The organism is Marichromatium sp. AB31 (assembly GCF_003718685.1).
Taxonomy (GTDB): Bacteria; Pseudomonadota; Gammaproteobacteria; order Chromatiales; family Chromatiaceae; genus Marichromatium; species Marichromatium gracile.
Genome location: NZ_RHFI01000003.1, coordinates 1 through 206,087 on the forward strand (window position 1 = coordinate 1; position 206,087 = coordinate 206,087).

At 68.3% G+C, this 206,087-nt stretch carries 168 protein-coding genes, 2 tRNA genes, 5 pseudogenes, 1 CRISPR repeat array and 1 riboswitch; of the genes and pseudogenes, 76 read left to right on the forward strand and 99 right to left on the reverse strand.

Features of this window, described 5'->3' with window-relative positions; all coding sequences use genetic code 11:
- The first annotated feature begins 157 nt into the window (after positions 1-157).
- A complete protein-coding gene (locus EBL84_RS03805; protein ID WP_123139605.1) occupies positions 158-1,384 on the forward strand; it encodes a permease in 1,227 nt (408 codons plus the stop codon).
- A gap of 494 nt (positions 1,385-1,878) precedes the next feature.
- Complete coding sequence (locus EBL84_RS03810; protein WP_005224745.1) at positions 1,879-2,151, forward strand: RNA-binding protein; 273 nt, start codon at positions 1,879-1,881, stop codon at positions 2,149-2,151.
- An 85-nt stretch (positions 2,152-2,236) separates the two neighbouring features.
- Here EBL84_RS03810 and ubiD read toward each other — a convergent pair whose 3' ends face one another.
- From ubiD to uvrA (EBL84_RS03850), 8 genes are all read right to left on the reverse strand, one after another.
- Positions 2,237-3,715 (reverse strand): 4-hydroxy-3-polyprenylbenzoate decarboxylase, encoded by a 1,479-nt coding sequence (ubiD, locus tag EBL84_RS03815; protein ID WP_123139606.1) that lies wholly within the window; start codon positions 3,713-3,715, stop codon positions 2,237-2,239.
- Positions 3,712-5,745, reverse strand: a complete 2,034-nt coding sequence (prlC, locus tag EBL84_RS03820; protein WP_123139607.1) for an oligopeptidase A — start codon at positions 5,743-5,745, stop codon at positions 3,712-3,714. Before prlC ends, ubiD begins: the two co-directional genes overlap by 4 nt.
- A 98-nt stretch (positions 5,746-5,843) precedes the next feature.
- Entirely contained in the window at positions 5,844-6,425 is a 582-nt protein-coding gene (locus EBL84_RS03825) for a CNP1-like family protein (RefSeq protein WP_223806107.1), read from the reverse strand.
- Between the two features lie 4 nt (positions 6,426-6,429).
- The gene (locus EBL84_RS03830) at positions 6,430-6,906 is read right to left on the reverse strand and encodes a CreA family protein (RefSeq protein ID WP_123139608.1); all 477 of its coding nucleotides are present in this window, start codon (positions 6,904-6,906) and stop codon (positions 6,430-6,432) included.
- Positions 6,907-6,941: 35 nt separating this feature from the next.
- Positions 6,942-8,138, reverse strand: coding sequence for an NAD(P)/FAD-dependent oxidoreductase (locus EBL84_RS03835; protein WP_123139609.1), 1,197 nt, complete (start codon positions 8,136-8,138; stop codon positions 6,942-6,944).
- A gap of 7 nt (positions 8,139-8,145) precedes the next feature.
- Positions 8,146-8,694 (reverse strand): hypothetical protein, encoded by a 549-nt coding sequence (locus tag EBL84_RS03840; RefSeq protein WP_123139610.1) that lies wholly within the window; start codon positions 8,692-8,694, stop codon positions 8,146-8,148.
- A 50-nt stretch (positions 8,695-8,744) separates the two neighbouring features.
- Positions 8,745-9,317 (reverse strand): DUF3365 domain-containing protein, encoded by a 573-nt coding sequence (locus EBL84_RS03845; protein WP_123139611.1) that lies wholly within the window; start codon positions 9,315-9,317, stop codon positions 8,745-8,747.
- A 127-nt stretch (positions 9,318-9,444) separates the two neighbouring features.
- The gene (gene uvrA / locus EBL84_RS03850) at positions 9,445-14,952 is read right to left on the reverse strand and encodes an excinuclease ABC subunit UvrA (protein ID WP_123139612.1); all 5,508 of its coding nucleotides are present in this window, start codon (positions 14,950-14,952) and stop codon (positions 9,445-9,447) included.
- A gap of 203 nt (positions 14,953-15,155) precedes the next feature.
- Between uvrA (EBL84_RS03850) and EBL84_RS03855 the strand changes: the two genes are divergently transcribed.
- The 9 genes from EBL84_RS03855 (at position 15,156) to cas3 (ending at position 27,377) form a co-directional block, all read left to right on the forward strand.
- Positions 15,156-15,788: a hypothetical protein gene (locus EBL84_RS03855; RefSeq protein WP_132228854.1), complete on the forward strand. Its 633-nt coding sequence runs from the start codon at positions 15,156-15,158 to the stop codon at positions 15,786-15,788.
- Positions 15,776-16,462, forward strand: coding sequence for a CRISPR-associated endonuclease Cas6 (locus EBL84_RS03860; RefSeq protein WP_123139614.1), 687 nt, complete (start codon positions 15,776-15,778; stop codon positions 16,460-16,462). The genes EBL84_RS03855 and EBL84_RS03860 overlap by 13 nt, the downstream gene beginning before the upstream one ends.
- 80 nt (positions 16,463-16,542) lie before the next feature.
- Positions 16,543-17,532, forward strand: coding sequence for a CRISPR-associated endonuclease Cas1 (gene cas1, locus EBL84_RS03865; protein ID WP_123139615.1), 990 nt, complete (start codon positions 16,543-16,545; stop codon positions 17,530-17,532).
- Complete coding sequence (gene cas2 / locus EBL84_RS03870) at positions 17,519-17,824, forward strand: CRISPR-associated endonuclease Cas2 (protein WP_123139616.1); 306 nt, start codon at positions 17,519-17,521, stop codon at positions 17,822-17,824. The genes cas1 and cas2 overlap by 14 nt, the downstream gene beginning before the upstream one ends.
- Complete coding sequence (gene cas4, locus EBL84_RS03875) at positions 17,821-18,429, forward strand: CRISPR-associated protein Cas4 (protein ID WP_223806952.1); 609 nt, start codon at positions 17,821-17,823, stop codon at positions 18,427-18,429. Before cas2 ends, cas4 begins: the two co-directional genes overlap by 4 nt.
- Positions 18,430-18,601: 172 nt before the next feature.
- Positions 18,602-21,042: direct repeats of the CRISPR family, unit length 37 nt; unit sequence GCCGCAATGCTCAATCCACTACAACAAGGATTGAAAC.
- 327 nt (positions 21,043-21,369) lie between these two features.
- Positions 21,370-23,355 carry a TM1802 family CRISPR-associated protein gene (locus EBL84_RS03880; RefSeq protein ID WP_123139617.1) on the forward strand — a complete coding sequence of 662 codons (1,986 nt, stop codon included), beginning with the start codon at positions 21,370-21,372 and terminating at the stop codon, positions 23,353-23,355.
- A 4-nt stretch (positions 23,356-23,359) separates the two neighbouring features.
- Positions 23,360-24,301 carry a type I-B CRISPR-associated protein Cas7/Csh2 gene (gene cas7b, locus EBL84_RS03885; RefSeq protein WP_200189253.1) on the forward strand — a complete coding sequence of 314 codons (942 nt, stop codon included), beginning with the start codon at positions 23,360-23,362 and terminating at the stop codon, positions 24,299-24,301.
- Positions 24,302-24,309: 8 nt separating this feature from the next.
- Complete coding sequence (gene cas5, locus EBL84_RS03890; protein ID WP_123139619.1) at positions 24,310-25,029, forward strand: CRISPR-associated protein Cas5; 720 nt, start codon at positions 24,310-24,312, stop codon at positions 25,027-25,029.
- Positions 25,026-27,377: a CRISPR-associated helicase Cas3' gene (cas3, locus tag EBL84_RS03895; RefSeq protein WP_123139620.1), complete on the forward strand. Its 2,352-nt coding sequence runs from the start codon at positions 25,026-25,028 to the stop codon at positions 27,375-27,377. The genes cas5 and cas3 overlap by 4 nt, the downstream gene beginning before the upstream one ends.
- Positions 27,378-27,597: 220 nt before the next feature.
- Here the strand turns inward: cas3 and EBL84_RS03900 are convergent, their stop codons facing one another.
- From EBL84_RS03900 to EBL84_RS03910, 3 genes are all read right to left on the reverse strand, one after another.
- The gene (locus EBL84_RS03900) at positions 27,598-28,188 is read right to left on the reverse strand and encodes a Spy/CpxP family protein refolding chaperone (protein WP_123139621.1); all 591 of its coding nucleotides are present in this window, start codon (positions 28,186-28,188) and stop codon (positions 27,598-27,600) included.
- A 137-nt stretch (positions 28,189-28,325) separates the two neighbouring features.
- Positions 28,326-29,939 carry an RNA-binding domain-containing protein gene (locus EBL84_RS03905; RefSeq protein WP_123139622.1) on the reverse strand — a complete coding sequence of 538 codons (1,614 nt, stop codon included), beginning with the start codon at positions 29,937-29,939 and terminating at the stop codon, positions 28,326-28,328.
- Positions 29,940-29,985: 46 nt separating this feature from the next.
- Positions 29,986-31,974 (reverse strand): EAL domain-containing protein, encoded by a 1,989-nt coding sequence (locus tag EBL84_RS03910; protein ID WP_190287875.1) that lies wholly within the window; start codon positions 31,972-31,974, stop codon positions 29,986-29,988.
- Between the two features lie 695 nt (positions 31,975-32,669).
- On the opposite strand from EBL84_RS03910, the gene EBL84_RS03915 reads away from it, so the two are divergent.
- From EBL84_RS03915 to EBL84_RS03925, 3 genes are all read left to right on the forward strand, one after another.
- The gene (locus tag EBL84_RS03915; RefSeq protein WP_190287876.1) at positions 32,670-34,193 is read left to right on the forward strand and encodes a methyl-accepting chemotaxis protein; all 1,524 of its coding nucleotides are present in this window, start codon (positions 32,670-32,672) and stop codon (positions 34,191-34,193) included.
- Between the two features lie 330 nt (positions 34,194-34,523).
- Positions 34,524-35,231, forward strand: coding sequence for a TorF family putative porin (locus EBL84_RS03920; RefSeq protein WP_123139625.1), 708 nt, complete (start codon positions 34,524-34,526; stop codon positions 35,229-35,231).
- Between the two features lie 19 nt (positions 35,232-35,250).
- A complete protein-coding gene (locus EBL84_RS03925) occupies positions 35,251-36,000 on the forward strand; it encodes an ABC transporter substrate-binding protein (protein ID WP_123139626.1) in 750 nt (249 codons plus the stop codon).
- Between the two features lie 84 nt (positions 36,001-36,084).
- On the opposite strand, the gene EBL84_RS03930 is transcribed toward EBL84_RS03925, so the two are convergent.
- On the reverse strand, positions 36,085-37,593 hold the full coding sequence (locus EBL84_RS03930) for a leucyl aminopeptidase (RefSeq protein ID WP_123139627.1): 1,509 nt from the start codon (positions 37,591-37,593) through the stop codon (positions 36,085-36,087).
- Positions 37,594-37,833: 240 nt separating this feature from the next.
- On the opposite strand from EBL84_RS03930, the gene lptG reads away from it, so the two are divergent.
- Entirely contained in the window at positions 37,834-38,898 is a 1,065-nt protein-coding gene (gene lptG, locus EBL84_RS03935; RefSeq protein WP_123139628.1) for an LPS export ABC transporter permease LptG, read from the forward strand.
- A 36-nt stretch (positions 38,899-38,934) separates the two neighbouring features.
- On the opposite strand, the gene EBL84_RS03940 is transcribed toward lptG, so the two are convergent.
- Positions 38,935-39,387, reverse strand: a complete 453-nt coding sequence (locus EBL84_RS03940) for an RDD family protein (protein ID WP_165913438.1) — start codon at positions 39,385-39,387, stop codon at positions 38,935-38,937.
- A gap of 99 nt (positions 39,388-39,486) precedes the next feature.
- On the opposite strand from EBL84_RS03940, the gene EBL84_RS03945 reads away from it, so the two are divergent.
- Together EBL84_RS03945 and EBL84_RS03950 are read left to right on the forward strand one after the other, a co-directional pair.
- Complete coding sequence (locus EBL84_RS03945; RefSeq protein ID WP_123139630.1) at positions 39,487-42,039, forward strand: ATP-binding protein; 2,553 nt, start codon at positions 39,487-39,489, stop codon at positions 42,037-42,039.
- The gene (locus tag EBL84_RS03950; RefSeq protein ID WP_123139631.1) at positions 42,029-42,649 is read left to right on the forward strand and encodes a response regulator transcription factor; all 621 of its coding nucleotides are present in this window, start codon (positions 42,029-42,031) and stop codon (positions 42,647-42,649) included. The genes EBL84_RS03945 and EBL84_RS03950 overlap by 11 nt, the downstream gene beginning before the upstream one ends.
- Before the next feature lie 8 nt (positions 42,650-42,657).
- Here the strand turns inward: EBL84_RS03950 and EBL84_RS03955 are convergent.
- From EBL84_RS03955 to EBL84_RS03965, 3 genes and pseudogenes are all read right to left on the reverse strand, one after another.
- Positions 42,658-43,366 (reverse strand): annotated as a pseudogene (locus EBL84_RS03955) (IS5 family transposase); the annotation flags it as partial.
- 91 nt (positions 43,367-43,457) lie between these two features.
- Positions 43,458-43,814, reverse strand: coding sequence for a nucleotide pyrophosphohydrolase (locus EBL84_RS03960; RefSeq protein WP_123139761.1), 357 nt, complete (start codon positions 43,812-43,814; stop codon positions 43,458-43,460).
- 107 nt (positions 43,815-43,921) lie between these two features.
- A complete protein-coding gene (locus EBL84_RS03965; protein WP_123139632.1) occupies positions 43,922-46,312 on the reverse strand; it encodes a DNA/RNA helicase domain-containing protein in 2,391 nt (796 codons plus the stop codon).
- A gap of 573 nt (positions 46,313-46,885) precedes the next feature.
- Here EBL84_RS03965 and EBL84_RS03970 point away from each other — a divergent pair.
- The 3 genes and pseudogenes from EBL84_RS03970 to EBL84_RS17250 form a co-directional block, all read left to right on the forward strand.
- Positions 46,886-47,742, forward strand: a protein-coding gene (locus tag EBL84_RS03970) for an IS5 family transposase (protein WP_123139633.1) whose coding sequence is annotated in 2 segments (ribosomal slippage) — positions 46,886-47,234 and positions 47,234-47,742 — 858 coding nt in all. Because the reading frame shifts where the segments join, the coding sequence is not laid out codon by codon here.
- 134 nt (positions 47,743-47,876) lie between these two features.
- Positions 47,877-48,059 carry a transposase gene (locus EBL84_RS03975; protein ID WP_132228879.1) on the forward strand — a complete coding sequence of 61 codons (183 nt, stop codon included), beginning with the start codon at positions 47,877-47,879 and terminating at the stop codon, positions 48,057-48,059.
- An 89-nt stretch (positions 48,060-48,148) separates the two neighbouring features.
- Positions 48,149-48,361, forward strand: a pseudogene (locus EBL84_RS17250) (DDE-type integrase/transposase/recombinase); the annotation flags it as partial.
- A 238-nt stretch (positions 48,362-48,599) separates the two neighbouring features.
- Here EBL84_RS17250 and EBL84_RS03985 read toward each other — a convergent pair.
- Positions 48,600-49,337 carry a class I SAM-dependent methyltransferase gene (locus EBL84_RS03985; protein WP_123139636.1) on the reverse strand — a complete coding sequence of 246 codons (738 nt, stop codon included), beginning with the start codon at positions 49,335-49,337 and terminating at the stop codon, positions 48,600-48,602.
- Entirely contained in the window at positions 49,334-50,530 is a 1,197-nt protein-coding gene (locus EBL84_RS03990) for a DUF3419 family protein (RefSeq protein WP_123139637.1), read from the reverse strand. The genes EBL84_RS03985 and EBL84_RS03990 overlap by 4 nt, the downstream gene beginning before the upstream one ends.
- A 239-nt stretch (positions 50,531-50,769) precedes the next feature.
- On the opposite strand from EBL84_RS03990, the gene EBL84_RS03995 reads away from it, so the two are divergent.
- Complete coding sequence (locus tag EBL84_RS03995) at positions 50,770-51,753, forward strand: aldolase catalytic domain-containing protein (RefSeq protein WP_062271937.1); 984 nt, start codon at positions 50,770-50,772, stop codon at positions 51,751-51,753.
- A 247-nt stretch (positions 51,754-52,000) separates the two neighbouring features.
- Positions 52,001-53,287: a citrate synthase gene (locus EBL84_RS04000; RefSeq protein WP_123139638.1), complete on the forward strand. Its 1,287-nt coding sequence runs from the start codon at positions 52,001-52,003 to the stop codon at positions 53,285-53,287.
- A gap of 43 nt (positions 53,288-53,330) precedes the next feature.
- Here the strand turns inward: EBL84_RS04000 and fdxB are convergent, their stop codons facing one another.
- The 9 genes from fdxB to uvrA (EBL84_RS04050) form a co-directional block, all read right to left on the reverse strand.
- Complete coding sequence (gene fdxB, locus EBL84_RS04005; protein ID WP_123139639.1) at positions 53,331-53,639, reverse strand: ferredoxin III, nif-specific; 309 nt, start codon at positions 53,637-53,639, stop codon at positions 53,331-53,333.
- Between the two features lie 103 nt (positions 53,640-53,742).
- Positions 53,743-53,952 carry a CCE_0567 family metalloprotein gene (locus EBL84_RS04010; protein WP_062271915.1) on the reverse strand — a complete coding sequence of 70 codons (210 nt, stop codon included), beginning with the start codon at positions 53,950-53,952 and terminating at the stop codon, positions 53,743-53,745.
- Positions 53,953-53,981: 29 nt separating this feature from the next.
- Positions 53,982-54,455, reverse strand: a complete 474-nt coding sequence (locus tag EBL84_RS04015; protein WP_123139640.1) for a NifX-associated nitrogen fixation protein — start codon at positions 54,453-54,455, stop codon at positions 53,982-53,984.
- Between the two features lie 32 nt (positions 54,456-54,487).
- Complete coding sequence (locus tag EBL84_RS04020) at positions 54,488-54,898, reverse strand: SoxR reducing system RseC family protein (protein WP_190287877.1); 411 nt, start codon at positions 54,896-54,898, stop codon at positions 54,488-54,490.
- Positions 54,895-55,374 (reverse strand): NifB/NifX family molybdenum-iron cluster-binding protein, encoded by a 480-nt coding sequence (locus EBL84_RS04025; RefSeq protein WP_123139642.1) that lies wholly within the window; start codon positions 55,372-55,374, stop codon positions 54,895-54,897. Before EBL84_RS04025 ends, EBL84_RS04020 begins: the two co-directional genes overlap by 4 nt.
- Positions 55,375-56,171: 797 nt before the next feature.
- Positions 56,172-57,146 (reverse strand): ARPP-1 family domain-containing protein, encoded by a 975-nt coding sequence (locus EBL84_RS04035; protein ID WP_123139644.1) that lies wholly within the window; start codon positions 57,144-57,146, stop codon positions 56,172-56,174.
- 330 nt (positions 57,147-57,476) lie between these two features.
- Positions 57,477-58,064: a pseudouridine synthase gene (locus EBL84_RS04040; RefSeq protein WP_123139645.1), complete on the reverse strand. Its 588-nt coding sequence runs from the start codon at positions 58,062-58,064 to the stop codon at positions 57,477-57,479.
- Positions 58,065-58,068: 4 nt separating this feature from the next.
- A complete protein-coding gene (gene recQ, locus EBL84_RS04045) occupies positions 58,069-60,255 on the reverse strand; it encodes a DNA helicase RecQ (RefSeq protein ID WP_123139646.1) in 2,187 nt (728 codons plus the stop codon).
- Positions 60,256-60,313: 58 nt separating this feature from the next.
- A complete protein-coding gene (uvrA, locus tag EBL84_RS04050; RefSeq protein ID WP_123139647.1) occupies positions 60,314-63,139 on the reverse strand; it encodes an excinuclease ABC subunit UvrA in 2,826 nt (941 codons plus the stop codon).
- A 95-nt stretch (positions 63,140-63,234) separates the two neighbouring features.
- Here uvrA (EBL84_RS04050) and EBL84_RS04055 point away from each other — a divergent pair, with 95 nt between their 5' ends.
- From EBL84_RS04055 to rfbD, 6 genes are all read left to right on the forward strand, one after another.
- Positions 63,235-64,653, forward strand: coding sequence for an MFS transporter (locus EBL84_RS04055; protein WP_123139648.1), 1,419 nt, complete (start codon positions 63,235-63,237; stop codon positions 64,651-64,653).
- 167 nt (positions 64,654-64,820) lie between these two features.
- The gene (gene ssb, locus EBL84_RS04060; protein ID WP_123139649.1) at positions 64,821-65,396 is read left to right on the forward strand and encodes a single-stranded DNA-binding protein; all 576 of its coding nucleotides are present in this window, start codon (positions 64,821-64,823) and stop codon (positions 65,394-65,396) included.
- A gap of 22 nt (positions 65,397-65,418) precedes the next feature.
- Positions 65,419-66,474, forward strand: a complete 1,056-nt coding sequence (gene rfbB / locus EBL84_RS04065) for a dTDP-glucose 4,6-dehydratase (RefSeq protein ID WP_123139650.1) — start codon at positions 65,419-65,421, stop codon at positions 66,472-66,474.
- Positions 66,475-66,484: 10 nt separating this feature from the next.
- Positions 66,485-67,363 (forward strand): glucose-1-phosphate thymidylyltransferase RfbA, encoded by an 879-nt coding sequence (gene rfbA / locus EBL84_RS04070; protein WP_123139651.1) that lies wholly within the window; start codon positions 66,485-66,487, stop codon positions 67,361-67,363.
- Positions 67,363-67,926: a dTDP-4-dehydrorhamnose 3,5-epimerase gene (gene rfbC / locus EBL84_RS04075; RefSeq protein WP_123139762.1), complete on the forward strand. Its 564-nt coding sequence runs from the start codon at positions 67,363-67,365 to the stop codon at positions 67,924-67,926. The genes rfbA and rfbC overlap by 1 nt, the downstream gene beginning before the upstream one ends.
- Positions 67,923-68,834: a dTDP-4-dehydrorhamnose reductase gene (rfbD, locus tag EBL84_RS04080; protein WP_123139652.1), complete on the forward strand. Its 912-nt coding sequence runs from the start codon at positions 67,923-67,925 to the stop codon at positions 68,832-68,834. Before rfbC ends, rfbD begins: the two co-directional genes overlap by 4 nt.
- A gap of 39 nt (positions 68,835-68,873) precedes the next feature.
- Here rfbD and EBL84_RS17035 read toward each other — a convergent pair whose 3' ends face one another.
- The gene (locus EBL84_RS17035) at positions 68,874-69,011 is read right to left on the reverse strand and encodes a hypothetical protein (RefSeq protein ID WP_190287878.1); all 138 of its coding nucleotides are present in this window, start codon (positions 69,009-69,011) and stop codon (positions 68,874-68,876) included.
- A 147-nt stretch (positions 69,012-69,158) separates the two neighbouring features.
- Between EBL84_RS17035 and EBL84_RS04085 the strand changes: the two genes are divergently transcribed.
- A complete protein-coding gene (locus tag EBL84_RS04085) occupies positions 69,159-70,580 on the forward strand; it encodes a PLP-dependent aminotransferase family protein (RefSeq protein WP_123139653.1) in 1,422 nt (473 codons plus the stop codon).
- Positions 70,581-70,586: 6 nt separating this feature from the next.
- Here the strand turns inward: EBL84_RS04085 and EBL84_RS04090 are convergent, their stop codons facing one another.
- From EBL84_RS04090 to tal, 7 genes are all read right to left on the reverse strand, one after another.
- Positions 70,587-71,210 (reverse strand): class I SAM-dependent methyltransferase, encoded by a 624-nt coding sequence (locus EBL84_RS04090; protein WP_123139654.1) that lies wholly within the window; start codon positions 71,208-71,210, stop codon positions 70,587-70,589.
- 294 nt (positions 71,211-71,504) lie between these two features.
- Positions 71,505-73,520 (reverse strand): choline BCCT transporter BetT, encoded by a 2,016-nt coding sequence (gene betT / locus EBL84_RS04095; RefSeq protein WP_123139655.1) that lies wholly within the window; start codon positions 73,518-73,520, stop codon positions 71,505-71,507.
- 187 nt (positions 73,521-73,707) lie between these two features.
- Complete coding sequence (betA, locus tag EBL84_RS04100) at positions 73,708-75,384, reverse strand: choline dehydrogenase (protein WP_123139656.1); 1,677 nt, start codon at positions 75,382-75,384, stop codon at positions 73,708-73,710.
- 114 nt (positions 75,385-75,498) lie between these two features.
- Positions 75,499-76,965: a betaine-aldehyde dehydrogenase gene (gene betB / locus EBL84_RS04105; RefSeq protein ID WP_123139657.1), complete on the reverse strand. Its 1,467-nt coding sequence runs from the start codon at positions 76,963-76,965 to the stop codon at positions 75,499-75,501.
- A 389-nt stretch (positions 76,966-77,354) separates the two neighbouring features.
- Positions 77,355-79,805, reverse strand: a complete 2,451-nt coding sequence (lon, locus tag EBL84_RS04110) for an endopeptidase La (protein ID WP_123139658.1) — start codon at positions 79,803-79,805, stop codon at positions 77,355-77,357.
- Positions 79,806-79,843: 38 nt separating this feature from the next.
- Positions 79,844-80,653: a 16S rRNA (adenine(1518)-N(6)/adenine(1519)-N(6))-dimethyltransferase RsmA gene (rsmA, locus tag EBL84_RS04115; RefSeq protein WP_123139659.1), complete on the reverse strand. Its 810-nt coding sequence runs from the start codon at positions 80,651-80,653 to the stop codon at positions 79,844-79,846.
- The gene (gene tal, locus EBL84_RS04120) at positions 80,647-81,612 is read right to left on the reverse strand and encodes a transaldolase (protein ID WP_123139660.1); all 966 of its coding nucleotides are present in this window, start codon (positions 81,610-81,612) and stop codon (positions 80,647-80,649) included. The genes rsmA and tal overlap by 7 nt, the downstream gene beginning before the upstream one ends.
- A 236-nt stretch (positions 81,613-81,848) precedes the next feature.
- On the opposite strand from tal, the gene EBL84_RS04125 reads away from it, so the two are divergent.
- Positions 81,849-83,411, forward strand: coding sequence for a CHAD domain-containing protein (locus tag EBL84_RS04125; protein WP_123139661.1), 1,563 nt, complete (start codon positions 81,849-81,851; stop codon positions 83,409-83,411).
- Positions 83,412-83,531: 120 nt separating this feature from the next.
- Here the strand turns inward: EBL84_RS04125 and cysG are convergent, their stop codons facing one another.
- Positions 83,532-84,953 carry a siroheme synthase CysG gene (gene cysG, locus EBL84_RS04130; protein ID WP_123139662.1) on the reverse strand — a complete coding sequence of 474 codons (1,422 nt, stop codon included), beginning with the start codon at positions 84,951-84,953 and terminating at the stop codon, positions 83,532-83,534.
- A gap of 95 nt (positions 84,954-85,048) precedes the next feature.
- Between cysG and EBL84_RS04135 the strand changes: the two genes are divergently transcribed.
- From EBL84_RS04135 to EBL84_RS04145, 3 genes are all read left to right on the forward strand, one after another.
- Positions 85,049-85,369: a rhodanese-like domain-containing protein gene (locus EBL84_RS04135; protein ID WP_062271873.1), complete on the forward strand. Its 321-nt coding sequence runs from the start codon at positions 85,049-85,051 to the stop codon at positions 85,367-85,369.
- A gap of 146 nt (positions 85,370-85,515) precedes the next feature.
- On the forward strand, positions 85,516-85,746 hold the full coding sequence (locus EBL84_RS04140; protein ID WP_062271871.1) for a sulfurtransferase TusA family protein: 231 nt from the start codon (positions 85,516-85,518) through the stop codon (positions 85,744-85,746).
- A gap of 68 nt (positions 85,747-85,814) precedes the next feature.
- Positions 85,815-86,294 (forward strand): DsrE/DsrF/DrsH-like family protein, encoded by a 480-nt coding sequence (locus tag EBL84_RS04145; RefSeq protein WP_123139663.1) that lies wholly within the window; start codon positions 85,815-85,817, stop codon positions 86,292-86,294.
- 105 nt (positions 86,295-86,399) lie between these two features.
- Here the strand turns inward: EBL84_RS04145 and EBL84_RS04150 are convergent, their stop codons facing one another.
- On the reverse strand, positions 86,400-87,692 hold the full coding sequence (locus EBL84_RS04150; protein ID WP_123139664.1) for an OmpP1/FadL family transporter: 1,293 nt from the start codon (positions 87,690-87,692) through the stop codon (positions 86,400-86,402).
- Positions 87,693-88,105: 413 nt separating this feature from the next.
- Between EBL84_RS04150 and EBL84_RS04155 the strand changes: the two genes are divergently transcribed.
- The 5 genes from EBL84_RS04155 (at position 88,106) to EBL84_RS04175 (ending at position 92,673) form a co-directional block, all read left to right on the forward strand.
- Positions 88,106-89,023, forward strand: coding sequence for a LysR substrate-binding domain-containing protein (locus EBL84_RS04155; protein WP_123139665.1), 918 nt, complete (start codon positions 88,106-88,108; stop codon positions 89,021-89,023).
- Between the two features lie 79 nt (positions 89,024-89,102).
- The gene (locus EBL84_RS04160; RefSeq protein ID WP_123139763.1) at positions 89,103-89,489 is read left to right on the forward strand and encodes a hypothetical protein; all 387 of its coding nucleotides are present in this window, start codon (positions 89,103-89,105) and stop codon (positions 89,487-89,489) included.
- An 11-nt stretch (positions 89,490-89,500) separates the two neighbouring features.
- Positions 89,501-90,574 carry an AI-2E family transporter gene (locus EBL84_RS04165; RefSeq protein ID WP_123139666.1) on the forward strand — a complete coding sequence of 358 codons (1,074 nt, stop codon included), beginning with the start codon at positions 89,501-89,503 and terminating at the stop codon, positions 90,572-90,574.
- A 69-nt stretch (positions 90,575-90,643) separates the two neighbouring features.
- On the forward strand, positions 90,644-91,801 hold the full coding sequence (locus tag EBL84_RS04170) for a S1C family serine protease (RefSeq protein WP_062271861.1): 1,158 nt from the start codon (positions 90,644-90,646) through the stop codon (positions 91,799-91,801).
- Positions 91,801-92,673, forward strand: coding sequence for a DMT family transporter (locus tag EBL84_RS04175; protein ID WP_123139667.1), 873 nt, complete (start codon positions 91,801-91,803; stop codon positions 92,671-92,673). The genes EBL84_RS04170 and EBL84_RS04175 overlap by 1 nt, the downstream gene beginning before the upstream one ends.
- Before the next feature lie 22 nt (positions 92,674-92,695).
- Here EBL84_RS04175 and EBL84_RS04180 read toward each other — a convergent pair whose 3' ends face one another.
- From EBL84_RS04180 to ilvB, 5 genes are all read right to left on the reverse strand, one after another.
- On the reverse strand, positions 92,696-92,956 hold the full coding sequence (locus tag EBL84_RS04180) for a zinc ribbon domain-containing protein (RefSeq protein ID WP_123139668.1): 261 nt from the start codon (positions 92,954-92,956) through the stop codon (positions 92,696-92,698).
- 51 nt (positions 92,957-93,007) lie between these two features.
- Positions 93,008-93,574, reverse strand: a complete 567-nt coding sequence (locus EBL84_RS04185) for a protein disulfide oxidoreductase (RefSeq protein WP_123139669.1) — start codon at positions 93,572-93,574, stop codon at positions 93,008-93,010.
- Positions 93,575-93,615: 41 nt separating this feature from the next.
- Positions 93,616-93,957 carry a TusE/DsrC/DsvC family sulfur relay protein gene (locus EBL84_RS04190; RefSeq protein WP_123139670.1) on the reverse strand — a complete coding sequence of 114 codons (342 nt, stop codon included), beginning with the start codon at positions 93,955-93,957 and terminating at the stop codon, positions 93,616-93,618.
- Between the two features lie 196 nt (positions 93,958-94,153).
- Entirely contained in the window at positions 94,154-96,337 is a 2,184-nt protein-coding gene (locus EBL84_RS04195) for a malate synthase G (RefSeq protein WP_123139671.1), read from the reverse strand.
- A 286-nt stretch (positions 96,338-96,623) separates the two neighbouring features.
- Positions 96,624-98,360 (reverse strand): biosynthetic-type acetolactate synthase large subunit, encoded by a 1,737-nt coding sequence (ilvB, locus tag EBL84_RS04200; protein WP_123139672.1) that lies wholly within the window; start codon positions 98,358-98,360, stop codon positions 96,624-96,626.
- 521 nt (positions 98,361-98,881) lie between these two features.
- On the opposite strand from ilvB, the gene EBL84_RS04205 reads away from it, so the two are divergent.
- Positions 98,882-99,559 carry a hypothetical protein gene (locus tag EBL84_RS04205; RefSeq protein ID WP_123139673.1) on the forward strand — a complete coding sequence of 226 codons (678 nt, stop codon included), beginning with the start codon at positions 98,882-98,884 and terminating at the stop codon, positions 99,557-99,559.
- Positions 99,560-99,587: 28 nt separating this feature from the next.
- Here EBL84_RS04205 and EBL84_RS04210 read toward each other — a convergent pair whose 3' ends face one another.
- The 4 genes from EBL84_RS04210 to EBL84_RS04225 all read right to left on the reverse strand — a co-directional run bounded on the left by EBL84_RS04210 (position 99,588) and on the right by EBL84_RS04225 (position 105,673).
- Entirely contained in the window at positions 99,588-101,561 is a 1,974-nt protein-coding gene (locus EBL84_RS04210; protein ID WP_123139674.1) for an amylosucrase, read from the reverse strand.
- Positions 101,562-101,630: 69 nt separating this feature from the next.
- Entirely contained in the window at positions 101,631-102,527 is an 897-nt protein-coding gene (locus EBL84_RS04215; protein WP_123139675.1) for a PfkB family carbohydrate kinase, read from the reverse strand.
- Between the two features lie 29 nt (positions 102,528-102,556).
- Positions 102,557-103,423 (reverse strand): HAD-IIB family hydrolase, encoded by an 867-nt coding sequence (locus EBL84_RS04220; RefSeq protein WP_123139676.1) that lies wholly within the window; start codon positions 103,421-103,423, stop codon positions 102,557-102,559.
- 96 nt (positions 103,424-103,519) lie between these two features.
- Positions 103,520-105,673 carry an HAD-IIB family hydrolase gene (locus EBL84_RS04225; RefSeq protein ID WP_123139677.1) on the reverse strand — a complete coding sequence of 718 codons (2,154 nt, stop codon included), beginning with the start codon at positions 105,671-105,673 and terminating at the stop codon, positions 103,520-103,522.
- A 523-nt stretch (positions 105,674-106,196) separates the two neighbouring features.
- On the opposite strand from EBL84_RS04225, the gene EBL84_RS04230 reads away from it, so the two are divergent.
- The gene (locus tag EBL84_RS04230) at positions 106,197-106,910 is read left to right on the forward strand and encodes an SDR family oxidoreductase (protein WP_123139678.1); all 714 of its coding nucleotides are present in this window, start codon (positions 106,197-106,199) and stop codon (positions 106,908-106,910) included.
- 430 nt (positions 106,911-107,340) lie between these two features.
- Positions 107,341-108,438: a sulfotransferase gene (locus EBL84_RS04235; RefSeq protein ID WP_190287879.1), complete on the forward strand. Its 1,098-nt coding sequence runs from the start codon at positions 107,341-107,343 to the stop codon at positions 108,436-108,438.
- On the opposite strand, the gene EBL84_RS04240 is transcribed toward EBL84_RS04235, so the two are convergent.
- The 15 genes and pseudogenes from EBL84_RS04240 to bioB form a co-directional block, all read right to left on the reverse strand.
- Entirely contained in the window at positions 108,426-109,682 is a 1,257-nt protein-coding gene (locus tag EBL84_RS04240) for a transposase (RefSeq protein WP_123139680.1), read from the reverse strand. The genes EBL84_RS04235 and EBL84_RS04240 overlap by 13 nt on opposite strands.
- A 137-nt stretch (positions 109,683-109,819) precedes the next feature.
- Positions 109,820-110,011: pseudogene (locus EBL84_RS17255) on the reverse strand (hypothetical protein); the annotation flags it as partial.
- A 297-nt stretch (positions 110,012-110,308) separates the two neighbouring features.
- Positions 110,309-110,461: pseudogene (locus EBL84_RS17265) on the reverse strand (Type I secretion system protein TolC); the annotation flags it as partial.
- Positions 110,462-110,602: 141 nt separating this feature from the next.
- Positions 110,603-110,860, reverse strand: a pseudogene (locus tag EBL84_RS04260) (transposase); the annotation flags it as partial.
- Between the two features lie 120 nt (positions 110,861-110,980).
- Positions 110,981-111,583, reverse strand: coding sequence for a hypothetical protein (locus EBL84_RS16850; protein ID WP_148040260.1), 603 nt, complete (start codon positions 111,581-111,583; stop codon positions 110,981-110,983).
- Positions 111,580-112,029, reverse strand: coding sequence for a hypothetical protein (locus EBL84_RS16855; RefSeq protein WP_148040261.1), 450 nt, complete (start codon positions 112,027-112,029; stop codon positions 111,580-111,582). Before EBL84_RS16855 ends, EBL84_RS16850 begins: the two co-directional genes overlap by 4 nt.
- A gap of 7 nt (positions 112,030-112,036) precedes the next feature.
- Entirely contained in the window at positions 112,037-113,269 is a 1,233-nt protein-coding gene (locus EBL84_RS04265; protein ID WP_123139682.1) for an SPOR domain-containing protein, read from the reverse strand.
- A 267-nt stretch (positions 113,270-113,536) separates the two neighbouring features.
- On the reverse strand, positions 113,537-113,965 hold the full coding sequence (locus EBL84_RS04270) for a peptidylprolyl isomerase (protein WP_123139683.1): 429 nt from the start codon (positions 113,963-113,965) through the stop codon (positions 113,537-113,539).
- Between the two features lie 651 nt (positions 113,966-114,616).
- Positions 114,617-115,453, reverse strand: a complete 837-nt coding sequence (locus tag EBL84_RS04275) for a trypsin-like peptidase domain-containing protein (RefSeq protein ID WP_123139684.1) — start codon at positions 115,451-115,453, stop codon at positions 114,617-114,619.
- Between the two features lie 16 nt (positions 115,454-115,469).
- A complete protein-coding gene (locus EBL84_RS04280; protein ID WP_123139685.1) occupies positions 115,470-116,675 on the reverse strand; it encodes a D-alanyl-D-alanine carboxypeptidase/D-alanyl-D-alanine-endopeptidase in 1,206 nt (401 codons plus the stop codon).
- Positions 116,676-117,193: 518 nt separating this feature from the next.
- Positions 117,194-117,868, reverse strand: a complete 675-nt coding sequence (gene bioD, locus EBL84_RS04285) for a dethiobiotin synthase (protein WP_123139686.1) — start codon at positions 117,866-117,868, stop codon at positions 117,194-117,196.
- Between the two features lie 31 nt (positions 117,869-117,899).
- Positions 117,900-118,799, reverse strand: a complete 900-nt coding sequence (bioC, locus tag EBL84_RS04290; protein WP_123139687.1) for a malonyl-ACP O-methyltransferase BioC — start codon at positions 118,797-118,799, stop codon at positions 117,900-117,902.
- Positions 118,799-119,557, reverse strand: coding sequence for a pimeloyl-ACP methyl ester esterase BioH (gene bioH, locus EBL84_RS04295; RefSeq protein ID WP_123139688.1), 759 nt, complete (start codon positions 119,555-119,557; stop codon positions 118,799-118,801). The genes bioC and bioH overlap by 1 nt, the downstream gene beginning before the upstream one ends.
- 26 nt (positions 119,558-119,583) lie before the next feature.
- Positions 119,584-120,753: an 8-amino-7-oxononanoate synthase gene (gene bioF, locus EBL84_RS04300; RefSeq protein ID WP_123139689.1), complete on the reverse strand. Its 1,170-nt coding sequence runs from the start codon at positions 120,751-120,753 to the stop codon at positions 119,584-119,586.
- Positions 120,750-121,790, reverse strand: a complete 1,041-nt coding sequence (gene bioB / locus EBL84_RS04305; RefSeq protein ID WP_123139690.1) for a biotin synthase BioB — start codon at positions 121,788-121,790, stop codon at positions 120,750-120,752. The genes bioF and bioB overlap by 4 nt, the downstream gene beginning before the upstream one ends.
- Positions 121,791-121,900: 110 nt before the next feature.
- Between bioB and EBL84_RS04310 the strand changes: the two genes are divergently transcribed.
- Positions 121,901-122,605 (forward strand): ComF family protein, encoded by a 705-nt coding sequence (locus tag EBL84_RS04310; protein ID WP_123139691.1) that lies wholly within the window; start codon positions 121,901-121,903, stop codon positions 122,603-122,605.
- 10 nt (positions 122,606-122,615) lie between these two features.
- Here EBL84_RS04310 and EBL84_RS04315 read toward each other — a convergent pair whose 3' ends face one another.
- Positions 122,616-123,893 carry an HlyC/CorC family transporter gene (locus EBL84_RS04315; RefSeq protein ID WP_123139692.1) on the reverse strand — a complete coding sequence of 426 codons (1,278 nt, stop codon included), beginning with the start codon at positions 123,891-123,893 and terminating at the stop codon, positions 122,616-122,618.
- A 432-nt stretch (positions 123,894-124,325) separates the two neighbouring features.
- Here EBL84_RS04315 and EBL84_RS04320 point away from each other — a divergent pair, with 432 nt between their 5' ends.
- Complete coding sequence (locus EBL84_RS04320; protein ID WP_123139693.1) at positions 124,326-125,237, forward strand: recombination-associated protein RdgC; 912 nt, start codon at positions 124,326-124,328, stop codon at positions 125,235-125,237.
- 75 nt (positions 125,238-125,312) lie between these two features.
- On the opposite strand, the gene EBL84_RS04325 is transcribed toward EBL84_RS04320, so the two are convergent.
- The 5 genes from EBL84_RS04325 to EBL84_RS04345 form a co-directional block, all read right to left on the reverse strand.
- Positions 125,313-126,320 carry an NAD-dependent epimerase gene (locus EBL84_RS04325; RefSeq protein ID WP_123139694.1) on the reverse strand — a complete coding sequence of 336 codons (1,008 nt, stop codon included), beginning with the start codon at positions 126,318-126,320 and terminating at the stop codon, positions 125,313-125,315.
- A gap of 85 nt (positions 126,321-126,405) precedes the next feature.
- On the reverse strand, positions 126,406-127,692 hold the full coding sequence (gene tviB, locus EBL84_RS04330; protein ID WP_123139695.1) for a Vi polysaccharide biosynthesis UDP-N-acetylglucosamine C-6 dehydrogenase TviB: 1,287 nt from the start codon (positions 127,690-127,692) through the stop codon (positions 126,406-126,408).
- Positions 127,693-127,813: 121 nt separating this feature from the next.
- The gene (locus EBL84_RS04335) at positions 127,814-129,106 is read right to left on the reverse strand and encodes an FGGY-family carbohydrate kinase (RefSeq protein WP_123139696.1); all 1,293 of its coding nucleotides are present in this window, start codon (positions 129,104-129,106) and stop codon (positions 127,814-127,816) included.
- A gap of 5 nt (positions 129,107-129,111) precedes the next feature.
- Positions 129,112-129,501 (reverse strand): preQ(1) synthase, encoded by a 390-nt coding sequence (queF, locus tag EBL84_RS04340; RefSeq protein WP_062276506.1) that lies wholly within the window; start codon positions 129,499-129,501, stop codon positions 129,112-129,114.
- Between the two features lie 84 nt (positions 129,502-129,585).
- Complete coding sequence (locus EBL84_RS04345; protein ID WP_123139697.1) at positions 129,586-130,023, reverse strand: phosphate-starvation-inducible protein PsiE; 438 nt, start codon at positions 130,021-130,023, stop codon at positions 129,586-129,588.
- 208 nt (positions 130,024-130,231) lie between these two features.
- On the opposite strand from EBL84_RS04345, the gene EBL84_RS04350 reads away from it, so the two are divergent.
- The 4 genes from EBL84_RS04350 (at position 130,232) to EBL84_RS17040 (ending at position 135,090) form a co-directional block, all read left to right on the forward strand.
- The gene (locus EBL84_RS04350; RefSeq protein WP_190287881.1) at positions 130,232-131,128 is read left to right on the forward strand and encodes an HDOD domain-containing protein; all 897 of its coding nucleotides are present in this window, start codon (positions 130,232-130,234) and stop codon (positions 131,126-131,128) included.
- An 8-nt stretch (positions 131,129-131,136) separates the two neighbouring features.
- Positions 131,137-133,062 carry a bifunctional diguanylate cyclase/phosphodiesterase gene (locus EBL84_RS04355; RefSeq protein WP_190287882.1) on the forward strand — a complete coding sequence of 642 codons (1,926 nt, stop codon included), beginning with the start codon at positions 131,137-131,139 and terminating at the stop codon, positions 133,060-133,062.
- 329 nt (positions 133,063-133,391) lie between these two features.
- On the forward strand, positions 133,392-134,849 hold the full coding sequence (locus EBL84_RS04360) for an NAD(P)/FAD-dependent oxidoreductase (protein ID WP_123139700.1): 1,458 nt from the start codon (positions 133,392-133,394) through the stop codon (positions 134,847-134,849).
- 76 nt (positions 134,850-134,925) lie between these two features.
- Positions 134,926-135,090 carry a hypothetical protein gene (locus EBL84_RS17040; RefSeq protein ID WP_165913556.1) on the forward strand — a complete coding sequence of 55 codons (165 nt, stop codon included), beginning with the start codon at positions 134,926-134,928 and terminating at the stop codon, positions 135,088-135,090.
- A gap of 40 nt (positions 135,091-135,130) precedes the next feature.
- Here EBL84_RS17040 and EBL84_RS04365 read toward each other — a convergent pair whose 3' ends face one another.
- Positions 135,131-135,577: a hypothetical protein gene (locus tag EBL84_RS04365; RefSeq protein ID WP_123139701.1), complete on the reverse strand. Its 447-nt coding sequence runs from the start codon at positions 135,575-135,577 to the stop codon at positions 135,131-135,133.
- A 64-nt stretch (positions 135,578-135,641) separates the two neighbouring features.
- Positions 135,642-136,556, reverse strand: a complete 915-nt coding sequence (locus EBL84_RS04370; protein WP_123139702.1) for a patatin-like phospholipase family protein — start codon at positions 136,554-136,556, stop codon at positions 135,642-135,644.
- Between the two features lie 269 nt (positions 136,557-136,825).
- Here EBL84_RS04370 and EBL84_RS04375 point away from each other — a divergent pair, with 269 nt between their 5' ends.
- The 3 genes from EBL84_RS04375 (at position 136,826) to EBL84_RS04385 (ending at position 142,053) form a co-directional block, all read left to right on the forward strand.
- A complete protein-coding gene (locus EBL84_RS04375) occupies positions 136,826-137,788 on the forward strand; it encodes a diacylglycerol kinase family protein (protein ID WP_190287883.1) in 963 nt (320 codons plus the stop codon).
- Positions 137,789-137,792: 4 nt separating this feature from the next.
- Positions 137,793-138,593 carry a metallophosphoesterase gene (locus EBL84_RS04380; RefSeq protein WP_123139704.1) on the forward strand — a complete coding sequence of 267 codons (801 nt, stop codon included), beginning with the start codon at positions 137,793-137,795 and terminating at the stop codon, positions 138,591-138,593.
- Positions 138,594-138,849: 256 nt separating this feature from the next.
- Entirely contained in the window at positions 138,850-142,053 is a 3,204-nt protein-coding gene (locus EBL84_RS04385) for an EAL domain-containing protein (protein WP_123139705.1), read from the forward strand.
- A 200-nt stretch (positions 142,054-142,253) separates the two neighbouring features.
- Here the strand turns inward: EBL84_RS04385 and EBL84_RS04390 are convergent.
- Positions 142,254-142,330, reverse strand: a tRNA-Arg gene (locus EBL84_RS04390).
- 93 nt (positions 142,331-142,423) lie between these two features.
- A tRNA-Arg gene (locus tag EBL84_RS04395) sits at positions 142,424-142,500 on the reverse strand.
- A gap of 256 nt (positions 142,501-142,756) precedes the next feature.
- On the opposite strand from EBL84_RS04395, the gene EBL84_RS04400 reads away from it, so the two are divergent.
- The 6 genes from EBL84_RS04400 to EBL84_RS04425 all read left to right on the forward strand — a co-directional run bounded on the left by EBL84_RS04400 (position 142,757) and on the right by EBL84_RS04425 (position 146,927).
- The gene (locus tag EBL84_RS04400) at positions 142,757-143,095 is read left to right on the forward strand and encodes a hypothetical protein (protein WP_123139706.1); all 339 of its coding nucleotides are present in this window, start codon (positions 142,757-142,759) and stop codon (positions 143,093-143,095) included.
- Positions 143,095-143,928 carry a nucleoside triphosphate pyrophosphohydrolase gene (gene mazG / locus EBL84_RS04405; protein WP_123139707.1) on the forward strand — a complete coding sequence of 278 codons (834 nt, stop codon included), beginning with the start codon at positions 143,095-143,097 and terminating at the stop codon, positions 143,926-143,928. Before EBL84_RS04400 ends, mazG begins: the two co-directional genes overlap by 1 nt.
- A gap of 46 nt (positions 143,929-143,974) precedes the next feature.
- On the forward strand, positions 143,975-144,832 hold the full coding sequence (locus EBL84_RS04410) for a DUF4743 domain-containing protein (RefSeq protein ID WP_123139708.1): 858 nt from the start codon (positions 143,975-143,977) through the stop codon (positions 144,830-144,832).
- 52 nt (positions 144,833-144,884) lie between these two features.
- Positions 144,885-146,117 carry a flavodoxin-dependent (E)-4-hydroxy-3-methylbut-2-enyl-diphosphate synthase gene (ispG, locus tag EBL84_RS04415; RefSeq protein WP_123139709.1) on the forward strand — a complete coding sequence of 411 codons (1,233 nt, stop codon included), beginning with the start codon at positions 144,885-144,887 and terminating at the stop codon, positions 146,115-146,117.
- A gap of 54 nt (positions 146,118-146,171) precedes the next feature.
- A complete protein-coding gene (locus EBL84_RS04420) occupies positions 146,172-146,666 on the forward strand; it encodes a heme-binding protein (protein ID WP_123139710.1) in 495 nt (164 codons plus the stop codon).
- 81 nt (positions 146,667-146,747) lie between these two features.
- A complete protein-coding gene (locus EBL84_RS04425) occupies positions 146,748-146,927 on the forward strand; it encodes a hypothetical protein (protein WP_005223509.1) in 180 nt (59 codons plus the stop codon).
- Positions 146,928-146,931: 4 nt separating this feature from the next.
- Here the strand turns inward: EBL84_RS04425 and arfB are convergent, their stop codons facing one another.
- On the reverse strand, positions 146,932-147,354 hold the full coding sequence (gene arfB, locus EBL84_RS04430; protein WP_123139711.1) for an alternative ribosome rescue aminoacyl-tRNA hydrolase ArfB: 423 nt from the start codon (positions 147,352-147,354) through the stop codon (positions 146,932-146,934).
- Between the two features lie 186 nt (positions 147,355-147,540).
- On the opposite strand from arfB, the gene EBL84_RS04435 reads away from it, so the two are divergent.
- Positions 147,541-148,008 (forward strand): universal stress protein, encoded by a 468-nt coding sequence (locus tag EBL84_RS04435; protein WP_123139712.1) that lies wholly within the window; start codon positions 147,541-147,543, stop codon positions 148,006-148,008.
- Positions 148,009-148,050: 42 nt separating this feature from the next.
- On the opposite strand, the gene EBL84_RS04440 is transcribed toward EBL84_RS04435, so the two are convergent.
- The 3 genes from EBL84_RS04440 to EBL84_RS04450 form a co-directional block, all read right to left on the reverse strand.
- On the reverse strand, positions 148,051-150,891 hold the full coding sequence (locus tag EBL84_RS04440) for a DUF349 domain-containing protein (protein ID WP_123139713.1): 2,841 nt from the start codon (positions 150,889-150,891) through the stop codon (positions 148,051-148,053).
- 265 nt (positions 150,892-151,156) lie between these two features.
- Entirely contained in the window at positions 151,157-151,795 is a 639-nt protein-coding gene (locus EBL84_RS04445) for an MBL fold metallo-hydrolase (protein ID WP_123139714.1), read from the reverse strand.
- Positions 151,796-151,977: 182 nt separating this feature from the next.
- Positions 151,978-152,487: an OmpH family outer membrane protein gene (locus tag EBL84_RS04450; RefSeq protein WP_123139715.1), complete on the reverse strand. Its 510-nt coding sequence runs from the start codon at positions 152,485-152,487 to the stop codon at positions 151,978-151,980.
- A 415-nt stretch (positions 152,488-152,902) separates the two neighbouring features.
- Here EBL84_RS04450 and EBL84_RS04455 point away from each other — a divergent pair, with 415 nt between their 5' ends.
- The 4 genes from EBL84_RS04455 to EBL84_RS04470 are packed head-to-tail and all read left to right on the forward strand — an operon-like array spanning position 152,903 to position 155,744.
- Entirely contained in the window at positions 152,903-153,439 is a 537-nt protein-coding gene (locus tag EBL84_RS04455; protein WP_123139716.1) for a DUF2058 domain-containing protein, read from the forward strand.
- Positions 153,440-153,482: 43 nt separating this feature from the next.
- A complete protein-coding gene (locus EBL84_RS04460; protein WP_123139717.1) occupies positions 153,483-154,223 on the forward strand; it encodes an NYN domain-containing protein in 741 nt (246 codons plus the stop codon).
- Complete coding sequence (locus EBL84_RS04465; RefSeq protein ID WP_123139718.1) at positions 154,216-155,010, forward strand: TatD family hydrolase; 795 nt, start codon at positions 154,216-154,218, stop codon at positions 155,008-155,010. The genes EBL84_RS04460 and EBL84_RS04465 overlap by 8 nt, the downstream gene beginning before the upstream one ends.
- Entirely contained in the window at positions 155,007-155,744 is a 738-nt protein-coding gene (locus EBL84_RS04470) for a ThiF family adenylyltransferase (protein ID WP_123139719.1), read from the forward strand. Before EBL84_RS04465 ends, EBL84_RS04470 begins: the two co-directional genes overlap by 4 nt.
- Positions 155,745-155,749: 5 nt before the next feature.
- On the opposite strand, the gene EBL84_RS04475 is transcribed toward EBL84_RS04470, so the two are convergent.
- The 4 genes from EBL84_RS04475 to EBL84_RS04490 form a co-directional block, all read right to left on the reverse strand.
- Positions 155,750-158,209, reverse strand: a complete 2,460-nt coding sequence (locus tag EBL84_RS04475; RefSeq protein ID WP_190287884.1) for a bifunctional diguanylate cyclase/phosphodiesterase — start codon at positions 158,207-158,209, stop codon at positions 155,750-155,752.
- Between the two features lie 136 nt (positions 158,210-158,345).
- The gene (locus EBL84_RS04480) at positions 158,346-159,788 is read right to left on the reverse strand and encodes a deoxyribodipyrimidine photo-lyase (protein ID WP_123139721.1); all 1,443 of its coding nucleotides are present in this window, start codon (positions 159,786-159,788) and stop codon (positions 158,346-158,348) included.
- A gap of 96 nt (positions 159,789-159,884) precedes the next feature.
- A complete protein-coding gene (locus tag EBL84_RS04485) occupies positions 159,885-160,670 on the reverse strand; it encodes a dienelactone hydrolase family protein (RefSeq protein ID WP_123139722.1) in 786 nt (261 codons plus the stop codon).
- 174 nt (positions 160,671-160,844) lie between these two features.
- Positions 160,845-161,777, reverse strand: coding sequence for a histone deacetylase family protein (locus tag EBL84_RS04490; protein WP_123139723.1), 933 nt, complete (start codon positions 161,775-161,777; stop codon positions 160,845-160,847).
- Between the two features lie 339 nt (positions 161,778-162,116).
- On the opposite strand from EBL84_RS04490, the gene EBL84_RS04495 reads away from it, so the two are divergent.
- From EBL84_RS04495 to EBL84_RS04510, 4 genes are all read left to right on the forward strand, one after another.
- A complete protein-coding gene (locus tag EBL84_RS04495; RefSeq protein ID WP_123139724.1) occupies positions 162,117-164,795 on the forward strand; it encodes a GNAT family N-acetyltransferase in 2,679 nt (892 codons plus the stop codon).
- A 90-nt stretch (positions 164,796-164,885) separates the two neighbouring features.
- Positions 164,886-167,414 (forward strand): DNA translocase FtsK, encoded by a 2,529-nt coding sequence (locus EBL84_RS04500; RefSeq protein WP_123139725.1) that lies wholly within the window; start codon positions 164,886-164,888, stop codon positions 167,412-167,414.
- 4 nt (positions 167,415-167,418) lie between these two features.
- Positions 167,419-168,057: an outer membrane lipoprotein chaperone LolA gene (lolA, locus tag EBL84_RS04505; protein ID WP_123139726.1), complete on the forward strand. Its 639-nt coding sequence runs from the start codon at positions 167,419-167,421 to the stop codon at positions 168,055-168,057.
- A gap of 3 nt (positions 168,058-168,060) precedes the next feature.
- Entirely contained in the window at positions 168,061-169,389 is a 1,329-nt protein-coding gene (locus tag EBL84_RS04510; protein ID WP_123139727.1) for a replication-associated recombination protein A, read from the forward strand.
- 6 nt (positions 169,390-169,395) lie between these two features.
- On the opposite strand, the gene asd is transcribed toward EBL84_RS04510, so the two are convergent.
- From asd to EBL84_RS04525, 3 genes are read right to left on the reverse strand one after another with little or no spacing between them, the layout of a single operon-like run.
- On the reverse strand, positions 169,396-170,271 hold the full coding sequence (asd, locus tag EBL84_RS04515) for an archaetidylserine decarboxylase (protein WP_123139728.1): 876 nt from the start codon (positions 170,269-170,271) through the stop codon (positions 169,396-169,398).
- On the reverse strand, positions 170,268-170,885 hold the full coding sequence (locus EBL84_RS04520) for a hypothetical protein (protein WP_123139729.1): 618 nt from the start codon (positions 170,883-170,885) through the stop codon (positions 170,268-170,270). The genes asd and EBL84_RS04520 overlap by 4 nt, the downstream gene beginning before the upstream one ends.
- 13 nt (positions 170,886-170,898) lie before the next feature.
- The gene (locus EBL84_RS04525) at positions 170,899-172,080 is read right to left on the reverse strand and encodes an alanine--glyoxylate aminotransferase family protein (RefSeq protein ID WP_123139730.1); all 1,182 of its coding nucleotides are present in this window, start codon (positions 172,078-172,080) and stop codon (positions 170,899-170,901) included.
- A gap of 178 nt (positions 172,081-172,258) precedes the next feature.
- Here EBL84_RS04525 and msrB point away from each other — a divergent pair, with 178 nt between their 5' ends.
- From msrB to EBL84_RS04545, 4 genes are all read left to right on the forward strand, one after another.
- Complete coding sequence (gene msrB, locus EBL84_RS04530; protein ID WP_123139731.1) at positions 172,259-172,660, forward strand: peptide-methionine (R)-S-oxide reductase MsrB; 402 nt, start codon at positions 172,259-172,261, stop codon at positions 172,658-172,660.
- A gap of 506 nt (positions 172,661-173,166) precedes the next feature.
- Positions 173,167-174,072, forward strand: a complete 906-nt coding sequence (locus EBL84_RS04535) for a LysR family transcriptional regulator (protein ID WP_165913553.1) — start codon at positions 173,167-173,169, stop codon at positions 174,070-174,072.
- A gap of 31 nt (positions 174,073-174,103) precedes the next feature.
- Positions 174,104-174,586: an ATP-dependent zinc protease gene (locus EBL84_RS04540; protein ID WP_123139733.1), complete on the forward strand. Its 483-nt coding sequence runs from the start codon at positions 174,104-174,106 to the stop codon at positions 174,584-174,586.
- A 133-nt stretch (positions 174,587-174,719) separates the two neighbouring features.
- Positions 174,720-177,587 carry an ATP-binding protein gene (locus EBL84_RS04545; protein ID WP_123139734.1) on the forward strand — a complete coding sequence of 956 codons (2,868 nt, stop codon included), beginning with the start codon at positions 174,720-174,722 and terminating at the stop codon, positions 177,585-177,587.
- 9 nt (positions 177,588-177,596) lie between these two features.
- On the opposite strand, the gene EBL84_RS04550 is transcribed toward EBL84_RS04545, so the two are convergent.
- A complete protein-coding gene (locus tag EBL84_RS04550) occupies positions 177,597-178,970 on the reverse strand; it encodes a YihY/virulence factor BrkB family protein (RefSeq protein ID WP_123139735.1) in 1,374 nt (457 codons plus the stop codon).
- 208 nt (positions 178,971-179,178) lie between these two features.
- Here EBL84_RS04550 and EBL84_RS04555 point away from each other — a divergent pair, with 208 nt between their 5' ends.
- A complete protein-coding gene (locus EBL84_RS04555; protein ID WP_123139736.1) occupies positions 179,179-179,691 on the forward strand; it encodes a peroxiredoxin in 513 nt (170 codons plus the stop codon).
- Positions 179,692-179,879: 188 nt separating this feature from the next.
- The gene (gene dnaE, locus EBL84_RS04560) at positions 179,880-183,449 is read left to right on the forward strand and encodes a DNA polymerase III subunit alpha (RefSeq protein ID WP_123139737.1); all 3,570 of its coding nucleotides are present in this window, start codon (positions 179,880-179,882) and stop codon (positions 183,447-183,449) included.
- Here the strand turns inward: dnaE and EBL84_RS04565 are convergent, their stop codons facing one another.
- Positions 183,450-186,257: a cation-transporting P-type ATPase gene (locus tag EBL84_RS04565; protein WP_223806953.1), complete on the reverse strand. Its 2,808-nt coding sequence runs from the start codon at positions 186,255-186,257 to the stop codon at positions 183,450-183,452.
- Positions 186,258-186,818: 561 nt separating this feature from the next.
- Here EBL84_RS04565 and EBL84_RS04570 point away from each other — a divergent pair.
- Both EBL84_RS04570 and EBL84_RS04575 read left to right on the forward strand, forming a co-directional pair.
- Positions 186,819-188,108, forward strand: a complete 1,290-nt coding sequence (locus EBL84_RS04570) for a paraquat-inducible protein A (RefSeq protein ID WP_123139738.1) — start codon at positions 186,819-186,821, stop codon at positions 188,106-188,108.
- On the forward strand, positions 188,105-188,602 hold the full coding sequence (locus tag EBL84_RS04575; RefSeq protein WP_123139739.1) for a hypothetical protein: 498 nt from the start codon (positions 188,105-188,107) through the stop codon (positions 188,600-188,602). The genes EBL84_RS04570 and EBL84_RS04575 overlap by 4 nt, the downstream gene beginning before the upstream one ends.
- A gap of 7 nt (positions 188,603-188,609) precedes the next feature.
- Here EBL84_RS04575 and EBL84_RS04580 read toward each other — a convergent pair whose 3' ends face one another.
- From EBL84_RS04580 to EBL84_RS04630, 10 genes are all read right to left on the reverse strand, one after another.
- A complete protein-coding gene (locus tag EBL84_RS04580) occupies positions 188,610-189,338 on the reverse strand; it encodes a LysM peptidoglycan-binding domain-containing protein (RefSeq protein WP_132229690.1) in 729 nt (242 codons plus the stop codon).
- Positions 189,339-189,452: 114 nt separating this feature from the next.
- Positions 189,453-190,814, reverse strand: coding sequence for a TrpB-like pyridoxal phosphate-dependent enzyme (locus EBL84_RS04585; protein ID WP_123139741.1), 1,362 nt, complete (start codon positions 190,812-190,814; stop codon positions 189,453-189,455).
- Between the two features lie 377 nt (positions 190,815-191,191).
- Complete coding sequence (locus tag EBL84_RS04590; RefSeq protein ID WP_123139742.1) at positions 191,192-191,632, reverse strand: type IV pilin protein; 441 nt, start codon at positions 191,630-191,632, stop codon at positions 191,192-191,194.
- 51 nt (positions 191,633-191,683) lie between these two features.
- Complete coding sequence (locus EBL84_RS04595) at positions 191,684-195,553, reverse strand: pilus assembly protein (RefSeq protein ID WP_190287885.1); 3,870 nt, start codon at positions 195,551-195,553, stop codon at positions 191,684-191,686.
- 2 nt (positions 195,554-195,555) lie between these two features.
- Entirely contained in the window at positions 195,556-196,059 is a 504-nt protein-coding gene (locus EBL84_RS04605; protein WP_123139745.1) for a PilX N-terminal domain-containing pilus assembly protein, read from the reverse strand.
- Positions 196,056-197,012, reverse strand: coding sequence for a PilW family protein (locus EBL84_RS04610; RefSeq protein ID WP_123139746.1), 957 nt, complete (start codon positions 197,010-197,012; stop codon positions 196,056-196,058). Before EBL84_RS04610 ends, EBL84_RS04605 begins: the two co-directional genes overlap by 4 nt.
- Entirely contained in the window at positions 197,009-197,473 is a 465-nt protein-coding gene (gene pilV, locus EBL84_RS04615) for a type IV pilus modification protein PilV (protein WP_123139747.1), read from the reverse strand. The genes EBL84_RS04610 and pilV overlap by 4 nt, the downstream gene beginning before the upstream one ends.
- A complete protein-coding gene (locus EBL84_RS04620) occupies positions 197,466-198,011 on the reverse strand; it encodes a GspH/FimT family pseudopilin (protein WP_165913492.1) in 546 nt (181 codons plus the stop codon). Before EBL84_RS04620 ends, pilV begins: the two co-directional genes overlap by 8 nt.
- Before the next feature lie 354 nt (positions 198,012-198,365).
- Positions 198,366-198,692: a cytochrome c family protein gene (locus tag EBL84_RS04625; RefSeq protein WP_123139749.1), complete on the reverse strand. Its 327-nt coding sequence runs from the start codon at positions 198,690-198,692 to the stop codon at positions 198,366-198,368.
- Positions 198,693-198,694: 2 nt separating this feature from the next.
- Positions 198,695-199,255, reverse strand: a complete 561-nt coding sequence (locus EBL84_RS04630; protein ID WP_123139750.1) for a NapC/NirT family cytochrome c — start codon at positions 199,253-199,255, stop codon at positions 198,695-198,697.
- A gap of 486 nt (positions 199,256-199,741) precedes the next feature.
- On the opposite strand from EBL84_RS04630, the gene cbiB reads away from it, so the two are divergent.
- Positions 199,742-200,698: an adenosylcobinamide-phosphate synthase CbiB gene (cbiB, locus tag EBL84_RS04635; protein ID WP_123139751.1), complete on the forward strand. Its 957-nt coding sequence runs from the start codon at positions 199,742-199,744 to the stop codon at positions 200,696-200,698.
- 6 nt (positions 200,699-200,704) lie between these two features.
- Here cbiB and EBL84_RS17045 read toward each other — a convergent pair whose 3' ends face one another.
- The 5 genes from EBL84_RS17045 to EBL84_RS04660 form a co-directional block, all read right to left on the reverse strand.
- A complete protein-coding gene (locus EBL84_RS17045) occupies positions 200,705-201,019 on the reverse strand; it encodes an energy transducer TonB (protein ID WP_165913488.1) in 315 nt (104 codons plus the stop codon).
- 455 nt (positions 201,020-201,474) lie between these two features.
- Positions 201,475-201,876 carry a biopolymer transporter ExbD gene (locus tag EBL84_RS04645; RefSeq protein ID WP_123139753.1) on the reverse strand — a complete coding sequence of 134 codons (402 nt, stop codon included), beginning with the start codon at positions 201,874-201,876 and terminating at the stop codon, positions 201,475-201,477.
- 10 nt (positions 201,877-201,886) lie between these two features.
- Positions 201,887-202,276, reverse strand: coding sequence for a biopolymer transporter ExbD (locus EBL84_RS04650; protein ID WP_123139754.1), 390 nt, complete (start codon positions 202,274-202,276; stop codon positions 201,887-201,889).
- A complete protein-coding gene (locus EBL84_RS04655; protein ID WP_123139755.1) occupies positions 202,266-202,922 on the reverse strand; it encodes a MotA/TolQ/ExbB proton channel family protein in 657 nt (218 codons plus the stop codon). Before EBL84_RS04655 ends, EBL84_RS04650 begins: the two co-directional genes overlap by 11 nt.
- 152 nt (positions 202,923-203,074) lie before the next feature.
- Positions 203,075-203,282, reverse strand: a riboswitch (cobalamin riboswitch).
- 346 nt (positions 203,283-203,628) lie between these two features.
- The gene (locus EBL84_RS04660) at positions 203,629-204,282 is read right to left on the reverse strand and encodes an energy-coupling factor ABC transporter ATP-binding protein (protein WP_123139756.1); all 654 of its coding nucleotides are present in this window, start codon (positions 204,280-204,282) and stop codon (positions 203,629-203,631) included.
- Positions 204,283-204,622: 340 nt separating this feature from the next.
- On the opposite strand from EBL84_RS04660, the gene cobD reads away from it, so the two are divergent.
- On the forward strand, positions 204,623-205,678 hold the full coding sequence (cobD, locus tag EBL84_RS04670; protein WP_123139758.1) for a threonine-phosphate decarboxylase CobD: 1,056 nt from the start codon (positions 204,623-204,625) through the stop codon (positions 205,676-205,678).
- Positions 205,679-205,746: 68 nt separating this feature from the next.
- On the forward strand, positions 205,747-206,087 hold a 341-nt coding region (locus EBL84_RS04675), incomplete at its 3' end, for a hypothetical protein (RefSeq protein ID WP_148040263.1).

Consider the following 206,087-nt stretch of genomic DNA (forward strand, 5'->3'; position numbering starts at 1 on the left):
CGGCGCCGGTGCGTTGATCGGCGCCGGCGTCGGCGCGCTCGGCGGTCGCCTCGTCGACGAGCACGCCAAGGGCCACTTCGACTGAGTCGTCATCGATCGATCCACCTCGCCCCGTCGGTCGTGATGGCCGGCGGGGTCCACCCTGGAGTCCCGCCGTATGATCGCGCAGTTCCTCGCCGCCTTCTGGCAGGTGATGGTCGAACTCTCCCCCTCGTTGTTGCTCGGCCTGCTGATCGCCGGGCTGATGCACGTCTATCTGCCGCGTGGCTTCATCCATCGCGGGCTCAACCGCCCCGACATGGCGAGCGTGACCCGCGCCACCCTGGTCGGGGTACCGCTGCCGCTGTGCTCCTGCGGGGTGATCCCGACGGCGTTGGGGCTACGTAACGAAGGCGCTTCCAAGGGCGCCACCACCGCCTTCATGATCAGTACCCCGCAGACCGGGGTCGACTCGATCCTGGTGAGCGCGGCCTTCCTCGGCTGGCCCTTCGCGCTGTTCAAGCTGGTCGCGGCCTTCGTCACCGGGCTGGTCGGCGGCGGGCTGGTCAACCGCTTCACCCGTCCCGATCCGGCACCCGCGCAACAGACGGCGACGGATGATGACGGGGCGCGGCCGCGCGGCTGGCGCCCGGTGCTGCGCTATGCGGTGTTCGATCTGCTCGGGGCGATCGATCTGTGGGTGCTCGCCGGCGTGGCGCTGGCGGCGCTGCTCACCGTCGTGCTGCCCGCCGACTACTTCGCCTCGCAGTCCTGGGCCCAGGGGCTGCTCGGCATGCTGGTGGTGTTGGCGATCTCGCTACCGCTCTATGTCTGTACCACCGGATCGGTGCCGATCGCCGCCTCGCTGATCGCCTCGGGGCTGCCGGCGGGCTCGGCGCTGGTGTTCCTGATGGCCGGTCCGGCGACCAATATCGCCACCTTCGGGGCCGTCTATCGCACCCTCGGCGGCCGCATCCTGGCGATCTATCTCGCCGTGGTGGTGGTGATGAGCATGGCCTTCGGACTGTTGTTCGACGCCCTGCTGCAGAGTCCGGCGGAACATGCCGGGCATCTCCACGGCGCCGAGGGCGACTGGCTGGGGGTGAGCGCGGCGCTGCTGCTCACCGCGCTGCTGCTGTTGCTCGCCGTGCGGCGCCTGCGTGCCCGCTTCGCGCCGGCGCCCGCCGTGGCCGCGGATCTGACCCTGCCGGTCTCGGGGATGAGCTGCAATCATTGTGTCGCCAGCGTTCGTCAGGCGCTCGAGCGCATCGACGCGGTCGAGGCCGCCGAACCCGATCTCGGCGCCGGGCTGGTGCGGGTGCGCGGCGCGCACCTCGACGTCAGCGAGCTGGTCGCGGCGATCCGCCAGGCCGGTTTCGACAGCGATCCCGGGCAGTCGCGCTAGCTGTGCACCCTGCCACCGTGGCCGTCCCGAACGGCTGCGGTGGCCTCGAATCGACTTATCCTTGACCAGATAATTTCTATGGTCTCTCGGTTGACGCCCCGTTCCCGATCCACTAGCTTTCCACCAGAGTCAATCGCGGCGCCTGCCAGGATCTCGAACTACCCCAAGCGAGCATTCAAGTGTTAAAGACACGTCGGAGTGTCTACGGGTTTTTCCTTTGGGATCCGAACTCTCCTGATCGCTTAGCCTGACCGTCTCCAGCTCGGTCGGTGTCGAGCGCCGGATGCGCTCCCATCCTTATCCCCGCATCGCTCCCTCTCTCCCGAACGCGCGTCTTTTCACTTTTAGTGTACGCATTGGCCGGTCGTGATCCCCGAGGAAGCGCCTTCCTCGCCGGGCCGCGGGCTTGGACATCGTCCACTGTCGGGATGGCTTGTGTGTTGGCCGACCGGCAGTTTTCGTTCGATCAACACACACGAGCCCGAGAGATAGCGATGAGGATCTACGTAGGAAATCTCCCCTATAGCGTGACCGATGACGAGCTGAGGGACATCTTCAGCGGATTCGGTGAACTGGCCAGCGCCGAGGTGATCAAGGACAAGTTCTCCGGTCAGTCGAAGGGCTTCGGCTTCGTCGACATGCCCAACAACTCGGAGGCTGACACCGCGATCAAGGCCCTCAACGAGAGCGACATGAAGGGTCGCAAGCTCACCGTCAACGAGGCCAGGCCGCGGGCGGAGCGCCCGCGTGGAGGGGGGCGCTACTGATCCCGCCGCAACCATGCCCACGCCCACCGGCCAGCCGGTCGGTGGACGTCGGGGAGGGCGCTCAGGACGAGCGCCATCCTGCCGTTCACGCCTCGGGCAGCTCGATGCCCAGCCGATCCCACATGCGGTCGACCCGCTCGCGCACCGCCTCGTCCATGCGGATCGGCTCGCCCCACTCGCGGTCGGTCTCGCCCTGCCACTTGTTGGTCGCGTCGAAGCCGATCTTCGAACCCAGTCCGGAGACCGGCGAGGCGAAGTCGAGATAGTCGATCGGGGTGTTCTCGATCGTCACCGTGTCGCGCGCCGGGTCCATCCGGGTGGTCATCGCCCAGATCACGTCCTTCCAGTCGCGGGTGCAGACGTCCTCGTCGACGACGATGACGAACTTGGTGTACATGAACTGGCGCAGGAAGGACCACACCCCCATCATCACCCGCTTGGCGTGTCCCGGGTACTGCTTGCGGATGCTCACCACCGCGAGGCGGTAGGAGCAACCCTCGGGCGGCAGGTAGAAGTCGACGATCTCCGGGAACTGCTTCTGCAGGATGGGCACGAAGACCTCGTTGAGCGCCACCCCGAGGATCGCCGGCTCGTCGGGCGGCCGGCCGGTATAGGTGCTGTGATAGATCGGGCGCTCGCGATGGGTGATGCGCTCGATGGTGAACACCGGGAAGCGGTCGACCTCGTTGTAGTAGCCGGTGTGGTCGCCGAAGGGGCCCTCCGGGGCCATGTCGTCGGGATGGATATGGCCTTCGAGCACGAACTCGGCGCTCGCCGGGACCTGCAGGTCGGAATCCTGACAGCGTGCCAGCTCGGTGCGGCTGCCGCGCAACAGCCCGGCGAAGGCGTACTCCGAGAGGGTGTCGGGCACCGGGGTGACGGCGCCGAGGATGGTCGCCGGATCGGCGCCGAGCGCGACGGCCACCGGGAAGGGCTTGCCGGGGTGGGCACGCTGCCAGTCGCGATAGTCGAGCGCGCCGCCGCGGTGCGCCAGCCAGCGCATGATCACCCGGTTGCGATCGAGCACCTGCATGCGATAGATGCCGAGGTTCTGGCGCGGCTTCTCCGGACCGCGGGTGATCACCAGCCCCCAGGTGATCAGACGACCGACATCGCCCGGCCAGCAGTGCTGGATCGGCAGGCGCCCCAGATCGACCGCCTCACCGCTGAGCTGGTGCGCCTGGCAGGGCGGGTTGCGCCGCACCTTGGGGGCCATGTCGAGCACCTTCTTGAAGATCGGCAGGCTCTCCCAGGCCTGCTTCATCCCCTTCGGCGGGTCCGGCTCCTTGAGAAAGGCGAGCAGCCGACCGACCTCGCGCAGCGCCTCGACCGAGTCCTCGCCCATCCCCAGCGCCACCCGGCGCGGGGTGCCGAAGAGGTTGCCGAGCAGTGGGATCTCCGAGCCTTTGGGGCGCTCGAACAGCAGCGCCGGACCGCCGCCGCGCAGGGTGCGGTCGCAGATCTCGGTCACTTCCAGGTGCGGGTCGACCGGCTCGCGCACCCGCACCAGCTCGCCGCGCTCCTCGAGCTGGGCGATGAAGTCGCGCAGGTCGCGGTACTTCATGCCGCGATCCCGGACTGACGCAGCAGCGCCTCGGTGTCGGGCTCGCGCCCGCGGAAGCGCACGAACAGCGTCATCGCGTCCTCGGCGCCGCCGCGCTCGAGGATGTGCTCGCGGAAGGCGCGCCCGGTGGCGGGGTCGAACACCCCGCGCTCCTCGAACAGCGAGAAGGCGTCGGCCGAGAGCACCTCGGCCCACTTGTAGCTGTAGTAACCGGCGGCATAGCCCCCGGCGAAGATGTGCGAGAAGCCGTGGGCGAAGCGGTGGAAGGCCGGCGGGTGGATCACCGCGACCTGCTCACGCACCGACTGCAGGATCTCCTGGATGCGCCCGCCGCGTGCCGGGTCGTATTCGAGATGGATGCGGAAGTCGAACAGCGCGAACTCGAGCTGACGCACCATCTGCATCGCCGACTGGAAGTGCTTGGCCGCGCGCATGCGCTGGTAGAGGGTCTCGGGCAGCGGCTCGTCGGTCTCCCAGTGGCGCGCGAACAGGTCCAGCGACTCGCGCTCCCAGCACCAGTTCTCGAGGAACTGACTGGGCAGCTCGACGGCGTCCCAGGGCACCCCGTTGATCCCGGCCACCGCCGGATAGTCGACCTTGGTCAGCAGGTGGTGCAGACCGTGGCCGAACTCGTGGAACAGGGTCTCGACCTCGTCGTGGGTGAGCAGCGCCGGGCGCGCGCCGACCGGCGGGGCGAAGTTGCACACCAGATAGGCCACCGGGATCTGGTCGCGGGTGGCGCTGTGCATGCGATCGCTGCAGGTGTCCATCCAGGCCCCGCCGCGCTTGTGCGCCCGGGCGAAGGGGTCGAGATAGAACTGACCGCGCAGCGCGCCGTGCTCGGCGTCGCGAATCTCGAAGAAGCGCACGTCGGGGTGATAGGTGTCGAAGTCCTCGACCTCCTGGAAGCGCACCCCGAAGAGCCGCTCGGCGACGCCGAACAGCCCGTCGAGCACGCGCGAGAGCGGGAAGTAGGGACGCAGCTCCTCGTCGCTGATCTGGTAGCGGTGCTGGCGCAGTTTCTCGGCGTAGTAGCCGACGTCCCAGGGTTCGAGCTGGTCGACACCGTGGTGTTCGCGGGCGAAGGCGGTCAGCTCGTCGAGCTCGCGCTGCGCCTGCGGCAGCGAGCGCTCGGCCAGATCGCCGAGGAAGCCGATCACCTCTTCCGGGGTGCGCGCCATCTTGGTCGCCAGCGAGCGTTCGGCATAGTTGGCGAAGCCGAGCAGCTGGGCCTGTTCGTGACGCAGCGCGAGGATCTGCTCCATGATCTCGCTGTTGTCCCACTCACCGGCGTGCGGGCCCTGGTCCGAGGCGCGGGTGGCGAAGGCGCGATAGCACTCGGCGCGCAGCTCGCGGTCGTCGGCATAGGTCATCACCGGCAGATAGCTCGGCATGTGCAGGGTCAGCAGCCAGCCCGGCAGCTCGCGCTGCTCGGCGTTCTGACGCAGCAGCGCGCGCGCCGACTCGGGCAGCCCGGCGAGGCGCGACTCGTCCTCCAGGTGCAGCTCCCAGGCGTTGGTGGCATCGAGCACGTTCTCGGCGAACTTGCTGGTGAGCGCACTCAGCGACTGGCTGATCTCCTTGTAGCGGGCCTTCTTGTCGGCCGGCAGGTCGACGCCGGAGAGATGGAAGTCGCGCAGCGCGTTGTCGAGCACCCGGCGCTGGTCGGCGTCGAGATGCTCCTGGGTGGCCACCGCGCGATAGGCGCGGAACAGCGCCTCGTTCTGCCCGACCTCGGTGCCATAGTCGCTGAGCTTGGGCAGACAGGCGTTGTAGGCGGTGCGCAGCGCCTCGCTGTTGAGCACGCTGTTGAGATGGCTGACCGGCGACCAGACCCGGCCGAGCCGGTCCTCGCTCTCCTCCAGCGGCTCGATGAAGTTCTCCCAGGTCGGCACCGCGATCTCGCGGGTGAGTCGCTCGATCAGTGCGCGACACTCGGCGAGCTGAGCGTCGAGCGCGGGCTCGACGTGCTCCGGGCCGATCCGGGAGAAGGCCGGCAGGGTCTGGGTTTCAAGCAGGGGGTTCGACATCGGGGGACCTGTGAATCCTGTGCAACATAGGGTCGGATATGGCGACTGCCGCATACCGCTTCCAGCGCGGCGGCGACCGGCGCGCGGTCCGCGCGCCCTCAGTCGGTGAGGAAGCCGCTGTTCTGCAGGGGGGCGATGCGCCCCTGCAGCGAGCGGATCATGTCCTTGCGGGGACGCGGGGCGAAGCCGCGCGGGACGCAGAAGTGATGACGCCACAGCGCCTTGCGGAAGCGTTCGTGGTCGCGCTCGCCGAGCGGCTGCCACTGCGGCTCGTCGAGCAGCACGAAGCGCCCGGCGGCGCCGTAGGCGTAGGTCTTGTAAGTGCCGCGCGGGGTGCAGCGCAGCCCCTCGAAGGAGAGGTTGCGGGCGCCGCTCGGCCCCTGGGCGACCAGGGTGTAGCGCACCACGCCGTCGTCGCCGATCTGCAGGTGACGGCCATCGATGAAATAGCGGAAACCGGCATGCGGTCGATCGAGTTCGAGCTCGATCAGGTCGGACTCCTCGGGCCAGGGCGGCGGCGGGGTGGCGCGTTCCTGCCAGCGCACGCCCTCGCGCACGCTCGAGGGTGTGGGCGCCTCGGGGTCGGTGACGAAGGCGTTGTCGGCGAGCGCGGGAGCCGGGCGCAGCAGCGCCAGCGGCAGCAGCAGCGGGAGCAGACGGTGGGGGCGGCTGATCATCATCGCTTCAGCGCGCCTGGTTCGGCCAGGGTTGGATGGCGACGGCCGAGATGCTGTTCTTCGGCGAACCCTCGATGATCTTGTCGCTGTAGCTCAGATAGACCAGGGCGTGACGCGGCGCGTCGTAGAAGCGTACCACCTGCAGGCTCTTGAACAGCAGCGAGGTGCGCTTCTTGAACACCTCCTCGCCGTCCTGCTTGCCGTCGCGCACCGCGTCGGGCAGCGTGATCGGGCCGACCTGGGTGCACTCGATCGAGGCGTCCGAGGTGTCCTCGGCGACCCCGACCGCGCCGGAGACCCCGCCGGTCTTGGCGCGGCTGATATAGCAGACGACACCGGGAATGTCCTCGTCCTCGAAGGCCTCGACGACGATCTTGTCGTTGGGGCCGAGGATCTTGAACTTGGTCGAGACGCTGCCGATGACCTCGGCCGCGAGCGGGGCGCTCAGGGCGAGTAGGGCGATGGCGGTCAGCAGCTTGCGCATGCGGGCGGCTCCTTGTGCGAACGGGTGGTTGGTCATCAGGCCCCGAACAGGCGGTCGTGTTCGCTGCGGCTGCGGGTGAGCGCATCCTCGATCGAGACGCCGAGGAACCAGTTGCCGGTGACTGCCAGCGGGGTGCCGGCGAGCGCGGCGTCGAGCGCGGCGACCCGTTCGGCGTGACCGGCGCGCAGCGCCGGCAGACGGTTGTGCACCCGCGCCTGGTCGAGCACCTGATCGGGGCGCAGGTCGAGGGTGGCGCAGGCGCGCGCGATCTGGGCCTCGGCGTCGAGTGCGCCGGGACGGAAGTGGAAGGCGAAGCCGCGCAGCTCGGGATCGGGGAGGAAGTCGCGCGAGACCGAGGAGTAGAAGGCGTCCTCGATCGCGATCAGCCCGGCCATCGGCTTGATGTCGACCTCGGCGGCGCGGAACACCAGTACCAGGGTCTCGATCTCGGCCATGCCGATGCCGTCGATCGCCGCGCGCGCCTGCTCGAAGCCCTCGGGCATCAGCGCGGCGGCCACCGGCGGCGGCACCGCCAGGGTGAGCCGGGCGGCGCCGATGCTCTCGCCATCGGCGAGGTGGACCCGGAAGCCCGCGTCGGTACGCGCGATGCGCTCGACCTCCTGGCCGGTGCGCACCTCGATCCCCGGCTGATCGGCGATCGCCTGGGGGATGGTCGAGAGCCCGCTCGGGAAGGTGAAGGCCTTGATCACCTCCTTGCGCCGCGGCTTGCGGCGGAACAGCGCCTCGGCCGGGTAGTCGTCGGCGGGCTGGCAGATCACCGCCTGGAAGGCGTGACGCAACAGGTCGTCGTAGTTGCGCCGGCCGAGGATGGCGCTGTAGTAGTCGGCGACGCTGCGTCCGGCCTTGGGCTCGCGGAACATCCGCGGCAGCGAGCGGATCGCCTCGCCGAGGTGCAGCGCCGAACGGATCGGGCGACGCTTGCCGTCCTGCCACAGCGCATAGCCGACCTTGAGCTTGGGCTGGACCAGCGCGGTCAGCCCCAGATCGTCGAGGATGGTGAGCAGGTTGCCGTAGCTGTTGAAGCAGGTATGTCCGCCCGACTCGACCCAGAAACCGTCCTGGTCCTCGAAGGCCTGGCTGTTGATGCAGCCGCCGACGCGATCGCGCGCCTCCAGCACCAGGGTGGAGTGGCCGCGACGTGCGGAGAAGTGCGCGGCGCCGAGTCCGCTGATGCCGGCGCCGATGACGAGATGCTCGAAGTCGATGGTCATGGAGGGGTCAGTCGCTGCGTTCCTGTCGTTGTTCTTCGGGCTCGATGTCGACCAGCGAGAGATGATCGATGTCGGGCGTCGGGATCGGCGTCGGCGGCGGCTCGCAATCGGCCAGGGTCCAATCGGCGCCTTGCACCAGGGTCAGGTGGCTGGTGTCGATGGCGGGCATCTTAACCGTGCGCGAGGGTTCGAGGAAGCCGTCCTGTGGGGCCAGTGCCAGCGCCTCGCCATCGATCCGGGCGAGGGTCTCGGGGGAGCCGGCGGGGTCCTCCACCGGGCCGTCGGGCGCCGGGCGCACCGGTTGCGGGGCGGGGGCGGCGCGTTCGCTCGGGGTCACCTCCAGCACCGCGCCGGCCCGGCTGAAGACCTGGCGGTACTGGGCGACGGTGGCGGCGTCGACGCCGCGCTTGACCACCACCCGCTTGCCGCTGAACAGCCGCTCGCAGCCGGGACCGGCGAGCTTGAACACGGCGCAGAGCCGTTCGCGGACCTGGGCGGGGTCGGCGTCGGTGGCGATGGCGCCGGTATAGCAGAGATCGAAGAGTTCGTCGGCCATGGGCTCGCACCTGCGTGCGCCCGGCGCACGGGCGCCGGGCGCGATAGGTATCAGAGTGGCTTGGCCAGGGTGAAGGCACCCCGGATGTCGCCGGCGCGGTAGCCGCGCGCGTTGTCCTCAGGATAACGCTCGTCCAGGGCGGCCGCCACCTCGGGGGTGAGGTGATCGCCGTGACAGGCGAGACAGACCTCGGCGGTGGGGATCGCCTTCATGAAACGGAAGCGGCGGCCGTCCTCATCCTCGACCACCTCGGCGTGGGCGAGACCGGCCACCGGCTCGCCGGCGGCGCGCTGCTCCTCGAACTGGTCGAGGATCTCGCGCTCCCAGGCATCCGGGGTGTTGCGCGCCGCGTTGCGCACCCCGAGGCTGGTGCGCCCGACCGACCAGCCGCTCTGCGCGCTCAGCTCGTCGGCGATCACCGGTGCGCGCTCCTCGCAGACCTCGATCGCGCGCACCGGACCGCCGGCCTCGAGCGCTTCCTTGAGCTCGCCCTGGAGGGTGCCGGCGAACTGCTGGATGAGCGTCTTGGCCTCGGCCACGCGCGGATCGGGCGCGGTCTCGGCGTGTGCGCCGGCGGCGATGAGCAGGGCGGGAGCGAGGGACCACTGGATCAATGTCTTCATCGGGCGATATCTCCTTGATGTCTTGGCAGCTGCGGGCTGGGCAGTGTGCCAGCTTTGCGTCGCGCAGGGTTTGACGGATCGCAGTCGGGGAGTTCCCGCGCACACTCAATGTGATTGACGGCGCGGCTCAGTCCAGGTGTGCCCGCAGCGCCGCCCCGGTCGGCAGCTCGGGGTGCGCGGCGATGGTCTCCGGCGTCCCGGTCGCGACCAGCCGTCCGCCGTCCGCGCCGCCCTCGGGGCCGAGGTCGAGCACCCAGTCGGCGGCGGCGATCAGGTCGAGGTTGTGCTCGATCACCACCACGCTGTGCCCGGCGTCGACCAGCCGTTGCAGTACCCCGAGCAGACGTTCGACATCGGCCATGTGCAGCCCCACCGTCGGCTCGTCGAGCAGATAGAGGGTGGGGCGGTCGGTCAGCCCATCGGCGCCGGGACGCGCGCGCGCCAGCTCGGTGACCAGCTTGAGCCGCTGCGCCTCGCCGCCGGAGAGGGTCGGACTCGGCTGGCCGAGGGTGAGATAGCCGAGCCCGACGTCCTGCAGCAGGGTCAGCGGGTGATGGATCGCCGGGTGGGCGGCGAAGTGCTCGACCGCTTCGTCGACGCTCAGCGCCAGGGTCTGGCCGATGTCGAGCCCGAGATAACGCACCGCGCGCGTCTCGCGGTCGAAGCGGGAGCCGTCGCACTGCTCGCAGGGGATGCGCACGTCGGGCAGGAAGCTCATCTCGATGCGCTGCACCCCCTGGCCGTCGCAGGCGCCGCAGCGCCCGCCGGCGGTGTTGAAGGAGAAGCGCGCCGCGCTCCAGCCGCGGATGCGCGCTTCCTGGGTGGCGGCGAACAGCCGCCGCACCCGGTCCCAGATGCCGACATAGGTCGCCGGACAGGAGCGCGGGGTGCGCCCGATCGGGGTCTGATCAACCTCCAGCACCCGGGTGAGCGCCTGCCAGCCGTGGATCGCGCGACAGCCGATCAGGTCGCGTTTGCGCGCGCGCGTCGGCCGATCGGCGCCGAGCAGGTTGCCGAGGGTGGCGCCGAGCACCTCGCGCACCAGGGTCGACTTGCCCGAGCCCGAGACCCCGGTGACCGCCACCAGCCGTCCCAGCGGCAGCTCGACGTCGAGGTCGCGGAGATTGTTGCGGTGCGCGCCCTCGACGCGCAGCCGCTGGCGCTCGGCGGGGGCGGGGCGCGGCGGGCGGTCGCGACCGTGGGTGCGGGCGAGGTAGCGCCCGGTGAGCGAGTCGGGGTTGGCGATCAGTGCCGCGGCGTCGCCCTCGGCGATCACCTGGCCGCCGCGCACCCCGGCGCCGGGGCCGAGGTCGATGACATGACCGGCGCGACGGATGGTCTCCTCGTCGTGCTCGACCACCACGATGGTGTTGCCCTTGGCCTCCAGCCGTTCGAGGCTGGCGAGCAGCAGGGCGTTGTCGCGCGGGTGCAGACCGATGGTCGGCTCGTCGAGCACGTAGCACACCCCCTGCAGGTTGGAGCCGAGCTGCGCGGCCAGACGGATGCGCTGGGCCTCGCCGCCGGAGAGGCTGGGCGCGGCGCGGTCGAGTCCGAGATAGCCGAGCCCGACCTCGGCGAGGAAGGCGAGCCGGTCGCGCACCTCATGGATGAGATCGCCGGCGATCGCCTGCTCACGGGCATCGAGCACCAGCGCATCGAGCCAGGCCGCCGCCCGCTCGACGCTCAGCGCCGAGAGCCCGTCGATCGACTGGTCGTGGAAGCGCACCGCGCGCGCCACCGGGTTGAGCCGCGCGCCGTCACAGGCCGGACAGACCGCGGCCGCGCCGATCTCGCCCTCCTGCCACTGCGCCTCCTCGCCGCTGTGGCTGTCGTCGAGCCCGGCGATCAGCCGACCGCTGCCGAGACAGCTCGGGCACCAGCCGTGACGCGAGTTGTAGCTGAACAGCCGGGGGTCGGGCTCGGCGAAGGCACGTCCGCAGTCGGGACAGGCCCGTGCGGTGGAGTGGACCTGCTCGGCGCCCCAGTCGCCGGCGGCGTCGAGCCGCGCCACCCGCACCACGCCCTTGCCGAGCTCGAGCGCCTGATCGAGCGCGGCGCGCAGCTCGGCCTCGTGCGCCGGATCGACCCGCAGCGCGCCGAGCGGCAGCTCGATGTCGTGCTCGCGGAAGCGATCGAGCACCGGCCAGGGGGCGGTCGGCAGCGCCGTGCCGTCGACCCGCAGCCGTTGCCAGCCCTTGCCCGCGGCCCAGGCCGCCAGCTCCTTGTAGATGCCCTTGCGTGCGCTCACCAACGGGGCCAGCAACTCCACCCGCTCACCACGGTGCTCGCGGAGGATGCGGGCGAGGATCGCCGCCGCCGACATCGGCTCGATCGCCACCCCGCAGTCGGGGCAGTGCTGCACCCCGAGACGGACATAGAGCAGGCGCAGATAGTGATGGATCTCGGTGAGGGTGCCGACGGTGCTCTTCGCCCCGCCGCGACTGGTGCGCTGCTCGATCGCCACGGTCGGCGGGATGCCGTGGATGGCATCGACCTCGGCGCGCGCGGCCGGTTGCACGAACTGGCGGGCATAGGCGTTGAGCGACTCCAGATAACGCCGCTGGCCCTCGGCGAAGAGGATGTCGAAGGCCAGGGTGCTCTTGCCGCTGCCCGAGACCCCGGTGATGACCGTGAGCCGGTCGCGCGGGATCGACAGGGTGAGATCCTTGAGGTTGTGCTCGCGGGCGTGACGGATCTCGATCGCCGCGGGCGCGGTCACGGCCTGATCGTCGACGCCGCTCTCGGCGATCATCTGGGGCGCGGCCCAGCTCTCGCGCAGCGCCTGTCCGGTGTGGCTCCCGGGGTGTTCGGCGACCTGCCGGGGCGTGCCGCAGCAGACCAGTTCACCGCCGTCCTCGCCGCCCTCGGGACCGAGATCGATCAGCCAGTCGGCGGCGCCGATCACATCGAGGTTGTGCTCGATCACCAGCAGCGAGTGGCCCTGCTCGATCAGCCGCTCGAAGGCCTCGAGCAGCACCGCGATGTCGGCGAAGTGCAGCCCGGTGGTCGGCTCGTCGAGCAGGAACAGCAGCCCCGGCGCGTCCTTGCGCCGGCGCGCGCGCTTACCCAGATGGGCGGCGAGCTTGAGCCGCTGCGCCTCGCCGCCGGAGAGCGTCGGCACCGGCTGGCCGAGTCGCAGATAGCCCAGCCCGACGGCCTGCAGCGGGGCCAGGGCGCGGGCGATCTCGGCATCGCCGGCGAAGAAGGCGAGCGCCTCGGTGGCGGTCATCTCCAGCACCTCGGCGATCGAGCGCGGGCGCGCCTCGGGATCGGCGCCGGGCAGGCGGACCTCCAGCACCTCGTCGCGATAACGACGCCCGTCGCAGTCCGGGCAGCGCAGATAGACGTCGGCGAGAAACTGCATCTCGACGTGCTCGAAGCCGGTGCCGCCGCAGCCCGGGCAGCGCCCGTTGCCGCTGTTGAAGCTGAAGGTGCCGGCGGTGTAGCCGCGCGCGGCGGCCAGCGGGGCGCGGGCGAAGCGCTTGCGCAACACGTCGAAGGCGCCGACATAGCTCGCCGGGTTGGAGCGCGAGCTGCGCCCGATGCTCGACTGATCGAGCAGGCTGACGTCGCCGATCGCGTCATCGCCCGCGAGGCTCTCGAACGCCCCCGGTGTGCCGTCGGGGTGGCCCTTGCGCTGGCACAGCGCGCGATAGAGCACCTCGTGGAGCAGTGTCGACTTGCCCGAGCCCGAGACCCCGGTGAGCACCACCAGCCGGTCGAGCGGGATGCCGACATCGACCCCCTTGAGGTTGTGCGCGCGCGCCCCGCGCAGGCGCAGCCAGCGGGTGGCCTCGTCGATCGGGCGCGCCGCGCGCTCCGGGGCGACGCGGCGGCGCCCGGCGAGATAGTCGCCGGTGAGCGAGTCGGGGGCCGCGAGCAGTGCCTGGGGGCTGCCCGAGAACACCACCTCGCCGCCGTGCTCGCCGGGCCCCGGGCCGATGTCGACGATACGGTCGGCGGCGAGCATCACCTGCGGGTCGTGCTCGACCACCAGCAGCGAGTTGCCGCCCGCGCGCAGCCGCTGCAGCACCGCGACCAGTCGTGCCATGTCGCGCGGGTGCAGCCCGATGCTCGGCTCGTCGAGCACGAACAGGGTGTTGACCAGCGAGGTGCCGAGCGCGGTGGTGAGGTTGATGCGCTGCACCTCGCCGCCGGAGAGGGTGCGCGATTGCCGATCGAGGGTGAGATAGCCGAGCCCGACCGCGCACAGATAGCGCAGCCGCGCGCGGATCTCGCCGAGCAGTTGGTCGAGCGCCTGATCGAGCCCGGCGTCGAGGGTGAGCGCATCGCAGAAGTCGCGCAGCCGCGCCAGCGGCAGACACATCAGGTCGTGCAGCGCGAGCCCCGGCAGCGCCGCCCAGCGTTGCACCTCCATGCTGACGCGGTCGTGACGGAAGCGCGCCGCCACGGGCAGGGTGCGCGCGGCGAGTGCGGCGTCGCCGAGTCGCCAGTCGAGCGCCTCGTCTTCGAGCCTGGCCCCGTTGCACTGGCTGCAGGGCGCGTAGGCGCGATAGCGCGAGAGCAGCACCCGTACGTGCATCTTGTAACTGCGTCCCTCCAGCCAGGCGAAGAAGCGGCGCAGCCCGTACCACACGCCGTCCTCCCACTCGCCCTCGCCGTCGATCACCCAGTCGCGGTCGGCTGCGGTGAGCGCCGACCAGGGGATGTCGGTGGGGAGGCCGCGGGCATGGGCGAAGCGCAGCAGATCGTCCTGGACCTCGGCATAGCTGTCGCTCTGGATCGGCTTGATCGCGCCGCCGAGCAGGGTCTTGGCGGGATCGGGGACGACCTGGTCCCAGTCGATGCCGATGGTGCGCCCGAAGCCCCGACAGCTCGGGCAGGCCCCCACCGGCGAGTTGAAGGAGAACAGCCCCGGGCTCGGCTCGCGATAGCGGATGTCGCAGTCGGGGCAGTGCAGCTCGGCGGAGAAGCGCAGAGCCGGGCCGGGGGCGCGCGCGTCATCGAGCGGGTGGACCCGCACCCGGCCGTGGCCCTTCTCCAGCGCCGTCTCCAGCGCCTCCAGCGCGCGCGCGCGCTGCTCGGGGTCGATCCGCAGCCGATCCTGGATCACGGTGATGCGGGTATCGGTCTCCTCCAGCAGCCGTACATAACCCTGCTGGGCGAGCATCGCCCGCACCTGCTCCAACCCCAGCGATTCGGGCACCTCGACCTCGAAGCAGATCAGCGCGCGCGCGTCGCGATGGCTCGCGAGCAGGGCCTTCCAGATGTCCTCGGGGCGATCGCGCCGCACCGCCCGACCGCAGCCGTGACAGAACAGCCGCGCGGCGCGCGCGAACAGCAGCTTCAAGTGGTCGTTGAGCTCGGTCATGGTGCCGACGGTCGAGCGCGAGGTGCGCACCGGGTTGGTCTGATCGATGGCGATCGCCGGCGGGATGCCCTCGATGCGCTCGGCGGCGGGGCGGTCCATGCGGTCGAGGAACTGACGCGCATAGGGCGAGAAGGTCTCGACATAGCGGCGCTGACCCTCGGCATAGACGGTGTCGAAGGCCAGCGACGATTTGCCCGAGCCCGAGACCCCGGTCACCACCGTCAGTTCGCCGAGCGGCAGGTCGAGGTCGAGATCCTTGAGATTGTTCTGGCGCACGCCGCGCAGGCGGATGGTGTCGTTCACGGGGTTGCGGTGTCCTGAATCGGCGACGCCCCGGGTGTTTGCCGGGGCGTCGGGGTCGGGGTGTGGTGCGATCGGCACGGAGCGATGCCTTGCCGGGATTGACCGGGGCCAATCGATGGTGTCACGCGATGGTATAGCATGGGGATGTGTACGGTCTTTCGGCAAGCTTGTGGCGATGGACTCGACGAGGTCGCCGTGGTTGGATGATCGTCGCAGAGACCGCGGTGCGGAGACGAGAGGAGCCAAGATGTTTCAACAATTCTACCGCCGATGGCGCCGGCGAGGTGCATCTGTGGCAGCTGTGCGCCACGCGTGCCGATGCCACCCCCGGCGAGCCGTTGTGGCGGCGTGTCTACGACGCGGCGCTGATCGATGTCACCCAGGGCTGTCTGGGCACGCGCGCCTACTGGGACGAGGCCGAGTTCCTCAGCCTCAGCCAGGATTATTTCAGCGGTTGCTGGGCACGCCAGGACCAGACGCGGGTCGACGAGCTGCTCGCGCGCGGTGACCTGCTCGGGGTCGAGCAAGGTTTTCGGCTGATCGAGTCGGCGCCGGCACTGGTGGCGTTGTTCGTGGTGCGTCGCCCCGCCGATGCCCGGCTGTGGGCGCGCTACCGCGCCCTGCGCGACGATCCGACGCTCGGACCGGCCGAGCAGAAACGCGCTTTCCGCGCCTTCAAGCGTGCCTTCCACGAGCGGGTGATCCAGGTCCATGTTCGCGATGGCGAGGGGATCGACCGCGACGAGATCAACCGCATCGAGGCCGGTCCCGCGACCTATGATCGCGCCGCCGGCTTCGTCGCACTACCCATCGAGGAGTCATCATGCATCTTCTAGCCGAGATCCCCCAGGCTCGGATCGGTCTGCGCTGGGATCGCGAACTCAGCGGCGAGGCCGAGCCGCGTATCCGCCAGCTACGCGGTGCGCTGGGTAACGCCTTTCGCGAGGACGCGCTCTTCCACCAGCACGACCCGGCCACCGGTCGGCCGCTCTTTCGCTATCCCCGGGTGCAGTACCGCTGGCACGCGGGGCAGGGGCTGGTGGTGGGTTGGGCCGAAGCGGCGCAACGGCTGCTTGATCTGCCCTGGCTCGATCTGAGGCTGCGCCTCGGCGACGAGCCGGTACAGGTGACCGATGCCACGGTGCGCGCCGGGACCGGGACCTTCGGCGCGGCGACGCGGCTGCTGCGCTATCGGTTCGATACCCCGGTGCTGCTGTTCAACCAGGAGAACTATCGGCGCTACCGCCAGCTCGACGCGCCGGCCCAGCGCCGTGAGTGCGAGCGGTTGCTGACCGCGAGCCTGTTGGTGACGTTGCGCGGTCTGGGGGTCACCTTCCCGGAGCGGCTCTATGTGACCTTCATCGCCCACCGCCGGCGCACCTGTCACTACAAGGGTGAGCGGTTGCTCGGGTTGGTCGGTGAGTTCGCCACCAACGCTGTGCTGCCCGACGGCATGGCCTGTGGGCATGCCGTCAGCCACGGCTATGGCTGTCTCGTCGCCAGCGAGTGACGTCTTGGGGCGGAACATGCAGGGGTGACCCGCCGCTGCTTGGCTGAGCGTTGTTCGGGCCTGTGTCCGGGAGTCGATCGATGGAGTTGATCCTCACCACCTTCGGGACCTATCTGCACCGCCGGGGCGAGCTGTTCGTGGTGCGCATCAAGGAACAGCAGCAGGAGGTCGCCGCACGCAAGGTACGCTCGATCCTCATCACCACCGGGGCGAGCCTGTCGACCGATGCCATTCAGCTGGCAATCGAGAAGAACATCGATATCGTCTTCCTCGACCGCGTCGGTGATCCCTACGCGCGGGTCTGGCATGGGCGTCCCGGCTCGACCACCGCGATCCGCCGTGCCCAGCTACGGCTGGCCGATACCGAGGCGGGCCTGCGCCTGGCGCTCGGCTGGGTCGTGCGCAAGCTCGACAACCAGATCCGCTTTCTCGGCGAGGCGCGCTCGCGGCGCAGCCGGTTGAGCGCCGAGCTGACCCGGCGCATCGAGGCGCTGCGCGTTCATCGCGACGCGCTCGATGCGCTCGACGGGCTGCTCGATGCGCAGCGCGAGACCATCATGGGGATCGAGGGACGGGCGGGGCGGACCTACTGGGAGGCGGTGAATCTGCTGCTGCCCGAGTCGCAGCGCTTTGACGCGCGTTCGCGCAACCCCGCGCGCGATCCCTTCAACTGCCTGCTCAACTACAGCTACGGGGTGCTCTACGGTACCGTCGAGCGTGCCTGCATCCTCGCCGGGCTCGACCCCTACGTCGGCTTCGTTCACACCGACCACTACCGCAAGAAGTCGCTGGTCTTCGACCTGATCGAGTGCTATCGCATCTGGGCCGACGAGACCGTGCTCGGGCTGTTCGCCGCGCGCAAGGTCAAGCCCGAGCTGTTCGACCCGCTGCACAACGGGCTGATCCTCAACAAGCAGGGCAAGGCGGTGCTGATGGAGCGCTTCGGAGCCCATCTCGATGAGCAGATCCGTTATCGCAACCGTCGTATCAAGCGACGCGACAGCGTACAGCTCGACTGCCATCGACTCGCCAACGACTGGATCGGGAGGGGGCCTGATGAAGACGACTGAGACCCTGGTGTGGATCATCTACGACATCGTCGCCGACAAGCCGCGCGGGCGCATCGCCAAGCTGTGCAAGGAGGCTGGTCTCTACCGAGTACAGAAATCGGTGTTCCTCGGCACCATCGAGCGTAACCGGCTCGACGAGCTGCGGCTGCAGGTCGAGGAGCAGATCGATTCCGAGGCGGATTCGGTCTACATCTTCCCGCTGTGCGAGAGCGACTTCAGAAAGGTGGTGGTACTCGGTCAAGCCTTCGACAAGCGCTTGGTGACCGACCAGGTGCGGGCGCTGTTCCTGTGAGCGACTGGTCCGACGACACCGAGACGACGCCGATGGTGACGCCGTCGGAGGTGCTCGAACACGTCTATTGCCCACGCTTCACCTGGTTCATGAACGTGCAGCACATCGCCCAGCACGAAGACCAGCGCTACAAGGTGTTGCGTGGGCGCGAGGTACATCGGCGCCGCTCGGTCGAGAATCGCGATTATCTGCGTCGGCGCATCGGCGCCACCCGACGCGAAACCGAGGTCTATCTGGCATCGCCGAGGTTGCGGCTGCGCGGTATCGTCGACGAGGTGCTGTGGCTTGCCGACGGCACCATGGCGCCACTGGACTACAAATACACCCCGCGCCGCGAGCAGGTGTTCAAGACCCATGAAACACAGATCCTGCTGTATGCGATGCTGATCACCGAGACGTATGGGTTGCCGGTCGAGCGTGGGTTCGTCGCCTATATTCGCGACGGCAGCCATCTGATCGAAGTGCCCGTGAGCACGGTGAGGATCACGCAGACCCGGCATCTGATTGACGAGATCTTTGATATCATCGAGACAGGCAGACTACCGGCGCGCACCCGCTCGCCCCTGCGTTGTGAAGACTGCTGTTACAAAAATATCTGCGCTTGATCGCCCGTGTATTGCAAGTCTTTGAATGTTTTGATTTTTTGTGAGTTTTTTCGATGCGGGGAGCGCTTTTTTCAGGTGTTTTTCAGCCGATTCCCACTCTGAAACGCACTTTTAGAGCACTTGTTTTTCAGGGTTATGTAACTGAATTTTATGATTTTTTAGAGAATTTGCGGCCGCAATGCTCAATCCACTACAACAAGGATTGAAACATGAGTCTGCCGACGGCATCTATCGCCTCGTCGAGCGCCGCAATGCTCAATCCACTACAACAAGGATTGAAACCGAATACACTTACCGGGATCTGTCCGACGCCGACCTGCCGCAATGCTCAATCCACTACAACAAGGATTGAAACCAGGCTGCGAGCGCGGCGCTGGAGCTGGCAAGCCGGGCCGCAATGCTCAATCCACTACAACAAGGATTGAAACCCACGCCGCGGGGGTGGCGAGAGCGGCCATCAGTCGCCGCAATGCTCAATCCACTACAACAAGGATTGAAACCCGATCAATCGCACCTGCTGATATTTTGCTATCGGGCCGCAATGCTCAATCCACTACAACAAGGATTGAAACCCTTGCTGTGATGCCGGCAGTCCGGCGAAAACCACGCCGCAATGCTCAATCCACTACAACAAGGATTGAAACATGGCCGCGCCATTTCTCCCAATCGCTACGGAGCGGCCGCAATGCTCAATCCACTACAACAAGGATTGAAACCCGGCGCGTCCAATGCACTCGGCTGGATAGTGTGAGCCGCAATGCTCAATCCACTACAACAAGGATTGAAACGCAGGACACAGGGAAGCCGCGCAAACGCGATCACAGCCGCAATGCTCAATCCACTACAACAAGGATTGAAACACCTACGCACCTACCCGTTCTGGTAAGGGCGTTGGCGCCGCAATGCTCAATCCACTACAACAAGGATTGAAACATCGCCTCATAGAGCGCCTCGCCATGCGCTAGGTAGCGCCGCAATGCTCAATCCACTACAACAAGGATTGAAACATCGAGACGCAGGACGTCGACCAGCTCACCGAGTCGCCGCAATGCTCAATCCACTACAACAAGGATTGAAACCTGCACAAGGGCGAGACGGGCACAGATCAGGAGTGGGCCGCAATGCTCAATCCACTACAACAAGGATTGAAACTCTGGCGGATTGGTCGGATCGCGACAGGACATGGGAGGCCGCAATGCTCAATCCACTACAACAAGGATTGAAATCCTGACTGCGCTCCCATGCTGCCGCCTCGCGGATCGCCGCAATGCTCAATCCACTACAACAAGGATTGAAACCCGTCCACGATCGTCCCATCGGGACAACCGCAAACGCGCCGCAATGCTCAATCCACTACAACAAGGATTGAAACATGAGCGGCGGGACCAGCTTCGAGTACGACAGATTCGCCGCAATGCTCAATCCACTACAACAAGGATTGAAACCCGAGCTGGGTGACCGAGCTGTTGAGGTCCTTGTTGCCGCAATGCTCAATCCACTACAACAAGGATTGAAACATAGCCCCCACAAGGGCATGTAGATTTGCCCTGAAAGCCGCAATGCTCAATCCACTACAACAAGGATTGAAACTAACCGCCCGCCATCTCGGCGATGGCCGCCACGACAGCCGCAATGCTCAATCCACTACAACAAGGATTGAAACAGAACGTGGCCGTGGCGCTGGGCCTCTGGGCTCCCAGCCGCAATGCTCAATCCACTACAACAAGGATTGAAACTTGTTGATCGCCACCTGGCCGGTCTGGACGATCTCGGGCCGCAATGCTCAATCCACTACAACAAGGATTGAAACATGCTGATGGGGTCCGCCTCATCGACCAGCATGGGGGCCGCAATGCTCAATCCACTACAACAAGGATTGAAACCCCTTACACACACAGCGGTCGACCGCAGGGAGACCGGCCGCAATGCTCAATCCACTACAACAAGGATTGAAACAACTCCCCTTTGTTATCGGGGAGTTCGAGAATCGCGCCGCAATGCTCAATCCACTACAACAAGGATTGAAACCTCTTGCGCTCCAGATCGTGGAGGGCGTCGACGAACGCCGCAATGCTCAATCCACTACAACAAGGATTGAAACGAAACTCGAGGTGTGTGGCGCGCCGCCCGTGAAGCGCCGCAATGCTCAATCCACTACAACAAGGATTGAAACCGTACATCCTTGGCTCGCCTGTTCAAGCACGCCGATGGCCGCAATGCTCAATCCACTACAACAAGGATTGAAACCTGTCACGCAGCCGCACTCCGCCCCCGCTCCAGTCGGCCGCAATGCTCAATCCACTACAACAAGGATTGAAACGCACACATGCTGCTCACGCGCCCGCTCACCGTGGCGATGCCGCAATGCTCAATCCACTACAACAAGGATTGAAACATGAGGTACCAGCAGACATAGGCGGCTTTCGCCTGGCCGCAATTCTCAATCCACTACAACAAGGATTGAAACGCGACGATGAACTGTCGATGAAGATCGTGCTGATCGCCGCAATTCTCAATCCACTACAACAAGGATTGAAACATGACCGAGAGGCTATGGATGGTCGGGGTCGAGACGAGCCGCAATGCTCAATCCACTACAACAAGGATTGAAATCGGGTGGCATGGTTCCGGACCGGGCGGGCGCTCAACCGCTCGTCTCCCAGATCGGTCGTGATCAACTCGGCGGCGGCCCAAATCATCTCACGCGTTCTGCTCTGCTGATGACTACAAGGCGATCAGGATAGCTGGTGGCGGTAGATAAGTATGTGTAACGAGATGAGTTCAAGAACTAGGCAGTCAAGCGGGTGAAATCGGCTCTCAGCTATTGATCCCCTGTCGAGTTCATGCAACATTGGCAGGCGAGTCAGAATCGCGACCAGACGGGCGCATGAGACCAACACCTTGAGGGACGAAAAAAGGGAACCTCAGGAGGAAATAGGCATGTTCGGGGCAATGCGGGAACTGGCGTTATTGGAACTGAACCGTCGCTGCGGAGAAACCGCGCTTGGCTTGTCTGAGATCCGTGCGCGACATGGCGAGCAACTTGCTCCACTTCTCGTCGAGGCCGCTGAAAAGGTCGCGCGCGTTTATCTGCTACAAGCAGTTCCGGGTCAACCGGATATGGTCAAGATGTGGGTCGAGGATTTGGATGAGGATAAGCGTCTTCGATTGCCGTTCAACAAGCCTAGCGGTGCCCAGTCATCCGCTTTGGGTCCCGTCTTCAAGCGCACCAGCAAGCCGAAAGGTAATCCTCCGTTCGGGCCAAGCTTGAAGATTCAGAAAACCACGGCTAAGGACTTTGGTGCTCAGGCTAAAGCGGATGCCGTCTGGAGTGACTATTTTCGAGAAATTTGCGCGATCCTGTTTGAAAAGAACGAGTTACGCTATGGCGATGCAGTCTATCCGATCGGTGGACAAGCCGATCCTAACATCCTGTCTGCCGCCATTCGGCTGATTCCAGAAAAGGAGACAGTGTTTCTCAGTGTTGTAGATAGCGAGGGACGCTGGCCGGGCGATCGGCCTGAGTATCAAGCCTATCTGGCCCAGGCACTGGCCTCGATCAAATACGTGACGGGTGAGGCGCGCGAGTACGGTCCCGCCGACTGTCCGCTGTGCGGTGCGCGCGGCGTCACCCTCTATCCCAATCTGCGCGGTACCGGGATCAATTTCGCCAACATGGACCGGGCCGGCGCCTTTCCTGGGCTAGACACCGGTGATGCCTGGAAGGGCTATGGCCTCTGCCTGGATTGCGCCGACCTGCTCTATGTTTTCAAGAACCATCTGCTCGGTCAGCAGTTTCTCGGCAGCGTCGCGGGCGACAAGGCCCTGCTGTTGCCCAGCTTGCTAGGCAACCCCGATGGTCGACGGCAATTCATGGAGGACTGGCGCAAATATCTGCACCATCTGGAGAGCAACAAGGTTTCGTCCTACGAAAAAGACCTGCTGGAATTCGTCCAAGACCGCGAAGACGCTCAGATCGTGTTGCACATCCTCTGGGCGACCTTCGGCCAGGTGGTCGATGAGGTCCGTGGCCTGGTTAATGACATTCTGCCGTCACGCCTGCGCCGACTGACACAGGCCAACCGACAGGCCAAAGACTGGCTACATCCGCTCGCACCGCGCTATCCGATGGATGAGGCCGCGTTCGACCTTGGTCTGAACATGTTGCTTGCGCTCCTCAAGCGGCCCGGCGGACGTCGTGCAGCCAGTGCCAACGAGAGCAGCCGGTTGTTCACCATAAAACGCCAGCTCGCCGAGTCCATCTACCACGGCACTCCATTAGGGGCGGCACAAGCTGGATTCTGGAGCGAGATTCTGACCACGGCCCGTTGGTATCTCGACGATATCGCCAACTCGGACAGCGCCTGGGGGCTGCTGCACGAAGGGCATAGCGAGAAAGGTAAGAAACAAACGCGTTACTGGACCCTGGCCGGTTGGATCAGACACCTGGCCCGCCTGCTCTATTACCTAGATCTGACAGGAGTGTTACCCATGGAGACCACCGCCGACCCGTTCGAGCCGACCCTGCCGACGCTCAAACCCTATTTCCAGCCGGGTTCGGGCCTGAGCAGTCCCGAGCGGGCCTTTGTCTTTCTGCTCGGCATCCTCTACGGCAAGGTGATCCAGGTCCAGGCGGCGCGCGGGGTCAACGTTGCCGCCAACGCCTTGACCTGGCTCAAGCGTCTTCGTCTCGACGGCCGCGATCTGCCGGATCTCTATAACAAGGTTCGCGAAAAACTCCTGACCTACGAGGTCGAGGGCAACGCCGACGTTCGTGCCATCGTGCAGGATCTGGGGCGTCTCGGCGCTGGGCGTTTGGGGGACAGCATCACCCTGGATCAGACTGCGACCTGCTATTTCCTGTTGCTCGGCCAGTCGGTGACGGTCGAGGTTCTGCCGTCCAAAGCCAAAAAGAATGAGGAATGATTCCATGACGACCCTGTCTTCGCGCCGCGAACTGCTGTTTCTCTACGACATTCGCATGGGCAACCCCAACGGTGACCCGGACGAGAACCGTCCGCGCAGCCTGCCCGATGGGCGCTTCTATGTCACCGACGTGCGCCTCAAGCGCTTTGCCCGCGACTATCTTGCTGCCCAGGGCCAGGAGATCCTGGTCGGCAACATCGAGGGCCGCACCACTAACCTGACCGGCCGGGTCGCGCATCACCTGGAGACGATCGGCAAGGCCAAGGCCAACGGCGAGGAATTGGTGAACATCCTGCTCGACAGCTTCGTCGATGCGCGCTGCTTCGGCTCCTCGCTAGCGTTCAAAAAGCAGGACGGCTGGGAGCCCAAGCCCTCGCCCAAGACCTTGACCGGTGCGGTGCAGCTCAACATGGGCGAGGTGTTGCACGAGGCCAGTGAAATCCAGATCCAGGGCACATCCGTGTTCGGCAGCGACGAGGACAAGGCGCAGGGCACCTTCACCAACTATGCCGCACTGCGCTATGCCCTGATCGCTTTCCATGGTGTGGCCAACGAGCATGCCGCGAAGAAATCGCGTCTGAGCGACGCCGACTACGACACCTTGCTGCGTGCCTTCTGGAACGGTGTGCGCGCCGCTGGTAACACCCGCACCAAGGTCGGCCAGGTTCCAAGGCTGCTGGTCTCGGTCGAGTACAATCCGGGCGAGGAATTCCAGTTCGGCAACCTCATGGACTACGTCAAGCTCCAGGCATCCGCCGGTAAGGCGGAGCGGACTTGGGCCTCGCCGGACGACTACCGAGTCGACCTCACGCGCTTACTCGAGCGGCTCGATGGTCAGCGCGCGCGCATTAACCGTGTGCGCTGCGAGGTCTCGCCCGACCTGTGCTTCACCGGCTCGGGGCTTCCAGCCGACTGGCAACCCCTCGGCTTCGACCGACCGGCGTGAGTGATGCCATGGACACCCTCAGCTTCGATTGGTCGGCAAAATACGGCCACTTCCTGCGAGCCGAAGCGACCGTCAACGCGCTCAGCTATCCCATGCCGCCCCGCACCGCCGTCTTGGGTCTGCTTGGCGCGATCCTCGGACTGGAAAAGGATGCCTTGGCGGTCGATCTGGCTGAGACACGGGTTGCGGTGAGCGGTCCGATGCCACGTCGCTTCTGGCATCGAGTCAAGATTCGCAAGGATCCCCCCGCTGCCTTGTCACGCGAGGTCAAGCGCACCCAGCGCGGCGCGGAACGCCCGACACCGGAAAAGGCAACGCTGCTAAATCAGGAATGGCTGCTCGCTCCGCGCTACCGGGTCCATGTCGCCTGGCCCGACCAGCCCGATCGCTTCGACGAGCTGGCCGGGCGCATCCGCGATCGGCGCTGGCACTTCACGCCTTGCATGGGGCTGTCCGAGCTGCTGTGTGATGTCGAGTTCATCTCCCGTCAGCATGCCGTTGCGCTTCCCGTGGGGCGGCATCTCGTTCAGGGTATCTGTTCGGCGAGCGAGGTACGCGTTCTGGCCGAGGAGGAGGTGGCTGTGCATCTGATGCGGATGCCGCGTCACGTCAGTGCGGAGCGTGTATTCCAGCATGCGTCCTATTACCTAGAGCATCGCGGTCAGCCGTTTCCGGTCGATACCCAGGCCGCGTGGCGAGTCGGAAACTGGACGGGGCTCTTTCTATGAGCGATGCCGAGCTGCTATCGCACTTCGAGCCCACTCTGCGCTTGCCTCAGCACCTGGCACAAGTCCGCGCAGCGGGGGAGTTTCTGCTTGCGGGGCATTCGCTCAGAGTCCGTACGCAGCGCCCTGAGACCGCGATTGTGCTGTCGGCCCTGGTTCGGGGTCACGATCTCGGCAAGGGTAGCCTAGCCTTCCAGGACTATATTGCCGATCCCGCCCGCTATCGCGGTGAGGCCCATGCCAAAGAACATTCGACTCTATCGGCTGCCCTGATGCTGCTTTGGGCCAAGGCCCAGGGCTGGGACGCCCTGCCGGCCTTGGCCTTGACTCAGGCGATCGCCGGGCATCATGTGGGCTTCGCTACGCTGGATTATCTGGAAGACCGCCTGATTCTCGAAGAAGGCGATGCACTACTGGAGCAGTGGGCCTCGCTCGACCGGCAGGCCCTCGGGCGGGCCAGCGGCCTGGATCTGGCGGCGACGGAGGGCGACTTCGAGGACGCCCGCCGCTGGCTGTTTCGCCGCCAGCGTGTCGGCGAGCGTCTGCAAGCCTTGCCGCTCGCCGAGGCGGTTGGCTTCCGCCTCTGGAGCCAGTTCCTCTTTGCGCTGCTGCTGGAGTCGGACAAGGCGTTTCTGGCGCTGCGCGAGGAGCAGTTGCGGCGCTACTTCCAGCAGCCGCGTCCACAGCTCGCACCCGAATGCGTCGACGCCCGACTGGCAGGCTTACCCGAGACGCCCCTGAACCGTCTGCGCGATGAACTGCGCACCCAGATCCTGACCACCACCGATGCCGAGCATCCCTGTTGCACCCTGACCCTCCCCACCGGCACCGGCAAGACCCTGCTGGCGGCCACCTGGGCGCTGGCCCAGCGCGCCCGGCTGGCCGAGGACGGCCCGCCACCGCGCATCATCATCGCCTTGCCATTTCTCTCCATCGTCGACCAGACCGAGCAGGAATACCGCACCCTATTGGGGCTGGACCCCGCCGGCTGCGCCCAATCCGATCGATTGCTCGCCAGCCATTCGCTCTCGCACGCCGAGTACGAGGTGGAAGGCGCCGCGCTCGGCTCGGCCTATACCCGCTTCTATCTCGACACCTGGCGCTCCGAGATCATCGTCACCACCTTCGATCAGCTCCTGTTGGCGCTCTGCTCGCCGAAGACGCGGCATCAGATGCGCTTTCATGCGTTGATGGATGCCTTGATTGTCCTCGACGAGGTGCAGACGCTGCCTTGCCGGCTCTGGGATCTGGTCGACCACGCCTTGCGTGGTCTGTGCGCGGAGAGCACGACGCGGGTGCTGCTGATGTCGGCCACGCAGCCGGCGCTGCTCACTGGCGCGCGCGAGCTGGCAGGCGATGGCGCGCGGGTCGCCGCGATCTTCGGGCAGTTCAGGCGCTATCGGCTTCGGTTTCGTCACCGTGAACGTCAGGATCTGAACGGCTTCATTCAGGCGCTCGTGCCGCGACTGACGGAGTGGCGAGCGCAAGGACGGCGCGTGCTGATCACCCTCAATACACGGGCCAGCGCCAAGGCTGTGTGGCGGGCCGTCAGCGCACAATTCCCGGACATTCCCGTCTGGCTCATCAGCGCCGATGTCACGCCGCGCGACCGGTTGAAGAAGATCGCGGCCATCAAAGCGCTGCGTCCGGGCGAACCGGGCATTGTTGTCTCGACGCAAACGATCGAGGCCGGCGTGGATATCGACATGGACATCGTGATCCGCGACTTTGCGCCGCTGGATGCCCTGATTCAGGTCGCCGGGCGCTGCAACCGCCACAATCGTCTCGGCGATCAGGGTGGCGAGGTCGAGATCGTCTCGCTCAGCAGCCCGAAGGGCCGTGAGTATGCCGGTATCATTTATGATCAGGTCCTGCTCGACGCGACCCGCGAGGTGCTCGCCGAGCAACCAGAGGCCCTGGGTGAGGATGCTGTGTTGGACCTGAGTCGGCGCTATTTCGATCTCATCCGATCGCGCAAAAACACGGGGGCGGAGCTGACCGAAGCCTTCGCCCGTTGGGGTGAACTGCCGGATATTCAAAGCCTGCTACGGGGAAAGACGGGCGAGCAAACGTCTTTTCTGGCGCTGGCCGAGGATGAGGACTGGCTAAGGCTCGCGCTGGAATGCGCGCTCGCGGTCCCAGACCGCTGGGAGCGCCGCGAAGCGCTGCGTGCGCTGGCGGCCGATATCCAGCAGCGCACCGTCACGGTTTATACTCGCCGTGGTTTTCATCCCGAGGACTATGCCGATCCGATCGGATATTTTTGGCGACTTCGCTCTGGTTACTACCAACCGGATACAGGGCTGGAGCTCGGACTCGACGATGAGGACCCCGCCACATGTATTCTGTAGCTGTTGTGCCCCGACTATACCCGTTCGACCGCCTGCCCCTTGAACTCCAGCCTGTATACCCGCTTCGGGATCTTCTGCATCGTGCTCTCCAAGCGTTGATCGTCAGTCTACGTCAATCCTTGGGGGACGAAATTCAGGGGGGACCTCGGCCTATTCCACAAAAAACCGGCGCGTCTACATAGGGCGCGCCGGTTTCCTTTTGCAGTGATTGGTTGAGTGTTCAGAACCGATCGCAATCACCGGGCATCATCGGGTAGCCGCCGGGCATCGGGCCCGGGCCGTGGTGGCGCATCGGCGCGTGGTGGCCGCGGCGCTGCATCGGGGTGTCGAGGGCGGCGCGCTGCTCCTCGGTGAGGATCTCGGCGACCGCCTCGCGCAGCTCGGTGCGGGTGAGGTCGAGCTGCTGGTGCTGGCGCTGGAACAGCTCGGTGAGCGTCTGGGTCTGCTCGGCGGTGAGGCCGACGCGCTCGTCGAGTCGGTCGACGCGGCGTTCGATGCGTCGCTCGCTGAGCCGGTCGCGCTCGGCGCGCTGCGCGTCGGTGAGCAGCTCGTTGATGCGCTTGCGGGTCTCGAGCTGCTGTTGCTCGCGGGCCTGACGGGCCTCGTCGAGGATGACGCGGACCTGGTCGCGCTGGGCGTCGTCGAGGTCGAGGCGGTCGGCCATGCGCGCCATGGGCATGGGTAACTCGTCGCCCGGGCCGTAGCCGTATCCGGGGCCGAAGGGCATGGCGAGTGCGATCGGGGCGGCGACGACGAGGCCGACGGCGAGTGCGATGCCACGGATGCGGGGGGTGTCGAGTCGGGTGTTCATGATCTTCTGCGCTCCTGCTGGTTGGAATGGGCGCGCCGCTGGGCGGCGGTGGAGCCCGTTTGCTCCGACACCTTCAGGTTAGGTGGGGCGGGTGCAGGCTCGGTGCAGGGATTGCGGAAAGATTGTGGAGACCGGACTCAGAAGCGGGTACGGATGTATTTCAGCGCACGGCTGATCGACAGCTCAATGTTGGAGGGGCCGCTGCGGATGATGAACAGCTCGCGCTTCTTGTCGTCGTGGAGGAACACCGGCGCATCGGCGCGCTCGCACTCGACCGCACCGAGACGCACACCGTCGAGCTCGAGGAGGAAGAAGCGCACGTAGCGGGCGTATTCGGGGCCGAGGTGCTGGTTGAGCAGGTTCTTGAAGTGCAGCTGGCACTTGTCGTCGTTCTCGAACTTGTCGGCGTCCATGCCGAGCAGGGTGCCGTCGTCGGCCACGCCCATCAGCAGGATGCCGCCCTCGGTGTTGAGGAAGGCGGTCACGCCCTTGAGCCAGGCCAGCTCGATCTCCTTGCCCGGGGTCTTGGTGTGGAGGTTCATCCGCATGGTGGACTTGAACTCCAGGTGCGCGCCCTCGCCGCTGCGGATGAGTTCGCGCAGGTCCTGCTGCGGATGGCGCCGATCGATGGTGAGCCTGGGCAGGTCGCGTAGCTGGCGGCTGTACTTGCGCACTACCACCGAGGCCATGGTGAGGCTGGCGGCGAGGATGGCGAACGCGGTGAGCGCGACGATGTGCCAGCGGCTCTGGAGGATGGTGAGGGTGGCCGAGACCGGCAGCGCGACGGCGACCCAGGCGCCCTCGGGGTGGTCGGTCAGCGGGCGGAAGCCGCCCCACCAGTCGCGTCCGCCGCTGCGAAAGCGCACCAGCCCGTCGGCGGGACGGTCGGCGTCCTTCCAGGCGGCCACGGCATCGAAGGCCAGCGGGCCGCCGAGGCGCTCGTGCGCGGAGAAGAAGCTGGCGGCGCGATCGCTGGCGTGACTGCCGCTGACCTCGGGCGAGGGGACGAAGACGCCGCCGTCGCCGTTGAACAGGAAGCCGTAGCCCCCCGGTGGCAGATCGAGCCCCTCGATGGTGCCGACGATGCGCTCGAGGGTGACGTCGAGCGCGCTCACCCGCAGCTCGCCCGCCTGTTCGCGGGCGATCGCGACCGTGGTGCCGGGGAGGCCGAGCGAGGCGAAGATGTAGGGCGCGCTCCATACCTGGGTGTCGGGGTGGGCGGTGGCGTTGCGATACCAGGGGCGGTCGCGGGGATCGTAATCGCTGCCCTGTTCACGGGTCTCGAGCGCCTTGAGGTGGGCGTCCCAGCGGGTGATGCGCAGCCGCTGCGGATCCTCGGGGTCGCGCACCCGGGTCAGCCAGCCCTCGCGGGTACGCCCGAGGAAGTATTCGGCGCCGTCGGCGCCGGCCTCGATGGCGCCGGCGACCTGGGGCATGTGGGCGAGGATGGGGGTGAGACGCTCGTTGAGCGCTTGCTCGTCGAGCGGGCCGAGCCCGGCGCTCTCCATGCCGTCGCGCACGATCAGCAGCTGTTGCTGCACCGGGAGGAGCAGGCCGCGCACCTCGTCGCGCACCAGCGCCGAGGCCGACTCGATGCGGTTGCCGGCGAGGTCGTGCTTGATGTCGTCGATCAGCAACACGTTGATCAGCACCAGCAGGCCGACGGTGCCGGCGACCAGCAGGATGAGATCGCGCAGCAGACGGTTGCGGATCGGCCCGGAGGAGAGGTGCAGCAGCGAGAGCGGGTTCATGGCGCCGGATTATAGCCCAGCGCCCGCGGCTGACCCCAGTGATGGATCAGAGATCGGCGCTGCGCACCTTGTGGCTGATCAGCGGCGCGGGCTTGCCGATGTAGTAACCCTGGGCGAAATCGATTCCCAGGGAGGCGATCTTGCGATAGATCGCCTCGTCGCTGACGAACTCGGCGATGGTCTTGATGCCGAGGCGTCGGGCGAAGTCGACGATGGTCTCGACGATGACCTCGGCATGAGGGTCGGTGAGGATGTTCTTGATCAGCGAGCCGTCGATCTTGAGGAAGTCGATATCGAGATGGATCAGGGTCTCGAAGTTGGAGTAGCCGCTGCCGAAGTCGTCGATCGCCACCCGTGCGCCGAGGCGTTTGACCTGATCGATGAACGCCTTGATCCGCTCCGGGCTGGAGAAGCCCTCCTGCTCGGTGATCTCGAAGATCAGTCGGTCCATGACGCCGTGCTGGCGCTGCAGTGTTTCGAGGGTGTCGAGGATGTCGCTCTCCTCGATGTCCTCGATCGCGAGGTTGATGCTCAGGGCCAGTTCGGTGGCGCTGAAGCAGGCGACCGACTTGCGCAGCATGCTCGCCGACAGCTCCTTGTAGTTGCCCGAGCGCTTGGAGACGGCGAGGAACTCGGCGGGGGTGTAGAGGGTGCCCTCGGCGTCGCTGATGCGCATCAGTGCCTCGTACTTGCAGACCCGGCCGGTACGGACGTCCTGGATCGGTTGGAAGTGAGGCGTGATCCAGTCCTGGGTGATCGCCTTGCGGATGATCCGGGTGGTCTTCAGGTTCTGCTGGTACTCCTTGAGGATCGGCAGGTCCTCCTGGAAGGTGGCGATCTTGGTGTGCTTGAGCTTGGCGTACTTGAGTGCGGTGGTGGCAGCGACGATCGGGCTGGGGTGGCGACTGCTGGCGATGCCGGCGCTGATCGAGGCGGTGATGGTCTCGCCCTTGACGGTCTGCTCCTTGTTACCGAAGCGCTCGACGAAGGCCAGGATGTGCATCTCGAACGCTTCCAGCGCATCGCCTCGGCTGTCGAAGATGGCGAACTCGTCGCCGTTGAGGCGGTAGATGGCGTAGGGCTGGTGGGCGAAGAATTGGCGCAGCAGGGTGGCGGTCGAGCGCAGGAAGTCGTCGCCGGCGTTCATGCCGAGGAAGTTGTTGACCTCCTTGAAGCGGTCGATGTCGAGGATCGCGAGGTTGAAACTGGCGGCGTGCTCGATGTCGTAGATCAGGCGCTGGCGCGAGAGCAGGCGGGTGAGGCTGTCGTAGTTGGCGCGCTGGTTGAGTTGGGAGATCAGCTCGGCGATGTTGTCGTAGAAATAGCGGCTGAGCTTGCCGAGTTCGTCGTTGCTGTGGGGGCGATTCCTGAGCTGCAGCGCGACCGGGTCCTGGCTGTGCATGCGCTGCATGTCGTCCATCAGGGCGTAGATGGGGTTGATGATGTTGCGATTGATCTGGCGCGCGGTCAGGCGAACCAGGATCAGGGTGACGAGCAGATAGATCAGGGTCTGGACGATGATGCTCTCACGGGTGGCGCTGGCGATGTCCTCGTGCAGATGCTCGCGGGTCTCGTGCAGCTGGCGTCGCTTCTCCCCGATGAGTTGCTGGATCGGCGCCAGGGTGTATTCGACCTCGAGCCGACCGATCGACTCGTCGTTGTAGACGATCTCCAGGGTGCGCGGCATGCAGCCGCTCACCCCCTGGCGGCGCGCGCTGGCGATCGCCTCGTGGGTGAGGTTGTCGATCACCGCGATCGAGCACACCGCCTGGTGCTGGACGAGCTTGTCGGTCTTGTCCTGGAGCGAGAGCAGGTTGAGATTGTAGAGTTCGTGGGCGACGGTGAGGGCCATCATCTGCAGGTAGTGCTCGATGTCCTCCTCGAACTTGTCGACCATGGCCGTGTGTTCCTGCTCGATATAGTCCTGCAGGGTGCTGAGGCTGCTGCGCTCGATCGCCGATTCGAGCCGGAACGAGTTGTAGAGCTGGAGGAAGAAGAGGACGCACATCAGCAGCAGCGTGATCACCGAGATCACGAATATCAATTTGAATTTGATGGAATTCTTATGAATCATGCTGCTCAACTTCTCAGTCTGCGAAGCCTCGGGCATGGATTGCCGCTGCGCATGTCAATGGGGTTGGATGCACTCCTCGCGCGCTCCCCGTCCCTGTAGGGAGCAACGCATGACCGCGCCGGGCGCGTGCGCCCTCGTCCAGTCATCAGCGCTGGTGAACCTGTGATGACATGCCTCGATGGTTGAGTTTGCGACGTGGGGCATGTGATGATGCGCGCAAACGTCTGTGTCACCATTGGCCCTGGCCGGCTTCGAGCTGTCGCTGCTGTCCCGCATGGGGATTCCAAGTGCTCAATCGCTGCGTGGTGGATCGCCGTGGGCATGCAAGGATCCTGTCTTAAGTCATGTCGCCGTGGCTATTGTCAAGCGGCACCCGCCTGTTTCTGCCGATCCGGCCCTTCGCGACGATGCGCTTATACAGAATAGTCCGGATATGGACGGCAGCTATCTGCAACCGGATCCCGCGGCTCGGGCGACCGAATGCCGTCTCTGCCCGACCTCTTTCACCGTTTCGTCTCATTGGCCGGATCGCTTGGCGGTGCCTTTGCTGATCGGCGATGTCAGGGGCGATGGCCAGGTTGCGGTCTCTATGACGCCCCGCCGCTCCCGACCCGATGATAGCGATTCGCCAACTGCCACCGAGGGATTTGAGCAAGATGACAAGCGGTCTGAAGACGAAACTGAATCTGGCACTCATCCTCGTGGTCTCGGTGGTGCTGGTCAGCTATGGCGTCTGGGACGTGATGCGGGTCGAGGCTACCGAGACGGCGCGTCAGCAGCATGACATCACCGCCGCCTTCGAGCGGCTGGAGACCGGTCTGCCCAAACCGCTGTGGGATTTCGCGATGGCCACGGTCGATGACATCCTGCGTGGCGAGATGGGGCATCCCGCGATCGTCGCCGTGGCCGTCGAGGGGGTGGATGGCGAGTTCGTCGCCGGCTTTTCCGCTCGGCCCGAGGTCGCCTCGATTGAGCGCATGCCACAGCCCGAAGGCGTGGATGTGGTCTCGCGCGAGCTGGTCTATACCGGTAACGGGCTGGAGAATCCGTTGGGCAGGGTGTCGCTCTTCGTCTCGCCCGAGCCGCTGCGCCAGGCCGTGCACGAGGCGCTGGTGCGCAACGTGTTGATCGTGCTCGTGCTCAATCTGGTGCTGGTGGTCTCGGTGAGCTTCGCCCTGACCCGATTGGTGCTGAAGCCGCTGGCCGGGATCTTGACGCGGGTGCGCGATATCGCCGAGGGCGAGGGCGACCTCAGCAAGCAGGTCGAGAGCGACCGCGCCGATGAACTCGGAGAGCTGGCACAGGCGCTCAACCGTTTCATCGGCTCGATCCGCGAGATCGTCATCGAGGTCGAGACGGTGATCGGCGGGTTGAGCGGCACTGCGCAGCGCACCAGTGACACCGCAGGCGATCTCAGCCGTCAGCTCGCCCAGCAGCAGGAAGACCTTTATATGCTCACCACCGCGCTCAACGAGTTCAGCGCGACCGCCGACGAGGTGGCGCGCAACGCCGCGCTGGTGGCCGAGGCTGGAGAAGAGGCTGGCACGTGTGCCGGCTCCGGTCTCGATCAGGTGCGCGCGGCCAATCTCTCCAACGGTGAGCTGGCAGAGAGCGTCGATCAGGCCGCCGATGTGATCGGTGAACTGCGCCAGAGCACCGAGGCGATCACCGGCATCCTCGATGTGATCTGCGGCATCGCCGATCAGACCAACCTGCTCGCGCTCAACGCCGCGATTGAGGCGGCGCGCGCCGGTGAGGCGGGGCGCGGCTTCGCGGTGGTGGCTGACGAGGTGCGGGTGTTGTCGCAGCGTACCCAGGAGTCGACGACGCAGATCCAGGAGACCATCGCCGGTCTGCAGCGGCGCACCGAACAAGCGGTGAGCGCGATGGAAACGGGGCGGGCGAAGTCGCGCCATAGTGTCGACCAGGCCTCCGCCGCTGGTCAGGCGTTCGAGGAGATCGATGCCGCGATCAAGCGAATCATCGAGATGATGAGCAGCGTGGCTACCGCCGCCGAGCAGCAGAGCGCCACGGTCGCCGAGATCGAGCGCAACGTTGGCAATATTCAGCAGGTCCACGAGCGCACCGTCGCCGCCTCGCAGACCACGAGCGACTCGGGCGAGGGGTTGGCGGCCAGCGTGACGCGATTGCGCGCGCTGTTTGGTAAGTTCCGGCTCTGAGCGACCCTGGACGGCCACGGGAGGCTCGTCCATTTCATCAGGAGGCGCCCGTCGGTGCCCGGATCGGTGTCGGCCAGGCAGGGCGGACGCTGCTCCGCTCCCAATGGATTTGGGTGCGCGCGAGGTTTCGCGCCACCGTCACGCCTTCCGGTGTGACGTCTCACAAGGGATCCGAGTTGATCTCAGCCAGGGGCGGGCCATCGTGGCGCCCGCTCGCGGACCGGGTGCAATTCCGTGCGTGACTCGGGGGGTGCGCTCTCCCGAAATGGCCCGCTCAATCGCGTGGCCAGGTGCGGTGTTGCGCCCATGTCTCAACAGCCAGAGAAATACATGCAGAAACAAGACAACGACACCATCAAGCATGCCGCCCTCGCCGCCGTTCTGGGGGCCACGCTCGCCGGTCCGGCGCACGCGGACTGGTCGGCGACCTTCACCGGCGTCTCCGATTATCTGTTCAACGGCGTCACCCAGACCGGCCACAAGCCGGCGCTCCAGGCCAGTCTCGACTGGGCCGGGGAGAGCGGCATCTACGGCGGCGCCTGGGCCTCGAACGTCGACTTCGACGACGACACCCATGTCGAGTTCGATACCTATCTCGGCTATGCCACCGAGTTCGACACCGGGATCAGTCTCGACACCGGGGTGGCCGTCTACACCTATCACGGCGCCACCCACAGCAGCGACGGCAACTACCCCGAGGCCTACGTCAAGCTCGGCTACGCCGGCTTCAACCTCAATGTCTGGTACACCTACGATTATTTCGGCCTCGACGTCGGCCACGTGGTGGTGATGCTGCGCAAGGACCTCCAGATCAACGACGACTGGTCGGTCTCGGCCTGGGTCGACCGTTCGACCAGCCTCGATAGCGATCGCTTCGCCTGGGACGAGGGCGAGGACAGCTATCTCCACTGGCAGGTGATGGCCAACCGCTCGTGGCAGGATTTCGACTTCTCGCTCGGGGTCAGTGGCACCGATTTGAGCTATGCGGCGGGCGACACCCGTGTGCTGTTCAGCGTCTCACGGAGCTTCGCCCTGTAGCCATCTCTAAGGAGGACTCATGAACGGCAAGGTGTTGGCAGCCCTGTTGGGCATGCTGGTTGCGGCCCCGGCCGCCGCCGAAACGGTACGGATGACCTCGCTCGAATGGCCACCCTATTCGGGTGCCGAGCTGCCGCAACAGGGGGCGGTGATCGCGGTGGCGCGGGCGGCCTTTGCTGCCATGGGCGATGAACTGATCGTCGAGTTCTACCCCTGGTCGCGGGCGGTGAAGCTGGTGACGACCCCGGGCACGGGGTTCGTCGCCTACCTGCCCGAGTATGCCTACGAGAGCGAGGAGTTCACCTTCTCCGAGCCACTCGGGTACGGGCCACTGGGGTTGGTGGAGCGCAGCGCCGAGCCGGTCGTTTGGGAAACGATCGAGGATCTCGAGCGTTATCGCATCGGCGTGGTGCAGGGCTATGTCAATACCGCGGCGTTCGATGCCGCCGTCGCCGAGGAGCGCATCCAGGTCGAGACGGTGGTCTCGGATGCGCAGAACGCACGCAAGGTGGCCGCCGAGCGCCTCGATGCCGCGGTGATCGACAGCCATGTGCTCGATTATCTGCTGGCGCGCGATCCGTTGCTCGAACCGGTTGAGCCCGGGGCGGTGCGGATGAACGCCCGGCTGCTCGAGTCCAAGGCACTGCTTGCGGCCTTTCGTAACGGGCCCGAGGGCGATCGCTGGCGTCAGACCCTCAACGAGGGGCTGAAACGGATCGATGCCGAGGCCATGCTGCGTGAGTACCTGATGCGCGACTGGTCGCGCTGAGCGCGCCGCCTGAGCCGTTGGCCGGGGATCATCCCCGGCCCGATGCGCGCCCCGTCGGACCCGGTCCGGCGGGGCGCGTCTCGTTCAGCCAGCCTTGGGCGCGACCCCGGCGCGCGTCAGCAGCAGCTCGGTGAGCAGCGCCACCGGGCGACCGGTGCCGCCTTTCTCCTTGCCGCCGAGCCAGGCGGTGCCGGCGATGTCGATGTGCGCCCAGCGGTAGTCCTTGGTGAAGCGCGAGAGGAAGCAGGCGGCGGTGATGGCACCGCCCTCGCGACCCCCGACGTTGGCCATGTCGGCGAAGTTGCTGTCGAGCTGGGGCTGGTAGTCGTCCCACAGCGGCATCCGCCAGGCGCGGTCGCCGGCGCGGTCGCCGGCGCCGAGGATCTCCTCGGCCAGCGCGTCATCGGCGGTGAACAGTCCCGATGCGTGGGCGCCGAGTGCGATCACGCAGGCGCCGGTGAGGGTGGCCAGGTCGATCACCAGCTCGGGGTCGAAGCGCTTGCTGTAGGTGAGCGCATCGCAGAGGATCAGCCGACCCTCGGCGTCGGTGTTGAGGATCTCGATGGTCTGGCCCGACATGCTGGTGACGATGTCGCCGGGCTTGTTGGCGGCACCGTCGGGCAGGTTCTCCGAGGCCGGCACCACGCCGATCAGGTTGATCGGCAGGCCCAGCGCGCAGGCCGCCTGCAGCGCGCCGAACACGCTCGCTCCGCCGCACATGTCGTACTTCATCTCGTCCATCTGCGCTGCGGGCTTGAGCGAGATGCCCCCGGCGTCGAAGGTCAGCCCCTTGCCGACCAGCACCACCGGCTTGGCGTCCTCGGCGCCGCCGCGGTAGTGCATCACGATCAGCTTCGCCGGCTGGCGGCTGCCGCGCGAGACCGAGAGCAGGGCGCCCATGCCGAGCTCGGCCATCGCCGCCTCGTCGAGGATCTCGGTGGTGAGCTTGGGATGATCGGCGGCCAGCGTCTCGGCCTGCTCGGCGAGATAGCTCGGGGTGCAGATGTTGCCCGGCAGGTTGCCGAGTTCGCGCGCCAGCGCGACGCCATCGCCGATCGCCCGACCATGGGCGATCGCCTGCTCGGCCTCGGTCTGCTGCGCCTTCTTCTCGACCCACAGCGCGAGGCGCTTGAGCGTGACCTTGGGCAGCTTGTCGGTGTCCTTGGTGCGGCTGTAGCGATAGTCGCGCGCGGCGGCGGCGACCACGATGTCGCGCAGCGCCAGGTAGCGATCGGCCTCGCGCGGCAGTGGCTCGGCGAGGGTGCACAGCGCCTCGCCGGCGTTGAGCTGGGCGAGGGCGTCGACCGCCGCGGTGACGGCCTTGCGCTGGGCGGCGCGGTCGAACTCCTTGCGCTTGCCGCAACCGACCAGCAACACCCGCTCGGCGGCCACCCCGGGCAGGCCGTAGAGCAGCAGGGTGCGACCGTTCTCGCCGCTCATGTCGCCCTTCTTCAGCAGCGCGGTGAGCTGGCCGTCGCAGGCCTTGTCGACGGCCTCGGCGGGGGCGCCGAGCCTGTGCTTCTCGAACACGCCGAGGACGAGACAGGGGGTCTTCTGCTTGGCGAGGTCGCCGGTCTTGATCTTGAATTCCATGCTGGACTCCTGCAATGGCGGCACGGATCGGCAGCCCGGTCGGGTGCCGCAGCCGGGGCCGCGAGAGGTGTGTACTCGACGTGCATCATCCGGCGTCGTCGGGTCGATCGGGTGAGGGTCGGCCCGCGCGCGGATGTTAGGATGTGGGCATCGAGTCTACCGGAAGAAATGCGCGTGCTGAAACTCGGCCTCCTGGCCCCCTGTTCGTCTCGCATCGCCCGTCGGGGGCGGGGCTGAGCGATGCGGATCATCGATCGCTACCTCGGTGGCGCCGTCGTCGTCGGCACCCTGGTGACGCTCGGGGTGTTGCTGCCCCTGCTCGGGTTCTTCGTCCTTGCCGACGAGATGGAGGCCGCCGGAGTCGACGGCTTCGGCTTCGGCGGGGCCATGACCTTCATGTTGTTGAGCCTGCCGGGCTATGCCTATCAGCTCTTTCCCATCGCCACCCTGATCGGCGCCCTGGTCGGCCTGGGCACGTTGGCGAGCCGCTCGGAGCTGGTGGCGCTGCGCGCCGCCGGGGTGTCGGTGGCGCAGATCGTGCGCGCGGCGATGCTCGGCGGGGTGCTGCTGGCGCTGCTGGCGGTGGTGCTCGGCGAGGTGCTCGCGCCGCTGGCCGAGCAGCGCGGCGCCGAGCTCAGGCGCGAGGCGCTCTCCGGTGAGGTGGCGCAGCAGACCGCCGACGGCTTCTGGGCGGTCGACGACGGCGCCTATGTCAATATCCGCGAGATCCGCTCCGGCACCAGCCTGAGCGATATCTCGATCTTCCAGGTCGATGCCGTCGCCGGCACCCTGGTGTCGACCCATGCCGACGGGGCGCGCTATGTCGACGATGGCTGGGTGCTGCAGGGCATCGCGCGCAGTCGGGTGCGGCCCGACGGGGTGGAGGTCGAGCGCATCGCCCAGGCGCGCTGGGACTCGATGCTCGACCCGGGACTGCTCAAGGTGGTGGTGGCCGAGCCCCAGGCACTGCCGGTGTGGGGGCTCTACAAATACATCCGCTTCATGCGCGTCAATGGTCAGGACGCCGGCGCCTACGAGGTCGCCTTCTGGGGCAAGGTGCTGCACCCGGTGCTGACGCTGTCGATGATCTTCGTGGCGATCCCGATCCTGCTCGGCTCGGCGCGCAGCTCGGGAATGGGGCGGCGGATCTTCGCCGGGGTATTGATCGGCATCCTGTACTATCTGATCAGCCGGACGCTGGCCTATCTGGCGCTGCTCTTCGGCTTGAGCCCGCTGCTTGCGGCACTGGCCCCGCCGTTGCTGTTCAGCGCCGGGGCGATGGTGCTGCTGCGCCGGGTCGGCTGAACGCACCGGGCGCCGCGCGGCGCCCGGTGCGACGCTTCACTGCTTGGCGACCAGCACCAGTCGGGTCTGCGACTTGCGATCGTGCCAGGCGAGCTTGTCACCGTCGAACAGGCTCCACAGCAGCCCCAGGCCGGCCGGCAGCAGGCTGACGAAGGCCCAGCCGAAACGCTTGATCGCCGCGCCGGTGGTCAGCGGCTGGCCCTCGTCGGTGAGCACGCGCAGGCGCCAGGCGCGCATCCCCAGGGTCTGACCGCCGTGGGTCCAGAAATAGACGAAGAAGGCGCCGACCACGGCCACCAGGATCAGGCGCATCAGGTTGAGCGCCAGGGCGTTGTGGTAGTAGTCGCTGCCGGTGATCAGCCCATAGGGGATGGAGACGAGCCCGGTGGCGATCATCAGGATGCCGACCAGCAGCAGGCCGTCGTAGCAGATCGCGCCGAGACGTCGCAGCAGGGAAGGGGTCTGGGCGCGGGTGATATCGAAGTCCATGGTGTCCATTGGTGTGTTTTGGTTGTTTGAGTTGAGTTGCCAAGCTTGAAGCGGATCGTCATTAAACCATTTTTGTTCCGTCTGTTGCGACGCGTGCCGATGCCACTGATCTCGATCGTGGTGGGGCTGACGGCGGGGCTCGTGGTGTGGGCGATGCTCGAGCAGATCCAGAGTCGGCAGGTCAACAAGATCTTCGGCCAGGAGCTCGAGGCACAGCTCGAACTGCGCGCCCGCGAGAGCCTGATCCGCTTCGATCGCTATCTCTCGAGCTATGCCGCCACCACCCGGCTGCTGGCCAACTATCAGCGTCTCTCGGAGTATCTGGAGCCCTTGTTCTGGTCGCGCGAGACGACCGACCCGCCGGTGCTCTACAAGGAGTTCCGCCCGCACTGGCTGCCCGACTTCTTCGAGCGCGACGCCCTCAGCCCGCCGAGCCATGTGCTGCTCACCGATGTCGAGGGTCGGGTGCGCGAGCTCTATCAGGCCGGCGAGCGCCCGGTGCCCGAGCGTCTCGCCGTACAGGTGCCCTCCAACCTGCTCGACACCCGCGACGTGCGCACCGTGATCGATCGTCTCGGCGAGCAGCTCTATCTGATCGTCAGCGACTCGGTGATCGACGCCGGGGGCTACGACATGGGACATCTGGTGGTGCTGGTGCCGGTCGACGACGACTTCCTCGCCGCCTCGCAGCGCGGGGTCGACGTCGGTCGCGCCGCGGTGGCGCTGGTCGACGGCGACGACCAGCGCATCGTCGCCAGCCTCGATACCGCGAGCCTGCCGCCGGGCACCACGCTCGATCGTTGGCACGCGCTCTACGTCATCACCTCCCAGACCCTGCCCGAGTACGAGGGCGCCGATTCCAATCTGCTGTTCGCCACCTTCGTCTCGCAGGCGGCGGTGGAGAAGATGTCGCGCCACGTGAGCATCTTCGAGCGGCGCCAGCGCGGGATCGCCGCGGCGGTGTTCATCATCGTCTTTACCGCGGTGATCTATCTCGTCTCCTCGCGGCTGAACAAGGTGCTCAAGCGGATGACGCGCTTCTCCCAGCGCGCCCTCGGCATCGCCGAGCCCGGCTTCGACTACCATGGCGGCAACCAGCTGGTGCTGCTCGAGGAGTGGATCCAGCACTTCAGTCAGCTGGTACTGGCCGCGCGCGACGAGATGAACCGTCGTCATCAGGCCGAGATGCGCGAGAGCGAGGCGCTCAAGGCGGCGATGATGGAGGCCTCGCTCGATGCCATCGTCACCCTCGACCACGCCGGTCACGTCATCGAGTTCAACCCCGCCGCCGAGCGTCTGCTCGGCCATCGTCGTCAACATGCGTTGGGGCTGGTGTTCGTGCGCGACTGTCTGCCCGAGACCGCACGCGAGGGCTTCAGCGTGTTGCTCGAGCGCTCGCGTCGTCCCGACGCCGGACCCCAGGGGCGCGGCGAGCTGCGCGCGCTGCGCGCCGACGGCGAGCAGGTGCCGGTGGAGATTTCGATCGCCCCGATCGTGCTCGAGTCCGAGCGGTTCTACACCCTCTATATCCACGACATCACCGAGCGCAAGCAGGCCGAGCAGGAGATCAAGGGGTTGGCGCGCTTCGCCAGCGAGAGCCCCAACCCCATCCTGCGCGTCACCGCCAGCGGGCTGCTGGTCTATGCCAACAACGCCTCGCGTCCGCTGCTCACCGCCTGGGCGGCGCAGCCCGGCGACCTGCTCCCCGAGCCGTGGCGTGCCGAGGTCGCCCAGGCGCTCGATGACGCCGAGCAGCGCGAGTGCGAGCTCGAGGTCGCCGGTCAGCTGTTCTCGCTGCTGTTCGCGCCCATCGCCGACCTCGGCTATGTCAACATCTACGCCCGCGACATCACCGCGGTGCGCCGTGCCGAGCAGGAGTCGCGCCAGCACCAGGCCGAGCTGGTCCATGTCTGTCGTCTCAGCACCATGGGCGAGGTGGCCACCGGCATGGCCCATGAGCTCAACCAGCCGCTCGCGGCGATCGTCAACTATGCCAGCGGCTGTACGCGGCGGCTGCAGGGCGGGGCGGGCGAGACCGAGGCGCTGATCGGCGCCATGGGGCAGATCACCGCTCAGGCGCAGCGCGCCAGCGAGATCATCCGCCGGCTGCGCGCCCTGGTCGGCAAGCAACCGCCGATCCGCGCCCAGGCCGATCTCAACCACCTGGTGCGCGAGGTCTGCTCCTTCGTCGAGTTCGAGACCCGGCGCCTGGATCTGGCGATCGCGCTGGCGCTGGCCCCCGAGCCGATCCCGGTGCGGGTCGATCTGGTCCAGGTCGAACAGGTGCTGCTCAATCTGGTGCGCAACGCGCTCGACGCCCTCGAAGAGGTCGACGCGTTCACGCGGCAGCTGAGCATCCGCACCTGGCAGGAAGGCGACGAGGCGCGGGTAGCGATCCGCGACAGCGGCCCGGGCATCGTCCCGGAGCGCATCGAGGAGCTGTTCGACGCCTTCGTCACCACCAAGGAGAGCGGCATGGGGATGGGGCTGGCGATCAGCCAGACCATCATCGAGAATCACGAGGGCCGCATCTGGGCCGAGTCGATGCCCGGGCGCGGTTCGACCTTCTTCATCGCGCTGCCGCTCGCCGTCGCCGAGGCGGAGGAGACGGCACAGCAACCATCGCAAGTTGGGAATAGCAATGCATCATGACGCGACCGTGTTCGTCGTCGACGACGACCAGGCCATGCGCACCTCGCTGCAGTGGCTGATCGAGTCCACGGGGATGTCGGTACAGACCTTCGAATCGGCCGACGCCTTCCTCGCCAACCACTACCCGGGGCGCGCCGGCTGCCTGCTGCTCGACGTGCGCATGCCGGGGATGAGCGGGCTGGAGCTGCAGAGCTATCTCGCCCGCGAGGGTTACCGTCTGCCGGTGATCCTGATCACCGGCCACGGCGACGTGAGCATGGCGGTCAAGGCGATGAAGGCCGGCGCCTTCGACTTCATCGAGAAGCCCTTCCACGACGAGGACCTGCTCGACAGCATCCGCAACGCCCTCGACTACGACGAGCGCCACCGCGCCTCCCAGGCCACCCGCGCCCAGATCGCCATGCGCCTGGCCGAACTCACCCCGCGCGAGCACGAGGTCATGGCGATGGTCACCGACGGCAAGTCCAACAAGGAGATCGCCGCCGCGCTCGGCGTCAGCGCCAAGACCGTCGAGGCCCACCGCGCCCGGGTGATGGAAAAGATGCGCGCCGGCTCACTCGCCGAACTCGTCCGCATGGCCCTGATCGCCGCCCCCGAAGCGACGCTCTGAGCGCCGTACGTTTTGTACGAAAAGTAATGCCTGAGGCATCTGCGGATGCAAGCAAGCGTGAATATTGCCGAGAAGCTGATCGCCAACTTGTCGTAACGGGTGGCGATTCGTTAGCAGAACTTGAGCCAGCCGAACAACCGCTCGATGATATTACGCTTGCGATAGCTGGGCTTGTTGAGTGTCCGAGGGCGGCCGGGCTTGGGTTTGCGCACGCCCTTGCGCTGTGGGATCACCGGACGGATGCCGCGCCGATCGCAATAGCGGCGTAAGTCCTCGGCATCGTAGCGCTTATCGGCGAGCAGTTGGCGGGAGCGCGGGCGATCTCGGTGAGCGCTGGGCAAGCGGACCTGTTCGAGCCGCAGTTGGGCATAGCGAATGTCGCTGTGCTGGCCTGTGGAGAGCAGAAAATTCAAAGGGACACCTTGGCGTCGCAGAGCAGATCGATCAGCCCATCCTCGCGCAGGCGGGTTTGCAATCGCTCCCGGACCTTGGTGAAGGTGCCGTCGTCACGCTAGTCGCGAAACCGCTGGTAGACCGTCGACCAGGGACCGAAACGCTGGGCAGGTCACGCCACGCTGCCCCCGAGCACAGTACCCAGAAGATGCCGTTGAGCATCAGGCGGCCATCCCGGCGCGGGCGACCGGTATGCTGCGGACGGGAAAACAGATCGGCGATCAACTCCCAGGCGTCTTCTGGGAGTTCGCAGCGTCTCGACACCTGACATCTTCTTCTGCAAGAACGAGGTCAGTGTAACAAGCAGAGTTTTCGTACAGAACGTCGCGAGCGCGAGCATGGGCTCATGCTTAAATCAATTCTGATAGTGCGTGTACTTTTTTGCGCTGCCTTTCACTTGGTCTGCGGGATATTTCTCCGCATTTTTCTCCATTTTCTCCCGGCATACCGCTTCGATATCCACATCTAGCTTGCCCGCCAGCCGAATCAGATAGAGCTGGACATCGGCAATTTCCTCGCGCACTGCGGCCAATTGTAGCTCATCCAGCTCCCTCGACTGCGCCTCGGTCAACCACTGGAAGCACTCCTGCAACTCAGCTGCCTCTACCGTCAGCGCCATGGCTAGGTTCTTGGGCGAGTGGAACTGGTCCCAGTCGCGCTCGGCGGCAAACTGATCCATGGCATCACGGAACTGCTTGAACGGATCTGACATCTCTAGAATCACCTTACTCTGCAGTATCGGATAGCGGTGGCATGCCTACTCTGCTGTTCGCTATCCAGTCGACATCGGCATAGGCAACCATTCGGTCACCTACTCGTTCACAGCACGGAAAGGAATTCGCCTATGACCTTTAGATCATCAAGCTCCTCCTCAAGCACGATATCTTTATAGCCGAAGGCATTGGTCTGGGGCTTTAGCACGATGCGCTTATTCATCAACTCGCCATACTCTTCGATCTTTTCGCTCTGGTACAGTTTGATCGTGAAGCTACCGCCGTGGTCAGGGTCTTCAATAGCGCGATGCTGCACCACGACGACCTTACCTTGCCGTGTGCCGCCAGGGTTCGCACGGAACAGACACCAGGCACCATTAGGGATGCGTCGATTCATAGACTCCCCCACCACCCGGCTGACAAACAGGTCGGGGCTTACTCGCATGAAGTCGGGCAGCTCGACCCAGTATTCAGCGTTGGCGATCTGCATCTCTCCGAATTCTCCAGCGGCGATGCTCAGGTCGTACACGGGTACGTGGCGCTCGAATGGCACTACCTCATCACGCGTCATGATGGGAAGATGCAAATCATCCAGCGTACCGGTATCCTCTGCCACGTCCAGTGGCTCGGTCGCTTCTTGCAAACGAACAAAGGCCGAAAAGTACTCTCGAGTCTCGAGATCGGTAGCATAGACGTAACAGCCCTTTTGCCCCCTCGTCATCAGTGTGCGATAGGTGTTCTTGATGATCTGGTCCGCCAGGACTCGAGCATTTTCGGGCTGCTCCTTGAACATTTTTTTGTAGCCACGCACGGAACGATCCTGCTCTGCCCGCTTCCCAGCGTCTGTCACCACGCGACCGCCGCGAATAACGAAGTCCTCTCCGATAATGACGCCCACATAGTCGAACTCGAGCCCCTGACAGGTGTGGATGCAGCCGATCTGGTCGACGGAGTCTTCAGCGATGGCCCACAGCATGCCGTCATCATCAAGGTTCCACTGGGCCTCGAAGCCATGTTCGGGGAGGACGATATCCATGGCGTGCTTGTCCTTCTTGCTCGCCCAGGGCCAGCAATAACCCGCTACCATGCGCGCCTTGTTGGTCTTTCGGTTCTTCTCGATAATCGCCCGGCGCATCGCTGACGGGTCATCAAACACTTGGAATTCGTAATCGATGTCACTCAGATCGATGTTGGTCGTAGTGCGAATCTGAAGGGCATTATCTAGCCATGCTAGGTAACCATCCGAACCATTACAGCGAAACTGCGACGCCAGCTCCAACTCCTGCACGTCGGCCCCACATTCAGCAGCCCGCCGCCGGATCTCCTCAACCGTGCCCACGTCCTTGAGCGTCACGCGCTGTGCCTCATCGATGAAGAAAATCGATAAGCGAGACGCAGTGATCACCTCTTTTATTTGGCTCTCTCCCAGATTCTGATACATGCCGGACTTTTCGTTCAGGCGGTGCGCTTCATCCACGATTAGCACATGGAAAGTATCAGGCTTTGCGTTGACGTAGCTGCCTGAGCCCTTGAACAGGTTGTCGATATGGGTCTTTTTGCTCGTGCCGGTCAGCTTCTTCTTGAAGACCTCCCGAGGTGCAGAGTTACGTGACACGTATTGCGTCATCATCTCGCGCTTTGTCAGCTCTACCAGCAGATTGATGGCAACCACCGACTTGCCGGTGCCCGGCCCGCCCTTGACGATCAGGCACTTCTTGTTTTCGCTACCTGCACGATGCGCAAGATCGATAGCGGTTTCATAGACTAGCTTCTGTTCGTCGATCATCAGGAACTCGGCGTTTCCCTGCATCATAGATGCCAGCGCATCCGCCAGGTTTTTGCTCGGCTTTATCACACCATGCTCGATGCGATACATAATTCCGTTGCTGTCGCCATACTTAATGTGCTTGCTCAGAAACTCCGAGAGCTTCAGGGCGTCTGGCGAGATGAAGACTGGAGCCAGACTGGTGTGCGGCTCGTAGCATGGATCATTGATTTCATCTGCTTGCTTCATATTGTGCAGATAGGCGCAGGGCACCAAGCTTATCGACTCGGAGCGTACTGTCTCGTTGTAGTCCGCGATCAGCGCGCTATAGGACCACGCCTGATACGAAGGATGATTAGTCTCGCGTACACTGCCGCCCAGTTGGGTGCGCACGATGGCATCTTTCTTCGTCACTTCGACGAACTGCCACTGTTTCAGTTCCACGATGACCGCCACATCATCCCGTTGATGGTTTTTGCCGGTCAGAATGAAGTCAACCCGGCGATTGGTCAGCGGAATGTTATACTCGATGGCCACGCCAGCCGATGCGGGAATACCTTCTTCGAGCAGGGCGCTCATCATGAAACGGAGAGAACATTCCCAAGATTTCACCTCATTGCGCGGCGAGTTTCGGTTCAGTTTTCTCGCCACCTCGTTCTGTATGGCATCGGCGATGATGTTGGCTCGCACATCGTCGATAAATTGCTGCTTGGTGGCGTTGTAGACCAACATGGCTTAACAAATCCCTTTTCAAAAAGACAACTAATTCTCATGGCGCATAATTCTACCCCATTATGCACGGCATTTATACTGCAACTTCACCTGGAGCTTATACCTCGGCCTCAAATAGCATGGCCAGCTAATTGAGATTTAAGTTGTCAACGTAACCCGCCGCAGCGTCACCTCATTAACGCTAATAAAATCTTAAAGTCAACGGCGCACTTAACCAGGACACCCTGTCACAGAAAAGGCGCTTCAACATCTAGCCGCTACTCTTTATTTACCTATTGATGGAGAAATTAAAATCTCGGGTAGTGCCCTGACCGATAGGTTTCGATAAGATCAGAATCTCTTGCTTTAAGGATGAATGAGATGTATCTGACATGTCCGCAGTGTCACTCCAACCATGTGAACAAAAATGGATTCAACCGGCTGAACAAGCAGTTGTACAAGTGTCAAGATTGCGGTCGTCAGTTCGTTCTCCATCCTGCCAAGGGACCGGTTTCTCAGGAAACCCTCGAACTACGTTTTGTACGAAAACCCTGCTTGTTACACTGACCTCGTTCTTGCAGGAGAAGAGGCTAGATGTCGAGACGTTATGAACTCCCAGAAGAGGCCTGGGAGCTGATCGCCGATCTGTTTTCCCGTCCGCAGCGCACGGGTCGGCCCCGCCGGGACGACCGCCTGATGCTCAACGGCATCTTCTGGGTGCTGTGCTCGGGTGCAGCGTGGCGTGACCTGCCTGAGCGCTTCGGTCCTTGGTCGACGGTCTACCAGCGGTTTCGCGACTGGCGTGACGACGGCACCTTCACCAAGGTCCTGGAACGGTTGCACATCCGGTTGCGCGAGGATGGGTTGATCGATCTGGAGACCTGGATGATCGACTCGACCTCGATCCGTGCCACGCGCGCTGCCGCTGGCGGCGGGAAAAAAGGGGGCCGCAAGAGCCGCCGAGCCATGCACTCGGGCGCAGTCGCGGCGGCCTGACGACCAAGATCCATCTGCTCTGCGATGCCAAAGGCGTTCCCTTGAGCTTTCTGCTCTCCCCAGGCCAGCACAGCGACATCCGCTATGCCCAACCGCTCCTCGATCAGGTCCGCTTGCCCAGCGCTCATCGAGGTCGTCCGCGTACCCGTTGCCGCCAACTGCTCGCCGACAAGGGCTACGATGCCGACGACTTACGCCGCTATTGCGATCGGCGCGGCATCCGTCCGGTGATCCCTCAGCGCCAGGGCGTGCGTAAACCCAAGCCGGGCTGCCCTCGGACACTCAACAAGCCCAGCTATCGCAAGCGCAACGTCATCGAGCGCCTGTTCGGCTGGCTCAAGTCCTGTCGACGCATCGCCACCCGTTACGACAAGTTGGCGACCAGTTTCTCGGCAATGTTCACGCTTGCTTGCATCCGCAGATGCCTCAGGCATTACTTTTCGTACAAAACGTAATCGATCGGTTGCTGCTGGAAAAAATCTCCCTGGCCGGAATTGCCCGTGCGGTGAAGGTCTCCGAGGTGAGATTCCCCCCGAATTTCGTCCCCCAAGGATTGACGTAGACTGACGATCAAATCTTGGAGGGCACGATGCAGAAGATCCCGAAGCGGGTATACACGCTGGAGTTCAAGGAGCAGGCGGTTAAACGGGTGCAGTCGGGGTACAACATCGCCTCGGTGGCATGCGAGATGGGCTTGGCGGAGCAGACAGCGCGCAACTGGCTGCGGCGCAGCGAGGCGGGGAAGCTGGAAGCGAGTGCGGGCAAGGCGTAACGCCCGAGAAGGTGGAGCTGTCGCGGCTACGCGCCGAGGTTGCCGAGCTTCGCGAAGAGAACACGACCCTGCGAAAAGCGACGGCGTACATGGATACCGAGCTGGTCACCAGTGCCCTCGACATGGCCTATGCTCGGCGCCCTTCGCCACCGGGGCTGCTGTACCACTCCAGCCGAGGCAGCCAGTACGCCAGCCACGCCTTCCAGCAGCGCCTACGTCGCTACGGGATGCGCTGCTCGATGAGAAGGCGCGGCAACTGCTGGGACAATGTCCCGACCGAGAGCTGGCTCAAATCCTGTCGACGAATCGCCATCCGTTACGACAAGTTGGCGACCAGTTTCTCGGCAATGTTCACGCTTGCTTGCATCCGCAGATGCCTCAGGCATTACTTTTCGTACAAAACGTAACCGTCCACGAATGTCACCGCCTCGTCGATCGGGCGGTCGACTGACGGTTAACCCGACCTACGAAGCTTTGTGGTTCGATCTTCCGGCGACAACTCAACCCTCGAAATCTTTGCGTTCTTGGTGTCTTTGCGGTTCAGTCTTGACGGCTGTCCGCGAGCGACTTGCGCCCGACGAAGCGGTAGTAGGGCACGCGCAGGCCGGGGAGGTAGGGGACCGGGGCGAGGTGTTCGTCGAGCTGGTGGTCGGGGAGGTGGTCGCGCAGCCAGCGCAGCGGCTCGGGGCTGGGGTGGACGCCGTCGTGGGCGAACCAGCGGGGCCAGAAGGCGCGGGCGAGGGTGCCGTGGCGGGCGTTGCCGGGGCCGCCTTGGGCGTCGGAGACGTAGAAGTCGACCACCCCCAGGGTGCCGCCGGGGCGGAGCATGGCGAGGGCGTTTGCGAGCACCGCCCGCCAGTTGGGCGTCATCGTCAGCGAGTAGGCGCAGTAGACGCAGTCGACCGGCCCCTCGGGACGATAGTCGGCGGCGTCGGCCTCGATCACCCGCACCCTGGCGAGGCCGGCGGTGCGCCGGCGCGCCTCGTCGAGCAGCGCCGGGCAGAGGTCGACGAGGTCGATCCGGCCGAGGCTGTCGAGGCGTTCTCCGAGATAGAGCAGGTTGCGTCCGGTGCCGGCGCCGAGCTCGACCAGATACGCGCCGGGCGTCGGGTCGAGTGCGGCGATCAACTGCGCGCGCCCGTGCAGCAGGCGCTCGCGGAAGCGGTCGTAGTGTGCCGCCTGGGGGGCGTAGAAGTGCTGTAGCCGTTCGGCGTGCGAGCCCTGGCGACGCTGGCCGCGCAGCAGGTGGAGGAGGATGCGCGCGTCGCTGCCGATCATGCGCGCACGTCCGCGATGTGGAAGCCGGCGTAGGTGTGTACGCGGTCGAGGCGGTTGAGCGCGGCGGCGCGCTCGGGGTGGAAGCGCAGACGCTCGCTCAAGCGGGTACGCTCGGGACCGAGTTCGAGCCGTTCGAGATAGCGCGGCGCGACATGGGCGCTGCGGAAGATGATCCGCGCATCGGCGCTGGCGCGGTCGAGGATCGCCTGCCACTCCTCGGCGAGCGCCTCGGGGTGGTAGGAGCTCATCCAGTCCATGTGATCGAGCAGCACGTACCTGGAGATCGACTCGTCCGTGGCGTGGAGGAACTCGGTGACGGTGCAGGTGTGCGGCACGATGCGCTCGACCAGCCCGGCCTTGAGTGCGGCGAAGTTGTCGCGCTTGAGATACTCGGGGCAGCACGCCGGGGTGTAGCGACCGCGCAGATAGACCGACCAGAAGTAGTTGTCGGCGATCGGCAGCTGGCGCAGCACGTATTCGAGCGCCTCGCGGATGAAGCCGGCGACGCCCTGGGCATGCTGTGCCTGGACCTCTTTGCGCTGGGGATGGGGGACGCCGAGCAGGCTCATGGTGAGCTGGCGCGAGAGCGTCCAGTTGAGCGCCGGGGTCCAGAACAGCGGCTGGACGCGGGTGTCGTAGATCTCGCGCTGATGGTCGAGATCGGCGCTGGCGAACAGCGCGCGCACGCTGTCGGCGAGCCGGGGCCGGGCGCGCAGATAGGCGTTGAACAGCCGCGCGACGATGCCCGACAGGCCGTGGAAGTAGAAGCTGCCGTCGGGGTTGCCGAACCAGGCCGCGCGCCGGTCCCAGAAGGCGCGGGCGAAGGGCGAAAGGGTCTCGCGCAGGGCGTCGTGGTAGAGGTCGCGGAACGCCGGGTGGTAGCCGTGCCCGAAGACGGCGAAGAAGTCGTCGAAGTCGAGTGCGCGGATGCCGGCGAGCTTGAGTTCGAGCAGTGCGTTCTGGCGCGGGTTGGCGTCCACCGCGTGGATCCGTCGCGGCCCGGTGAGGGCGTAGTCGAGCACGTTGCAGCCGGCGCTGGTGATCACCAGCAGGGTGTCGTCCGGGGTCAGCTCGAGGGCCAGCCGGTCGACCGCCGGGTCCTCCCAGCAGGTGTTGTAGACCAGGGCGCGCGAATAGATGGCGTCGAAGACCCGTTGGTCGATGCGGTCGGCGAGTGTCGGTGCGGTTTTCAAGCGTGGGCTCCAGGCGGGTGGACCGGATCGGGTTTTCGCAATGCGTGTTCACGCAGGTCGCGTCAGGATAGATTGGGGAAGTGACCGTGGCGTGGCGCGTCCGCGACGGGACGGTTGCGGATCGGTTGCGGCGGGATTGCCCCGCCCCTGCGACCACCCTCGGCCAGATCGGTTTGATTGGCGGGCCGGGGCGCTCAATAATGATCTGTCAACCATTGGAATTCGCGGAGATACGAACGATGTCCGAAAAGGCCCCCTGGATCACCTTCCGGCCTGAACTCAAGGTCCTCGACTGCACGGTTCGGGACGGGGGGCTGGTGAATGCCCATCGCTTCGACGATGCCTTCGTCAGCGCCGTCTATCACGCCTGTATCGATGCCGGGATCGACTACATGGAGATCGGCTACAAGAACTCGAAGCGGGTCTTCCCCAAGGACAAGTTCGGCCCCTGGCGTCACTGCGACGAGGCCGACATGCGCCGTATCGTCGGCGACCACGACGCCGAGAAGACCGGGCTCAAGCTCGCGGCCATGGCCGATGCCGGCAAGAGCGACTGGGAGCAGGACCTGGTGCCGGCGGCCGACAGCCCGCTGTCGATGATCCGCGTGGCCTTCTATGCCCACCAGGTCTCCGAGGCGGTGGACATGATCCACCACGCCCACGAGCTCGGTTACGAGACCACCGCCAACCTGATGGCGGTCTCCAACATCACCGAGGAGGAGATCGACAAGGTCCTCGAGGCCGTCTCCCACACCCCGGCCTCGACCATGGTCATCGTCGACAGCTTCGGCTACCTCTACCGCGAGCAGATCGACCGGCTCTACCACAAGTACACCGACGCGCTCGCCGGCAAGGGCATGGAGATCGGCATCCACGCCCACAACAACCTGCAGCTGGCCTTCGCCAACACCATCGAGGCGATCATCCTCGGCTGTAACCGCGTCGACTCGACCATCTACGGCTTCGGCCGCGGCGCGGGCAACTGCCACACCGAGCTGCTGCTCGGCTTCCTGCGCAATCCCAAGTTCGACGTTCGTCCGATCGTCGAGGTGATCCAGAAGTACATGTTGCCGCTGCGCAAGGAGCTCGACTGGGGTCCCTCGCTGCCCTACAACCTCACCGGTCAGCTCAACCAGCACCCGCGCTCGGCGATCGAGTGGCGCGAGGGCCCGACCCCGGAAGACTTCCTCGGCTTCTACGACAAGCTCGTCGCCGAGATCTGAAAGGCACGGGGCGCGGCCGGTCGCGCCCGCGACATGGCGGCCTTCGTCAAGGTGATGACCTAGCCTGTTCGCGGCGCCGGCCCTCGGGCCGCCGGCCGACGCCCCAAGGGTCCTGCGATCGCCCCGCCATCCGGCCTCTTGCCAGACGGGCGCGATCGCGCTACACCATCGACTCCGATCCCGAGCGCGCGCGCCCTCTCCGGGGCGCGCCACCCGGTCCCTGTGTATCTTCTCGGAGTCTCTCTCCATGTCCGACCAAGCGACCCTGATCCTGGGTGACGCGCACCACTCACTGCCCATCGTCACCGGCAGCGCCGGCGAGCGCGCGCTCGACATCCAGACGCTGCGCGCCCGCACCGGGCTGATCGCACTCGATCCGGGCTATGCCAATACCGGCAGCTGTCGCAGCACCATCACCTATATCGACGGCGAACGGGGCATCCTGCGCTATCGCGGCATCCCCATCGAACAGTTCGAGCACAGCCCGAACTTCGTCGAGGTCGCCTGGCTGCTGATCTTCGGTCATCTGCCCAATGCCCGCGAATATGCCGACTTCTCCGCCGAACTGACCGCCTGCGCCAACCTCGACGAGGGCATGAAGCATCACTTCGAGGGCTTCCCGCGCGCCGCACCGCCGATGGCGATCCTCTCGGCGATGATCAACGCGCTCTCCTGCTTCCACCCCGAGCTGTTCGAGCTGGAGGACGAGCAGCGCTTCCGCGCCGCCGCCGCCGGGCTGATCAGCCGTATCCGCACCATCGCCGCCTACGCCTATCGGCACTCCATCGGGCGGCCCTATATCTATCCCCACCCCGAGCAGCGTTATGTGCCCAACTTCCTGCACATGATGTTCTCCGACCCCTATGCCGAGTACGTCTGCGAGCCGCTGGTGCGCGACGCGATCAACCTGGTGCTGCTGCTCCACGCCGATCACGAGCAGAACTGCTCGACCTCGACGGTGCGCATGGTCGGCTCCAGCCAGGCCAACCTGTTCGCCGCCTGTGCCGCCGGGGTGTGCGCGCTGTGGGGGCCGCTGCACGGTGGCGCCAATGTCGCGGTGCTGCAGATGCTCGAGGAGATCCATCAGGGGCGGATCACCCCCGAGGAGTACGTGCGTCTGGCCAAGGACCGCGACAGCAAGGTGCGGCTGATGGGCTTCGGTCACCGGGTCTACAAGCAGTTCGACCCGCGCGCGCAGATCCTCGCCCGGGTGGCCGAGCGGTTGCTCGCCCAGCTCGGGCGGCGCGATCCGCTGCTCGACATCGCCCGTCGGCTCGAGGAGATCGCGCGCGAGGATCCCTACTTCGTCGAGCGCCAGCTCTATCCCAACGTCGACTTCTACAGCGGCATCATCCTCCGCGCGGTGGGCATCCCCACCAACATGTTCACGGTGATGTTCGCGATGGGGCGGCTGCCGGGCTGGATCGCCCACTGGTGGGAGCAGGCCGGCGCGGGCGGGCGCATCGCCCGTCCGCGTCAGCTCTATGTCGGACCCGAGTCGCTCGACTACGTGGCGATGGGCGAGCGCGACTGAGTCCGGGAGTGAGGGACGCGGACCCGCCGGGTCCGCGTCGGGCTCAGGCCGCCACCGGGCTCGGCTGGTGGCTGAGACAGCCCTTGGGACAGACCCGCGAGCAGGAGGCGCAGCCGATGCAATCGAGCGCATCGGCGAGATTCATGACCATGCCGGGCGCGTCGTCGAAGTCGTCGTCATCGTCCTCGATCTCGTCGAGATCGAGCTCATCGCGATCGATCAGCTCGAAGACCTCGCGGGGACAGACCTTGTAGCAGCGGCCACAGCCGATGCAGCTGGTCTGGTCGATGGTGATGACGAACGACGGTGTCCACTCGACCCCGCCCCGGGTGATACCGGTGATGACAGTCATGGTGCAGTGCTCCCAATCCGCGGCTCTCGACCGGCCGCGCGGTACGGTTGGCGCGATCGGCGCCGGGCCGGTCGCGTGTTGATCCTCGATGATCGCGACGGGGTCAGGCCCCGTCGGCGGCCTTGAGTCTGGCGTCGGCCTCGGCCCACGCCAGACAGGCGTCGTAGGTGGCCTGGGCGAGCGCCGGCAGCTCGGCATAGGCGCCGGGCAGACGCTCCTCGACCAGATCGTGCAGCTCGGCGGCGCGCTCGTTGGCGATGCGCTTGGCCTTGCGCGCGGCGCGCTCGAGCCCCTGACGGTGTTGCGGATCCATGGTCTCTGTCTCGTCTGTGTCAGAGCGGCTCAGAGTCCGGCGACCTTGGGGTGTTCGCCGATCAGCTCGATGGCGACGGAGAGATACTTGTCGGCCTCGTCCTTCATCCGCGACAGGCTGGGAAAGCCGAAGCGGTGCACGTCGCGCAGGGTGCGGTCGAGCACCACCAGCTTGCCGGTGGTGATCAACACCCGACCGAAGCCCTCGTGACTGAGATGCACCAGGGGCACTGCCATCAGCCCGCACTCGGCCTCGATCAGCGCCGCGATGGCGTTGTAGAAGGCCTTGACCCGCTCGACCACGATCTCGTCGGGATCGCCGACGATGGGGATCTCGCGGCGCATCTCCTTGGTGAGCACGAAGGGTTCGAGCAGGTCGGCGTTGGCGAGGTGCTCGTACTGGCCATAGGCGTCGAGCGCGCGCATCTGGCGCACCATCTCGACCATGAAGTCGCTCTCGAGCAGCCCTCGGGTGGGCAGTGGCGCGGCTGGGGTGTCGCTCATCGTGTTCTCTCCTGCTGGGATCTGGGGGGGGGTCAGGACAGGCGGCGTAGCACCACCGGGCGTGGCGCGTCGCGCCCGAGCCGCTCGGCCAGCCACAGTCCGGCGCCGAGTGCCAGCAGCGCGCCGCCGAGCGTGGCCCACAGCGGCAGCGCGAAGCGGGTGCCGGCCCAGGCGGTCGCGGCCAGCGCCAGCAGCGGCAGCAGATAGGCGAGGGTGGCGGCGCGCAGCAGCCCGGCGCCGGGGATGCCGATCACCACCGACTCGCCGGGGCTGAGTCCGAGCGGGTCGTCGATGACGATCTGCCGGGCGCGTCCGCGGCGTCCTGTCGTGGCGCCGGCGCAATAGCCCGACTGGGCGCAGCCGGAACAGGCGCTGGCGTTGCCGGGCGCGACCCAGGCGCGTGGCGGGGCGCTCGCGGTCACCACCGCGACGGTCTCGATCATTCGCTCCATTCCTCTGCCTCCATCTGGTCGACGCGTGCGTGTTGCGCTTCACCGCGCCTGGGCGGGGCGAGCGCGCGCGCCAGCCAGGGGCTGGGCCGCCCGCGCAGCTCGCCCTGCAGGGCGGCGATCTGGGCGTGGATCCGGGTGCCGTGCGGGACCTTGACCGGCTGGACGCCGACGGCACGGAGCTGCCTGACCGCCGAGGCGCCGATCGCCTCGCAATAGACGGCGAGACAGCCCTCGAGCGCGGCGATGCGCTCGCCGAGCTTGTCCTCGTTGCCGTCGAGCACGCCCGTCTTGAACTCGATGACCTCCAGCAGCCGGTGGCTGGTGCGGTCGACGCCGTGGATGGTGAAGGCCCGGGCGGCGCCGAAGTGCTGGTCGATCCGCGCGCGATCGCTGCTGGCGAAGGCCACGCGCAGCGGGTGCTCGGTCGTTGCGGTGGCGCTCTCGAGCAGCCTCAGTCGTCGTTGCATCCGCGCCTCCCGGCCAGGCCGCCGTGCGTTCGTGCTCGGACCACTGCTTGAGGCGCGAGCGATAGGGATGGAGCTCGCCGCGCTCGCGTTCGAGCGCCAGGTTGGCGAGTTCGAAGCGGGTGTCGCGAGTCCACCGGTCGCCGATCTAGGTGCGGTGGCAACCGTCGAGCCGATCGGATTGCGGGAAGCCGTTGCGCAACAGCGCGATGCCGAGCCGTGCGGCGCTCTGCGCGCCGTGGGCCTTGGTCACCAGCAGTTCGACGCGCGGTCCCGGCCTGTCGTCCGAGGTCCTCGAGATCGCCGGTGCGGATCTCGGCGCACCGGGCGCGGACGAGCACCGGGACATTGCCCGGGGCGACCGCGGTCATGGTCTCGGCGCCGACCCCGACGAGCAGCTCGGTCCAGCCGACCAGCAGGTCGGCGGCGGTCGCTCCCGGCTTGGGTCGCGCGCATCCCGACTTGCTCTTGTGGTTGTGCGCGCAGGCCGGCGCGTCGAGCAGCGCGGCGATCTCTCTCTGCTTCATCGGTCACTCCTGGCGAGATCCTCTTGCAGGAGAGTGGGAAGCACGGAGTGTGCCGTATCCTAACCACATGAATCGAAAGCGTAATCGTCGCGGCCGCTGCACTGTGCTGTAGGACACTCGACGTCTTTGCGGGGTTTGCGACAAGGCGACGGGGAAGTCAGCCGCCAGCCTTCAGCGACCAGCCGCCGGTCAGCGCGTGTCTCTGACGGCGACGGTGGGGTCGGGCTCCCACTGGTTGCTGGCGGCTGGCGGCTGGAAGCTCGTCGCCGTCCCTCAGCCGTTGAGCTGTGGTGGTGCGCTCGGAGGCTCCTCGGGCTGAGCGGGGAAGGGGCTGCGATAGGCGTGCAGGTGCAGCAGTCGTCCCTCGGCGATCAGTGCGCCGCCGCTCAGCCCCGGCGCGGCCAGACGCAGCAGTTCGCTGTCGGCGCCGAGCGGCAGGGACATCACCGGGGCGCTGCTCAGGGCGTCGAGCAGGGTGCCGGGGTTCTCCGTCCGGGGACGCCGGAGGGTGAAGTTCAGGCACTCGATGGCATCGAGCGCATAGCTGGCGATGATCCGCGGCAGCAGCTCATGGAGGATGGCCGGATGGGCGAAGAGCTCGAAGCCGCAGACCCGACCATTGATGGCGAGGATGGCGCCGATCTGGTCGGGTCGCGGCGGCAGGGCCGCGACGTATTGCGCGATGAACTCCGCATACTCGTCGTAGAGCGCCTCCAGGCCGGGGCGCGCCGGATCGTCACAGTCCATGCGCGCGCGCTTGTGCGCAACCTCTTCCCACAGCTCCTGCGGCCGTCCCGGATAGGGGGGCTCGCCGAACAGTCGGGTGCTGAGCCGCGCTGCGCTGCGCGCGCGCGCGCTGGCGAACAGCAGCTGGCCGGAGGATCGGGGGCGGTTGCCCGGTTGCTGGGCGGATGACCGTCCGAGCGGCGAGAGGGCGAGCCCGATGGTGCTGCGTGGCGGTACCAGCAGGCTGTGATCGAGGACCTGATCCCGCGCTGCGCCGCTGAGCGACTCGCCCTCGAGCAGCAGCAGCGGACGCGTGCTCTGGTTGTCGAGTCTCGCCCCTGGCGATTGGGCGCGGGCATCGTGCGTCTGCAGGTGCGCCTGACCGGTCTTGATCGCGGCGCTCAGGGTGAGATGGTCGGGTGCGCTCGGGCGCGGGTCGCAGATCGGGGTGAGGCCGATGTTGAGATGGTGCAGCGGGTCGCCGAGGGCGAGCGCCGGGAGATGGTGATGGAGCCTGTCCATGAAGGCGTTCTCCTTGTGCCGGAAACACTTGATGTCCTGACTTCGGCCAGATGCGGCGGTCGTCTCCTTCCTGAGAGCGTGCCGGGCAGGGGCGCACGGGCCCCGGTCTTCGCATCCGGTATGCAGCTGTCGACCCCGGTCTCCGCGGCGGGACGCTGGAGACCTGGGCCTTGGTTGAGCAGGGCGCGGGCCGCTTCGGCAGCGCCCTGGGCGCCCAGTGTATGACGATCGGGGTGGGTATCCTGGGAGATGCGTCGATTTATTGCGTTTACGCAATACCGCGGCGGGTCGCATGCATCCGTGTCGGGGATTGTGATGGCGTCGGTTGGCTCAGCGGGGACGCCTTGCGGTCCTGCGACGCGCATTCGAGCGACGGCCTGTGGCCGGCAGGTCGAGCACGCGAAAGCATCCGGGCTCGAGACCGTCGAGCCGCCACTGGCCGATGGCCATGCGCACCAGACGCAGGGTGGGCAGCCCGACGGCGGCGGTCATGCGCCGCACCTGGCGGTTGCGGCCCTCGTGGATGGCGATCTCGATCCAGGCGGTGGGCACCGACTTGCGAAAGCGCACCGGCGGCTCGCGCGGCCACAGCGCGGGCTCGGCGATGGCGCGCACCCGTGCCGGACGGGTCGGGCCGTCCTTGAGGGTGACGCCGGCGGCGAGTGCGTCGAGTTGTGCGGCCTCCGGGGTGCCCTCGACCTGCACCCAGTAGGTCTTCCAGGCCTTGTGTCGGGGGTGGCTGATGCGGTGCTGGAGCTGGCCGTCGTCGGTGAGCAGCAGCAGCCCCTCGCTGTCCTTGTCGAGCCGCCCGGCGGGATAGACGCCGGGCAGCGGGACGTGGTCGCTGAGGGTTGGGCCCTCGCCGGAGAACTGGCAGAGCACGCCATAGGGCTTGTTGAGCAGGATCAGTCGGGACATCGGATCAATCACGCTCCAGGGCGGCGCGCACGCACTGCAGCACGCCGTAGTCGAACTCACCGCCGAGGGCCTCGTGGAGCGCGCGCAGCGGGCTGATGGCGTTCTCGGGCAGCGCGGCAAAGGCCGTCTCGATGCGCTTCAGGCTGGCGGCGTCGAGCCCGGTGGCGGTGGCCGCGTCGAGCTCGCCGGCGGCCACCGCGCGGGCGAGATGACCGTGGATGGTGCGCGGCTTGAGACCGCGGCGCGCGGCGATGGTGGCAACATCGGCGCCGGTGCGCGCCAGCGTCAGGGTCTCGCGCTCGCTGTCGCCGAGCCCGCGCGGTGCGCGGGGCCGGGGCGTGGCGCGCGGTGGCGGCGCAGCGGTGCCCTCGGGGCGGCCGTGTTCGGCGGCATGGGCCCCGAGCACGGCGAGCAGTCCGGCGCCGAAGCGTTCGAGCTTGGCCTCGCCGAACCCGCTGATGCGTGCGAGTTCGTCGAGATCGCGCGGGCGGTGGGCGAGCAGCTCCTGCAGGGTGAGGTCGTTGAAGATCACATAGGCCGGGACGTTGTTGGCCTGGGCCAGTTCGCGACGATGGCCGCGCAGCGCCTCCCACAGCGCCTGGGCCTCGGCGTCGCGCGGCGCGGTCTCGACGGCGCCTTGGCGGGCGCGCTGGGCGCGGCGCGGCTCGGGGTCGCGGCGCAGCTCGATGCGGGCCTCGCCGCGCAGCAGCGGACGGCTGCGCTCGGTGAGGCGCAGCGCGCCGTGGCCCTGGTGGTCGACCTCGACCAGCCCGGCGGCGACCAGCTGGCGATAGACCGAGCGCCACTGCGTGGCGCCGAGTTCCTGGCCGATGCCGTGGGTACTCACCCGGTCGTGACCGAAGCGGCGGATGCGCTCGTTGTCCTTGCCGAGCAGCACGTCGGTGAGATAGGCGCTGCCGAAGCGCTGGCCGGTGCGATAGATGCACGAGAGCGCCTTGCGCGCGGCCTCGGTGCCGTCCCAGGTGTCGACCGGCTCGAGACAGGTGTCGCAGTTGCCGCAGGGCTCGGCGAGGTGCTCGCCGAAGTACTCGAGCAGCACCTGACGGCGACAGGCGATGGTCTCGCAGTAGCCGAGCATGCCGTCGAGCTTCTGGCGCTCGATGCGCTTGAAGCGTTCGTCGGCCTCGGAGTCCTCGATGATCCGTCTGAGGGTGACCAGGTCGCCGATGCCGTAGGTCATCCAGGCGTCGGCGGGCAGGCCGTCGCGCCCGGCGCGGCCGGTCTCCTGGTAGTAGGACTCGAGGCTCTTGGGCAGGTCAAGATGGGCGACGAAGCGCACGTCGGGCTTGTCGATGCCCATGCCGAAGGCGATGGTGGCGACCATCACCACCCCCTCTTCGCGCAGGAAGCGGGCCTGATGGGCGCGGCGCTGCTCGGCGGCGAGCCCGGCGTGATAGGGCAGGGCGGTGAAGCCCTCGGCGGCGAGGAAGGCGGCGGTCTCCTCGACGCGCTTGCGCGACAGACAGTAGACGATGCCGGCGTCCTGGGGGTGTTCGCGGCGGAGGAAGTCGAGCAGCTGCTGGCGCGGGTTGGCCTTCTCCACCACCCGGTAGCGGATGTTCGGGCGATCGAAGCTGGAGACGAACTGGTGTGCCTGCTCCAGCCCCAGGCGCGAGACGATCTCGGCGCGGGTGGGCGCATCGGCGGTGGCGGTGAGGGCGATGCGGGGCACCTCGGGCCAGCGCGTGTGGAGCAGCCCGAGCTGGATGTACTCGGGGCGGAAGTCGTGCCCCCACTGCGAGACGCAGTGCGCCTCGTCGATGGCGAAGAGCGCGATGCGCGCCTCGCCGAGCAGAGCGAGGAAGCGCTCGGTGAGCAGCCGCTCGGGGGCGACGTAGAGCAGATCCAGGGTGCCCGCGCGCAGCGCCTCCTCGACGCCCTGCGCCGCCTCCGGGTCGAGGGATGAGTTGAGATAGGCGGCGGCGACGCCGAGCTGGCGCATCGCGTCGACCTGATCCTGCATCAACGCGATCAGCGGCGAGACCACGATGGCGGTGCCGGGGCGCAGCAGCGCCGGGATCTGATAGCACAGCGACTTGCCGCCGCCGGTGGGCATCAGTACCAGCGCATCGTCGCCGTCGAGCAGGCGGTCGATGATCTCGGCCTGATCGCCGCGGAAGCGCTCGTAGCCGAAGACGCGGTTGAGGATCTGCAGGGGTGTCTCTTGCACCTGGGAATGGACTCCTCGCCGGCCTCGGTGTGCCGGCGTCGTGTGAAGCGGGTCTCGGCTACCAGCCGCGCGCGAGCAGCGGGGCGAGGAAGCGCCCGGTGTGCGAGCGCGGTTCGGCGGCGATCGCCTCGGGGGTGCCGGTGGCGACGATCTCGCCGCCCTTGTCGCCGCCCTCGGGGCCGAGGTCGATGATCCAGTCGGCGGTCTTGATGACGTCGAGGTTGTGCTCGATCACCACCACGGTGTTGCCCTGGTCGCGCAGCCGGTGGAGCACCTCGAGCAGCTGGCGCACGTCGTGGAAGTGCAGCCCGGTGGTCGGCTCGTCGAGGATGTAGAGGGTGCGCCCGCTGCCGCGTTTGGCCAGCTCGCGACTGAGCTTGACGCGCTGCGCCTCGCCGCCGGAGAGGGTGGTGGCGCTCTGGCCGAGCCGGACATAGGCGAGGCCGACGTCGACCAGGGTCTGCAACCGGCGCTGGATCAGCGGGATGGCGGCGAAGAACTCCAGCGCCTCGGCGATGGTGAGGTCGAGCACCTCGTCGATGCGCTTGCCCTTGTAGCGGATCTCCAGGGTCTCGCGGTTGTAGCGTCGGCCCTGGCAGGTGTCGCACTGGACATACACGTCGGGGAGGAAGTGCATCTCGACGCGGATCAGCCCGTCGCCCTTGCACGCCTCGCAGCGTCCGCCCTTGACGTTGAAGCTGAAGCGCCCCGGGCCATAGCCCCGGGCACGCGCCTCGGGGACGCTGGCGAACAGCTCGCGCACCATGTTGAACAGCCCGGTGTAGGTCGCGGGGTTGGAGCGCGGGGTGCGCCCGATCGGGCTCTGGTCGATGTCGATGACCTTGTCGAAGTGCTCCAGCCCCTCGATCGCGCCGTGCGGGCGCGGGCGCAGGCTGGCGCCGTTGAAGTGACGCGCGGCGACCGGGTAGAGGGTGTCGTTGATCAGCGTCGACTTGCCCGAGCCCGACACCCCGGTGATGCAGCACAGGGTGCCGACCGGGATGGCGACGTCGACCGCGCGCAGGTTGTTGCCGCGCGCGCCGAGGATGCGCAGCTGGCGCTCGGGGTCGGGGGGGTGGCGCTGTGTCGGGATGGCGATGCGCTCGGCGCCGCTGAGATAGCGTCCGGTGAGCGAGGCGGGATCATCGGCGATCTCCGCGGCGCTGCCCTGGGCGATCACCCGACCGCCGTGGGTGCCGGCGCCGGGGCCGAGGTCGACGACCTGGTCGGCGGCGCGGATCGCGTCCTCGTCGTGTTCGACCACGATCACGGTGTTGCCGAGGTCGCGCAGATGGGTGAGGGTGCGCAGCAGCCGGGCGTTGTCGCGCTGGTGCAGCCCGATCGAGGGCTCGTCGAGGATGTAGAGCACCCCGACCAGCCCGGCGCCGATCTGGCTGGCCAGGCGGATGCGCTGGGCCTCGCCGCCGGAGAGGGTGTCGGCGCTGCGCTCGAGGGTGAGGTAGTCGAGTCCGACATCGACCAGGAAGCGCAGCCGGGTGGCGATCTCGTCGATCACCTTGGCGCCGATCTCGCCGCGTGCGCCGGCGAGCCTGAGCCCTTCGAAGAAGCGCAGCGACTCGCCCACCGGCAGCGCGGTCAGCGCCGGCAGGTTGTGCTCGCCGAGGAAGACGTGACGCGCCGCCTGGTTGAGTCGCGAGCCCTGACAGGCGGGGCAGGGCTGGTGGGAGAGATAGCGCGCCAGCTCCTCGCGCACGGTGTTCGACTCGGTCTCGCGGTAGCGCCGCTCCATGTTGCGGATCACCCCCTCGAAGGGGCGCTCGCGCCCCGGGCCGCGCTCGTTGGGCAGGCGTACGCGAATGCGCTCCTCGCCGCTGCCGAACAGCACCCGCTCGCGCACCGTCTCGGGCAGCTCGCGCCAGGGGGTCTCGACGTCGAACCCGTAGTGCGCGCCGAGCGCGCGGATCAGCCCGAAGTAATAGGCGTTGCGCCGGTCCCAGCCGCGCACCGCGCCGCCGGCGAGGCTCAGCTCGGGGTGGATCACGACCTTGTCGGGGTCGAAGAACTGCTCGATGCCGAGACCGTCGCACTCCGGGCAGGCGCCGGCGGGGTTGTTGAAGGAGAAGGCGCGGGGTTCGAGCTCGGTGATGCTGTAGCCGCAGTGCGGGCAGGCGAAGTTGGCCGAGAAGGTGAGCAACGGCTGATTGGGCGCGTCGAGGGCGACGAGGCTGGCGACGCCCTCGGTGAGCGCCAGCGCGGTCTCGAAGGACTCGGCCAGACGGCTGGCGAGGTCGGCGCGCACGCGGAAGCGATCGACCACCAGGGCGATGTCGTGTCGGCGCTTGGCATCGAGCGCCGGCAGTGCGTCGAGCTCGTGGATGGCACCGTCGATCAGCGCGCGCACGAAGCCCTGGGCGTGCAGCTCGCCGAGCAGGCGCTGGTGGTCGCCCTTGCGGTTGCGCACCACCGGGGCGAGCAGCATCAGCCGCTCGCCCTCGGGGCGGGCGAGCACCTGATCGACCATCTGGCTGACCGTCTGGGCGGCGAGCGCCACGCCGTGGGTGGGGCAGCGCGGCTCGCCGGCGCGGGCGAAGAGCAGGCGCAGATAGTCGTAGATCTCGGTGATGGTGCCGACGGTCGAGCGCGGGTTGTGCGAGGTGGTCTTCTGCTCGATCGAGATCGCCGGCGAGAGCCCCTCGATGTGGTCGACGTCGGGCTTGTCCATCACCGAGAGGAATTGCCGGGCATAGGCCGAGAGCGACTCGACATAGCGCCGCTGACCCTCGGCGTAGAGGGTGTCGAAGGCGAGCGAGGACTTGCCCGAGCCCGATAGCCCGGTGAAGACGATCAGCCGCTCGCGCGGCAGATCGAGGTCGATCCCCTTGAGGTTGTGGGTGCGTGCGCCGCGGATGCGGATGGTGTCCATGGGCTGGCCGCAGAGGTCTCGATGTCGATGGCGGGCGACGCGATCGCCGTCGCGCCGATGGTCCGGCCTGCGCCGGCCCGGGGCAAACTGCTATTATGCGAAGCTTCGCGTACCAGAAGCAAAGGCCAGCGGCCGTGAGCCAGACAGAGATACCGAGCCCGCCCCTCTCACCCACCGAACGGCGCGCCGCCGCCGGACTCGCCGCCATCTTCTCCACCCGGATGCTGGGTCTGTTCATGATCCTGCCGGTGTTCGCGCTCTATGCGCACGAACTCAGTGGCGCCACCCCGCTGCTGATCGGGCTGGCGATCGGCGCCTACGGGTTGACCCAGGCGCTGCTGCAGATCCCGCTCGGGCTGCTCTCCGATCGCATCGGGCGCAAGCCGGTGATCCTCGGCGGGCTGCTGCTGTTCGCCGTGGGCAGCGTGGTGGCGGCGCTGGCCGACAGCATCCACTGGGTGATCGTCGGTCGGGTGCTGCAGGGCAGCGGTGCGATCGCCGCGGCGATCATCGCGCTGACCGCCGATCTCACCCGCGAGGAGGTGCGCACCAAGGGCATGGCCGCCATCGGCATCAGCGTGGCGCTGTCCTTCGCCGCGGCGCTGGTGCTCGGCCCGGTGCTGGCGCGCTGGATCGGGGTCTCGGGCATCTTCTGGCTCACCGCGGTGCTGGCGGTGGCGGGGATGGTGTTGCTCTACACCCTGGTGCCCGATCCCGAGCGCTCGCAGCTCCATCGCGACGCCCAGCCGGCGCTCGATCAGCTGCGCGGGGTGCTCGCCAACCCGACCCTGCTGCGGCTCGATCTGGCGATCTTCATGCTGCACCTGACCATGGTCAGCCTGTTCGTGGTGCTGCCGCTCTCGGTCGAGGCGGCGGGGCTGGAGGCGGCCTCGCACTGGCAGCTGTACCTGCCGGTGGTGCTGCTGGCGATCCCGGCGATGGTGCCCTTCATCGTCCTCGCCGAGCGCCGTGGTCAGGCGCGCGGGGTGCTGCTCGGCTCGGTGATCGCGCTCGGCGCGGCGATGCTCGGCTTCGCCCTGTTCGGGCAGTCGCTGTGGGTGCTCGGCGCGCTGCTGGTGGTGGTCTTCACCATCTTCAACCTGCTCGAGGCGGTGCTGCCCTCGCTGGTCTCGAAGAGCGCGCGTGCCGGTGCCAAGGGCACCGCCATGGGGGTGTTCTCCAGCGCCCAGTTCGTCGGCGCCTTCCTCGGTGGCGTGCTCGGCGGCTGGGCACACGAGCGCTTCGGCCCGGATGCCGTCTATTTGGTCGGTGTGCTGGTGTCGCTGGCCTGGGTCGCGCTGGTGGCGGGGATGCGCATGCCCGAGGACCTGGGGCGGCGGGTGCTGACGCTGGCGCCGGGGGCGGGGGATGCGGCGGCGCTGGAGCGCCGGCTGCTCGCCGAGCCCGGGGTGCGCGAGGCGGTGGTGGCGCTCGACGAGGGCGTGGCCTACCTGAAGGTGGACAGTCGTCGACTCGATTGGGCAAGATTGCAGACCCTTTCGGCCGGCGCCTGAGATCCGACCCCGCGCAGGCCCCGCAGGGTCATCGCCCGCGGCGGTGACGACGGAGACGAACCGAATATCGGATCGGCGCCGCCCGGGGACGGGCGCGCGTCGATTCTCCTGTATCACTCGAAACGAATGCAACACGCCCGGCGCGCCGCGTCAGGCGGGAGGAAGAGATGGCGACACGTGGTGTCAACAAGGTGATCCTGATCGGCAACCTCGGGGCCGACCCCGAGATCCGCTACATGCCCAGCGGCGACGCCGTGGCCAACCTGCGTCTGGCCACCAGCGAGAGCTGGCGCGACCGCGCCACCGGCGAGACCCGCGAGCGCACCGAATGGCACAACGTGGCCATCTTCGGCAAGGTCGCCGAGGTCGCCAAGCAGTATCTGCGCAAGGGCTCGAAGGTCTATATCGAGGGCAAGCTGCGTACCCGCAAGTGGCAGGGCCAGGACGGCCAGGACCGCTATACCACCGAGGTGGTGGTCGACATCAGCGGGACCATGCAGATGCTCGATGGTCGCGCCGGCGGTGGCAGCGGCTACGGCAGCTCCGCGCCCTTCGACGACGAGCCGCCGCGCGGCGCGCCCCAGGGCGGCGCCCGCCAGGGGGGGCCTCAGACCGCGCCCCAGGGCGGTGGCTACTCCGGTGGCGGCTATGCCGGCGGTGGCAGCGGCGGCGCACCCTCGGGTGGCGCACCCTCGGGCGGGTTCGGCGGCGGGGCGGACTTCGACGACGACATCCCGTTCTGATCCGAACCTCAAGGAGAGATCCATGCAGACCCTGCTCGTCACCGGTGGTGCCGGTTTCATCGGTAGCAACTTCGTGCGCCTCGCGCTCGCCCAGTCCGATGTCCGGGTGGTCAACCTCGATCTGCTGACCTATGCCGGCAACCTCGACTCGCTCGCCGACCTCGGGGACGAGCCGCGTCATCATTTCGTGCAGGGCGACATCGGCGACCGCGAGCTGGTCTCGCGGTTGCTGCGCGAGCATCAGGTCGACGCGGTGGTCAACTTCGCCGCCGAGAGCCATGTCGATCGCTCGATCGACGGCCCCGGCGACTTCGTGCAGACCAACCTGGTCGGCACCTTCAATCTGCTCGAGAGCGCGCGCGCCTACTGGGCCGAGCGCGGCGAGCCGGAGGGCTTCCGCTTCCTCCATGTCTCCACCGACGAGGTCTATGGTTCGCTCGGCCCCACCGGGGCCTTCACCGAGACCACGCCCTATGCCCCCAACTCGCCCTACTCGGCGAGCAAGGCCGGCTCCGATCACCTGGTACGCGCCTGGTTCCACACCTACGGCCTGCCGGTGCTCACCACCAACTGCTCGAACAACTACGGGCCCTATCAGTTCCCCGAGAAACTGATCCCGCTGATGATCCTCAAGGCCAGCCGCGGCGAGTCGCTGCCGATCTACGGCGACGGCGGCAACGTGCGCGACTGGCTGTTCGTCGAGGACCACTGCCGGGCGATCTGGCGGGTGCTCGAGGCCGGTACCCCGGGCGAGGTCTACAACGTCGGCGGCAACAGCGAGCGCACCAACCTGGAGGTGGTCGATACCCTCTGCGCGCTGCTCGACGAGCTGCTGCCCGACGCCCCGCACCGCCCCCACGCCGCGCTCAAGACCTTCGTCAAGGACCGCCCCGGTCACGACCGTCGCTATGCGATCGACGCCTCCAAGCTCCGGCGCGAGCTCGGTTGGACGCCGCAGGAGACCTTCGAGAGCGGGCTGCGGCGCACCCTCGAGTGGTATCTCGGCCACCCCGAGTGGTGCGCGCGGGTGACCGACGGCAGCTATCGCGGCGAGCGTCTCGGTGGTGCCGACAACTGAGGAGCGACGCATGAACAGAAAGGGAATCATCCTCGCCGGCGGATCCGGCACCCGTCTCTATCCGCTCACCCGGACCCTCAGCAAGCAATTGTTGCCGGTCTACGACAAGCCGATGATCTACTACCCGCTGGCGACGCTGATGCTGGCGGGGATTCGCGACATCCTGATCATCTCCACCCCGCGCGATCTGCCGCACTTTCGCGCGCTGCTCGACGACGGCAGTCAGTGGGGCATCAAGCTCTCCTACGCCGAGCAGCCGAGCCCGGACGGACTGGCGCAGGCCTTCCTGATCGGCGAGGAGTTCATCGCCGGCGACCCCAGCTGCCTGATCCTCGGCGACAACATCTTCTACGGTCACGGTCTGGTCAATCAGCTCAAGGCGGCGAGCGCCCGCGAGTCGGGGGCGACGGTGTTCGGCTACTACGTCTCCGATCCCGAGCGCTACGGCGTGGCCGAGTTCGACGGCGATGGCCGGGTGATCGGGCTGGAGGAGAAACCCACCGCCCCCAAATCCAACTGGGCGGTGACCGGGATCTATTTCTACGACGGCAAGGTCTGCGAGCTGGCGCGCACGCTGCGTCCCTCGGCGCGCGGCGAGCTCGAGATCACTGATCTCAACTCGCGCTATCTCGAACACGGCGAGCTTTATCTCGATCGCATCGGTCGCGGTACCGCCTGGCTCGACACCGGCACCCACGAGTCGCTGATGCAGGCCGGGCAGTACATCGAGACCATCGAGAAGCGCCAGGGGTTGAAGATCTGCTGTCCGGAGGAGGTCGCCTACTTCAACGGCTGGATCGACGCCGCGGCCCTGCGCGCCACCGGCGAGGCGCTGCGCAAGAGCGGCTATGGCGAGTATCTGTTGGGACTGCTGAAACGGGTGCAATGATGCAGGTGATCGAGACCGAACTGCCGGGCGTGCTGATCCTCGAACCCAAGGTGTTCGGGGATGCGCGCGGCTACTTCCTGGAGACCTATCGCGCCAACCGCTATGCCGAATTCGGCATCCCGCCGCTGGTGCAGGACAACCAGTCCTATTCGACCCACGGCGTGCTGCGCGGCCTGCACGTGCAGCACCCGCACGCTCAGGGCAAGCTGGTACAGGTGCTCGAGGGCGAGGTGTTCGACGTCGCCGTCGACATCCGCCGTGGCTCGCCGCACTTCGGCCGCTGGACCGGGGTGACCCTCTCGGGCGAGAACAAGCGCCAGTTCTGGGTGCCGCCGGGCTTCGCCCACGGCTTCGTGGTGACCGGCGAGCATGCCCTGTTCGTCTACAAGAACACCGACTACTACAGTCCCGAGACCGAGTTCAGCGTCCGTTGGGACGACCCCGCGATCGGTATCGAATGGCCGCTCGAGGGCGCGCCGTCGCTGTCGCAGAAGGACGGCGCGGCGCGCTGTCTGGCCGATATCCCGGCGGATCGTCTCCCCGGCTACGAGGATTACGCATGAGTCACAAACACCAGACCCCCGAGCGTCCACGCCTGCTGCTGATCGGCGCCAACGGCCAGGTCGGCTGGGAGCTGCGGCGCACCCTCGCCGGGCTGGGCGAGGTGGTGGCCGCCTCGCTCGAGGGCGAATACGGGCCGAGCATCGATCTGATGGATCCGAAGTCGCTGGCGCGGCTGGTCGACGAGGCGCGTCCCGACGCGGTGATCAACGCCGCGGCCTACACCGCGGTCGATCGCGCCGAACAGGACCGCGACAGCGCCCAGCGGATCAACGCCGATGCCGTCGGTGAACTCGGCGTGCTGCTCGCCAAGCGCGCCGTCCCGGTGGTGCACTACTCGACCGACTTCGTCTTCTCCGGCACCCTCGGGCGTCCCTACACCGAGGATGACCAGCCCGATCCGCTCAACGTCTACGGTGAGACCAAGCTCGCCGGCGAGCGCGCCTTGCTCGACGCCGGCGCCCGCGCCCTGGTGTTCCGCACCAGCTGGGTCTATGGCGCGCGCGGCGCGAACTTCCTGCTGACCATGCGCCGGCTGTTCGCCGAGCGCGACGAGCTGCGCGTGGTCGACGACCAGATCGGTTCGCCGACCTGGAGCCGGATGCTCGCCGAGATGACCGCCCAGGTGCTCTACCGGGTGCTGCGCGGCGAGCTCGACCTCGACGAGGTCGGCGGTCTCTATCACCTCACCGGCGGCGGCGAGGTGAGCTGGTACGGCTTCGCCTGCGCCATCCTCGAGGCCTGTGGCGAGGGCTGCAACCTCACCCCGATCCCCTCCTCGGAGTATCCCGCGCCGGCGCCGCGTCCGGCCTACTCGGTGCTCGACAACGGTCACTTCGAGCGCACCTTCGGGCTGGCGATGCCGCACTGGCGCGACTCGCTGGCGCAGTGTCTCGAGGAGCTCGACTGAGCCACCGTTCCGGCGGCGCCATCGCCCGCCGGACACCGCTCAGGGACAGGCGCGGCACGTGGGGCTTGCCTCCCCGGCCACTGGCGGGCCGATCTCCGTGCCCAGCGCGACGATGGCGAGCAGTGCCGCGAGCGCTGCGAACCATCCTAACGCCTGTCGTCCCTTCGATGTCGACATCCCGTGTTCCTCCTGCCTAAGCTTGCGAGTCATTAGGCTAGGCGGCACGCTGCGGCGGGCACAGAGACAAATCCAAGGAAAATGACCGATACAGTTGTCGCTCTCGCGCCATCTGTACCGGTCGGTTGTCGGGAAACTGTACCTGTTATGTCGACATCCTATCGCTATGCCGAGATCGCCGCCGCGCTGGAGGCGCGGATGCGCGACGGGCTCTACCGTCCGGGCGAGCGGCTGCCCGGGGTACGCCGGCTGGCACGCGAGTTCGAGGTGAGTATCGGCACCGTGCTCGAGGCGCTGCACCGGCTCGAGGCGCAGGGGCGGGTGCGGGCGCGGGCACGTTCGGGCTATTACGTGCAGGCGCCGACCCGCTCGGCCCAGCCGGCGATCTCGACGCCACCCCCGGCACCGGCGCCGGTGCGCGGGCAGGACATGGTGTTGCGGCTGCTGCAGGCGGCCAACGACCCGGCCTTCGTCCAGCTCGGCGCGGCGGTGCCCGATCCCCGACTGTTGCCGCGCAAGGCGCTGGCGCGGGCGGTGGCCAGCGCCTACCGGCGCTATCCCGACGCGGCGATCGACTGCGCCTTCCCGCCCGGACTCGAGGCATTGCGTCGCCAGGTCGCCCGCCACCTGAGCGCACACGGTACCCCCTTGCACCCGGACGCGTTGCTGATCACCAGCGGTTGTCTGGAGGCGGTGACCCTGGCGTTGCGCGCGCTCACCCGTCCCGGCGACGTGGTGGCGGTGGAGTCACCGACCTACTACGGGCTGCTGCAGGCGCTCGATGCGCTCGGGCTGCAAGCGCTGGAGATCCCCACCGATCCGGCCCAGGGCATCAGCCTGGAGGCGCTCGGTTTCGCCCTGGAGCAGTGGTCGGTGGCCGCCTGTATCGTCACCACCAACTTCAGCAACCCGCTCGGCGCGGTGCTCTCGAGCGCGCGCAAGCGTGCCCTGAGCGAGCTGCTGGCGGCTCATGGGGTGGCGCTGATCGAGGACGACATCTACGGCGATCTGGCCTTTTCGGGTGTGCGCCCGGACACCGCCAAGTGTTATGACCGGGAGGGGCGGGTGATCTACTGCGGCTCCTTCTCCAAGACCCTGTCGCCGGGGATGCGGGTGGGCTGGGTCGCGCCGGGCGTCGAGTTCGAGCGCATCGAATTCCTCAAGTACGCCACCAACCTGGCCGCACCTTCGGTGCTCCAGCTCGCCCTCGCCGAGCTGCTCGCCAGCGGTGCCTATCTGCGTCATCTGCGCGAGGTCAGCGCGGGGTTTGCGCTGGCGGTGGGGCGGATGCGTCATGCCGTCGAGCGTCACTTCCCGCCCGGCACCCGGGTGACGCGACCGAGCGGCGGTTTCCTGCTGTGGCTGCAGCTGCCGGCGGGGATCGACAGCATGGCGCTGCACGCGCGCGCCCATCGCGAGGGGATCAGCATCGCCCCGGGGCCGATGTTCTCGGCCAGCGGCAAGTATCGCGACTGTCTGCGGCTCAATGCCGCGGTGCCCTGGACCCCGGCGGTGGAACGGGCGCTGCGCCGGCTCGGCGCGCTGGCGCGCGAGCTGGCCGGCGACTGAGGGCGATCAGGCGACGCGGTAGAGACAGACCTGACCCTGCGAGCCCTCCTCGCGGATATAGTCGGTGGTGCGGGTCTCGATCTCCTGCCACCGCCCGGCGTCGGTGATCGCGGCGATCTCGCGGGCGTAGTCGTCCTCTGCCCAGGCGCGGTCGCGCACGGTGAAGCAGATGTGACCGCCGGGGCGGATGATGCGAATCAGCTCGTGCAGCGCCTGCGGACCGACATGGCCACAGGTGAAGGTGCCGACACAGAGCACGGCATCGTAGCGGTCGTCGGCGATTGCCAGGCGGCTGGTCAGGTCGCCCTGGTCGAGGCTGCGATAGATGCCCTTGGCGCGGGCCTGTTCGAGCATGTCGACCGAGTAGTCGAGACCGTCGAGTAGGCGGTAGCCCGCCCGATGGAGGCAAGCGCCAGCGAGTCCGGTGCCGCAACCGGCGTCGAGCACCTCGGCGCTCGGGTCGTCGAGGTGTTCCATCAGCAATCCCCCGGCGATCGCCGGGGCGACATAGTCCATCTTGCCGGTGAGATCGGCGTCGTAGTTGGCCGCCCACTCGCGATAGGCGCTGGTGATCGCGTCCTTGTCGCCGGAGGCGAGTGCGCGTTCGAGGATGTCGTGGTGGTCGCTCATCGAGGACTCCTGGAGGCTGGACGAGCGCGGGCATTCCCGCGACTCGGGACGCGTGCTTGTGCGTCCGGGTGATGATGCGTCCTGGCCTGGTGTGACCGGGTCATGGATGGTGCGGCACGCGCTTGGTGCCGGATGGGACGCATCGGATATGTCCCCGTCATCCTGTCGAGTCGGCGCGGCGGTTGTCAAATCGACGCCCGGGTGGTCGCGATCCGCGCCGGGGAGGGCGAGTGGCCCCGGCGCCGCTGGGCGCCGGAGCTGGACACCCGCGCCGGGCGCGCGGGTGCGGGGGGATCAGCGGTCGAGATGCAGGAACTGCATGTGCCGCTCGTACTGGTTGAGGATGTCGTTGATCACCTGGGCCTTGCTATAGCCGACCAGGTCGTACTCCTGGCCCCCCTCGCGGAGGAAGACCTCGGCGCGGTAGTAGCGCTCGTTCTCGTGGTGCGCGGCGATGTTGCCGGACTGGCCGAGCGCGAACACCGGCTTGGCGGAGCCGATCAGGTTGACCATGTAGAAGAAGTCCATCTCGTTGCCGTGCTTGACCTGCAGGCACAGCCGGTGGTCCTCGGTGTCATGGCTCAGCTCGGTGTCGAGTCCGCGCTGATTGAGCGCCTGCGAGACCTCCGCCATCGCCGGCTCCACGGTCTCGTGCAGGAATTGTTCGACGAACTGGCGCGAGGGGAAGTGGACGATGCGCGAGAGCCGCTCCTTCCAGCCCAGCCCCTTGTCCGAGATCGCCGGGGCGAAGTCGATGTTCTCGGCCTTCCGCTTGGTCGCCTCCTGACGCAGGCTGTAGTGCAGCGACCACATGAACAGCAGCAGGATCACCGAGAAGGGCAGCGCCGAGACCACCACCACCGACTGCAGCGAGTTGAAGCCGCCGGCGAACAGCAGCCCGAGGGTGATCAACCCGGTGAGCGCGGCCCAGAACAGGCGCAGCCAGATCGGCGCATCCTGCTCCGAGGTCAGGCCCTTGGTGCTGAGGTTGGCCAGCACCAGGGCGCCGGAGTCGGCCGAGGTGATGAAGAAGATCAGCCCCAGCACCACCGCCAGGCCGGACCACAGCGAGGCGGCCGGATAGTGGTCGAAGAAGGCGAACAGGCCCATCGCCGGGTCGTTGACGGCGATCTCGCCGAGTTCGACGGCGCCGTTGTTGACCAGGTCGATGGCGCTGTTACCGAAGATCGAGAACCAGGCGAAGATGAAGCCGAGCGGGATGAACATCGCCCCGAGCACGAACTCGCGCAGCGTGCGCCCGCGCGAAATGCGCGCGATGAACAGCCCGACGAAGGGCGACCAGGCCAGCCACCAGGCCCAGAAGAACACCGTCCAGCCGGCCTTCCAGGAGGCCCCTTCGGCGCCGTCATAGGCGTAGACGTCGAAGGTCTTGCCGATCAGGCCCTGGAAGTAGTCGCCGATGTTCTGCACCAGACCGTTGAGCAGATACAGCGTCGGTCCCATCAACAGCAGCGCGATCAGCAGCAGGGTGGCGAAGCCCATGTTGATCTCCGAGAGTCGGCGCACGCCGCGCTCGACCCCGGAGATCGCCGACAGGCCGGCGAGGATGATGACGGTGACGATGATCGCCGCCTGGACCAGCTTGCTCGACTCGATGCCGAAGATGTGGGTCATGCCGGCGTTGGCCTGGAGCACGCCGATACCGAGGCTGGTGGCGATGCCGAACAGGGTGCAGACCACGCCGAAGGTGTCGACGGTGTGACCGATCCAGCCGGCGGCGCGCTTGCGCCCGATCAGCGGCACCAGCGCCGAGCGCAGCGCCAGGGGCATCTTGTGGCGATAGGCGAAGTAGGCCAGCGCCATGCCCATCAGGGCGTAGAGCCCCCAGCCGTGCACCCCCCAGTGGAGGAAGGTCTGGGCGATGGCGGCGCGCTCGGCCGGTTGCAGCGCGGTCTCCGCGCCGCCGGGCGGGGTGAGGAAGTGGGCGAGCGGCTCGGAGGCGCCGAAGAACAGCAGGTCGATGCCGATGCCCGCCGAGAACAGCATTGCCGCCCAGGTGACATAGTTGAAGTCCGGGGTGGCGTGATCCGGGCCGAGACGGATGTCGCCGTAGCGCGAGAGCGCGATGAACAGCACGAAGCCGCTATAGGCGGCGAGCGCGAGCATGTAGTACCAGCCGAAGTGGTCGGAGACCCAGCCGAGCGCGAGCCCGAGCAGTGCCTCGGTCCTGGCGGGGAAGAGCATGGTGATGGCGATCAGCAGCGCGGTCAGCGCCGCCGAGGCGATGAACACCGTGCGATTGACCTCGAGCGGCCGCTGGCCGTGGTCGTCGTCGATGAAGCTTTGCATGGTTGATGGTATCGATTGCTGGAAGGGATCGGTCCCTGACCGGACCCTCGCTCGGTGCCGGGAAACGCGTCCCGTCGCGGTGACGGAGCGCGTTTCCTCGACCCGCCGATGGGTCGGGCTGATGGCTGCGGGGCCACGGGACCGGATGGCGGGCGTGACGTCGCGGCGTCACGCCCCGGACGCCGGATCAGGCGTCGCGTCGCGGAGCCGCGCCGTTGGCCTGGTAGTAATCCACCTCGGCGCGTGGCAGCGGGTCGATTCCGCGAATACGGTCGGCGATCTTCTCGGCGAGCATGATGGTGGTCGCGTTGAGATTGCCGGTGATGATCTGCGGCATGATCGAGGCATCGACCACGCGCAGCGCCTCGAGCCCGTGCACCCGGCCCTGGCCGTCGACGACGCTGTCGGGGCCGCTGCCCATGGCACAGGTGCAGGAGGGGTGATAGGCGGTCTCGCCGTGGGCGCGGACGAAGGCGTCGAGCTCGGCGTCGCTCTGCAGCTCGGCGGTGGGCGCGATCTCGCGACCGGTGTAGGGGGCGAGCGCCGGCTGGGCGAAGATCTCGCGGGTGATGCGGATGGCGGCGCGGAACTCCTCCCAGTCCTGCGGCTGCGACATGTAGTTGAAGCGGATGCTCGGGGCCGCCTTGGGGTCGCGCGAGTTGAGCTTCACCCGGCCGCGGCTGGGCGAGCGCATCGAGCCGACATGGGCCTGGAAGCCGTGGGCCTTGACCGCGTTGCGTCCGTCGTAGCGCACGGCGATGGGCAGGAAGTGGTACTGGATGTTGGGCCACTCGAAGCGTGCGTGGGAGCGGATGAAGCCGCCGGCCTCGAACTGGTTGCTCGCGCCCAGTCCGCTGCCGGCGAACAGCCACTCGGCGCCGATGCGCAGCTGGTTCCAGGGCTTGAGCGCCGGGGCGATGGAGACCGGCTGGCGGCACTCGTACTGGATGTAGAGTTCGAGATGGTCCTGGAGGTTGTTGCCGACGCCGGGCAGATCGAGCACCTCGGGGATGTCGTGCTCGGCGAGCCAGGCGCCGGGGCCGACCCCGGAGCGCTGCAGGATCTGCGGCGAGGCGATGGCCCCGGCGCAGAGCAGCACCTCGCGGCGGGCATGGGCCTGTTGCTGTTTGCCGCGATGCTCGAAGGCGACGCCGACGGCACGCTTGCCGGAGAACAGGATACGGTCGGTGGTGGCGCGGGTGAGGATGTCCAGGCCGGGGCGGTGACGGGCCATGTCGAGATAGCCGCGCGCGGTGCTCGCCCGCCGCCCCTGCGGGGTGACGAAGCGGTCCATCGGGCCGAAGCCCTCCTGCTGATAGCCGTTGAGGTCGTCGGTGCGCGCATAGCCGGCCTGTACCCCGGCCTCGATCATCGCCGCGAACAGCTCGTTGTTGCCGGCCTTGGGCGTGGCCACTCCGATCGGGCCGCTGGCGCCGTGATAGTCGTTGCCGCCGATGTCGCGCGACTCGGCCTTCTTGAAGTAGGGCAGGCAGTCGCGGTAGGTCCAGTCCTCGAGTCCGTCGCGCCGGGCCCAGTGGTCGAAGTCGAGGGCGTTGCCGCGGATGTAGCACATGCCGTTGATCAGCGACGAGCCGCCCAGCCCCTTGCCGCGTCCGCAGTCCATGCGGCGATTGTCCATGTGCGGCTCGGGGTCGGTCTGGTAGCCCCAGTTGTAGCGTCGGCCCTGCAGCGGGTAGGCGAGGGCGGCGGGCATCTGGGTGCGGAAGTCGAGTCGGTGATCGCGTCCGCCCGCCTCGAGCAGCAACACCGAGACCCCGGCCTCTTCGGTCAGTCGCGCGGCCAGGGTGTTACCGGCCGAACCGGCACCGATGATGATGTAGTCGTATTCATTGTTCTCGTGCATGGGGGCTCCTGTGGTGGCGAGCGCTCCCGCGCCGGCCGGCTGGGCACGGTCGGGGGGAGCGCAGGCTTGGGATGGTGGTCGTCGAGGGGCGGCGCGGGGCCGCCCGGGCGCAGGTCAGAACACCGACTCGAAGGTGTCGAGTTCGACCTGGACGGATTTGGTGCGGGTGTAGTGCATCAGGGTCTCGATACCGTTCTCGCGACCGATGCCGGAGTGCTTGTAGCCGCCCACCGGCATCTGTGCCGGCGACTCGCCCCAGGTGTTGATCCAGCAGATGCCGGCCTCGAGACGGTGGATCAGACGATGGGCGCGCTTGAGGTCGGGGGTCACCACGCCGGCGGCCAGGCCGTAGTCGGTGGCGTTGGCGCGGGCGACGGCCTCGTCCTCGGTGGCGTAGCCGAGGATGCTCATCACCGGGCCGAAGATCTCCTCGCGGACGATGCGCATGTCGTCGCGACAGTCGCTGAACACCGTCGGCGCGACATAGGCGCCGTCTCCCAGCGCGCCGGTGGTGAGCCGTTCGCCGCCACACAGCAGCCGCGCGCCCTCGCGCTTGCCGGCGTCGATATGATCGAGCACCTGGGCCATGTGCTCGAAACCGACCAGCGGGCCGAAGTTGGTCTCGGGGTCGAGCGGGTCGCCGACGCGGATGCGTGCGACGCGCTCGAGCACCGCCGCCTCGAACTCGGCCAGGCGCGCCGTCGGCACGAACACCCGGGTGCCGTTGGTGCAGACCTGACCGGAGCTGTAGAAGTTGGCCATCATCGCCACGTCGGCGGCGAGCGCGAGGTCGGCGTCCTCGCCGACGATCAGCGGCGACTTGCCGCCGAGCTCCATGGTGACCTCCTTGAGCGTGGAGCCGGTGGCCGCCGCCGCGACCCGCTTGCCGGTGTCGACGCCGCCGGTGAAGGAGACCTTGTCGATGCCCGGATGGGCGGTGAGCATGGCGCCCACCGCGCCGTCGCCCTGGACGACGTTGAACACCCCGTCGGGCAGTCCCGCCTCGGTATAGATCGCCGCCAGCTCGAGCGCGCTCAGCGGGGTGACCTCGCTCGGCTTGAACACCATGGCGTTGCCCGCGGCCAGCGCCGGGGCGGACTTCCACAGCGCGATCTGGATCGGATAGTTCCAGGCGCCGATGCCGGCGACCACGCCGAGCGGTTCGCGCCGGGTATAGACGAAGCTGGTCTCGCGCAGCGGGATCTGCGTGCCCTCGATGGCGGCGGCCAGCCCGGCGTAGTACTCGAGCACGTCGGCGCCGGTGACGATGTCGACGGCCAGGGTCTCGGAGAGCGGCTTGCCGGTGTCGCGGGTCTCGAGTTCGGCGAGCGCGTCGTTGCGCTCGCGCAGCAGCGCCACGGCGCGCTGCAGCACCCGGGCGCGCTCGACGGCGGTGTAGCCGGCCCAGATGCGTTGACCGGCGCGGGCGCCGGCCACCGCGGCCTCGATCTCGGCGGCGTCGGAGGACTGGACCTCGGCGAGCACCGAGCCGTCGGCTGGGTTGATGGTCGCGAAGCTGGCCTGGTCGTCGCGGCGCGGGGTCGGACGACCGTCGATATAGGCGGTATGCGTCTGGCGCATGATCGATGCCCTCTGCAATGTCGGATGATGGTGACGCCGCCGCTGGCCGGGATCGGGCCGGGACGGGCGTGCGATCGTGGTGCGAGATGGTGGTCTCACGGGATCGGGCGCGTTTGCTGCGGGGGGACCCGGGGCCGTCGGTATGGCGGGCGGATCGGGGAGCGCGCCGGGAAGACACTGAGATGGGCGGCTGTCGTCCCGAGTCGCGCGGTGGCACGGGGACGGCTCCTGGCCACGCTGAGTTCATCCCTGAAGGAGTCCCTCAGCGTCTTCCGGATGGGGTCAGTCGTGGCAGGGTGGACGGAGCGCCGGGGCGTCGCTCGGACGCCCGTCGCCGCAGCCGGCGACGAGCGCGCGGACCAGGCGCCGCTCGATGGTCTGGAGCGGCATCAGCGACCCGTGCCCCGGCGCGTGCCGCGCCGCTTGGTCGACGGCTCGAAGAGCAGCGCCAGCAGGTCGTCGAAACGCGAGGCGAAGTGCACCGTCAGGCCCTTGCGCACATGCTCCGGGACCTCGTCGAACTCGCCGCGGTTGTCGGCCGGGAGCACGATCTCCTTGATCCCGGCACGGCGCGCGGCGATCAGCTTCTCGCGGATGCCGCCGACCGGGAAGACCTCGCCGGTGAGGGTGATCTCGCCGGTCATGGCGATGCGCCGTACCGGCTCGTCGCGTGCCAGCGAGAGCAGCGCGCTGGCGATGGTGATGCCGGCCGAGGGGCCGTCCTTGGGGGTGGCACCGGCGGGGACGTGCAGATGGATGAAGGACTGCTCGAAGAACGCCGGGTCGACGCCGAAGCGCTCGGCGTTGCCGACCAGGAAGCCGTAGGCGATCTCGGCCGACTCCTTCATCACCTCGCCGAGCTGGCCGGTGAGCTTGAAGCCGCGATTGAAGCCGTGGGTGCGCGCCGCCTCGATCGACAGGGTGGCGCCGCCCATCGCCGTCCACGCCAGCCCGGTGACCACGCCCGGTCCGGAGAGCTTGCGCTCGTCGCGGAACACCGGACTGCCGAGATAGCCCTGGAGCTGGTCGCGACCGACCGCGACCGGGGCCTCGGCGTCCTCGAGCAGCTCGACGGCGACCTTGCGCACGATCTTGCCGAGCTGTTTCTCGAGCCGGCGCACCCCGGCGTCGCGGGCATAGCCCTCGATCAGCGCGCGCAGGGTGCGGGTGTCGAGCTTGACCGCACCCTTCTCCAGACCGGCGCGTTCGATCTGGCGCGGCAGCAGGTACTTGCGCGCGATCTGCAGCTTCTCCTCGGCGATGTAGCCCGAGAGCTGGATCACCTCCATACGGTCGAGCAGCGGACCGGGGATGGTGTCGAGCTGGTTGGCGGTGCACACGAACAGCACCTTGGAGAGGTCGAAGCGCAGGTCGAGATAGTGATCGAGGAAGTCGCCGTTCTGCTCCGGGTCGAGCACCTCGAGCAGCGCCGAGGCCGGGTCGCCGTGGTAGGAGGCGCCGATCTTGTCGATCTCGTCGAGCAGGATCACCGGATTGGCGGTACCGGCATCCTTCATCGCCTGCACGAACTTGCCGGGCATGGCGCCGATATAGGTGCGTCGGTGGCCCTTGATCTCGGCCTCGTCGCGGATGCCGCCGACCGAGAAGCGATAGAAGCGCCGCCCCAGTGCATCGGCGATGGAGCGCCCGATCGAGGTCTTGCCGACCCCGGGCGGGCCGACCAGGAGGATGATCGAGCCGGCGATCTCGCCGCGATGGATGCCGACGGCGAGGAACTCGAGGATGCGCCGCTTGACGTCCTCGAGCCCGTAGTGGTCGCGGTCGAGGATGCGCCGTGCGCGCTTGAGGTCGAGCTTGTCGGTGGAGTGACGGCCCCAGGGCAGCAGGCTCACCCAGTCGAGATAGTTGCGGGTGACGGCGTACTCCGGCGAGCCGGTCTCGAGGATGCGCAGCTTGTCGAGCTCCTCCTCGACACGCTTGGCTGCCTGCTCGGTGAGATCGAGCTCGGCGATGCGCGCCTCGATACGATCGATCTCGGCGGTGCGGTCGTCCTTGGCGATGCCCAGCTCCTTCTGGATCGCCTTGAGCTGCTCGCGGAGGAAGAACTCGCGCTGATGCTTCTGCATCTTCTCCTCGACGCTGCGGCGGATCTTCTGCTGCGCGCGCGCCAGTTCGAGCTCGGTGTTGAGCAGCGCCAGCACCTTCTCCATGCGCGGCAGCAGCGGCAGGGTCTCGAGCACCTCCTGGAGCTGCTCGGCGCTGGAGGTGGTGAGGCTGGCGGCGAAGTCGGCCAGTCGCGATGGATCATCGGGGCCAAAGCGGTCGAGGAACATGCGCAGCTCCTCGACATAGAGCGGATTGAGCGGGAGCAACTCCTTGATGGTGTTGATCACCGCCATGGCATAGGCCTTGACCTCGCTGTCGGGACCGCCGTCGGGCTCGGGCAGATACTCGACCCGGGCGCTGAACGGCGCCTCGCGCGCGAGCCAGCCGGCGAGGCGGAAGCGCTGCAGGCACTCGACGAGCACCTGCAGCTGGCCGTCCTGGTGATGGATGCGGTGCACCCGGCAGGCGGTACCGATGGCGTAGAAGTCATCGGCGGTGGCGTCCTCGGAGCGCTCGACCCCGACCAGCACCACGCCGAGGATCTTGTGCTCGCTGTCGGCCACCCGCTGCAGCGTTGGCGCCCAGTGCTCGGCGCTCATCGTCAGCGGCACCGCCTGGGCGGGGAAGAAGGGGCGGGCGGCGACCGGGAGCAGGGGCAGCTCGGTCGGCAGGACGTCGTTGGCGCGCGCCAGCGTGACGGTCTCGAGTCCGGAGGATGTCTCCGCCTCGGCCTCGATCACGTCATCGCTGTCGTCCAGTCGCTCCTCCGGCATGTCGGTACCTCGTTTCGCGTCGCTGCTCGAAAAACCCTTTAGTTTTCTGTTTTTTGTCCGTCTTGGCAAGTCGCGGCATTGGCCAGGGTGGCGTATTCGGTCACCGAGAGGGTCTCGGCGCGGCGCATCGGATCGATCTCGGCGCGCTCGAACTGCTCGGGCGTGACCAGCCCGGAGAGGCTGTTGCGCAGGGTCTTGCGTCGCTGGCCGAAGGCGGCGGCGACGATCCGGGCGTGGCGTTCTGGATCGGCGAGCGGATACAGGTCCGCGACCGGCTCCAGACGTACCACGGCCGAGTCGACCTTGGGGGCTGGAGTGAAGGCGCCGGGCCCGATGCGCAACAGGCTGCGCGCCCGGCACTGGGTCTGCACCATCACCGAGAGCCGGCCATAGATCTTGCTGCCGGGCTCGGCGACCATGCGATCGACCACCTCCTTCTGCAGCATCAGGTGCAGGTCGGCGAGACAGTGCGACTGGGCGAGAAAGTGGAACAGCAGCGGTGTGGAGATGTTGTAGGGCAGGTTGCCGACCACCCGCACCCGCTCCTCCGGCCCCTGGCGCAGCGCGCAGAGGTCGAACTTCAGCGCGTCGACATTGTGGATGCGCAGGGTGCCGCGCCCGCCGAGTCGCGCGCGCAGCGGCTCGATCAGGTCGCGATCGAGCTCGACCACGTCGAGCTCCCCCACGGCCTCGAGCAGTCCGGCGGTGATCGCCCCCTGGCCGGGACCGATCTCGACCAGGCGTTCGCCGGGGCGCGCGGCGATGGCGGCATGGATACGGGCGATCACGCCCTGGTCGTGGAGGAAGTTCTGCCCGAAGCGCTTACGGGGCTGGTGTGGTGTCAGCAATGTTGACAGACCTCGCGGGTGAACTGCTCGAGCTTGCGGGTGTCGGCGGCGAACAGTCGGATGCCCTCGGCGAGCTTCTCGGTGGCCATGGCATCCTCGTTGAGCGCCCAGCGGAAGCTGGTCTCGTCGAAGCTGACCCGTTCGATCTCCATGCCCTGGGCACGCTCGGGGTCGAGTCGGCGGCAGACCTCGCCGTCGGTCGAGGCCAGCTCGCCGAGCAGCGCCGGGGAGATGGTCAGCAGGTCGCAGCCGGCAAGCTCGAGGATCTCGTCGAGATTGCGGAAGCTCGCGCCCATCACCGCGGTCTCGTAGCCGTGACGCTTGTAGTAGTTGTAGATACGGGTGACCGAGCACACGCCCGGGTCCTCGTCGGCGGGGTAGCCGGCGACGTTCTCGGCGTTCTTGTACCAGTCGAGGATGCGACCGACGAAGGGCGAGATCAGGGTGACCCCGGCCTCGGCGCAGGCCACCGCCTGGGCGAAGCTGAACAGCAGGGTCAGGTTGCAGTGGATGCCCTGGCGCTCGAGTCGCTCGGCGGCGCGGATGCCCTCCCAGGTCGAGGCGATCTTGAACAGCACCCGCTCGCGCGGATCGACGCCGGCGGCCTCGTAGAGCTCGACCAGGCCCTCGGCGCGGCGTACCGTGGCCTCGGTGTCGAACGACAGTCGCGCGTCGATCTCGGTGGAGACCCGGCCGGGGACGATCTTGAGGATCTCGGTGCCGAAGTTCACCGCCAGTTTGTCCATGCTCCAGCGGGTGCGTTCCTCGCCCTCGCCCTTGGTCTGGCCGAAGTCGAGCGCGTCCTCCACCAGCTCGCGGTACTGCGGCATCTGCGCCGCCTTGTAGATCAGCGAGGGGTTGGTGGTGGCGTCCTGGGGGCGGTACTCGACGATCGACTCGAAGTCGCCGGTGTCCGCGACCACGGTGGTCATGGAGCGCAGTTGATCGAGCTTGCTCATGATGTGATGTCCTTGTATGGATTTCGGGATGAGGTCGATGGATTTAGGGCGCGTCGCCGCGCCGCCGGTTCCATTGACCCTAGCCCAAAATGGTGACGATTCCGATTCTGCGGGCCGGACCGGCACACCCTTGCCCGGAAAATTTTCCATAATGACACCGACACCCCGTTGAATGCACGCCTCGCGCCAGCGGTTGCTGTGTCAATCGGGGCCGGTGCCGTCTGCAGGAGCTGTTCATGCGCGAATCGGAATCTGATGACTATCTGTTGCCCGCGGATGTCTCGCTCGCACGTCTCGAGACCTGGGTCCGGGGGCAGGGGCGGCTGGCGCCGTCCTCGACCGAATCGACCCGACGAATCCATTACGACACCTTCGATTGGGCGGTCCATGGCGACGGCGCCATGCTCGCCTGTCAGGGGCGGGGCCCACGCTGGCACCTGATCCGCCAGCCGCTCGATCCGCGCGAGCGCCAGCTGGTGCTCGAGCTCGACGCGCCACCGGACTTCCCGGCGCATCTCCCGGCGGGGGCGCTGCGCGAGCGGCTGCTCGGTTGCTGCGGGGGGCGTCGTCTGTTGCCGCTGATACAGCTCGACACCCAGGCCGAGATCCATCGCGTGCTGGGCGACGACGATCATACCCTGCTCAGGTTCGCCATCGAGCGCACGCGGTATCGCGACCCGAACGGCGCGGCGGCGGGGGCCTTGGCGCCGCGGTTGCGGGTGCTGCCCGGTCAGGGCGCGCGGCGCCAGCGCGAGCGTCTGATCGACGGGCTCGAACGGACGCTCGCGCTGCGCCCGGCCAGGGTCTCGGTGGTGGTCGAGGCGCTCGCGGCGATCGGACGCTATCCGGGCGATTATTCCTCCAAGCTCGATCTCGACATCGCTCCCGAGACCCGTGCCGAAGAGGCCGCGCGCGCGGTGCTGCGCGAGCTGCTCGGGACGCTCGAGGCCAATGTCGAGGGCGCGCGCGAGGCGATCGATCCCGAGTTCCTTCATGATCTGCGGGTGGCGACCCGGCGCACCCGCTCGGCGCTCGGTCAGTTCGGGGCGATCTTCCCGGAGACGCGGCTGCGGCCTTTTCGCGAGGGGTTTGCCTGGCTGCAGCGGGTCACCGGGCCGGTGCGCGATCTCGACGTCCAGCTCGAGCAGTTCGCGCACCAGCGTGCCGGGCTGCCCGAGGCGCTGCGCGGCGCCCTCGATCCCCTGGGTGAGCGTCTGCACGCCGATCACGCCGCGGCGCAGCGGGCGCTGGCCGACGAACTCGGCGGCGAGACGTGCGCGCGGCTGCTCGCCGACTGGCACGACTTCCTCGACACCCCGCTCGCGCCCGAGGCGCTGGGTCCCGCCGCGCGGCGCCCGGTCAAGGCGGTGGTCGACGCCCGGCTGCGGCGGCTGGCGCGCCAGGTGTTGCGCGAGGGCGCGGCGATCGGCGCGGACTCACCGCCGGAGGCGCTGCATGCGCTGCGCAAGCGCTGCAAGAAGCTGCGTTACATGATGGAGTTCTTCCACAGCCTCTATCCGCGTCGCGAGATCCGCAAGGCGATCCGTCAGACCAAGGACCTCCTTGACAACCTCGGCGGTTTCCAGGATCGGGCGGTGCAGGCCGAGCGTCTGCGCCTGTTGGCGCGACGGATGTTCGAGGCGGGCGAGGCCGACAGCGACACCCTGCTCGCCATCGGCGCCCTGGTCGGCCAGTTGCTGGCGCAGCAGCAGGACGATCGCGCCGCCTTCGACGAGGTCTTCGGGGCGTTTCGCGCGAAGTCGTCGCGGGCGCGGTTGAAGGCGCTGTTCGGGGGCTGACCCGGCTGCGGCCTCAGTCGTTGTGCTGGCGCCGCTGGGGTGCGAGCGGCGGCGCTCGCCGAACCCGAGACGATCAGGCCGTCGAGCCGCGCCCGATGGCGTGGCTCGGTGCGCGAACGCTCAGGGGATCGGCGCGCCGGTGGCCGGGGCGGCGGTCTCGGGCGGTTCGAACCAGCCGAGCTTGTCGTGGAGGCGCACCACCTCGCCGACGATGATCAGCGTCGGCGGCTCCGGCGGATCGGCGGCGAGCTGCTCGACGATGGTCGAGAGCGTGCCGGCATAGACCCGGTGCATGTGGGTGGTGCCCTGTTGCACCAGCGCCACCGGCATGTCGCCCGCCACGCCGTGCTCGCGCAGTCGCTCGACGATCACCGGCAGCCCCGCCAACCCCATGTAGAAGACCACCGTCTGGTTGGGCTGGGCGAGCGCCGGCCAGTTGAGGTCGATGGTGCCGTCCTTGAGATGGCCGGTGACGAAGGTCACCGATTGCGCGTAGTCTCTGTGGGTCAGCGGGATGCCGCTGTAGCAGGCGCAGCCGGAGGCGGCGGTGATCCCGGGGATGACCTGGAAGGGCACGCCCTCGGCGGCGAGGGTGTCGATCTCCTCGCCGCCGCGCCCGAAGATGAAGGGATCACCACCCTTGAGACGCAGCACCCGGTGCCCGTCCTTGGCCAGCTCGGCGAGTAGCCGGTTGATCTCCTCCTGACGCATGGCGTGATGGTTGCGCTGCTTGCCGACATAGATGCGGCGCGCGTCGCGGCGGGTCATCTCCAGGATCGGGGTGGAGACCAGACGGTCGTAGACCACCACGTCGGCCTGCTGCATCAGCCTGAGGGCGCGGAAGGTGAGCAGATCGGGGTCGCCGGGACCGGCGCCGACCAGATAGACCTCGCCCAGCTCGCTGTGCTCGGGGTCGGCGTCGAGCTCCTGGCGGATCAGTCGCTCGGCGGCGTCCTGCTGGCCGGCGAAGATACGCTCGGCGACCCCGCCGAGCAGCACCCGGTCCCAGAACCGGCGTCGGTCGCGGGCGTCGTCGAAACGTTGCTTGACCGGCGCGCGGTAGCGGCGACAGAGTTCGGCGAGCCGCCCGTAGCCGGCCGGGATCAGCCCCTCGAGCCGGGTACGCAGCAATCGGGCGAGCACCGGCGAGGCGCGCCCGGTGGAGACGGCGATCACCACCGGCGAGCGATCGACGATCGAGGGCAGCAGGAAGCTGCAGGCCTCGGGGTCGTCGACCACGTTGACCGGGATGCCGTGTCCCTTGGCGATCTCGGCGATGCGATGATTGGTGTCGCGGTCATCGGTGGCGGCGATCACCAGCCGGTTGCCGGGGATGTCCTCAGGCGCGAAGCAGCGCGCGAGATGGCGCAGTTTGCCGCTCTCGGCCAGCTCGGCGAGTTCATCGCTCAGGGTCGGGGAGATCAGGGTGAGCTCGGCGCCCGCGCGCAGCAGGTTGCCGGCCTTGCGTGCCGCCGTGGTGCCGCCGCCGACCACCAGACAGGGCTGCCCCTGCATGTCGAGAAAGATGGGGAGAAGTTCCATGGTCATCTCAGGGGTTTAGGCCCCACAGCGTCATTGAGTTGGTTGTCAAAAGTCATTAATATACTTAAATACTTAGAATTGTGGTAGAAGCCCCGGTGATCAACGAGATCGACTCCGAATCATTACAGCAACGCATCAGCGATGGAGCGGATCAGTTACTGGTCGACATCCGCACGCCCGCCGAAATGGCACAGGGCATGATTCCCGATGCGATGCAATTGCCGATGCACCTGATCCCGCTGCGTCTCGCCGAACTGCCGCGCGATCGCGATATCGTGCTCTACTGCCGCAGTGGTGCGCGTTCCTATCAGGCCTGTGCCTACATGCAGCAGCAGGGCTATGACCGCGTCATCAATCTGCGTGGCGGGATCATTGCCTGGGCACGCCACGGTTATCCGGTCGCGCCACCTGCATGAAGCTGGCGTCAGGGCTTTGCTGATCAGGAAACGGTTGACTCATCAACCTGATATGTTGCCTTTTTAATTGGGGTTCGCCTATGACGCCGAACCCTCGGATTCACACCCGTTCTTTCACCCACCAGCCCCTGAACCGGAGGTACCCGATGGCAGACTTCGACCAAGAACTCGACGCGAGCGGCCTCAACTGCCCGTTGCCGATCCTGCGCGCCAAGAAGACCCTGAACGCGATGAGTGCCGGTCAGGTACTCCATGTGGTGGCGACCGATCCGGGCTCGGTGCGCGACTTCGACGCCTTTGCCAAGCAGACCGGCAATGAGCTGATGGAATCCAAGGAGGATGGGGGCAAGTTCCACTTCCTGATCAAGAAGTCCTGACGGTTTCGACGCCGGCTGTATCGCGCGCGACGCACGCGCGCCTCGATGTGACCCACGAGGAGGACTGAATGGAAGACAAGAAGTTGGCGATCATCGCCACCAAGGGTTCGCTCGATTGGGCCTATCCGCCCTTCATCCTGGCGTCCACCGCGGCGGCACTGGGCTACGAGACCCAGATCTTCTGCACCTTCTACGGGCTGCAGCTGTTGAAAAAGGAGCCGAAGCTCGAGGTCACGCCGCTGGGCAACCCGGGGATGCCGATGCCGCTGGGCATGGACAAGTGGTTCCCGGTGCTGGGGCTGGCGCTGCCCGGTATGCAGGGCATGATGACCGCGATGATGAAGAAGAAGATGCAGAGCAAGGGCGTGGCGAGCATCGAGGAGCTGCGCGAACTCTGTCTCGAGGCCGAGGTCAAGCTGGTTGCCTGTCAGATGACCGTCGATCTCTTCGACATGGACACCGAAGACTTCATCGATGGGGTCGAGTACGCGGGGGCCACGTCCTTCTTCGAGTTCGCCGGCGAAAGCGATATCTGTCTTTATATCTGACTCGGCGAACCCTTGCCGCTGTCTTCGAACGCCGCCCGCACGGGCGGCGTTTTTCGTTTCCGGCGCGGGCCGACGATCGGTCCCCGCGCCCGGCTCCTGACGCTCCTAGAAGACCTTGACCAGCTCGAGACCGAAGATGTGGGCATCCATCTCGTAGTCGCCGTCGAGGGCATCGGTACCGTTGACGCCGTGGCCGCTGTAGGCGGTGTTGCTGCGATAGTTGCGATCCTCGGCCATCACGTACATGTAGCCGGCCTCGAGCGAGAGGCCGCGGTCGAGGCTGTGCGCCACGCCGATGCTGAACAGATGACGATCGTTGTCCGGCACACGGGCGCTGAAGTGGTCGTCGCCCTGTCCGGTCTCGTCGAAGGCGTAGCCGAAGCGCAACTGGGTGTCGGGGCGCAGCTGATAGGTCACGCCGAGACGGTAGGCGTTGGTGTCGGTCCAGCCGTTGGTGTCGGCGAAGATCAGATCGCCGGTGGTGCGGCCCTTGATCTCCAGGGTGTCGAACTCGGTCCAGCCGGTGCGGGTCCAGTCGAACTCGACGGCGAGCTGCGGGTTGAACTCATAGCGCACGCCGAGCTGCAGGCGCCAGGGCAGGTCGAAGTCGATCTTGGCCGCCTGGCTCTGCTCGGCGGCGCCGATCGCGACCAGGGTCTGGCTGTTGGCGACATAGTGACCGTCGAGACCGACGCTGGAGGCGGAGTGGAAGGAGGCGCCCAGGCTCCAGGGGCCCTGGACGTAGAGCGCGCTGAGGTTGAAGCCGACCCCGGCGCCGTCGCCGCTGAGCTGTCCGGCGGTGGAGTTGAGCTTGGCGCTCTTGCCCCAGTAGAGATCGAGTCCGGCCGAGACGCTGAGCGCGTCGTTGACCCGGTAGGCCACCGTCGGGGCGATCTGGATCACCTCGAGCTTGCTCGCGGTCGGCTGGCCGAGCGGAACCTCGGGGTCGAGCGGTGCCGGGACGGCGAGGGTGCGGGTGCCGCTGACCGCCGGGAAGGTGCCGTCCTCCCAGCGGGTCTCGAGCCCGAAGGGTGCACTCACCCCGAGTCCGAGGCTCCAGCGCTCGTTGATCCGTGCGGCGATCTGCATCTGCGGGGTGGCGAGCCAGTCGGCGCCCTGGCTCTCGTGCTCGCCGCTGGCGGTACGCACCGAGAAGGACGGGCTGATCAGCAGCCCGCCGACGGCGATGCTGGAGTTGTCATGGAAGGCGATCGCCGCCGGGTTGTAGGCGAAGGCGCCGGTCTCGTCGGGGTTGGCGACCATGGCGTTGGCGGTACCGAGACCGGCGATCGATGCCTCGGGCAGGGCGAAGCCGGCGGCCTGTGCCGGGGCCTGGACGGCGAATGCGCCGACGGCTGCGGTCAGGGCGACCGCATGGGGGAGCTGGCGTTGGAACATGGATATCCCTCTGTGCTTGCTGTCTCTGGATGAGGTCGAATCGACGATGATCTCTGTTGGCCGGTGACCGTGTCGGTGCCGTCTCGGGACGGTCTTCTCGACCGCGGAGCCGGTCGGGCGAAACAGCAGCGGGTTCGCGAGAACCGCCGACATGCAGCGGGCGCACGGACGGGATACGGGTTGCGCCATGTTGCCGTTCTGTTACTCCCGGGCGGCGGCGCACAACTGTATGCGAAGCGCTGACGCTAATCCACCCATGGATTGAGGGAATCAGCGGTGCGTGCGCTGCCCGAATACCAAGGGTGTACGGTGGCGCCGTTCGGGCGGAATGGCTGATCTCGGGGGTGTGGATATCAGCTCATTGTGATATAAGCATTTTTTATTCAGGCAAATCGGATCAGGCCCGGATCGAGATGGCGGATCGCAGACTCCAGGTGTTCCATACGGTTGCACGCTTGTTGAGTTTCACCAAGGCAGCCGAGGCCTTGCACATGACCCAGCCGGCGGTCACCTTTCAGGTGCGTCAGCTCGAGGAGCAGTTCGACACCCGGTTGTTCGATCGTACCCACAACCGCATCAGCCTGACCGACGCCGGGCGGGTGGTCTTCGAGGCCGCCGACCGCATCTTCGAGCTCTATGCCGAGATGGAGAATGCGGTGCGCGAGATCACCGGCGAGGTCAGCGGCACCCTCACCATCGGCGCCAGCACCACCATCGCCGAGTATCTGCTGCCCCCCTTGCTCGGCGAGTTCAAGGCGCGTTATCCCGACGTCTCCATCCAGCTCAAGGTCGCCAACACCGACACCGTGGTCTCGCTGGTCGAGACCAACGCCATCGATCTCGGTATCGTCGAGGCCCCGGTGGGCAACAAGAATCTGGTCGTCGAGTCCTGTCAGCGCGATCGCTTGGTGGCGATCATGCCCCCGGGGCATCCGCTCGCCGCGCTCGAGGCGGTCCCCTTCGAGCGCCTGCTCGAACATCCGTTTATCTGTCGCGAGGAGGGTTCGGGGACGCGCAACGTGATTCGCGAGTACCTGCGCGAACAGGGCTTCTGTCTCGAGGCGCTCCGGGTGGTGCTGGAGTTGGGCAGCCCGGAGGCGGTGAAGGGGGCGGTCGAGGCCGGGATGGGGGTCTCGGTGCTCTCCAGCGCCACCATCGCCAAGGAGCTCAAGCTCGGCACCCTGGCGGCCGTTCCGCTTGACCCCCCGCTCTATCGTCCGTTCTCATTCGTGCACCAGAAACAGAAGTTCCGGCTGCGCGTGGTGGATGAGCTGTTCGACTTCGCGCGCACCTACTTCCAGGTCCACTATCAGTCCCAGGACGAATCATGACTCTGCTCCACGTCCGCCGTGCCGCGTCGAGCGAGCCGGCGCGGTGCGCGCGACGGTGCTCCGGGCGGGGCGCGCGTGTATGCTGACGCCGATCACCCCGCGCTCCGCATCCGCCACCCGGCTGCTGCGACTGTTCCGTGCGCTGCCCGCCGCCGAGCGCGAGACCCTGCTCGCCTTCGCCGAGTTCCTGGCCGATCGCGCCGCTCGCCTCGACGAGACGGCCGTCCTCGAGCCCGAACCCGCCCCCGAGCCGCGCCCCGAGGGCGAGAGCGTGGTGGCGGCGATCAAGCGGCTGTCGCGCGGCTATCCCATGCTCGATCGCGCGGCCATGCTCGAGGAGACCTCGGCGCTGATGTCCGAGCACGTGCTGCAGGGGCGCCCGGCGCCGGCGGTGATCGACGACCTGGAGGCCCTGTTCGAGCGTTACTATCAGCAACTGCGGGCCAGTGAGCCCGTGCAGGATTGAGCCCCCGACCCATGAACATCATCACCGACTGGTTCCGTCGTCATTTCTCCGACCCTCAGGTGGTGTTTCTCGCGCTGCTGCTGCTGGTGGTCTTCGCCGTGGTCTTCTTCCTCGGCGACGCGCTCGCGCCGGTGCTCGCGAGCATCGTCATCGCCTATCTGCTCGAGGGGCTCGCCGGCTATTTCGAGCGCCGCGGCATGCCGCGCCTGCCCGCCGTGCTGGTGGTCTACCTGCTGTTCATCGCCTTCGTCGCCCTGGTGCTGTTCGGGGTGATGCCGCTGGTCTCGCGCCAGATCACCGAGCTGGTCCAGCAGCTGCCCTCGATGATCGCCGAGGGCACCGACGCGCTGCTGGCGCTGCCGCAGCAGTACCCCGAGCTGGTCACCGTCGAGCAGGTCGAGGAGCTGATCGCGGCGATCCGCTCCGAGGTCATCTCCTTCGGCCAGCAGGTGCTGTCGTGGTCGCTGGCGAGCGTGGTCGGGGTGATCACGGTGATGGTCTATCTGATCCTGATGCCGCTGCTGGTGTTCTTCTTCCTCAAGGACAAGGACCTGATCCTCGACTGGTTCCGTCGTCTGCTGCCGCGTCATCGCGGCATCGCCGGGCACGTGTGGAAGGACGTCGATCGCGAGATCTCCAACTATGTACGCGGCAAGGTGTGGGAGATCCTGGTGGTCTGGGGGGTGAGCTATGCCACCTTCTACGCCTTCGGCCTGAACTACGCGATGCTGCTCTCGCTGCTGGTGGGGCTGTCGGTGATCATCCCCTACATCGGCGCCTCGGTGGTCACCGTGCCGGTACTGCTGGTGGCCTGGTTCCAGTGGGGCTGGGGACCGTCCTTCGCCTGGCTGACGGTGGCCTATTTCATCATCCAGGCGCTCGACGGCAACGTGCTGGTGCCGCTGCTGTTCTCCGAGGTGGTCAACCTGCACCCGGTGGCGATCATCGTCGCCATCCTGGTGTTCGGCGGGCTGTGGGGTTTCTGGGGGGTGTTCTTCGCCATCCCGCTGGCGACCCTGGTCAAGGCGATCCTCTCCTCCTGGCCGCGGCGCGGCGTCGAGGATGGTCCGCCGAGCCCGGCCTGAGGCCGAGAGGCCACCGGCGAGCGGCTGCGGTATACAATTGCTGACCGAAGCAACCGGCCGGCCATCGCCATGCACGCCTTCGCGCTCTCCCGCTTTCTCTTCTGGTTCGTGGTCTTCTTCCTGGTGGCGCTGTTTCTGCGCCCCTGGGTCGAGGACCTGATCTTCGCCCACTACGCCGAGCCGCGCGAGATCGAGGCGCGCGGCGAACTCGCCGCCGACGAGCGCACCACCATCGCGATCTTCGAGCGCGCCAACCCCTCGGTGGTCTATATCACCACCTCGGCGCGGGTGCTCGACCTGCTCACCCGCAACGTGCTCGAGGTGCCGCGCGGTACCGGCTCGGGCTTCGTCTGGGACCGCGCCGGGCATGTGGTGACCAACTATCACGTGGTCGCCGACATCGAGGCGGCCTATGTCCGTCTCTCCAATCAGCGCACCTATGCCGCGCGGCTGGTGGGGGTCAGCCCCGAGCACGACATCGCCGTGCTGCGCATCGCCACCTCGATCGCCGGTCCGCCGCCGCTCTCGCTCGGCAGCAGTCACGACCTGCGGGTGGGGCAGAAGGTGTTCGCCATCGGCAACCCCTTCGGGCTCGACTACACCCTCACCGCCGGGGTGATCTCGGCGCTCGATCGCAGCATCCCGGGCGACGACGGGCGCACCATCGATCACCTCATCCAGACCGATGCGGCGATCAACCCGGGCAACTCCGGCGGCCCGCTGATCGACAGCGCCGGGCGTCTGATCGGCATGAACACCGCGATCTTCAGCCCCTCGGGCAGCTTCGCCGGGATCGGCTTCGCCGTCCCGGTCGATACCATCAACCGGGTGGTGCCGCGGCTCATCGCCCAGGGGCGCTATCTGCGCCCGACCCTGGGGGTGGTCACCAACCGCGCCCTCAGCGAGCGCGTCGGCGCGCTGCTCGGCACCGCCGGCGTGGTGGTGCTCAAGGTCGACCCCGGCTCGCCGGCGGCCACCGCCGGGCTGCGCTCGGCGCTGATCTCGCGCGAGGGCGAGCTGGTCGCCGCCGATCTCATCGTCGCCGCCGCCGGGCGACGGGTGCGCTCGCTCGATGACCTGCTCGACGTGCTCGACAACTATGCCCCGGGCAATCGCATCGAACTCGAGGTGGTGCGCGGTGGCGAGCGCTTCTCGTTGCCGGTGACCCTCGGCGAGGGTCTGCCCCAGACCGGGGTCGGGTTGCCGCGAGACCTGCCGCACGCCTGATGCCGGCCGCCGCCCCCGTCATCGCTGAACGGCGCCGGGCGCTGCTCGCGCTGATCCTCGGCGCCACCCTGTGCGGGCTCTACTGGCTGCCGCTGCGGCTGGTGGCCGGCGCCGGGGTCGACGGGCCCTGGGCGGTGGCACTGTTCTACGGCGGCGCGGCGCTGGTCGGGCTGTGGTTCGCCCGCGATCAGCTGGCGGTGGCGCGGCGCGCGCCCTGGCGGCTGCTCGGCATCGGCGCGAGCGCCGCGGGCTCGGTGCTCGCCGTCAGCCTCGGGGTGCTCGAGGGCGCGGTGGCGCCGGTGCTGATCCTCTTCTATCTCGCCCCGCTGTGGACCCTGCTGCTCGGCTGGGCGCTGCTCGGCGAGCGCCCGAGGCGCCGCACCCTGGCGGCGCTGGTGGTGGCGCTGCTCGGGGTGTGGACGCTGCTCGGCGGTGCCGCGCTCGCCGGGGACGATGCCGGGCGGGGGGCCGCCCTCGGCCTGGTCGCCGGGGTCGGTTTCGCGCTGACCACGGTGCAGGTGCGCGCCGCGCGCGCGCTGCCGGCGGCGGTGCGCAACCTCGCCGCCTGGGCGCTGGCGCCGCCGCTGGCGGTGGGGTTGGCGCTGGTGCTGGGGACCCCGCCGCCCTCGGCGCTCGTGCCGGTGTTGGTCGCGCTGTTGATTGGCGCGCTATGGGTGGGGCTGATGATGGCCGCGCTGCAGTACGGCATGGCGCGCCTGCCGTTGGCGCTGTCGGCGCTGGTGCTGCTGCTCGAGCTGGTGGTGGGGGTGGCGTCCGCGGCCTGGCTGGCCGGAGAGGCGCTGGGCTGGCGTGAACTGCTGGGGGGCGGGGCGATCCTGCTCGCCGGGTGGCTGGTGGCGCGCGGGCGCTGAGCGCCCGGCGCCGTGGCGCGGCTCAGAGCCCGCACATGCCGTTGCTGCAGCAGCCGCCGGCGCTCGGGCAGCAGCTCGGGGCGGTGCCGCTGCCGAGGCTGGTGCTGGTCACCAGGTTGCCGCCGGTGGCGAGACGGTGTACCGGCGCCTCGGGCGCGGTGTCGCCGGGCTCGATGCCGGCGCGCGCGCACAGCTCGCCCCAGGTCGAGAGGGTTTCGCTCATGCGGTGGCTGACTTCGATCACCCGGTCGTTGGCGTCACAACGGTAGTCGTAGGTCGGCATCGCTGCACTCCGTGTCTGGTCTGGTATATCGATGAATGCTAATGCGGGCGATTATAGGCGAGCCGCGGGGGGCGGCAAAGTCTCCGCCGCGGGTGCGCCCTGCGCCGCCGCCCACAGTCGGGCGCGCAGCCCCGGGGCGGTGCTCAGCCCCATGGTCGAGCTGTGGATGGCGCCCGTGGCGTCGAGCACGAAGCTGGTCGGCACCGCGCCGACGCCCCAGCGCGCGGCGATCGCCCCGTCGGGGTCGGGGATGACCACCAGATCGAGCCCCTGGGCGTCGAGATAGGCGGCGATGTCGGCGTCGCTGCCTGACTGCATCGCCACCGTCAGTACCTGGTGGTCCTCGGCGACGGCGGCGATCGCGCCCTCGCTGACCCGGCAGATCGGGCACCAGCTCGCCCAGAAGTGCACCAGCAGCGGCGCGCCGCGATAGTCGGCGAGCGTGCGTCTCTCGCCGTCGAGGGCGATGCCCTGCAGCGGTGGCGCCTCGCCGCTCGGCAGCGGCCGGGTCTTCCACCAGTCGATCGCCTGGAGCGCGGCGACGAACAGCAGCAGGTTGAGGCCCCAGCGCCACAGCTGGCGGCGGCGTGGTTTCTTCGCGTCGGTGGGTGTGGTCATCGGCTCGGGGCGGGGCGCGTCGCGCGCCCCGGCTCATCGGGTCAGCAGGAGTGACAATAGTAGCGCGGCAGTCCGGCGATCCGGCAGGCCTGCTTGCAGCCGCCGTCGGGGAACAGCCCCTCGAGGTGCTTGCGGGTGCAGGGAACGTGGGCCGAGACCTCGCTGCCGATGCTGCGGATCACGACCTTGGGCGAGGGCGGGATCTCGTGCATCGCGTAATAGGCGCGCAGGAACTCGATCACCTTCCAGTGGCACTCGCCGAGGGTCAGTCCTTCCTCCTCGGCCAGGGCCTCGGCGAGTTCGCGGTCCCAGTCCTCGAAGTGCACCAGGTGTCCCTTGTTGTCGAACTCCAGCGCGCGACCGGCGATCTGGGTAGCGGTCATGGCTTGGCTCCTGTGGTGGTTGGCTGCCGCCCGTTGTCGCTGATGGCTCTTCCCTGATGGACGCCTCCCCGCGGGCCAGGCTGGGGCGACCCGCGCCGGTCGCGCGGCGGGTGGCGGACCGGGACCGGTACCGACTTAGTGTAGGCGCGGGCTGGAGATGTTCCGCCCCGACGCGCGGTCGGGGCGGTGGGCGGGTTCAGACGGCGGTCTGCTGCGTCTTGAAGCGCCGGCGCATGGCATGGAGGGTGGGTTCGGTGTAACCGCTGGGCGCCTCGCGTCCGGCGAAGATCAGCTCGCAGGCGGCGGTGAAGGCGACGCCGTCGAAACCGGGCGCCATCGGCCGGTAGTCGGGGTCGGCGGCGTTCTGGGCATCGACCACCGCGGCCATGCGTTCGAGCGCGGCGCGCACCTGGGCCCGATCGACCACCCCGTGATGCAGCCAGTTGGCCAGGTGCTGGCTGGAGATGCGCAGGGTGGCGCGGTCCTCCATCAGTCCGACGTCGGTGATGTCCGGCACCTTGGAGCAGCCGACGCCCTGGTCGATCCAGCGCACCACATAGCCGAGGATGCCCTGGCAGTTGTTGTCGAGTTCTTGCTGGATCTGCTCCGGGGTCCAGCCGGCGGGGTCGCCGAGCGGGATCTCGAGGAGCTGTTCGAGCCGGGCGCGCGGGCCGTTGGCGGCAAGCTCGGCCTGCACCGCGGCGACGTCGATCTGGTGATAGTGCAGCGCGTGCAGGGTGGCGGCGGTGGGCGAGGGCACCCAGGCGCAGTTGGCGCCGGCGGCGGGGTGGGCCTGCTTGGTCTCGAGCATGGCGCGCATCTCGTCGGGCATGGTCCACATGCCCTTGCCGATCTGGGCGCGTCCGCGCAGCCCGCAGGCCAGCCCGACGTCGACGTTCCAGTCCTCGTAGGCGCGCAGCCACTCGGCCTGCTTCATCTCCGCCTTGCGCAGCACCGGCCCGGCCTCCATGTCGGTGTGGATCTCGTCGCCGGTGCGGTCGAGGAAGCCGGTGTTGATGAAGATCACCCGCTCGCGCGCGGCGCCGATGCATGCCTTGAGGTTGAGCGTGGTGCGCCGCTCCTCGTCCATGATGCCGATCTTGAGGGTGTTGCGCGCCAGCCCCAGGGCGTCCTCGATGCGGGCGAACAGCTCGACGGCGAAGGCGACCTCCTCGGGGCCGTGCATCTTCGGCTTGACGATATAGAGGCTGCCGGCGCGCGAGTTGCGGTGCCGGCCGTGCTCGGGGTGGATGTCGTGGAGCGCGCACAGTGCGGTCACCATGCCGTCGAGCATGCCCTCGGGCACCGGCTCGCCGGCGGCGTCGAGCACCGCGTCGGTGGTCATCAGGTGGCCGACGTTGCGCACCAGCATCAGCGCCCGCCCGGGCAGGGTCAGCGCGGCGCCGTCGGGGCGGGTGTAGTGACGGTCCTCGGCGAGACTGCGCTCGAGGCTGCGTCCGCCCTTGTCGAAGCGTGCCGTGAGCGTTCCCTTCATCAGCCCCAGCCAGTTGCGATAGACCCCGACCTTGTCCTCGGTGTCGACCGCGGCGACCGAGTCCTCGCAGTCCTGGATGGTGGTCAGCGCCGACTCCAGCAGGACGTCGGCGAGCCCCGACTTGCTCTCGCGCCCAACCCCGCGCTCGGGGTCGATCACCAGCTCGATGTGGAGTCCGTGGTTGACCAGCAGGATCGCCTCGGGCTGATCGGGGTCGCCGCGATAGCCGGCGAACTGGGCGGGGTCGCGCGGCATCGTCTGGCTGTTGTCGGGGAGGTCGACGAGCAGCGTGCCGTCGAGCACCCGATAGCCGCAGGCGTCGCTGTGCGAGCCGCGGTTGAGCGGCACGGCCTGATCGAGCAGCTCGGCGGCGCGCGCCACCACCGCCGCGCCGCGCTTGGGGTTGTACTCGGCGCCGCGCGCGCAGCCGTCGTCCTCGGCGATGGCGTCGGTGCCGTAGAGCGCATCGTAGAGGCTGCCCCAGCGGGCGTTGGCGGCGTTGAGCGCATAGCGGGCGTTGCTCACCGGGACGACCAGCTGGGGGCCGGCGAGCGCGGCGATCTCGGGGTCGACGTCGCGGGTCTCGACCTGGACGTCCGGCCCCTCGGGCTGGAGATAGCCGATCTCGGTGAGAAAGGTCTGGTAGGCCGCGGCGTCGTGCGGCTGGCCGCGACGGGCGCGATGCCAGTCGTCGATCTGGCGTTGCAGCCGGTCGCGGGTGGCGAGCAGCGCGCGGTTGCGCGGCGTCAGGTCGCCGACCAGCTCGGCGAAGGCGTGCCAGAAGGCCTCGGGGTCGATCCCGGTGCCGGGCGCGATCTCGTCGCGGACCAGCGCGTACAGGGGCGTGGCGATGCGCAGACCGCCGATCTCGATGCGTTCGTTCATCCTAGCTACCTCTCCCTCCCTCGTGCGACGAGGGGCGATTCGATGATCCTCGGTGTCGCCGTCGGGCCGACCGGGGCGCACGCTCGCGGCACGCCGCACGCCCGGGACGGGCACGCATGGCCTGTCCGACCCAGGGTCAGCAGTAGATCAGGTCGCTTTTCGCAGGTGCAACAATCCAGTGATTGATTCTTTCAAGCTTGAGGATTCGCAATGACAATGCAATGGTGTCGGACGGGCGGGGCGGGGCAAGTCGCCCCGGGCGCGCGGCCCGGGGACGGGGGCGGACTCAGCAGTCGATGATCATCTCGTTGAGACCCTGGCCCGGCGGCACCATGGGCACCACGTTCTCGGCCTTGTCGATCCACACGTCGACCACCACCGGGCCGGGCTCGGCGAGGGCCTCGGCGATGCCCGGGAGCAGCTCGTCGACATGCTGGATGCGGATCGTCTTCAACCCCGGGTAGACGTGCTTGAGCCCGCTGAGATCGGGGATCTGGCGGCGGCAGGTCTGGTCGAGCTCGGTGCAGTCGGGCGGACAGTCGATGTTGCGCGCCAGACAGGTCTCGTAGTGCAGACCGCCGTCCATCATGTCCTCCCACTGACGCACCATGCCGAGGAAGCTGTTGTTGAGCACGAACATCTTCAGCGGGATGCGGTTGGCGACCACGGTGCCGAGCTCCTGGATGTTCATCTGGAAACTGCCGTCGCCGTCGATCAGCACCGCCGGGTGCTCGGGGTCGGCGTACCAGGCGCCGATCGCCGCCGGCAGGCCGAAGCCCATGGTGCCGAGACCGCCGGAGCTGATCCACTGACGCGGACGGCGGAAGCGGTAGTACTGCGCCGCCCACATCTGGTGCTGACCGACGCCGGTGGAGACGGTGGCCAGGCCCTCGGTGAGCTCGGAGATCACCTCGATGGCCGCCTGCGGCTTGATGTAGTCGCCCTCGCCGTAGGACTTGGGCATCTGCTCGCGCCATGCGCTGACCTGCGCGAGCCACTCGGCGTGGCGGGCCGAGCGGTTGGTGGCGAGCGCGTGGTCGAGGAAAACGTCGAGCGGCGCGACCAGGTTGAGATGACTGGAGATGGTCTTGTCGATCTCCGAGGGGTCGATGTCGATATGGGCGATGCGCTTGCCGGCGGCGAAGCCCTTGACCGCGACACGGTCATCGAAGCGACCGCCGAGGCTGAGGATGAAGTCGGCCTCGCGCAGTGCATAATTGGCCGGGATGGTACCGTGCATCCCCGGCATGCCGAGGTTGTGCGGCATCTCGAAGGGCAGGGCGCCGAGGGCGTTGAAGGTGGTGGTCACCGGCACCTCGAAGCGCTCGGCCAGCTGCGCCAGCCGGGCGGCGGCATCGGCGTGGATCACCCCGCCGCCGGCCTTGATCACCGGGCGCTCGGCGTTGGCCAGCGCCTCGAGGATGGCATCGGCCCGCGCGGTGTCGAAGGCCGGCTGCTCGCGGTGACGGATCCGCGGCGGGTTGATGCTGGTGCGCTCGGTGAGCTGGACGTCCTTGCACAGATCGATCACCACCGGGCCGGGGCGGCCATGGGTGGCCAGTTCATAGGCCTCGCGCAACACCCATTCGAGATCCCCGACATCCTTGATCAGATAGTTGTGCTTGGAGATCGGTCGGGTCATGCCGACGGTGTCGACCTCCTGGAAGGCGTCGGAGCCGATCGCCGCGCTCGGCACCTGACCGGTGATGAACAGGGTCGGCAGCGAGTCCTTGTAGGCGTCGGCGATCGGCGTGGCGAGATTGGTCGCGCCCGGGCCGGAGGTGACGATGCAGACACCCACCCGACCGCTGGCGCGGGCATAGCCCTCGGCGGCATGCCCGGCGCCGCCCTCCTGGCGACAGAGGACGAACTGCGGCGTCGCCTGGCCGGCGCGCATGCGTCGGTTGAGTTCGACGTGCAGCGGGATGATGGCACCGCCGGTGTGCCCGAACAGGTGCTCGACCCCGAGATCGGCGAGCACGTCGAAGAAGATGGAGGCACCTGTCTGGGATGGGTTCGTCATGGCGGCGTCTGCTCGAAGGTCTTGATCGTGGGAAACCTTACATAATAACGCTTCCGTCCACGAAGGGTAGAGGGCGGCCGGCGACCTGCGGGATTGATCCGCGAGGTCGCGGAACGCGCAGAGGGCTTTTTTCGATATCCTGGCGCCAGCTCCCCGCTGGTCGCTGGCTGTTGCTCCAGCGTCGTAGACTGGGATGCGTGACCGCGCGACCAGACTCCCGCTCGGCCTCAAGTCGTGCTCTGTCACTCGCTTCGCCCGGTACGGCCCGGACCGCCGTACCCCCGAGGGGGGGCGGTCAGGGGCCGCCACGACGGGAGAGAGACCGCTGGCGGGGCTTTGAGCGTCGAGCCCTTTGTGTCGCTGGCGGCTTCGCGGTTCAATCCCCGGTGCCGGCGGCCTGGTCGTCGGACACATTCACCCGAAGAGATAGCGCCGATCACGATGGAGGTAAGCGAGAGAGGCCGCCTGCGGGCGGGAGCTATCCCCCTGGTCTGTCGGACCGGGTTCTCGCGACGAGAGTGATGAAACAGCTGTTGAATCTGTTCGACCGTCTGCGCCGGCTCGACTGGGAGCGGTTGCTGGTGCGCACGGTGCTGGTGGCGACCCTGCTCGGGGGCGTCTACGTCTATCTGGTGGACTTCCATCCCGAGTGGTGGACGCAGGCGAAGCGTGAGGCACCGTCGCTGGCGCCGATCGGCCGTGTGGTGCATGCCCCTGAGGTCGTGCCGGCGGTAGAGACGCAGTCCGCCAGCGAGACGCCGGACGTCGATGCCGAGCCGGAAGCCTCGGCGCTGGTCGATGAGATCGAGCCGGCGCAGAGCGAAGAGACGGGTCGCGCCGCCGCTGTGGAGGTCGCCGCGCCCGACCCCGACGCCGAGACGCGCGATGACGACGGTGAGACGCTCGAGACGCTGACGGTGAAGACGGAGGCCGTCGAACCTGCGACCAGCGTCGACACGAGCACCGATCAGGCCGATACCTCCGGGGCGGCGGCGGATGGGGCCGTTGCCCTCGAGCCGACCGAGGACGCCGTCCCCGCCGCGCCCCCGGTCGCGCCGCAGACGCCCTGGTATCCGCCGCAGGGTTACTACCCGCCGCGTCATCCCGCCGCGCCCTATCCACCGCATGGCGGGATGCCGGCGCCCTATCCGCCGCACCACCCGGCCCAGCACCCCCACCCGGGGGGCTGGGGGTACTGAGCCGATTCGCGTCGGTGTGTCGCCCGGCTCAGAGCTGGGCGCGTGCGCGCTGGTTGGTGAGCCAGTAGAAGTGGAACGGCGGGATCACCATGCGGTTGTTGAACAGCGCCGGTGACTCGCCGGTGATCAGGTCCTCGATCTGGCCCTGGCGGAACAGCCCGCGCTGATTGAGCACGTCGAGGTCGAGGAACTGCGGGTTGGCGTCGAAGTTGGCCGCCACCACCACCGCGCCGCTCTGCAGCGTCGGGTGGGCGCGCAGGAAGACGAACAGGTGCGGGTTGGCGACCTCGATCAGCTCGCGGTTGTTGAAATCGGCGAACGCCGGGGTGTGCTTGCGTACCTCGATCAGCTGTCTCAGCCCGTCGAAGATGCGTTGCTCGACCGTCCCCGGCTGATGGCGGCGCTCGGCGCGTCCCCAGTCGATGCGCGGGCGATGGATCCAGCGGCTGTCGCCGGCCTTGGTGGCGTCCTCGAGGAAGGAGTTGTCGTTGAGGGTGCCGAGCTCGTCGCCGTACCAGATCAGCGGGATGCCGCCGAAGGAGAGGATCATCGCGTGCAGGGTGAGGATCAGGTCGACGGCCTGGTCGATGGCCTGCTGATCGCCGCTCTCGAGCGCGGCCTCCAGCCCGGCGAGCGAGGCCAGCGCCCCGGAGATGCGCGCATCCCCGGTCTTGGGGTTGACGCCGAAGGGGCGTCCGCGCCCCGGCGAGCCCGCGTAGACCCCGGTGAACCAGTCGATGAGGAAGCGCCGGTGGTGATAGGGATCGTAGTCGCTGGCGCGGATGTCGGCGTCGTCGAAGCCGAGCCCGATGTCGTCGTGACAGCGCACATAGTTCAGCCAGGTGGCGCGGTCGAGCTTGTGCGGCAGGCTCTGGATGCCCTGGTTGAGCAGCTTGGCGTTCTTGGTCGCCACCGCGTCCCACAGCAGCGCCATGAAGGTGGCGTTGTAGGCGATCTCGCACTCCTTGGCGATCACCGCGTCCTCGCCGAAGTACTTGATGATCTCCGAGGGTGAGACGATCGCCTCGGCGATGAACAGCGGCCCCGGCGCGACCACCTGACAGCAGTCCTTCATCAGCTGCAGGATCAGGTGCGCCTCGTGCTCGTTCTGCGAGGTGGTGCCGATCTTCTTCCACAGGAAGGCCACGGCGTCGAGGCGGATGATGTCGGCGCCCTGGTTGATCCAGAACAGGATGATGTCGAGCATCTCGATGAACACCGCCGGGTTGGCGTAGTTCAGATCCCACTGGTAGTTGTTGAAGACGGTCATCACCCAGCGCTGCATCTCGGCGTCCCAGGTGAAGTTCCCCGGCGCGGTCTCGGGGAAGATCTCCGGCATGGTCGCCTCGAACATGTCGGGCACGTCGCGGTTGGGGAAGGTGTAGTAGAAGTCCTGGAAGGCGCGCTCGCCGGCGCGCGCGCGTCGCGCCCAGTCGTGCTCGTCGGAGGTGTGGTTGACCACCACGTCGAGGGTCAGCAGCATGCCGCGCTCGCGCATCCGCGCGCCGAGCGCGCGCACGTCCTCGACCGTGCCCATGCGCGGGTCGATGTCGCGGAAGTCGCTCACCGCGTAGCCGCCGTCGCTCGCCCCCTGCGGACAGCGCAGGATCGGCATCACGTGCACCATGTTGACCCCGAGTTCCTGCAGATAGGGCAGGCGCTCGATCAGTCCCGGCAGGTTGCCGGCGAAGCCGTCGGCATAGAGCGCCATCCCCACCCACTGTTGGTCGAGAAACCAGTTGTGGTCGGCCTCGCGCGCCATGTCGAGTTCCTTGAGCGGCGCCGGGCGCTCGATATAGGCGCGCGCCAGTCGCTCGGTGAGCCGGACCGTCTGCTCCTTGAAGTCCTGACGGTGCCCGTAGAGGTGCCCGAACAGCGAGTGAATGGCGTAGAAGTTCGCCCCCAGGCGGGTATAAAAGTGCCGGAGGTCCTCACGTCTGAGCTGATGACTGAAGGCATCGAGGATGTCGTTCAGCAGGGCGTGTGAAACCTGTTCGTACATGCATGCTCCAGATGGACGGGGGCGTGTCCGCCCGGGTCTCGGCGACCGGGCGGGCGGCTGGCGCTCGGGTCAGGTGGTTAGTCCCCAGCGCTCGATGAACGGCTGGTAGAGCTCCGGCTCGGCGGCGGTGGCGCCGCGCTGGGCGACGATACGCGAGGCGAAGGCCTGGGCGCGCTCGAGGGTGGCCTGCAGCGGCCAGTCCTGGAGCAGTCCGAGGATGGTCACTGCGGCGAAGGCATCGCCCGCGCCGACGGTGTCGATGACCTCCTGCGCCGGCTGCGGGGCGACGTGGACCGGTGCCGTGTCGACCCCGAGTCCGAGCGCCCCGTCGCCGCCGAGTGTGACCAGCAGTCCACTGAGCCGGTGACGCTCGAGAAAGGCGCGGGCGCGGCTGGCCAGCGGGGTGTCGGCATCGGTGTCGGCGTCGTCGAGCAGCACCAGCTCGTCGTGGTTGAGCTTGGCCCAGTCGGCCGCGCCGATCAGCGCCAGGGTCTGCTCGCGCGACCACCAGGGATCGCGCAGATTGACGTCGACGAAGACCTGATCGACCCCGGCGCTGCGGACCCCCTCCAGCGCCGCGCGGGCGTCGGCGTGACGCAGCGCCAGGGTGCCGTGATAGAGCAGGCCGCAGGGGGCTGGCTCGGAGGCCGCGCGCACGTGGTCGTAGGCGCAGTCGGCGACGATGTCGTAGCTCGGCTCGCCGCGCTCGAGGCTGACCTCGACCCGCCCGGTGGGGTGTGCGGGGGCGGTCTGCAGTGCGCCGGTGTCCATCCCCCAGTCGGCCATGGCGGCGCGCACCCGCGCGCCCTCGGCGTCGGCGCCGACGGCACTGACGAAGCGCGGGTCGGCGCCGAAGGCCTGGAGGTGCCAGGCGACGTTGAAGGGGGCGCCGCCGAGGACCTGACGACCGTCTGGGAAGTGGTCGAACAGGACCTCGCCGAAGATACAGAGTGGCGATGTGTGCACGATAGCGGGCTCCTCGCTGGAGGGTTCGTTCACAGGGCCGGCGGTCCGGCGGGTGTCTCCGGGGCCGCGAGCAGTCGTTCGGCCAGCTCGGGGTGGAAGTGCGCCACCCCCTCGAGGATTCCGGCCGCATAATGGCCGTTCAATCCCTGCCAGCCGCCGCGTGCGCAATACAGCCGCGCCGGGTCGGCGCAGCCCTGCCGCGCCTCGGCGCGCACCTCGGGGTGGGCGTTGGCCACCAGCACCGCCGGGATCGCGCTGATCAGCACCTCGAGGTCGTTGCCGCTGTCGCCGGCGAACACCGTGGTCGCGACGTCGCGGCCGAGTCGCTGCATCAGGAACTCGACGGCATGGTACTTGGTCGCGTTGGCCGGTAACAGGTCGAGCAGTCCGCAACCGGCCGCCTCGTCGACGCTCCACACCAGGCTGGCGCGGATGTCGCGCGCCTCGAGTCGCTCGCGCATCCGTGCGCGCAGCGCCTCGACATCGAGCTGGGCCGGGGTGAAGTAGCTCAGCTTGAACGGGCCTTGGCGGTCGTCGGGTTGCGGGCTGAGTTCGGCGATATCGGCGAACAACGGTCGCAGCGCCGCGGCGTGCGTGCCGCCCCAGTCGGCGCCGATCAGACGCTGCCACTCGACGACCGGTTGCCAGTCCCCGCCGTCGAGGCCGTGGATGCTGGTGCCGACGTCACCGACCACATAGTCCGGCATCGGCAGATCGTAGTCGGCGATCGCCGCTTCGACCAGTGCGCGATGGCGTCCGCTGACATAGGCGAGGGTGACCTCGGGCAGCGCCGCCAGCCGGCGGAACCAGGGACGGGCGGCGGGCGACTCGGGTTCGGCGCCGTTGGGGATCAGGGTGCGGTCGAGATCGGTGCACAGCAGCAACGGGCTGCTCATCGTGTCCTCCATGGGAGACGTCGAGTGGCCGGTGGGTCTGCGGCCATTGGCTGAGGGGCGTCACCGCCTCGGTGCGGTGACGCCGGGGCGGTGGGGTCAGCTCGGCTCGGGTGTCCCCATCGGTTCCTCGGGGATGGCGCAGGCGCCGAAGAAGTCGTAGTGCTCGACCGCCTCGATGATGCCGAGGGCGTGGGCCTGCTCGGCGAAATAGATGTTGTCCATCTCCTCGAGTTGGGAGAGCTCCTCGTGATGGCGGTTGGCGACCACCACCGCCAGGGTGTTGCCGCGCATCATGTCCTCGTCGGCCCCGGAGCCGCCGGCCACCAGTACGTGCTCCAGCGGGATGCCGAAGCGGTGGGCGACATAGCGCAGCGCCTGTCCCTTGCTGGCGCGGGTCGGGATGATGTCGAGGAACTGGCCGAAGGCGTGGACCACGTTGACGGTCAGCTCCTGGGTGCGCAGCAGGGTGGCGATCTCCTCGACCGAGGGCGCGATCGTGGGGTCGTAGTGGAAGGAGATCTTGAACCGGCTCTGCTCGCCGCGCGCCTGCGGGATCAGCCCGGGGATGTCGGCAAGCGCGCGGCGCACCGCCCTGGGCTTCCACTGGTGGTCGACGTGCTCCTGCCAGTAGGCATCGGGGACCAGTCGGGCGCTGTAGTGGATCTCGGTGCCGAGGCTGGTGATGAGCACGTCGGGGATCGGCAGGCCGTGGCGCTTGAGCTCGGTGAGCAGCGAGTCGAGCCGGCGCCCGGTGGCGATGCCGAAGTTGGTGCAGCGACGGTTGGCGCGCATCATCGCGGCGAAGCGCTCCACCCCCTCGGGGTTGCCGAGCAGGCTCTGGTCGAGATCGGTGAACAGCGCGCGGTCGCGATAGATCATGCTACGGCGCATCGGCGGGGTGTCGGGCAGCGGCTCGCGCTGTTCGGCGAGCGGCTCGATGCGCTGCCGGTAGGCGGCGGCATGGGCCTGCCAGGAATAGTGTTCGCGTACCCCGGCCAGACCCTTGCGCGAGTAATCCTGCCAGGTCTTGCGATCCCCGAGGATCTTCAACAGGGCGTCGGCGATCGCCTCGCGATCGAGCGGGTCGACGAGGATGCCGTTGTTGCAGTTGCCGATGATGTCGACCGGTCCGCCGTTCTCGGTGGCCACCAGCGGCAGCCCGGTGGCGGCGGCCTCGAGCAGCGTCAGACCGAAGGGTTCGGTGAGCGCCGGGTTGATGAAGACGCCGCCGGAGCGCGCCACCATGCGGTAGATCTCGGGCACCTGATCCGGGGTGTGATGCTTGGGGATGGCGACCTTGCCGAAGAGGTCGTAGGCATCGACGGTGATCAGCAGGTCGGTGAGCACGGTGCGCGCGCCCTCGTCGAGCTCGCGGATGTCATCGCGATTGCCCGCCACCACCAGCAGGTTGGCGCATGCCTGCAAGGCCGGCGACTCGCCGTAGGCCTCGACCAGGGCGATGATGTTCTTGCGGTGATCGGCGCGGGAGAGGGCGAGGATGAGCGGCTTGCCGGGATCGTCGAGGAAGCGCTCAATCTCGGCGGCGAAGGCGGGCTTGGGGTCTTTCGGGCCGGGCGGATGGAACTGCTTGAGATTGGTGCCGGGCGGGATGACCTCCATGCGCTCGGGCTGATAGTAGTCGTAGAGCGCGTACTGCTCCTCGATCTCGTGATGGGTGCTGGTGATCACCAGATCGGCGGTGGCGAGCACCGATTCCTCGGCATCGATGCGGCGCACCATGTTGTAACGGGCATCGATCTGCTCGCCGTCGAGACCGCTGGCGAGCAGCCGCTGGCGCTTGTCGCGCCCGAGCGAATGACCGGTGTGGACCAGCGGCGCGCCGGTCAGGTTGGCCAGCCGCACCCCGACATAGCCGGCATCGGCATAGTGACTGTGGACGATGTCCGGCCAGCGGTTGAGTTCGTGGAGATGGACGCTGAGGTTGTCGACAAAGCTGTCGAGATGGTCCCAGAGCTGTTCCTTGGGGAGGTATTCATCGGGGCCGGCCTCGATGCGCACGATCCGCACCTTGTCGTCGAGCTGCTCGATCGGCTCGGCATAATCGGGGCTGACCGCCGGATCGCGCACCAGACGGGTCACCAGGTCGACCTGTGAGACATCGTCGCGCTCGCCCAGCGCGCGGGCGAGATCGACCACGTACTTGGTCTGACCGCCGGTGTCGGCGTCGCGCCCGAGTTCGAGGTCATGGCCGCGGATGAGACCGTGGATACTGAGTAGCAGGATATACATCGTCGTTCGGGCCCATTCGAGTTCGGTGCCGTACCCGTGGCCGTGGCTGGCGGGGCCGCGAGGCGGCCGCGGTCGTCGCGGTAGGTGGCGTCCCCCCACCCGGGTGCGGCGTATTGAGATGATGCATGGACGACGGATGGATCGGGAAAGCGCACTTGCGGTGCAAATGCGGTTTCCGGATCGCCCATGACACGTCCGCGCGCCGGGACGGGGACATGACATGAGGGGCACCCGTGTTGCGCACCCTCCGGGTGCGCGGGCGAGATCAGACGCCCGGGTCGCGGCGACCTCGGCGTCCATCATTCCGACCGTAGTGGGGCGGATGCAGAGGACGACCGCTTCCCCTAAGGTAAAGGACTCAAGGGCCGATTCCAAATCAGGCCCGGCGGGGTCGGGCCGCTCGGGTGCCGCAGATCGGGGCGCGATGCGCACGATGTCGCACCTGCCGGAGCAAGGCGTCAGGCGACTTGAGCTGCGCAATACTGGCCCCATCGTTTAGCTGTCAACCGAAGGAGCAAGATCGATGTCGGATTCACCCATTGCCGTGGTCACCGGCGCCTATCGCGGTCTCGGTCACGAGGTCTGTCGCCAACTCGCCCGCCAGGGCTACCGTGTGGTGCTCACCGCGCGGCGTGCCGATCGCGGCGAGGCCGCCGCCGAGGGGCTGCGCGCCGAGGGATTCGACGTGCGCTTCCATGTCCTCGACGTCACCGACCTCGACTCCATCCAGGCGCTGGCCGACTACGTCCGTGACACCTTTGATCGGCTCGATGTCCTGGTCAACAACGCCGGTATCTTCCCCGATCCGCCGCCCGGCTCGGGCGCCGAGGGCGTCTTCTCGACCGATGTCGACACCCTGCGTCGTGGTCTCGAGACCAATACGCTGGCCCCGCTGCTGCTGTGTCAGGCATTGATCCCGCTGATGCATGAGCGGGGACGCGTGGTCAACGTCTCCTCCGGGCTCGGCCAGCTCGCCGAGATGGACGGCGGCATCCCCGGCTACCGCATCTCCAAGACCGCGCTCAACGCCGTCACCCGCATCTTCGCCGCCGAGCTTGCCGAGACCGGGGTCAAGGTCAACTCGGTCTGTCCGGGTTGGGTACGCACCGAGATGGGCGGACCTCAGGCCGAGCGCTCGATCGAGGAGGGCGCCCGCGGCATCGTCTGGGCCGCGACCCTGCCCGATGATGGTCCGAGTGGCGGGTTCTTCAGGGATGGCAACGCCATCGACTGGTGAGGATATCGCCGCCGGGCTTTGCCCCGGCGGCTGGCGCTGCGTCCGTGGACGACTGCGGCTCGACGCAGGGTGAGAGAGAGAGCAGCCGCCACACCGCGGTGTCGCCCGGGGAGAAGGCTGAGCGGGTGCGTGCACGCTCGTCGCCATCCAGCTCGGCGCTGCGATGCGATCGCCCGGGCGTGCCGATCCGTGCATTCCTGTCTCCGCGTCGGGCGGTGCATGAACGAGCGAATACACTACAATCATTCGACGCCTCGGCGCATGAATCCGTCGTTTTCGGATGAGCGCCGAGCGTGCTCATCGCCCTGACCTCACGCCAGGGCGTTGCTCATCATCATTCAAGTGCCACTGCACGAACGCGCTGTCTCGGATCCGTGACGACAAGGCCGCCGTCAATCGCTGCCGATCATCGATGAGTTTGGGGGTGCTTATGGACAAGCTGCCTGAGTCGGTCTTGTTTTTCACCCGTACCCGGCGGGTGATGACGCCACTCTATCGCGCGTTGAGCAAGATCGAGAGCCGGCTGCTGAGATCGCGGCTGAAGCGGATCGATATCATCAAGCCCATCTATATCACTGGGCTGCCTCGGTCGGGGACGACCATCCTCCTGGAGATGCTGGCCCAACACCCCGCAGCGGCCAGTCATCGCAACTATCAATACGTACAGCCCTATCTGCCTTATTGGCTGGATCGGATCTACCCGCTGGTGCCCCTGGGTGAGGATCGCCCCTTCGAGCGCGTGCACAAGGACAAGTTGACCGTGACTCGAACGAGTCCTGATGTGGTCGAGGAAATCTTCTGGGCGACCTTCTTTCCCTCCATCCATGATGAGTCAGGTTCATCGGTGCTCGATGAGAAGACCCGTCATCCGGACTTCGAACGCTTCTATCGCAACCACATCAAGAAGATGCTGCTGAGTCGCGGCGCCTGTCGTTATCTGACCAAGAACAACTACAACTTCAGCCGTACCGGCTATCTCTCGAAGTTGTTTCCGGGCGCAAGGTTTGTTTTCGTCATCCGTGATCCTGTCCATCATGTTGCTTCCTACCTGAAGCAGGACCGTTTGTTCAATAAACTGAATGACGAGGATCCGCGTTGGCAGGATTATCTCTGTGGTCTTGGTCATCGCGAGTTCGGCCCGGCAAGGTCCATCATCAATCTTGGTGATGATGGTCTCGTCAAACAGATCTCAGAGGCGTGGCGGGCCGGGCAGGTCGTGCAGGCGTGTGCCCGTTACTGGAATGCGGTCTATCTGGACATCGATGCAAGACTCCGGGCCGACAAGGACCTCGCTGCGCGCTCGCTGGTGTTGCGCTACGAGGATCTCTGTCGAGACTCCGCAAACCAGATCGATCGTCTGCTGGAGTGCTGCGAGCTGGATCCCGAGCCCTTCGCCAAGTCCAAGGCCCGCTATATGCAACGCCTGGTCGAGCCAACCTACTATCGTCCCGACTTCAACGATTCAGAGTTGTCGATGATTGCCGAGCTGACCGGCCCCGCCGCTGAGCGCTATGGCTATGCCGGCTGATCAATCTGAGGGCGTGATTGCCGGGGCAGGCCGAATAGCAGCCTGGCGCGAGTCATTCCGCGCAGATAGCGACACTCCCGCCGTGCCGCGAGCGCGGTCAGCCGCTCCGGCGCGCCGATCGCGGCGCCAAACCCCTTGAGCAGGAAACCGGCGTGCTCGACGAAACGCTCCGGCGCGATACCGAGTCGGGAGAGGATGTCGGGCAGCTCCGCCGGGATCGCCCCGCGCTTGCGTGGATGCAGGGCACGGCCGAGCGAGTCGACCAGGGTCAGATAGCCGTCGAAGGTGAAGGGGATCGTTGCGGGGACCTCGGCGGGGTTGCCGAAGGGCAGTAGTGGGGCAGGGGGCAGGCGGTCGAGGACGGTCTCCCAGAGATTGGTGCTGCGGGCCTCTGGCGAGCTGTCGGCGTGATCGGTCACGGCTGGTGAGGGCGGGTGAGTGGCTGGCGGGGTGTCATCCGTCTCGGACGTTGCGGTCTCCTGGGCAGCACGCGCGCGTTGCGAGCCGGGATGGACGTCTGGCGGTGCTCGTCTTGCCGTATCGGGTGACGGCGCCACGACGAGATGCCGCCCGTTCGCCGCGCCATCATCGCCCGCACGCAAGGCGGCGATCCGTGCCGCAATCCCGGTATGCGCACTCTCCTCCGGCGTCTCCGCGATCCCCGCCCGGATCGGGTTGAGATCGACATAGGCCATCACCGCCAGCAGCGCCGTCTCGTCGAGGATTGCCTGCGAACGAAAGCGCCCCTCCCAGAACCGCCCGCGTACCCCATTCTCCCGATTCGCCGCCCGCGCGATTGACTCGTTCAACACCCGCATGAACCAGGAGAGATCCGCCAGCCGCGCCCGATAGGTCGCGACCAACCCCGCGACCCCATCCAGCTCCGTCTCGGTCATCTCCGCCCGCGTCGCAGGCGACAGGAACCGCTCCACCACCACCGGCCCCCGGAACAGACACCGCCAGCGCCGCAAGACCTCGGTATCCGACCACCCCGCCGCCCGATCCGCATCCTCCCGCACCACCAGATGCACGTGATTGCTCATCACCGCATAGGCCGCGACATCAATCGCGAACACCCCCGCGAGCTGGCGCAACCGCAACTCCACCCAGCCGCGACGATGCTCGAAGCTCCGCCCGGTCAACCGATCGAAGCCACAGAGATACGCCCGGCGCACGCACCGCGTGACGACGTGATACCAGGGCGTATCGGAGAGGGAGACGAGCGAGGCGCGGGGACGGGTCATGGGGCATCTCCGCTGGAGGTGTTGGAGGAAGCGTAGGAGAGCGCCTTGGGGGCGTCAACGGTAAGTGGGTGTCCTTTTGGTAAGTGGGTGTCCTTTTCAACCTCTCATAACCTCTCATAACCTCTCATCACCGCATAGGCCGCGACATCGATCGCGAACACCCCCGCGAGCTGGCGCAACCGCAACTCCACCCAGCCGCGCCGATGCTCGAAACTCCGCCCGGTCAGCCGATCGAAGCCGCAGAGATAGGCCCGGCGCACGCAGCGCGTGACGACGTGATACCAGGGCGTATCGGACAAGGAGACGAGCGCGGCGCGGGGACGAGTCATGGGGCATCTCCGCTGGAGGTGTTGGGTGAAGCGTAGGAGAGCGCCTTGGGGGCGTCAACGATAAGTGGGTGTCCTTTTTAATCACGACGATGCTCGAAGCTCCGCCCGGTCAATCGATCGAAGCCGCACAGATACGCTCGCCGCACGCAACGCGTGACGACGTGATACCAAGGCGTATCGGACAAGGAGACGAGCGAGGCGCGGGGACGAGTCATGGGGCATCTCCGCTGGGGGTGTTGGGTGAAGCGTAGGAGAGCGCCTTGGGGGCGTCAACGATAAGTGGGTGTCCTTTTTAATCAACCGCAACTCCACCCAGCCGCGCCGATGCTCGAAGCTCCGCCCGGTCAGCCGATCGAAGCCGCAGAGATACGCCCGGCGCACGCACCGCGTGACGACGTGATACCAGGGCGTATCGGACAAGGAGACGAGCGCGGCGCGGGGACGAGTCATGGGGCATCTCCGCTGGAGGTGTTGGGTGAAGCGTAGGAGAGCGCCTTGGGGGCGTCAACGATAAGTGGGTGTCCTTTTCAATCCAATCACTCGGCTATGGACTCACCCGCCAGGGCGCGTCGCGCCCTGGCGCTCAGCGCTTTTTTCGACGATCTCCTTCAGGATCTTGTGATCCAGGCTCAGATCCGCGTACATGTGCTTGAGCCGGCGATTCTCCTCCTCCAGCGTGCGCAGCCGCTTCAGGTCCGAAGCCTCCATCCCCCCGTCCTTCGAGCGCCATTGATAGAAGGTCGCCGCGCTGACGCCCAGCTCCCGGCACACGTCCTTGACGGCCATTCCTGACTCAGCACGACGCAGTGCGTCAACGATCTGCTGCTCGCTGTACTTGCTCTTGCGCATGTGGGCTCTCCTCTGCTCGGCCACCATCATGCCCTCGGTCTCTACTTTTCGCTGGACCTATTTTCGGGGAAGGGGACAGGCCTTGGGAGTGTCAACGATAAGTGTGTGTCCCTTGTTTGTCTAAAATAATTCTATTACAGCTGGTATTTTGCTGTAATCGCTGCTTTCTCTAACTCTCAAAAAGCCAACAAGTTCGTTTGACTCTGATAGTTTGAATTCGCCGTAAATGCCCATTGAGTTATATTCAACCTTGTTTCCTTTTATGAAGACGCTGTGACTTGTGTTGCATGTTGATTCGGTAAAAAGACTGATGCATCCTTGTTCTCTGTCTTTATATCTTATTATCGAGGAGTAGACTCCTGAGTGTTTGTCGATAAAACTTTTGTCTTCCTTTGTGATTTCTTTTGTCTTTTTTAAGTGTATATCTATCCTGGACTTAAGCATCATTGCTTCCAGCATTATTTGATTTCTGACAAGCTCGTCTTTTGCGTTTTCTAGACCTTTCTTTAATGCATAATTTCTGATGTTTGGGTTGTCTGAGCAGACTAGTTGCTCAAATGCAAAAAGCCTGTCAAAAGAGTCCGCGTCAGCGTTTAGCAAAACGGATCTGTATTCCTGGAGTTTTTCTCTTGGGTGTGATTTGTATTCTTCGCAAGAAAATGCGTTGTTGATGGTGGCTAAAAAAATAGTTGCAGTTAAAACGATCTTTTTGTGTTTGTTCATTTGTCCTGCCCCCATAGGTAAGAGATAGAAATTTGGTAAATGCCTTTTCTTTCTTCTAGTAAAGTGAATTTAACTTTGCAGTGAGGCCAGAGTTCAATCCATTTGTTTGTGGGTAAGGTTTTCTCGTAGCCTCTGAGTTTTGTGTCAGGTATTTTTGGGTCCGTGCTTGTTATTGTTATTTCTGAATCATATCTTTCTGCTGAAAATCCATTGTAAGAGCATATTTTTATACTTTCCCCTGGAAATACTATTTCCTCTATTATTTTTTGATGGTTGGCTGTTTCTGAAGGTGTATTGGTGTTTTTGGTGATTATTTCTCTGTATGCGGGTAATTTTGAAAGTGCTTCGGGTATTGAATTGTATATGCTAATTAGTGCGTCGGTGGTTGTGATTGCTGCGACTATTGTTACTGCTATGCCTGATTTAATAAAAATTTTTTTGTTCACTGGTATTCTAGTTGTTAATTTCTTTTATTTCCACCCCAACCCCCAAACTCCTCACCCAAATATCCAGCCCCCGAATCCCCTCCGGCAACGCCTTCCGCGCCGCTACGGCCTCGGCCCGGGTGGGATAGAGGCTGTGGATGAGCACATACCAGGGCTTGCCCTGGTAGGTCTCCTGGCGCCAATAGAGACGATCGGGCAGGTCCTGTTCGCGGATGAAGGCTTCCAATCCGTCGCGGGAGAAGGCGCCGAGCAGTTGGATGGCGTAGCTCGGTGCGTCGAGGGTGATGATCGGGGCGTTGTCGTCGAGCGCCGGTTGGGTGGCGGACGCTTCGGCGGTCTCGGGCGTTGGGGCCTCGGTCGGTGCGTCCGGCACCGCCTCGTCGGCGGGAGCTGGCGCGATCGTCTCGGCCTGGACGGGCGTGGGCTCGGCGGGTTGTGTCTCGGGCTCCGCTGAGACGCTCGACGGTGCCGGGGGCTCCGGCTCCGGCTCGGGAGGCGCAGCCTCGCCGGTCGTCGGGGTCGTCGGGGTCGTCGCCTCGTCGGTCTCGATGACCGCCGGCAGGCTCGGCGTGACCGGGGCCGAGGGGAGGCTCTGTCGGGTCACGCGCAGGGGCTGCTGCGTCTCGTTGAGCGCGACGCTGTCGGTGAGCGAGGCCGAGGGGCGGGCCGGGGGAGTGATCGCGGGCTCGGCGGTCGTCGTCGGCTCGGGCGCGGCGCGCAGCTCGCGGGCGAGCTGTTCGATGGTGACAGAGAGCGCATCGAGTTCGCGCTGGACCTGGGCGTCGGACTGAGGGGTGCCGCTCGGACGACCCTGGATCGCGGCAATGCGCTCGACACGCTCGGCGAGCGCCTGGCGTTGGGCATCGAGCTGACGGTAGGCGAGGGTGAGGGCGAGCGCGATGCCGATCAGCAGCACGACCAGGGTCGCGAACACCAGGGTGCGCCAATGCCGCAGCCGACGGTCGAGCAGGGTGCGGTGGTTGAGCAGGGCGCGCTGGAGCTGGGCGGTGGTGAGACGACGATCCTCGTCCATGTCGCCGAGCCGGTTCAGCACCGTGTCCTGCAGCTGCTTGAGATCGCGCCGCTGTTCGGCGACGCCGACGGCGAGCTTGGCGATCTGCGCGGCCTGTTGGCTGATCCGGGTCCGGGCGGCGACGTCTTCGGCGCCGGGTCTGGGGTCGGACGCCGTTGATGTGGCCTGGGCCTGGATGTCCGGCTCGGGGGTGGTGGTATTGTCCATGACGATCTGCCCCGCTACTGATCTGGGCGAGCGTGGGCCTGGGCTGTCCCGCCGTTCGAGCAGGTCGCGGGCGCCGGCCTGGGTTCGGGATAAGGCGTCGTTGGACGGGGCGCGTCTGTCGCCGTCGGCTGACCGTCCTGGGGGAAGAGTATCGGTGTCTGGTCGGTCGAGGGCAAGCGTCGGTGGAGCGGTGGTGCGTCCCTGCACCGGGCCGGGAGCGGCTGCTCCCTTGGCCTGACCGCGCAGGGCGCGCGGCCCGGCCAGCGATCAGGAGATCGAGACCAGCTCCAGGGCGAAGGTGAGGTCCTTGCCGGCGAGCGGGTGGTTACCGTCGATGGTGACCTCTTCGTCGTTGAACGCCTTGACGGTGAAGGAGACGTGCTGACCGTCGGGACCCTGGGCGTGCAGCACCATGCCCTCGTGCAGGTCGATGTCGGCGGGGATGGCCGAGCGCGGCACCTCCTGCGTCATCTCGGGACGGTACTCGCCGTAGGCCTGGGCCGGGGGGATGGTGACGGTCTTGTTCTCACCGACGCTCATGCCCTTCACGGCCTCCTCGAAGCCGGGGATGATGCCGCCAGCGCCGATGGTGAACTCGATCGGCTCGCGTCCGACCGAGCTGTCGAACTGGGTGCCGTCCTCGAGGGTGCCGGTGTAGTGGATCTTGACGGTATCGCCGAGCTTGGCTTCAGACATGGGATGGTCTCCCGGAGTTTGGGGTGCATTGCGCCGACCGGGGCAGTCCGGCAGGCGAGCGAACGGAGGTCTCGGGTCGAGGGCTGGGAGGGGGACGAATCGCGCCGTCTTGCGGTCTGCGGGAGACGCGAGACGATCGAAGGAACGGGACGCCGGCCGGGACCGGTCGCTCCACCGAGGGGATGGCGCCCCGCCGAGGCCCGAGTGGTGGACGCGGCGACGGGTCGACCCGATCGGTTGCGTTGTTCGTCGCGATCGGTCTCTCCCAGGGATCCTTCGATGACGCGAGGCTCTCTGGGCGCACTCTAGAACAGGGTGGCGGTGAGTGCAAATCGCCGCCAGTCGCCAGAGAGATTGAACCGCAAAGGCTCGAAGGGGACGAAGAAGCGCAAAGATGAGTGTCGCCTCTAGCGATCGGCCTCCAGCGGCCAGTACCCGCCTGTCCTCGAGCGCCAGTGCGCCACAGCTGGTGGCAAGCGGAGCCGTCTCGAGGGCACACATTCACCGGCGCGCGGCGTTCGGACACGCGTGCGGAGCTGATCGACAGCGCCCACTGGTGACTGGCGACTGGAGGCTGAAAGCTGAAAGCTTCAACCCCTTTGCGCCCTTCGAGTCTTTGCGGTTCACCCATTGCGGCTACCAGCGCTGCCTTTAGCGCAGTCGCGCGAGGATCGCGCGAGCGCGGTTGGCGGGGACGGCGAAGCCGATGCCGACGTTGCCGCCGGCCGGGCCGATGAGGGCGGTGTTGATGCCGACGACGGCGCCGCTGAGGTCGATCAGCGGGCCGCCGGAGTTGCCGGGGTTGATCGAGGCGTCGGTCTGGATCAGCTCGCCGAAGCGGTTGTCGGCGATGCCGCTGCGCCCGACCGCGCTGACGATCCCCGAGGTCACCGTCTGACCCAGACCGAAGGGGTTGCCGATGGCGATGACGAAGTCGCCGACCTCGAGCCGGTCGGAGTCGGCGAAGCGCAGCGCGCGCACCTCGACCGGCGGGATCCTGAGGATGGCGATGTCGGTGTCGGCGTCGGCGGCGATGCGCCGGGCGCGGAAGCTGCGCCGGTCCTTGAGGGTGACGCGGATGCTGGTGGCGCCCTGCAGCAGATGGGCGTTGGTCATCACATAGCCGCGCTCGGCGTCGACGATCACCCCGGAGCCGACGTTGCGTTGGCGCTCGATCTCGCCGGGTTCGGGCAGTGGCAGCCCGAAGCGTTCGAGAAAACCGCGGAACTCCGGGTCGCTGAGAAAGGGGTGGGCACGCGCCGAGACCTCGGCATCGACCGCGATGTTGACCACCGCCGGGGTGATCTCGCGCATCAGCGGTGCCAGCGAGGGGTAGTCGGCGCCGGCCTTGCGGTGCGGGAAACCGGCGAACTCGGGCACGGCGAGCTGGCGCTGGTCGGCGCTCTGGGGCAGGGCGCAACCACCGAGCGCCAGCAACATGGCCAGCGCCACCAGCACGACGCGGTGACGGACGATGGGGTCGAACACCTGTACCTCCCGTGATTCAGCGCGCCAACGCGCTGGCCAGCCGCTGGCGCAGGCTGCGATCGACCGGCTGCTCGACGAGCAGCGCGAAGCGCCCCCAGCCGCCATTGCGCCGGACGTAGCCGGCATAGCTGCTGACCCCGGTCAGGGTGCCGGTCTTGGCCAGCACCCGGGGGTCGTCGTCCTGGCGCGGCATCAGGTCGCGATAGGGGGTGAAGGCGTCGAGCAACTCGACGAGCTGGCGCGCGCTCAAGCGGTTGGCGCGCGATAGTCCGGCGCCGTCGTCGATCACCGCGTCGCGCCAGCCGAGCCGGTCGCGCGCCAGCCGGGTCACTGCGCGCCGCGCCTCGGCCATCCCCGCCACTCCCTTGTCCTTGGGGTCGGAGAGCATGATGAACAAGCCGTTGGCGATGAAGTTGGTCGAGTACTCGAGCATCGGCGCGATCATCTCGGCGAGGGTGCGACTGTTGTGGTGTCGATAGACCAGCCGCGCACCGCGTGGCGCCCGCGCTTGACGGATCGGCCCGGTGACGCTGACACCGGCGCGTTCGAGCAGCGCCGCGAACAACTCGCCGAAGTGACGCTCGGCACGGGCGCGGTCGATCAGGTTGACGCGATGGCGACCCGGTCCCAGGTCGGCGCCCAGCGCCTGCGCGGTGGCGGTCAGCGGCGTCTGTGGTTCGCCGCTGCGCAGCCGGCCATCGGCCTCGCGTATCAGGCTCACGGTGTTGAAGTTGGCCGCGAGCGCGCTCAGCGGGGCGTCGTAGGGGTTGCTGGTGCGCGAGCGCCCGGGGATCTCGGTATCGGCGCCGAGCGCGTGGGTATCGAGCCCGAGTCCGTTGATGCGGGTGAGGCCGCGCGCGCGCAGCGCGGTGGCGATGCGCATCAGCTCCTCGGAGACCAGATAGGGATCACCGTGCCCGACGACCCAGAGGACGCCGTCGTCGTCGAGGCGGACATCGGTGTGGAAGCGATGCTCGCGCCCCCAGGTTTCGAGCGCGGCATAGGCGGTGAGCAGCTTCATCGTCGAGGCCGGCACCCGTGGCGTGGTCGCGCCCTGGGCGATCGCGGTGGTGCCGTCGGGCTCGACCAGCAGCAGGCTGGCGTGCTCCAGCCCGCGCACGGTGGCGAGCGGATCGGCACCGCGCGCCAGACCGCTCAGACACAACAGGGCCGCGCCCAGCACGAGTGCGGCGCGGTGACGGGATGAATGGAGTGCGATCATCGGACGCTCGTCGTCAGTGGCATCAGGATGCCCGGCACCGGGCCGGGCCGTCGGGCGCACAGCATAGCCCAGGCGCGGTGGATTCACCGCAAAGACGCGATGGGGGCTTCCAGCCGCCAGCCATCAGCCTCCAGTCATGAGCGGCCAGCGTCAGAGTCCGAGTGCCGACCTCCACTGGCGGCTGATCGCTGGAGGCTGGTCGCTCATAACAAGCGTCACGGCAACGGCATCGGGTCGAGATAGGCTGCGACGGTGGCCGGAGTGATTTGGTCGAGCCAGACGCGTAGGTTGGGTTGCCGGTGACAACCCAACGCATGCCTCAACGCCTGATGGTCGGGCGCCGATGTCGGGTGGCCCGTTCACGCTGTTGTCAGCCGTCAGCCGTCAGCCGTCAGCCGTCAGCCGTCAGCCGTCAGCCTCCGGTCGTGTGCTGCCAGGGTCAGAGCCCGAGTGCCTGTCTCCACTGGAGGCTGACCGCTGGGGGCTGGTCCCTGGAGGCTGGTCGCTGATGACGACCGTCACAGCAACGGCGTCGGGTCGAGATGGGCGGCGACGGTGGCCGGGGTGAACTGGTTGAGCCAGGGCACCACGCCGAGCCGGGGGGCGGCGATGGCGCGGGTGAGGGTGTCGAGGTTGGCCGCCGAGGCGGGCATCGTCGGGTCGACCTGATTGGCGACCCAGCCGACGAGCGGGCAGCCGCTGGCGCGGATCGAGTCCTGGGTGAGCAGGGCGTGGTTGATGCAACCGAGCTTGACCCCGACCACCAGCACCACCGGCAGGTCGAGCGCGCGCGGCAGGTCGCGCATCGACAGTCGGTCGCCGAGCGGGACGCGCCAGCCGCCGGCGCCCTCGACCACCACCCAGTCGGCCTCGTCGCTCAGCGCCCGATAGGCGTCGCGGATCGGCGCCAGCGCGATCTCCACCCCGGCCTCGGCGGCGGCCACGTGCGGCGCGATCGCCGGGGCGAAGGCATAGGGGTTGATCCGCGCATAGGGCTGTTCGCACCAGCCGGCGGCGGCGAGGCGCTCGGCGTCGTCGTTGCGCAGTCCGTCGGCGGTCTCGACACAGCCCGAGGCGACCGGCTTCATCCCCAGCACGCGCAGCTCGCGCGCGGCCAGCGCGGCGATCAGCCCCTGGCTGACGGCGGTCTTGCCGCAGTCGGTGTCGGTTCCGGTGACGAACAGGCCTGGCATCGGCTGGGTACTCCTTGTCTTTGAATGATGGTCAGTCGCGCCCGCCGAGCTGGCGGCGGAGCTGTTCGAGCGGCACCGCGACGGCGCCGTCGGCGGTGCTCGATTGTTGCGTCTGTTCGGGCGCCCAGGCGTGGCCGTAGAGCACCTCGTAGGTCGCCGGCAGACGGCCGTCGTCGCGTCGTTCGCGCTCATAGGCGGCGGCGAGGGCGGCCAGCCGCGCCCGTCCGGTCAGGCCGCGCGGGCGGTCCCGGCTGGCGTTGCGCGCGCCGATCGCCTTGAGGTCGTGCATCAGCTCGGTGGTGGTGGGGTAGGTCAGGGTCAGTCGTTCGGCGTCCATCACCGGGTCGGCGAGGCGGGCGCGAACCAGCGCATCGCCGATCTCGTGCATGTCGGTGAAGGGGCTGACGTGGGCGTGACCGTCGACCTCGGCCCAGGCCGCGCGCAGCTCGCGCAGGGTGTCGGGACCGAAGGTGGTGAACTGCAGCAGACCGCCGGGGCGGAGGATGCGCAGACACTCGCCGAAGGTGTGTTCGAGGTCGTTGCACCACTGGATGGTGGCGCTCGACAGGATCAGGTCGAACGAGTCATCGGCCAGCGGCAGCGACTCGGCGTCGGCGCAGACGCACAGCGGACGGCGCCACCAGCGCCCGCGCCGGCGCGTCTGCTGCAGCATCGGCTGGGCGAAGTCGAGCGCCACCACCTCGGCGCGCTTGTAGCGTTGCTGCAGCGCGGCGGTGCAGTAGCCGGTGCCGGCGCCGAGGTCGAGGATACGACGCGGCTGGAGACGGATGTAGTCGAGCCGTTCGAGCAGGCGGTCGGCGATCTCGCGCTGCAGCACCGCCGCGGCGTCGTAGCCGGGCGCGGCGCGCGCGAAGCTGGCGCGGGCGCGGCGCTTGTCGATCGGCGCCAGCCGTGGGTCGGGCGTCGACATCAGCCCAGCGCCTCGGCGACGAAGCCCTCGATCGCCGTCAGGGTCTCGCGTCGGTGCGAGATGTGCGGCGCGTGCGCGGCGCCGGCGATCACCTGGGTGCGGGCGCCGGGCATGATCAGCTCGATGCGCTCGGCCACCGCCGCCGGCACCAGGGCGTCGTGACTGCCGAACAGCCACAGCGCCGGACAGGCGATGTCGGGGAGCTGGCCGCGCAGGTCCTCGTCGCGCAGCAGGTCGAGTCCGTCGGCGAGCGCGCGCGGGTCGGGCTCGGGGCGCGTGGTGAGCTCCTGGCGCAGGGTGCGCAGGGTCTCGCGCGCGGCGTCGCTGCCGCGCACCTGGAGCGCGAGGAAGCGCGAGAGGGTGCCGCTGGGGTCGTCGAGCAGACCCTGGTGGAACTGACCGAGGGTCTCCTCGGCCATCGCCGGGCGCCAGTCGGCGGCCTGGACGAAGCGCGGCGTGGCGGTGAGCTGGATCAGTCCGCGCACCCGCTTGGGGGCGCGCAGCGCGGCGGCCTGGGCGACCAGTCCGCCGAGCGACCAGCCGAGCCACACCGCCTCCTCGGGGGCGGCCTCGAGGCAGGCGTCGGCCCAGGCCCAGAGGTCGGCGCGGGCGGGCGTCCGGGCGCCGTGGCCGGGGAGTTCGATGGTCTGGATCGGCAGGCCGCCGAGCTGTGGCGGCAGGCCGTCCCAGACGGCGGCGTTCATGCCCCAGCCGTGGAGCAGTACCAGCGGCAGGGACGGGTTGGATCCGGTGGACACGCGGGTCTCCTTACGATGCAGTGGGGTCAGTCCGCGCGATCGGCGCGGGGCAGCTCGGCGAGCGCCGCGAGCAGCCGGTCGACGTCGGACTCGGTATGGGCGGCCGAGAGGGTGATGCGCAGTCGCGCGCTGCCCTCGGGTACGGTCGGCGGACGGATGGCGCCGACCAGGATGCCGCGTTCTTCGAGCGCCCGGCTCCAGGCCAGGGCGCGCGCGGCGCTGCCGGCGACCAGCGGCTGGATCGGGGTGGCGCTCGCCATCAGTTCGAGACCGAGCCGGGTCGCGCCGTCGCGCAGCCGAATGATCAGCGCCTGCAGGTGCTCGCGGCGCCAGGTCTCGCGCTCGGCCAGACGCAGGCTGACCCGGGTGGCCTCGGCCAGCGCTGGCGGCGTGGCGGTGGTGTAGATATAGCTGCGGGCGCGCTGGATCAGGGTCTCGATCAGCACCGCCGGGCCGGCGACGAAGGCGCCGGAGACGCCGAGCGCCTTGCCCAGGGTGCCCATCAGGATGGGTGCCGCGTCCTGGTCGAGCCCGAAGTGCGCGAGCGAGCCGCGCCCGCCGGGACCGAGCACGCCGAGACCGTGGGCGTCGTCGACCATCAGCCAGGCGTCGGCGCGCCGCGCCTGCTCGGCGAGCGCGGGCAGCGGGGCGAGGTCGCCGTCCATGCTGAACACGCCGTCGGTGATCACCAGCCGGGTCTCCGGGTGACGCTCGAGCTGCTCGGCGAGGGCGGTGGCGTCGGCATGGGCGTAACGGCGCAGGGTGGCGCGCGAGAGCTGCGCGGCGTCGAGCAGCGAGGCGTGGTTGAGCTTGTCCTGGAGCAGGGTGTCGCGACGCCCGGCGAGGGCGCTGATCACCCCGAGATTGGCCATGTAGCCGGTGGAGAAGAGCAGCGCGCGCTCGCGCCCGGTAAAGGCGGCAAGCTCCTCCTCCAGCGCCTCGTGCGCGGCGCTGTGGCCGTTGACCAGGTGCGCCGCACCGCTGCCCACGCCCCAGCGCTCGGCACCGCGTTGCAGCGCGGCGATCACCTCGGGGTGGTTGGCCAGCCCGAGATAGTCGTTGCTGCAGAAGCTCAGCAGCTCGCGCCCGTCGATGCGGGCGCGTGGCTGCTGCGGACCCTGCTGGATGCGGCGACGGCGATAGAGGTCGGCATCACGCAGCCGCTCGAGCTCGGGGACGAGGACATCGAGGCTCATGCGTCGCTCGGCAGCATCTCTTCGAGCTTGACGTGACGCTTGCAGGCGCCGGGCTCCTCGCGCTCGCCGTGGTCCTCGACGAAGTGCATGTCGAGCCGCGCGAACAGGTCGCGGTCGCGGCTGGTGCCGGCGTTCTTGGTGGTGAGCAGGTGATCGCCGTAGAAGATCGAGTCGGCCCCGGCGAGGTAGCACAGCGACTGCATCTCGTCGCTCATGTCGTGACGCCCGGCGGAGAGCCGGATGTGCGAGGCCGGCATCACCAGCCGGGTGGTGGCGACGACGCGGATGAACTCGAACGGGTCGATGGCGTCGCGCCCGAACAGCGGCGTGCCCTCGACCTGCACCAGCATGTTGATCGGCACCGACTCGGGGTGGGCCGGCAGGGTGGCGAGCTGCTGCAGCATCGAGGCGCGGTCGCGGCGCGACTCGCCCATGCCGAGGATGCCGCCGCTGCAGGTCTTGAGGCCGACCTCGCGGACGTGCTTGAGGGTCTCGAGCCGGTCCTGATAGGTGCGGGTGGTGATCACCTGGCCGTAGAACTCGGGCGAGGTGTCGAGGTTGTGGTTGTAGTAGTCCAGCCCGGCGTCCTTGAGGGTGCGCGCCTGCTCGGCGTCGAGCATGCCGAGGGTGACGCAGGTCTCGAGCCCGAGGTCGTGAACCCCCTTGATCATCGCGATGACGTGCTCGAGGTTGTTGGCGGTGGGGTTGCGCCAGGCCGCGCCCATGCAGAAGCGCGTCGCCCCCTGATCGCGCGCGGCGCGCGCGGCGGCGAGCACGGTCTCGAGTTCGAGCAGCCGTTCGCGCTCCAGCCCGGTGTGGTTCTTCGAGCTCTGCGAGCAGTAGCCGCAGTCCTCGGGGCAGGCGCCGGTCTTGATGTTGAGCAGGGTGCTGACGTGGATCCGGTGCGGGTTGAAGCGGGCGCGATGGGCGCACTGGGCCTCGAACATCAGATCGTTGAACGGCTGCTCGAGGACGGCGAGGACCTCGTCGACGGTCCAGTCGGTGCGGATCGGGGGCGCTTGCAGGGTGGCTGACATGGGAGGGTCCGGATGGCTGACAAAATCCACCAGATGCTATCGGTTTTTCGCTTCTTGTCAACTTTCGCGAGACTTCAAGGTTTACCGCGCGTCGTCCGGGGCGGAGCGCGATGACGCTGCTGGGGCGTCTGATCGAGGGGCTCTATCCGCCGACCTGCGTGCTCTGTGGCGCGCCCGGCGAGTCCGGGTTCGATCTCTGCGCCGGCTGTCGCGCCGAGCTGCCGGTCAACCACCATTGCTGCGCCCGCTGTGCCCAGCCCTTCGATACCGACCTCGGTGCCGGGCGCTGGTGCGGGCGCTGCGTGGCGCGCCCGCCGCCCTTCGTCCGCTGTCATGTGCCGCTGCGCTATCAGGGGCTGGTGCCGGGGCTGATCGCCGATCTCAAGTTCCACGCCCGACTCGATCGCGCGGTGCTGCTCGGGCGGCTGCTCGCCGAGACGCGCGCGGCGCTCGCGCCGCCGTTGCCCGAGCTGCTGGTGCCGGTGCCGCTGCACCCGGCGCGCCAGCGCGCACGCGGCTACAACCAGGCGCTGGAGCTGGCGCGGGTGGCCGGCGTCGCGCTCGACGTGGCGGTCGCCCCCGGGCTCTGTCTGCGGGTGCGCGCGACGCCGCCGCAGGTCGGCCAGCAGCGCCGCGCGCGCCAGCGCAACATCGGCCCGGGCGCCTTCACCTTGGCCCGGGCACTGCCCGCCAGGCGTCTGGCGATCGTCGACGATGTGATGACCACCGGTGCCACGGTGAGCGCGCTGGCGCGGGTGCTGACGCGCGCCGGGGCGTGCGAGATCGAGGTCTGGGTGGTGGCGCGCACGCCCTGATCGCGCCCTCTCAGCGCCGCGGGCGGCGTGTCGGACGCGGGATGATCCTGACCGTCTTCACCCCGTTGTCGGCGGTCTGGATGATCTCCATCGGGTGCCCCGAGAGCTTGAGGCTGGTGCCGGGTTCGGGGATGGTCTCGAGGTATTCGAGGATCAGCCCGTTGAGGGTCTTGGGCCCGTCGGTCGGCAACTCCCAGCGCAGCACGCGGTTGAGTTCGCGCAGCCCGATGCCGCAGTCGATCAGCAGCGAGCCGTCCTCGGCTGGCTGGATCTCGGAGATGCTGTCGGAGGGGTCGGTGGTGAACTCGCCGACGATCTCCTCGAGCAGGTCGGCGAGGGTGATCAGCCCCTGGAAGTCGCCGTACTCGTCGACCACCAGGCCGACGCGCTGCTTGGTGTGCTGGAAGTTCAACAGCTGCTGGTAGAGCGGGGTGCCCTCGGGGACGAAGTAGGGCTGGCGCGCGATCGCCCGCAGGTGCTCCTTGCCGAGCCCCTTCTCGAGCAGGGCGTGGAGCGCATTGCGGGCGTGGAAGACGCCGATGACGTTGTCGATGCCGCCGTCGTAGAGCGGCAGGCGGGTGTAATTGGTATTGCGCACCGCCTGGATGATCTCTTCCGCGCTGTCCTGGATGTCGATGCCGTCGACCTCGTTGCGCGGGATCATGATGTCCTCGACGGTGGCGCGTTCGAGGTCGAGGATGCCGAGCAGCATCGAGCGGCTGCGCTCGGGGATCATCGCCCCGGCCTCGCTGACCACGGTGCGCAGCTCCTCGCGGCTGAGCGCGGTGCCCTGACCGCCGTCCTCGGGGGCGATGCCCATCAGTCGCAATAGCCCGTTGGTGAACAGGTTGACCAGCCACACCACCGGATAGAGCAGCTTGAGCAAGGGGCCGTAGACATAGGCGGCGGGGAAGGCGAGGCGCTCGGGATGGAGGGTCGCGTAGGTCTTGGGGGTGACCTCGGCGAAGATCAGGATCACCAGGGTGAGCAGCCCGGCGGCGATGCCGATGGCCGCCTCGCCGCCGAGCCGGATGGCGATCACCGTGGCCAGCGAGGAGGCCATGATGTTGACGAAGTTGTTGCCGAGCAGGATCAGCCCGATCAGCCGATCGGGACGATCGAGCAGCTTGCGCGCACGCCGCGCCCCGCGGTTGCCCTGATCGGCCTGGTGACGCAGACGGTAGCGGTTGAGGGTGAGCAGCGCGGTCTCCGAACCCGAGAAGAAGGCCGACAGCAGGATGAGCAGGAAGAGGATCAGGAACAGGCCGGGCAGGGGAAAATCGTTCACGTTGGGTTACCGATGGTCGGTGAGCAGTGGTGGCTGGGGCGCTGCGATGGATCGGGGATCGGGCGGTGCAGGGTGTACGCCTGGGCGTGTCGGGGCGGCGCCGGGCATCCCGGCGCCGGCGGTGGATTCTAACGTAAAGCCGCGCTGGTCGTCTTTCCAGCCGCCGGATATCAGCCGCCAGCCGCCGGTGGCGCCACCCTCAAAGGCTGACGTCTGGAACGTACGCCAGGGCTGACGGCAAGCGATGCCCTCATCGAGGGCGCACCCGCGCTGGTTGCCGGCGGTTTGAATCCCTTTGTGCACTTTGCGTCTTTGTGGTTCAAACTCCCGCTGGCCGCTGGCCGCTGGCCGCTGGCCGCTGGCCGCTGGCCCTGTGTCCTTGCGGATCCTCCCGTGTCGGGCATAATTCAGCGCTTTTTGCCGGGGAAGCCAATGTTCAAGAACGCCAGGCTCTATCGCCTCGAACAGCCCGTCCGCATCGACGGACAGGAACTCGAGGCCCAGCTCGACGGGCGCAGGTTCCGTCCCTGCGGTCCGCTCGAGACCGCGACCATGGGCTGGAGCGCGCCGCTCGGCGAGGACGGCGGGGCGCTGGTCCATCCCCTTGAGGGCTGCCTGCTGATCTGCGCACGCAAGCAGGAGCGTCTGCTGCCGACGGCGGCGGTGAAGGAGGCGCTGGAGGAGCGTATCGGCGAGATCGAGGCCGGCGAGTCGCGTGAGGTCGGTCGCACCGAGCGGCGTCGGCTGCGCGAGCAGATCGTCGACGAGATGCTGCCGCGCGCCTTCACCCGCTCGCGTCGCACCCGCGCCTATATCGACACCGAGAGCGGCTGGATGGTGATCGACGCGGCCAGCGAGAAGCAGGCCGAGGAGGTCGTCTCGCTGCTGCGCGAGACCCTGGGCAGCCTGCCGGCGCTGCTGCCGGCGCCGGCCGAGCACCCCGCCGAGGTGCTCTCGCGCTGGTTGCTCGAGGACAGCGCCCCGGCCGACTTCGTCGCCGGTGACGCCTGCGAGCTGCGCGACGCCGAGGAGAAGAGCGGGGTGGTGCGGATCAGCGGCGGTGATCTCACCAGCGACGAGGTGCTCGCCCATCTGCGCGCCGGCAAGCGCGCGGTGAAGCTCGCGCTGACCTGGGACGAGCGCTTCAGCTTCACCCTTGCCGACGATCTGTCGCTGAAGCGGCTGCGCATGGCCGAGGAGCTGCTCGACACCCTCGACGACGAGATCGAGGACCCGGCGGTGCGCTTCGAGACCGAGTTCGCGCTGTTCGCGCTGCAGCTGCGCAACCTGCTCGCGCGGCTCGAGACGGTGTTCGGGCTCGCCGAGGCGCGCGCCGGCATCTGAGCCGTCGACGCCGGGCGTCTTCGCCCGGCGTCCTCCTCCCCACCGGCCCGCCCTCGGCGCGGGCCGACGCCCCGCTCACACCTGATAGAAATCGCGATACCAGTCGACGAAGCGCGCCACGCCGTCGGCCACCGAGGTGTTCGGCTGGTAGCCGGTGTCGCGCACCAGATCGGCGACGTCGGCATAGGTGTCGGGCACGTCGCCGGGCTGCAGCGGCAGCAGGTTCTTCTCGGCCTCGCGCCCGAGGCAGCGTTCGAGCACCGCGATGTACTCCATCAACTCCACCGGATTGTTGTTGCCGATGTTGTAGATGCGGTAGGGCGCGGCGCTGGAGGCCGCGTCTGGGGTCGCGCCGCTCCACGCGGGATTGCCCGCGGGGACGCGGTCGAGCACCCGGATCACGCCCTCGACGATGTCGTCGATGAAGGTGAAGTCGCGACGGTGCTTGCCGTAGTTGAAGACGTCGATCGGCTCGCCGGCGAGGATCGCGCGGGTGAACTTGAACAGCGCCATGTCGGGCCGGCCCCAGGGACCGTAGACGGTGAAGAAGCGCAGCCCGGTGGTCGGCAGCCGGTAGAGATGGCTGTAGGTGTGGGCCATCAGCTCGTTGGCCTTCTTGCTCGCCGCGTAGAGGCTGACCGGGTGGTCGACGTTGTGATGCACCGAGAAGGGCATCTCGGTGTTGGCGCCGTAGACCGAGCTGCTCGAGGCGTAGACCAGGTGCTCGACGCCGTGATGGCGACAGCCCTCGAGGATGTTGGCGAAGCCGACGAGGTTGGTGTTGACGTAGGCCATCGGGTTCTCGATCGAGTAGCGCACCCCGGCCTGGGCAGCGAGGTTGACCACCCGGTCGGGGCGATGCTCGGCGAAGGCGGCATGGAGCGCCGCGCCGTCCTCGATGTCGATGCGCAGGTCGTGGAAGCGCGGATGGTCCTGGGTGCGCGCCAGTCGGGCGCGCTTGAGGTTGACGTCGTAGTAGTCGTTGAGGTTGTCGACGCCGATCACCTCGTCGCCGCGCTCGAGCAGACGCAGCGACAGGGCCGAGCCGATGAAACCGGCGCTGCCGGTGACCATGACTTTCATAGTGTTCTCGCTCCAGGGCGCGCCCGGGGTGGGCGCGCCGGGTCGGGGGGATGGGGGCGTGTGCCCGGCCCGGGCGGGCGCGGGCTCAGAGCCGGCCGTCGACCTGATCGCGCGGCAGCAGCTGCTTGACGTCGTAGAGCACGGCGCCGGGCTTGCCGTAGGCGCGGATGCGCTCGGCCCCGAGCGCGGCGTACTGGCGATGGGCGACGGCGAGCACCACGGCGTCGTAGACGCCCGCGGCCGGGTCGTCGACCAGGGTGATGCCGTACTCGGCCTCGGCCGCGGCGCTGTCGGCCCAGGGGTCGTGGACGTCGCAGGCGATGCCATAGTCGGCCAGCTCGGCGAGGATGTCGACCACCCGGGTGTTGCGCAGGTCGGGACAATTCTCCTTGAAGGTCAGTCCCAGCACCAGCACCCGCGGCGCCTCGCCGAGTCCGCCGCGTCGTGCCATCAGCTTGATCACCTGACCGGCGACATAGGCGCCCATGCTGTCGTTGAGCCGCCGCCCGGCGAGGATGATCTCGGGGTTGTGGCCGATCTGTTGCGCCTTGTGGGTGAGGTAGTAGGGGTCGACGCCGATGCAGTGACCGCCGACCAGGCCGGGGCGGAAGGGCAGGAAGTTCCACTTGCTGCCGGCGGCCTCGAGCACCTCCTGGGTGTCGATGCCGAGCTTGCCGAAGATCAGCGCCAGCTCGTTGATCAGCGCGATGTTGAGATCGCGCTGGGTGTTCTCGATGACCTTGGCCGCCTCGGCCACGCGGATGCTGCTGGCGCGGTGGGTGCCGGCGGTGATGATCGAGGCGTAGAGCGCATCGACGAAGTCGGCCACCTCGGGGGTCGAGCCCGAGGTCACCTTCTTGATCGTCGGCAGCCGATGTTCCTTGTCGCCGGGGTTGATGCGCTCGGGGCTGTAGCCGGCGAAGAAGTCCTGGTTGTAGGTCAGCCCCGAGATCCGCTCGATGATCGGTACGCACACCTCCTCGGTGGCGCCGGGGTAGACGGTCGACTCGTAGACCACCACGGTGCCGGGGCGGATGATCTCGCCGATGGCGCGGCTGGCCGATTCCAGCGGGCCGAGGTCGGGCTGCTTGTGCTCGTTGATCGGGGTCGGCACGGTGACCACCAGCACCCGGCACTCGGCCAGGTCGGCGGCCTGTTCGGTGTAGCTCAGTCGCCTCACCGCGCGCAGCTCCTCGGGCTCGACCTCGAGCGAGCTGTCGCGCCCGGCGCGCAGCTCGGCGATGCGTGCCGCGGCGATGTCGAAGCCGACGGTGTCGTAGCGCTTGCCGAACTCGACGGCCAGCGGCAGGCCGACGTAACCCAGTCCGATGATGCCAATACGCAGGTCTTGCAGGTCCGAATCGAAGGTCACGGCAGGAAGCTCCTTCTTGGGTCAGTGAGAGAAAGCGGACGTCGGCCGGGCCGTCTTGGGCACGGATCGTTGCATGTTAGCAGCCCGTTGTGGGGTGGCGCGACGGTGTTCGATGGCCGCTTCAGCCGTCGGCGGCGCCCCCTCGGGCGAGCAGTGCTGCGCCGAAGGCCGCTTCCTGACGCAAGGCGCGGAGCACGGTGCAGTCGAGCAGGCGTGCGCGCATCCGCGTCCAGGTGGGGTTGTGCGCGCCGCCGCCGATGCTGAGCACGTGGCGTGGTCGTGGTGCGCCGAGCTCGGCGAGCCGGGCATAGCCCTCGGCCTCGATCCGGGCGATGCCCTCGAGCAGGCCGTGGAGGCGGCGTACCGGGTCGCCGGGGTGAGGGTCGAGCCGTGGCGCGAGATGCGGGTCGGGGTGCGGGAAGCGCTCGCCGATCCCCGGCAGCGGGTAGTAGTCGAGCCCCGAGTCGCGTTCGGGGTCGATGCGTGCGCTGAGCGTGACGAGGGCGTCATCGTCGAACTCGCGGCGCAGCACCCCGGCGCCGCTGTTGGAGCCGCCGCCGACCAGCCAGTGCGCGCCGTAGCGGTGGCTGTAGACGCCGTAGTCGGGGGCCTCGATGCGCTGCGGCGAGAGCACCTTCACCACCAGGGTGGTGCCGAGGCTGGTGAGCGCCTCGCCCGGTCGCGCGAGTCCGGCGGCGAGCGCCGCGGCGGTGCTGTCGGTGGTGCCGGCGACCACCCGGGTGGTCGGGGGCAGTCCGGTGGCGGCGGCCACCGCCGGGGCGAGTGGTGCGATCCGGGTGCCGGGGGCGAGCACCTGCGGCAGCCGCGCGCCGGGCGGCAGCAGTGCGCCGACCCACTCGGGCCAGCCCGCGCGTTCGGGGTCGTGACCGAGCTTGAGGGCGTTGTGCCAATCGCTCGCGGCCAGCACGCCGGTCAGTCGGGCGGTGAGCCAGTCGGCCTGATGCAGCGCCCAGAACGGACCTGCGGGGGCGAGCCGGTCATGGAGCGCGAGCAGCTTGGCCAGCCCCGAGCCGGGGCCGCGCGCGGCGCTGCTCGTCGGCGCGCTGGCGGCGATGCGTGCGGCGGCCTGGTGGGCGCTCTGGTCGTCGTACATCAGCGCCGGGCCGAGCGGGTCGCCGGCGGCATCGGCGAGCAACAATGTGGGGGAGGTGGCGGCCACGGCGAGCGCCGCGGGGCGATGATCGGGGAGTGCGGCGACCAGCGCGCGCAGCACCTCGGTGAGCGCCTGCCACCAGTCCTCGGGGTTCTGTTCGACCCGACCGGGGGCCGGTCGGGTCGAGTCGGGGAGTGCGGTGCGGGTCTCGGCGAGCGGCTCGGCGGCGGCGTTGATCGCTACCGCCCGACACCCGGAGGTGCCGAGATCGAGCCCGATGAAGGCCGCTTCCCCGCGCATCGCTCTCAGGGCAGCTGCACCTGGGGCTGGGGCTGCCAGTCGGCGGCACGATGCTCGGCGACCACCGTGGTGTAGATGCCGCCGCGCACGTTGAAGTCCGCGGTCAGACGCATGAAGCGCGGCTCGGTGGCCGCCACCAGGTCGCCGAGGATGCGATTGGTCACCGCCTCGTGGAAGGCGCCCTCGTCGCGATAGGACCAGACATAGTTCTTCAGCGCCTTGAGTTCGACACAGCGCGCCTCGGGGATGTACTCGAGGGTGAGTTCGGCGAAGTCCGGCTGGCCGGTCTTGGGGCACAGACAGGTGAACTCGGGCACGCGGATGCGGATGGTGTAGTCGCGCTCGGGCTGGGGGTTGGGGAAGGTCTCGAGCGAACGGCTCGGGGCGCTTGGCATTTCTCGGTATCTCCTGATTTGAAGCAGGCCGCGGGTAGCGGCCGGGGCGCAAGTTTACGCGTTGCGCCGGTGCAAGGCGATGGTTCAGCGGTGCTCGGTCGGCTCGGGCTCGTGGTGCGTCGCCTCGCCGGCGGCGTCGATGCTGTAGCGCTGACTGTAGCGCACGATGAGGATGGCGATGCTCACCAAGAGGATGGCGCCGCCCTCGTAGAGCAGGTTCTCGGGGGCGATGTTCTTGCCCTGGAGCACGATCAGCCGCGACAGCGCGGTCACGGCGATGAACATCGGGTAGGTGAAGGGCACGGCGTGACGCACGAAATAGACGTGGGTCATCGCCATGATCTCGATATAGATGAACATCAGCAGCAGGTCTTCGAGGCGCACCTCGCGATGCTCGCCGATGCCCCAGACCAGCTGCGCGATGCCCATCAGCGCGAGCACGCCGACGCCGGTGAGCACCAGCTTCTCGGTGAAGCGGAACAGGGTCGAGAGCAGGGCGTTGAGTCGCTGTTCCAGGCGCATGTCGGCTCCTCCCTTCGACTGGACGTTGGGCCCCGTGACGATCAGGGGGCGGTTCGTCCAAGGATAGTCAGCCGTCGTGAGATATGAGATTTTGGGATCTGGGTCCTGCACGTGAGCAGAATCGAGTGTAGAGTTGGGCGCTAGCCCGAGTTTCTGTATGCCCCCGGGGTGTCGAGCGCGATGCGCCGGGGCATGTCGCGAGTTCCAAGTGACAGACGTTCCCGCCGCCGTATCCCCGTCATGCTCGCCGCCTGCCCGACTCGGCACGCTGATCCGCGAGTTGCAGTCCCTTCCGCCGCTTCCCGAGCAGGCGCAGGTGCTGCTCGCCGAGTTGGTCGACCCCGAACTCGATGTCAATCGTGTGCTCGAGCTGATCGAGCGTAGCCCGCCGATCGCCGCGCGGCTGCTCGGGATCGCCCGCTCGGCCTTCTTCGCCGGTCCCATCCCGGCGCGCGATCTCGGCGATGCGGTGATCCGGGTGCTGGGCTTGCGCCTGGTGCGCGATCTCAGCATCAGTCTGCTGCTGAGCGCGCCCTTCGAGCGCGATCGCTGTCCGGCATTCGACCCCGGGCGCTACTGGCGTCGGGCGATGCTCACAGCGACGCTCGCCGAGGCGCTCGCGGCCAAGGTGCCGGGCGATCGCGAGGAGACCCTCGCCGGGGTCTATCTCGCCGGTCTGTTGCACAACCTCGGGCTGCTGGTGCTGGTGCACCTGACGCCGGAGGTCATGGACGAGGTCTTCATCGCCGCCGCCGACGACCCCGAGCGAGGGGTCGCCGAGTTGACCCGACAACGGCTGGGACTCGATCACTGCCTGGCGGGGGCCGCGCTGGCGCGCGCCTGGCAGCTGCCGCCGGGGCTCGCCGTGACCATGGCGCGACACGGTGAGCCGGACTATGGCGGTGGGTACTGGCGGCTGGTGCAGCTGGTGGGCTTTGCCGAGCGCTTCGGGACGTTGGCCGAGCGTCATCCGGAGACGGCCGAGGATCTGGACCTGGCGCCGCCTGCGGCGTTGGGGATCGAGGCCGATGAATGGCGGCGGACCGCTTCGCGCTGGTGCGCCCGGATCGGGCATCTGTGCGAGATGGCGGATGCCTTCAGCTAGAGGTTGACATGGATATCTTCCAACCCAGTGCAATGGACGCCGGCGGGGACTCCGGCATTCTTTCCCTGATCGAATCCCTGAGCATGCTGCGCAGTCTGGTGGTGCCGGACGCCACGGCGCTCGACGAACCCGAGCTGTGCGCGCACGCCGCCCGCGCCTGTGTCACGCATCGCGACCTCGAGTGCTGCGCCCTCTATCTCCAGCACGACCGCGCGCTGGTCTGCACCGCCCATGTCCGCCGCGACCCCGATGACGCCGATGCGCCCGGCGCGGCGCTCGACGAGCTGGCCGCGCGCGTCATCGCCGATGGCGAGGTCCTGCGCGGCGCCAGCGAGGTCCACGGTTCGCTGCTGGCCGCACCGCTCGCCGCGGCGGGACGGGTGCAGGGCGTGCTGGTGGTCGGTCATCCTGCCGCCGGGCGTTATTCGCGCTGGCACGAGCGCCTGTTGCAACTGGTCTGCGACGTGTTGACGCAGACCCTCGAGCACGGGCGGCTGGTGCGTGGCCAGCGTGAGGCCATCGCCGAGCGCAGTCGCGCGCTCAGTCACTGCGACGCCTCGCTCGATGCCGAGCGTCGTCGGCGCTCGGCGGCCGAGTCGGCGCTGGTGCGCGAGTCGCGGCTGCGCGATCGGCTGGCGCGACTCGACACGCTCACCGGGCTGCTCAATCGCGCCGCCTTCGAGTCCGAGTTGGCGCGGGCGCTGGGGCGGGTTGCGCCCGGCTCCGGGGGGCGGGCGCTGATCCATGTCGATATCGATCGCTTCCGGGTGATCAACGACGCCGCCGGTCAGGCCGCCGGCGATCAGCTGATCCGGGTGCTCGCCGAGCTGCTGCGCGAGCATTTCGCCGGGGCGAGCCTGCTCGGACGGCTCGGTAACGACGAGTTCGGCATCCTGCTCGAGGGCAGGGCGGCCGACCGGGTCGAGACCCTGGCCGAGTCGCTGTGCGATGCGGTCGACGACTTCCAGTTCAGCTTTCGCGGCTATCGCTTCGTCATCAGCCTGAGTATCGGCGTGGCCGAGTATCGTGACGGCGACTCGGGCGAGCAGCTGCTGCGCAAGGCCTATTCGGCCTGTCTCTCGACCCAGGAGGTCGGCGGCGGCAACGTCCGGCTGTATCGCGAGCACGACGGCAAGCTCAAGCGGCGCAACAACGAGGCGCACGCGCTGTCGCGACTGGTGCGGGCGCTCGAGGAGGACCGCCTGGAGCTGTTCTCGCAGCCGATCGTGGCCAACGCCAGGGCGCCGCAGGCCGCCGCCGAGCCGATCAACTACGAGATCCTGCTGCGACTCAAGGGAGAGGATGGCGATCTGATCTCGCCGGGGCAGTTCCTGCCGATCGCCGAACGCTACGGGCTGTCGGTGAAGCTCGATCGCTGGGTGGTGCGCTCGGTCCTGCAGACGCTCGCCGAACATGCCGAGCGCTTCGATCGCTTCGGCTATGTCACCATCAACCTCTCCGGTCACTCGCTCGGCAGTCGCGGCTTCCTCGACTATGTGCTCGAGCAGCTTCGCCACTTCGCCACCACGCCGGGCAAGATCTGCTTCGAGGTCACCGAGACCGTGGCCATCTCCGACCTGCAGGCCGCACGTCGTTTCATCGCCGGGCTCAAGTCGCGCGGTTGTCGCTTCGCGCTCGACGACTTCGGCAGCGGCTATGCCTCCTATCTCTATCTGCGCGACCTCGAGGTCGACTTCCTCAAGATCGACGGCGAGTTCGTCCAGGGCATCGCCACCGACTCGGCCAACCTTGCGCTGATCCGCTCGATCAACGACATCGGCAAGATCCTCGGCAAGCGCACCATCGCCGAGCACGTCGAGAACGACGCCACCCTGGCGCTGCTTGAGGAGATCGGCATCGACTTCGTTCAGGGTTACTTCATCGGCCGTCCCGAGCCGCTGCGCAACATCCTCGAGCCCGAGCGGTCTCATTGAGCTGTTGGTGACGCGGCCATAGCGCCGTGTCGGCGGCATCGTCAACGAGATTTGACATCCACCGCGAGTTCATGGTTTTTCTGCCGCGATGCCGATCGCCGGTCCAGGGCGAGCGGACGCGGCGCGGGGTGTCGTCATCGCATCGTCGATGCCCTTTCTTATCAATGGCTTGAGGTCGCTCTGCACGGCTGTGCCGGGGACGGCAGGGATGGCTCGAGGTGTGGGTGGTGGCTCCCTTCGGGGGAGCAGGCGCACACGCGACGAATTCCTTCGCGCCCCGGTCACGGGTCTCGCCGGAGCCGCCAGGTCAAGCACTGTGGAGTTAGCACATGGCGCGTATCGTCATTCTCGGGGCAGGGATTTCTGGGCACACGGTCGCCAGATATCTCGGCAAGTGGGTCAAGGGCAAGCACCAGGTCGTGGTGGTCTCGCCCAACGCCAAATGGAACTGGATCCCCTCCAACATCTGGGTCGGGATCGGTGAGATGACCGAGCGACAGGTCACCTTCGAGCTGGCCCCGGTCTACAAGAAGCTCAAGATCGATTTCCGTCAGGCCAAGGCGCTCTCGATCCACCCCGAGGGCGGGGAGGCGGGCGAGCGGCCCTATGTCAGCATCGAGTACACCGACCCGGCGCGGCTCGGCCAGACCGACACGCTCGACTACGACTTCCTGGTCAACGCCACCGGTCCCAGGCTCAACTTCGGCGCCACCCCCGGGCTCGGACCGGAGGGCGGCTACACCACCTCGGTGTGCACCGCGAGCCATGCCCTCGAGGCCAACGCCCAGTTGCAGGAGGCGATCGCGGCGATGCAGCAGGGCGAGCGCCGCACCTTCGTGGTCGGCACCGGGCATGGCATGTGCACCTGCCAGGGCGCGGCCTTCGAGTACATCTACAACATCGACCAATGCCTGCGCGACGCCGGGGTGCGCCAGCTCGGTCGGCTGGTGTGGATCAGCAACGAGTACGAGCTCGGTGACTTCGGCATGGGCGGGGTGCACATCACCCGCGGTGGCTATGTCACCAACGGCAAGACCTTCGCCGAGTCGCTGATGGCCGAGCGCGGAGTGGAGTGGATCACCCGCGCCCATGTCTACAAGGTCGAGCCCAAGGTGATCCACTACGAGCTGCTCGACGGCAGCCATGGCGAGTTGCCGTTCGATTTCGCGATGCTCATCCCGCCCTTCGCCGGGGCCCTGCTCAAGGCCTTCGACAAGGCCGGCGAGGACATCACCAGCACCCTGTTCGCGCCCAACGGCTTCATGAAGGTCGATGCCGATTACACGCCCAAGGCGTTCGAGGACTGGACCACCGAGGACTGGCCCAAGACCTATCAGAACCCGACCTATCGCAACCTGTTCGCGGTGGGCATCGCCTTCGCCCCGCCGCACCCGATCAGCAAGCCGATGAAGAGCGCCAACGGCACCCCGATCAGTCCCACCCCGCCGCGCACCGGCATGCCTTCGGCGACCATGGGCAAGGCGGTGGCGACCAGTATCCGCGACATGCTCAACGGCGCCGAGGAGCCGACCCATACCGCCTCGATGGCCGAGATGGGTGCCGCCTGCGTGGCCTCGACCGGCTCCGGTCTGCTCACCGGCAGCGCGGCGACGATGACCGTCTTCCCGGTGGTGCCGGACTATGAGCGCTATCCCGAGTACGGTCGCGACATGGACCTCACCTTCGGCGAGGTCGGACTGGCCGGACACTGGATGAAGTATCTGCTGCACCACGTCTTCATCTACCAGGCCAAGCTGCGCCCGGGCTGGTCGGTGCTGCCGGACTGAGTGATGCCGCGCCGAGCGCAACCCTTGTCATGGCGGGGCGCGTGCGCCCCGTGACGCCCCACACAGAGAGACCGTCATGCCGATCAAGAACAAAGAGCCCTACCAGCAGGAGTACTACGCGCCGGTGCCCACCGGGTTCACCCGCTACATGCGCACCTCGCTGATCTGGCAGATCGTGCGTTTTCTCGTCATCAACTGGAAGATCCTCAAGCTGATGACCCGCTCGCACGTCTCGCGCTGATCCCTCACGCCCGCCCCCGGTGCAGACCGGGGGTGCGGTCTCAGTCGCCGCCGAATTCGCGTGCGGTCTGCTCCAGTCCTTCACGCATCCCCTCGACCCACTCCCGGGCCTGCGCCCCCATTGCTGCGCTCACCGCCTCGGCGAGCGCTTGGCGCGAGAACTCGCGCCCGTCGATGCGCAGTCGCGTCGGCGCCGTGCCATAGACCGAGAGCGGGTCGGCGAGCGCCAGGGCGTCGTCCTCGACCGCGCGATAGGGATAGAAGCATTGCGCGCTGGCCTGCCGTCCGGCGCCGTCGGTGAACTGCAGCCTGACCTCGAGGTCCCGATACTGAGCGGGCAGACGGGTCTCGATCTGCCAGTCGCTGGCCGCGCCCTGGGTGAGCACCAGTCCCTTGCACAGGGTGATGCGGACGTCTTCGCCCGGGGCCGAGCAGCCGGCCAGCAGTACGGCGCCGAACAGGGTCAGTGAGCGTTGTCCGATGGACATGAGCGGGTCTCCTCGCGGTTGCGGTGACGGACATTCTCGCTGCTGGGCGGGGGCGTGGCCAGGGTCAGCCGGGTGCCCCGGTGCCGCGCTGGGCGACGAGCTTGCCGAGCTTCACCGGCAGGATCTCGAGGGTGGTGCGGTAGCCGGTCTGGTAGAGCTCGAGCTTGGTCTCGGGGCTGAGACGGAACTCCAGCGGCGAGATCTCGCCGGTGTCGATCACCACCGTGGTGTTCCAGAAGACGTCCTGGACGAACTCGCGCGAGAGCGTGGTCATGAAGGCGCGGATGAGCATCTGCAGATAGCCCGGCAGCGGTACCCGGCGGCGCTCCGCCGGGCGTTCGTTCTGCTCGTTGGCGCGCAGTCGGAAGCAGCAGCTGGGGGTGCCGTCGCCGGCCCAGTCGCGACGCAGCGCGTCCTCGGAGAGGATGCAGCCGTCGATCATCAGGTGTTGGCGGTACTCGCGATAGGCGAACAGCAGCGGGATCCCCATCGAGTAACGGATCGCCTGGGAGACGCGCATGTCGGGGTCGTGATCGCGATCGAAGACCACCGGCGAGCCGTTGCGCACGTCGGTGGCGACGACATGGAGCGTGCGCGACAGATCGCGAAAGCGCGCGCCCTCGAGCATCTCGTCCATCCACCGCTCGAAGCCGTCGCCCGATGAGAGTCCGCCGCGAAACAGTAGCTGATAGAGGTTGAAGTCGCGAAACCGGCGGAAGTCGACATTGATCGCCAGCTCCTTCATCGCCTCGGCCGACCAGCCGGCGGCGAACAGCCCGGCAACGATGCTGCCGCCGGAGACGCCGACGATGTGTTCGCAGTCGATATCGAGCTCGCCGAGTGCCTGGATGACGCCGACGTGGGCCGGTAGCCGGGTGCCGCCACCGGCGAGGATGGGCACCAGCCGGTTGATCTCCGGGGGGCGGGCCTGATGTGTCTGGTGCGAGCTCCGGGCACCGCTGGCGAACGACTCGGTCATGGAACACCTCGAGTGGTGTGCCGCTCGTCGGCGGGGTTGCCAGGCGGCGCCGCGCGATCCTTGACGCACCCTCGTCGCGGGACGGGGTGCTCCGTGTCAATGCGCGCGGCGAGGCCCTCGGACGGCCTCGCCGCGCCGCCGATCAGGTTATAAGCGCATCGTCCGGGGATCAAGCGTCGCTTCGATGACGGGGCTTCAGGCGCGTTAATCTGTCCCCATGTATCAGTGCGATGCCGCGCTACCGCCAGCCGACCAGGAGGAGTCATCACATGTTCGCCACCGCAGTGCCATTCCAGCCTCACACCAGCGCGCCCGGCGTGCGGGTGCTGGTGGTCGCCAATCGCGCCTCCGGTAGCGCCGCGGCGCTGGCTGCGGTGGATCTGCTGCGTCAGCGTCTGAGCGAGCAGGGGCGCCGGGTCGACGAGCTGGCGCTGGTCGCCGGGCGGGTCGAGGAGATGCTGCGCGCCGCGCTCTCGGGCGTGACCTATCAGGCCATCTATGTCGCCGGTGGTGACGGCACCGTGCTGGCGGTGGTCGAGGCCCTGGCCGGCCGGTCGGTGCCGATCGCGATCATCCCCTGCGGCACCATGAACTGGACCGCGCGCGATCTCGGCATCCCGCTCGACCCCGAGGCGGCGATCGATGCGCTGCGCGACGCCGAGGTGCGCCATATCGACCTCGGTCGGGTCAACGGCAAACCCTTCCTCTGTGCCTGCATGGTCGGTTTCGGCTCGCTGCTGGCGCGCTGGCGCGAGCGTGAACGCGCGCGCGGCAACAGCCCCTGGGTGCTGTGGCCGAAGCTGGTGTGGCGGGGGTTGTCGCTGATCCAGCGTTATCGCCACCTGCGTCTGCGGCTGCGCACTGCCGAGCGCCACGAGCGACTGCGCGCGCGGGCGCTGGTGGTCACCGCCAACCTGATCGACGACCGGCCCGGCCCGGTGCCGCGCCGTCCACGGCTCGACGCCGGACAGCTCGGGCTCTATGCCGTACGCGACGCCTCGGGGGTCGAGCTGATGCGTCTGGGGATGCGGCTGATGCTCGGCACCTGGCAGCAGGACGACGCGCTGCTCGCCACCTCGGCCAGTCACGCCGAGATCGGCGTCGGTCGGCGTCGCGCCGTCTCGGTGATGTGCGATGGTGAGCGGGTGCGGCTGCGCACGCCGCTACGCTTCACCCTGGAGCGCGCGACGGTGGCGGTGCTGGTACCGCGCGCAGGGCGCCCGACGGTCTGAGCCGATGCGCATCGCCCACCTCTCCGACCTCCACTTCGGTCGTGACGCCCCCAACCTGGTCGCGGCGCTGCAGACCGAACTCCACGCCCTGGCCCCCGACCTGGTGGTGCTCAGTGGCGATCTCACCCAGCGTGCGCGCCCTGCCGAGTTCGCCGCCGCTGCCGACTTCATTGCCCGGCTACCGGCGCCGGTGCTGGCGGTGCCGGGCAATCACGATCTGCCCGGATGGCGACCGCTGCTGCGCTTCATCGACCCCTGGGGACGCTGGCGCGCCGGGCTTGGGCGCGCGCTCGAGCCCGAACTCGACGGCGCCGGTTTCATCGCCGTCGGCATCAACACCGCGCGGCGCTGGGGACCGCACCCCGATTGGTCGCGTGGTCGCGTCAACCGCGCCCAGCTCGCGCGCATCGAGCGGCTGGTGACGCGCGCCGAGCCTGGTGCGGTGCGGGTCCTCGTCGCCCACCACCCCTTTCTGCTCTCCTCCGAGCTGCGTCGCCGTGGTCTGGTCGGGCGCGCGCGCCGCACCCTGGTGGGGCTGCGTCGCGCGCGTATCGATCTGATCCTCGGCGGCCATCTCCACCGCGGCTATGCCGGCGTCGCCGAGGGCGTGGTGGTGGCCCAGGCGGGCACTGCGGTCTCCACCCGGCACAAGGGCGAGCCCAACGCCTTCAACTGGATCCGCGCCGATGCCCACGAGATCCAGGTCGAGCCGCGTTCCTGGAACGGCGTCGGGTTCGTGGGCACGGCTTGCTGGCGCTTCGCCCGCACCGAGGCGGGCTGGCAGGGCGGCGTCGAGGGCTGCTGAGTCGGTTGTCGTCGCCGTGTGGCGCCGCGGCGCGACGATGCTTGGGATCCTCCGGCCTCAGCCTCACCTCTGAGTGCGAGCTCGATCGATTGCATGGCCCGACCCTTGCCGTTGTGTCGGGAGCTGAGGCGCATGCGCCTCTCGGCTCGATGCGGGGCGTGTCTGTCGTATCGATGTCGCCGGGCGCGCCGCCTCCCTTCGCCAGTTGCCACCGACATCGGTGGTGGGTGATGTCGCGGTGATCCATGGTGAGACGATGAGTGAATCCCCCCCGAAGTCCAGCGACGCATTGCGTGATCGCGCCCGCCAGGTGCTGCGCGAAGGCCGGTTCGGTCATGTGCTCGAGGCCATCGGGCAGGGTGATGTCGATATCACCGCGCTGCTCGAGGAGCTGCATGTCTACCATGCCGAGCTCGAGTTGCAGCAAGAGGCGTTGCGTGAGAGCGAGCAGGCCAGCGAGATCGCCTCGCAACGCTTCCGCGGGCTTTATCAGGAGCAGCCGCAGCCGACGCTCAGGATCAGTCCGGAGGGAGAGATCCGAGACCTCAATGCCGCCGCCGCCCGACTCTGCGCCTTCGAGCACCGGCGCTTCGAGCGCCTGGCCGCGCCCAGACATCAGTCCTTTCTGCGCGCCGCGCTCGAGCGCGCCCTCGATGACGGCAAGGCGAGCTGTCACGAGGTCGAGCTGCGGGGGCGCGAGGGCGCCGCGCTGATCGTCGACCTGGTGCTGATCCGCCTGCCGATCCCCAACACCGACGAGTTCGAGCTGATCTGCAACATCGTCGACCAGACCGAGCGCATCGCCCAGCGCGAGGCACTGGTCGAGGCCAATACCAAGCTCAGCGCCGCCGCCGAGATCATCGACGCGAGCAACATCGTTGCCTTCCGCTGGTCGCCCGAGCCGGGCTGGCCGATCCGCTATGCCTCGGACAACGTTCGGCGCTGGGGCTATCGGCTCGAGCAGATACGCTCCGGCGAGATGCATTTCGCCGACCTGGTCCATCCCGATGATCGCGCCGCGCTGGAGCAGGGGTTCGACAGCTTCCTCGGCGTCGAGGGGCCGGCCTTCACCCAGCGTTATCGCATCCTCTGGGCCGATGGCTCGGTGCATTGGGTGGAGGAGGACACCAGCGTCCAGCGCGATGAGCAGGGGCGGATCCTCTATCTCCAGGGCTTGATCACGGACATCACCGAGCGCGAGCACATTCAGCAGGCGCTGCGCCATCAGCTCGGCTTCCAGCGACTGATCGCCGAGCTCTCGACGCAGTTCCTCCACGCCACCCCGGATGCCCTGGACGGGTTGATGCGTCACGCGCTGGAGCGCATCGGTCGCTTCTTCGGGGCCGACCGCTGTATCCTCTCCCGACTCGATACCCAGACCCAGACCCTGCGTCAGCATCACCAGTGGTGTCACGCGGGCATTCCGCCCAGCCGCCCATCGCTGCAGGCCGCGCCACTGTCGCAAACACCCTGGCGGATGAGTCAGATCCACCGTCAGGAGCCGATCGCCATCCCCGACATCGAACGGCTGCCGCCCGAGGCGCATCTCGAGCGCGCGATGCTGCGCGCGCGCGGCACCCGGGCACTACTGGTCGTCGCCCTCACCAGCCATGGTCAGCTGTTCGGTACCCTCGGACTAGAGAGCGCGCGTGAACCGCGGACCTGGACCCACGACGAGGGGCAGGTGCTGCAGGTCTTCGGCGAGACCATCGTCAATCTGCTGGTGCGTCAGCAGATCCAGCGCGACCTGTTGCTCAGCGAGACCCGCTACCGTCAGGTCACCTCGGTGATGACCGATGTCGCCTATGCCAGCCAGCGGCGTGATGGCGGACTGTTCTGGATCGAGTGGATGACCGACTCCATCCTCGCGCTCACCGGCTATACGCTCGAGGAGGTGCTGGCGCAGCGCAGCTGGCGCTTCATGGTGATCGAGGAGGATGGTGAGCTGTTCGACGACAACATCGTCGATCTCGAGCCCGGCCAGACCTCGACCTGCGAGCTGCGGCTGCGTCATAAGGACGACTCGCTGCGCTGGGTGCGCGCCACCACCGAGTGCCAGGCCGATCCCGACGCCCCCGGCGTGCGTCGCTACTACGGCGGACTGGTCGATATCAGTGACGAGAAGACCCTCTCCGACAAGCTCGCCTTCCTCTCCCACTACGACCCGCTCACCGGCCTGGCCAACCGTCGACTGATGCGCAAACGCATCCATCGCGCCCTGGCCCATGGGGCGCGCAGTGGGCGTGGTCTGGCGCTGCTCTCGATCGATCTCGACAACCTCAAGCTGATCAACGACTCGCTCGGCCACCAGGCCGGCGATCAGGTGTTGCGCGAGGTCGCGCAGCGGCTGCTCGGCATCCTTGGCGCGCACGATACCCTGGCTCGTTTCGGTGGCGACAACTTCATCTGGCTGACCGCCGAGCAGTCGCGCCCGGAGGGCTGTATCGAGCTGGTCAGACAGGTCCGCGGCGTGCTCGCCCCGCCGGTGGCGATCGAGGACCGCTCGGTGCTGATCAGTGCCTCGACCGGCATCTCGCTCTATCCCGACGACGCCGCCACCTCCGACGAGCTGATCGGTCATGCCGACGCTGCCCTGCACATGGCCAAGGCCGAGGGGCGGGGGAGCTATCGCTTCTTCACCCCAGAGACCAACGAGCGGCTGCACGAGCAGTTCCTGCTCGAGCAGGATCTGCGTCTGGCGCTCGAGCGCGACGAGATCCTGCTCCACTTCCAGCCGCGGGTCGATCTGCGTGACGGGCGTATCCTCAGCCTCGAGGCGCTGGCGCGCTGGCAGCATCCCGAGCGCGGGCTGATTCCGCCGGGACGCTTCATCCCGCTGGCCGAGAGCACCGGGCTGATCCTCCAGCTCGGCCCCATCGTGCTTGATCTCGCGTGTCGTCAGCTCCTCGACTGGCAGGCGCAGGGGGTGCCCGTGGTCCCGATCGCAGTCAACCTGTCGGCCAACGAGCTCTTCCTCGATGGTTTGGCGCAGCGGCTCGCCAATACCGCCGAGGCCTTCGGCATCGCCCCGGAGATGCTCGAGTTCGAGATCACCGAGAGTGCAGCGATGCGCTCGATCGAGCGGGCGGTGGCTGCGGTCACTGAGCTGCGTCAACGCGGTTTCTCGATCGCGCTCGATGACTTCGGCACCGGCTACGCCTCGCTGAGCTATCTCAACCGCCTGCCGGTGAACTCGCTGAAGATCGACCGCTCCTTCCTCGCCGAGATCGACGAGCGTCCCGAACTCCCCCGTCAGGCCATCGCCATCCTCAAGGCGATCATCGGCCTCGGCGAGAACCTCGGCCTCGAGCGCATCGCCGAGGGCGTCGAGACCGAGGCTCAGCGCCGCTTCCTGCTCGCCCACCACTGCACCGTCGCCCAGGGCTATTACTATTGCCGCCCGCTCCCCGCCGAGCAGCTCGAACCGCTGCTGCGGGCGGGGCGGGTGGGGGGGCTGTGAGCGATGGGACGAGACGTAAGACCCGCGGCCCGTTTCACGTCGCGCCCGCGCCGCGCTCGCTGTCGGGGCGGCTCTGGCTCGAGGTCTGTGGGCTGGTGAGTGAAGCGTGTAGAGATGGGCTCTGCGGCAGGGGCAGCGCGTTTTAGTCCCCGGAAACGAAAAACGGCCAGTCGATTGCTCGACTGGCCGTTGATCTTGTATGGCGCGCCCGGAAGGATTCGAACCTCCGACCACCTGGTTCGTAGCCAGGTACTCTATCCAACTGAGCTACGGGCGCATCGTGTTCCAGCGATTGCGACGCGAGGCCGAGGGCTCGGTGGGGCCCTGATGAAAACGCCTCAGACAATGATGATCTGAGGCGATCTCTGTATGGCGCGCCCGGAAGGATTCGAACCTCCGACCACCTGGTTCGTAGCCAGGTACTCTATCCAACTGAGCTACGGGCGCATGAATTTTGCTCCATCCCTGGAGGCTCTATCCAGCCTCGCATGCCTGCGGACTGATTGAGCGGCTTCAGTGGAGTCGTTGCCGACATCGAACACCGAAGAGGCGACAATTATTCCGGCCTTTGTCCGTGCTGTCAACCCCTGATCGCGATCCGTTTCGTCGATGGACCCTCGCGCGGCCGATCCGCTACCATCGGACGCGGTGGCGCCGTGCCGTGTCGCGCCGTTGTGAACCAGGTCTGACAGGGGGAGAAGGGATGCGTCTGATCATCATCGCCATCGTCTCCGGCTGGGTGCTGGTCGCGCTGGCGCTGGCCGTGCGGGTGCGCGCCTGCGATCTCGAGGCGCGGCTGAGCGCGGCCTATTTCGTGCTCTGGCCGGTGGCGGCGGTGTCGCTGCTGCTGCAGGCGCCGGTGCCGGGCGTGATCGCGCTGCCGGCCACACTCGGCTTTCTGCCCTGGTTCCTCTCCGGCCCGCATCTCTGGGCGCGACTGCGCCGTGGCGTGCCGGCCGCGCCCGGCGCCTTCATCGGCATCGCCTTCCGGGTGTGGGGCTGGGGCATCCTGCTCTCCATGCTGCTCGGGTTGTTCTTCTGATGTCCTCCACCGATTCTGCTCCCGTCGCGCCGCGACGCTACGATCTCGACGACCTGCTCGCGATCATGGCGCGGCTGCGTGACCCCCAGTCGGGCTGCCCCTGGGATCTCGCCCAGACCTTCGCCACCATCCTGCCCTTCACCCTGGAGGAGGCCTACGAGGTCGCCGATGCGATCGAGCGCGACGACATGCCGGAGCTGCGCGACGAGCTCGGCGACCTGCTGCTGCAGGTGGTCTTCCACGCCCGCATGGCCGAGGAGCGCGGCAGTTTCGCCTTCGCCGAGGTGGTGCAGGCGATCTGCGAGAAGCTGGTGCGGCGTCATCCGCACGTCTTTGCCGACACCGCGCTCGACGACGGCGCGGCGGTGCGCGAGCACTGGGAGCGGGTGAAGGCCGCCGAGCGCGCGCGCAAGGGCGCGGGCGCCGCGCCGCCCGGGGCGCTCGACGGCGTGGCGCGGGCGCTGCCGGCGCTGCTGCGCGCCGAGAAGCTGCAACGGCGCGCGGCGCGGGTCGGCTTCGACTGGGACGACGCCGCTGGCGTCTTCGCCAAGGTCGAGGAGGAGCTGGCGGAGTGTCGCGAGACCCTGGCGCGCCCGGCGGGCGACCCCGAGCGGGTGCACGAGGTCGGCGACCTGCTGTTCTCCTGCGTCAACCTCGCCCGTCATCTCGGCGTCGACGCCGAGCAGGCGCTGCGCGAGGCCGGGCAGCGCTTCGAGCGGCGCTTCGGCGCGGTCGAGTCGCGGTTGCGCGAGGCCGGGCGGGCGCCCGCCGCCGAGCTGCGCGACGAGATGGAGCGGCTGTGGGGCGAGGTCAAGCGGGAGGAGCGGGATTGAATCATCACATGGCGCGCCGCCGGGCGCGCGCGACGGAGACCGATTGATGGGGCTGTACGACAAGATCCTCGCCTGTAATCGCTGGGACCCGGAAGACTTCGTGCCCTGGCTGCTCGACGGGGTGCGAATCGGCACCCTGCGCCATGCCGCGGCGCGGGCGCTGACGCGCTGGCCGCGCTGGTTCCGCGTCGAGCCGCAGGCGGTGCACTGGATCAACGCGCCGCGCGACTTCGCGGCGCGCTCGGCGCTGCTCGCCGAGGTGGTCGAGACGCTGGTGGCGCAGGGCGAGATCCCCTATGCCCACGGCGAACTCTACCCGGTGACCCCGAACGGGCGCGATCGCGCCTGCTGCGTGGTCGATCGCGCCGCCGGTCCCTTCTTCGGCATCCGCGCCTTCGGTCAGCACCTCAACGGCTTCGTGCGTACCGCGCACGGGCTGGAGATGTGGGTGGGGCGGCGTGCCGCCGATCGCAGGCTCTATCCCAACCGGCTCGACAACCTCGTCGGCGGCGGCCTGCCGCACGGCCTGGGGGTGCGCGAGAACCTGCGCAAGGAGTGCGCCGAGGAGGCCGGGATGGCCGCGGCGCTGGCCGATCTGGCGGTGCCGGTCGGCGCGGTGATCTACTGTCGCGACTCCGAGCGCGGGCTCAAGCCCGATGTCATGTACTGCTATGATCTCGAACTGCCCGAGGACTTCGTGCCCCGCTGCACCGACGGCGAGGTGCAGGCCTTCTATCGCATGCCGGTCGATGAGGTCGTGGAGATCGTGCGCGATAGCGACGAGTTCAAGCTCAATTGCAACCTCGTCGTCATCGATTTCCTGATTCGTCATGGCTTGATCGGTCCCGACGAGCCGGACTATCTTGCCCTCATCCAGGGGCTGCGCTCGCCCTTGCCCTGCTGAGCCGCCCAGCCCGGCGATCATCACCCCATCCATTCCGCGGAATCAACAGCACATGAGCCCAGATCGATCCCCCATCCAGCGACGCGCCTGCGTCCCCGTGCGCGTCGGCCACCTCACCATCGGCGGCGGCGCCCCGGTCGTGATCCAGTCCATGACCAACACGGACACCGTCGACGTCGAGGCCACCGTGCGTCAGACCCTGGCGCTGGCGCGGGCGGGCTCGGAGATGGTGCGCATCACCGTCAACAACGAGGAGGCGGCGCGCGCAGTGCCGCGCATCCGCGAGGCGCTCGACGCCCAGGGCTGTGCGGTGCCGCTGGTCGGTGACTTCCACTTCAACGGCCATCGTCTGCTCAACGACCACCCGGCCTGTGCCGAGGCGCTGGGCAAGTACCGCATCAATCCCGGCAACGTCGGTCGCGGCGAGAAGAAGGACGCGCAGTACGCGAGCATGATCGAGACGGCCTGTCGCTACGACCGGCCGGTGCGTATCGGCGTCAACTGGGGCAGCCTCGACCAGGAGCTGCTGGCGCGGATGATGGACGAGAACAACCGCGCCGCCGCACCCAAGGAGCCGCAGCAGCTGATGTACGAGGCGATGGTCGAGTCGGCCGTCTCCAGCGCCGATCGCGCCGTCGAGCTGGGGCTTGCCAAGGATCACATCATCCTCTCGTGCAAGATGAGCGGGGTGCAGGACCTGATCGCCGTCTATCGCATGCTCGGCGCACGCTGCGACTACGCCCTGCACCTCGGTCTGACCGAGGCGGGGATGGGCTCCAAGGGCATCGTCGCCTCGACTGCGGCGCTTGCGGTGCTGCTCCAGGAGGGCATCGGCGACACCATCCGCGTCTCCCTCACCCCGGCGCCGGGCGAGGCCCGCACCCGCGAGGTCGAGGTCGCGCAGGAGATCCTGCAGAGCATGGGGCTGCGTTCCTTCACCCCGATGGTCACCGCCTGTCCCGGCTGCGGTCGCACCACCAGCGACACCTTCCAGCACCTGGCGCAGGACATCCAGGCCTATCTGCGCGAGCGCATGCCCGAGTGGCGCGGCACCTACCCCGGGGTCGAGCAGATGCAGGTGGCGGTGATGGGCTGCGTGGTCAACGGTCCGGGCGAGAGCAAGCACGCCAACATCGGCATCAGTCTGCCGGGCAACGGCGAGCGCCCGGCCGCGCCGGTGTTCGTCGACGGCGAGAAGGTCGCCACCCTCAAGGGCGACGGCATCGCCGAGCAGTTCAAGCGCATGGTGGACGACTACATCGAGCGTCACTACCGCGCGCGCTGACCGGTCGCCGCCGCGGGGCGGCGGCGCACATCGAAGCAGACGGAGGAGCGAGTGATGCGCAAGCCGATCATCCCGGTCGCGATCGCGGCCATGCTGACGCTGGCCGGTCCGCTGAGGGCCGAGGACCCCCTGGTGGTGCCGCTGCAACGGCTGTCGCTGGCTGCGGCCAGCGCGGTGGCCGAGGGCGCGGTGGCCGAGTGTGGTGCGCGCGGCATCCAGGTCGCGGCGACCGTGGTCGATCGCGAAGGGACGGTGCAGGTGGTGCTGCGCGACACCATCGCCGCGCCCATCACCGTCGACATCAGCCGGATGAAGGCCTTCACCGCCGCTAACTTCAACGCCGCCACCTCGGCGCTGGCCGAGCGCGCCGAGAGCCCCGTCGGCCGGGTCGACGGGCTGGTGATGTCGCCCGGCGGGGTGCCGATCCACGCCGCCGGCTCGGCGCTGGTCGGCGCCGTCGGGGTGAGCGGTGCGCCCGACGGCGCGACCGACGAGGCCTGCGCGCGCGCCGGGCTGGCGGCGATCGCCGACGACCTGGACATGCTCTGACCCATCCCCGGCGCCGCAGCGGAGGCGTCGCCGGGCAGCTCATCACCGGCCCCGTCGGCCGGTCAGCCGAAGGAGACCGTCATGCGTCTGTTCGAGGCCGAACCCGCGCTGGTCGCGGATCTGCGCGGAGAGTGCGAGCTGGTGGAGACGCGCACCCGCGCCGGGGTCGAGGTACTCACCCTGCGTCATCCCACCCTGGGGCGTCTGGTGCTGGTGATCACGCCCGAGGGCGGCGGCATCGTCGCCGAGTTCGGCGACTGAGCGATCAGTCCTCGCCGGGGCGTACGCGGCGCAGTTGCTTGTCGCGACCGCGCTTGCGCTTGGCCTCGAGCCGGCGCCGCTGCGAGCCCTTGGTCGGACGGGTGGCGATGCGCGGGCGGGGGCGTGCGGTGGCCTCGCGGATCAGCGCCGCGAGGCGCTCGCGCGCGTCGGCGCGGTTGCGCTCTCGGGTGCGGTGGCGGTGCGCCTCGATGCGCACCACCCCGGCCTGGTCGATGCGTCGGTCGTTGCGCAGCAGCAGCCGTGCGCGTACCGCCTCGGGCAGCGACGGGCTGGTGGCGATGTCGAAACTGAGCTGGACGGCGGTCTCGACCTTGTTGACGTTCTGGCCGCCGGGGCCGGGGGCGCGGATGAAGCGCTCCTGGAGTTCGGACTCGGCGATACGGATCTGCGGGGTAATCTCGAGCATGGCGGGGCTGTCGGAGGACGCGCGGCGACCGGGCAACCGCGGTGTCGATGATGGGGATATCTGCCGATCCCGGTGGCGATGGTCGATAATCGGCATGTCCCTGGAGTGCAGGGGCGGGTGGGCAGTCTAGCGATGCCGAGGGTGTCGCCGCAAGGTCCGCCCTGGTCAAGTCCAGCGAGGTGTGTGATGGACACAGAGGATTATGGGCACTTGCTGCTCGCCACCGATTTCGAGCCCGAGAGCGAGCCGGTGGTGGCGCGCGCGGTGCGGCTGCGGGCGCTGTTCGGGGCACGGTTGACGTTGCTGCACGTGGTCGAATACGTGCCGCCGTCGATGGACTACATGCCGGTGGGCTACTCGGGCGATCCGCTGATCGGCGGCGAGGCCGGGCTCGAGGCCGAGTTGTTGCGGGTGGCCGAGCAGGAGATGGCCGCGCTCGGCGAGCGTCTCGGCGTGCCCGCCGCCGATCGTCTGGTGCGCGTCGGCGCCACCGGTCAGGTGATCGACGAGGTCGCAGCCGAACTCGGCGTCGGGCTGGTGGTGATCGGCAGTCACGGTCGTCACGGTCTGCTCGGGCTGTTCGGCGCCACCGCCCGGCAGGTGTTGCGCAACCCCGACTGCGACGTGCTCTGCGTCAAGCTCGGCCAGGATTGAGCGCGACACGGGGCGCGCGCGCCCCGTGTCGCCCGACCCCGCTCAGGCCGGTGTGCCGGTATCGCGCGCGGGCTCCGGGGTGAGCGCCGCGACCACCCGGGCGAAGCGCGTCTCGAGCGCGGCGTCGGCCGGTGCCGGCGCGCTCAGGTACCAGTCGCGCAGCAGCTCGGTGGTGCCGCCGAGCGGGTCGCTCTCGCCATCGCCCATGCGTTCGGCGAGCCGCGCCACCTGATACGCCAGACGCTGCTGACTATACGCCGGCGGTGAGTCGATGCCGGTGAGGATCTCGAGCTGGAGACAGAGCTGCCGGCGCTGCTCGCCGTGCGCATCCAGCTCCGCGGCGAGCGTCTGCGCCGTCGCGGCATCGGCGAGCGCCTCGCAGGCCCGGCGCAGGCGCGCGTCCATCGCCGCCTGCAGCGCCTGATCGTGCAGCGCGCCGAGCGCGCTCCATTCCGCCTCGATCGCGGCGCGCTCGAACCCCTGTCCATGCTCGGCGATCGCCGCCTGCTCGATTCGGGCGCACAGCGCCTCCTGGCGCTCGAGCAGCGCGATGCTCCGGCCCCGCTCCCGCTCGCGCGCGTGCTGTCGTGCCTGTACCAGCCGCTCGCGCGCCGCCTGCCAGCGTGCCTTGAGTGCACCGGCCGCCTGACGCGGCACCGCCAGTGACTGCAGTTCGCGCCAGCGCGCGTCGAACTCGCCCAGCCGGGCCTCGAGTTGCGCCGGCGTGGTCTCGTCCGCAGCGCTCCGCTCGGCCTCGGCGCAGAGTGCCTCGCGCCGGGCGAGGTTGTCCTCCAGCTCGGCGAACTGGGCCTTCTGCAGCGCCTCGCGCCGGGCGAACACCGCGTCGCAGGCGGCGCGGAACTCGCGCCAGATGCGGTTCTCATCCTTTTGACGCGCCGCGACCGTGGTGTGCCAGTCGCGTTGCAGCGCCTTGGTGCGCTCGAGTGCCTCTTCGAGCGGTTCGTGCTCGACCAGCGTCTCGACCTCGGCGATCAGCGCGCGCTTGAAGGCGAAGTTACGCTTGCGCTCGCCCTCGAGCCGCCGCTCCAGACGCTTGAGCGCGCGGTGGAAGCGACGCTCCAGGACGTGGCGGTGACGCGCCTCGACCGGGCCGATCGCCGCCCAGGCGCGCCGGATGTCGGCGCGCGTCTGCACCACCTGTTTCCAGTCCGCCTGCTCCCAGTCGACACCCTCGATGAAGGCCTCGAGCTGGTCGCAGAGCCGTTCGCAGGCGGCGCGGTTGGCCGCGCGCTCGGCCACCTGGGCCTCGAGATGGGGGCGGCAGCGCTCGCGGATGCGGGTCGCGGTCTCCTGGAAGCGGGCGCGCAGCGTCTCGTCGGCGCGCGCCCCGGAGCGGTCGAGTTCCTTCCAGCGCTGTTGCAGCGACTGCAGCTGCTCGGCGGCCTGTTCGAGCGCCGGTGCCTCGGCCTCGAGCGCGGCGATCTCGGTGCACAGCGCCTCGCGGTGCTGGTCGGCGCTCCAGCGGCGCCACTGCTGCAGCTCGCGCAGCTGGGGGGCGAGCTGACGCAACCGCTCGGCGGCACGGACGCTGTCGGCGTTGGCGCAGCCGCTGGTCTCGACCAGTTCGAGCCCGGCCTGCAGGCTCTGGAAGAGGGCGTCGGCCTTGCGCAGCTCGCCGGCCTCGAGACGCTGTTCGAGTTCGGCGAGCCTGCCGCCGAGCTGGTCGCGTCGCTGCTCGGCGTTGCGCCGCTGGGTGCGGATGCGTGTGGCGAGCCGGTCGACGAGCGTGCCGCACGCGGCCGTCGCCGGGTCGCCGTCGAGGGTTGCGCAGCAGTCGCGGGCGCGCTGGAGCAATCGCTCGGCACGGTGGCAGGCCAGCGGCTTGGGGCTGTCGAGCAGTTCGCCGATGCGCGTCTGGTGCTCGGCGAGCTGGGCGCGTGCCTGCGCCTGTGCGCGCTCGCGGCTGTGGTGATCGGCGATGCGGCTGGCGAGTGCGCGGCGGCGGGCATCGAGCGGCGCCTGCTCGGGGTCGGGCAGGGCGGCGAGCGCCCCCCATTCGTGCTCGATCCGGGCCAGTTCGGCGGCGTCCGGGGTGGCGGCCTCGGCGAGGGTCTCGAGCCGGGCGAGCAGCGTCTGATAGGTCGCGGCGCGCGCGGTCTGGTCCTGCTGCTCGGCCTGCTCCCTGGCCGCTGCCGAGCTGGCCGTCTCGAAGGCCGCGATGAAGCGCTCGCGCGCCTGTTGGTAGCGGGAGCGCAGCTCGGGTTCGGCGCGCGCCTCGAGTTCGGCCCACTGCTGGTCGAGATGGTCGAGCAGCGCGCGGTCCTGGGTCCAGTTGCCGAGCCGACCGAGTCGCTCGGCGCGTTCGCACAGCCCGCTGCACTGCTCGCGGATGCGCTGCGGCTCGGCCTCGCGCTCGGCGATCAGGCGCAGTTTCTCGCGGGCGCGCCGGTGGACGACCTTGTCGCGCTTGCCGATCTCGCGCACCACGCGTTCGAGCGCCTCGCGCCTCTCCAGTCGCTCGATCGCGGCGCGGCGGTTGGCCGCCACCGGGTCCTCGAGGGCGCACTCGGCGAGTGCCTCGGCGGCATCGAGTCGGGCGATGAGCGACAGCCGCAGCGCCGGATCCGGGCAGCGGCGAGCAAGGCTGGCGAGTGCCTCGGGGGCGGTGATCGTCGCGAGGCGCGATTCGCGCTCGGTGGCCGGCTGGAGGCGGGCGAGCAGTTCGCCGTAACGGGTCGCGGCGGCGTCGCGCTCGTTCGCCGCCGTCGCGTTGACGAGGGTTGCGGCGAGGCGGTCGAGGTCGCCTGGCTCGACCGGCGGTGGCGGCGTCTCGGCCGGTTCACGCGCGACGGATGCCGGTGGCGTCCTCGGGTGTGCGGTTGCGTCGGTCTTGCGCCGCTTGAGAAAGCGTTTGAGTAACATCTCGTTCCCACCCAGGTTTGCGCTCGAGCCTGCGCGGCGCGCGACGTTGCCGCGCCCGTGGCTGAAGGTGTCAATGACGGAGCCGTCGCGAGGGTTCGGACGGCTCCGAGTCGATCGGTTCTTCCAGGGCGCGCCGTCTCGTCGACGGCGCGCCCCGGGCCGGGCGTCCGGCCGCGGCGGCGGGCGTCTCCCCGCCCGCGCCGTCGCTCGAGGCCGGCGCCGCCCTAGTGTAACCGAGCGCGACGGCGACGGCCCGTGGTGGTGTTCAGGCGGGGTCGCGAACGAAGGGGTTGGTGCGTCGCTCGCGACCGAGCGTCGACATCGGTCCGTGCCCGGGGATGAAGGCGATCTCGTCGCCGAGCGGGAACAGTCGCTCGCGGATCGAGGCGATCAGCTGGGCGTGATCCCCGCGGGGGAAGTCGGTGCGACCGATCGAGCCGCGGAAGAGCACGTCGCCGAGCTGGATCAGACCGCTCGCGCGGTTGAGATAGGCGATGTGTCCCGGGGTGTGTCCCGGGGTGTGGATCACCTCCAGGGTCTGTTCGCCGAGGGCGATGGTCTCGCCGTCGGTGAGCCAGCGCTGCGGGGTGAAGGGCTCGATCGGCGGGAAGCCGAACAGCTCGCACTGGTGCTCCAGGGTCTCGATCAGAAAGGCGTCGTCGCGGTGCGGACCGAGGATCGGCACCCCGAGCCGCGCGGCGAGCGGGGCGCTGGCGCCGACGTGATCGAGATGGCCGTGGGTGAGCAGCAGGTACTCGGGGATGAGTTCGAGCTGCTCGATCAGGGTGGCGATGACCTCGGGCTCGCCGCCGGGATCGATGACCGCCGCACGTCGGGTCTGGTCGCACCACACCAGGGTGCAGTTCTGCTGGAAGGGGGTGACGGGCTGGATCTGGTAGTGCACTGGGCTGTCGTCGGGCTGATGGATCTTGCGCGCGGATGCTCGCAGTCCTCTGCCCAAGTGTCCAGTCCGGCGTGTCCGGGAGCAGTCGCGCAGCTGCGCGTCGAGCTGGTCTCTGTGGCTGATCGAGATGGTGGCCCCATGTGGCGGCGTGGAGACCGGCCGCGCGCGGCCGGTCGCCGGGGTCAGTCGTCGTCGAGACGCTCGATCACCGCCTCGGTGATGTCGAGTCCCTCGTCGATGTAGAGTAGGCCGTTCTGGCCGCGCTCGACGACCATGTCGAGCCCGCGCTTCTCGGCGATGGCGTTGACCACCTCGCGCGCCGGGACGACGATCTCGCGGCCCTTTTCCTGCTGGGCCTTCATCAGCTCGCGTTGCAGTTGCGCGGCCTCCTTCTGGTAGGCGGCGATGCGCTCCTTGAGCTCGGCGCGCTGCTTGTCGACCTGTGCTTCGCTCATCAGCGGGGCGTCGCGCTCGAGCGATTGCTGCATCTGCATCAGCGTCTGCTCCTCCTCGGCCAGGGCGCGTCCGCGCGGCTCGAAGTCCTTGCGCAGCTGCTCCTGCACCTGCTGACCGATGCGGCTCTCCTCGAGCACCTTCTGCATGTCGACATAGCCGACGCTCGGGCCCGCGAGGGCGGGCAGGGGCAGGGCGAGGGCGAGCAGCAGGGCTGTGGTCTGAAGCGGACGACTCATGTGTGGACTCCGGGATGGTCTCGGGTATCTGGTGGTCCGGCACGGATGGCGGTCGGTGCCGGCGGTTCGGGCCTCTGGCCCCGGCGGGATTCTAAGCCAGGGCGCCGGATCGCGTCACAGTGGCGTGCGCCTGGCCGGTGGTCGCGACCCTGGCGAAAATCACCACGGAAAGCGACAATATACGGAACTTCACCGCCGTTGCGTCCTCAATCGCCTGTGCCGCCGTGAGCGGTGGCGGGCTCGGGGTCGTCGGGCTCGATGGTGACAGGCATGGGGCGGGAAGGTGTCGACGCGCCTCGTTCGTCGTCGCGGTCCAGGCCTCCGGGCGCGACCGGATCCGGTCGCCGACCGACCCCTTTCGATATAGACAGACCGCGTCCGGCAGGCGCGGCCAGCTTTTCCGGAGATCCGCAACGTGGGCAACTCGCTCCAGGACCAACTGCTCAAGGCGGGCTTGGTCAACGAACAGAAAGTCAAGCAGGCACGCTCGGCCAAGCGCAAGAAGGTCAAGCAGAATCCCAAGGGCGGGGCCGGTGAAGAGGCCGCGCGCCAGGCCGCCGAGCGTGCGCGCCGCGAGAAACTCGAGCGCGATCGCGCGCTCAACCGCCAGCGCCAGGAGGAGGCCGCGCGGCGCGCGGCCGAGAACGAGATCCGCCAGCTCATCCACAGCAACCGGGTGGTGCGCGAGCGTGGTGACGTCGCCTACAACTTCACCGACGGCAGCAAGCTCAAGCGGATCTATGTCAACAAGGCACAGCACGCCAAGCTGGTCGCGGGTCGGCTCGCGGTGGTGCGTCAGGACGACTTCTACGAGCTGGTGCCGGCGGAGATCGCCGAGCGCCTGCTCGAGCGCGACGCGCGTCTGGTACTGGTGCTCAACCGCCCCGAGGAGACGCCCGACGCCGACGACCCCTACGCCGAGTTCCAGGTGCCCGACGACCTGATGTGGTGAGTCGGTCGCGCTGCCCATGTCCCTGTTACCGATGGAGTCGCCGATGACGGAACCGGTCAATCTCAAGCTTGCGGTGCTGATCGACGCCGACAACGCCCAGGCGAGTATCGTCGAGGGGCTGCTCGCCGAGGTCGCCAAGTACGGCACCGCGCACGTCAAGCGCATCTATGGCGACTGGACCTCGCCCAATCTCGGCTCCTGGAAGGAGACGCTGCTGCGTCACTCGATCCAGCCGATCCAGCAGTTCAGCTACACCAGGGGCAAGAATGCCACTGATGGCGCGATGATGATCGACGCCATGGATCTGCTCTATTCGCGCAACTTCGACGGTTTCTGCATCGTCTCCAGCGACAGCGACTTCACCCGTCTGGCCTCGCGGTTGCGCGAGTCGGGGATGACCGTCTACGGCTTCGGTGAGCGCAAGACCCCCGAGCCCTTCGTCGCCGCCTGCGACAAGTTCGTCTTCACCGAGGTGCTGCGCGAGGACGTCGACGAGGACATCGACGCGCGCAAGAGCGCCAAGGAGCTCAAGTGCGACACCCGGCTGGTCAACCTGCTGCGCAGCGCCGTCGACAGCGCCGCCGACGACACCGGCTGGGCCGGGCTGGGGGCGGTGGGCTCGGCGGTCGCCAAGCGCAGCCCCGGGTTCGACGCGCGCAACTACGGCTACCGCAAGCTCAGCGAGCTGCTCAATGCCATCCAGCTCTTCGAGCTCGAGGCGCGTCAGGTCGGGCGTGGTCCCAACCGCGTGCTCTACGTCCGCGACCCGCGTGCCCATGGCTGAGCGCGCGCTGCCCCTGATCGACACCCATTGTCATATCGATCTGCCGGTGTTCGACGCCGATCGCGCGGCGGTGCTGTCCGCGGCGCGCGCCGTCGGGGTCGAGACCCTGGTGGTGCCGGCGATCGACCTCGACGGTTGGTCGCGGGTGCTGGCGCAGCGTGCCGCCGCCTCCGGCGAGCGCCCGGCCTGTCGCGCCGCGCTCGGGCTGCACCCGCTCTATCTGCCGCCGCCCGAGGAGGCCGAGTCGGCACTGACGACGCTGCGCGCGCTGGTCGCCGCCGAGCGCCCGGTGGCGATCGGTGAGATCGGGCTCGACTTCCATCGTGCCGACGCCGATCGCGACCACCAGCTGGCGCTGTTCGAGGCCCAGCTGGCGATCGCCCGCGAGGCCCGGTTGCCGGTGCTGCTGCATGTGCGCAAGGCCCACGAGGAGGTGCTCGCGGCGCTCGCCCGCGCCGGTGTCGAGGGCGGCATCGCGCACGCCTTCGGCGGCAGCGAGCAGCAGGCCGGGCGTTATCTCGAGCGCGGGTTCCGGCTCGGCTTCGGCGGCATGCTCACCTTCACGCGCTCGACCCGGCTGCGGCGGCTGGCGCGGGCGTTGCCGCATGACGCCCTGGTGCTCGAGACCGACGCGCCGGACATGACCGTGGCCAGCCACCGGGGCGAGCGCAACAGCCCGGCCTATCTCGGTCAGGTGCTCGCCGCCCTGGCCGAGGTCCGCGACGAGTCGGCGGAGGCGCTCGCCGCCCACACCACGACCAATGCCCGCGAGGTGCTGGCGCTATGAGCCTGGATCAGCCGCTGTGGGACCGCACCCGGATCCTCGTCGGCGAGGACGGGGTGGCGCGACTGCGTGATGCGCACGTCTTCGTCGCCGGGCTCGGCGGGGTCGGTGCCTTCGCCGCCGAGGCGCTGGCGCGCGCCGGGGTCGGCACCCTCACCCTGGTCGATCACGACCGCGTCGCCCCCTCCAACCTCAACCGTCAGCTGGTGGCGCTCACCACCACCCTGGGCCGCCCCAAGGTCGAGGTGATGGCCGAGCGCGTCGCTGCGATCAACCCCGCCTGCCGGGTCCGCGCCCATGCCGCCTTCCTGCCCGCCGAGGGTGCCGATGCCTTCCTCGCCGAGCGCCCGGACCAGCTCGTCGACGCCATCGACAGCCTGGCGAGCAAGCTCGCGCTGATCGAGACCGCGCTGCGTCTCGGTGTGCCGGTGGTCAGCAGCATGGGCGCCGGCGGGCGGCTCGATCCCACCCGTATCCAGGTCGGCGACCTGATGGACACCAAGGTCTGCGGATTGGCGCGCGCGGTGCGCACCAAGCTGCGCCGCCGTGGGGTCGGGCGCGGGGTGTGCGTGGTCTGGTCGGACGAGGAGCCGCACCCGCCGGCACCGCCCGAGCCGGTTAGCCAAGGGCGTCCGCGGGCGGTCAACGGCACCATCAGCTATCTGCCGGCGCTGTTCGGGCTGACCCTCGCCGGGGTGGTGATCCGGCGCCTGCTCGAGGGAACGGACGCCGGCTGAGCGGTTCAGTCCGCCCGTGCCCGCGAGCCGATCCAGTCCGGCAGCGCCTCGGGCGCGAGCGGTCGGGCGAACAGATAGCCCTGGCCTAGCCGACAGCCGAGTCGGCGCAGCGCCAGCGCCTGCTTGCGGGTCTCGATGCCCTCGGCGAGCACCTCCTGCCCCAGTGCCTCGCCGAGGGCGATGATCGCGCGGATGATGTCGCGATCCTGTCCCTGGCTCTCGATCCCGCCGACGAACGAACGATCGATCTTGAGCAGATCGACGGGCAGCTCCTTGAGCCGCGCCAGCGACGAGTGTCCGGTGCCGAAGTCGTCGACCGAGAGGCTGATGCCCTCGGCGCGCAGTCGTTCGAGCTCGGCGATGACCTCGATATCGTGCTCCATCACCACGCCCTCGGTGATCTCCAGTCCCAGATGGTGGGCCTCGAGCCCGGTCTCGGCGAGGATGCGCCGGGTCGTGTCATAGAGTGCGCCGCGCTGGATCTGGGCATGGGCGACGTTGACGTGCACCCGACCGATGGCGATCCCGGCGTCGAGCCAGCGACGTGTCTGGAGACAGGCCTCGTGCAGTGCCCACTCGCCGAGCGCGAGGGTCAGCCCGCTCGACTCGGCGATGGGGATGAAGCGCCCCGGCGGCAGCAGTCCGTGCTGGGGGTGCTGCCAGCGCACCAGGGCCTCGAGACCGACCAGGGCGCCGTCGATCAGCGAGACCTGGGGTTGGTAGTGGAGCAGCAGCTCGCCGTCGCGGATGGCGCGCCTGAGCTCGTGTTCGAGCTGGGCGCGCTCGCGGGCGATGCGGGTGAGGGTGGCGGTGAAGAAGGCATAGCTGTTGCCGCCGGCATGCTTGGCCTGGCACAACGCGACCTCGGCGTTGCGCAGCAGCTGGGAGCTGTCGGCACCGTCGCGCGGGTAGAGCGCGACACCGATGCTCACGGTGATCAACAGCTCATCGTCGCAGAGCTCGAAGGGTGCGGCGATGGCGCGCAGCAGCTGTTCGGCGAGTCGGGCGCTGTCGCCCTCGTCGGCGATGTGCTCGGTGAGCACCATCAGCTCGTCGCCGCTGAAGCGGGCGATGGTGTCGTCGCGTTGCAGTTGTGTCTTCAGGCGCCGCCCGACGGCGCGCAGCAGGGCGTCGCCACCGGCGTGACCGAGTGCATCGTTGATCCCCTTGAAGCGATCGATGTCGACGAACAACACGGCGAGCTGAGCACGTCCCTGTTCGGCGCGACCGATGGCGTGCTCGAGCCGGGCCTGGAACAGCAGCCGGTTGGGCAACTCGGTGAGGGCGTCATGATGGGTGAGGTAGTCGACCCGCGCCTGGGAATGACGGACCTGGCTGAGGTCGGAGAAGACGCCGACGAAGTGCGCCGTCTCGCCCTGGGCATCGCGCACCCGGTTGACCCGCAGCAGTGCCGGGTGGACGCTGCGGTCGCGATAGCGGATCCAGATCTCGCCGCGCCAGTAGCCGGTCTCGGCGAGGGCGCGGCGCATCGAATGGAAAAAGCCCGGGGGGTGGCGGGCCGACTTGAGGATCGAGATCGGCCGACCGAGCAGGGTGTCGTGCTCATAGCCGGTGATCGCGGTGAAGGCGCGGTTGACCTCGAGCAGGCGTCCGCTCGCGTCGGTGATGTAGATCCCCTCGGCGGTGCTGTCGAAGACGGTGCCGGCCAGGCGCAACCGCTCCTCGGCGGCGCGGATCTCGGTGAGATCGATGTCGACGCAGAACATCTCGCGCCGGCCGCTGCTGTAGCGCTGCATCACATGGCTGGAGAAGACCTCGACCGGTGAGCCGTCGCGTCGGCGCAGCCGCAGCTCGCCGGCCGGCGGGTCGCGATCGCTCTGCAGCCAGGTATCGATCAGCCCCGTCATCCGCTCGCGAAACTCCGGCGGGATGATCAGCTCCTCGATCCGCCGTCCCAGCGCCTCTTGCGGGGTGTAGCCGTAGACGCGCTCGTTGGCGCGGTTCCAGAAGGTGACGCGACGCTGTTCGTCGTAGCCCTGGACCGCGATCGCCGGCAGCTTCTCGAGGATGCCGCGAAAGCGCGCCTCGCTCTCGCGCAGCGCCGACTCGATGCGGCGACGCTCGCGATGCGACAGCACCACGAGCACCACGAGCACCACCGGGCCGCTGGGTGTGTTCTCGACCAGTTGCAGTCGCACCTCGAGCGGGGTGCGCGGGTCCGGGCCCGGGGCCTCGAGCACCCGCTCGCCGGTGTGCACCGCGGCCAGCTCGTCGTCGAGTTCCCGCTCCGCCGGCCAGCAGGGCAGCGGCTCGAGCCGCTGGCCGAGCAGCTCGCGTTCGTCCAGACGCAGCAGCTGGCAGGCGGTCAGGTTGGCGAGCAGGATGCGCCCGTCGTCGGGGTCGATTGCGATCAACCCTTCGTGGCTGGCATCGAAGAGCGTACGCAACAACCCCAGCGCCGAGTTGGTTGAGGAGAGGTGCGGACGCTTGGGTGCGACGGGCACGGGGTCAGACTCCAAGGTCAGCGTCGTTGTTCGGCTGGAGGAGAAGGTCGGTCCGGTCGTGTTCGGCGCATCGGGATCGCTCCGCAGTGAAGTCCGCTGTCGATTCTAAGGGGGCATTGACGATGCCGCATGTGGATTATGGGCTCGATTTGATCCCCTCCCACCCGGCAAGTGCCTCGCGGCGCGACTGCGCCAGGTCGACGATGGGGGTCGGATAGTTGACGCCGAGCCCGACGCCGGCGCGTGCCAGCGTGGTGCTGGTGGCGGTCCAGGGCTGTTGCAGTACCTTGTCGGGCAGCCGCGCCAGCTCCGGACACCAGCGGCGCACATAGTCACCATTGGGGTCAAAGCGTTCGCCCTGGCGCACCGGGTTGAAGACCCGGAAGTAGGGTGCGGCATCGGCGCCGCAGCCGGCCGTCCACTGCCAGCCGAGGGTGTTGCTGGCGAGGTCGGCATCGACCAAGGTGTCCCAGAACCAGCGCGCGCCGAGCTGCCAGGGCAGGCGCAGGTTCTTGGTGAGCAGCGAGGCGGCGACCATGCGCACCCGGTTGTGCATCCAGCCGGTGTGCCACAGCTCGCGCATCCCGGCATCGACCAGGGGGATGCCGGTGCGTCCCTGCTGCCAGCGCTCGAGCACATCGCTATCGGACGGCTCGCGCCAGGGGTAGTCGGCGAAGCGCGTATCGAGCGGATGCTCCGGGGTTTGCGGGAAGTGATAGAGCAGATGATAGGCGAACTCGCGCCAGCCGAGTTCGCGCACGAAGGCGTGCTCGCCGAGGGGCAGGGCTGCGGGGAGCGCGGCGCGGGTCAGCGCGAGCAGCCGGTGTGGCCCGATCTCGCCGAAGTGGAGGTGTGGCGAGAGGCGCGAGGTGGCGGGGCGGTCGGGGTGGTCGCGCAGCTCACCGTAGCCGTCGAGATGGCCGGCGAGGAAGCGCTCGGCGGTCGTTCGGGCGCCGTGCTCGCCGGGCGTCCAGGCCTCGGCCAGCCCTTGGTCCCAGCGGATGCGGGGCAGCAGGTCGAGATCGGCGACGGTGTCGCCGCCGTCGAGCTCGACGCCGGGGATGCGCACCGGGGCCGCGATCGGGTCGGGGAGTTCGGCGAGTCGCGGTGTGCAGTGGCGCCAGAAGGCGCTGAACACCTTGTAGGGACCGCCGCTGCCGGTGGCTGCCTCCCAGGGCTCGAACAGCAGCGCGCCCTTGTGGCTGGTGCAGTCGAGCCCGGCGGCACGGAGTTGCTGCTTGATCGCGGTGTCGCGCTCGCGGGTGGCGGGGTCGTAGAGACGGTTCCAGTGGATCGCCCGGGCGCCGCTGGTCTCGGCCAGCCGGCGCAGCAGCGCGAGGCTCTCGCCCTGGCCGATCCACAGTCGGGCGCCGCAGGCGCGCAGCGCGGCATCGAGCGCCTCGAGGCTGTGGTGCAGCCACCAGCGGCTGGCCGCGCCCGGGGCCCAGGGGGCCTCCTCATCGGGGGCGTGGATATAGACCGGGAGGATGCGTGCGCCCGAGCGCAGCGCCGCCTCGAGCGCGGGGTTGTCGTCGAGACGCAGATCGCGTCTGAACCAGACGATGACGGTATCGGACATGATGTGGTGCTGATCGGTGGGTGTGAACGGACGGCGTCGCTGCTGGCGACGCGCGATGCCGATGGTAGCCGATCCGGGCGTGTTCGAGTGTCCCGCTCAGGGCGCGGTTGTCAGCACCTCGTCGAGGAAGGTCTCGAGCATGCGCCAGGCGCGTTGTGCGGCGCGGGCGTCGTAGGCCACCCCGTCGAGCTTGTAGCGGTCGGCCCCCGGGTTGGTGAAGCCGTGACGGGCACCGCCGTAGATCACCAGCTGCCAGTCGGCGCCGAGGCGTTCGAGTTCGTGCTGGAAGGCGTGCACGCGCGCCGTCGGCACCATGGGGTCGGCGGCGCCGTGCAGCGCGAGCACCGCGGGTGAGAGGTGGCCGAGCTCGGGCGGCGGCGGGGGCAGGGAGCCGTGGACGCTGACCACGCCGGCGAGCGGCGCGCCGGCATAGGCCAGTTGCATCGCGGTGGCGCCGCCGAAGCAGTAGCCGAGCGCGACGATGCGCTCGGGGTCGACCTCGGGGCGCTCGCGCAAAACATCGAGCCCGGCGAGTGCGCGCTGGCGCCAGGCCTCGGGGTCTTCGCTGAGCTGGGTCATCCACGCCTTGGCGTCGGCGGCGTGTTCGGTGACCCGGCCGGCGCCGTAGAGGTCGGCGGCGAAGACCACGTAGCCGAGTTCGGCGAGTCGGCGCGCCTGGGCGCGGACGTGATCGTTGAGCCCCCACCACTCGTGCAGCACCAACACCCCGGGGCGTGGGCCGGGTTGGGCGTCGTCAAGGCTGAGATAGCCGCCGAGGCGGGTCTCGCCGTCGGTGTAGAACAGGGTCTCGGTGCGGGGCGTGGCCCCGACCTCGAGCGTGACCAGCAGGGCGACGGCGGCGAGCAGCGACGGGATGCGCATCCTCAGTTCCCTCCGTGCGGATCTCTGGGGCGGGCATGGACCTGGCCCGCATGAGGGGGATATCCGGGCGCATGGTCGCGATGGCAATATGTCTCCCAGAGGCAGGATTGCAACCCTGATCCGGCCCGTCTATCCTGATGCTGCGTTGCAGCACGGCGGTCCGGCCCCGCCGATTCAGACGTGGCCGATCAGCTCGTCGAGATGCGTACTGACACAACGGCCGAGCGCCGACAGCGTATACCCCCCCTCCAGGCAGGACACCACCCGTTCTCCGGCATGGCGCAGCGCGAGCTGATGGAGCTCGCGGGTGAGCCAGCCGAAGTCGGCCTCGCGCAGGTTGAAGTGCGCCATGTCGTCCTCGATATGGCCGTCGAATCCCGCCGAGATCATGATCAGCTCGGGCGCGAAGTCGTCGAGCCGGGGCAGCCAGGTCTGCTCGATCGCGGTCTTGAAGGCGGCCCCGTCGGTCAGTCGCGGCAGCGGCAGGTTGAGGATGTTGGGTGCGTCGGTGTCGGCGCCGCTGTTGGGGTAGAAGGGGTGCTGGAAGCTCGAACAGAACAGCACCCGCTCGTCGCCGCGGAAGATCTCCTCGGTGCCGTTGCCATGATGGACGTCGAAGTCGATGATGGCCACCCGCTCGAGCCCGTGATGGGCGAGGGCGTGGGCGGCGCCGATGGCGACGTTGTTGAACAGGCAGAAGCCGCCGCCGCTGCGCCGTCCGGCATGGTGGCCCGGCGGCCTCACCGAGCAGAAGGCGGCATGATGACGGTCGCTCATCACCAGATCGACGCCGAGGATCACCGCGCCGGCGGAGTGCATCGCCGCCTCCATGGTATGGCGGTTCATGCCGGTGTCGCCGCCGTCGACCCAGGCCACCGAGTCGTCGCTCGGGGCGGTGTCGATGATGTGCTGGACATAGTCCGGGTCGTGCACCATCTCGAGCTGCGCGCGACTCGCGGCGGGGGCGTCGTAGTGGGTCAGCAGCATCTCGATGCCGCAGGCGATCATGCGATCGCCGATCGCGTTGAGCCGCTCGGGGCACTCGGGATGATGTTCGCCCATGCGGTGTTCCATGCAGGACGGGTGGCTGATGAAGGCGAGATTCATGTCGGGTCCTCGGTCGTCGAGCACGGCGTCCGCTGGAGGCGCCGCCGGCATGGTTTCGTTCTTCGCGACAGGGCGTCCACACGGACGCATCCGGGCTGCGATCATTGGCACGGGGGGCGGCGCACGCGCTGGGCGCGGGCTCGCCGACACGACCTTCCATCCTCGCCTCGGCGGGGATTCCCGGTCAATGCGGAGCATCCCCGGCGTCTCGGGTGCGCGTCGCTGCCCCGAGGCGATGGCCGGTTTCCGTGCCGGGCGTGACGGGATGGCCGATAATCAGTCCCTCTTGGAGGGTTTCAATGCAGCTTAACCCCTTTCCTGCCTCGGAGGGCAGATCCCATGCGCTTGACCGACATTGACCAACTCTTCACCCCGAGTGCCGTGGCGGTGTTCGGTGCGAGCGATGAGGAAGGCTCGATCGGCGGAATGGTGTTCCGCAACCTGCTCGCTGGTGGCTTCAAGGGCCACTGCTATGCGATCAACCCCAAGTACGAGGAGGTCGCCGGTCAGCCCTGCTATCCGAGCCTGACGGCGCTCGACAAGCACATCGATCTGGCGGTGATCGCCATCCCCGCCGAACGGGTGCCGGCGATCCTCGATCAGTGCGGCAGCTATGGGGCCAAGGCGGCGGTGGTGCACTCGGCCGGATTCGCCGAGCACGGTGAGCGCGGCGAGGTGCTCCAGGAGCGCATGGTCGAGGCCGCACGGCGCAACCGCATCCGCGTGCTCGGGCCCAACTGTCTCGGGGTGATGCGCCCGCAGCACGGGCTCAACGCCAGTGTCGGCGAGGCGTTGCCGCGCAGCGGCAACGTCGCCCTGGTGTCGCAGTCGGGGGCGATCTGCACCGCGATGATGGACTGGTCGGAGCCGCGCAAGGTCGGCTTCTCGGCGGTGGTCTCGCTCGGTGCGGCGGCCGATGTCGACTTCGGCGACATCCTCGACTATCTCGCCCTCGACAGCCAGACCCAGTGCATCCTGCTCTATGTCGAGGGCATCCGCAACGCGCGCCACTTCATCAGCGGGCTGCGCGCCGCGGCGCGGCTCAAGCCGGTGGTGATCGTCAAGGCCGGGCGGCATCCGGCCGGCTCGCGGGCGGTGAAGTCGCACACCGGCGGCTTCGTCGGCTCGGCGGAGGTGTTCCGTGCGGTGACCGATCGCGCCGGCGTGGTGCAGGTCGACGACCTCGACCAGCTGTTCGCCGCCGCCCAGGTGTTCGGCGCCCGCCGTCGGCTTGCCGGCGACCGCATCGCCATCATCACCAATGGCGGCGGTCCCGGCGTGCTCGCCGCCGATCGCACCGTCGAGCTGGGCCTGACCCTGGCGCAGTTGAGCGACTCCACCCGTCAGGTGCTCGAGCGGGTGTTGCCGGACTACTGGTCGCACGGCAACCCCATCGACATCATCGGGGATGCCAACCCGGAGCGCTATCGTGCCGCGCTCGACGCCTGCCTCGCCGACCCCGAGGTCGACGGCGTGCTCTGCATCCTCGCGCCGCTGGTGTTCGGCGATCCGGTGGCCACCGCCAAGGAGGTGATCGATGCGGCCAAGGGCAGTCGCAAGCCGGTGCTCGCCTGCTGGATGGGCGGGCAGTACGTGGTCGATGCGCAGACGCTGCTCGCCGAGAACGGGGTGCCGCACTTCGACAACCCCGAGGTCGCCGCCTCGGCCTTCGCCTTCCTCGCCGTGCACCAGCGCAACCAGAAGCTGCTGATGCAGTCGCCGGCGCCGCTGGCCTTCGAGAACCCGCCCGACATCGAGGGCGCGCGACTGATCATCGAGGGGGTGATGGCCGAGGGGCGCAAGGTACTCGGCACCGTCGAGGCCAAGGCGATCCTCTCGGCCTTCCGCATCCCCACCATGCAGGCGGTGATGGCGCGCACCCCCAACGAGGCGTTGATGGCGGCCGAGGCGCTCGGCTTCCCGGTGGTGATGAAGGTCAACTCCCCCGACCTGGAACACAAGTCCGCGGTCGACGGGGTCAAGCTCAACATCGCCGACGCCCAGTCGGTGCGCCGCACCTTCACCGAGATCGTCGAGCGCGCCCGGCGGCTGCGCCCGGACGCCCGGCTCGAGGGGGTGACGGTCGAGCATATGGTCTCGAGCCGCGCCGCGCGCGAGCTGATGATCGAGGTCTTCCGCGACAAGATCTTCGGCCCGGTGATCTGCTTCGGCGCCGGCGGCACCAAGATCGAGGTGATCGAGGATCGTGCCCTGGGCCTGCCGCCGCTCAACGCCTTCATCATCCAGACGATGATCGACCACACCCGCATCGCGCGGCTGATGGGCAGCTTCCAGCACATGCCGCCGATGAATCGGGTGGCGCTGGCGAGGATCCTGCAACGCGTCTCGGAGATGGTCTGCGAGCTGCCCGAGGTCATCGGTCTGCGGATCAACCCGTTGATCGGCAACGACAAGGAGGTGATCGCGGTCGACGCCTCGATCCATGTCGACTACCGCCCGCCGCAGCAGCGCATCTACGGCCACATGGCGATCTATCCCTATCCGAGTCACCTCATCGAGCGGGTACAGCTGCCCGACGGGCGCGATCTGGTGATCCGCCCGATCCGTCCGGAGGATGCCGAGATGGAGCAGGACTTCGTCCGCGGACTCTCCGAGCAGACCAAGTACTTCCGCTTCATGCAGGCGATCAAGGAGCTGACCCCGGAGATGCTGGTGCGCTTCACCCAGATCGACTACGACCGCGAGATCGCGCTGATCGGGGTGCTCGAGCACGAGGGCAAGGAGGTGCAGGTCGGGGTGGCGCGCTACATGACGCGCCCGGGCGGCGAGGCCTGCGAGTTCGCCATCGTGGTCTCCGACCAGTGGCGCAACATGGGCATCGGCGCACGGCTGATGCGCTCGCTGATGCAGAACGCGCGCCGGCGCGGCTTCCGGGTGATGGACGGCGAGGTGCTCTCGGCCAACAACCGCATGCTGGCGCTGGTCAAGTCGCTCGGCTTCCGTATCGTCAACGATCCCCAGGACATGTCGGTGAAGCTCGTCAGCAAGGTGCTCTGAGCCCTGCGACGGTGTGCCAGAGTCCCGGATAAATCGCACTAATAACCTTTGGTAAGGTTATAATAGCGCGAGTAATTTTTGGAGGGATTCATGGCACAGGCTACCCGCCGTGGGCAATTGACACTGAGCGACTATGTCGAGCGCATCCTGCGCGAGGGGGCGATGTGGGCACTGATGTGCCTGGCGCTCTATCTGTTGCTCGCGCTGGCGACCTATTCACCCCAGGACCCCGGCTGGTCCTATGTCGGCGATGGTGAGCGGGTGAGCAACGCCGGTGGTCGCACCGGGGCCTGGTTCGCCGACGGCGCCCTCTATCTGTTCGGTTTCTTCGCCTACCTGATCCCGGTGCTGGTCGGCTGGAGCGCCTGGGTGGTGTTCCGTGGTCGCGGCGAGGCGGTGGTGCTGCGCCCCTGGGTGCTGTCGCTGCGCTGGATCGGTTTTGCGCTGACCCTGGTGGCCGGTTGCGGCATCGCCTCGATCCACTTCTCGACCCTCGGCGGGGTGCTGCAGAACGGCGCCGGGGGGGCGCTCGGCAGCAGCCTCAGCTCGGCCATGCTCGGTGCCTTCAACGTCCCCGGGACCGACCTCTTGCTGGTCGGCACCCTGCTGATCGGACTCAGCCTGTTTTGGGGGATCTCCTGGGTGAGACTGCTCGATGCCACCGGGGCCACGGCGCTGCAGGCGCTGCGTGCCGCGCGTGGTCTGCTCGAGGACTCGCGGGGGCGTCTGAAGCAGTTGCGCGAAGGTCCCGAGCTCAGTCCCGAGGGGCTGCCGCGCGCGCTCAACCTGATCGACCCCGATGAGTTCGCCGGCGACCCCGAGCCTGCGCCCGCCCCGCGCCCAGCGCCCCGCGCGAAGGCCCGGCGTCGCTCGCGCGCTCGCCCCAACGGGTTCCCGGAGGCGGTGCGCGCGACCATGACCGATCCACTGCCCGAGCCCGAGCCCGAACCGGCGCCTCCTCCAGAGCCGGCGCCGCCGCGCCGCCCGGTCGCTCCTGCTCCCGCTCCCGAGCCGAGTGCGGTGCCGCCACGCGCTGCGCGACCCGCGCCGCCGCCAGCACCGGTCTCTGCGCCCGCGCCCGAACCCGAGCCGCCGGCCCAGGTGCCGGTCGCGGTGCGCGACATCCCCGCCGAGGGCATGCGTCCGCCGCTCTCGCTGCTCGACGCGCCGACCAAGAGCGGTCGCGGCTATAGCGCCGAGCAGCTCGAGGAGCTGTCGCGTCAGGTCGAGCTGCGCCTGGCCGACTTCGGCGTCGAGGCGCGGGTCGAGGAGGTCTATCCCGGTCCCGTGGTCACCCTCTTCGAGATCGACCTCGCCCCCGGTACCAAGGTCAGCAAGATTACCGGCCTGGCCAAGGATCTGGCCCGCGCGCTGTCGACGATCAGCGTGCGCGTGGTCGAGGTGATCCCGGGCAAGTCGCTGATCGGCATCGAGATCCCCAACGAGCAGCGCGAGATCGTGTTCCTGCGCCAGACGCTCGGCTCGGACGCCTATCAGGAGGCGCGCTCGGTGCTCACCCTGGGGCTGGGCACCAACATCGCCGGCCAGCCGGTGGTTGCCGATCTGGCGCGCATGCCCCATGCGCTGATTGCCGGCACCACCGGCTCGGGCAAGTCGGTGGCGATCAACGCGATGATCCTCAGTCTGCTCTACAAGGCCGACCCCAAGGACGTGCGGTTGATCATGGTCGACCCGAAGATGCTGGAACTCTCGGTCTACGAGGGTATCCCGCACCTGCTCACCCCGGTGGTCACCGACATGAAGGAGGCGGCCAACGCGTTGCGCTGGTGCGTCGGCGAGATGGAGCGACGCTACCGGCTGATGGCCAAGCTCGGGGTGCGCAACATCGCCGGCTACAACAAGCGCATCGCCGAGGCCGAGGCCGCCGGCACCCCGATCGCCGATCCGCTCCACGACCCCGCGCTCGGCGCCGCACCGGCGCTCGAGCACCTGCCCTATATCGTGGTCATCATCGACGAGCTGGCCGACATGATGATGGTGGTCGGCAAGAAGGTCGAGGAGCTGATCGCGCGCCTGGCGCAGAAGGCGCGCGCCTCGGGCATCCATCTGCTGCTGGCCACCCAGCGCCCCTCGGTCGACGTGCTCACCGGGTTGATCAAGGCCAACATCCCCACCCGCATGGCCTTCCAGGTGTCCTCGCGGATCGACTCGCGCACCATCCTCGATCAGCAGGGCGCCGAACAGCTGCTCGGGCACGGCGACATGCTCTATCTGCCACCCGGCGGCAACCTCCCCAATCGCGTGCACGGCGCCTTCGTCGACGATCACGAGGTGCACGCGGTGGTGGAACATCTCAAGCAGTTCGGTGGTCCGGACTATATCGACGACGTGTTGCGCGAGCCGACCGAGTCGCTGCCGGGGATCGACCCCGAGCCGCGCGGCGGCGACACCGAGGACACCGACCCGCTGTTCGACGAGGCGGTGCAGATCGTCGTCGAGACCCGTCGCGCCTCCATCTCCGGGGTGCAGCGCCGGCTCAAGATCGGTTACAACCGCGCCGCGCGCCTGATCGAGGAGATGGAGCGTATCGGCATCGTCAGCCCGGCCGAGACCAACGGCAACCGCGAGGTCCTGGTCCCGCCGCCACAGGAGGAGTGATCGCGTGATTCGAGCGACCCTGTCCGCCCGCGCCCTCGGCGCCGTCCTGCTCGCCTTGCTGTTGCCCGTCGCGGCGTTCGCCGGGGAGGGCGCGCAGCGTCTCGAGCGCTATCTCGCCGGTCTCGACAGCCTGCGCGCGGACTTCGTGCAGTACACCTTCAATGCCGCGCGCACCCAGATGACCGAATCGCACGGACGCTTCTATCTGCAGCGCCCGGGTCGCTTTCGCTGGGAATACGACGACCCGGTGGCGCAGGTGATCATCGCCGACGGCAAGCGCGTCTATGTCCACGACCTGGAACTCGAGCAGGTCACCCACCAGAGCCAGGAGCGGGCGCTGCGCGGCACCCCGGCGCTGCTGCTCGCCAGCGGCGCGCCGATCACCGAGCACTTCGCCGTCAGCGAGCTGCCGAGCACGGATGGGCGCGCCTGGGTGGCGCTGCGTCCGCTCGACGCCGACGCCGAGGTCGAGCGCATCGAGCTCGGCTTCGGCAGCGATGGCCTCGAGAGCCTGATCATGGAGGACGGCTTCGGTCAGAACACCCGGCTCGACTTCAGCGCAGCGACCCGCAACCTCGCGCTCGAACCCGACCTGTTCGAGATCGATCGCAGCGCGGTCGACGACTTCCTCTCCTTCGACTGAGCCATGCCCGCGACCCGCGATAACCCCCAGACCCCACTCGCCGAGCGGCTGCGCCCGGCCTCTCTCGAGGATTTCCGCGGGCAGTCGCACCTGCTCGGTCCCGACAAGCCGCTGCGTCGCGCGCTCGAGTCGGGGCATGCCCATTCGATGATCCTCTGGGGACCGCCCGGCACCGGCAAGACCACCCTGGCGCGGCTGATCGCCGCGCGCGCCGAGGCCGAGCTGATCACCCTCTCGGCGGTGCTCGCCGGGGTCAAGGAGATCCGCGAGGCGGTCGCCCGCGCCCAGGCGCGGCTGGCCGCCGACGGCAGCGCCAGCCTGTTGTTCATCGACGAGGTGCACCGCTTCAACAAGGCCCAGCAGGATGCCTTCCTGCCGCACGTCGAGGACGGCACCCTGACCTTCATCGGCGCCACCACCGAGAACCCCTCGTTCGCGCTCAACAACGCGCTGCTCTCGCGCGCCCGGGTCTATGTGCTGCAGTCACTCGGTAGCGATGATCTGGTCGCGGTGCTCGAACGCGCGCTGCATGACCCGCGCGGCGGGCTGGCCGCGCGCCGTCTCGCGCTCGACCCCGAGGCGGCGCGGTTGATCGCCGAGGGCGCCGACGGCGATGCGCGCAGCGCGCTCAACCTGCTGGAGCTGGCCGCCGCGGCGGTCGATACGGGCGCGGTGATCGGGCGCGAGACGGTGGCGGCGGTGGCCAGCGCCTCGCTGCGCCGCTTCGATCGCGGCGGCGACGACTTCTACGACCAGATCTCGGCGCTGCACAAGTCGGTGCGCGGCTCGGCGCCGGATGCCGCGCTCTACTGGCTGGCGCGGATGCTCGACGGCGGCTGCGACCCGCTCTATCTGGCGCGCCGCCTGGTGCGTATCGCCAGCGAGGACATCGGCAACGCCGACCCGCGCGCGCTCGATCTGGCGCTCAACGCCTGGGAGGCGCAGGCGCGGCTCGGTTCGCCCGAGGGCGAGCTGGCGCTGGCACAGGCGACCGTCTATCTCGCCTGCGCGGCCAAGAGCAATGCCGTCTACACCGCCTGGAAGGCCGCTCAGGCCGATGCCCGCGCCTCGGGCTCGCTGGGGGTGCCGCTGCATCTGCGCAATGCGCCGACGCGGCTGATGAAGGAACTCGGTCACGGTCGGCGCTATCGCTATGCCCACGACGAGCCCGAGGGCTATGCCGCCGACGAGCGCTACTTCCCCGACGAGCTGGGCGAGCGGCGCTATTACGCGCCGGTCGAGCGTGGGCTGGAGATCCGTATCCGCGAGAAGCTCGAACGCCTCGCCGCACTCGACCGTGCCGCGCGCGCGCGGCACGGCGGGCGTGGCTGAACGGGTCTAGTCGGCGAGGGTGCCGAGGCGCTGGCCGAGGCGCACCGTCTGTCCCGGGGCAAGCCCGGTCTCCCAGTCGACGCGCCCGCGCGGCAGCAGCACCACCACGGTCGAGCCGAGGTTGAAGCGGCCCATCTCGGCGCCGCGCGCGAGTTCTACCGGCGCGGCCTCGCGATAGTCCTGACGGTTGGGTGGGCCGAGCCGGTGCGGCGGCGTCACCACCCCGGACCACACCGTCTCGATGCCACCGACGAAGATCGCCCCCACCAGCACCTGCGCCAGCTCGCCGGCCGCGGTCTCGAAGCGGGTCACCAGACGCTCGTTGCGGGCGAACAGCCCCGGCACCCGGTTGGCGGTGGCGGCGTTGACGCTGAACAGCGCGCCCGGGACATGGGTCATCTCCAGCAGCCGCCCGGCCAGCGGCATGTGGATGCGGTGATAGTCGCGCGGCGAGAGATAGATGGTGACGAAGTGCCCGCCCTCGAACGGGTGCGATGCGCCGGGATCGAGCCCGAGCAGGGTGTCGACGGCGTAGTCCTGGCCCTTGGCCTGGATCAGCCGTCCGTTCTCGATGCGTCCGATCTGGCTGATCGCGCCGTCGACCGGGCAGAGCAGGGCGCGCGGATCGGGGTCGAGCGGGCGCGCCTCGGCGCGCAGCGCGCGGGTGAAGAAGGCGTTGAAGTGGGGATAGGCGTCGAGGTCGGGCTCGGCGGCCTGCTGCATGTCGATGCCGTACTGGCGGGCGAAGCCGTGGATCAGCAGGCGCTTCAACGGGCGCCAGCGCAGTCGTGAGAGACGGTGCATCAGCTCGGAGAGCAGACGCTGTGGCAACAGGTACTGCAGGGCGACGAACAGCCGTTCGCCCCAGTCGGATCGGGTCATGGGGTCTCCGCGAGCAACGCCGGCGCGGCGGCGTGAAGCGCCGCCAGATCGGCGGCCAGGGTGGCACCGGCGGCGGTGCCGGGGAGGATCGCCAGCAGCTGCGCACCCGGCGCGAATACCAGGATCGGGGCCGATCCGGCGTCCGTGTCGTCGCCCAGCGCGGCGAGCGGCGCGCGCGCCTCGGGCGCGCCCGAGACGATGTCGAGCGCCGGCGAGAGCCGGCTGAAGTCGCGCGCCCGGGCCTGGTCGGCGCCGCCGTCGACCAGCACCAGGCGCAGCGCCCCGGCGATCGCGGGCCGGTCGGCGAGCCGGTTGCGGGTCTCGATCAGGCGCTGTAGCGCGCGCTGACCGGAGGCGTCGGCGAGGTCGCCGAAGGCGAGCAGGGTCCAGTCGGCGCCGAGTCGGGCGCGGTCGAAGGGACGCCCGAGGGCGTCCTCCAGGGCGAACTCGGGGGCCGCCAGCGGCGGGCGCAGCAGCACCCCGCTGATCGTCGTCGGCTCGGCATGACGGCGCTGGTACTGGTTCCCCCACTGGTAGCCGAGCACCAGTATCGCCATGGCGAGCAGCATCAGGATCAGGCGTGCCGCCAGCGGGCGGCGATTGGCGAGCAGCACCGCGATCCCCTCCTCAGTCCGTCCCCAGCGCCGCGCGCGCGGCGGCGAGCGCCGCGCCGGTGTCGGTCTGGTGGCCGAGCGCGCCGAGTTCGGTGCCGAGCGCGCCGAGACAGAGCAGGATGTTCTCGGGACGGCTGCTGTAGCCCATCAGCCCGATGCGCCACACCTTGCCGGCGAGGCTGCCGAGCCCGGCGCCGAGTTCGAGGTTGTAGCGCGCGAGCAGCCGGGTGCGGACCTCGGCCTCGTCGATCCCGGCCGGCACCGCTACGGCGTTGAGCTGTGGCAGGCGCTCGGCCTCGGGCACGATCAGCTCCAGCCCCAGGGCCTCGAGCCCGGCGCGCAGTGCCTGGTGGTGATGGGCGTGCCGCGCCCAGGCCTGTTCGATGCCCTCCTCGGCGAGCATCACCAGCGACTCGTGCAGGGCGTAGAGGGCGTTGACCGGGGCGGTGTGGTGGTAGCTGCGCTTCTGCTCGCCGCTCCAGTAGCCCATGATCAGGTTGAGGTCGAGGAACCAGCTGTTGACCTTGGTGGTGCGGGCGCGGACCTTGTCGAGCGCGCGCTCGCTGAAGGTCACCGGGGCCAGCCCCGGGGTGCAGCTGAGACACTTCTGCGAGCCCGAGTAGACCGCGTCGAGCCCCCAGGCGTCGACCTCCAACGGGCTGCCGCCGAGCGAGGTGACCGCGTCGCAGATGGTCAGGCAGTCGTGACGGCGCGCGATCTCGGCCAGCGCCTGGGCATCGGAGCAGGCGCCGGTGCTGGTCTCGGCATGGACGAAGGCGAGGATGCGCGCCTCGGGATGGGCGGCGAGGGTGCGCTCGACCTGCTCGGGGTCGACGGCGCGCCCCCAGGTGCCCTCGACCACCACCGCGGTGGCGCCGGCGCGCTCGACGTTCTCCTTCATCCGCGTGCCGAACACCCCGTTGATGCACACCACTACGGTGTCGCCCGGCTCGACCAGGTTGACGAAGCAGATCTCCATCCCCGCCGATCCGGGGGCCGAGACCGGCATGGTCAGCGCGTTGTCGGTGCGGAAGGCGCCGCGCAGCAGGGTCTTGAGCTCGTCCATCATGGCGACGAAGGCCGGGTCGAGATGACCGATGGTGGGACGGGCGAGGGCGGCGAGCACGCGCGGGTGGACATCGGCCGGTCCCGGCCCCATCAAGGTGCGTGCAGGGGGATTGAAGGAGTGGATCATGGTCTGCGTTCCGGTGTCGTTCGTTTTGATGGCGAGCGCCGGGGCGCGGGCGATGGATCTGCCGCGACTGGTCGCTGTCGGGAGCTTCCGGAGTATACGGGGCGTCCCCAGGGCGCTCAAGACGGCCCGGCGCGACCACTCGCACCCCAGTGACAGCGGCAGAAATCGGAGGTGGACGATGAGCGACGAGATCGAGCTGAGCGATGAGGAATGGCGCGCGCGCCTGACCCCGGAGCAGTATCAGGTGTGCCGTGAGCGGGGCACCGAGCGTGCCTTCACCGGCGCCTATCACGACTACAAGGGGCCGGGGCTGTTTCGCTGCGTGTGTTGCGGCGAGCCGCTGTTCGACGCCGCGGCCAAGTTCGACTCCGGTACCGGCTGGCCGAGCTTCCACAGCCCGCACGCGCCGGGGACGGTGGCGCGCGCCGCCGACCACAGTCACGGCATGGAACGCACCGAGGTCCACTGCCGACGCTGCGGCGCCCACCTCGGCCACGTCTTCCCCGACGGCCCGGCCCCCACCGGCGAGCGCTACTGCATCAACTCCGTGGCCCTCGCGCTGGATACCGGGGAGGGGTAGCGGTCAGCCATCGGTCCCCAGCCGCCAGCCGGGGATTGAACCGCCAAGATACCGTCTTGCCCGTCAATCGCCGATCATGCACACCAGCCTCCCCGACTGGAGGCTGGAAGCTGATCGCTGGAAGCTGGTTCGAACCGCCGAGGCGCGAAGGGCGCAAAGGGAAGAAGAGCCTCCAGCGATCAGCCGCCAGTTGCCAGTGGCTGCCTGCCCTCAAGTGCTGGCACCGAGAGCGTGCGTGACGGCTGATGGCAGGCAGTGCTGTCGTCGAGGGCGCACTCCCACTGGCTGCTGGAGACTGGTCGCTTACAACTTGAGCCCCTTTGCGCCCTTCGCGCCTTCGCGGTTCAATCCCCTGGTAGCTGGTAGCTGGTAGCTGGTAGCTGGTAGCTGGTAGCTGGTAGCTGGTAGCTGGCGTCCCGCGCGGCTTTGCGGTTCAATCCTCCCGAATGCCGCGTCGGCCTCGGTTGCGCCGGCGTCGATCGTGTCGCTGCTATCGAGTCGAACCCTTGGATATCGCCCTGCTCAAGACCTTCATCGAGGTCGCCCGTCATCGTCATTTCGGTCGCGCCGCCAGTGCGCTCTGCGTCAGTCAATCGGCGGTGAGCGCGCGGGTCAAGCTGCTCGAATCGGTGCTCGGGGTGGTGTTGTTCGAACGCCGACGCGGCGATATCCGCCTCACCGAGCCGGGGCAGCGGTTGTTGCAGCACGCCGAGCGCATCGTGCGCAGCTGGGCGCGGGCGCGCGCCGAGCTCGTCGGCGAGCAGCGTCACACCCTCGCGCTCGGCTGCATCCCGGATCTGTGGTCGCTCGGGGTGCGCGAGCGGGTTGCCGTGCTGCGCCGGGCGCAGCCCTGGGTGGAGCTGCGCCTGGAGCTGCTGTCGGCGGCGACGCTGCTACAGCGTCTGGCCGATGGCTCCCTGGACCTCGCGCTGCTCGGCGAGCCGGTCGAGTCGCGCTGCTGTCCGAGCGAGCCGCTGGCGCGCGTCGAGCTGGTGCTGGCCAGCAGCGAATCCGACATCGGGCTGGAGCGGGCGCTCGGCGAGGGCTATATCCTGGTCGATTGGGGGACACGCTTCCTGACCATGCACGCCGAGCGTCTGGCCGTCGATCTGGCCTGCCGGATGCGAGTCGATCAGGGACGGGCGGCGCTCGATCTGTTGCGCGAGATCGGTGGCTCGGCCTATCTGCCGCGGCCATGGGTCGAGTCGGCGGCGCGCGAGGGCTGGCTGACGGCGGTGGCCGCGGCCCCCAGCTTCTCGTTGCATCCGCACCTGGCGATCCGCGATGGAGTGATCGATCGCGACCCGGTCGAGACCGCGGTGGCATTGTTGCGCAAGACCGGCGAGACGCCTCCCGCGGAGGCGTTGCCGGAGTGGCCGGCGAGCGTCCGGGACGCATCGTCGGGACCCTGAACCCTGCCCCGCCCGGGGCCATGGACCTGAAATGATGCATAGTCCTTCCGAATCCGCGCCGCTGTTGCTGGGCTGGCGCGAGTGGCTGGCGCTGCCCGAGCTCGGGTTGCCGCTGATCAAGGCAAAGATCGATACCGGCGCGCGGACCTCGGCGCTGCACGCCTTCTATGTCGACCCCTTCAGTCGTGGCGGCAACCGCTATGTGCGCTTCGGCGTCCATCCGTTGAAGCAGTGCGCCGATCTGGTGATCCATGCCGAGGCCGAGGTGATCGACCGGCGGCGGGTGAGCGACTCGGGCGGACATCGCGAGGAGCGTTACGTCATCCAGACCCCGCTGCGGGTCGCGGGGCGGGAGTGGCCGATCGAGCTCACCCTGACCAACCGTGAGTCGATGCTGTTTCGCATGCTGCTCGGGCGTACCGCGATGGTCGCGGGCGCGGCCCGGGTCGATCCGGCCGGCTCCTTTCTCACCGGACGGGTCGAGGATGCCGAGGCGCGCTATCGCGGCGGCTGAGTCGTGACGCCGCTCGGCGGTGGGTGACTGGGCGCACGGGGACGGGAGTGATAACTTGCCTGCAACGGGCGCTCGTCGCTCCCAAGGTTCTGGCGTCCGCCCTTGTCCATCGGCATCCGGGAGATGCGAGACCTTGGCGAGCAACGCCCTGCGCAATTTCTTCGTCCTCTATCTCGGTGCACTGGCGCTGATCGGTGCCGGGGTCGCCTTCTTCGTCGCCGCCGAGATCCGTCACGCCCACGCGGTGAAGGCCGTTGCCGATGGCGAGATGGTCACGCGCGCCGCGCAGCTGGCCCGTCAGCATCTGCGCGATGCGATCAGCGACGTCGAGTATCTGATCCGTCTGCCGGCGTTGCGCGACGCGGTGGCCGGGCGGCGCGCCGACGCCATGCCCCGGCTGGCGCGACAGTTCTCCCTCTACATGATCGCCAACCCCAAGTTCGACCAGCTGCGCTGGATCGGCAGCGATGGTCGCGAGCGGATGCGGGTCGACTGGGTCGACGGACAGCCTCGGCAGGTCGCGGCGTCGCGTCTGCAGGACAAGTCGGGACGCCGCTATTTCCAGGTCGCCAGCGCGCTGCCTCCAGGGGGGGTCCATGTCTCGCGGCTGGACCTCAACATCGAGCACGGCATCATCGAGCGACCGCTCAAGCCGGTCTATCGGGTGGCGCTGCCGGTGTTCAGCGATGCTGGTGAGCGCCACGGCATCCTGATCGCCAACTATCTCGGCGCGCCGTTGCTCGATGCCGTGGTGGCCGCCGTCGGTGACGATGGTGCGCGGCTGATGGTGGTCGATCAAGATGGCGCCTGGCTGCGCAGCCAGGATCCCGCCGACGAATGGGGCTTCGCGCTCGGGACCCAGGTCAGCCTGGGGGCGCGCTATCCCGAGCTCTGGGCGGCGATCCAGGCCGCGCCGAGTGGCCAGCGTCAGGACGAGAGCGGTCTGTGGACCTGGGAGACCGTGGTGCCGTTGCAGGAGGTGGCGAGCAGCCTGCCGCCGGGCTCCTCCGAGCCGGCACCCTTGGTGGTGGGGCCGCAGGATCATCGCTGGACGGTCCTGGCGCGTCTCGAACCGCAGCAGCTGGCGGCGATGTATGGTCGCGTCATCGCCTCGGTGGCGGGTGTCAGCGTGGTGATGGCGCTGGTGGCGGCGCTGTTGTGTGTGCTGATCACCCGCTCGCAGTTTCGTATCGAGCGACTCAATCAGGCGCTCGAGCAGCGTGCCGAGGCGGCCGAGATGGCGACACGGGCCAAGGCCGACTTCCTCGCCAACATGAGCCACGAGATCCGCACCCCGATGAACGCCATCCTCGGGTTCAGCTATCTGCTCGGCAAGATGACCCTGCCCGACCGTGCCGGCGTGCTGGTCGGGCGTATCCAGACGGCGGGACGCACCCTGCAGGGGATCATCGACGACATCCTCAACTTCTCGCGTATCGAGGCCGGCGGGGTGGAGATCCTCGATCGCCCCTTCGACCTGGCCGAGCTGCTCGACGAGGTTCGCGAGCTGATGGCGCTCGAGGCCGCGGAGAAGCGCCTGAACCTGCAGCTGCTGCCGGTCCCGGAAGGATGCGAGCGGCTGCGTGGAGACCCGCTGCGGATCGAACAGGTGCTGGTCAACCTGATCGGCAACGCGCTCAAGTTCACCGAGCGTGGCGAGGTGACGGTGGCCGTGGAGCGACTGCGCGAGGCCGAGGCGCGACAGGTATGGCTGCGCTTCTCGGTGACCGATACCGGCATCGGCATCGCGCCGTCCCAGCAGCGCGACATCTTCTCGCCCTTCACCCAGGTCGATGTCTCCTCCACCCGACGCTTCGGAGGCACCGGGCTGGGGCTGGCAATCTGTCAGCGGCTGGTCGAGGAGATGGGCGGGCGCATCGGCGTCGAGAGCGCGCCGGGGCAGGGGAGCCGCTTCTGGTTCACCCTGGGGTTCGAGGTCCTTGCCCCGCAGGAGGTCGGTGATGACGCATCCCGGTCGGACGAGGTCGGTCGCGAGGCGCTGAGCCTCGCCGGACTGCAGGTCATGGTGGTCGACGACAGCGAGATCAATCGCGATCTGGCCCGGACCATTCTCGCTGACGTCGGCGCCGAGGTGGTGCTGGCCGACAACGGACGCGAGGCGGTCGACTGGCTCAACGCCCATCCCGATAGTGTCGATCTGGTGCTGATGGACATCCAGATGCCGGTCCTCGACGGTTACGAGGCGACGCGACAGATCCGCGCCAACCCGGCGCTCGAGCGGGTCCCGGTGGTGGCGGTCAGCGCCGGGGTGCTCGAGAGCGAGCGCCAGGCGGCGCTCGATGCCGGCATGTGCGCCTTCGTCGGCAAGCCGTTCGACGTCGACGAGGTGGTGGCGCTGATCGCGCGCCTGACCAGGCGCCGGGTTGCCGCGCGGGCGGGACGCCGCCAGCCCGCGCCCGCGCCGCACTACCCCGGCCTGGATGTCGAGCGCGGCCTGGCGCTGTGGCGTGATGCCAAGCGCTATCGGCGTTATCTGCGCCAGTTCGTGCGCGATCATGGCGAGGATGCCAGGCTGCTCGGTGCGGTCGATATCGAGTCGGGCGAGCGCCTGACCCATAAGCTCAAGGGTGCTGCGGGCAATCTCGGACTGACCGATGTGGCCGAGGCGGCCATGGCGCTCAACCAGCTCCAGCGCCAGGGTCGGGATGACACCGAGGAGGCGCGCGCGCGGCTGCAGCGGGCGCTCGATCAGGCCCTTGCCAGCATCGAGCGCTTCGCTCCGGCAGGTGCCGAGACGCCGCCGGCGACCGTAGTCGCCGCGGGAGTGGATCCAGAACGGGCGCGGGCGTTGCTCGGCGAGCTGCTTGCGGCCCTCGACAGCGACAGTCCGGCGGCGATCAAGCCGTTGCTCGCCGATCTCGAGGGCCTGCTCGGGCCGTCTGCGGTGGAGACGCTGCGCGAGGCGGTCGAGCACTTCGACTTCCGTGGCGGCGAGACGGCGGTGCACCGGCTCGCCGAGACGCTGGAGGTGAGGCTCTGAGCCGCTGGCTCAGGCGGCAGTCTTGTTGCAGTCCTCGCCGTCCTCGCTGTCGTCTCTGTCGTCGCCGTCCGCCGTGGCGAGCGCGGCCAGGGTGAGGGTGCCGAGCACCGCCTCGCGACTCTCCTCGAGGCGTGCCTCGAGCGTGCCGAGCGCCGCCTCGGGCGGGCGCGGCCGATAGCCGTCCTCCTCTTCCTCGAAGCTGCGGATCCGCGCCAGCAGCCAGGCGATGGTGATGCGCCCGGGGTCCTGCGCGGGGACGTAGCCGACCGGTTCGGTGGCGGTGGCGAGCACCACCTCGCGTGACTCGAGCAGCCGCAGCGGCTGTTCGAGCACGCCCTCGGCCACCCCCAGTTCGGCGGCCAATTCGACCTGGCTCGGCGCGGTCTGGCCGCGGTGGTGGGCGCGGGCGATGCGCGCGGCCAACTGCAGGGGCAGGCGCTCGCGCAGCCGGTTGCTCAGTCGCGGCTCGCGGGTGCGACCGTCGAGATAGTGCGGGTGCTGGTGGTAGAAGGCGATGCTCGCGCCGACCAGCAGGATCAGCCAGGCGACATAGATCCAGATCATCAGCAGGATGAGGATCGCCAGGCTGGAGTAGATCGCGGTATAGCGGGTGGAGCCGCCGATGAAGGTCGAGAACAGCGCCCCGGCCGCCTCCCACAGCAGGCCCGCGGCCAGCGCCCCGACCAGCGCCGAGACGATGCGCACCCGGGCGTTGGGCACGAACATGTAGAAGAAGGCGAAGGTCAGCGAGATCAGCAGATAGGGCGCGAGTACGCGCGCCAGTTCGAGCAGCAGCCCGAGCGGGGCGACCGCCATCAGCGAGCGCACATAGACATTGTCGCCGAGCGAGGCCGAGAGCCCGAGCGCGGAGAAGAACAGCACCGGTCCGACCAGCAGCACGCTCATGTACTGGGTGAAGCGCTGGGCGAAGGGGCGCGGTCGCTCGACCCGCCAGGTGTAGTTGAACGCCTGCTCGATCTTCTGGATCAACGAGATCACGGTATAGAGCAGCAGCGCCAGACCGACCGATCCGAGCACCCCGACCTGCATCCGGTCGACGAACTCGATCAGCCGGGTGTTGATCTCCTGGCCCGACTCGCCGAGTGGCGCCAGGGCATTCTGCAGCAGTGGTTCGAGCTGGTTGTGGACGCCGAAGCCCTTGAGCACCGAGAAGCTCACCGCCAGCAGCGGCACCAGCGAGAGCAGGGTGGTGTAGACCAGTCCCATGGCGTGGAGCCTGAGGTTGCCCTCGGTGAGATCGCGCGCGAGGGCGTGGAGCAGCCGCGCCAAGCCGATCAGCGGTCGCTGCCAGCGTGGACGCGTGCCGCGCTCGCTCCACAGTATCTGCTCCAGTCGTGTGACGAAGGCTGTCTTGGCCTGCATGGTGGCTGCCCCGATGATCGTTGTCTCGGCCCGGCTCGTTGGGCCCGGGCGCGAGATGCTATCCTTGTCGCCCACGGCGGGATCCGGCGCCTCGCCGGCGTGTCTCCCGGGCCCCGATCCTACCCGTCCGGGCGACCGATGCAAGGCGGCAGCGACGGTCCGTCAGCGCCGCCGTCCCCCTGGTTTCCTGATGCGGAGTCCCCGAGCCATGACTGTCCTGTCCCGTGCGCCTGTGCTGCTGTTGCTGTCGTTGATCCTGGTCGGACCGCTCCGGGCCGATGTCCTGGACACCCTGCCCGAGCCGCTGCCGGCGCCGGACTTCGGCCTCGACACCCCGGCGGGCGAGACGCTGCGACTGGCCGACTATCGTGGCCGGGTGGTGATCCTCAATTTCTGGGCGACCTGGTGCCCGCCCTGTCGCGCCGAGATGCCCTCGATGCAGCGCGCCTACGAGGCATTGGCCGACGACGGGGTGGAGATCCTCGCCATCAACGTCGACGAGGACGCCGCCACCGTCGCCGATTTCGGCGCGCGTTTCGGGCTCGGCTTCCCGCTGCTGGTCGATCCCGGCTCGACGGTGACGCTCGACTACGGGGTGCGCGGGCTGCCGACCTCCTATGTCATCGACCCCGAGGGTCGGGTGGCGCTCGAACTGCTCGGCGATCTTGCCTGGGACGCCCCCGAGGTGCTCGATCAGGTGCGTGCGCTGACCTCGCCCTGACCCCGTCCCGCCCCCTGATCGAACGATCCACGCCGGTCTCGGTGCGGCTGGCCCCCGGGGCGCCCGGGCGCCTATCCCGGCGCGGATCGTGATGGGTTTTATCGAATTCCCCGGGCCGCCGGGCCGCTTAGACTAGGGTCGCCGTGAGCGCCTCGACCGCCCCAGACACACAACCGCGAAGGACCCCCGTGGAACCCAGCTTCGTTCATCTCCACGTCCACTCCGAGTACTCCCTGGTCGACGGCCTGGTGCGGATCAAACCGTTGATCAAGGCCACCGCCGCCGCCGGGATGCCCGCCGTGGCGATCACCGACCAGTGCAACCTGTTCGCGCTGGTGCGCTTCTACAAGGCCGCGCTCGGCGCCGGCATCAAGCCGATCGCCGGCGCCGATCTGCTGATCCGCGACCCCGACGACGCCAACCGACCCTTCCGGCTGGTACTGCTGGTGGAGAACGCCACCGGCTATCGCAACCTCACCCGGCTGATCTCGCGCGGCTATGTCGACGGTCAGCACCAGGGCGTGGCCATGGTCGAGCGCGATTGGGTGGAGGCCGCCGCCGAGGGCCTGATCGCGCTCTCCGGCGGTCCCGAGGGCGATGTCGGCCGGGCGCTGCTCGACGGCGATGCGGCGCTCGCCGAGCGGCGTCTGGCGCGCTGGCAGGCGGTGTTCGGCGATCGCTACTATCTCGAGCTGATCCGCACCGGCCGACCGCGCGAGGCGCGGCTGGTCGAGTCGAGCGTGGCGCTGGCGCTGCGCTGCGACGCCCCGGTGGTGGCCACCAACGACGTGCGCTTCCTCGCCGCGGCGGACTTCGACGCCCACGAGGTGCGGGTGTGCATCCACGACGGGCGCACCCTCGATGACCCGCGGCGCACCCCTCGCTACAGCCCCGAGCAGTATCTGCGTACCCCGGAGGAGATGGCCGAGCTGTTCTCCGACCTGCCCGAGGCGCTGGAGAACTCGGTCGAGATCGCCAAGCGCTGCAACCTCGAACTGACCCTCGGCACCCACTCGCTGCCCGACTTCCCGGTGCCCGAGGGGATGACCATCGAGACCTTCTTCTCCGAGCAGTCGCGCCGGGGGTTGGAGTGGCGACTCGGGCGTACCTTCGACACCAGCGCGCCGGACTTCGCCGAGCGGCGCAAGGTCTATGATGAGCGCCTCGCCGTCGAGCTCGACGTGATCCTCGGCATGGGCTTCCCCGGCTACTTCCTGATCGTCGCCGACTTCATCCAGTGGGCCAAGGAACACGGTATCCCGGTGGGACCGGGCCGCGGCTCGGGCGCCGGCTCGCTGGTGGCCTACGCGCTCAAGATCACCGACCTCGACCCGATCGAGCACGACCTGCTGTTCGAGCGCTTCCTCAACCCCGAGCGCGTCTCCATGCCCGACTTCGACGTCGACTTCTGCATGGAGGGGCGCGATACCGTCATCGACTATGTCGCGCGCAAGTACGGGCGCAACGCGGTGTCGCAGATCATCACCTTCGGCACCATGGCGGCCAAGGCGGTGGTGCGCGACGTCGGGCGGGTGATGGGCCACCCCTACGGCTTCGTCGACCGGGTGGCGAAGATGGTGCCCTTCGAGCTGGGCATGACCCTGGAGAAGGCGCTGATCGAGAGCGAGGACCTGGCCGACAGCTACGAGCGCGACGAGGAGATCCGGGCGCTGATCGACATGGCGCGCAAGCTCGAGGGGCTGACGCGCAACGCCGGCAAGCACGCCGGCGGCGTGGTCATCGCCCCGACCGTGCTCACCGACTTCGCACCGCTCTACTGCGAGCCCGGCGGCGAGAATCTGGTCACCCAGTACGACAAGGACGACGTCGAGCAGGTCGGTCTGGTCAAGTTCGACTTCCTCGGTCTGCGTACCCTCACCATCATCGATTGGGCGCTCAAGACCATCAACGAGACGCGCGCGCGCAATGGCGAGGGGCCGCTCGACATCAACCTCATCGACCCGCACGATGAGACCGCCTTCGGCCTGCTCAAGCGTTGCGAGACCACCGCCGTCTTCCAGCTCGAATCGCGCGGCATGAAGGAGCTGATCAAGAAGCTCCAGCCCGACAGCTTCGAGGACATGACCGCGCTGGTGGCGCTGTTCCGTCCCGGTCCGCTGCAATCGGGCATGGTCGACGACTTCATCGACCGCAAGCACGGTCGCGCCGAGGTTGCTTATCCGCACCCCGCGCTCGAACCCATCCTCAAGCCCACCTATGGCGTCATCCTCTACCAGGAGCAGGTGATGCAGATCGCCCAGGTGCTGGCCGGCTACTCGCTCGGCGGCGCCGACCTGCTGCGTCGCGCCATGGGCAAGAAGAAACAGTCGGAGATGGACAAGCAACGCGCCATCTTCGAGAAGGGGGCGGTCGAGCGCGGCGTGGAGCTGGCCACCGCGACCTATATCTTCGACCTGATGGACAAGTTCGCCGGCTACGGCTTCAACAAGTCGCACTCGGCCGCCTACGCCCTGGTCAGCTATCACACCCTGTGGCTCAAGGCCCATTATCCGGCCGCCTTCATGGCCGCGGTGCTCAGCGCCGACATGGACAACACCGACAAGGTGGTGACCCTGATCGACGAGTGTCGGGCGATGAAGCTCGCCGTCGAGCCGCCGGCGATCAACCGCTCGGCCTATCGCTTCACCGTCTCCGGCGATCGCACCGTGATCTACGGCATGGGCGCGATCAAGGGTGTCGGCGAGGGCGCGATCGAGTCGATGATCGCCGCGCGCGAGGCCGGCGGTCCCTTCCGCGATCTCTGGGACTTCTGCCAGCGCATCGACCTGCACCGCGCCAACCGGCGGGTGCTCGAGGCGCTGATCCGCGCCGGCGCGCTCGACGAACTCGGCGCCAACCGCGCCACCCTGATGGCGGAGCTGCCGCTGGCGCTCAAGTTCGCCGAGCAGCAGCATGCCACCGAGGCGGCCGGGCAGGGCGACCTGTTCGGCGCGCTGGAGGACGCCGCGGCCCCCGAGCCCGATCCCCAGCTGGCACGTGAGCCGCACCCCGACTGGGACGACGAGCAGCGTCTGCTCGGCGAGAAGGAGACCCTCGGGCTCTATCTCACCGGTCACCCGATCGATCGCTTCGAGGAGGAACTCGGCGCCATGGTCGGGCTGCGCATCGGCCGGTTGCTCGAGACCGATCGCGACCAGGGGCGACGCGGGCGCGATCGCGAGAAGCGCACCGTGGTCGGGCTGGTGGTCGGGGTGCGTCACGGCAAGACCCAGCGCGGACGGATGGGTTCGGTGGTGCTCGATGACCGCACCGGGCGGATCGAGGCGACGGTGTTCTCCGATCTCTACGAGGAGTCTCGTCACCTGCTGCAGTCCGACCAGATCCTCGCCATCACCGGCACCCTGAGCTTCGACGAGTATCGCGACAGCTGGAGCCTGCGTGCCGACGACGTGCGCACCTTCGAGCAGGCGCGCGCCTCGCGTGCCGATCACCTGATGCTCGAACTCGATCTCTCCGACCCGGCGGCGCACACCGCCGGGCTGGCGCGGGTCGAGGCGCTCGCCGCGCTGCTCGGCGAGTACCGCGACGGCGATCTGCCGGTGCGGCTGCGCTATCGTCGTCCCGGCGCCCGCGGCGAGCTGGTGCTCGGCGAGGCCTGGCGGGTGCAGCCGACCGACCTGTTGCTCAAGCGGCTGCGCCAGCTGCTCGGCGCCGGCGCGGTGCGGGTCTCCTACGAGCGCCCGGCACGGCCCGCGCCGCAGCGCGAGCCGTCGCTGCCGCTGCGCGCCGTCTCCTGATCAGCCGCCGCCCCGGCGCCGGCGCACCAGGGCCTTCTCCAGCTCGACCAGGAACAGCACGGTGGAGCCGACCAGCACGATCGCCAGCCAGTCGCCGGCGGCGATCGGTGCGGTGCCGAAGAGCTGCTGCAGCGGTCCGAGGTAGGTGAAGGCGAGCTGGAAGAGCAGCAGCACCGCCACCGCGAGCAGGGCATAGCGGTTGCCGAGCAGGCCGCGCGCGCTGAGCACCGGGGCGTCGATGTAGCGGGCGTTGAACAGATAGAAGATCTCGAACATCACCAGGGTGTTGACCGCCACGGTGCGCGCCTCCTCGATGCTTGCCTCCCGCGCCAGCGACCACAGGAAGAGTCCGAAGGTGCCGATCATCAGGATCAGCGAGACATAGCCGATGCGCCACAGATGGCGCCGGTCGAGCACCGGCGCGCGGGCATCGCGCGGGGCGCGGGCCATCACCCCCGGTTCGGGCGGCTCGAAGGCCAGCGCCAGGGCGAGGGTGACGGCGGTGATCATGTTCACCCAGAGGATCTGCACCGGGGTCAGCGGGAACTGGTGGAAGCCCATCACCAGGGCGCCGAGCACCACCAGCGCCTCGCCGCCGTTGGTGGGGAGGATGAAGACGATCGCCTTCTTGAGGTTGTCGTAGACGGTGCGCCCCTCCTCGACGGCGTTGGCGATGGAGGCGAAGTTGTCGTCGGCGAGCACCATCTCGGCGGCCTCCTTGGCCGCCTCGGTGCCGTTGATCCCCATCGCCACGCCGACGTCGGCGCGCTTGAGCGCCGGGGCGTCGTTGACCCCGTCGCCGGTCATCGCCACCACCCGACCCTCGGCCTGCAGCGCCTCGACCAGTCGCAGCTTGTGCTCGGGGGTGACGCGGGCATAGACGTCGACCTCGCCGACCCGGGCGCGCAGCGCCGGCTCGTCGAGCCCATCGAGCTCGGCGCCGGTGAGCACCGCCTCGGGGTTGGCGAGCCCCACCTGACGGGCGATGGCGCTGGCGGTGGCGGCGTGGTCACCGGTGATCATCTTCACCCGGATACCGGCCTCGGCGCAGGCGCGCACCGCGCTGATCGCCTCGCTGCGCGGTGGGTCCTGGAGCCCGACCAGACCGAGCAGTACCAACCCTTGGTCGAGGTCGGAGAACGCCAGCGTGGTGGTGCCACTCGGCATCGGTTTGAGCGCCACCGCGAGCACCCGCTGGCCGGCGTCGGCCAGTCGCTCCATACGTGCGAGCCAGTCGGCGCGATCGAGCGCCTGCGGCCCGTCGACGCCCTGGACCTGTTCGCAGCGCTCGAGCAGCGCCTCGGGCGCGCCCTTGACGAAGACGACGCACTCGCCCTGGTGGTCGTGATGCAGGGTGGCCATGAACTTGTGCGCCGAGTCGAAGGGGATCAGGTCGGTGCGCGGCAGCTCGCGGTTCAACGTCTCGGGATCGAGCCCGGCCTTGATGGCGGCGACCAGCAGCGCGCCCTCCATCGGGTCGCCGCTGACCCGCCAACCCTCGGGCTGTTGCTCCAGTGCGCTGTCGTTGCAACAGACGAGCGCCCGCAGCATGCGCCCGAGCAGCGCGTCGTCACTCGGTTGCAGCGGCTGCCCGGCGACGCTGAAGCCGCCGTGGGGGTCATAGCCGCTGCCCTCGACCTCGACCGTCTGGGTGGCATCGATCAGGGTGCGCACGGTCATCTCGTTGCGGGTGAGGGTGCCGGTCTTGTCCGAGCAGATCACCGCCACCGTACCCAGGGTCTCGACCGCCGGCAGGCGGCGGATGATGGCGTTGCGCCCGGCCATGCGCTGCACCCCGATCGCCAGGGTGATGGTCATGATCGCCGGCAGTCCCTCGGGGATGGCTGCGACCGCGAGCCCCACCGCGGCGAGGAACATCTCGGCGGCGGTGTAGTCGCGCACCAGCACGCCGAAGGCGAAGGCCAGCCCCGCCACCAGCAGGATCACCGCGGTCAGCCAGCGCCCGAACTGGGCCATCTGGCGCAGCAGCGGGGTGGTCATCTGCTCGACTCCGGCGACCAGGGCGCTGATCCGGCCGATCTCGGTGGCGCCGCCGGTGGCCACCACCACCCCGGTGCCCTGGCCGGCGGTGACCAGGGTGCCTGAGTAGGCCATGCAGCGCCGATCGGCGAGCACGGCGTCGCTGGCCAGCGGCTCAACGTCCTTCTCGACCGGCACCGACTCGCCGGTGAGCGCCGCCTCCTCGATCTGCAGTCCCTTGACCTTGAGCAGACGCAGGTCGGCGGGGATCTTGTCGCCCGACTGCAGCTGCACCAGATCGCCCGGCACCAGATCGCTCGCCTCGACCGTGACCAGTCGGCCGTCGCGCCACACCAGGGCGTGTTGCGAGAGCATGTCGCGGATGGCGCGCAGCGCGTCCTCGGCCTTGCCCTCCTGGACGAAGCCGATGATCGCGTTGACCAGCACCACGCCGAGGATCACCCCGGCGTCGAGCCAGTGCTGGAGCAGTGCGGTGACCACCCCGGCGACCAGCAGCACATAGATCAGCACGTCGTGGAACTGGGCGAGGAAGCGCGCCCAGGGGCCGCGTTGCTTGCCCTCGGGCAGCCGGTTGGGACCGTGCTCGGCGAGGCGGCGCGCGGCGCTCGCGCCGCTCAGCCCCGCGGCCGGGGCGTCGAGTCGGGTGAGGATCTCGTCGGCATCGAAGGCGTGCCAGTCCGGCGCGGCTGGCGCGTCGGTGGTGGTGGGCGTGCGCTCGCGGTGGCGTCGCGCCAGCCACAGCACGGTGCCGACCCCGACGGCCAGCGCCGCGAGGATCCAGAGCAGGGTGAGGGGCATGTCGGACATACGGGCGGTCTCCTGTTCGCCTGGGCGGGCCCGCGCGGTGATCGCCGGGCTCCGGTGAAACGGTCTCGCCGTGGTCGTCGCGCGGGGCCAGGTCGCAACCAGGCCGGGGTTCGAGGTGTTGAACCCCATTGATCTGCGCGGACGGAGTCGGCGGTCCTGACCTCATTAGGGTATGACTCGCTCGACCAAGTTCAGTCTAGTCGGTGGGGGCCGGGTTTCAGCTTTCGGCCGCCAGCCGGAAAGACCGAACCGCAAAGACACAAAGGGCGCAAAGGGGATAAGAGCTTCCAGCGGTCAGCCTCCAGTCGCCAGTTGCGCTGCCCTCAAAGACTGACGCCGGGAGCGTGGGCCGCGGCGGATGGCAAGCGGCGCTGGCGTCGAGCGCACACACTCGCTGGAGGCTGGCCGCTGATCGCTGGCAGCTTGAATCCCTTGGCGCGCTTTGTGTCTTTGCGGTTCAATCCCTGGCCGCTGGCCGCTGGCCGCTGGCCGCTGGCCGCTGGCCGCTGGCCGCTGATAGAGTGTCCCCACCGAAGAAACTGCTCTGTGGAGGGATCGCCGATGTCGGCTGCGCTGATGATCCGGCGGGGGTTGGTGGTGCTGGCGCTCGCCGGCGCCGTGGTGCTCGGGTTCCGGCTGGTGGAGGATCTCGGGCAGCTGCAGCGGCTCGAGGGCGATCGTGCCGAGCTGCGTCACGCCCGCTATGGCATGCTCGACACCGAGCAGTGGACCCGGCGGTTGAGCGCCGTGCTCGCCGAGCGCATCGCCGACTTCGAACTCGACGAGCGCACCCGGCCGCGCGTCCTCGCCACCCTGACCGAGGCGATCAAGGCGCTGATCGGCGAGATCGAGCGCCAGTTGTCGCTCAACGCGCCGCCCCGTGGCGGTGACTGGCTGACCCAGCTCCAGGGCACGCTGCACCAGCAGTTGCAGTCGCGGCTGATCGACTTCGACGCCCTGCGCGCCCAGGCGCCACGCTATGCCGAGCGGCTGCTCGCGGCGCTCGAGGGGCCGGGCACCGAGGCGGCGATCCGCGCCGAGCTGCTGGGGCTGCTCACCGCCGCCACACCCACCGAGGTCGAGCACTCGCCGGTGCTGAAGGCCCTGCTCGAGCGCCATGGCTGTGCCGAGGTCGGGGCCTGCGCCGCCGCGCTCGAGCGCGAGGCGGCGGCGTTGCGTCCGGCGATCGACCAGCAACTCGGCGTGCTGATCGGTCTCGCCGCGCTGATCTTCGCGCTGGTCGCCTGGGGACGGGTGCAGGAGCGCCGGGTCGACGGTTTCGCGCTGGGCGCCGCGATCGCCATCACCCTGCTCCTGCTGCTCACCGCGCTGTTCAGCCCGATGCTCACGATCGAGGCGCGTGTCGACCGGCTCGGTCTCGAGTTCCTCGGCGAGTCGGTGGTGTTCACCGATCAGGTGCTCTACTACCAGTCCAAGAGTCTGTTCCAGGTGGTCGAGATCCTGATCCGCGCCGGGGGGGCGGATCTGTGGCTGGTGGCGTTGCTGATCACCCTGTTCAGCGTCGTCTTCCCCGCGCTCAAGCTGCTCGCGACCCTGGTCTATCATCGCGCCGCCGGCGCGCCGGTCGCGGCACCGGTGCGCTTCTTCGCGCTGCGTTCGGGCAAGTGGTCGATGGCCGATGTGCTGGTGGTGGCGCTGTTCATGGCCTATCTCGGCTTCGACGCGCTGGTGGCCAATCAGCTCGACACCCTGGGCGCCACCGAGGCGACCGTGCTCACCACCAATGGCACCGCGCTCGCGCCCGGTTTCTATCTGTTCCTCGCCTTCGTGCTCGCCAACCTGGTGTTGTCGAGCCTGATCGAGCGTGGCGCCGGGGAGCGGCGGCGATGAGTCGGCGCTGGGGTCTGGTGTTTGCAGCGGCGCTGCTGATCCCGATGGTCGTGGCGGCCGACGGCGAGTGGCGCGCCGGGCTCTCCGCTGGCGGCGAGGTGCGCGTCGAGCCGGAGACGCGTCGTGCCTGGCGGGTGGGCGAGGACGGTGAGCGTCGGCCGCTGTGGGACGGGGTGCATCGGCTCGAGGACGGCTCGGTGGTGATCGTGCGCGAGGGCACCGTGGTGCCGAGCGCGTCGATGCAGCAGCAGTGGTCGACGGATGTGCCGATGACCGAGGGGGAGACGGTGGCGACACCCTCGGACTGTGATGCGCTGGTCGAGCAGGTCTGTGGTCCGGCCGCCGGCTGTCTGCGCTCCGAGTCCTGTCGGCTGGCGCTGGAGCTGCGCGCGCTGGCGCTGGACGAGGCGCGCGCCGAGGGCGATGCCACTGAGACCCGGGCGCAGTGTCGTGAGGCGCTGGCCGAAGGGCTACTGGGGCGCTGCGGCGATTGAGTGCACCTCAGGGCAGGATCAGGGTCATCCCGGGGGTGAGCCGGTCGGGGTCGTCGAGCAGGTGGCGGTTGCCCGCGAACAGGCGTTGCCAGCGCCCCTCGGTGCCGTAGACGCGCCGGCTGATCAGCGCCAGCGAGTCGTTCTCCTCGACCCGATAGAGACCGCGCGCGTCGGTCAACACGGCGAGCAGCGCCTGATCGAGCTGGAGCTGGGTGCGGGCGCCGGCGACCTCGATCTTCCGTCCCGCGCCTCGCGCCGGCTGTTGCAGGGTCTCGACGAGCACCCGGTAGGAGGTCGCCGCGGCCGCGCGCGCCTCGTCGATCTCCAGGGTGCCGCCGAGCGCCGGCGGCAGCCGCCGCAGCAGCTGGTCGAGCCGGTGGGCGTCGGTGCGTGCCTCGTCGAGTGCGGCGCTGGCGTCGAGATGCGCTTGCGATTGGGCACGTAGCGCCTCGCCGAGTGCGGCGCGGGCGTCCTCGCTCCTGGCCAGCTCCTGGCGCAGCCGTTCGAGGGTCTGGGTGCTGGTGGCGAGACGGCGCTCGGCCTCCATCCGCGCCTGATCGGCGGCCTTGCGCGCACCGGCCGACTCGCGCAGCTTGTCCTGCATGCCGGCGATATGGGTCTCCAGCTCCTCGATGCGCGAGGGCGGGGCGACGGGCTCGGCGGTGGTGAGGACGGCGGGCTCGGCGACCGCGCGGGTCGCGCTGCACAGAGCGAGGGCGAGGACGAGGTTACGCAAGGCGATCAACTCCATCCGGCGAGTCGGGACTGTCACCGCCGCCACCGTCCCTGGTGGTGGCGGTGCCGGGGGGCGGTGCGCTGGGCAGCCGAACCCCGGGGCGTGGCGACCGCGTCAGTCGACGCTGGGCAGCCCGGCGAGGGCCATCGCGACCTCGCTCTCGGCATAGTCGAGGTCCTTGAGCTTGCCGCCGAGATAGTCGGTGTAGGCCTGCATGTCGAAGTTACCGTGACCGCTGAGGTTGAACAGGATGGTCTTCGACTCACCCGACTCGCGGCACTTCTCGGCCTCGTGGATCGCGGCGCGCACCGCGTGGTTGGACTCGGGCGCGGGCAGGATGCTCTCGGCCTTGGCGAACTGCAGTCCGGCGGCGAAGCACTCGAGCTGATTGTAGGAGCGCGGGTCGATGTGGCCAAGTTCGGTGAGGTGGCTGACCAGCGGCGCCATGCCGTGATAGCGCAGCCCGCCGGCGTGGAAGCCCGGGGGCACGAAGCTCGCACCGAGGGTGTGCATCTTGCAGATCGGCGAGATCTGGGCGGTGTCGCCGTAGTCGTAGGCGAACTTGCCCTTGGTGAGCGAGGGACAGGCCGAGGGCTCGACGGCGATGCACTCGACCTTGCGTCCGCCGCGCAGGTGGTCGCCGATGAAGGGGAAGGCGATGCCGGCGAAGTTACTGCCGCCGCCGGTGCAACCGATGACCATGTCGGGCTCGGCGTCGGCCATCTCGAGTTGCTTCTGCGCCTCGAGCCCGATCACCGTCTGGTGCAGCAGGACGTGGTTGAGCACGCTGCCGAGGGCGTACTTGGTGTCGTCGTTCTGCGCGGCCAGCTCGACCGCTTCGCTGATCGCCATGCCGAGGCTGCCGGTGTTGTCCGGGGTGTCGGCAAGGATCTTGCGGCCGCACTCGGTGGTGTCGCTGGGGCTGGCGATGCAGCGGGCGCCGAAGGCCTCCATGAAGGCACGACGGTAGGGCTTCTGGTTGAAGCTCACCTTGACCATGTAGACCAGCACCTCGAGCCCGAACATCGACCCGGCGAGCGACAGCGACGAGCCCCATTGGCCGGCGCCGGTCTCGGTGGTGAGCCGCTTGACGCCCTCGATCTTGTTGTAGAAGGCCTGGGCGACGGCGGAGTTGGCCTTGTGGCTGCCGGTGGGGCTGACGCCCTCGTACTTGTAGAAGATCTTGGCCGGGGTATCGAGCGCCTGCTCCAGTCGACGGGCACGGTAGAGCGGCGAGGGGCGCCACTGCCGCAGCACCTCGCGCACCGGACCGGGGATCTCGATCTCGCGCTCGGTGCTCATCTCCTGCTCGATCACGCCGCGCGGGAAGATCACCTCCAGCTCGTCGGCGCTCAACGGCTGCCGGGTGACCGGGTTGAGCGGGGGATACATCGGTTCCGGCAGATCGGCGTTGATGTTGTACCAGAAGCGGGGCAGGTGCTGCTCATCGAGCAGGTACTTGACTGGGTCGCTCATGCTGTCGTCTGACCTCGGTGATGGATGGGGCGGCCGATGGCGAATCCGCCGCGCTCTCGTTCGCTCGCGACGCGCGGGTGGTCGCGCGCTTGGGTTTTCTGGTTGCGGAGGGATGCCCCGGATGACGCGATCCCCGGAATGACGGGGGATGGTGGCGCAAAAGCGCGCGGCGCGCGTTGCCTGACATCAATCGGGGGGCGAAATTCCGCCGCATGGCGGGGCGATTGATCGCTGCGACGGCGTTCCGGGGTCGTCCGGCTGGAGGCGTCGCGTCATGCCGGTCGGCGTGGGTGTCGCGCCCGGCCTCTGGGGTTCCGCGCGGTCATGATACCGCGCGATCGTGTGCGGGGTCGAAGCGTGTGTCCGTCCCCCGGTGGCTAGTGGCCCCAGCAGGCGGCGGCGTCGCGGCTGGCGTCGCTGCCGACGCGACGCTGGCCGACGTGGTTGAGGGTGAGGGTGCCGCAGGCGTCGCCGCTCATGGTGCCGGTGGGTACCGCCTCGAGCTGGAAGCCCTGGGCGCCGCTGCGGGCGTTGTCGTAGCCGATGCTGTAGTAGGCGCCGCCGCTCGCTGGCACCTGGGTGATCGGCAGCGTGGGCAGACTGGCGCCGTCGAGATAGCTGCTGCGCTTGGCGTAGTGACGCTCCAGGAACTGGGCGTTCTGCAGCAGTGCGGTCTTGGCCTCGGCGCGATAGGAGCGCTCGATGTAGACGCGGTAGCTCGGCAGTGCGACGGCGGCGAGGATGGCGATGATGGCCACGGTGATCATCAGCTCGATCAGGGTGAAGCCGTGGGGTCGGGTGTTCTTGGTCTGGTGCATGGTGATGGTGTCGTTGCACCGACCGGGCGCGCGCCCGGTCGGGTGGATGGGTCAGAGGAGCTGGCGCCAGTCGATACGGTGCATCTGGCCCCCGTAGGGCGGCTGGCCCTGCTTCCTCGGGATGTCGTCGGGATCGGCGTTGCCGGTCGAGCTGGCGGTGTAGGTGACGACGTGTCCGCTCTCGTCGCGCATCAGCAAGGCGCCCTTGGTGAAGCCGCTCTGCGGGTCGAGCACCACCCCGATCACCGGGCTGCCGTCGTCGCCGCCGACCCGATCGCCTGAGTCGAAGCTGCCGTCGTCGTTGATGTCGTAGAGCGAGTCGCCCTCGGGCAGGTCGCCGGTGATCAGCGAGAAGGTGTAGTCGGTCTTGTGACCGCCGCGATCGCAGGGGTCGTTCGAGGGGGTCTTGGTGATGAAGGTCACCCAGCTGGTCGCCTCGCTGAACTGCTGCACATTGGGCATGTAGTCGAAGCGCTCGGCGGGGTTGCGCCCGTCGTGGTCGAGGTCCAGATACCAGCCCCGGTCGTCCATCCAGCTCACCGTGCCCTGGGCGGTGAAGGTCTTCACCCGGCGTCCGTCCTTGACGGTCTCGGTGGTGCGCCGTGCGATGAGATCGGCGCGCTCGAGTCCGGCGCGCCCCTCGTCCTTGTCGAAGATGACATAGAAGCTCTGCTGCTGGGTGTCGGTGATGTCGGTCTGGGAGAGATAGCGCCCGGTGCCGACATAGACGATCACGCCCCCGCCCTCGGGTGAGGTGACGACCGCCGGGCGGGCGGTGATCGGCTGGCGCGCGCCGTCCTCGTCGGTGGCGATGAACAGCGGCGCCGGGGTGCCGCCGGCGTCGGTGGCCACCGCCCAGTCGCCGTCGGGCTCGCGCTCCAGCTTCCACAGGTTGCCCTGGAGGTCGCCGACATAGATGCGGTCGACGATGCCGTCGTTGTTGGCGTCATGGAGCGCCGGGGAGGACAGGCCGTTGTCGCCGGCGGTTGCGGGCAGGGTGATCTTCTCGCGATCGGACTTGCCGCCGAGCGAGACCAGATAGAGCACCGCGCGCCCATTGTCGCTGTTGTAGCCGTTGCCGAAGATCAGCGCCCAGTGGTCGGGAGCGGTGGCGGCGATCTGCGGGGCGCTGTAGGTCAGTCCGAGATCGCGGTCGTCGGCGTCGGTGAACTCCCAGATCACGTCGTCGGCGTCGAACGTCTCGGGATCGCTGACGTCGAGCAGGAAGACGCCTCGCCCGCCACCGCCCAGCGCGCCGGCGAGATAGGTGCGCCAGGCGCCACCGACATGGGCGTCGCCGAGGGTGAGCGGACCGTCGACGAAGGGGCGATGCTGATAATTGATCTCGGGCAGCGCGTCGAGGTCGTGATAGACGGCGTAGGGGACATAGGCGAACAGCTCACGGCCCGAGGCCGGATCGTCGAGATCGGCGCGGAAGCCGTGCAGCATGCCGTCGTTGGCGCCGACATAGAGCATCGGCAGGCGTCGCTCCTTGGCGCGCAGATAGGCCGCGTAGCCGTCCTTGCCGCTGACCCCGGAGCTGGTGGCGCCATAGCCCTGATCGGTGGCGCCGCTGTAGATCGGGTCGGCATTGAGCACGTCGCCGAGCTGGCTGGTGGCGCGGTCGCGCAGGGTGGCGTCGTGGATGCGGCCATAGCGTGGCTGTTCGTCGGCAGCCGGGTCATGATAGCTGCCGACGCCGTTGCAGCCACTCGCCTGCAGGGCGACGCCGAGGGTGTCGGCGGTGGTCTCCACGACCCGGAAGCGTCCGTTGTAGTGCGGCGAGTCCACCGGCCCCTGGTCGTCCTCGACCTGCACCCCGGTGATCACCACCTGGTCGCCACTGCTGAAGGGGTGTCCCTTGACCGTGAAGGTGGCGAGGGTGTCGCCCGAGGATCTCGAGCAGTCGGCCCCCTCGATGCGCCCGTCGCCGCGCAGCCAGGCCAGTCGTCGCGTGCAGTCGGCGCCGAGTGCCGCGCCCAGGGCGCCGTTGCAGCGGTCGAAGGCGGTGGCGCCGGCGGCGCCGTTGGTGGTGAAGATGCGGCGCGCGTAAGGGGGAGGCAGGCGTTGGGAGGCGCGCCATAGCTCGGCGTCCTCGCGCGCCGGGCTGGTGGCGACGACATCGCCGCTCCAGTCGGCATTGAAGCTGGCGGTGAAGATGGCCGTCCCGGCATCGTTGAGCCACTCACCGTTGGCCGTCGGGGTGGCATAGGTGCCCGAGTCGGTGGTCGAACTGATCGCGCCGATGATCTCCTCGAAGGCCGCGGTGAGCGAGGCGGGGTCCTCGGCGCTGTAGAAACGGCCGCGACTGTTGATCGCCGCGTGCCACAGGTCGTAGACCTTGAGTGGATCGTAGGAGCGGATCTCGAAGCTCGGCCAGGACTTGCTGCCCGCGAGCAGCGCCTGGTAGTCGCCGCCGTAGGTGCTGCCGCCCCAGGCGGGGTCGGTCATGCTCGCCCCCAGCCCCAGGCCGACGGTGAAGTTGGTCATGTGCTGCCAGGTCGCCGGGTCGTTCCTGGGGTTCCAGTAGCGCGTCTTCTTGTCGCCCTGGGTGTCGAACTCGAACACCGGCACCTTGTCGCAGGTGGCGCCGGTGCAGTCGGGCTGGCGATCGCCCGATCCCCGGCGCAGGTCCGTCGCCCAGTAGTAGAAGGCGAGATCGCTGATCGTCGCCGAGTACATCGCGTCCTCGTAGGGCGGCCGGGCTTGGTACTTGGTGCCGTCCGGCAGCGTCCAGTTGCGGTTGGTGGCGTTGGTGGCGCCAGAGAAATTGTTGCCGTGGCCCTCGTCCTTGGAGTTCCAGATGCCGTCGGTCATCATGATGTGGAAGTTGCGCCGACAGCCGTGGGATTCGCGGTTTCGCCCCGATGACGAGTCCTCGTAGGGCGCGCTGGTGGTGAAGTAGTCGCCGGCGCGCTGCATCGCCGGGCGCAGCGGGGTGCCGCCATTGGTCTGGATCTGGGAGACCCAGTCGAAGAAGTTCTCGCGGTGGGTGCCGCTGAAGGTGTCGATGCGGTTGTCGCCACGCCGGAATTGCCGGCGCGTGCCTCGACAGTTGCTGTGACTGTCGAGCGGGCATTGATTGAGCGTCTGCCAGGCGACTCGCGAGCTGTCGTCGAGCCGCGCGAAGCTCAGGGTCGCCGCGGTCATGGTGGCGAGATTGCGCGAGCGATAGAAGGCGTACCAGTTGGCGAAGTTCCGGCGTTCGTCGCTGCCGTCGGGGCCGGAGTCCTCGTCGACCTGAACCAGGGTGTAGCAGTCGTTGTCGTCGAGCTCGCCGTTGCAGCGCCGGTTGCCCGGCTCGAAGCGGTAGTAGTAGGCACGAACGTCATTGTTCCATCTGCCACCATGATCGTCGTCGTCGTCGTCGTCGTCGTCGTCGTCGTCGTCGTCGTCGTCGTCGTCGCGCCAGCCGTAGTAGTCGCTGTATCGCCTGGTGTAGACCTCGTTCGAATAATGCGGCATCCAGCTCTCCTCGAGCCGGTTGCCGTAGCGCCACGACAGCCTTCGCGTCGGACGATAGTTATCGGTCAGGTCACGCGTGCCGTGGTCCGGCTCGTAGCCGTTGCGGTAGGCGGTGGCGAGTGCCCGCTCCGGGGTCGATGTATCGCTCGACGAGGGCAGGGGGTTGCCGTCGCTATCGCTCGGCGGGGTATAGAGGGTCTCGGGATCGTAATAGATGCCGTTGTAGTCGCTCGACTTGAAGTAGCGCTCCTCGAAGTCCTCGCTATCGCGCTGATCCGGTGCATAGCCGTAGCTCATGCTGCCCGAGTCGTCGATGGTCAGCAGGATGTTGGGCTCGACGCCGGCGCTGATGAGGAAGGGCGGGATGTCGGAGATCTCGATCGCCGGTGCCGCCGTGGCCGCCAGCAGCAGTCCGAGCAGCAGCCCGCGGAATCGTTGTGGGGATCGCGTACGCATGCTCACTCCAATCGATACAGGCTCTGCAGGATGACCACCGAGGCGGGGTCGGCACCGACCCCGCGCGCGCTGACCCGGTAGTAGGCGCACTGTCTGGTGCCTCCCGGTTCGCACGGGGCCTCGGAGAGTCGCTCGATGACGTAACGGGGCTGTTCGGCGAGACCGTCGAGCGCGGTGCTCACGCTGACCACCTGGGTCTGGCCCCAGTTGAAGCGATCGCGCCGGTAGGCGGGCGTGTTGTCGGCATCGTAGGCGATGGTGTGGTCCTGCTCGAACTGGTCTCGGTCACTGATGGTGTCGGCCATCAATGCCTGATCGGCTGCGCGCAGCGCCGCCTCGGCGGCCTGGAAGGCGAGGTCGTGGTTGCGGATGCTGGTGCTCATCCGCTCCTGCTGGGTGTTTTGTACGGCGCTGGTGGTGCCGATCAGGGCGAGCACGGTGAGGAAGATCAGGGCGATGATCAGTACCGCGCCGCGTTGTCGGTGTTGGAGAGGATTTGGGCTCATGGCTGGATCAGGCGGTTTCTCACCGCGATGGTGCCGCTGACGATGCGATCGTCGAGCGTCCCGTCGAGGTCGTTGGTCGGGGTCAGGGTGAGGGTGAGGCGGATGGCGAGGACCCGTCTCCAGTCCTCGGCGCGCGCGCTCGCCGTGGTGGCGCTGCTGACCTGATCGGCGCGGACGTAGCGATCGACACTCTTGTCCGCGTCATCATCGATCCCGTAGAGGATCTGCAGGTCGGAGACGCCCTCGACGAGTTCGGTGTCCGTGCCGTCCTGGCGCACCATCAGCGCGGGCTCGCCTTCGTCGTTGGTGCCGACGAAATAGCTGTGGGCGATCAGCGGATAGAGCCTGGGGGTGGCGGTATCGCTGCCGAAGCCGCAGGCGGTGGTCGAGTCCGACACCAGGGCCAGGGTGGTCGTAGCGCCCGTCGCGCAACCGGCGCTCGGGTCGGTGGAGGTCACCGCGAAGGTCTCGGTGAAGTAGGGGCTGGTGGCGATCCAGGTCTGACCGGCCAGGGGGGAGTGGGTGGGCTGACACGCCAGGGTGAAACGCGCCGCGCCGGCGCCGCCCTGGCAGGCCGTGTCGAGCACGAATGCATGATCGGTATCGGCGCGCACCAGATGAAGCACGTCTCCGCCCGTACGCCCGCTCATGGTGATGGTGTCGTGCTCGTCGTCGAGTCCGTGCAGTGGGTTGGCGATGTCGGTGGTCTCGGGCGGCCAGCTCGCGGGGGCGCTGTCGAGCTGGTAGCCACCGGTGTAGCCGGCCATGCGCACGTCGCGGGTCAGCGCGAGGAAGGCGTAGCGCGCGTCCTCCTGGAGCATCGCCAGGGTCTGGGTGGTGCGCTGGGTGGTGCGGGTACTGACCATCACCGCGCCGAGCGCGGCGATCATCATCAGGCTGATGGTGGAGGCGATCATCAGCTCGATCAGACTGAAGCCGCGTTGACGGATCATGGTGTGGGCTCCGGCAGCAGGGTCTCGGTGGCGAAGCTGACCCACTCCAGCGTCGGGTCGGCCTCGGCGCTGGTCGGCAGTCGCGTCTCGCGCCAGCGCAGCGTGATCGCGACCTTGTCGCCGTCGAGGGTGATCCGGCCCTCGCCGCTCGGCAGGTCGGCGGCGAGGGCCTGTTTCCAGCGCTGCAGGTCCTGGGCGCTGACCGAGGTGCCGGAGACGCTGTCGGTGAATCCGGTGGCATAGCTCGCGCGCTCGGCGCGATTGGCGCGCATCGACTCGATGATGTCGTGGGCGTGCAGGGTGGCATAGCTGCGCTGCAGCGCGCCGAGGTTGCTCTTCATGGTCAGCGCCTGCAGCGCGCCGAAGCCGAGCAGCCCGACGGCGAGCACGACCATGGTCACCAGCACCTCGATCAGGGTCAGGCCGCGCTGGCGGCGACCGGTGCGTGGGTATCTAGCCATCACAGCCCTCGTCGAGTCGTACCTGGCCGGTGCGCTTGACCCGCAGACAGCGCTGCTCGCCGTCGGTGACCCGGATGGTGAAGCGGGTCTCGGCGGCCTCGCCCAACGGTGGGGTGAAGACGATCGGGTCGCCGCCGCTGGCGGTGAGGGTGGCGGCCCCGAACGGGCGCACCACCTTGAGCAGACGGTCGTCGGCCCGCCCGTCACCGTCGATGTCGGTCTTGACGCCGGTGGCGTCGGCATCGTCGCGCACGAACACCAGCCAGCCGTCAGCCCAGTCGGTGGTGATGGTGCAGGTTGGCTGATCGGCATCGGCGTCGCCGGTCGCGCAGACGGCGACGGTCTGGCCCCGGCTCAGCGACTCGACCCGGGCCTGCTGGAGGCTGGCGCTGAGGCTGTTGGTGAGGCCGGTGAGTCGCGAGTCCTGCAGCAGGTGCTGGAAACCGGGGACGGCCAGCGAGAGCAGGATGACGGCGATGGCCAGGGTCACCATCAGCTCGATCAGGGTCACGCCACGAAGACGACGGGCCGCTGTCATCGATGTTCTGGGTGCGGCCACGTCGGTTGCTGAGGCCGGCCGGTGGCGGGGAACGGGAGGGACTGCTGACGACTGGGCATCGGGTTCCTTGCTGCTCCTTGCGCAACCGGGGCGTCTAGGTGTCCCGGTATCTGGGCTTTCATTGTACACGGCGTTGATATCGGTGGTGAATTGTGCGTCCGCGGGGTTGATCCGCGCCATTCGAGGCGGTCGCACCGGGTAGCCCCGGTGTCTTTGTGTCGTGGGTCGCGCGCTCGATCGTCAAGCATGGAAGCATGACGGATGAGACGAGGCGCGTCTGCAGGATGGATAAGGTTTCGGACATCGGCGCGCGCGCCGATGTCCGCGGGCGGCTCAGCGCAGCGAGTGCATATAGGCGACCAGGTCGGCCAGTTCCTGCGGCGTCAGCTCGGTCTTGGGCATCTGCGCGCCGGGCAGGGTGGCGGTGGGATCGAGCAGGTAGTCGCGCAGCCACTGCGCGCTGCGCTCGGCGCCGACCTGGTCGAGCGTGCCGCCGAGTGCGGCCATGGGGCCGGACTCGCCGCCCAGGGTGTGGCAGAGGTTGCACATCTTGGCCTCGTAGACCTGGGCGCCGCGTGCGGCGTCGCCGCTCGGGTCGGCCAGGGCGGTGGCGCTCAACAGCGTGGCGCCGATCAGTAGCGGGATGGCACGGACGGACATCTTCACTCCTCGTTCGTGGTGGTGGGAAGGGCGTCGCCGGCGAGGTGTGCGCGCAGATCCTTGTGGCCGACGTGGGGGTGGCAGTCGGCGCAGCTCAGGGCGTTGTCCGGCGCGAAATAGGTGCGGTGTCCGAAGGCCGCGGCCGGGCTCTGCTCGGGGGCGTGTTCGAGTGCGGCGTGACAGTTCAGGCAGGCCGAGTCGTAGAGGAAGTCGTTGCGTTGCTCGAGGCTGGTGAGCCAGTCGGGCTCGAAGACGAGCGAGACCACCTGTCCCCAGCCGGCCTTGAGACCGAACAGTCCCTTCTGCACGAAATAATTGGCGGGGCTGTCGTGGGGCAGGTGGCAGTCGGCGCAGTCGGCCCGCAGTCCCTGGGGGTTCTGGCCGCCGTGGACGTCCTGATCATAGGAGGCGACGAAGGCATCCATGGTGTGACAGCTGCTGCAGAATTCACGGTCGGACGTCGCCTGGAGGGCGGTCTCGGTGACCATCCAGCTCCCGCTCGCCAGCCCCGCCAGGAGCAGCACGCCCCCGCTCCCGAGCAGCAGCCATGTGCGTTTCTTCATCGTTTCCTCCACAAGCCCTCGCCGTGGTCGGCGGGAGAACGGCTGCGCCCGCGGCAGCCGACGAAAACAGGGTGCAGGTCTCGTTTCCGTCGAGCTTCAAGGCGTCGCCCAGGGGCGGTGGAGTCTTGCAGTGCGCGGCGGTCGGTGAAACCTGCGACGGCTGACCGGCTCGTCCGCGTGACCTTCATGCCTCCGCTGCAACGAGGGCGTCTGCTCGTTGGCGTGGCCGGGTCGAGTGCGGTGGCTCGAGCGATCGCCTGGACTATATCAATTGGATCGGGGGCGATCGCCGAGGTTCGCCGAAAATTACCGACTTGATTGCTTGGGATCATCGCTCGGGTGTTTTTACCCGGATCGCCAGACGTTGCCCGGGGTCGACTCGTTGGCTTACCCTGCCGCGCCGCGACCTCAGACCCTCTCTCCACCGATGAGCCACCGTTCTCTCCGCCACTTGCCGAGATCCATCCAGACCAAGGGCATGCTGCCATGTCGCTGAACATCGAGCTGTCGCTGATCCTCGGCGCCGTGCTGCTCGATGCGCTGCTCGGCGACCCGGTCTATCGGCTCCATCCGGTGCGCCTGCTCGGTGGCTGGATCGCGCGCTCGGAGCAGGCGTTGTTCGCGCGCGGGCTCGACGGCTATCTGGGCGGCGTCCTGCACTGGCTGCTGGTGGTCGGTGGCGCGCTCGCCGCCTGGTGGGGCGTGCGCCTCGGGCTGGCGGCGCTGCACCCGCCGCTTGCGCTCGGCTGGGATCTGTTCATCGCCTACAGCCTGCTCTGCACCCGTGACCTGCTCGAACACGGTCGGCGGGTGCTGGCGCCGCTCGTCGCCGGCGACCTGCCCGGCGCGCGCGCGCAACTGGCGATGCTGGTGGGGCGGGATGTCGAGCCGCTCGGCACCGACGGGGTGACGCGCGCGACCATCGAGAGCCTGTCGGAGAACCTCACCGACGGCGTGCTCACCCCGCTGTGGGCGCTCTGTCTGTTCGGGGTGCCGGGGCTGGTGGTGGTCAAGGCCGTCTCCAGCCTCGACTCCATGGTCGGCTATTGCAACGAGCGTTATCGCCGCTTCGGCTGGGCCGGTGCGCGCTCGGACGATCTGGTGCACTGGCTCCCGGCCCGGCTCTCGCCGCTGGTGGTCGCGCTTGCCGCGGTGCTGCTGCGCGAGCACCCCGGGTTGGCGCTGCGCGCGGCCTGGCGCTATCACGCGCTGCTGCCGAGCCCGAACTCGGGTTGGAGCGAGGCGGCCTGTGCCGGGGCGCTGCGGGTGCGGTTGATCGGACCGGTGTGGTCCGGCGGGCGACTGGTCACCGATCGCTTCCTCGGCGATCCGACGTGGCCGGCGGCGCTCGGCGCCGTCGATCTGCAGCGTGCGCTGCGGCTGCTGGGGTGGAGCTCGGTGGTGGCGCTCGCCTTTGGGTTGGGGTTTGCGGCGCTGGGCTGAGGCCGCTCAGCCCGACTCCAGACGGAAGATCACCGGCACCGTGAGCTGTGCCGCGACCGCGCGTCCGGCCTGCCAGGCCGGTGCGAAGCGCCAGCGCTCGACCGCGCGCAGTGCGGCGTCGTCGAGCAGGCGATGGCCGCTGCTCTCGATCAGGGTGGTGGCGCCGACCCGCCCGTCGGCGCCGACCGCGACCCGGATCAGCACCCGACCCTCGACCCCCTGGCGACGCGCCAGTCGCGGGTAGCGCGGCGGTGGGTTGCCGGCGAGGGGGCGAGCCGGACGGTCGGTGCCGGTCTGCTCGGCGCGTCTGCTCGGGGTCACGTCCGCATGCGTCGTCGAGCTCTGGCGTGCGGGCGCGACGGGCGTCGCCGCCTCACTTCGAGTCGGCGGCGGTGGTGGAGGGGGGGGCTTGGCGCTCGCGCGTGGCGCCGCGATACTCGGCTCTGGCTCTGGCTCTGGCTCTGGCTCTGGCTCTGGCTCTGGCTCTGGCTCTGGCTCTGGCTCTGGCGCTGGCTCTGGCGCTGGCGCTGGCGCTGGCGCTGGCGCTGGCGCTGGCGCTGGCGCTGGTTGGGTGGGCGTCGGTTCGGCGCTCGCTGGTGCCGCGTCGGCGATGTCGGCGGGTGCGTCGGGCGTTCCTCTACCCTGGAGCGAGAGTCGGATCTCGCCCGTCCCGAGCGTCGGTTCGCGCAGCGGCGGCAGCAGCCAGGCGAGGGCCAGGTGCGCGCCCAGCGCCAGGATCAGCGCCACGCCCCACAGCAGGCGGGTCGTCGTCCGGCTCATGGCGACTCCCGGGTGATCAGCGAGAGCGCGTCGACCCCCTGCGCGCGCAATATCGCGAGTAGATCGAGCAGGGTTCCGCTCGGGGTGTCGGCGTCGGCCTCGACGGCGATCGCGCGCCCCGGCTCGTCCGCCACGCGTGCGGCGATCTCCGCGTCCAGCTCCGCACGGGTGATCGGCACGCCGGCGAGGGCGAGCCGGCCGTCGGCGGCGAGTACGAGCCGCAGGCGGCCATCGGGCAGGCGCTCGCCCGGCGCGGCCTCGGGGGGCGTGACCGGTAGCGGCGAGGGTGGCTCGAGGGTGCCGACCAGGAGAAAGAACACCAGCAGCAGGAGCACGACGTCGACCAGCCCGCTCATCGGGTCGCGCTGGCGTCTGCGGGGTGGTCCGGGGATCTGCATCCGTGTGCCCTCAGGGCTCGATCAGGGCGAGCTGTTGTGCGCCAGCCAGGCGCGCCAGGTCGGTCATCTGGACCAGGGTCTGGAGCGGTGTCTCGCGCTCGGGGACGATCACCAGCGTGCTGCCCGGTTCCGCGGCGAGCCGCGCGCGCAGCCGTGTCACCAGTGCATCGTGCGGGCAGGGCACGCCGTCGAGCCGCAGCCCGCCGTCGGCGGCGACATCGAGTCGCAGCGTGGTCGCGACGCTGTCGGCGGTGCCGCCGTCACGGGTCTCGATCGGCAATTGTTGCAGTGGGTCGAGTCGGGCGGCGAGCAGGAAGAAGAGCAGCAGCAGGAAGACCACGTCGACCAGCGGCGCGAGTCCGATGCCGCGACCGCGGCGGCGCAGCGGCTCAATGTGCATCGGCCACCGGCATGGTGAACAGCCGGGTCAGGGCGTCCTCGGTGTCGTGACGCGCGCGCTCGATGATCGCCTCCAGCCAGTGCAGCGCCGCGGCGGCGGGGATGGCGATCGCCAGGCCCGCGGCGGTGGTCAGCAGCGCCTCCCAGATGCCCCCGGCGAGCAGCGCCGGGTTGGCCTGTCCGCCGGCCTGCTCGAGGGTGCGGAAGGCCTCGATCATGCCGAGTACGGTGCCCAGCAGTCCGAGCAGCGGCGCCAGGGTGACGATGGCGTCGAGTCCGCGCAGATGGGCGTTGAGCCGCTGCTGCTGGGCCGCCGCCTCGCGCAGCACCTCCTCGCGCAGCTGCTGCGGGGTGCGCCCGCCGTCCGCCAGTCCGTCGATGGCCACCGCCAGCACCGCGGCGATCGGTTGAGGGGCGGGGGCGAGCGCGCCGCGCGCCTCGTCGAGCCGTCCGGCGGCGCAGGCGGCGAGCGTCGGCGCGATGAAGGCGCGCGCGCCGACCCGCAACCGCGCGAACTGCAGCAGCTTGAACAGCACCAGGGTGAGCGCGAGCAGCGAGAGCGCGCACAACACCAGCATCACCGGGCCGCCGGCACGGACGAATTCGAGCGCGGCCTGTGTGGCGGCAGAGAGCTTGGCGAGATCCATGTCGACGGGCGCCTCCAGGCGGTGTTGCTGGGCGGGGCGGTGGATCTCGGGGGAGGGACTGGACGGTTGGCACGACCGGCCCGGTGAGCGGACGCCGGGGCCGGGCAGGGCGCCAGTGGGTCCCACCCTCGGCACACCCCGTCCGACGGTCAGGCGATCGGTGTCTCGATGGCAGGTCTCCTGGCTCGCGGGTCGGGGTCGGGCGCCCGGCCTTCCCGGTCCGGCGCGGACCAGTGGCGTCATGAGGGGGCGCGGACTCGCCGCTGACAGTTGCGGGGGCAGCCACGGCCTTGGCCCGAACGGGCCGCACCGTGTTCCCTTTTGATCCCCTCGCGGGGAACCATCGCTGGCCGAGCATCATACCGCCGGTCGAGGGCGAGTCAAGCGGTTAGCCGCCAGTCGCCAGCTGCCAGCGACCAGCCGCCAGCTGTCAGCTGTCAGCCGTCGGTGGATTGTGAGCCACCGGGGCAAAGAGACCGTGTTGCCTGTCAATCGTCGGCCATGCGCGCTGGCCCTCCCGACCGGAGGCTGTCAGCTGGCCGCTGGTTCGAACCGCAAGGGAAGGGAAAGGCAGTCGGCCATCGGTTCATGACACCGCTACCCTCCACTGTCGGCTGATTGCGAACCGCCAGCCTCCGGCGGGGAAGCTTGGCGCCGGTGGCTAGCGGCTGGTGGCTGGCAGCTGACGGCTGGTGGCTATCAGCTATCAGCCTGCCTCCAGCCGTCCCTGGTCGAGTCGGTAGTGGCGGGTGGCGAGGGTCTGGCGCAGTGGGGTGTCGTGGCTGACCAGCACCAGGGTCTGATCGAGGTCGGCGAGGATCTGCAGGAGACGGGCACGGGTGGGGTCGTCGAGCGCGTTGGTCGGCTCGTCGAGCAGCAGCACCTCTGGCTCCATGGCGAGCACCGCGGCGAGGGCGACCAGACGACGCTCACCACCGGAGAGACGGTGGGTGACGCGGTCGCGCAGGTGTTCGAGCCCCAGTCGGGCGAGGGTGCGCTCGACCGTCGCTCGGGCCTGCGCCGGCGACTGACCGAGGTTGCGTGGACCGAAGGCGATGTCCTCGACCACCGTGGGACAGAACAGCTGGTCGTCGGCGTCCTGGAACACCAGCCCGGCGCGCCGACGTACCGCATGGAAGTCGTGCTCGACGCGGCGGGGTGCGCCGAAGGCGACCAGGGTGCCGGCGGCGGGGCGCAACAGCCCGACCATCAACTGCAACAGGGTGCTCTTGCCCGAGCCGTTGGCACCATGGACGGCGATCCGTTCACCGGACCGGATCGTCAGCTCGACCCCGCTGAGTACCGGCGGTCGGCCAGGATAGGCGAAGTGGATGTCGGTGAGTCTGAAGAGTGGATCCATCCGGGATGCTCGAATACGGAAGATGGGGAACGCTATCAGCTTCCGGTCGCCAGCTTCCAGCTTCCAGCCGCCAGCCGCCAGCCGCCAGCTTCCAGCCGCCAGCCGCCAGCCAGCGGCGCCAAGCTTTCCCACTGGAGGCTGAGGGCTGGAAGCTGGAGGCCTGCAATCAGCTGCCAGTCGCCAGCCAGCGGCGCCAGGCTTTCCCACTGGAGGCTGGAGGCTGGCGGCTGGCGGCTGGCGGCTCGCCACCAGCCACCAGCTTGCACGAACCCCGGGCAACTGGCAGATTGACCGATTGTTTTCCAGCCAGCCATCGCCACCTCGATCCGCGCGCCTCAGCATGACAGCCACCATCGTCCCGATCCATTCCGATCTGCCCCGTCCCGAACACGGCGGGCGGCTGCGTCAGGCCGCCGCGCGCTACGACATCCCGCTGACCGACTGGCTCGATCTCTCGACCGGTATCAACCCCAATGCCTGGCCGGTGCCGCCGCTGCCGCGTGCGCTCTGGGCGCGCTTGCCCGAGACCGGCGATGGGCTGGAGCAGGCGGCGGCGAGCTATTACGGCGCTCCCGGCGCGCTCGCGCTCGCCGGCTCGCAGGCGGCGATCCAGGGCCTGCCGCAGCTGCGCGCGCCCTGTCGGGTCGGGGTGCCCGAGGTCGGCTACCAGGAGCACGCCCATGGCTGGCGGCGGGCCGGTCACCAGTTGGTGCGCCTGCCCGATGGCGATCCGCGTGGCCGGATCGAGGCCGACGCCGCCGAGCCGCTCGACGTGCTGGTGGTGATCAACCCCAACAACCCCACCGGGCGGCGCTGGTCGCGCGAGACCCTGCTGAGTTGGCATGCGGCGCTGGCCGCACGCGGCGGCTGGCTGGTGGTCGACGAGGCCTTCATGGATGCCTCCCCCGAGCACAGTCTGCTCGATGCGGTCGGCCGACCGGGTCTGGTGGTACTGCGCTCGCTCGGCAAGTTCTTCGGTCTGGCCGGGGCGCGGGTGGGTTTCGCCTGGACCGAGGCGCAGTTGCGCCAGCGCCTCGACGCCTGGCTCGGTCCCTGGACGCTGTCGGGACCGGCGCGCGAGCTGGCGCGCCTGGCGCTGCTCGATACCGCCTGGCAGGGCTCGGCGCGGTTGGCGCTGGCGCGCGACTCGGCGCGCCTGGCGGCGTTGCTCGATCGTCACGGGCTGACGCCGAGCGGTGGCAGCGCGCTCTTCCAGTGGGTGCGGACCCCGGCAGCGGTACGTCTGCACGAGGCGCTCGCCCGCCAGGGCATCCTGGTGCGCTTGTTCGAGCAGCCGTCGAGTCTGCGCTTCGGTCTGCCCGGGGACGCGGCCCAGTGGCGCCGCCTGGAGCGTGCGCTGGCCGGACTGGCGGTGTCCGAGGGTGCCTTCGGGTGAGGCCGTTGTGGCTGAGCGTGCCCGCTGCCGCCGTGGTGGCGAGGGACGGGCCGGTGCGCTCGGTATGGATGACGTCGAGCGATGTACCCGCCGGACCGAGTGCGCTCGATGGCGAGCGGATCGCGTTGCCCGAGTGCGCTCCGTGCGGCGCGGTGCTCTCGGTGCACCGGCTCGACGTGCTGCTGAGTATCGGTCGACATGCCGCCGAGCGGGCGCGGCTCGCCGGGGTCGCGCGGTTGCGCGGCGAGGGTCCGTTGTTGCGGGTTGCGATACCGCCGCTCGGTGATCCCTACCCATGGCTCGCCCGGCACGGTGATCCGGTGCTGGTCGCGTTGGTGGGGTTGTGCGTCGCCGCCGGGCAGATCGGGCTGCGCGCCACCGTCGACCCGGCGGTGGCGCGCGCCGAGAT

Excerpts from the sequence above, each read along its gene's own strand:
- EBL84_RS03805 (WP_123139605.1), top strand. The coding sequence starts at position 158 with ATGATCGCGCAGTTCCTCGCCGCCTTCTGGCAGGTGATGGTCGAACTC.
- EBL84_RS03810 (WP_005224745.1), top strand. The coding sequence starts at position 1,879 with ATGAGGATCTACGTAGGAAATCTCCCCTATAGCGTGACCGATGACGAG.
- ubiD (WP_123139606.1), bottom strand. The coding sequence starts at position 3,715 with ATGAAGTACCGCGACCTGCGCGACTTCATCGCCCAGCTCGAGGAGCGC.
- prlC (WP_123139607.1), bottom strand. The coding sequence starts at position 5,745 with ATGTCGAACCCCCTGCTTGAAACCCAGACCCTGCCGGCCTTCTCCCGG.
- EBL84_RS03825 (WP_223806107.1), bottom strand. The coding sequence starts at position 6,425 with ATGATGATCAGCCGCCCCCACCGTCTGCTCCCGCTGCTGCTGCCGCTG.
- EBL84_RS03830 (WP_123139608.1), bottom strand. The coding sequence starts at position 6,906 with ATGCGCAAGCTGCTGACCGCCATCGCCCTACTCGCCCTGAGCGCCCCG.
- EBL84_RS03835 (WP_123139609.1), bottom strand. The coding sequence starts at position 8,138 with ATGACCATCGACTTCGAGCATCTCGTCATCGGCGCCGGCATCAGCGGA.
- EBL84_RS03840 (WP_123139610.1), bottom strand. The coding sequence starts at position 8,694 with ATGGCCGACGAACTCTTCGATCTCTGCTATACCGGCGCCATCGCCACC.
- EBL84_RS03845 (WP_123139611.1), bottom strand. The coding sequence starts at position 9,317 with ATGAAGACATTGATCCAGTGGTCCCTCGCTCCCGCCCTGCTCATCGCC.
- EBL84_RS03855 (WP_132228854.1), top strand. The coding sequence starts at position 15,156 with ATGATCGTCGCAGAGACCGCGGTGCGGAGACGAGAGGAGCCAAGATGT.
- EBL84_RS03860 (WP_123139614.1), top strand. The coding sequence starts at position 15,776 with ATGCATCTTCTAGCCGAGATCCCCCAGGCTCGGATCGGTCTGCGCTGG.
- cas1 (WP_123139615.1), top strand. The coding sequence starts at position 16,543 with ATGGAGTTGATCCTCACCACCTTCGGGACCTATCTGCACCGCCGGGGC.
- cas2 (WP_123139616.1), top strand. The coding sequence starts at position 17,519 with ATGAAGACGACTGAGACCCTGGTGTGGATCATCTACGACATCGTCGCC.
- EBL84_RS03880 (WP_123139617.1), top strand. The coding sequence starts at position 21,370 with ATGTTCGGGGCAATGCGGGAACTGGCGTTATTGGAACTGAACCGTCGC.
- cas7b (WP_200189253.1), top strand. The coding sequence starts at position 23,360 with ATGACGACCCTGTCTTCGCGCCGCGAACTGCTGTTTCTCTACGACATT.
- cas5 (WP_123139619.1), top strand. The coding sequence starts at position 24,310 with ATGGACACCCTCAGCTTCGATTGGTCGGCAAAATACGGCCACTTCCTG.
- cas3 (WP_123139620.1), top strand. The coding sequence starts at position 25,026 with ATGAGCGATGCCGAGCTGCTATCGCACTTCGAGCCCACTCTGCGCTTG.
- EBL84_RS03900 (WP_123139621.1), bottom strand. The coding sequence starts at position 28,188 with ATGAACACCCGACTCGACACCCCCCGCATCCGTGGCATCGCACTCGCC.
- EBL84_RS03905 (WP_123139622.1), bottom strand. The coding sequence starts at position 29,939 with ATGAACCCGCTCTCGCTGCTGCACCTCTCCTCCGGGCCGATCCGCAAC.
- EBL84_RS03915 (WP_190287876.1), top strand. The coding sequence starts at position 32,670 with ATGACAAGCGGTCTGAAGACGAAACTGAATCTGGCACTCATCCTCGTG.
- EBL84_RS03920 (WP_123139625.1), top strand. The coding sequence starts at position 34,524 with ATGCAGAAACAAGACAACGACACCATCAAGCATGCCGCCCTCGCCGCC.
- EBL84_RS03925 (WP_123139626.1), top strand. The coding sequence starts at position 35,251 with ATGAACGGCAAGGTGTTGGCAGCCCTGTTGGGCATGCTGGTTGCGGCC.
- EBL84_RS03930 (WP_123139627.1), bottom strand. The coding sequence starts at position 37,593 with ATGGAATTCAAGATCAAGACCGGCGACCTCGCCAAGCAGAAGACCCCC.
- lptG (WP_123139628.1), top strand. The coding sequence starts at position 37,834 with ATGCGGATCATCGATCGCTACCTCGGTGGCGCCGTCGTCGTCGGCACC.
- EBL84_RS03940 (WP_165913438.1), bottom strand. The coding sequence starts at position 39,387 with ATGGACTTCGATATCACCCGCGCCCAGACCCCTTCCCTGCTGCGACGT.
- EBL84_RS03945 (WP_123139630.1), top strand. The coding sequence starts at position 39,487 with ATGCCACTGATCTCGATCGTGGTGGGGCTGACGGCGGGGCTCGTGGTG.
- EBL84_RS03950 (WP_123139631.1), top strand. The coding sequence starts at position 42,029 with ATGCATCATGACGCGACCGTGTTCGTCGTCGACGACGACCAGGCCATG.
- EBL84_RS03960 (WP_123139761.1), bottom strand. The coding sequence starts at position 43,814 with ATGTCAGATCCGTTCAAGCAGTTCCGTGATGCCATGGATCAGTTTGCC.
- EBL84_RS03965 (WP_123139632.1), bottom strand. The coding sequence starts at position 46,312 with ATGTTGGTCTACAACGCCACCAAGCAGCAATTTATCGACGATGTGCGA.
- EBL84_RS03975 (WP_132228879.1), top strand. The coding sequence starts at position 47,877 with ATGCAGAAGATCCCGAAGCGGGTATACACGCTGGAGTTCAAGGAGCAG.
- EBL84_RS03985 (WP_123139636.1), bottom strand. The coding sequence starts at position 49,337 with ATGATCGGCAGCGACGCGCGCATCCTCCTCCACCTGCTGCGCGGCCAG.
- EBL84_RS03995 (WP_062271937.1), top strand. The coding sequence starts at position 50,770 with ATGTCCGAAAAGGCCCCCTGGATCACCTTCCGGCCTGAACTCAAGGTC.
- EBL84_RS04000 (WP_123139638.1), top strand. The coding sequence starts at position 52,001 with ATGTCCGACCAAGCGACCCTGATCCTGGGTGACGCGCACCACTCACTG.
- fdxB (WP_123139639.1), bottom strand. The coding sequence starts at position 53,639 with ATGACTGTCATCACCGGTATCACCCGGGGCGGGGTCGAGTGGACACCG.
- EBL84_RS04010 (WP_062271915.1), bottom strand. The coding sequence starts at position 53,952 with ATGGATCCGCAACACCGTCAGGGGCTCGAGCGCGCCGCGCGCAAGGCC.
- EBL84_RS04015 (WP_123139640.1), bottom strand. The coding sequence starts at position 54,455 with ATGAGCGACACCCCAGCCGCGCCACTGCCCACCCGAGGGCTGCTCGAG.
- EBL84_RS04020 (WP_190287877.1), bottom strand. The coding sequence starts at position 54,898 with ATGATCGAGACCGTCGCGGTGGTGACCGCGAGCGCCCCGCCACGCGCC.
- EBL84_RS04025 (WP_123139642.1), bottom strand. The coding sequence starts at position 55,374 with ATGCAACGACGACTGAGGCTGCTCGAGAGCGCCACCGCAACGACCGAG.
- EBL84_RS04035 (WP_123139644.1), bottom strand. The coding sequence starts at position 57,146 with ATGGACAGGCTCCATCACCATCTCCCGGCGCTCGCCCTCGGCGACCCG.
- EBL84_RS04040 (WP_123139645.1), bottom strand. The coding sequence starts at position 58,064 with ATGTCCCGACTGATCCTGCTCAACAAGCCCTATGGCGTGCTCTGCCAG.
- uvrA (WP_123139647.1), bottom strand. The coding sequence starts at position 63,139 with ATGGACACCATCCGCATCCGCGGCGCACGCACCCACAACCTCAAGGGG.
- EBL84_RS04055 (WP_123139648.1), top strand. The coding sequence starts at position 63,235 with ATGCGAAGCTTCGCGTACCAGAAGCAAAGGCCAGCGGCCGTGAGCCAG.
- ssb (WP_123139649.1), top strand. The coding sequence starts at position 64,821 with ATGGCGACACGTGGTGTCAACAAGGTGATCCTGATCGGCAACCTCGGG.
- rfbB (WP_123139650.1), top strand. The coding sequence starts at position 65,419 with ATGCAGACCCTGCTCGTCACCGGTGGTGCCGGTTTCATCGGTAGCAAC.
- rfbA (WP_123139651.1), top strand. The coding sequence starts at position 66,485 with ATGAACAGAAAGGGAATCATCCTCGCCGGCGGATCCGGCACCCGTCTC.
- rfbC (WP_123139762.1), top strand. The coding sequence starts at position 67,363 with ATGCAGGTGATCGAGACCGAACTGCCGGGCGTGCTGATCCTCGAACCC.
- rfbD (WP_123139652.1), top strand. The coding sequence starts at position 67,923 with ATGAGTCACAAACACCAGACCCCCGAGCGTCCACGCCTGCTGCTGATC.
- EBL84_RS17035 (WP_190287878.1), bottom strand. The coding sequence starts at position 69,011 with ATGTCGACATCGAAGGGACGACAGGCGTTAGGATGGTTCGCAGCGCTC.
- EBL84_RS04085 (WP_123139653.1), top strand. The coding sequence starts at position 69,159 with ATGTCGACATCCTATCGCTATGCCGAGATCGCCGCCGCGCTGGAGGCG.
- EBL84_RS04090 (WP_123139654.1), bottom strand. The coding sequence starts at position 71,210 with ATGAGCGACCACCACGACATCCTCGAACGCGCACTCGCCTCCGGCGAC.
- betT (WP_123139655.1), bottom strand. The coding sequence starts at position 73,520 with ATGCAAAGCTTCATCGACGACGACCACGGCCAGCGGCCGCTCGAGGTC.
- betA (WP_123139656.1), bottom strand. The coding sequence starts at position 75,384 with ATGCACGAGAACAATGAATACGACTACATCATCATCGGTGCCGGTTCG.
- betB (WP_123139657.1), bottom strand. The coding sequence starts at position 76,965 with ATGCGCCAGACGCATACCGCCTATATCGACGGTCGTCCGACCCCGCGC.
- lon (WP_123139658.1), bottom strand. The coding sequence starts at position 79,805 with ATGCCGGAGGAGCGACTGGACGACAGCGATGACGTGATCGAGGCCGAG.
- tal (WP_123139660.1), bottom strand. The coding sequence starts at position 81,612 with ATGAGCAAGCTCGATCAACTGCGCTCCATGACCACCGTGGTCGCGGAC.
- EBL84_RS04125 (WP_123139661.1), top strand. The coding sequence starts at position 81,849 with ATGCGCGAATCGGAATCTGATGACTATCTGTTGCCCGCGGATGTCTCG.
- cysG (WP_123139662.1), bottom strand. The coding sequence starts at position 84,953 with ATGGAACTTCTCCCCATCTTTCTCGACATGCAGGGGCAGCCCTGTCTG.
- EBL84_RS04140 (WP_062271871.1), top strand. The coding sequence starts at position 85,516 with ATGGCAGACTTCGACCAAGAACTCGACGCGAGCGGCCTCAACTGCCCG.
- EBL84_RS04145 (WP_123139663.1), top strand. The coding sequence starts at position 85,815 with ATGGAAGACAAGAAGTTGGCGATCATCGCCACCAAGGGTTCGCTCGAT.
- EBL84_RS04150 (WP_123139664.1), bottom strand. The coding sequence starts at position 87,692 with ATGTTCCAACGCCAGCTCCCCCATGCGGTCGCCCTGACCGCAGCCGTC.
- EBL84_RS04155 (WP_123139665.1), top strand. The coding sequence starts at position 88,106 with ATGGCGGATCGCAGACTCCAGGTGTTCCATACGGTTGCACGCTTGTTG.
- EBL84_RS04160 (WP_123139763.1), top strand. The coding sequence starts at position 89,103 with ATGCTGACGCCGATCACCCCGCGCTCCGCATCCGCCACCCGGCTGCTG.
- EBL84_RS04165 (WP_123139666.1), top strand. The coding sequence starts at position 89,501 with ATGAACATCATCACCGACTGGTTCCGTCGTCATTTCTCCGACCCTCAG.
- EBL84_RS04170 (WP_062271861.1), top strand. The coding sequence starts at position 90,644 with ATGCACGCCTTCGCGCTCTCCCGCTTTCTCTTCTGGTTCGTGGTCTTC.
- EBL84_RS04175 (WP_123139667.1), top strand. The coding sequence starts at position 91,801 with ATGCCGGCCGCCGCCCCCGTCATCGCTGAACGGCGCCGGGCGCTGCTC.
- EBL84_RS04180 (WP_123139668.1), bottom strand. The coding sequence starts at position 92,956 with ATGCCGACCTACGACTACCGTTGTGACGCCAACGACCGGGTGATCGAA.
- EBL84_RS04185 (WP_123139669.1), bottom strand. The coding sequence starts at position 93,574 with ATGACCACACCCACCGACGCGAAGAAACCACGCCGCCGCCAGCTGTGG.
- EBL84_RS04190 (WP_123139670.1), bottom strand. The coding sequence starts at position 93,957 with ATGACCGCTACCCAGATCGCCGGTCGCGCGCTGGAGTTCGACAACAAG.
- EBL84_RS04195 (WP_123139671.1), bottom strand. The coding sequence starts at position 96,337 with ATGAACGAACGCATCGAGATCGGCGGTCTGCGCATCGCCACGCCCCTG.
- ilvB (WP_123139672.1), bottom strand. The coding sequence starts at position 98,360 with ATGACGAACCCATCCCAGACAGGTGCCTCCATCTTCTTCGACGTGCTC.
- EBL84_RS04205 (WP_123139673.1), top strand. The coding sequence starts at position 98,882 with ATGAAACAGCTGTTGAATCTGTTCGACCGTCTGCGCCGGCTCGACTGG.
- EBL84_RS04210 (WP_123139674.1), bottom strand. The coding sequence starts at position 101,561 with ATGTACGAACAGGTTTCACACGCCCTGCTGAACGACATCCTCGATGCC.
- EBL84_RS04220 (WP_123139676.1), bottom strand. The coding sequence starts at position 103,423 with ATGAGCAGCCCGTTGCTGCTGTGCACCGATCTCGACCGCACCCTGATC.
- EBL84_RS04225 (WP_123139677.1), bottom strand. The coding sequence starts at position 105,673 with ATGTATATCCTGCTACTCAGTATCCACGGTCTCATCCGCGGCCATGAC.
- EBL84_RS04230 (WP_123139678.1), top strand. The coding sequence starts at position 106,197 with ATGTCGGATTCACCCATTGCCGTGGTCACCGGCGCCTATCGCGGTCTC.
- EBL84_RS04235 (WP_190287879.1), top strand. The coding sequence starts at position 107,341 with ATGGACAAGCTGCCTGAGTCGGTCTTGTTTTTCACCCGTACCCGGCGG.
- EBL84_RS04240 (WP_123139680.1), bottom strand. The coding sequence starts at position 109,682 with ATGACCCGTCCCCGCGCCTCGCTCGTCTCCCTCTCCGATACGCCCTGG.
- EBL84_RS16850 (WP_148040260.1), bottom strand. The coding sequence starts at position 111,583 with ATGAACAAACACAAAAAGATCGTTTTAACTGCAACTATTTTTTTAGCC.
- EBL84_RS04265 (WP_123139682.1), bottom strand. The coding sequence starts at position 113,269 with ATGGACAATACCACCACCCCCGAGCCGGACATCCAGGCCCAGGCCACA.
- EBL84_RS04270 (WP_123139683.1), bottom strand. The coding sequence starts at position 113,965 with ATGTCTGAAGCCAAGCTCGGCGATACCGTCAAGATCCACTACACCGGC.
- EBL84_RS04280 (WP_123139685.1), bottom strand. The coding sequence starts at position 116,675 with ATGATCGCACTCCATTCATCCCGTCACCGCGCCGCACTCGTGCTGGGC.
- bioD (WP_123139686.1), bottom strand. The coding sequence starts at position 117,868 with ATGCCAGGCCTGTTCGTCACCGGAACCGACACCGACTGCGGCAAGACC.
- bioC (WP_123139687.1), bottom strand. The coding sequence starts at position 118,799 with ATGTCGACGCCCGACCCACGGCTGGCGCCGATCGACAAGCGCCGCGCC.
- bioF (WP_123139689.1), bottom strand. The coding sequence starts at position 120,753 with ATGAGCCTCGATGTCCTCGTCCCCGAGCTCGAGCGGCTGCGTGATGCC.
- bioB (WP_123139690.1), bottom strand. The coding sequence starts at position 121,790 with ATGTCAGCCACCCTGCAAGCGCCCCCGATCCGCACCGACTGGACCGTC.
- EBL84_RS04310 (WP_123139691.1), top strand. The coding sequence starts at position 121,901 with ATGACGCTGCTGGGGCGTCTGATCGAGGGGCTCTATCCGCCGACCTGC.
- EBL84_RS04320 (WP_123139693.1), top strand. The coding sequence starts at position 124,326 with ATGTTCAAGAACGCCAGGCTCTATCGCCTCGAACAGCCCGTCCGCATC.
- EBL84_RS04325 (WP_123139694.1), bottom strand. The coding sequence starts at position 126,320 with ATGAAAGTCATGGTCACCGGCAGCGCCGGTTTCATCGGCTCGGCCCTG.
- EBL84_RS04335 (WP_123139696.1), bottom strand. The coding sequence starts at position 129,106 with ATGCGCGGGGAAGCGGCCTTCATCGGGCTCGATCTCGGCACCTCCGGG.
- queF (WP_062276506.1), bottom strand. The coding sequence starts at position 129,501 with ATGCCAAGCGCCCCGAGCCGTTCGCTCGAGACCTTCCCCAACCCCCAG.
- EBL84_RS04345 (WP_123139697.1), bottom strand. The coding sequence starts at position 130,023 with ATGCGCCTGGAACAGCGACTCAACGCCCTGCTCTCGACCCTGTTCCGC.
- EBL84_RS04355 (WP_190287882.1), top strand. The coding sequence starts at position 131,137 with ATGGATATCTTCCAACCCAGTGCAATGGACGCCGGCGGGGACTCCGGC.
- EBL84_RS04360 (WP_123139700.1), top strand. The coding sequence starts at position 133,392 with ATGGCGCGTATCGTCATTCTCGGGGCAGGGATTTCTGGGCACACGGTC.
- EBL84_RS17040 (WP_165913556.1), top strand. The coding sequence starts at position 134,926 with ATGCCGATCAAGAACAAAGAGCCCTACCAGCAGGAGTACTACGCGCCG.
- EBL84_RS04365 (WP_123139701.1), bottom strand. The coding sequence starts at position 135,577 with ATGTCCATCGGACAACGCTCACTGACCCTGTTCGGCGCCGTACTGCTG.
- EBL84_RS04370 (WP_123139702.1), bottom strand. The coding sequence starts at position 136,556 with ATGACCGAGTCGTTCGCCAGCGGTGCCCGGAGCTCGCACCAGACACAT.
- EBL84_RS04375 (WP_190287883.1), top strand. The coding sequence starts at position 136,826 with ATGTTCGCCACCGCAGTGCCATTCCAGCCTCACACCAGCGCGCCCGGC.
- EBL84_RS04380 (WP_123139704.1), top strand. The coding sequence starts at position 137,793 with ATGCGCATCGCCCACCTCTCCGACCTCCACTTCGGTCGTGACGCCCCC.
- EBL84_RS04385 (WP_123139705.1), top strand. The coding sequence starts at position 138,850 with ATGAGTGAATCCCCCCCGAAGTCCAGCGACGCATTGCGTGATCGCGCC.
- EBL84_RS04400 (WP_123139706.1), top strand. The coding sequence starts at position 142,757 with ATGCGTCTGATCATCATCGCCATCGTCTCCGGCTGGGTGCTGGTCGCG.
- mazG (WP_123139707.1), top strand. The coding sequence starts at position 143,095 with ATGTCCTCCACCGATTCTGCTCCCGTCGCGCCGCGACGCTACGATCTC.
- EBL84_RS04410 (WP_123139708.1), top strand. The coding sequence starts at position 143,975 with ATGGGGCTGTACGACAAGATCCTCGCCTGTAATCGCTGGGACCCGGAA.
- ispG (WP_123139709.1), top strand. The coding sequence starts at position 144,885 with ATGAGCCCAGATCGATCCCCCATCCAGCGACGCGCCTGCGTCCCCGTG.
- EBL84_RS04420 (WP_123139710.1), top strand. The coding sequence starts at position 146,172 with ATGCGCAAGCCGATCATCCCGGTCGCGATCGCGGCCATGCTGACGCTG.
- EBL84_RS04425 (WP_005223509.1), top strand. The coding sequence starts at position 146,748 with ATGCGTCTGTTCGAGGCCGAACCCGCGCTGGTCGCGGATCTGCGCGGA.
- arfB (WP_123139711.1), bottom strand. The coding sequence starts at position 147,354 with ATGCTCGAGATTACCCCGCAGATCCGTATCGCCGAGTCCGAACTCCAG.
- EBL84_RS04435 (WP_123139712.1), top strand. The coding sequence starts at position 147,541 with ATGGACACAGAGGATTATGGGCACTTGCTGCTCGCCACCGATTTCGAG.
- EBL84_RS04440 (WP_123139713.1), bottom strand. The coding sequence starts at position 150,891 with ATGTTACTCAAACGCTTTCTCAAGCGGCGCAAGACCGACGCAACCGCA.
- EBL84_RS04450 (WP_123139715.1), bottom strand. The coding sequence starts at position 152,487 with ATGAGTCGTCCGCTTCAGACCACAGCCCTGCTGCTCGCCCTCGCCCTG.
- EBL84_RS04460 (WP_123139717.1), top strand. The coding sequence starts at position 153,483 with ATGACGGAACCGGTCAATCTCAAGCTTGCGGTGCTGATCGACGCCGAC.
- EBL84_RS04465 (WP_123139718.1), top strand. The coding sequence starts at position 154,216 with ATGGCTGAGCGCGCGCTGCCCCTGATCGACACCCATTGTCATATCGAT.
- EBL84_RS04470 (WP_123139719.1), top strand. The coding sequence starts at position 155,007 with ATGAGCCTGGATCAGCCGCTGTGGGACCGCACCCGGATCCTCGTCGGC.
- EBL84_RS04480 (WP_123139721.1), bottom strand. The coding sequence starts at position 159,788 with ATGTCCGATACCGTCATCGTCTGGTTCAGACGCGATCTGCGTCTCGAC.
- EBL84_RS04485 (WP_123139722.1), bottom strand. The coding sequence starts at position 160,670 with ATGCGCATCCCGTCGCTGCTCGCCGCCGTCGCCCTGCTGGTCACGCTC.
- EBL84_RS04490 (WP_123139723.1), bottom strand. The coding sequence starts at position 161,777 with ATGAATCTCGCCTTCATCAGCCACCCGTCCTGCATGGAACACCGCATG.
- EBL84_RS04495 (WP_123139724.1), top strand. The coding sequence starts at position 162,117 with ATGCGCTTGACCGACATTGACCAACTCTTCACCCCGAGTGCCGTGGCG.
- EBL84_RS04500 (WP_123139725.1), top strand. The coding sequence starts at position 164,886 with ATGGCACAGGCTACCCGCCGTGGGCAATTGACACTGAGCGACTATGTC.
- EBL84_RS04510 (WP_123139727.1), top strand. The coding sequence starts at position 168,061 with ATGCCCGCGACCCGCGATAACCCCCAGACCCCACTCGCCGAGCGGCTG.
- asd (WP_123139728.1), bottom strand. The coding sequence starts at position 170,271 with ATGACCCGATCCGACTGGGGCGAACGGCTGTTCGTCGCCCTGCAGTAC.
- EBL84_RS04525 (WP_123139730.1), bottom strand. The coding sequence starts at position 172,080 with ATGATCCACTCCTTCAATCCCCCTGCACGCACCTTGATGGGGCCGGGA.
- msrB (WP_123139731.1), top strand. The coding sequence starts at position 172,259 with ATGAGCGACGAGATCGAGCTGAGCGATGAGGAATGGCGCGCGCGCCTG.
- EBL84_RS04540 (WP_123139733.1), top strand. The coding sequence starts at position 174,104 with ATGATGCATAGTCCTTCCGAATCCGCGCCGCTGTTGCTGGGCTGGCGC.
- EBL84_RS04550 (WP_123139735.1), bottom strand. The coding sequence starts at position 178,970 with ATGCAGGCCAAGACAGCCTTCGTCACACGACTGGAGCAGATACTGTGG.
- EBL84_RS04555 (WP_123139736.1), top strand. The coding sequence starts at position 179,179 with ATGACTGTCCTGTCCCGTGCGCCTGTGCTGCTGTTGCTGTCGTTGATC.
- EBL84_RS04565 (WP_223806953.1), bottom strand. The coding sequence starts at position 186,257 with ATGTCCGACATGCCCCTCACCCTGCTCTGGATCCTCGCGGCGCTGGCC.
- EBL84_RS04570 (WP_123139738.1), top strand. The coding sequence starts at position 186,819 with ATGTCGGCTGCGCTGATGATCCGGCGGGGGTTGGTGGTGCTGGCGCTC.
- EBL84_RS04575 (WP_123139739.1), top strand. The coding sequence starts at position 188,105 with ATGAGTCGGCGCTGGGGTCTGGTGTTTGCAGCGGCGCTGCTGATCCCG.
- EBL84_RS04585 (WP_123139741.1), bottom strand. The coding sequence starts at position 190,814 with ATGAGCGACCCAGTCAAGTACCTGCTCGATGAGCAGCACCTGCCCCGC.
- EBL84_RS04590 (WP_123139742.1), bottom strand. The coding sequence starts at position 191,632 with ATGCACCAGACCAAGAACACCCGACCCCACGGCTTCACCCTGATCGAG.
- EBL84_RS04595 (WP_190287885.1), bottom strand. The coding sequence starts at position 195,553 with ATGCGTACGCGATCCCCACAACGATTCCGCGGGCTGCTGCTCGGACTG.
- EBL84_RS04605 (WP_123139745.1), bottom strand. The coding sequence starts at position 196,059 with ATGAGCCCAAATCCTCTCCAACACCGACAACGCGGCGCGGTACTGATC.
- EBL84_RS04610 (WP_123139746.1), bottom strand. The coding sequence starts at position 197,012 with ATGATCCGTCAACGCGGCTTCAGTCTGATCGAGCTGATGATCGCCTCC.
- pilV (WP_123139747.1), bottom strand. The coding sequence starts at position 197,473 with ATGGCTAGATACCCACGCACCGGTCGCCGCCAGCGCGGCCTGACCCTG.
- EBL84_RS04620 (WP_165913492.1), bottom strand. The coding sequence starts at position 198,011 with ATGACAGCGGCCCGTCGTCTTCGTGGCGTGACCCTGATCGAGCTGATG.
- EBL84_RS04625 (WP_123139749.1), bottom strand. The coding sequence starts at position 198,692 with ATGTCCGTCCGTGCCATCCCGCTACTGATCGGCGCCACGCTGTTGAGC.
- EBL84_RS04630 (WP_123139750.1), bottom strand. The coding sequence starts at position 199,255 with ATGAAGAAACGCACATGGCTGCTGCTCGGGAGCGGGGGCGTGCTGCTC.
- cbiB (WP_123139751.1), top strand. The coding sequence starts at position 199,742 with ATGTCGCTGAACATCGAGCTGTCGCTGATCCTCGGCGCCGTGCTGCTC.
- EBL84_RS04645 (WP_123139753.1), bottom strand. The coding sequence starts at position 201,876 with ATGCAGATCCCCGGACCACCCCGCAGACGCCAGCGCGACCCGATGAGC.
- EBL84_RS04650 (WP_123139754.1), bottom strand. The coding sequence starts at position 202,276 with ATGCACATTGAGCCGCTGCGCCGCCGCGGTCGCGGCATCGGACTCGCG.
- EBL84_RS04655 (WP_123139755.1), bottom strand. The coding sequence starts at position 202,922 with ATGGATCTCGCCAAGCTCTCTGCCGCCACACAGGCCGCGCTCGAATTC.
- EBL84_RS04660 (WP_123139756.1), bottom strand. The coding sequence starts at position 204,282 with ATGGATCCACTCTTCAGACTCACCGACATCCACTTCGCCTATCCTGGC.
- cobD (WP_123139758.1), top strand. The coding sequence starts at position 204,623 with ATGACAGCCACCATCGTCCCGATCCATTCCGATCTGCCCCGTCCCGAA.